A 205,762-nucleotide genomic window follows, 5' to 3' on the forward strand; every position below is an offset into this window, starting at 1 on the left:
AGAAATTGTTAGGCACAGAAAATCTCAGCAAAGATCAGGTTAGGTGGCGCGACAAAAAAGGATCTCGCCCTTGGTTAGCGGGGATGGTTAAGAATAAAATGTGCGCTTTGATCCACGTACAAGAATTAATTAAGCTATTGAATCAAGGAATGGACATTCGAGGCTAGGTTAGCATGGAAATTTAAATATTTGCTACTAAGCTAAATTAAAATTTACAACATTTAAGCAGAGGCAAAATGAATATAGAATCTAAACTGTCTGATAAAACATCAGAAGATGAAATTTTTCAACGCGTAACGTTTCTTTTAGACAATGAAACATACGGTATCAATGTAATGCAAGTGCAAGAGATTTTGCGTTACAGCGAAATCGCAGCAGTACCGGGTGCACCTGATTATGTGGTAGGGATTATCAACCTGCGCGGTAATGTAGTTACTGTAATTGATACTCGCTCTCGCTTTGGCTTAATGCCTGCTGAGATCACTGATAATAGCCGTATTGTTATCATTGAAGCTGAAAAACAAGTGATTGGTATTTTAGTAGATAGTGTTGCTGAAGTCGTATATTTGAAAAAATCAGAGATGGAACCAGCTCCTCATGTAGGTACTGAAGAAAGCTCTCAATTTATTCAAGGTGTCTGTAACCGAGACAATGGCTTGTTAATTTTAGTTGATTTAAACAAATTACTCAGTGATGATGAGTGGGACGAATTAAACCTACTTTAATGACCTGTATCGAGTAACACATGTTTTTACAATATATTCCTTGGCTAGCACTTTTGTTAGCCATTATTTTTTTTATTACTATGCTATTTTTATTTAAAAAAATGAGTAAAAAAGCACACTCTTTAGAAGTATTAGTGAAGTCTTTACTTGCACAGCAAGAGGCTAATAAAAAACAATTTATAGAGATTCACTCTGGTGCCGTAGGAATGGGTAAGAAGCTGCAACAGTTAGATGTAGTGGTGAGAAAAACCCAGGAAAACCAAGTTAACTTAGTGGCTTCTGCGCCAGAAAATAGACTTTATACACGTGCCATGAAAATGGTTGAGCTTGGTGCAAGTGTTGAAGAGTTAATGACTGATTGTGAATTACCTCGTGCTGAAGCAGAGTTGCTAGTTAATCTACACCGTAAATAGCTTGATTCAAAAATAGCTTGGTCCAAATAAATTGAGCTAAATAAGTTCAGCGGCATATTTTTAACTGCATAATCACTACTAGCAATAATAAAAAAGCAGACATAATAAAAGCACAGGCACAGTGTCTAAATGAATTTTAAAATGCAGTGCTGCCTGTTATGGCTTAGTTTAGATTAATACTATGAGAGTGAGCATAAGTTGAAAAGTAACGTTATTAAGCCTTATTGTTCAATTAACACTGACACATTCCTATACTGCCATCTATCAATTCATTAACCCGCATATCATTAACCTACATATCATTACCTTACATAGAGAACTAAAAAAGAGGCGAATACTTTCCATTTTTAACATAATTGACTGTTAATCTTATCTCCCCCATTTTTTCCTGTATTACCTGATCTCAGATAGTTACCCGTCTGCTTTTTCTATGTTAGGATCCGCTAACATTTTAATATGACATTAAATGGCATATTATGACGATTGTTCTTTTTAAAGTATAACTTTTTGGTCATACTCTTTAGCTCATCATTCCTTAGTGATATGAATGCTTTCTATATAATAAAAGCGATTTAGAAAAGCCGATACAAGAAAAATAAGTGCTTTAGTCTACTAAAGTAGAACACTTAATTATTACGATTGATATAAGGGTAAGCCTGAATGCTTCAGTGTAAAAACTTAACTTGTGTGCGTGAAGAGCGAGTTTTGTTCAATAATCTAAATTTTACCCTAGCTCCCGGCGAAATCTTACAGGTCGAGGGACCTAATGGTGTGGGGAAAACCAGCTTATTCCGTTTACTGGTTGGGTTATCAACCCCCTATGAAGGTGAAGTGCACTGGCAACATCAAAGTATTGCGTTAGATCGCGATGCTTATTATCAAAATATGCTTTATCTTGGCCATAAGTCCGGTGTTAAACCTGAATTAACCGCACTTGAAAACCTGCATTATTTTCATCAATTATTTAATCCAAAGGTTGAGTTTGATGCATGGGATATTTTGGCTTTAGTAGGTTTGGCGGGATACGAGAATGTACCAACGGCACAATTATCAGCGGGTCAGCAACGTCGTGTGGCATTAGCTAGAATGTGGTTTAGTGATTGCCCGTTATGGATTTTAGATGAACCGTTTACAGCCATCGATAAAAATGGCGTACAAGTGATTGAAAAATTATTAATCAAACATGCTGAAAAGGGTGGCATGGTAATATTAACCACTCATCAAGATTTATTATTGCCACCACAATTATACAAAAAATTAACCTTACAAAAGCCAGCGGCAGGAGAGCAATATGTTTAATGCTTTTTTGCAAATTGTACGTAAAGAATTATTAGGCGCTTTCCGCCAACAAAGTGATATTTTAAATCCGATTTGGTTTTTTGTTATTGTCGTGACTTTATTCCCATTAGGGATTGGTACCGATCCGGCTTTATTAGCTCGTATTGCACCGGGGATTATCTGGGTTGCCGCCTTGCTAGCTGCGTTGTTATCTTTTGAGCGTTTATTTAAAGATGATTTCATCGACGGTTCACTAGAGCAAATGATGCTAGCACCACAACCTTTAACCTGGTTAGTCAGTGCTAAAGTGTTTGCGCACTGGCTACTAACAGGATTGCCGATATTATTAGTTTCTCCTTTATTGGCAGTGTTTTTGTCACTACAAGAAAGTACTTTCTGGGCATTATTTTTGACTCTGTTGATTGGGACGCCAATTTTGAGTTTACTGGGCTCAATTGGTGTTGCGTTAACAATTGGCTTACGTAAAGGAGGTGTATTGCTAAGTTTGATTATGCTGCCTTTGAGTATTCCTATTTTGATTTTTTCAACGATGGCGATTGATGCTGCAACGTTTGGACAATCGTATATCGGTTTATTGGCGTTATTAGGTGCCATGTTAGTTGGCGCAATTACCTTAGCGCCTTTTGCTATTGCAGCTTCATTAAGGGTCAGTGTTAGTTAATCTATTTGCTAAATGTCAGCGTATAGACTGTTGTGTTTGTTAATGATCAATACTGATAAGTCAATATCAGGTATTATTTAAACTTTTTTATTAATGTAAAGATCAAGATAGAGATTCGATTATGTGGAAATGGTTACACCCCTATGCAAAAGCGGAAAAAAGTTATGCATTATCCGGTAAGTTAATGCCGTGGTTTTTGGCCGTTGCATTGCCTACTTTTGTAGTGGGCATAATATGGGGCTTAGCATTTGCACCAGCGGATTATCAACAGGGTGATAGCTTTAGAATTATCTACATACATGTACCCGCAGCGATGATGGCGATGGGCGCATACTCGACTATGGCTATTGCCGCTTTTATTGGCTTAGTATGGCAAATTCGTTTAGCGGAGATGACCGTTGCAGCGACCGCACCGATTGGTGCTGTTTATACTTTTATCGCTCTATTTACTGGCGCCGCATGGGGTAAACCTATGTGGGGTGCTTGGTGGGTTTGGGATGCACGATTAACCTCAGAGTTGATTTTGTTATTTGTATACCTAGGCATTATTGCTTTATACAACGCTTTCTCAGACAAAGTGTTAGCAGGTCGTGCAGCCTCTATTTTAACCTTGGTAGGTGTGATCAATCTGCCTATTATTCATTTCTCAGTGGTATGGTGGAATACTTTGCATCAAGGAGCAACCATCACTAAGTTTGATCAGCCTTCCATGGCAACCGACATGTTGGTTCCACTACTGATCATGATTGTCAGCTTTGCAGCCTTCTTAGGATTCATGGTGTTATATCGTTTCCGTAATGAAATATTGCAAAGAGAAAGCCATCGCCCATGGGTGATAGCATTAGTACAGCAATCCAGCTCTTCAGTTAATAAACGAGGTTAATATGGCATTTGCATCCTGGTCCGATTTTATCGCCATGGGCGGTTATAGTTTTTATGTTTGGTTAGCTTATGGCGTGTCACTACTCAGTGTTTTGTTATTAGTTATTAGCACAGTGACCAAGCGTAAAAAAATATTCAAGCATGTTGAACAACGCCTACTGCGTGAACAACGTATTAAAGCAGCTGAAAATAGAGAAGGCACCCTATGAATCCAAGACGTAAAAAGCGCTTATTAATCACCTCTTCATTAATTGTTGGGTTGTCTGTCGCAATTGGTTTGACGTTATTTGCACTACAGCAAAATATTGATCTGTTTTATACACCCGATGAAATCATTAATGGTAAAAACGAAACGGGTATCAAACCAGAAGTCGGTCAGCGCTTACGCGTTGGTGGTATGGTCTTAAATGGTTCCGTACAACGCGATCCAGAAAGCTTGAAAGTGAGTTTTGATCTGATTGATAATAAAGCAGGTCAAGTCACTGTTTATTTTGATGGAATTTTACCGGATCTTTTCCGTGAAGGTCAGGGGATCGTGGCACAGGGAGTGTTAAAATCACGTAATGCTATTGATGCTTTTGAAGTCTTAGCTAAGCACGATGAGGAATACATGCCACCTGAAGTTGCTGATGCGCTAAAGGGTATGGATCATTTAAAAACACAACAATCAAACTAAAGGGTTAGATTAATGCTTCCTGAAATTGGCCAATTTTCCTTAATCTTGGCATGTATACTGTCATTGCTACAAACTGTGTATCCACTTTACGGTGTTCATACGGGGCACCAAGGTGCTATTCGTAGTGCTAAAATATTTACTATTTTACAATTTGTAGCCGTCGCCACTTCCTTTGTTATTTTAAGTTACTCTTTTTTAATCAATGATTTTACCATTGGTTATATTGCGACTAACTCTAATTCAGCCTTACCTTGGTACTACCGTTTATCTGCGGTATGGGGCGCACATGAAGGTTCTTTATTATTGTGGGTCTTTTTACTATCGACTTGGAGTATAGCGGTTGCTTTAATGAGTAAACGTTTGCCGATTGAGTCGGTGGCTCGAGTGCTAGCGGTATTAGGTTTACTGGCCTTTGGATTTTACTTATTTGTTATTTTAACCTCGAATCCATTTGATCGAACCTTGCCTTATTTCCCCATCGATGGCCGTGATTTAAACCCTTTGTTACAGGATTTTGGCTTAGTCATACATCCACCTATGCTTTATATGGGGTATGTGGGTTTTTCTGTTGCCTTTGCTTTTGCCATTGCCGCTTTGTTAGAAGGGCGCTTAGATAGTGCTTGGGCAAAATGGTCTCGTCCTTGGACAATGGCTGCATGGATGTTTTTAACCGTTGGTATCGCATTAGGTAGCTGGTGGGCTTATTACGAACTAGGTTGGGGCGGCTGGTGGTTTTGGGATCCAGTAGAAAATGCATCATTTATGCCATGGTTAGCGGGTACTGCATTGATCCATTCTCTCGCGGTTAGTGAAAAACGTGGTGTGTTCAAATCATGGACAGTGCTACTAGCCTTAAGCGCTTTCTCTTTAAGTTTATTAGGTACATTTTTAGTGCGTTCTGGTGTGTTGGTCTCGGTACATGCTTTTGCTAGTGATCCTACACGTGGTCTATTTATTTTAGGTTTCTTGGTATTAGTGATTGGCGGCTCGTTATTATTGTATGCAATTCAAGCATCAAAAGTGAAAAGCCGTGGTCGTTACCAGTTAGTCTCGCGTGAAAGTGTATTACTGATTAATAATATACTGTTAATCGCTGCTTTAATCGTGGTGTTATTAGGGACCTTGTTACCTTTAGTACATAAAGAAATTGGGCTTGGTAGTATCTCTATCGGCGAACCTTTCTTTAATCGTATGTTCACCATTATTATTGTGCCTTTTGCTTTATTTGTGGGTGTCGGTTCATTATTCCGTTGGAAACGTCAGCAACTTAATGACCTGAAAAAACCGCTAACGATGATCCTTATTTTAAGTGTGTTATCGACGGTTGTATTTCTGTTTACCTTTGCACCTTCGTTGACTTGGTTAGCGGTAATGGGGACGTTTTTAGGATTTTGGATCATCGTTGGTGTGATCTATGAAATTTATTTGCGTTCAACACATCGTCATAGCTTTAGCAAAGGAGTCATGAAGTTAGGCAACAGTCATTGGGCGATGAGTTTTGGTCATTTTGGTTTAGCGGTGATGATTATCGGTATTACCATGACACAAAATTATTCAATCGAAAAAGATGTCAAATTAGCTGTAGGTCAACATATTGCCTTTGAGCATTATGATTTTCATTTTGATCAAGTTAAACCACATAATGGGCAAAACTATACTGCCACTGTGGGTGTATTTACGGTGAAAAAAGATCAAAAAACCATTGCTGTGATGGAAGCTGAAAAACGTATCTATACGGTACAGCGTATGCCAATGACGGAAGCTGCAATCAATGCTGGTTTCACGCGTGATTTGTATATTGCCATGGGTGAAATGTTACCCGATGGTGCATGGGCAGTGCGTATCTATTACAAACCTTTTATTCGTTGGATCTGGTTAGGACCATTATTGATGGCATTTGGTGGTTTGTTAATGCTCTGTGACCGTCGTTACCGAAGCAAAAAAGACAACGTTGTGGATAGTGAAAATAAACCAGCACCAGCAGGAGGAGCCGATGCTTAATAAACGTCGCGTATTAACCTTATTAGTGCCCTTTATTATATTTATCATTGGCGCTGTTTTCTTAGCAACACCGTTATTAAAAGGCAGTGATCCCAGCAAATTGGACTCTGCTTTAGTCGGGCAAGCTGTGCCTGCGTTTACGTTGCAAGATATCTACGATGCAGATAAACAATATGATGCGAGTATCTTTAAAGGTCAGAAAATGTTGCTTAATGTTTGGGCTACATGGTGCCCCACTTGTTATGCGGAGCATACCTATCTTAATAAATTAGCCAAACAAGGTTTGTATATCGTTGGGATGAATTATAAAGATGATCGTAAAAAAGCGATTCGTTGGTTAAAAGACTTAAATGACCCTTACAAAATTAGCCTGTTTGATAAAAGTGGCATGTTAGGCATGGATTTGGGCGTTTATGGCGCACCTGAAACCTTTTTTATTGATAGTAATGGCATCATTCAATATCGTCATGTGGGCGACTTAAACGACAAAGTATGGAACGATAAACTGCTGGCTATTTATGAGGATATGCAATGATTCAATTAAATAAAGTAAATACATTGATCCCTTTATTGCTAGCGGCTTGCATGATTTTATTCTCTCATGCCAGTCAAGCGGCTATTGATACATTTGAGTTTGAAAATGCGCAGCAAGAAAAAACCTTTCACGAATTAACTAAATTATTGCGTTGTCCTAAATGTCAAAATCAAAACATTGCCGACTCTAATGCTGAATTAGCAAAGGATTTACGTAATAAAACCTATGAGTTAGTCAAACAAGGGCAAAGCAAAGATCAAGTTGTGGACTATATGGTAGCGCGATTTGGCAATTTTGTGCGTTATGATCCGCCTGTTACACCTGCGACTATATTTCTTTGGTTAGGGCCACTGTTGTTTGTTGTATTTGGTTTATTAGTATTAATTAGACAAATTAAAAAACAGCCGACAAAAGAAGACAATTTAGACGATCAAGAACAGCAAAAGTTACAGCAGCTATTAAAACAGCATGCTAAGGATACAAAATCATGATTTTACAGTTTGTTATTGCCGCATTGTTATTACTGCTGGTATTTAGTGTGGTGATGGTAACCCATTTTGTTCGTGACAAAGCGCAGCATCGTGGAAATGAAGATCGCCGTAATCAGCTTAACCATGAGCTTTACGATATTCGTTTAAAAGAAGTTGAAGACGATCTTAGTCAAGGTGTAGTGGTTGATAAAGAAGCGATGGTGGCTGAGCTGCAATATAACCTACTCGATGATATCGATGAAGATAAGCAAAGTAAGCAAAATAATGCACAACGTATTTGGGTACCTGGGGTTGTGTTTCTTGTTTTAGCCACGGTTGCTTTGTATTGGTCAGTCGGTGCGTTTCAAGAAGTGAACAACTGGCAGCAGACGTTACAGCGTTACCCTGAAATACATAAAAAATTATTTGAAGAAAATGATGCGCGACCTAACGAGCAAGAATTACAAGATTTAATGTTAGGGCTACGCACACATTTAGCTAATCAACCCAATGATGCCGAAGGTTGGGTTTTATACAGCCGCTTAGGCCGTGTTTTTAAGGATAAAGAGTTAGCGTTAGATGCCATTAAAAAGGCAGTAGATGTTGCGCCAGAAAATCCTGAGATAGAATTAGAATACATTGAACTAAAAATGAAAATTGGTGATGAGTATTCAAAAGCAACGGCTCCTTTAATGCTTAAAAACTTCTTACAAAGGTACCCTGATAATTACGATGCATGGTCAATGTACGGCTTTATGGCGCTGCAACAGGAAAACTTTGCAGGAGCAGTTGAGCGTTGGCAAAAAATGTTGAGTTTAGTTGATCCTAAAAGCGAAAAAGCGATCATGCTGAGTAACAGTATTGATTACGCCAAAAAGCAATTAGCACAGCAACAATTAGCACAGCAACAGTCAGAACAAGCCGCTGCTACTGGTACGCAAGCAGAGGGTGTTGATAGTGAGCAGAAGCTGAACACAAATCAAGAGACTGCAAAGGCACAAGCTTCGCCTGCTGTAGTAGGTGCTGCTTACCAAGTTAATATTACTGTTGCACAACAAGTTAGTTATACTGAAAACAGTACATTATTTGTTTATGCACAGGCGGTGAATGGTCCGGCTATGCCGATTGCGGCAGTTAAGTTACCGGTTAATGAATTTCCTGTGAAGGTTGTTTTATCCGATGCTAATGCCATGATGCAAGGTATTAAATTAAGTGATCATAAACAGTTTATTATCAAAGCGCGTATTTCTGCCGATGGCACCGTAAATAAAACTAACGGACAGTGGTCTGGTGTAAGTCAGGTTATAAAAGCAGGTCAGAAAGCGGCGGTTAATATCGAGATCAATCAACAATCTTGATCGCTCACATTTATCGGTCCTTTATAGTTGATGATTTATACTGGTGCTTTAATAGCAGTTACTTTAATAACAGTTACTTTAATTACCGATAACTTAATAACAGTCTAAAATAAGCAATTAACGTCAACAGATAACAGTATTCATTACATACTGTTATCTGTTGGCTATTCATAAGACTTAACTTTTAACCTCAATAAAGTGGGTACTTAGTTATTTCTTACAAGAAGTTATTTCTTATAATAAGTTATCTCTTACTTAATTTGTCGCAAGGTACAGCATATGCTTAAACGTTCTTTTCTACTTTCTCTGGTGTTTTTAGCTAGCAACACTGTGTATGCGCAAAGCGTGCAGGGCGACAAAGAAACTTATATGAGTGACCCTATTGAACCAGTCAATCGCTTGGTGTGGGATTTTAACTATTATGTTTTAGATGGTTACATTTATAGACCCGTTACTGAAACCTATGTTGATTGGGTGCCCGACGGCGGCAGAACGGCGCTGAATAACATGGTGCTTAACTTAGACGAACCCTCAAACATTGTGAATAACTTATTACAGTTAGAGTTTAAACAGGCTACCAATGCCTTTTTCCGCTTTACCTTTAATTCAACGTTTGGCTTGCTAGGCTTATTTGATATCGCTAAGTACGGTGGCATCGAACGCCGTCGAGAAAGTTTTGGTAATGTATTAGGGCATTGGTCAGTGCCGCACGGCCCGTATCTTATGGTGCCCGTGATTGGACCGCGTAGTACCAGAATATTAGTGGGCAATGTAGTGGATGGGTTGTACTTTCCAATGAGCTATTTGAATTTATGGCAATCAGGCGTGGTATGGGGTTTAAATGGCTTAGACGTGCGCGAAGGGTTATTAGGTCAAGAAGCGTTAATCGATCAATCTCTAGACCCTTATACATTTGTGAAAGAAGCTTACATACAATACGAAGCCTTTAAATTTTATTCGCAGGGAGCGAGCTCGGATGAATTTATCAAACTGCAACAGCAAAAATCACAACGTTCACAAAAACAAACAGAACAAGAGCTGAATGATTTCCTAGATGAAATTGATTAATAGCCGTGCAACCTAATAGCAGATCATGCTTCTTGGTTACAATTCATTGCTTGATTGTTCTTGGCAACCTTTGCTCCTGACAATATTTGATCAAGCACTTAAATGAGTTGTTACAGCACAGCAAAAACAATATAAATACTAGTAATATAAGTACTAGCAATATAAATAAAAAAAGACTAAAAACTAATTTAATCAAAGACTCGGGGTCGATATGTCAGTTGAAAATTTAATTACCATTGATGGACCAAGTGGTTCAGGTAAAGGGACCGTATGTCACATTTTAGCGAAAAAGCTAGGATGGCATTTATTAGACAGTGGAGCGCTTTATCGTATTTTAGCTTACGCCGCATTACAACAAAAAGTCGCACTAAACGATGCTCAAGCATTAGCAGATTTAGCGTTAACATTAGATGTTTCATTTGTCTCTAATGGTAGCGGTGTAGATACCTTATTAAACGATGAAAATGTCGGTGATAAGTTACGCACTGAAGTGGTTGCGCAAGCTGCATCGGAGGTCGCTTCTATTGAGCTGGTACGATCAGCCTTGCTAGCACGTCAAAAAGCATTCTTACAGCAACCTGGTTTAATTGCCGATGGCCGAGACATGGGCACAGTGGTATTTCCAGAGGCTAAGGTCAAGATATTCCTAGATGCAAGCGCCGAGGAGCGAGCCCAACGCCGTTTTAATCAGTTGCAAGATAAGGGCTTTAATGTTAGCATCGCGCAAATTTTAAGCGAGATTAAAGAGCGTGATTATCGAGATCGTAACCGAGCTGTTGCTCCATTACGACCTGCTGATGATGCATTGGTTATTGACTCAACGACATTAACGATTGATCAAGTTGTAGACAAAGTATTAACCTTAACTGAACTTAAATTAAAAATTTCAACTGAATAATCAGTTGTTTACTAATACTACTTTATGGATGAAGTGGTAACTCTCTTGCCTCCCGTACGAATGGATTGTATGTGGTTGTATAAAATAAGTGTGAATAAATAGATGATGGAATCTTTTGCTGAACTATTTGAAGAATCTCTTCAACAAGTAGAAACTCGCCCAGGAACAATTGTTAAAGGTACAATCGTACGTATTAGCAATAATTTAGTATTCGTTGATGCTGGTCTTAAATCTGAAGCTGCTATCCCAGTTGAAGAATTCAAGAACGCTGCTGGCGAAATTGAAGTTGAAGTTGGCGATGTTTGTGATGTAGCTCTAGACGCTGTAGAAGATGGTTTCGGTGAAACTAAACTTTCTCGCGAAAAAGCTAAACGTCACGAAGCTTGGATCCAGTTAGAAAAAGCGTACGAAGACCAAGAAACTGTTATCGGTGTTATCAACGGTAAAGTTAAAGGTGGTTTCACTGTTGAATTAAACGGTATCCGTGCTTTCCTACCTGGCTCATTAGTTGACGTACGTCCGGTACGTGACACTGCTCACCTTGAAAACAAAGATATTGAATTCAAAGTGATCAAGCTAGACCAAAAACGCAACAATGTTGTTGTATCTCGTCGTGCTGTTATCGAAACTGAAAACAGTGTTGAACGTGATGAGCTTCTTGAGAACCTTCAAGAAGGTCAAGAAGTTAAAGGTATCGTTAAGAACCTTACTGACTACGGTGCATTCGTAGACTTAGGCGGCGTAGACGGCCTACTACATATCACTGATATGGCTTGGAAACGTGTTAAACACCCAAGCGAAATCGTAACTGTTGGTGAAGAAATCAACGTTAAAATCCTTAAGTTTGACCGTGAGCGTACTCGTGTATCACTAGGTCTTAAGCAATTAGGTGAAGATCCATGGGTTGCAATCGCTAAGCGTTACCCTGAATCAACTCGTCTAACTGGTAAAGTTACAAACTTAACTGATTACGGTTGTTTCGTAGAAATTGAAGAAGGCGTAGAAGGTCTTGTTCACGTTTCTGAAATGGATTGGACTAATAAAAACATCCACCCATCTAAAGTTGTTAACTTAGGCGATATGGCTGAAGTTATGGTTCTAGACATCGACGAAGAACGTCGTCGTATTTCTCTAGGCCTTAAACAATGTAAAGCTAACCCGTGGGAAGAGTTCTCTTCAACACACGATAAAGGCCAAAAAGTTTCTGGTAAGATTAAATCTATCACTGACTTCGGTATCTTCATCGGTCTTGACGGCAACATCGACGGTCTAGTTCACCTTTCTGACATTAGCTGGGAAGTTGAAGGCGAAAAAGCAGTACTTGACTACAAAAAAGGCGACGAAATCGAAGCTGTTGTATTACAAGTTGACCCAGAGCGCGAACGTATCTCTCTAGGTATCAAACAAATTGCTGCTGACCCATTCAACAATTACTTAGCAGAATTCAAGAAAGGAACTATTGTTACTGGTACTATTTCTGAAGTTGATGCTAAGGGTGCTACAGTTACTCTTACTGAAGGCGTTGAAGGTTACATCCGTGTTGCAGATATCTCACGTGATCGTATCGAAGATGCATCTACAGTATTAAAAGCTGGCGAATCTGTTGAAGCTAAATACGTTGGTGTTGATCGTAAAAACCGCGTAATCAGCTTGTCTATCAAAGCTAAAGATGAAGCAGATGAGAAAGATGCTATCGATAGCTTGAAGCAACAAGATGAAGCAAGCATGGGTAATGCAATGCTTGACGCGTTTAACGCTGCTAAAGGCAAATAATTAAAAGTGGCTGGCAACAGCCACCTTTAATAGCATTAACTGGTGTCTTTTTTAATTTGTATTCACATAATACGAGGTAAGTTATGACTAAGTCTGATTTGATCGAAAGGCTAACCAGCAAACACTTTCAATTGTCGGTTAAAGAAGTTGAAGATAGTGTTAAAGAAACATTAATGTTGATGACCAATTCCCTTGCCTCAGGCGAGCGTATTGAAGTCAGAGGCTTTGGTAGTTTTTCTTTACATTACCGTGCTCCACGCATTGGCCGTAACCCTAAAACAGGGGATAAGGTTGAACTAGGTGGGAAGTATGTTCCTCACTTCAAACCGGGTAAAGCATTGAGAGAACGTGTTAATGCAATAAATGCCTAAATAAAAATGGTGCTGAAAAGCACCATTTTTTTTGTCTATTATTTCTTCTTAATTGCTTCCAATCTTTTTTAAAGTCCACTTCTGTCACCATTTCATCCCTAATAGTATTAATTTGATCAATATCCTAGAGGATAATAGCAAAGGAATCATATCAATGATTTATTCCCTGCTTGATTTATAATACACTCATCACTTCTTATTCTTGTGTGGGTATCAGTATGAAACGCTTTCTAACTATATTAATCACAGTGGTATTTTTTATTATTGTGATTGTAATAGGTTTAAAAAACCAACAACTCGTCACCTTAAATTATCTCATTGCGCAAAATGAATTACGCTTATCAACATTATTAGCGATTGTTTTCTCAATGGGTTTTTCAATGGCGATATTTATTGCTAGCTACTTTTATTTAGCATTAAAAATGAAGGCTCGTCAGCTACGTAAATTAACCGTTAAACAACGTAGAGAGCTGAATGATTTGCGCGCCAATATTGAAAAAGATTAATTCTTAGTGCAAGAAATATTCTTTCTCTTACTGCCCGTGGCTGCCTTTTATGGTTGGTACATGGGCGTGCGCAGCGTTTATCAGAAAAAACAGCAGAAAGGCAATAAATTAAGCCGTGATTATGTTCAAGGCTTAAATTTTTTATTAAATGAACAACCCGACAAAGCCGTTGATCATTTTATTGCATTGTTAGATGTTGATGATGAAACTATTGAAACACACCTCGCTCTAGGCAATCTATTTCGTCAAAATGGCGAAGTCGACCGTGCGATCCGTATTCATCAAAACTTAATTGCACGTCCTAACTTAACACTTGAGCAACGCGACCTCGCTATGTTGCAATTGGGTAAAGACTTCTATCAAGCGGGTTTATTTGACCGCAGTGAAGAAACCTTTATTCAACTCAAGGAATCTCCTGAGTACAGACAAGTTGCGCTAGAAAACCTATTACTTATCTACCAACAACTAAAAGATTGGCAAGAGGCGATTAACTGTACCGAACAGTTAAATAAAATGGGCCAAGATAAAGCCAAACCAAGAACCTTATCTTACCTGTATTGCAGCTTAGCGGATCAATTGAAAAAGCCTGATCAACAAAAGCAAGCCATCAAGTTATATCAAAAAGCATTAGTGACTTACCCTAAGTGTATACGCGCTTGTATCGCGATAGCCGATTATTACGATCAAGAACGCCAGCAGAAAAAAGCCTTAGAAGTATTACAACGTGTGCCTGAATTAGATATCGACTTTACCGAAGTGATATTAGAAAAGTTATATGCGCTGCACAAAGAGCTACATACAGAACAAGCGTTAATGGATTATTTGTATCACATTGTTGGGTTAGGTGGAGGCGCAAGCGCGGTTATCCTGCTAGCTAGCTTAATTGCGGAATTTAAAAGCGTTGAAGAAGCCCAGGCATTTATGCTGCAAGAGCTAAGACGTAATCCGACCATGAAAGGCTTTAATCACTTAATGACCTATCACTTGCGATTAGCACAGTCAGATAATGAGAAAGAAAGTTTAGTCTTTCTGCATACCTTAGTCAGTGAACAAATTAAATCTCGTTCTCAATATCGCTGTCAAAAATGTGGCTATTCCACTAAAAAACTATTCTGGCAGTGTCCATCTTGTAAAAGCTGGGGACGCATTAAACCGATCCGAGGTTTAGATGGCGAATAGTCGATTGTGCATTTACAATCACGTCGCTTTCATTCACGATCACACAAAGTAAATTCACAATCACACATTATAAATATTTAATTACATCCGTTTGATATAGGAATAAAAATGACTCAGCTTACCGACCCTAAAGTGGTTATCGCATTAGATTACGATAACAAGCAACAAGCACTCGCTTTTATTGAGCAACTTGATCCTAGTACTTGCCGCTTAAAGATTGGTAAAGAGATGTTTACTCACTTTGGGCCTGAATTTGTTAAGTTAGTAGTGGCTAAAGGCTTTGATGTATTTTTAGATTTAAAGTTTCACGATATTCCTAACACAGTCGCAAAAGCAGTCAAAGCAGCCGCAGACTTAGGTGTGTGGATGGTTAATGTGCATGCCAGTGGTGGCCGTCGTATGATGGAAGCCGCAAAAGAAATATTGATACCCTACGGTGATAAAGCACCTCTATTAATTGCCGTTACTGTACTAACCAGCATGGATCAAAGCGACCTCGCAGAACTAGGCATTGAGTTAACACCTGCCGAGCAAGTGATACGTCTTGCTACATTAGCTAAATCATCAGGGTTAGATGGCGTAGTTTGTTCATCACACGAAGCACAACAGTTAAAAGCCTTGTTAGGCGAGTCATTTAAATTGATCACGCCGGGTATTCGCCCAGCAGGCTCGGCAGCCGGTGATCAACGCCGTATTAAAACACCAAAGCAGGCAATTGACAGTGGATCCGACTATTTAGTCATTGGACGTCCTATTACTCAAGCGCAAGATCCCGTTGCCGTATTAAATGAAATTAACGCATCGCTAGGTTAATTAAGCTCCGTTAAAGGATCGCCAGTTTTTATGAAAAAAATAGATATAACTAAATACAAAGCAGATTTTATACAAAAAATTGCTTTTGATTTCAAACAATGGATGTCACCGGCAATACGTGATTATTATTCATTGTTTTTGAAAAACGCCCATCAAAATCGTGAACAGCTATTGTCGTGGGTAAAGGAATACTCAGTACTAGAGAATGGCCGCTCCGTTAAAGTAGCGCAAAAACCAATACAAGTTTCCTCGGAAGCCCGTGAATTGTTTTTATGTTTACAAACCAGAATCGGAGAAGAGGTGCACGTTGGTGAATGGCTAACAATCACTCAAGATCGTGTGGATCAATTTGCACATGTCACTGAAGATCATCAATGGTTACATAATGATGTAGAACGTGCTGAAAAAGAGTCACCCTTTAAAACCACCATTGCTCACGGTTTTTTGACGTTATCCTTACTGCCGCATTTAACTGACAGTGTGGATGCCAGTCGTCCTGCGTACCCTAATGCAAAAATGACAGTGAATTACGGACTTAATCAAGTACGTTTTCCTTACCCAGTGAAAACCGGTAGTGTGATCCGTGCACATAGCCGCTTAATTAAAGTATCACCGATCAAACGCGGTTTAGAGATCGAAAAAGAGATCTCTGTAGAAATCCAAGGTACACGCCGCCCAGGTTGTGTGGCCGTTTCCGTGGTCAGGGTTTATTTCTAATTGGTTTTCTAAGACCAACTAAACTGAGTGGTTACAATAAATTGACACTTGTTATTGTTACCACTTACTTATCTGAGCCTAAATCTAAATTTAGTTCGATTATAAAGCGCTTGAATTCAAACAATAAGCGGATAAAAGGACATTATTGCCACCTTATACAAGCTAATCATTATTTATTATTTATTACTTATTACTTATTACTTATTACTTATTACTTATTAAAAACATATGATTACACTCAGCCCCAATTCATTCAGAACGTACGAAACCCCTAAAACTCCCGCTATCTAAGATCTATTGAAGATCTGTTTGTTTCAGTTCGCCTATTTATCACTAGTGCCAGTGATTGATACTAATACTTATTGTTAATACTCACGGACTTTATAGAACTCCTGAATTCGCATAAGTAGTTTGATAATATTCCACTAATTCCATTGTCCCTTCTTTAATTCACCCTTTAAATTTCTATACTTTTAGCTGCTACAAGCAGTCGCGTCATTTTTAGTAGCGGTAACAACACACCGCCTCGATTTTTTGACTTTCTGAATATCTTCACCGAATTGAGTATTTATTTAATATTAATAACTTAATGTTTTGATTGTAAGTTATTAATATTAAATAAATTTATTTTTCATGTTTTCGATGCAATATTTAAAATAAAAGTTGGCATAAAAATCGCTTTATAACCCTTGAGAGTAAAAATTGACGGCAAAACGAACAAATCTTGCCGATTTTCCCGATAAGGGACTGAAAGGAACAAAGGAGTAATTTATGGCCCAGGTAATTAATACAAATATCATGTCGCTAAATGCGCAACGCCAATTAAATAAAAGCCAACTCACACAAAACGAAGCCATGGAGCGTTTATCCTCTGGTTTACGTATCAACAGTGCAAAAGATGACGCGGCGGGTCTTGCTATTTCTACGGGAATGCAATCACAAATTAAAGGCATGAATCAAGCGGTTCGTAATGCTAATGATGGTGTGTCAATGGCTCAGACTGCTGAAGGGTCAATGGATGAAATGACTAACATACTGCAACGTATGCGAGAATTGTCAGTACAATCTGCCAATGCCACTAATTCATCTGATAATAGACAATCGATTCAAACAGAAGTGGACCAACTATACGCTGAGTTAGGACGTATTTCTGAATCGACACAGTTTAATGGAACTAATTTACTAGATGGTTCTTCAGAGAATGTCACACTGCAAATTGGCGCAAATAATGGCGATACCATGCAGGTTAATTTTACCGATGTCACCGCTCATGCCTTAGGTATTGATGGTGGAGTGACCAAAGGTGATTTAAACGGTGACCGTGTTGCTGACGGAACAATAGCTGAAGGTACCGTACAAATTAATGGCGTTGATATCGGCGCGGTGGACAACCCGAATAAATTAGGCGCGGCAGGTATTGCTGAAGCGGTTAATAAAAAAACCAATGATACAAATGTAACTGCTGAAGCTTATAACTCTATAGAAGGTGCAATAAGCGACGATGCCGACGGTATGACCGTTGGTTTAGAAATAACTGTTGGAACAGGCGCTACAGTGACCCTAAACCCAACCAATAGTATGGAAAACCTCAGAGACACTATAAATAAAGATGTATCAGGTGTTCAAGCCACTATTAGCTCTGAAGGGCAATTACAGCTAACAAATACAACCGGTGAAAGGATTGAAATTGGCGGAGCAGATATTGCAGGTTCAGGTATTGGAGCCGGTAAATACGAAGGATATGTTGCCCTATCAAGTACAACAGATGAACCAATTAAAGTAACAGGTGCGACAACAGAGTTTGGTTTAAACGAAACTAATGGCGCAGGTAGTTTAACAGGATCTAATGTTAGTGGTACCTCTAATCTTACCGAAGATGATCAAATTTCAATTAACGGTGAAGCATTAACCGTAACAGGAACAACAACTGATTATACTGGTGCATCCATGACTGAGAAAGCGGATGCCATTAATGCACTGACAGAAAAAACAGGTGTAACGGCAACCGTAGTGACTGACGTTGCAGCTTCTTCTGATTTTAAGGATGCAACTGCAGATGTAAATGACGTTAAAATTTCAGATACACAAATTACAAACTTAAATGCTGAAATAGCAGCCGCTGCAGCTGGAAGTGTAAGCGCACTTCAAATGGATGGTGTTGATGTTGATCTTACTGACGTTACAGATAGAGCAAGTTTAGTCAATGCATTAAACACTCAATTTGGAGACGATTACAGTTTTGCTGTAAATAGTGATGAAGATGGTATTTCTGCGACATCTGTTATAGCTGGTGATGTAACACCAGCCGCTTTTTCACTTACAGGTACACCTGTTAATGCCACTTTGACCACATTAAATACTGAGTTTGGAACACCTACAGGTTCAGATATTTCTGTAGGTGCGGACGAAGAAGGAGATCCAGCAGTAGAAAAACTTGTTTTAACTGCTGCTGAAGGTACAGAAATCGTTATCACCAGTGATGCTGATAGCGTGCAAGGTCAAACAGATGCACTCGCTAAATTAGGTGTAGTTGCCACAGGTGGTGCTAAAGCCGATGACTTAGGCATTGATGTTACTACTGCTGAGCATGCAGGTCGTAGTTTAGAGATGATTGATAAAGCGTTAAGCACTATTTCATCAGCTCGTGCAGACCTCGGTGCGGTGCAAAACCGTTTAGATTCCACTATTTCTAACTTAGAAAATGTATCGCAAAATTTATCAGCGTCTAACTCACGTATTCAAGATGCAGATTTTGCCGCTGAAACGTCTAAAATGAGTAAAGCACAAATATTACAACAAGCAGGTACCTCAATGTTATCGCAAGCGAATGCAAGTACACAAAACGTACTGTCATTACTGCAAGGATAAAGTGAGTTGATAAGTTCGTTTAATAAAGGCAATTTATTGCCTAATTAATTCGATTTATCATTACAAGTAAAATGGGTGAATATCTTACAGGTTTTTACTCTCATTTTCTCCTCAGTTCCCACCCATTTAAAGGCAGCCTAGGCTGCCTTTTTCTATTCTAGTTACTACGACCAAAGCCGTTAATCATTAACCGCAAGAAAACCTTTAAAAAATTAAAAAACATTAAAGGGTTAAAAATAAACAATATATTAAGGTTTTGACCTTAAAACCACAAAACCCATTAACCACGAAGCCGCTCCGCTGCACAGAGGGCACGAAGAAAACCCTTAGAAAGATTGAAAAACCTTAAAAAAGTTAAAAGATTAAAAAATAAATAAAAGGGTATTCAGATTTTAGGTCTTGATCTTACTTCTTCACCCTTCGTGCCTTCGTGGTTAATTGCTTTTGACCTTGAAACCGCAAAACCCATTAACCACGAAGCCGCTTCGCTGCACAGAGAACACGAAGAAAAGCCTTAGAAAGATTGAAAACCCTTAAAAAAGTTAAAAAGCTTAAATAACAAAAATAGGTTTTATGGTTTTGATCTTACTTCTTCACCCTTCGTGCCTTCGTGGTTAAATCGCTTTTGACCTTAAAACCGCAAACCCCATTAACCACGAAGCCGCTGCGCTGCACAGAGGGCACGAAGAAGTGACTTAAAGAGGTTAAAAGATTAAAAAATAAACAAAGTGTTTTAGGTTTTTGACCTTCCTTCTTCACCCTTCGTGCCTTCGTGGTTAATTAGCTCTTGACCTTGACCTTGAACTTTACCACCCATAATTTCGTGGTTAATAGCTTTTGGTTTGGTATATCAGAGTCATCCGATTGCAGATAAATTAAAGCTTAAATCGCTTAATACCATTTTTCAAAGCAACGGTATTAAAATTGATTAATAACCCTGTTTGTATATTGGCTAGCTTCATGTAAGTGATAATTTGAGCTTCATGTATCGCAGTTAAATGCTGAACACTTTTAAGTTCGACAATAAGCTTGCCCGCAATGACTAAATCAAGTCGATAAGCACAATCAATTTCAATGGTCTTATATTTGATGGGTAAAGTAAGCTGTTGTTGATAAGGTATGTTGAGGCATGATAATTCATAGGCTAGGCATTTTTCATAACTAGACTCCAGTAACCCTGGGCCTAATTGTTTATGAACCTCAATCGCACATCCAATCACTTGATACGATAAATCATCAAAATCCATATTCATATCCTCCGTATTTAAAGTAAATATAAGTGTAGGTAGCTAATGCTAATCCCACCATTAACCTAAAGATCCATTTACATGAAGAAAACACTTAAAAAGCTAAAACCGTAAAACCCATTAACCACGAAGCCGCTACGCTGCACAGAGGACACGAAGAAAACCCTTAGAAAATTAAAAAACGTTAAAGGGTTAAAAATCAATAAAGTATTTTAAGGTTTTGATCTTACTTCTTCACCCTTCGTGCCTTCGTGGTTAATTGCTTTTGACCTTGAAACCGCAAATCCCATTAACCACGAAGCCGCTGCGCTGCACAGAGGACACGAAGAAAAACCTTAAAAAAGTTAAAAGATTAAAAAATAAATAAAAGGGTATTCAGATTTTAGGTCTTGATCTTACTTCTTCACCCTTCGTGCCTTCGTGGTTAATTTGCTCTTGACCTTGACCTTGACCTTGACCTTAACCTTTACAACCATAATTTCGTGGTTAATCGCTTTAATTCCCAAGGAAGTCCACAGAGTAGCTATCGCCACACAAAGAACACAAAGAAAAGCCTAATAAAATTATTTTTTAGGTTTTTGACCTTACTTCTTCACCCTTCGTGCCTTCGTGGTTAATTTGCTCTTGACCTTGACCTTGACCTTGACCTTTACAACCATAATTTCGTGGTTAATGGCTTTGATTCCCAAGGAAGGCCACAGAGTAGCTATCGCCACACAAAGAACATGAAGAAAAACCTAATTAGATTTTTATAGGTTTTTGACCTTACTTCTTCACCCTTCGTGCCTTCGTGGTTAATTAGCTTTTGACCTTGACCTGGCTTTTACACGTAAAATTTTGTGGTTAATGCTTTTGATTTTCACCCCAGAAACCCTCGGTGGTTAAGGGCTTTAGATCCTTTTCAAAAATAAAACGACCTTTTTTTAATCTACCCCTAAAGTAATTGTTTTGTCGGTCGATAAAGTTATTAAGTCCGAACATCGACTGTTTTGAAAATGAACCGTTTAGCTAGAAAATTTTTAATTAAACAAAAACATTAAAGTTATTTTTTAAGCGGTCGATACTAATTACATACTTAATCAAACTGATTAAAAGTTTTAAAAACAACTTATTGAATCAGAAATAAATAATGAAATAAATAACCAAGGAGCACATCATGGCCTCAGTAGTAAATACAAATGTAATGTCAATCAACGCTCAGCGTCAATTAGGCAAATCACAAGCAACACAAAATGAAGCAATGGAACGTTTATCTTCTGGCTTACGTATCAATAGCGCAAAAGATGATGCCGCAGGTCTTGCTATCTCAACCGGCATGCAATCACAAATTAAAGGTAATACACAAGCCGTTCGTAATGCCAATGATGGTGTGTCAATGACACAAACCGCTGAGGGTTCAATGGATGAAATGACTAACATCCTACAACGTATGCGTGAACTTTCTGTGCAATCTGCTAATGCTACTAACTCATCTGAAAACAGACAGTCTATCCAAACTGAAGTGGACCAACTTTACTCTGAATTAGGTCGTATTTCTGAAGCAACAGAGTTTAATGGTATTAAACTGTTGGATGGCTCTGCAGAAGACATAACACTACAAATTGGTGCTAATAATGGTAATACTATGCAAGTAAGTATTGCCGATGTATCTGCTGGCGCGTTAGGTATTGATGGCGGAGTCACTAAAGGCGACTTAAATGGTGGACGAGTTTCTGGTGAAAAAATAACGGCAGGAACAGTACAAATTAATGATATCGATATTGGTGCCGTGGATAACGCTAATAAATTAGGCGCAGCGGGTATTGCCGAAGCGATTAATAAAAAATCAGGTGAGACTAATGTCACCGCTAATGCTTATAACTCTATCGAAGGTTCAAATGGTGATGATGTTGATGGTGTTACTAATGGTTTAGAAATCACTGTTGGTAATGGTGACAAGGTCAGCTTAGGTTCTACTAATAGTATGGAGAACTTAAAAGATACCATCAATAAAGAAGTGACAGGTGTAAATGCAACTATCAGTTCTGAAGGTCAATTGCAATTAACAAATGATACCGGCGAAAATATCACTATTGCAGTAGCATCCGGCGGCGACATTGCAGGCTCTGGTCTTGAGGCTGGCACATATGAAGGTTATGTTGCTTTATCAAGCACGACAGATGAGCCAATTAAAGTAACAGGTGCGACAACAGAGTTTGGTTTAAACGAAACTAATGGCGCAGGTAGTTTAACAGGAGCTGATGTTAGTGGTACCTCTAATCTTACCGAAGATGATCAAATTTCAATTAACGGTGAAGCGTTAACTGTAACAGGTACAACAACTGATTATACTGGTGCATCCATGACTGAGAAAGCGGATGCCATTAATGCACTGACAGAAAAAACAGGCGTAACAGCAACTGTAGTGACTGACGTTGCAGCTTCTTCTGATTTTAAGGATGCAACTGCAGATGTAAATGACGTTAAAATTTCAGATACACAAATTACAAACTTAAATGCTGAAATAGCAGCCGCTGCAGCTGGAAGTGTAAGCGCACTTCAAATGGATGGTGTTGATGTTGATCTTACTGACGTTACAGATAGAGCAAGTTTAGTCAATGCATTAAACACTCAATTTGGAGACGATTACAGTTTTGCTGTAAATAGTGATGAAGATGGTATTTCTGCGACATCTGTTATAGCTGGTGATGTAACACCAGCCGCTTTTTCACTTACAGGTACACCTGTTAATGCCACTTTGACCACATTAAATACTGAGTTTGGAACACCTACAGGTTCAGATATTTCTGTAGGTGCGGACGAAGAAGGAGATCCAGCAGTAGAAAAACTTGTTTTAACTGCTGCTGAAGGTACAGAAATCGTTATCACCAGTGATGCTGATAGCGTGCAAGGTCAAACAGATGCACTCGCTAAATTAGGTGTAGTTGCCACAGGTGGTGCTAAAGCCGATGACTTAGGCATTGATGTTACTACTGCTGAGCATGCAGGTCGTAGTTTAGAGATGATTGATAAAGCGTTAAGCACTATTTCATCTGCTCGTGCGGACCTTGGTGCGGTGCAAAACCGTTTAGGCTCTACTATTTCTAACTTAGAAAATGTAACACAAAATTTATCAGCGTCTAACTCACGTATTCAAGATGCAGATTTTGCCACTGAAACGTCTAAAATGAGTAAAGCGCAGATATTACAACAAGCAGGTACGTCAATGTTGTCGCAAGCTAATGCGTCTGCACAGAGTGTATTATCTCTTCTTGGTTAATCAACGAAGGGTCGCTAGTTAAATAATATAGCTCCCTAGTCATAGGGGGCTTTTTTGCCATTAAAGAGACAATAAAGTAGGAGGTAGTATGCCTGATTTAAGTGTTAATAGTGCATCCATTAGCTCGTTGAGTGTTGATACAAGCTCTGATAAAAATACATCTCAACACAATATTACTAATGCGACTAATGATGTTAGTCAATCATCGTTTAGCGCAGATGCTGCTACAAAAGTAACTGACAACGCGCCGGTTCAAAATGTACATCAAGAAAAAAAAGTGTCTGCAGAAGAAGCTGAAAAAGCCGTAAATGAAATGAATGATTTTATGACCAGCATGCAGCGTAACTTATCTTTCAGCTTTGACGATGACCTAGGGCGAGACATAGTCTCAGTTAAAGATATTGAAAGTGATGAAGTGATTCGTCAAATCCCATCGGAAGAGTTGGTTGTATTAATTAAAAAAATGGATGATGTCGCTGGGATATTGTTCGACAAAAAAGTGTAGCAGAGGGGGCGTCATATTAACGCCAGTATCTACACTGTATCAATGAGCGTTTGATTAATTAAAAAATAAAGGATTACCCTGTTTACTATTTTGGCTACTATTTAAATTGCTATTTTAGCTTGGATTTTAACAAGTGTTTTGGCTACTATTTTAGTTAATATTTTAGCTTGGATTCCAACAAAAGTTTTGACCATGGCTTTAACAGCAGGCTTAACTATCACAGCAGCGGTAAGTTTATTAAATATGTTGACACTATTGATAATAAGTCGCTTAGGCTTAACAATAACCTTATTGTTTTTAATGTGGTAAGCGCAGTAAGGTTAATCAATTTCTTTTGTTAAATTTAATAGGTCGGCAGAATTTAGGAGCTATTCGCTAATTGCATTTGTTAATAATAGAAAGACAGTGAAAATAAATAACAAAAAGGTAAATAACAAAAAGGTAAATAATATTTACAATTGATATTGTTCACCCTTATGTTATTCAAAGCGTTATGTGAAAATACTTATTGGTAAAGTTGTATCAGTCAAAGCTATCGATAAAATTATTGATAAAAGTGCTGATAAAGCTCGAGAGTATCAGTTGCCACAAAGTTATATGGCTCGATTATTGCTTTTAATTATTGGTTGTTAGTCATTATTGTTTCTTATTCTTCATATGTTTTCAATATTTCTACCAATAAGAGCTGCACTGAAATCAGTGTTAACAAATAAGTGAAACAGTACGTTAAGTTAATTGTCATCAAGGAGTAGGTATGTCTTCCATTACATCAACAGGTTTAGGCTCAGGGCTAGATATTAACAGTATCGTTACTGCTATTGTTGATGCAGAAAAAGATCCTGCTTTAGCGACGATCACAAAAGGTACTGCAGAAGCAACGGCTAAAATTTCTGCCTATGGTTTGCTTAATAGCGAATTAACTTCCTTTAAATCCTCTTATAAAGAGCTGGCTTATACCTCTAGTTTTTCAGCCACGACTTCAACCAGCAGCGACAGTGATATTTTAGATGCAACATTAGGGTTTGGTGCTGAAACAGGTCAATGGGAGTTTGAAGTTAATCAGCGTGCACAGGCACAAACCTTAGTCTCTGCTGAAAGTAATGAATTTACTGCTGTTAACGATGAAGTGGGCGAGGGGATCCTTAAACTATCATTTGGTACCTATAGCGAAGACGGTACGACTTTTACCGCTAATCCAGATAAAGCCTTTGAAAGCATCACTATTAGTAATGAAATTGACCCCGCTACAGGGCAAAGTAATAACTCGTTGGAAGGTCTTAGAGATCAAATTAATGACGATGAGAATAATTACAGCGTATCAGCATCGATTATCAATGATGGTAGTAACTACCGTTTAATCTTAACCAGTAAAGAGACCGGTGAACAAAGCGCTGTTGAAATAACCGCAACAGACCTTAATGGTGACCCTCTTGATGCAGGCACAGGGCTCGATCGTTTTACCTATGGTGCTGATAATCAAAATATGACGCAGACGGTAGTGGCACAGGATGCAGAGATAATGATGAATAATATCTCCATCAGTAGTGCAAGTAATGAAGTTAGCAGTGTTATTCAAGGGGTAACCTTAAACTTAAAAACTGCCGAAATTGGTAAAACTGTTACGTTAACAATAGAAAGTGATACCACTGAAGTTAAAGAAAAGATTAATGCTTTTTTTGAAAGTTATAACAGTACCGTTGCTAAAATGACGGAGTTAACGGCTTATAACAGTGCAGATTCTTCTAGTAATGGTATTTTGAATGGTGACTCGACGGTCAGAAATATTCAAAATATGATGCGTAGTGTTTTGAATACACCGATGGATCATATTGAAGGCTCTATTCATAGTTTCGCTGACCTGGGTATGTTAACGCAACGGGACGGTACCTTAGAGTTAGATGAAGATAAGTTTGCTGAAGCACTTAAAAATGATTTAGCTGGCGTGGCTGATTTTTTTACGGCGACGGGAGCCGCTAGCGACGCTAATATTTTATATGACAGCCATACCAGTGCCACTACTCCGGGGACCTATGATGTTGAGGTGACTCAAGTTGCCACCCAAGGTACTTTGGCTGGCCTAGCAGAGCCTGGTTTGTTGTTTGATGACAGTAATAATAGTTTTCAAATCAAAGTGGATGGTTATGAATCAAGTTCAATCGATTTGCAGATAGGCTCTTATGTCAGCATTGATGAAATGATTATCGACTTACAGTCTAAAATAAATTCAGATCCCAATTTTGTGAGTAATGGTGTTGCTGTCAATATCACTAATGAAGACGGTAAGTTGTCAATCAACTCGACTAAGTACGGTGCTTTCTCCAATGTGTCATTTACTAATAGCGACGCAGATTTTATATCTAACCTAGGATTTACAGGTGCGAGTAGTGTAGATGGAGTAAATGTTAAAGGCACGATTGGTGGCGAAAGTGCGACCGGTAGCGGTCAATATTTATTATCTTCCGCTGGTGATGCAGAGGGCATAAAACTGCTTATTGAAGGTAGCTTATTAGGCAGTCGTGGCTCGGTGACCTATAGCGAAGGCATTGCGCAGACGATGAATAATGTTTTAGATAGTATTATTGATTTAAGTGTGTCGGAGTCTAGTGTTGATGTAGATTCAAGTTCTGGCACTATTGATAGTAAAATCGATTCATTTTATAAAAGAATAGAAACATTAGGTGAGCAGCAAGAGGCGCTAACATTACGCATGGATAGTTATGAAACTCGTTTATATGCAGATTTTAATGCCATGGATATTGCGGTATCGAGTTTAAATAATACCATGAGTTATTTAGAAGCAACCTTAGATGCGTTACCAGGTTATACCAACGATTAGTATTAGCAGCTATGTATTACTCAATATATAGCTGCTTTCCTCCTCAAAGTTACATTCCAAAGCATCAATAGTATTTCACCACTAGCCTTACGGTTAAAAGCCAAAGTCTAAAGTTAAAAGCTAATTAACTACGAAATTGAGGGCTGTAAAGTTCAAAATCAATATCAAAGTCAAAAGCAATTTAACCACGAAGGCACGAAGGGTGAAGAAGTAAGGTCAAACCCCAAAAGATTTTTTAAATTATTTAATGGTTTTCTTCGTATTCTTTGTGTGGCGATAGCGACTCTGTGGACTTCCTTGGGAATCAAATCGATTAACCACGAAATTGTGGGTGGTAAAGATCAAGGTCAAAACTAAAATCAAAGGCTAATTAACCACGAAGTTGAGGGCTGTAAAGGTCAATATCAAAATCAAAAGCAATTAACCACGAAGGCACGAAGGGTGAAGAAGTAAGGTCAAACACCGACACCCAAAACATTTTTAAATTTTTTAATGGTTTTCTTCGTCTTCTTTGTGTGGCGATAGCGACTCTGTGGCCTTCCTTGGGAATCAAAGCGATTAACTACGAAATTATGGGTGGTAAATATCAAGATTAAAGTCAAAAGCAATTAACCACGAAGGCACGAAGGGTAAAGAAGTAAGGTCAAAAACATAAAACCAATTTTTAATATTTAACTTTATAAAGTCTTAATATTTTTAAGGTTTTCTTCGTGCCCTCTGTGCAGCGCAGCGGCTTCGTGGTTAATGGGTTTTGTGGTTTTAAGGTCAAAAGCGGATTAACCACGAAGGCACGAAGGGTAAAGAAGTAAGGTCAAAAACATAAAACCAATTTTTAATATTTAACTTTTTAACTTTATAAAGTCTTAATATTTTTAAGGTTTTCTTCGTGTTCTCTGTGCAGCCTAAGGGCTTCGTGGTTAATGGGTTTTGGATATTTAAAAAGGCTATTTATAAGCTTTAACGCCTTTTCTTCCTCGTTTTAGTGCTAATGATTTTTCTTTTAATTCAGTTTGTAATATTGCTGATTTTGCTTGTGTTTGGGCAACTGTTTTTTTGATACTTTTAAGCTGTGTTAGTACTGAAAGTAATTCATCTTCACTGGCGCGAGTTAGGACTTGTTGCATTTTTTTGGAAAAAAAGGCTTGTTGTTCAGAGAACTCAATGTATTGCTGATCGGCAATGCATTGATCCATTGTTTCTATTAACGCAAATAGTTGGTCTATCTCTTGTTCTATATTCATCATCTGTACTGCTGACGAATATCGTCAGGAATACCGTCCCAACCTGCTTTGATTTCACTTAGTAACATACTAACTTCTGTTAATAATTCCGGATCATTCTTGATATTTGCGCGTGTTACTAGCGTTAGCATGTAGGCATATAGATTAAATAAGTTGGTTGAAATTTCTCCGCCTTTTTCCATATCTAAACTATCTTGCAGTTCACCAATTAATCCGATTACTTTACCTAAGGTTTTATTTTTTATTACAATATCCTTTCGAGAAATTGCACCTTTTGCCGCTGCCAGATTACCTAATATATGCTGCATTATTAAGGATATAAGTGTATGAGGGTCTGCATTCTCGACTTGGGATAAGCCGGTATTTTGATATTGTCTGATCGATGAGCGAGTCATAAAATTCCCTTAGCTAACTTGTTTTTTAATTCTACATTGGTTCGATTATTAGTTTATTCGGATCATTAAGTGAGTGCTATTTAACGAAATAGCCATTTATTTACCTATTCACCTTTTATCTATTTACCAAGTTACATTTTAGCCGCTAATTGAAGCTATGTAATGGTTGCAATCATGATAGTGCCAAAAGTTAAACACTGCTTTTAATAAAGCAAAATATATACCATTTTTATTTTTTTAATGATTTTCAATTATTTTACTAATGACAGTCGCATAAATGTTGTTATTTATACTACCTCTAAAGGTTTATTGTGTCATTTTACAGGCATCGTCATCTTTTTGACGATTTTTCAATGCAAATATTAAAAATTGTTCTATCATAACCTTCACATCTTGGTTTCTTTGATATGAGTACTGATTATGCCACAACGCCCGCCGATTTATTTAGTCGATACAACCGCTCAACAAGTAGAGATATTACAAACTGTTTTACATTTTGTTGGTGAAGCTTATCAAACGGTTGCTGTTGAACAATTAGCGCAACAGGTAGAGCAACAAGCGCCTTTGTGCGTTATTTATGGCAATCAACATCAGCAATTGGATGCACTACTAAATAGCTTTGCTAAGACTCCTTTTATTAGTATCTCTGGGCAAGTGGCGAGTGTGGACAGTAATCACATCGGTGTGCTTCATTTACCTATCGTCTATTCAGAGTTGACGCAGTTATTACATTATTGCCAAACCTATTCGAATCCAAATCATAAATTAAGTAAAGCCAATAAATATTTAATTACCTCTTTAGTGGGCAAAGGGTTACGTATTCAAGAAATTCGTTATTTAGTAGAGCAAGTAGCTGAAAGTAATGCCAATGTGTTGGTTCTAGGCGAATCAGGAACGGGTAAAGAGGTGGTTGCGCGTGCTATCCATGAAGTGTCTGGTCGAAATAAAGGGCCTTTTGTACCCGTTAACTGTGGTGCTATTCCCGCTGAACTATTAGAGAGTGAATTATTTGGGCATGAAAAAGGCGCGTTTACTGGCGCTTTTTCTGCTCGTAAAGGTCGCTTTGAGTTAGCTGAAGGCGGTACGCTATTTCTAGATGAAATTGGCGACATGCCCATGCCGATGCAAGTGAAATTATTACGTGTGCTACAGGAAAGAACCTTTGAAAGAGTCGGTGGCAATAAATCTTTGCAGGCGGATGTGCGCATTGTAGCGGCAACCCATAGAAACTTAGAAGAGATGATTATTGCAGGTTCTTTTCGAGAAGATCTGTTTTATCGTTTAAATGTATTTCCTATTGAGAAGCCTGCATTACGTGATCGCCAAGAAGATATTCCTTTGTTGCTACAGGAGTTGTTATCTCGATTAGAAAAAGAACATAAAGCGACGCTACGTTTTACGCAACGTGCATTAGATTCATTAATGAAACATGCTTGGCCTGGAAATGTGCGTGAGCTGTCCAATTTATTAGAGCGTTTATTGATTCTACACAGTAATAAAATAGTGGATGTGACTGAGTTACCGGTTAAATATCGTTACTTAGATGAGCAGGGTGAGGCGGTTGAACATATTCACTATAACCCAGAAGAAGAAGCATTGATGGAACGTGATGCGTTATCGGGTATGTTTGGTGATGCGCCTATTTTATCCGACGAAAGTGAAATGCACGATGAATCACTTGGTTTTTTAGGGCATTTGCCTGCGGAAGGCATGAATTTAAAGAATAAGTTAGTCGAGTTTGAAATTGAGATGATTCGTCAAGCGATTGACTCTCAAGATGGTGTGGTGTCACATGCTGCTGAGTTATTATCGATGCGTCGAACCACCTTGGTAGAAAAAATGAAAAAATATGGGTTGAATAAAGAAGGCTAAGCTATCTATTAAGCTAATCATCAAACTGATTAGCCAAACTAAGCATTAAAGTCATCTTCAAAAAGTGACATCAAAAGTAATATCACAAAGTGACATCAAAAAATAAGCTGAGTATTTAGCGATACTTTTATATCAGAAACCGCGCTTTTAATTGTGCGGTTTTTTCATTTTTAGCACTGTCATTTTTATGGCTATTTGCTTTTATCTTACTGTAAAGTAATCGGTTTATTCGGTTGGCATAATAACTGCTTAGTAGTGATATCTATCTTAATTTTTAGGTGTTGCTATGACAACTTCACAATCAACAAATAATACGCCATTACAAACTGAACGTTATGTCGGTGAGCTACAGCAGTTACGTGCTCAAGCGAACTACATGGATCAATTGTATAAAGAGTTGCCGTCTGGGTTGATTGTGATTAATGGTAATGGGATTGTGGAACAAGCAAACCGTGTTGCGGTGCAGTTGTTAGGTGAACCCTTAGATAATATGCTTTGGGGTGATGTGATTAAACGCTCCTTTAGCCCTAAAAATGACGATGGCCATGAAATATCATTGAAGAATGGTCGCCGTATTCAGTTATCTATCTCCTCTTTGCAAGGCCAGCCTGGGCAGCTTATTCTACTTACGGATCTTACCCATACTCGTCAACTACAAGAGCATGTTGCAACATTAAAGCGTTTATCCTCTTTAGGTAAAATGGTGGCTTCATTAGCGCATCAAATCCGCACTCCATTATCGGCGGCTATGTTATATGGCGCTAACCTTGCCAACAAAACTTTAAATGAAAGCTCTCGTGCTCGCTTTCAAGGCAAGTTAATGAACCGCCTGCAAGATTTAGAAACACAAGTGAACGATATGCTGTTATTTGCCCGTAGTGGTGAGCAGAAAATTGTAGAGGAAGTCTCCGTTGCAACATTATTAGAAGAAGTACAAGAAGCCAGTGATGCCATGTTATTAAGTGTTAATGGCCATTTGCAGTGTCGTTTACCTAATCCTGATCTATTTATTCTGGCTAATAAAAATGCATTAACCAGTGCCATGACCAACCTTATCTCAAATGCAATTGAAGCTACCGGTGAAGGGGCTCAATTATATATTAGTGCTGTGCAACGAGGCGCTTCGCATTTAGAAATCTCTGTGATGGACAATGGGCCTGGTATTGAAAAACAACGTTTAGCACAAGTGATGGAAGCTTTTTATACTACTAAATCTCAAGGCACAGGTCTTGGCCTTGCGGTGGTGCAAAGTGTTGCTCAGGCGCATAGTGGCACGGTGGAAGTAAAGTCGGAAGTCGGCAAGGGGAGCTGTTTTACTTTAGTGTTGCCCTTACACCGTATTGCTGAGTTTAGAGAAGAAAGTAATGCACTGAGCAAGGTAATAGGAGCTTAATTATGTCGCATAATCAATCACAAGGTCGATTATTAGTGGTAGAAGATGACGCTGGATTACGTGAAGCGTTAATTGATACCTTGTTATTAGCAGGTTATGACTGTCAAGAAGTCGACAGTGGCGAAGCGGCGTTGGTTGAACTTAATAAAGCGGCACTTGGTAAATCACGTTACGACTTGGTGATCAGTGATATTCAAATGGGCGGCATGAGTGGTTTAACTTTATTGCAAAATATTAAAAGCCTTCACCCTGAAATACCGGTTTTATTGATGACAGCCTACGCGACGATTGATGATGCGGTCAAAGCTATTCGCGATGGTGCCATTGATTATTTAGCAAAACCCTTTTCACCTGAGGTGTTATTAAATCAAGTTAGTCGCTATGCACCTGTGCATAAAGTGCCTTCGTGTACGCCTATATTTGGCGACCCTAATACTGCGGCTTTATTTAAGATGGCTGAAAAAGTAGCGGCTTCCGATGCATCGGTGATGATCACTGGCCCAAGTGGTTCAGGTAAAGAAGTGTTATCACGTTATTTACACGATAAATCATCGCGTAAAGATGAAGCTTTTGTGGCGATTAACTGTGCGGCTATTCCCGATACGATGCTTGAATCTACTTTATTTGGTTATGAGAAAGGGGCCTTTACTGGCGCCGTTCAAGCTTGCCCTGGTAAATTTGAACAAGCGCAAAACGGCACGATTTTATTAGATGAAATTAGTGAAATGCCCTTAGAGTTACAAGTTAAGCTACTGCGTGTTTTACAAGAAAGAGAAGTGGAGCGTTTAGGCTCACGTAAAACGATTAAATTAAATATTCGTGTATTAGCGACCAGTAATCGTGACATCAAAAAAGCGGTAGAAGCGGGGACTTTCCGTGAAGATTTGTATTATCGCTTGAATGTTTTTCCACTACAGTGGTTACCGCTAAAGCAACGTAAAGGCGATATTATTCCACTTGCTGAACACTTATTATCACGTCACGCAAAGGAGCAGTCTTCTGCGATCCCTTCATTATCGGAAGCAGCTAAGCAATGTTTATTTGCTTATTCATGGCCAGGCAATGTGCGTGAATTAGATAATGTAATGCAACGAGCCTTGATTTTAGGTAATGATGATGTGATTGACTGTGATGCGTTGATTTTAGAAGATCAACAATTTGAACATATGCAACAACCAACTATTTCAACGACCACAGCGCAAGCTCAATCAGCAGCTATGGATGCTGTTTCGACAGGTCCCGTTGATTCTCTCTCAGAGGGGCTAGTGCATAGTAATAGTACCAACAATAATAATAGCAACTTTGATGGTGACCTTATTAAAAACCTCTCTATCGACTCTGAGAACGCAGCAATAAGTGGTAGTGCAGTAAGGACTGAAACTGAAGAGCCAGAAGCTTTAGGGCAAGGTCTCAAACAGCAAGAGCAAAAGATTATATTAGAAGCATTACAGACCTGTCGTGGTAAGCGTAAAGATGTGGCAGAGTTACTGGGTATTAGTCCTCGCACATTGCGTTATAAAATTGCGCGGATGAAAGAGCAAGGCATTGCTTTACCTGCGTAAAAAAATAATAACCTTAGATCACATACAACGATCTTTGACAGAATATGACACTTTTTATGCATTAATTGGGCTATTACACTTGTAAATAAGAATTGTTATCATTAGAATGCCGTTCTATTGATCATCACGCTTATTTATGGGAAACAATATGTCTATTAAAAAAAGTTTAACAGTTTTGTTAGCAGGTACATCGGCACTTGCGAGTTCAATGTCTTTTGCTGCTGAAGAAGTAAACGTATATTCGTATCGCCAACCGTTTTTAATTGAACCGATGATGAAAGAATTCACCGCTGAAACAGGCGTTAAAGTGAATATTCTATTTGCTAAAAAAGGCCTGATTGAGCGTATTAAGCGTGAAGGTAAATTATCTACAGCTGATCTTATGTTAACGTCTGATTTTAGCCGCCTAACTATGTTTACGGAAGAAGGTTTAGCACAGCCAGTTGATAGCGACATTCTAAATAAAAACATTCCGAGTCAATTTCATGGCGCTGAAAAACAGTGGTACGCATTAACTAGCCGTGCACGTAATATTTATTCTTCTGTAGAACGCGTGGGTCCTGCTCCTACTATTACTTACCAAGATTTAGCGACACCTGCTTTTAAAGGCAAAGTATGTATGCGCTCTGGTAAACACCCTTACAATGTTTCTTTGTTAGCGTCTATTATTGCTCACGAAGGTGAAGCAAAAGCAAAAACTTGGTTAGAAGGTTTAAAAGCAAACTTAGCACGTAAACCACAAGGTAATGACCGTGCACAAGTTAAAGCCGTTAAAGAAGGTTTATGTGATTACGCTTTAACTAACAGTTACTACTTGGGTAAAATGTTAAACGATCCAAAACAAGTTGCTTGGGCTGAATCGGTTCATATCAATTTCCCTAATCAAGCTACGACGGGCACACATGTTAACGTAAGTGGTATTGCACTGACTAAGTACGCACCGAATAAAAACAATGCTATCAAATTGATGGAATTCCTATCGGGTGATGTTGCACAGAAGATGTATGCTGAAATCAATTACGAATATCCTGTAAAAGAAGATGTACAACCTTCTAAATTGGTTGCATCATGGGGCAAGTTTAAAGCAGACGATATCAAACTATCTGATATTGCTGCGCAACATCAAGCCGCCATTAAGTTACTGGATGAAGTGAAATTTGATCTCTAAGTCGTTCAACCTGTACAAGTTACTGCCTTGGGTAGTAACTTGTATTTTGTTATCCCCTGTTCTTGCTATATTTTTCAGCGCTTTCTCTGTCGACGAAAGTGGTAGTTTTCAACATCTAATTGATACGGTTTTATCAACTTATATTAGTAACTCACTGTTAGTTATTGTGTATGTTGTTCTATTAAGTATTCTGTTTGCTTTGCCCTGTGCTTGGTTTGTGGCCTGTTGTGAGTTTCCTACTCGTGAGAAGTTACAGTGGATGCTGATGTTACCCCTCGCTATGCCTCCCTATATTATCGCGATTGTTTATACCGATTTATTAGACTTTGCTGGCCCTGTACAGTTAACGATACGGGCTTTGTTTGATTGGCAACCGAGCGATTATTATTTCCCTGAAGTGCGCACCTTATTTGGTGCTTCTGTTATTTTAGCGTTATCGCTTTTTCCTTATTTATATCTGTTATTACGTGGCGCTTTTTTAACGCAATCTGCGGGATTATTTCAAGCGGCAAGAACCCTAGGTGTATCTCCTTTACGTGCCTTTTGGCGAGTCAGCATTCCTTTATCTCGTTCTGCGATGGCAGTGGGCGTCTCATTAATTGCCATGGAAACATTAGGTGATTTTGCCACGGTTAACTATTTTGCTGTGCATACGCTAACCACCGCCATCTACGATACTTGGTTAGAATTAGGCAGTTTGACTACCGCCGCCAAAATATCGTCTTTAATGCTGTTAGCGATTGTGATTCTAATCTCCTTAGAAAGTTATAGTCGTCGTAAACAACAAGTTTATCAGCGTAATGGCAGCGGCAATACCGAGTTACGTTTTGTATTAACGGGGTGGCAAAAGTGGGGCGTATTAGCATTCACTTGGTCGTTATTAGCTTTCTCTTTATTTATACCGATTGCGACGCTTTTATATTATGCGGTTAACTATTTTAATGCTTCGTTAAACAATGACTTAATGCACTACACCCTAAATAGTCTGTGGTTAGCTTTTTTAGTTGCAATACTGGCTATATTAGTGGCGCTGCTGGTTAACTTTTATCAACGTTTAAGCCCTGGCTTAGGTGCAAAATCTAGCATTCGCCTGTCTTCACTTGGTTATGCGGTACCGGGGACTGTGGTTGCGATTGGTGTGTTGATCCCGCTTACTAATATCGATTTATGGTTAAATGATGTGTTGCTAGCTTGGGAGCTTAAACCTGTTGGGTTGCTGTTATCTGGGTCACTGGTTATTTTAGTATTAGGTTATTTAGTACGTTTTAGTGCTATTGCGGTGGGCAGTATCGATAGTAGTTTAGTACAGGTTTCACCGTCGTTAGATCTTGCTTCTAGAACCCTAGGTAATGGCCCTGTTAAAACACTTTGGCGGGTTAATATTCCGTTAATTAGAAAAGGCATGCTTACGGCTTTTATTTTAGTTTTTATTGAATCTATGAAAGAATTGCCTGCGGCGCTATTATTGCGACCTTTTAATTTTGAAACATTAGCCACTTACGTTTATCAATTTGTATCCGATGAGATGATAGAGCTAGCAGCATTGCCTGCGCTAATGATTATTGGCTTAGGCTTAGTTCCTTTTATTGTGGTAAATCGTTTGTTGGAGAAAAAAACTTAATGAGTGCGTTAAATATCCAAAATTTAAGCTGTTCTTATCAAAAAACAGCGGTCTTAGAAAACTTGGATCTGAACTTACATGATAATGAAATTGTGTGCTTATTAGGTGAAAGTGGCTGTGGTAAAACAACCTTACTAAGAGCGGTTGCCGGTTTACAAACAGAATTAACCGGACAAATTAGTATTCGTCAAAAAATATTAAATGATCCACAAACTTATGTCCCCCCTGAACTGAGAAAAATTGGCCTTATTTTTCAAGATTATGCACTTTTCCCGCATTTAAATGTTTTTGATAATGTCGCTTTTTCACTTACCAAAATGACTAAGCAAGAAAAACAACAGCGTGTGCAGGAAGTCCTGGCGCTAGTGCAATTAAGCGACCTTAGTGCGCGTTTCCCGCATCAATTATCTGGCGGACAACAACAGCGTATTGCTATTGCCCGTGCTTTAGCTTATCAGCCAGATCTAATGTTGTTAGATGAACCTTTTTCTAATTTAGACCAGCATGTGCGTTTTCAATTGATCCATGAGATCCGTCAATTATTCAAACAGCGTCAAATGAGTGCTTTATTTGTGACTCACTCTAAAGAAGAAGGCTTTGCTTTTGCTGACCGTATTGCATTGATGCAAGCGGGAAAAATTGTACAAATAGATACGGCTCAAAAATTGTATCGTAAACCTAACTCTCCCTATGTCGCTAATTTTATGGGACAAGCTAACTATATTGATGTGCAAGTGGTGGACAAATACAGTTACCAAAGTTGTTTTGGTTTATTAGGCAGTAATAGCGTGATTGAACAAACGATTGGTAAGCAGCTACGTTTATTATTACGCCCTGAACATATTGAGATAACCCCTGACCTAAAAGGTGAAGCTACGGTCAAACAGGTTGATTTTCAAGGTGCATTACAACAAATCAGTGTGCTATTCGCTGGGCAAGAGTTCACCGTGAGATACAGTAATAGTAGTAGCGAATGTTTAGCGTTTAATGTTGGTGATAGAGTTTCTTTGACAATATTGAACCATGAATTTGTTACCTTTGAGAATTGCTAGCCGGCACTGACTCTGAGTATCGTCTGACTTTAATTTTTGATGTACTAGATGATAGCTTAGTGAATTACTAGCTTATAGATTACTGGGTTACAGGTTTACGCTAGTAAATTAATTAATAGCTTAATAGTGAGCAGAATAAGAAAAGCCAGCGATGCAATGTATCGCTGGCTTTTTTGTTTTTAAAGCGTACGTGTTTAAAGTGCGCTTGTTTCTAATATGCTATGGCTATGACAGTAAAAGTAAAAGTAAAAGTAAAAGAGAAAGTAAATGCAAGCGATTAAGTACTTGGGCTTAGCTCGTACATTAAACTCGCCTTTAAGCTTTCTTCTTGCTCTTTTGTCAGTGAATCTCCATCAGCAGTGGAGACGATAAATAAATCTTCTGCACGTTCGCCTATGGTCGATATTTTCGCTGTATCAAGCATTAAACCATGGTCAACAAATACAGTTCCTATATTAGCCAGAATACCGGGCGCATCGAATGCTACTACTTCAATCTGAGTGCGTTTACGACGTGTCGGTAGAAACGTTATTTTAGGCTCAAATTTAAAGGGGCGCTTAACTCGCTCCAGTCTAATGATGTTGGAGTTAACCACATCTGGTTTTAATAAAGTATCCGTGATCGCTTCTCGCAAACGTTGAATTTTATCGTCATCAATATGTTCACCATCTTCTTCTAATACGGTGAAGGTACTGAGTGAATAATTATCTCGGCTAGAGAGAATTTTTGCATCGTGAACACTTAGTTTTTTATTATCTATTTCAGTCACAACGGAAGAGAATAACAATGGCATATCTTTATGATAAACAAATATCTCACTGCCTCCACGTGCGTTATTAGTACTGATCAAAACCAAAGGTTTAGTGTGGTCTTGGTGATGTAATAAGTTCTGCGTGTGCCAGCAAATCTGTGCCGAGGTATAACGGAAAAAGTAATTGAGCCTAAAGCGTTTCCATAATGGCTTCACTTTTTCTTCGCTAATTCCTAACTCAGCTAAAATACCCAATGCTTTTAATTGGCGATCTCTAATACGATCACGAATATCCGGTGGATTTTCTAAACCACGACGTAACATGGTCAAGGTTTTGTAATAGAGGTCACGTAATAAAGTGCCTTTCCAGCTATTCCACGTTTCCTCGTTGGTTGCACAAATGTCAGCCACGGTTAAGCAATACAATAAGTTAAGGTATTTTTCATCACGCACGGTTTTGGCAAAGGTAATAATAACATTAGGATCACTGATATCACGGCGCTGGGCGGTGACAGACATGGTTAAATGTTGCTCTACTAACCAAGCAACTACTTTTCCTTCGTGGCGAGTAAGTCCATGTAATTCACAAAACGCTAAGGCATCCACTGCACCTAATGTTGAGTGATCACCTTGTTGTCCTTTAGCAATATCATGGAAAATAGTGGCTAAGAATAACAGCTCAGGTTTTTCTAACTTTTTATATATTTCATGGGCTAGTGGATGCTCGGCTTTGCTTCTTGGGTAGTTATAGATGAATTTAGCGAGCTTATGCGTATGTGCGTCCACCGTGTAAGCATGAAATAGATCGAACTGCATTTGCCCGACGATACGGCTCCATTGAGGAATGTAAGCGGCTAACACACCATATTCATACATTAAGGTAAAAGGGATACCCATGCCGCGAGGATGCCTAATAATTTGCATAAATACAGCGCGACATTCTGGAATATTTTGCAACCAATGGGTCAAGCAGCGTCTTGCCTCACGCAGTTCGCGTAGCGTGCTTGAATAAATACCTTTAATACGTGAGTCATCGGCAATATGCACAAACAGTTGTAATATCGCTTCAGGGTTATCCTGAAAGTAACCGGAGGTGGTTAGCTCGATTTTATTACCACGGATTCGAAAATTGTCATCAATATCATGAAATTCGGTGGTCGTTACATTACCTAAAATCGCTTCATCAAAATATTGTAGTAACATTTCGTTAAGCTCTTTTACACGGCGAATAGTTTGATAGAACATCTTCATCATCTGTTCTACGGCTTCATTGCGCTGACCTGTGTAACCTAATAGCTTTGCTACTTCACTTTGGAAATCAAATAGTAAGCGGTTATCTGGGCGATTTGTGACAGTATGTAATGCAAAGCGTATGGTCCAAAGCTGCGACTGGCAATCACTAACTTCGTGGTATTCACCCTGTGTGATATAACCGTAAGTGGTTAACTCTAATAGACTATGGGCATCAAAGTGACGTTTCGAAACCCAGGCAATAGTCTGAATATCTCGTAAACCACCACAACCATTTTTAATATCTGGCTCTAGGTTATATCCATCACCTCGGCAGTTCTTATGGCGTCCAAACTGTTCTTCTTTTTTAACCGTAAAAAATTCATCCGATGGCCAAAAGTCATCTTTACTAATCAGCTCTTGTAGTTTTTCAAAGGTACTTTCATTGCCTTTAATCAAGCGAGATTCAATCATGCTGGTGGCAACAGTAATATCGGCTTTACCCTGCTCTAAACAATCCTTTAGGGTACGAACACTATTACCCACATCCAGTTTTAGATCCCAGAGTAGGGTGATTAATTGCCCTATTTTTTCTTCTGATTGTTTACTAAAACCATGGTCTGAAAGTATTAACAGGTCGATATCAGATTTGGGGTGTAGTTCACCACGGCCATATCCACCGACAGCTAAAAGACTTAAATCATAGCTTTCATCTAATCCGACTAAGTTCCATAAACGACTTAAAAGTTCATCAACATAACGTGCACGTAACGACACAATTTTATTAATATTTTTTTTCGCTTTGAATTGTTCAAGTTGCCAGTCAGAAAATTGTTTTAGATGTTTTTTGATGAAAGGAATAGTGAGATCTTGTTGTTGAATTTGTAGCGGGGAATACTGTTCAAAGTCCATTTAATGCCTCGATTTTATGCCTTAACGTTATGCCTTAGCGTAGTGCCTTAACGTAATATATCAACGTTGTGCCTCAACGAGATGCTTCGATATTAACGGCCCGATATTAGCGCCTTGATAATAGCCAGTACGTTATTGACAACGTGCTGGCTATTTACGTTCATTCTTTAAATGCTACTTACGCTGGGTTAATGATTCGCTCAATGGTTTCTTCTGGACGTAATGTTAAAATTTCAACACCTGTTTCAGTTACCAATAGAGTATGTTCCCATTGTGCAGATAGTTTTTTATCTTTAGTCACAACAGTCCATTCATCTTTTAATACTTTACAATCACGTTTGCCCGCATTCAGCATTGGTTCAATGGTAAAACATTGGCCTGCTTTTAATACTTCGCCAGTGCCTTTTTTACCGTAATGCAATACTTGTGGTTCTTCATGGAAACCAGCACCAATACCGTGTCCACAATATTCGCGAACGATTGAGTAGTTGTGGTTTTCAGCATGTTTTTGAATTGCAGCACCGATATCACCTAAACGAGCACCAGGTTTAACCATATTAATCCCAATGTATAAACATTCTTGTGTTACACGTGCTAAACGTTCAGCCAGAATAGATGGTTTTCCGACCATGAACATTTTAGAGGTGTCACCGTGGTAACCATCTTTAATAACAGTGATGTCTATATTTAATACATCGCCGTCTTTCAGTGCTTTATCGTTAGGAATGCCGTGGCATACAACATAGTTTAATGACGTACAGATAGACTTAGGAAAACCATGGTAGTTCAACGGAGCGGGAATGCCTCCTTGTTCATTAACGATGAAATCATGGCAAAGCTGATTTAGTTCGTTAGTAGTTACCCCTTTCTTAACATGAGGTTCAATCATGGTTAATACGTCAGCAGCTTGTTGTCCTGCGATGCGCATTTTTTCTATTTCTTGAGCAGTTTTAATGAGTCCAGACATATTATATCTCTATACTTTGAATAAATTGTTATAGGACAACTATAAAGAATTTTAGGCGATGGTGCTAGATAAAATCTATTTCAGAAAGCCTTACAATGGGCAAGGATTTGAATGTTATATAAGGGATTAGAAAATATGTTATTTAGCACGCTATTTATTGAGCTAATTCGCTAACTGTGGTATAAAGCGCACCGAGATTGATAGATTAATTTTTTAATCGCTTTCTCAAATAATCAATATAATCCATTCAAAACATTCAATGTATTGAATAATAAGGATTATTACTTAAATAACACACACGCATCGACACGTCACTCGGGGTGCCTTTTTCTGTATAAGAAATTAATGGTCGAGTGTATGGGATGTGTGGAGGCCTAACCCCCTAAAAGGAAATTCAAATGGCAACAGTATCAATGCGCGATATGCTACAAGCAGGCGTTCACTTCGGTCACCAAACTCGTTACTGGAACCCAAAAATGAAACCATTCATTTTTGGTGCTCGTAATAAAGTTCATATCATCAACCTTGAAAAAACAGTTCCAATGTTTAACCAAGCGCTTAACTTCTTAGAAGCTAAAGCATCTAAAAAAGGTAAAGTCCTTTTTGTTGGTACTAAACGTGCTGCATCAGAAGCGGTTAAAGAAGCAGCTATTGCTTGTGACCAATTCTATGTTGATCACCGTTGGTTAGGTGGTATGTTGACTAACTGGAAAACAGTTCGTCAATCAATCAAACGTTTGAAAGATCTTGAAGTTCAAAGCCAAGACGGTACTTTTGACAAGTTAACTAAGAAAGAAGCGCTTATGCGTACTCGTGAATTAGAGAAGCTTGAAAAAACACTTGGTGGTATCAAAAACATGGGTGGTATCCCAGATGTAATCTTCGTAATCGATGCAGATCACGAGCACATTGCAATTAAAGAAGCGAATAACCTAGGTATTCCTGTTATCGCTGTTGTAGATACTAACTCTTGCCCAGATAACATCGATTACATCGTTCCTGGTAATGATGATGCTATCCGTGCAGTTAAGCTTTACTTAAGTGCAGCTGCTACAGCTGTTAAAGAAGGCCGTACTGCAGAAGTAGTAGTAGCTGAAGGTTTTGTTGAAGAAGAATCAGCTGAGAAATAAGTTCTTCTAATAATAGAAGCTCTTATTAACCAATCATTGGTTGGTTATCAGGGGTCTATATGACCCCTTTTTTATAGAATAAAAATAGGAATTCGAACAATGGCTATTACAGCTCAGCAAGTTAAAGAACTTCGTGACCGCACTGCTGCGGGTATGATGGATTGTAAAAAAGCATTAGTTGAAGCAGATGGCGACATCGAGCTTGCAATTGAAAACATGCGTAAATCAGGTGCTATCAAAGCAGCTAAAAAAGCAGGCCGTATTGCTGCTGAAGGCGCTATCTTTGCAAAAACTAACGGTACTACTGCATTAATCATCGAAGTTAACTGTGAAACAGACTTCGTTGCAATGGATAAAAGCTTCTTAGCATTTGCTGAAAAAGTAGCTGATATCGCGCTTGCAAATAAAGTAGAAAGCGTTGAAGCATTAAACGCACTAGCATATGACGATTCTACAGTTGAAGAAGCGCGTGAATTGTTAGTTGCTAAAATCGGCGAAAACATCTCTGTACGTCGTTTACAAATCGTTGAAGGTGAAAACCTTGGCGCTTACGTACACAGCCGTAAAATCGGTGTTGTCTCTGTGCTAACTGGCGGTGATGCTGACCTAGCTAAAGATATCGCGATGCACGTTGCTGCAGCGGCTCCTCAGTTTGTTAAACCTGAGAATGTACCTGCTGACGTTGTTGCTAAAGAGAAAGAAATCCAGTTACAAATTGCTATCGAAAGCGGTAAACCTGCTGAAATCGCAGAAAAAATGGTTTCTGGTCGTATGGCTAAATTTACTGGTGAAGTAAGCTTAACTGGTCAATCATTCATTAAAGATCCATCAATGACTGTTGCTAAACTTCTTAAAGGTGCAAATGCAGATGTTGTCTCTTTTGTTCGTTTAGAAGTTGGTGAAGGCATTGAGAAAAAAGTAGAAGATTTCGCTGCTGAAGTTGCTGCAACTATGGCTGCTTCTAAGTAATCTACTTTATAAACAATAGGTAATGTTTTTTAGCATTGTTCCGTTGTAAAAAAGAACCGCGGCATGCCTGCGGTTCTTTTATATTCAGAAGAAAGTGAATATAGCTGCTTAATAAACCAATTTGAGACCTATTTTTTAAAATATCTTGCATGATTTTTTAAAAAATCGGTATTATTTCAACTTAAGGAATGAAATTATGAGCACTAACCCTAAATCAGCATATCGTCGTATTTTATTAAAACTGAGCGGTGAAGCCCTCGTTGGTGAAGAAGGGTTTGGTATTGATCCTAAAGTATTGGATCGTATGGCCTTAGAGATTAAATCTTTGATTGAATCTGGTGTACAAGTTGGTTTAGTGATCGGTGGTGGTAATATTTTCCGTGGCGCGGGCCTTGCTCAAGCTGGAATGAATCGTGTAGTAGGCGATCACATGGGAATGTTAGCGACAGTGATGAATGGATTAGCAATGCGTGATGCATTACACCGTTCACACGTTAATTCTCGTTTAATGTCTGCTATTCCTCTAAATGGTGTTTGTGACGATTATAACTGGGCCGAAGCAATTAAATATTTAAAATTAGGCACTGTGGTTATTTTTGCTGCGGGTACAGGTAATCCTTTCTTTACTACCGATTCTGCTGCTTGTTTACGTGGTATCGAAATTGAAGCTGATGCCGTACTTAAAGGTACTAAAGTTGATGGTGTTTACGATGCAGACCCAGTAAAAAATCCAGATGCGAAATTATACAGCGTATTAGATTACCAAACGGTACTAGAGAAAGAGCTACAAGTAATGGATTTAGCTGCATTTACCTTAGCACGTGACCATAGTCTACCAATTCGTGTGTTCAATATGAATAAACCCGGTGCATTAAGTCGTGTTGTTTTAGGTGGTGATGAAGGTACAACTATCACACACGCACAGGAAAATATTTAATTATTTATTTAACGATTACAATACTAAATAAAGTTGTAATCGATAAAAAAAGTGACTATTTGTAAAGTATGACTTTTGTAATATATGACGATATAAAATATCGTGGTTATTATTAAAGCGATATTGGTTAAAAAGCGTGCCAGTTAAAAATAGTTGCCAATGTAGATAACAAAATTTGATAATGAACTAATAAGTTAGGAACTAAATATGATTAACGAAATCAAAGATGATGCTCAAACTCGAATGAATAAAAGCATCGAATCATTTAAAAGCCAATTAGCTAAAGTACGCACAGGTCGTGCACACCCTAGTTTACTTGATGGCATCATGGTGCCTTATTACGGTTCTAATACACCGTTACGTCAAGTGGGTAATGTATCAACTGAAGATTCACGTACATTAACAGTGACAGTATTTGATGCGACTTTAATTGCAGCAGTAGAAAAAGCAATTATGGGATCTAACTTAGGTTTAAACCCTATGTCTGCTGGTACTGTTATTCGCATTCCTTTACCGCCATTAACAGAAGAGCGTCGTAAAGACTTAATTAAAGTGGTTCGTGGTGAAGCTGAAAATACACGTGTTGCTATTCGTAATATTCGCCGTGATGCTAATGGTGACTTTAAAGATCTAGAAAAAGAAAAAGAAATCAGCGAAGATCAACAACGTCAAGGTGAAGAGTTAGTACAAAAAGTAACTAATGAAAGCATCAAAAAAGTGGATGAAGTATTAGCGGTTAAAGAAGCTGAATTGTTAGAAGTATAAAACTAACTAGTGTTCAAAAATGCACCCTCTAGTGACTAGTCGGTGCATTTAATTGTTAATAAAGGATTATTGTGAGATCAGAAACACTTAAAAGTAATTTCCCTAGACATGTTGCCATCATAATGGATGGAAATGGCCGTTGGTCAGAACAAAAAGGAAAACACCGAGTTTTTGGTCATAAACACGGCGTAAAAGCGCTACGTAAAAGTATTGCTTTTGCCGCTGAAAAAAATATTGAAGCATTAACCATCTTTGCTTTTAGTAGTGAGAATTGGAAACGTCCTGAACAGGAAGTCAATATGCTGATGGAGCTGTTTTTTACCGTACTTGGAAGTGAAGTAAAAAAACTCCATAAAAATAATATTAAGCTAACTATTGTCGGTGATATCTCTGGTTTTAGTGATCGCCTGCAAAAAAAAGTACATGCAGCACAGTTATTAACTGCAAATAATACCGGTTTAGCATTAAATGTAGCTGCTAACTACGGCGGCCGTTGGGATATTGTTAATGCAACCCAAAAAATAGCGCAACAAGTAAAAGAAGGTGCCCTAGAAGTTGATAGTATCGATGAACAATTATTGACTGGCACACTGTCTTTAGGTGAATTACCTGATGTTGATTTGATGATACGAACGGGAGGAGATTACAGAATAAGTAATTTCTTACTATGGCAACTTGCTTATGCGGAGTTATATTTTACCGATATATTATGGCCTGATTTTGATGCCAAAGCCTTTCAATTAGCTCTAGATGTATTTTCAGGTAAAGAGCGACGTTTTGGACAAACCAGTGCACAAGTAAATAACTAATTTTTACCCAACAGATATAACGGGATTTCTCTGTGAAGCAACGAATTATTACCGCGCTTATATTAGCGCCACTAGCCATTGCGGCTATTTTCTTTTTACCTCTTCAATTTTTTATGCTGTTTGCTGCTGGTATTTTTTTACTCGCTAGTAAAGAGTGGGCCGGTTTTGTTAGTAAAGAACCTTCTTCAGCTACCCTTTATATCTTTGGTTTGATACTTGGCATTACGCTGATGTTGATGCCTATTGGCTTGATCTGGGGCCCTGAATTGCCTCATCAATATATAATTACTGGATTAACTGTGGCTGCGGCTTGGTGGTGTGTTGCCTTAGTGATGGTTGTGCGTTATCCGACTTCAGCAACACTTTGGCGAAACAGTAAACTCCTAAAAAGCATTTTTGGGTTACTTACTTTAATTCCTTTTTTCTGGGGATTAGTAGTATTACGTTCAGTGAATATGCATCACGACTTCTATTTTGGTGCGGAATTATTGATGTTTGTATTTTTATTGGTGTGGGCTGCTGATTCTGGTGCTTATTTTGCGGGAAGACAATTTGGTAAACATAAGTTAGCACCTAATGTAAGTCCGGGTAAAACCATTGAAGGATTATTAGGTGGCTTAGTGAGTGCCGTTATCGTTGCTTATTTTGCGAGTCATTACTTTGCTATTCCGGCTGAAAAATTAGGATTGTTTTTTGCGGCTTCAGTGATCACTACTTTAGTCTCTGCATTAGGTGATTTAACCGAAAGTATTTTTAAACGAGAAGCTGGTTTAAAAGACAGTAGTAATTTATTACCTGGACATGGTGGCATTTTAGATCGCATAGATAGCTTGACAGCTGCTGTTCCGGTGTTTGCTCTTATTTATATTTATTGGCTTGTTTAATGATGACCAACAATACAACCAACAATAACGCACTAAAGCAATCAGTGGCTAAAAACTTAGCCGTATTAGGTGCAACGGGATCAATTGGTGATAGTACTCTGAGTGTCTGTCGTCATAATCCTGAGCTGTATAATGTGCAGTTTTTGTATGCGGCAAGCAATATTGAAAAAATGCTCGCTCTTTGTATCGAGTTCAAACCTGCCTATGTTGCGTTATCAAATCCGCAAGCAGCATCACAACTAAAAATCTCATTACAAGAAAACAAGCTTAATTGCCAAGTGTTACCTGAGTCTGAAGTGCTGGCATTATTAGGCAGTGCTGAGATTGATTCTGTGATGGCTGCAATTGTAGGTTCAGCGGGTTTAAAAACAACGCTGGCAGCTGTACATGCAGGGAAAGAGGTTTTCTTAGCAAATAAAGAATCTTTAGTCATGTCCGGTGCATTATTTATTGATGCGGTTAAAAAGTCGGGTGCAACACTGTGGCCCGTTGATAGCGAACATAACGCTATATTTCAATCTATGTCGCCGAACTTACAACAAACCATTGGCCACTGTGATTTAACTGCTGAGGGTGTTTCTAAGATTTTATTAACTGGCTCTGGTGGACCTTTTTTAACTAAGCCGTTGCACGAGTTTTCAAGTATTACCCCTGATGTGGCGATTAAGCATCCTAATTGGAGCATGGGCCCTAAAATCTCTATCGATTCTGCAACCATGATGAACAAAGGCCTTGAGTATATTGAAGCAAGGTGGTTATTCAATACCAATAAAGATCAGTTACAGGTGATTATTCATCCTCAATCAGTGATCCATTCTATGGTGCAATACCAAGATGGTAGTGTCATTTCACAAATGGGTAACGCAGATATGCGCATACCTATTGCACATGTTATGGGTGGTAAAAAACGCATTAAAAGTGGGGCTGCAGAGTTTGATTTTTTTAACACGGCAAACTTTACCTTCGCTGAACCTGATTATGACCGTTATCCTTGTTTAAAATTAGCGATACAGGCTTGTTATGAAGGGCAGCATGCGACCACATCACTGAATGCGGCTAATGAAGTAGCAGTGCAAGCCTTTTTAGAACAACGTATTAAGTTCACGGATATTCCACGTATTGTGGATAGTATTTTAAATACATTAGAACATCAAAAAGTCTCGTCCATTGAGCAGTTATTAGAAATTGATAAGCAGGCTAGAGCCGATGCGATAAAATTGATTAATCGAGGTGGAGTTTGTTAGATTTTATATGGAATACAGCGGCATTTATTATTGCGTTAAGTATTCTAGTTGCCATTCATGAGTATGGACATTTTTGGGTTGCTCGTCGCTGTAAAGTAAAGGTACATCGTTTTTCCATTGGTTTTGGTAAAGTCCTTTTTAAAAAATTGGATAAGTATGGTACTGAGTTTGTGATTGCAGCTATTCCATTAGGCGGTTATGTGAAAATGCTTGATGGGCGGGTTGAAGAAGTGCCTGAAGCATTATCTGAATTCTCTTTTGATAAAAAGTCAGTATGGCAACGTATTGCCATTGTTGCAGCAGGGCCTATTGCCAATTTCCTATTAGCTATTATTGCTTTCTTTTTAATGTACATGATTGGTGTAGGAAGTGCTAAACCCGTTGTTAATGGTGTACTTGAAAATTCACCAGTTAGTGTGATCACAACTCAATCCCCTTTTCAGGTGAGTGCGGTTAATGGCCGAACCGTTAATGATTGGGAAGCGCTAAACCTTGCTTTAGTTGCACAGATTGGAGAGCCAAGTGTCGAGCTCAGCGTAACGCCTGTTAATTTGTTTGACCTGAGTTCAAACTCTCAATCAACACTGAGCGAGAATAGGGAACCAAGTCAAACTTATACAGTCTCATTAGCTAATTGGAAATTTGACCCTAAAAAAGAGTCGATTATTAGTAGCTTAGGACTTATTCCTTACTCTCCCAAAGTACATTTAAGTGCCGCCAGTATCGCTGAAAATGGTGCCGCACAACGAAGTGGGTTAGAAATTAATGACAAATTAATCGCCATTAATGGGATCCAGTTAGACGATTGGCAACAATTTGTTAAGTTGATTCAAGAAAATGCAAATCAACCATTACGACTAGTGATTGAAAGAGGGGCGATAAAACACACGCTAACACTTGTCCCCGACGCTCGTGAAAGTGCTGACGGTACATTACGAGGTTATATCGGTGTTGCTCCAAAGGTTGACCCTTACCCTGAAGAGCTTAGAGTAAGCTTAAAATATGGACCGATTGACTCTTTCTTAAAAGGAGTTGATAAAACTTGGCAGCTCAGTGAGTTAACTTTTTCGACATTAGTTAAATTAGTGACCGGTGATTTATCGGTAAAAAATCTCAGTGGGCCTGTTGGAATTGCTAAAGGTGCCGGAATGAGTGCGGACTATGGATTTGCATACTTCCTAGGGTTTATTGCTTTAATTAGCGTAAATTTAGGTATTATGAATTTAATACCTTTACCTGTTTTAGACGGTGGTCATTTGATGTATTACTTTGTTGAAGCGATTACGGGTAAACCAGTTCCTGAAAGGATCCAAGAGTTTGGTTTTAAAATTGGTGCTGCGGTTTTATTCACATTTATGTCAATTGCTGTGCTGAACGACTTTAATTTATTGTAAAAGAAACAATAAAATTTATTATAGAATATAAACAATGAGGTAGTGCTACTTTCTAACACGATTTGAAAGTAATATTCACTCCCCATTGACCTGGATATTTAAATTGTTTTGCACTGATGTGCAGTAAAGGATTTTGTAGATAATGTTTAAGAAATATTTGTTAGCATTGACATTTACTGTCACCAGCTGTTTTTCTAACCTTGCTTTAGCTGAAAAATTTACCGTCTCTGACCTACAGTTCGAAGGACTTCAACGAGTAACACTGGGCGCAGCATTATTGAGTCTACCAATCCGTGAAGGTGATGTGGTCGATGAATATGATCTATCGCAGGCAATTAAAAAAATGTATAGCAGTAGCTACTTCGAATCGATTCAGCTATTCAAAAATGAGTCTGTACTTATTTTTAAAGTGAAAGAACGCCCAACGATCAGTGCCATTGAATTAACAGGTAATGACAAACTTACTGAAGAGCAAATATTTGATTCATTAAAATCTTCTTCTATCCAAGTTGGTGATGCGTTAGATAGAACCGTTCTTACCAGTATTGAAAAAAGCTTAGAAGATTTCTATCACAGTGTGGGTAAATACAGCGCACAAGTAGAAACGATTGTGACACCTTTACCTAGAAACCGTGTTTCTATTCAATTTGTATTTCGTGAAGGGTTGACGGCAAAAATCGAACAAATCAATATTGTTGGTAATAATGTTTATTCCGATGAAGACTTGTTAAAGCGATTAACATTAAGTGATTCTGCTGGTTGGTGGGATCTTTTTGCCGACGATAACTACCAAAAACAAAAGTTAGCCGGTGATTTGGAAGTTATTAAAAGTTATTACCTAGACCGCGGTTACATTCGTTTTAAAATTGATGAGACGCAAGTAGCACTTAGACCTAATAAAAAAGGGGTTTATGTTACGGTCAATGTTAACGAAGGTAATATTTATAAAGTGTCAGATGTGACCTTTATTGGTGATCTATTAGGGCACGATGCAGAAGTAAAAAGCCTTGTTGCATTTGCTAATGGAGATACTTATGCCGCATCTGACGTGGCTGCTTCGGAACAAAGTATTCGTAAGTACTTTGGTCGTTTAGGTTACGCATTCCCTGAAATCAATACTTACCCTGAAATCGATGATGCAACTAATACCGTTGTGGTTAATTTCTCCGTAGCTCCAGGGCAGCGTGGTTATGTTAGACATATTAATATTTCAGGTAATACCACTACCAAAGATGTTGTGTTGCGTCGTGAAATGCGCCAGATGGAAGGCGGATGGTTATCTAGTGAAGCAATCGAAGCATCGCGCGCGCGTTTAAACCGTTTAGGTTTCTTCTCAACCGTTGATATAAATACCGAACGTGTCAGTGATGATTTAGTTGATGTGAGTGTTAATGTAGCTGAACAAGCGTCAGGTAGTTTTAATGCCGGTATTGGTTTTGGTACAGAGTCTGGGATCAGCTTGAGTGGTGGTATTCAGCAAAATAACTTCCTAGGTAGTGGCGATAAAATTGGCTTTCAAACTAAGTTTAATGACTACAGTGTCAGTGCAGACATCAGCTACGATACTCCTTATTTAACCAAAGATGGTGTTAGTGGTGGGGCTCGAATTTATTATGACAAATTTGAAGCGGGCGATGCGAATATTGTCGATTACACCAATACGACTTATGGTTTACGTTTCAGTACCGGTTTTCCTGTTAATGAAATAAATCGTTTAGGGTTCAGTGTTGGCTGGGAAAATAACGGTATTTCTCAGCTGAAAGGTTATGAACAATTAAATACGTTTTGGGATATCTATGGTTCATTACAAGATGATGATGGTGGTGCTGACTTTAGAAACTTTGACCTTACGACTACCTGGTCGCGCAATAACTTAGACCGTGGTCAATTAGCTACGCAAGGTATGTCGCACACTTTACGTGGTAAAATAACTATTCCAGGTTCAGATCTACAATACTTTAAACTTAATTTTGATATTCGTAATTACCAACGTATTACTGATGATGGTGATTGGACTACCTTATTACGAGGTAGTTTAGGATATGGTAATGGCTACGGTAAATTTGAAGGGAGTGATCAAATATTACCTTTCTTTGAAAATTATTACGTAGGTGGTTACCGTACAATTCGTGGATTTTCTAGTAATACAGTAGGGCCACGAGCTTTATATACTGAAGGCATTGGGGATAGTGCTATATATACTGATAGTGCCGTGGGTGGTAATGCAAAATATACATTAAGTGCGGAACTTATCTTCCCTGTGCCGTTCTTAGATGAAGCCTATGCACGTCAAGTGCGTAGTAGTTTGTTTGTTGATGCCGGTGAAGCGTGGGATACCGAGTTTGATTATGATACGTATAAAGACAATTGTGCATCTAATTGTGATTACGGTGGCGACTACTCTAAACCTGGACGTATACGTGCATCGATCGGTACTCAGTTGACTTGGGTTTCACCAATGGGACCATTAATCTTTACACTGGCTGTTCCATTAAAAGATTATGCAGGCGATAAAACCGAAGTGTTTTCATTCAACATCGGTGATGTTTTCTAAATATATTTAATGGATGTTTGAATAACACCATTGTATCGATATTAAAATGTGCACGCTGTGCACGATTTCTTTTTTTATTTTATTACAGATTTATTAATACGGAGTTATAGCATGAAAACCATGAAGACCTTTTTTAAAGTAATTACCTTAGCCGCTGCAATGGTATCTGTATCAGCAGTTCAAGCCGCAGAAACATCAAAAATTGGTGTTGTATTTCCATCAAAAGTGATGAAAGAGTCTCCGCAACGTGCACGTATTATTAAACAGTTAGAAGGTGAGTTTAAAGGCCGTTACGAAGAGTTACAGAGCTTAGAAAAAAGTATTAAAAAAATAGAGACTAAAATTAAGAAAGATGGCGAGCTATTAAATAAAAGTGAAGTCACTGCCTTACAACGTGACATCGAAGGTAAAATTTCTGAGTACAAATTAAAACGTAAAGCTTTTGAAGAAGATAACCGTCGTCGCCAAGGTGAAGAGAATCAAAAAGTCCTAGCAGTAGTTAGCAAAGTGATTAATGAAGTTGCTAAAGAAGGCGGATACGATTTGATTTTAAACGGCGAACAAATTGTTTTCTCAAAACCTGCTTTAGATATTTCAGACAAAGTTATTCAAAAAATTAGTACTAAGTAGGTTTAGATTATTATGGCTTATTCATTAGCAGATTTGGCACTTCAACTTTCAGCGCAATTAAGCGGTGAAGAAGATCTACAAATATTACGTTTAGCGACCTTTGAGTCCGCTACACAAGGTGATATTACTTTTGTATCTGACATTAAGTTATTGGCTCGCTTAGATGAGTGTGAGGCGAGCGCAATTGTATTGCCTTCATCAATGCAAGACAGCTATAAAGGCAATGCGTTATTTATGGATAACCCTTATGTTGGTTATGCATTGTTAGCGCGTTTGTTTGATACCACACCCAATTTACCAGTGCTTATCGCTGAGTCAGCTCAAATTCATGATACAGCGGTGATCGGCAATAATGTGGCTATTGCAGAAAATGTGGTGATTGGAGCAGGCGTTACGATTGGAGATAATACGCAGTTATTTGCGAATTCTGTGATTGGAGAAGGCTGTCAATTAGGTTCGGGCTGTAAAGTTTACCCGAATGTGTCTATTTACCATGCTTGTGAAATTGGCAAAAATGTCATTATTCATGCGAATGCTGTTATAGGATCCGATGGGTTTGGTAATGCCCCTTACCAAGGGACTTGGGTTAAGATCCCACAAATTGGTAAAGTAATTATTGGTGATAATGTTGAAATTGGATCGAATACGTCAATTGATAGAGGTGCGTTATCGGATACTATTATTGGTGACGGCGTTAAGATTGATAACCAGTGTCAAATTGCCCACAACGTACAAATTGGCGACCACTCTGCTGTGGCTGGCGGTACCTGTATCGCTGGTAGTACCAAAATAGGTAAGAACTGTATTGTAGGTGGTAGTGTTGCGATGAATGGTCATATTACCATTGCTGATAATGTTATTATCACCGGTGACAGTATGGTTATGCGTAGTATTAAAAAAGCAGGTGTTTATTCATCTGGTGTACCTGCTCAAGAAAATAAAGCATGGCGTAAAACAACTGCTTATACATTAAAAATTGAAGAGTTATTCAAGCGCGTTAAGCAACTTGAAAAACAAATTGAAGATAAAAATTAAGGAAAATCATCGTGTCTAACGAATTAAACAGTCTTGATATTAAGGAGATCATGGATCTTCTACCGCATCGTTACCCATTTTTATTAATCGATCGTGTAGTTGATTATGTACCTGGTAAAACACTATCAGGTTACAAAAATGTCTCTTTTAATGAACCACAGTTCACAGGACATTTTCCAGGCACACCTGTTTTCCCCGGAGTGATGATTTTAGAAGCATTAGCGCAGGCAACGGGTGTATTAGCATTTGCCACTTACGGCAAACCTGCAGAAAATGAGCTATATTTTTTAGCGTCTATTGACCAAGTACGTTTTCGTAAACCGGTTGTACCTGGTGATAAATTAGAGTTAGAAGTTATTTATCTTAAAGAACGTCGCGGTATGGGCAAATTTGAATGTATCGCTAAAGTTGACGGCGAAGTCGCTTGTCAGGCAATGATCATGTGTGCAAGAAGAGAAATTTAATGATTGATTCTACAGCAAAAATTCACCCAACAGCGATAGTTCATGAAAATGCAATTATTGGCAAAAACGTAGAGGTCGGTCCCTATAGCATCATCGGCGATAATGTTGAAATTGGTGATGATTGCTGGGTCGGTCCGCATGTTGTGGTTAAAGGCCACACTAAAATGGGTAAAAATAATAAAATTTACCAATTTGCTTCGGTCGGCGAAGATTGCCAAGATTTAAAATATAATGGCGAAGTTACCTATCTTGAAATCGGTGATAATAATGTTTTCCGAGAAAGCTGTACTATTCATCGTGGCACAGCGCAAGATGAAAGCTTAACTAAGATTGGTAATAATTGTTTATTAATGGCGTATGTACATGTCGCACATGACTGTATACTGGGCAACAATATTATCCTGTCAAATAACGCAACTTTAGCTGGGCACAGTAAACTGTCTAATAATGTGATTATCGGCGGTTTAACGGCCTTGCATCAATTCACTCGAGTGGGTGAGTATGCAATGATTGGTGGTTGTTCTGCAGTTAATAAAGATATTCCGCCTTACTTTATGGCATCGGGTAATTACGTTCAAGCTCAAGGAATTAATTCCGTTGGCTTAAAGCGTCATGGTTTTAGTAGTGCGACAATTATGCAAATTAAACGCGCTTATAAATCAATATGTCGTAACGGTAATACGTTAGCACAAGCCAAAGCTGAAATAGCAGAAAATGCTGCAGATTGCCCAGAATTAAAAACGCTTTTAGATTTCATTTCAGATGAAAATCGCGGTATTGTTAGATAAGCCACTTTCTTAAAATATCGTAAAAAAAGGCTCTTTTGGAGCCTTTTTTTTTAACTTCATTATATAAGAGTAGATCATGACTAAACCATTGCGTATTGGATTGATAGCCGGTGAAACATCTGGAGATATCTTAGGTGAAGGGTTAATTAAAGCCCTAAAAAAACAATATCCTAATGCTATTTTTGAAGGTATTGCCGGCCCTCGAATGATGGCGCAAGGGTGTACTGCTTTGCATCCTTTAGAAGCTTTATCAGTAATGGGATTTGTTGAGGTATTAGGTAAATTACGCAGTATTTTACGTATTCGAAAATCAATTATTGAACATTTTATCAATAATCCCCCTGATATATTTATAGGCATTGATGCACCTGACTTTAATTTGACGGTAGAATTAAAACTTAAACAGCAGGGCATTAAAACCATTCATTATGTGAGCCCTTCGGTGTGGGCTTGGAAGCAATGGCGTATCCATAAAATTGCCAAAGCAACGGATCTTGTTTTAGCTTTTCTACCTTTTGAAAAAGCTTTTTACGATAAGTTTAATGTGCCATGCCAATTTGTGGGGCATACTCTAGCGGATCAACTGCCGTTACAGCGCGATAAATCAAGCGCACGTGCGCAATTAAATATTCATCCTGATGAAAAAATATTAGCCTTATTACCGGGCAGTCGTAAGGCTGAAGTAGAGATGCTTGGCCCTATATTTTTGCAAGTGGCACAAGTTATCCATCAAAAATACCCCGACTATCGATTTATTGTGCCGGTGGTCAATGATCGTCGCAAACAGCAATTCCAACTGCAAATAGAGGCGTTGTCAGAAACACTCCCTATTACTCTGATAGATGGTCAATCCAGTGCTGTGTTGCAGTCCGCGGATACTGTGTTGTTAGCATCTGGTACTGCCGCATTAGAAGCTATGTTAGCTAAAGCTCCGATGGTGGTTGCCTATAAAGTCTCACCAATCACTTACCTGATCGCTAAAGCGTTAATAAAAGTTAAATATACTTCACTACCCAATTTAATTGCTGATAGGGAAGTGGTTAAAGAACTAAGTCAAGATGATTGTACCGTAGAGAACATAGTGGCTGAATTAGAGCGTTTAATTGCACATGACGGACAAGCAATGGTTGAAACCTTTACCGAGTTACATAAACTTATTCGATGTGATGCGGACACTCAGGCTGCGAATGCAGTGGTTGAGTTATTAAATAGAGATAATAAATAATGGTTGCTAAAAAGATACAATACCCAGACGTTATTTACCCAGACGTTGCCTTTATTGCTGGAGTAGATGAAGTTGGGCGTGGTCCTTTAGTAGGGGATGTTGTCACTGCGGCTGTTATTTTAGATCCTAACAAGCCAATCGCGGGGCTAGCTGATTCAAAGAAATTAAGCGAAAAAAAATTAGCTTCATTATTTGAACAGATAAATGACAATGCGTTAGCAGTGAGTATTGGCAGAGCATCACCGGCTGAAATCGATGAGCTAAATATATTGCATGCGACTATGTTAGCCATGCAACGAGCAGTGCAAGGTTTAACAATAACTCCCGAATTTGTTTTTATTGATGGTAACCGTTGTCCTTCATTAGCAATGCCTAGTGAAGCGATTGTGAAAGGCGATTCACGTGTTGCTGAAATCAGTGCTGCATCGATTATTGCTAAAGTTACCCGTGATAGAGAAATGGTCGAGTTAGATAAACGCTACCCAAATTATGGTTTTGCTCAGCATAAAGGTTATCCTACTAAAGCGCACTTTGCCGCCTTAGAAGCGCACGGTGTGATTGCTGAATATCGACAAAGTTTTAAACCTGTTAAAGCTATTTTAGCTTTAACTTCAAAATAGGTTCTTGAAAGTATAATGTTATGTCTGAAATGAGTACCGAAGCATCTGAGTTATTACCTGTAGAAGCAACTGCACCTTTAATCAATCCTAAGTTTGTGCATTTACGTGTGCACAGTGATTTTTCAATGGTTGATGGTTTAACTAAAATAAAACCATTAATTGCTAAGACTGCTGCATTAAAAATGCCGGCCATAGCGATCACTGATCAAACTAATTTTTGTGGCTTAGTTAAATTTTATACCGCGGCACATGGTGCAGGTATTAAGCCTATTGTGGGTGCTGATTTTTGGGTTAAAAGTGAGTTATTAGGTGATCAACAGTTTCGTTTAACGGCATTAGCGATGGATGCTGTTGGTTACAAAAATATTACTGAGCTTATTTCAAAAGCGTATTTACGTGGCCATGTTAAAGGCCGTGCGGTATTAGAGCAGTCTTGGTTAGCCGAACATCAACAAGGTGTTATTTTACTATCGGGAGCCAAAGACGGTGACTTAGGAAAAATGCTCTTAAAGGGGAATACTGCGGCCGCTGTTGAGATCACTGAATTCTATAAAACGTATTTTCCAAACAGATATTATATAGAGCTAATTCGTACCAATCGTGTTGCTGAAGAAAATTATTTACATCTCGCCATTGATTGGGCTGCTCAATACCAACTCCCGGTTGTTGCGACTAATGAAGTCGTATTTGCAGACCGCTCATTATTTGATGCACATGATATTCGTGTTTGTATTAATCAAGGGTATGCACTCGGTGATGAAAAACGTCCCAAAGACTATAGTCCTGAACAGTACTTACGAAGTGAAGAGGAGATGTGTGAACTCTTTTCTGATATTCCCGAAGCTTTGCAGAACAGTGTTGAAATAGCAAAACGATGTAATGTGACGTTACGTTTAGGTGAATACTTCCTGCCCGACTTTCCAACCGGTGATTTAGAGATCGATGAGTTCTTTTGTAAAGTTTCTCGTGAAGGATTAGAAGCTCGCTTAGAATTTTTGTTTGATAAAAATAGTAAAGATTTTGCAGAAATAAGAAAACCCTATGATGAACGCTTAGAAATAGAGCTGTCGGTTATTAACAAAATGGGCTTTCCGGGTTACTTCTTGATCGTAATGGAATTTATTCAATGGAGTAAAGATAATATTATTCCAGTTGGACCTGGCCGTGGTTCAGGTGCCGGATCGTTAGTGGCTTATGCATTAAAAATCACTGATCTTGACCCATTAGAATTAGAGTTACTGTTTGAACGATTTTTGAATCCCGAACGTGTTTCTATGCCCGATTTTGATATCGACTTTTGTATGGATAGACGTGATGAGGTGATCGACCACGTTGCACAGTTATATGGGCGTGATGCGGTATCACAGATTATTACCTTTGGAACCATGGCGGCAAAAGCGGTTATTCGCGATGTGGGGCGTGTATTAGGTCACGCCTATGGTTTTGTTGATGGCATTTCAAAGTTAGTGCCACCAACACCAGGTATGACGCTAAGCAAAGCCTTTGAAGAAGAGCCCCGTTTACAAGAACGTTATAATGCGAGTGAAGATGTACGCGCATTAATTGATATGTGTCGTACCTTGGAAGGTACCATTCGTAATGCAGGTAAACATGCCGGTGGTGTAGTTATATCACCAACCACTATTACTGATTTCGCGCCCCTGTACTGTGATGATGAAGGCCGTAACCCAGTCACACAATTCGATAAAAATGATGTAGAAACAGCCGGTTTAGTTAAATTCGACTTTTTAGGATTACGTACTTTAACGATTGTGCAGTGGGCTTTGGACATGGCAAATGCACATAAACATGATCGTGGTGAAGAACCTATTTTTATTGAAAAAATAAATCTCACTGAACCTGCTTGTTTCGAGCTGTTAAAGCGTTATGAAACTACTGCAGTATTCCAATTAGAGTCGCGCGGAATGAAAGATTTGATCCGTCGATTACAGCCTGACTGCTTTGAAGATATGATCGCCTTGGTGGCATTATTCCGTCCTGGTCCACTTCAATCGGGCATGGTAGATAACTTTATCGAACGTAAGCATGGCCGAGAGGTGGTGTCCTATCCAGATGAAAAGTGGCAGCATGAATCCTTAAAAGAGATCCTTGCACCTACCTACGGTATTATTTTATACCAAGAACAGGTAATGCAGATTGCGCAGGTATTATCGGGTTATACGCTTGGTGGTGCCGACATGTTACGTCGTGCAATGGGTAAGAAAAAACCAGAAGAAATGGCCAAACAACGTGCGACTTTTGAATCGGGTGCGATTGAAAATGGTATTGATGGCGAGCTAGCCATGAAGATATTTGACTTAGTAGAAAAATTTGCCGGTTACGGGTTTAATAAATCCCATTCCGCTGCTTATGCATTGGTGTCTTATCAAACCTTATGGATGAAAACATTTTATCCATCCTATTTCATGGCGGCGGTAATGTCTGCGGATATGGATAACACTGATAAAGTCGTTATCTTAGTGGATGAATGTCAAAACATGGGGTTAACTCTGTGCCCGCCGGATGTTAATGAAGGTTTATTTAAATTTAACGTCGACAAAGACCTGCGTATTATTTATGGAATAGGGGCGATCAAAGGCGTTGGCGAAGGGCCCATTGATGCCATTATTGAAGCTAGAACTGAAGGCGGAAAATTCAAAGATTTATTTGATTTTTGTACACGGGTTGATTTAAAGCGTTGTGGTAAACGTATTATTGAAAAGCTAATTTTAGCCGGTGCATTGGATAACTTAGGGCCACATCGTGCGGCGTTAATGAGTAACTTGAGTGATGCACTGACTGCTGCATCACAATACAAAAAAGCAGAGTCATCGGGACAATCGGATTTATTTGGCGTATTAACCACTGACCACGATGAAATCGAACATAAGTTTTCTGCAGTTGAAAAATGGCCTGAAAAACAATGGCTGAAAGGTGAAAAAGACACCCTAGGATTGTATTTGACTGGACATCCAATCAATCAATATGAACCACATCTGCGTGCGATTAACTGTCTCAAACTAGGTGCGTTAACGGTTAATGGACGAGGTCAAAATAGCCGAGTCTGTGGCTTAGTGTTGGCAATGCGAGTGATGGTTACCAAAGCGGGTAAGCGCATGGGAATTTTGACCTTGGATGATAAAAGTGCGCGTATGGATGTGACGGTTTTTGCTGACTTACTGGACCAGCATGAAGCGTTATTGTTCACTGACAATATTGTGGTTTTACAAGGTCAGGTAAGTGAAGATTATTTCAATGGCGGCTTGAAAATGAATGCCCGTGAAATAATGAGTATTGACCATGCTCGTGAACGTTTTGCGAGTAAATTACGTTTAACAATTACTTCTAACGTTCTGCAACAGCAATCATTGCCACAATTTCAATCTCGTTTAAATGAAATATTAGCGCCTGCTTCAGGTGGTTTATGTCCGGTTTTTATTAACTACCAAAATCATCAGGCACAAGTTGAAATTGAACTCGGCATTGAGTGGTCTATTACCCCAAGTGACGATCTGTTATTTGAATTAGGGCGATGGTTAGGCGAAGACAATGTGACTTTGCATTTTGACCAAGGTTGATGTTAGCAATGCAGGCAGATATATTTAAAAGCTTTGATAAACACTTTACTGAGTTACTGGCTATGCTAACCGTTAGTTCAGCAAAAAGTATTAACAACAGTGATGATAACGTTATCTTAGGGGCCCTTAAGCCGCGTATTGTAGTGGCGTTAAGTGGCGGTGTTGACTCCGTTGTGTTGTTACATTTATTGTCTCGTTATCAGCTTGAGCATAAAAACATTACTGTGTTAGCACACAATGTTAATCATGGCTTGAGTGACAATGCTGAAAATTGGGCTGCTTTTTGTACTGCCTATTGCCAACAGCTGGATGTTAAATTAATTTTCTCTCATGTCCATATCCAGAAAAAAAATAGAACTAGCTTAGAAGCGCTGGCTAGAGATGCGCGTTATCAATGTTTTCAAGAAAAAATGCAACCTCATGATGTGATTGTTACTGGTCATCATCAAGACGATCAACTTGAAACATTGTTATTAGCTTTAAAAAGAGGATCTGGTAGTACAGGTTTGCAAGGGATCCGTCTTTTTCAGACTTTTTTTAACGGTTATTTATTACGGCCTTTATTAAACTTTTCTCGACAGCAATTAATGGATTATGCTCAACATCACGACCTGCAATGGGTTGAGGATGAGAGTAACCTAAATATCGATTTTGATCGTAATTTTATACGCCAACAAATCTCACCGTTACTAAGCGCTCGTTGGCCTGCTATTGCACAGTCAGCATCGCGAACTGCTCAGTTATGTCAAGAACAGCAAAGTTTATTAGATGAAGTGGCGAAGCAGGACCTAAATCTTTGTATAGAAGAACGCTTTACACAGCAAACTTTAACTATTGCAACTCTCTCGCAATTTAGTGAAGTAAGACGAAATAATATATTACGTTATTGGCTTAAAAGTAATGGCTTGCAATACCCTAGTAGCAAGCAATTAATGGTTTTATGGAATGAGGTTGCACTGGCACAGAGTGATAAACAACCGAAATTACAGTTACCTATGGTGGCTATTTGTCGTTATCAAGGCCAGCTATATATTGTGCCTGATCAAACCCTAAATATTCCTGAATATCCCATCTTGTGGTCCGGTGAGCCTATATTATGGTTACAACCGGGTTATTTAAGTGTTGATTTTTCGCAGGTAGATAGCGCTCTGTCAAAGCGTTATAAAGTGCAGTGCTGCTTAAGATCTCATTTGAATGCTCAGTTAACTTGCTTACCTGAAGGGCGAGATAAAAAACGAAGTATTAAGAAGTTATTACACGAATACCATGTGCCGCCTTGGTTACGTGACCAAGTGGTTTTTATTGTTGTCGATGGTCAACTACTGGAAGCCTTAGGGTTGTGGCGATGCCAAATCAAAGACATGCCACAAATGCAGTTATCTCAGCACTTTTGTTGATGCTTTATGATGGTATAAATTTTGGTCTGCAGATTCAAATAGCTGAATTGAACTCATACCAATTTCCCAATGGCTATGTCCTAAGCTAAATGTACAACCTATCTCTTTTAAAATTGTATTTTTAAGTATCGCTTGATTGATACGCCTATGCACTTTAGCTATAGAGCAGTTTTCAGAGGGTTGTAATATGATCGCAAACTCATCCCCACCTAAACGAAATGGCATATCCGAAGCTCGCACACTCTGCGTTAATATTCGTGCAAATTCTTTTAATACTTGGTCACCCTTGAGGTGGCCATAAGTATCATTAATAGGTTTAAAATCATTAATATCTAATATCATTAATGACAAACCTAGATGAGTACGGTTACTTTGCTCAATGGCATACTGGATAGATTTTTCATAATAAGCTCGGTTACCAATGCTGGTTAAATGATCCTGATAGACCATTGTATTTAACTCTGAGAACTTGAGAGCATGCTTTAAACTGGGCAATAATAATTGGTGTAGTTCGGTTAATAATTTATCTTCGTCTAAGGTTAATGCCACTTCACTTTGATAAGTGATAGTACCTAATCTAGTTGATTGTCCCATTGAGCCCAAATTAAAACTTTTGCTAAAACTATTACGTTGCATTTGTACTAAGTTAAAAAATCCATGCGCTGATTGAAAACGAATATTAAAAGGGCGGATAAAGTCTGCCACTAAAGCGGCAAAATTGTTCATCATCTCTTTTAAGTCTAAGTTTTGTTGCAGTGATTCTAAACTAGATAGTTTATCTTCAATACTTAGTAAAGGTTCATTGGAAAATACAGTAAACAGCGGCGCAGTATGTTCGAAAGTACTGTGGCTTGTGTTTGGTATGGTTTCCATGCGAGTTTCCTTATCTATGTCACAATTAGTATTTTGCTAAGTGTGTAACGAAACCTTTGTTACTTTTTAGCACCTACTTTTATTTATTACTACTATATGAATAGTATTTAAACGATTCATTGCAGTATCTATGCCAACTTTTAATTGCTCAATGGCGATACAAACAGGTAAAGATCTTTAGCTGATCTTCAGTGATTTATAATTAATATTTATCAATCTTAGGCTCGCATAATAAGTTGTTGTCATTTGTTTTTTAGTAAACTAAAACAGTGTCTTACATCTATATTTTAAGTGGATGATAACTGGTATCTTTTGTGTAATAGCTTCACTGTAGTTATAGAACGAATGCTCTAAAATAGAAGTCATATTTTTTGAGTGTGATAATAAATAACATTTATTTGTTATATCTTCTTAAATCGTCGTGAAATTGACAGCCTTTAGTAAATGGCAAGCTGTAGATGAATAGATGAATGAATAAACGAAGAAGAACTGAATAAAGCATCTCGATTGATAACGGGTATATATAAAATCAAGACTGTTAAGTCTGAGTAGAATTTACTTATTCGAGATCAGCTTAATGGATCGTACGCTATTAATTGTTGTGTTTTGTCATTGTTGGCAATTTTTAACATGTTATTCTAAGTCACTACACTCGGTTTTATTGGGTGACAAACAGATTACAGTAAGCTTTGTTTGAGTGTGATTAGAGATTATTTTCGTGAACTTTTGCTCTGAACTATTTTCAAATAAGTTGATGCAGCACTAGCTCGAGATTAAGTTTACTAACTCGTTTATTGAAATATTTTAACTCCGTTATTTAATGGGAAATTTATGTCTGAGAATTTATCTGAAGTTTTATTTTCTGAAAAGTTTAATGTGCAAGAAACCTCTACTTTGATAGCAAATAGTGGTTCTAAGAAAAATAAAAAATTGTATAACTCAACCATGGACGGTGAAGAAAAGGTGGGGTGGTATCGACTGCTTAAATTGCTGCAATGGGCTTGGCAGGGATTAGATATTATTGACTGCTATGAAGTGCTCGCCAAAATAAGTGCTTCCACTAATAAGCGCAGTGATCCCGATTTATTAGATACTGTGGTTGGGTTCCGTTCCGGTAATTGGAGTTATGAATGGTCAAAAAAAGCCATGCAATTTCAAAAACAGGCTAATGAGCTTGTTCAATACGGTCAAAAAGAACAAGCTAAAAATGCTTATTATCTCGCTTCTCAATATTATAGTGTGGCCAGTTACCCTCACCTTAAGGGAGATGAAAGCAGTATTCAGGCGCAAACCTTAGCATTTAGTAATTATCGTAAAGCCTTTGAACAAGATGAAAACGCGTTGCTTAAAGAGATTGATGTTCCCTTTAAAGGCAAAACTGTGCGTTGTTATTTACATTTACCGCACGATGAAACTATTCACCCAGTGGTTATTGTGAGCGGTGGTATTGATACTTTACAGTGTGATTTATTGCCTTTATTCGAAAAGCAGTTAAAACCTGCCGGCATTGCAATGTTAACGGTAGACATGCCTGGAGTTGGTTTCTCAAATCATATTAAATTAGAGCAAGACACTTCTAATTTACACCAAGCGGTATTGCATCATATGGATAATGTACCATGGGTGGATCAGTCTCGTGTTGCATTAATGGGAATGCGTATGGGTGGCAATGCACTAAATCGCTTGGCTTATGTAGAGCCGAAACGAGTGCGTTCGGTGGTGAGTGTTGGCGCAGCTGTGGGTAGTGTGTTTGATAGCTTTGATAACTTTTCAAAATTACCACCAATGACCTTAGATTGCCTTGCTAGTCGTATGCAAATGAGTCATTCCGATGTGGCAAGTTTATATCAACTTTGTGTTCCTTTTTCATTAATTAAACAGGGGTTGTTGGGACGCAAACGTATTAATACGCCGATGCTGAGTATTGGCCATTCACAGGATATTATGTGTAATGAGCAGGACTTGAAATTAATTGCACGGGCAAGCTATGGCAGTGAGTCTAAGATTATTGATAAACCTCCCATTTTTGACTCTTATTTGAGATCTTTAGAGTACTCTGCACAATGGTTAACAAAACATTTACAAGAGTAAGTGATATATTGAAGATATTATTGTTCGCTATTAAATTATACAAGGAAGCCTCTTAACATGTCAGATACTCTTATAAAGGGACCATCACGTGGGCGCTTATTCAAATTATTTACTGATTTTGGACCTTTTTTCCGTAAATTAAAATCAGATGAAAAAACGTTCTTTTTTGATTGTTTAGAAATATGTGTTGATGATAAAAAAGAGCCAGAGGAAAGAATCTTTTTAGGCTGGTGGGCGGAATTAACACGTAATGGTAATACATTTACTTATCAGCGCTTTAATGGACTGTATGATATTGAAGGCAATTGGGTTAGCAATAAAATAACTAAAAAAGAAATGCTACAAATTGATCAATCATTTAATACTTTTATTGAAAAATTAACTGAAATGATTGATGTCGAAGTGGGCTATGAATTAACAGAGCAGATATAGCTAGTTAGATGTTCAACTTTCTGCCTAGAAGCTAATCACCTCACAACTTGCTGAACTTTGCATCTTGAATGGTAACGGGTATATATGCGTAAGTTTTAAGCTCCCTCTATTTTTGCCCCTTTAATTTGCGCAATAATGGTATACTAATCAACAGCAGCTATTTAAGTTGCTGTTTTTTTTTGAGCTCAATGACGGTTATTATTGGTAGATCACCTCATATAAATTGAGCTTTTTTATTTTTCTGAAATGAAGCATAAATAAATGAACGCGAATAAAAAAACAATTGTAATTAAATTGGGTACCAGTGTATTAACTAGCGGAACAGCTAAGTTAGACCGAGCGCAAATGGTTGAAATAGTTCGCCAGTGCGCGATATTACATCAACAAGGTCATCCTATTGTAGTGGTCACTTCAGGCGCAATTGCTGCAGGTAAAGAGCATTTAAATATGCCCAATATTGAACCCACTATTGCCAATAAACAGATGCTAGCCGCAGTGGGGCAAGGGCAGCTTATTCGGGAATGGGAAAACCTATTTAAAATATATGGGTTACATGTTGGACAAATGTTGCTTACACGTGCAGACCTAGATGATAAAGGTCGTTTTCTCAATGCACGTGATACACTTAATACGTTACTAAAACATCGTATCGTGCCATTAATAAATGAGAATGATGCTGTTGCTACACGTGAAATAAAAGTAGGTGATAACGATAATTTGTCGGCATTAGTCGCTTTATTAGCTGATGCAGATCAGTTGATACTATTAACTGATCAACCCGGGTTATTTACAGCCGACCCTCGCAGTAACCCTGATGCAAAATTAATTACAGAAGTAACTGAAATAACAGAAGCTATTCATAGCATTGCCGGCGGAAGTGTTGGTGGGTTAGGAACGGGAGGTATGGCAACCAAGATCGAATCGGCGACGGTTGCTAATCGAGCAGGTATTGAGGTAGTGATTGCCTCTGGCCATCGTAAAAATGTTATTTTAGACGCCGCTAATGGTCTACCAGTTGGCACAAAATTTGTGTCTGCAAATAACCGTTTAGAAGCAAGGAAAAATTGGATCTTCGCTGGCTCTCGCCCAGCAGGATTGATTTTTGTTGACCCAGGAGCAGAGCACGCCATTATTAACGGTGGTAGTAGTTTACTTGCAAAAGGTATTAGCTCTGTGCAGTCGCACTTTTTACGAGGTTATGTGGTCTCAATTTGCAACCATAAAGGTAAAGAGATTGCGCGCGGTATCGTGCGTTATAAAAGTGTCGATATAGAACGAATTAAGGGACAACATTCAGATCAAATTGAAAAAATATTAGGTTATGAACACGGTACTGTTGTTATACACCGTGATGACCTAGTTATTTTATAATAAAGACTCGTTAATTATGGAGTCTGTTTTAAAGGAGTAGAAATGAATTTACAACAAATAGGTCAACAAGCGAAAGAAGCAAGTTACGAGTTGGCAATCACTGATACGACTACAAAAAATGCAGCGCTTGAAGCGATTGCGATTGAATTAGAAAGTAATGCGGCAGAAATAGTCGCTGCTAATCAAAAAGATATTGAAGCAGGTAAAGCGGCTGGATTAACCGACGCTTTATTGGATCGCCTGTTATTAGATGAAACCCGCTTAGCCGGTGTTATTAGTGATTTACGTAGTGTGATTGGACTTTCTGACCCAGTTGGAGAAGAATTTGATAGTAAGCTATTAGAAAATGGCTTAAAACTTTGTAAGCGCCGTGTACCTGTAGGCGTGTTAGGTGTTATTTATGAAGCGCGTCCTAATGTTACCATTGATATTGCTGCATTGAGCTTGAAAACGGGTAACGCTAGTATTTTGCGTGGTGGTAAAGAAACCATTAACTCTAACTTAGTGCTAGTTAAGTTTATTCAAAGCGCATTAGTAAAAGTAGGCTTACCAAAAACGTCTGTGCAATATATAGAAAATACAGATCGCGCATTAGTAGGCGAGTTATTAAAATTAGATAAATACGTGGATATGATCATTCCTCGTGGTAATGCTGGCTTACAAAAATTCTGTAAAGAGAATAGTACTATTCCTGTGATTATTGGTGGTATTGGTATTTGTCATTTATTTGCAGAGAAAACGGTTAATGTTGAAAAAGCCTTAGCGATTATCGAAAATGCTAAAGTACAACGTCCAAGTGTTTGTAATGCGTTAGACACGTTATTAGTAGAAGCTGATATTGCTGAGTCTTTCTTACCTAAATTGGCTGCACACTTATTACCGCTAGGTGTTACGTTAGTAGCAGAAGAAAAAGCGAAAGCTATTTTAGGTGATGATGCACAGCTTGCTCAAGAAGGCGACTTTTCACGTGAGTGGTTATCTCTAAACTTAGGCGTTAAAGTGGTGGCTAATTTACATGAAGCCTTGATGCATATCCGTGAGCATAGCTCTGAACATTCTGATGGCATTTTGACCAATGACTTTACCGTGGCGAATAAATTTATCAATGCGGTTAACTCGGCGGCGGTTTATGTTAATACCAGTACTCGGTTCACTGATGGCAGCCAATTTGGTTTAGGCGCTGAAGTAGCAGTATCAACCCAGAAGTTACATGCACGTGGGCCAATGGGCTTACCTGAATTAACTACCTATAAATGGATCGGGACCAGTGATAATTTAATCCGTTCTTAGGAATGTAATACGAAGCTAAATTTTTAGCTGAAATAACTAAAAAGGGCTTGATACAATTTGTATCAAGCCCTTTTGTTTTTTATCAATTAATACATTTACTTAGTTGTAATAATCAATCAATCAATCAATCAATCAACCAAACAACCATATAATTACATGTTTACATCAGGACAGTTTTAAAATAACTACAACCAAATAACTACAACTAAATAACCTGTGCTTTAAACTGCCCTTTATCAAGGGTCACTTCAACTGTTTCTCCTACTTTGAGTTTTGCAGGATCAGTGCTTACCTTGCCTTTTTCATCTTTAACTATTGCATAACCACGGGCTAAGGTTGCTAGTGGACTAAAGGCATTTAGTTGTTGTATTTGATGATGTAAGTTCTGTTCCGCGTTATTTAATTTTGCCGTCATTGCTTGTGTTAATTGACGTTTTAATTGTTGTTGCTTTTGCAGTTCAATATTAATGTGATGCGCAGGGCTAGCCTGTTGTAATCGATTTTTTAACTGTGAAGTCTGGTGTTGTTGCCATTGCATTTTTTGTTGCATAGCATGTTGTAAGCGTAAACTTAATTCATCTAAGTTTTGTGCCTGCTGTTGTAATTTATGTTTAGGATCGTGTTGTAATAAGGTTTGTTTTAATACACTTAGCTGGTGGGTCTTATGTTGCAGCCTATTTTGTATAGACTGCTTAAGGCGTGCGACTAAGTTATTGAGTTGAGTAGAAACAAAGGTTTTATGTTGACTTACTAACTCAGCTGCTGCTGATGGCGTCGCAGCTCTGAGATCGGCAACAAAATCACTAATGGTTACATCTATCTCATGCCCAACAGCGCTAATTACAGGTAATTGGCTATTATAGATGGCATAGGCGACATCGGGCTCATTAAAGCACCATAAGTCTTCTAAGGAGCCACCACCACGACCGACGATCAACACATCACATTCATTACGAATATTCGCTAAGGCAATTTGAGCAGCGACGGAGAATGCACTACCTTGTCCCTGTACTTGAGTCGGATAAATAACCACTTGTAAACGTGGATCTCGACGTTGTAAAACACTCAGTATGTCATGTAGCGCAGCACCGGTTGATGAAGTAATAATGCCGACACGTTTGATAATCTCAGGTAAAGGTTTTTTTATCGCTTCAGAAAATAAACCCTGTCCTGCTAATTGGCATTTTAATTCTTCAAATTGTTGTTTTAATAATCCATCACCTTCTGGTGCCATGGTTTCTGCGATTAACTGATAATCTCCACGTGCTTCGTACAAGCTTAATTTTCCACGCACTAATACTTGCTGCCCGTGTTTAGGTGTAAACCCCGCACGGCTATTATTGCCTCTAAACATAGCACATTTTATTTGCGCGCCATGATCTTTTAACGTGAAATACCAATGCCCTGAAACTGCGATAGTTAGGTTAGAAATCTCACCAGATAACCAAATCACCCCTAATCCTGTCTCTAGTAAGGATTTTGCGGCTTTATTGAGTGAGCTTACGCTATAGATGTTGTTGTTTTTTATCGCCATAACAAAAAATTTTACCAATTAAATCAGGGGCTAAATATTAACACAGTAAAAACTGTGTATAAAAACATAAATTGTATTGTACTTATCATAATTTACGATTAAAATCCCACCGCAATATCATACCCAAGCAATTTTGGGTATATCTAAAATGCTCCCAACTATAAGTGAGATATTGCAATGCTAAGAATAGCAAAAGATGCGTTAACATTTGACGATGTATTATTAGTGCCAGCCCACTCGACAGTACTACCTAACACTGCCGATCTAAGAACTCAATTAACAAAAAATATCTCGTTGAACATTCCTGTGGTTTCTGCGGCAATGGATACAGTTACAGAGGCACGCTTCGCTATTGCTTTAGCTCAAGAAGGCGGCATGGGTTTTATCCATAAAAATATGTCTATTGAAGTACAAGCTGAACAAGTTCGTTTAGTAAAAATCCACGAAAGCGGTGTGGTAGCTACGCCTATTACTGTTTCTCCTTCTACAACCCTGGGTGAAATTAAAGAGTTAACTGAAAAACATGGTTTTGCCGGTTACCCTGTAGTTGAAGACTCTGGCGAATTAGTCGGTATCATTACTGGTCGTGACGTCTTATTTGAAACTGATTTAACAAAACCTGTTTCTGCTGTAATGACAATAAAAACCGACCTAGTTACTGCAAAATCGAATACTCCTCGTGATGAAATCGAAGCTTTAATGCATAAACACCGTATCGAAAAAGTTTTATTAACAGATGATAACTTTAAGCTTAAAGGCATGATCACTGTTAAGGATTTCCGTAAAGCAGAGCGTAAACCAAACGCATGTAAAGACGAATTAGGTCGTTTACGTGTTGGTGCCGCTGTAGGTGCTGGTGCAGGTAATGAAGAACGTGTTGATGCATTAGTAGAAGCGGGTGTTGATGTCTTATTAATTGACTCTTCTCACGGTCATTCGCAAGGTGTTTTAGATCGTATTAAAGCAACTCGCGCAGCATACCCAAACCTAGAAATCATTGGTGGTAATATTGCAACAGGTGACGGTGCTAAAGCATTGGTTGCTGCTGGTTGTAGCGCTGTTAAAGTAGGTATCGGCCCTGGTTCAATCTGTACTACACGTATTGTTACAGGTGTAGGTGTTCCGCAAATTACTGCTATTTCAGATGCAGTGGATGCATTACAAGGTACTGGTATTCCTGTGATTGCTGATGGCGGCATTCGTTTCTCAGGTGATATTGCTAAAGCACTGGCTGCTGGCGCATCATGTGTGATGATGGGAAGTATGTTTGCTGGTACTGAAGAATCGCCAGGTGAAATTATTTTATACCAAGGTCGTTCATACAAATCATACCGTGGCATGGGCTCTTTAGGCGCGATGTCTCAAGGTTCATCGGATCGTTACTTCCAATCTGATAATGCAGCAGACAAGTTAGTACCTGAAGGTATTGAAGGACGTGTTGCTTATAAAGGTAAAGTAAAAGAAATTATTCATCAGCAAATGGGTGGCGTACGTTCATCGATGGGGCTGACCGGTTGTGCAACGATTCAAGAAATGAATACTAAAGCAATGTTTGTAAAAATTACCAGTGCAGGTATGGGTGAAAGCCACGTGCATGATGTTGCTATCACTAAAGAAGCGCCTAACTACCGTAGTGGTGGTTAATTAATGTAATAAGCGTTCAGGTTTGTGTAATGTAGAAAGCGGCTTAATCGTTAGCAAATGACATTACACAATAACACTGAACATCTTATGCCGTTAATTTAGCTTCATTAAAGCATCAATTTAAAGACGATATTTATCGTCTTTTATTATTTTTAGCAATAAAAATTTAAGTAAGATAAAGGACAATATGATGAGTACAAATATTCATGAGCAACGCATCCTAATATTAGATTTTGGTTCTCAATATACACAGCTAATTGCACGTCGTATTCGTGAAATTGGTGTTTACTGTGAGCTTTGGAGCTGGGATGTTGACGAACAAGACATCAAAGAATTTAATCCTAACGGTATTATCCTTGCGGGTGGTCCTGAAAGTGTAACCGCTGAAGGTTCACCACGAGCTCCTGAATATGTATTTAACGCTGGTGTGCCAGTATTAGGTATTTGTTACGGTATGCAAACTATGTCGCATCAATTAGGCGGCGCAGTGATTAAAGGTGAAGGCGAGGGTGAGTTTGGCTACGCAAAAGTTGAAGTGCAAGCTGAATCTGCTTTCTTTAATTCGATTGAAGATGCGATTTCAGAGCAAGGCAAACCTTTATTAGACGTATGGATGAGCCACGGCGATAAAGTGTCAGCTATTCCTGCTGATTTTATTACGGTTGCTAATACTGCGACTTGTCAATTTGCTGCTATTGCCAATGAAGAAAAACATTTTTACGGTGTGCAATTTCACCCTGAAGTAACACATACTCGCCAAGGTGAGCGTATGTTACGTAATTTTGTCGTTGATATCTGTGGCTGTGAAACACTATGGACGCCTGCATCAATTATCGATGATGCCGTGGCTCGTATGAAAGAACAAGTCGGTGATGATGAAGTTATTCTAGGTTTATCTGGTGGTGTTGATTCATCGGTGGTGGCGATGTTATTACAACGTGCTATTGGTGATAAGCTGACCTGTGTTTTTGTTGATAACGGTTTATTACGTTTAAACGAAGGCGCGCAAGTAATGGATATGTTTGGTGATCATTTTGGATTAAATATTATCCATGTTAATGCTGAACATCGTTTCCTAGAGCAAATGGCTGGCGAAAGTGATCCTGAAGCGAAGCGTAAAATTATCGGTCGTGTATTCGTTGAGATCTTTGATGAAGAATCTAAGAAATTAGCCAATGCAAAATGGCTTGCACAGGGCACTATTTACCCTGATGTAATTGAGTCAGCAGCTTCTAAAAACGGCAAAGCACATGTTATTAAATCTCATCATAATGTTGGTGGGTTACCTGATGATATGGCGATGGGCTTAGTTGAACCTTTACGTGAATTATTTAAAGATGAAGTACGTAAAATTGGTTTAGAGTTAGGCTTACCATACGATATGCTATACCGCCATCCATTCCCTGGACCAGGTCTAGGTGTGCGTGTACTAGGCGAAGTGAAGAAAGAGTACTGTGATTTATTACGTCGTGCAGATGCTATCTTTATTGAAGAGTTACACAAAGCAGAGTTATACCATAAAGTAAGCCAAGCCTTTGTTGTATTCTTACCTGTACGCTCTGTGGGTGTAATGGGTGATTGCCGTAAATATGACTGGGTTGTGTCATTACGTTGTGTTGAAACTATCGACTTTATGACGGCTCGCTGGTCACACTTACCATATGAATTAATCGGTCACGTATCTAACCGTATTATCAATGAAATTGATGGTATCTCACGTGTTGTTTATGATGTATCAGGTAAACCACCTGCGACGATTGAATGGGAATAACCATTAATAGAAAGTAACTATTTATTAGAAAGTACTATTGAAGTTAAGTTAGGTTATGATCTATAACTATAAAAGGTGGCTACTTAGCCACCTTTTTTGTTGGCTTTTTTACTGTTTAGCTTACGATTTGTTTTGATGAGGAATAATAATGATCAACTCACTTGGTTTATTGAGTACTGCACAATTCATTAAAAGCCCATTTTATAATCAACGTCCTATTGAGGCTGACATTAGTTTATTAGTGATCCATTGCATTAGCTTACCGGAAGGGCAGTATGGTACTGAACATATTAAGAACTTATTTACAGGATGTTTAGATTGCGCAGCTGACCCTAGTTTTGTTGATTTGCAAGGATTAGAAGTGTCTGCGCATTGTGTCATTCGTCGAGACGGTTCAATAGAACAATATGTTCCTTTTACAAAGCGTGCATGGCATGCCGGTATTTCGAACTTTGAGGGGGTAGCAGGTTGTAATGACTATTCAATTGGTATCGAGCTAGAAGGAACTGATTGCACTGCCTACACAGAGTTACAATATCAAGCGTTAGTTGATGTTACGTTACAAATACAACAGCAATACCCTTTAATTACTAAGCAACGTATCGTTGGCCATAGTGATATTGCACCTGGGCGAAAAACCGACCCTGGTAGTAAATTTGATTGGCACTCTTTTAAGTTAAGCCTAGCCCTTTAAGCTACGTTTAGCGCTTTAAATTATTTTTAGGGCTTTAAATTACGTATAGAACTTTCAGTTATTTTTAGAAAAATAATTCTCGTTCAGAGAACGTTATCAGCAGTGTTTAGAAAACAATCTCAGTGTTTACTAGAGTGGATGAAGTTACCTAGGTCTATGGTAAACTTTTCATTTGTTATCAACGCTGATGCGGAGTAACACCAATCAGTTCATTTCTTTGATTAAAAATTTAAGTGCTGCATTGCCCTGAATCCTTATGATTAGAAATTCAATAATCAACTAGCTGACCTTAACTATCTTTCCTTAATTATCTTTTTTTAACCATCTTTTTTTAACTACCTTTCCCTAACAAATTCATCACACTTCATTCATCACTTAGGGCATCAAAATCACGATTAACGGTGGTCTTAGAGTGCCACTACAACCTTATCGTTTAGATCTTATTGTTTGATTTATTTTTTATGGTTTTTCAGGTGTTAATTGTTAGTTTTTCTATGCTTGTATTTGATTCTGATTATCTAGTAACTGTTTGTTAAGTAATGTTTATATATTTTTAATTTGATCTAGATCAATAGGTGAATTTTTGTTGCAATTTTCAGCTTGCTTGTTTAACTTATAAAGCGCTAAATAGTTATATATTGCTTTAATGTTGACTTTTATTGTGATTGATTAAGGTTTAGCTAAAGGGAGGGGAGTATGTTGAATAACGATCAACGATATATAAGTAATTTGAGTAAAGATACTTATGCAATTATTTTAGCGGGAGGGCGCGGTAGTCGTTTATTTGAGCTAACGGATCGTCGTGCTAAACCCGCCGTTTATTTTGGTGGCACATTTCGTATCATCGATTTTCCTCTTTCTAATTGTTTAAACTCAGGTATTGGCCGTGTGGGGGTTGCAACCCAATATAAATCACACTCTTTAATTAGTCATATTCATCGTGGATGGGGTACTTTTAAGGCTGATCTATCAGAATTTGTTGAGGTATTACCAGCATCGCAACATAAAATGAATGATTGGTATTCAGGCACTGCCGACGCAGTTTATCAAAATATAGAGATTATTCGCACTCACAAACCTAAGTACGTTTTAATTTTATCTGGTGACCATGTTTACCGCATGGATTACGGTAAGTTACTTATGCAACATGTAGATAATAAAGCGGATATGACGGTGTGTTGTATTGAGGCAAGCATTGAAGAGGCTGCGGGTAGCTTTGGTGTGATGACGGTGGATGAAACAGGTAAAGTGATTGCATTTAATGAAAAACCAAGCTCCCCTAATGAAATCCCCGGTAAACCTGGTTTCTGTTTAGCATCAATGGGAAATTATGTTTTTAATACTGATTTTCTATTTGAGCATTTAAATAAAGATGCGGCTAATCCTAACTCAAGCCATGATTTTGGTTTAGATGTTATTCCTTCTATTATTAAAGAATATAATATATTTGCTTATCCCATTGAAGACCCTGATGCAGACAAGCAAGCTTATTGGCGTGATGTGGGTACAATAGATTCACTTTGGGAAGCTAATATGGAGTTAATAGAGCCTGAGCCACAGTTTGATCTTTATGATCGATCATGGCCTATTTTTACTTACCAAAGCCAGTTACCTCCTGCTAAATTTATCTTTGATAATGAGACTCGTCGAGGTACCGCACTTGATTCCACCGTGGCTAGTGGTTGTATTATTTCTGGATCAACTATTCGTAAATCAATATTATATTCAAGTGTACATACCCACTCTCACAGTTTAATCGAACAATCTGTATTGATGCCGGAGTGTGATATCGGTGAGAACTGTAAATTGTTTAGAGTCATTGTTGATGCTAACTGTCATATTCCCGCAGGGTTCATTATTGGTTATGACAAAGAAAAGGATGTTGCTAGAGGCTTTCGAGTCTCGAATAAAGGCGTTACTTTAGTGACTAGTCCGATGATTAATGCACTCACTAAAAAAGAAAAGCAGCTTATGGCACATTAAATCGTACATTGTGCAGACAAAGATGATGTCTGCACTGATCGTGCGCGGCTAATACTATTAAGTTGCGCTTATTAAATTACTGGCTATTAACGACCTACCTATTAACCCCTATATATTAATCCCTTATCAATTAAACCTTCATTTATTAAATTATCGTAATGTGCAGTCATGTATGACATTTCAATTTTTTTAGTACAGAAATATTGTCATAATGAGTCGAGATGTAAAACTTGTTTATTTAAATAAATACCTCGTTGTTACCTTTATTCTATATATGATCATAATATCACCCTACTTAAAATGTAATTTATAGAAACACCTAATCATTGCTTTTTTAAACGATTAAATCTAAAGATATGAAGTTATTATTTATTAAGTTGTTGATTATTAGGCTTTATTGCATTTATTTTTTTTAAAGGGATTATCTCTTGTTAATTAACTTTTTTATGTAAATTTGCTTTTAAAAGTTAGATTCTAGTAAGTCAATTCTTGTCACTAACGATTACTTCTAATTTGAGGTATAGCTCTCATAATCGGTTGTGTAACAAGAGCCAACTCACAAAAATTACCGCGCTTACTTTCGATTATATAATACTACAATACTATTAAATAATATCTAAACAGAAGGAATATGACGTGATATCGCACAAGCAGTTAGCAATTGATGCAGTTGAGTTAGTGACCCCTGCAATTGAACGCCTTTTTGAGAGAACTAATCGAAAAGAGCTTCATATTGTCGTTATGGACCCGACGATAAAACCGTGGGAGTCATGCTTTGAAGACGCCATTCTGTATCAGTCTTCTCTCGGTAATCCTGAACAATGGACCATTCCATTTGATCAGCTTGCTAGAAAAAAAGCACATCAAGCATGGCGAGAAGGTAGTGCCAATATGAATCTTCAAACATTGCATCCAACATCGTTGCATCAAGGTGACGTACTTTTTTATGGATCATTTGTTTACGGAAATATTGTAGTTGCTTGCAGTGGCGTAGAGCAGTGGTTTGATATGTTAGTAAGCGGTTGGATTGCTGTAGCTATTGAACAGTTAGCAATACATGACTATCAAACGACAAAAGTAAAAAATCCAACTCAAACCTATAAAGATTAATTAGTACAATTTATTTAATACAAAGGGATATAAAATGAAAAAGTTATTGAAAACAGCCTTGATCAGCGCCGGATTGTTAATGTCAGCAAGCTCTTTTGCTGCTGATTATCCATCAAAAAACATACGCTTAATTGTGCCGTTTGGTGCAGGTGGTGGTACTGATGCAGTAGGACGTACATTAGCAAATAGCGCTAAAGATATTCTAGGTACAAGTATTTCAGTCATGAACCGCACAGGTGGTGCAGGTGCAGTGGGCATGAGTTTTGGTGCTCGTCAACGTGCTGATGGTTACACATTAACCGTGGTAACTCGTGAAATTGCTTCTTTACCGCAAATGGGATTAATGCAAAATACCGCCGACGATTTTAAATTAATTCGTATGGTTAACTTAGATCCTGCTGTTATTTTAGTACCTGCTGATAGCCCATTCAACACGGTTAATGACTTAGTGGCTGAAGCTAAAAAAATGCCGGGTAAAGTTAAATTTGCATCAACTGCTGCACCAAACTTCTACTTAATGGCTCTAGAGCAATCGCAAGATATTAAACTTAATGCTGTTCCTTACAATGGTTCATCGGAAGCGATTCCTTCTGTATTAGGTCACCACACACAAGTCACTATGGTAACGCCTGGTGAAGCAATCGCACAATTACGCTCTGGTCAACTTAAAGCACTAGGTGTGATGTCGGAAGAACGTATTTCTTATATACCTGATGTACCAACATTAAAAGAGCAAGGTATTGATGCAACTACGGGTACATGGCGCGGTATTGGTGCACCGAAAGATACACCAGATGAAATCATTGAAATCTTAGGTAATGCCTTTGACCAAGCAATGGCGTCGGCAGAATTTAAAGACTTTATGGCAAAAGGTGCGATGACAATTCACCCACTTAAAGCACAAGAGTTTACTGATTTTGTAAAAAAAGATGAGAAAGTGTTAAGTCAATTTATTAAATAACCCCTACTACAAAAACCAAGGAATAGGCCTTGGTTTTTGTTTCTCATGACTAAGCGCAATAGCGTTTATTAGCGAGTTTATTATGCTTAATCGTAATATTTTTTTTCCCAGTTTAATTATTTTACTGAGTCTTATCTTCTTAGTGTTCATTTCTCAATTTCCTGAGCCTCGATACCAAGATGCACCCGTTGGAGCTGGCTTTTTTCCTGCCGTAATAGCAGTCATTCAGATCATTATTTGTAGCGTGTTAATTTTTCAATACAAGCAAAAACAAAATAATCAACAGGCAGATAAGCAAAAACAACAAGAAACAAAGGAGATCCCACTAGTATCCAAACATTCCATTTTTGGTTTTACGCTGTTGATTGGTTATGCCGCGCTGATAACGCTAGTCGGTTACTTACCAGCTAGTTTGGTTGGTTTTACTTATTACTTGGTCTATTACCGAGTGAAAAAACCACTTTATTATGCAATTGCGTGGATATTTGTATTCACTATCTATTTTCTGTTTGGTGAAGTTTTTGTTATTTCACTGCCAGAAGGTTTACTTTTTTTCTAGGTTATTATTATGACAGAATATTTATTAAGCGGTTTTGCTTCTGCGTTTAGTATGGCGGTTTTCCCTGTCCTAGTGTTTGGAGTATTGGGGGGCGTAATATTAGGTGCCTTACCCGGTTTAACTGCAACCATGGGGGTAGCTATATTACTACCTTTTACTTTTGGTATGGACGCAACACCGGCATTAGTGATGCTGATTGGTGTTTACATCGGTGGCATTTATGGCGGTTCGATTGCTGCTATTTTATTAAAAACACCGGGTACACCCGCTTCAGCAGCTACTGTCTTGGATGGGCATACCATGGCCATTAAAGGCTTAGCAGCAAAAGCGTTAAGCATTGCCGCGGTAGCTTCTTTTATTGGTGGATTAATCAGTACCATAGTATTAATTGCGGTAGCGCCTATTTTAGCTGACTTTGCACTACGTTTTAATGCGCCAGAATATTTTGCATTAGCCTTATTTGGTTTAACTATTATTGCCAGTGTCTCCGCTAAAAACATAATGAAAGGTTTGTTAGCAGGGACCATTGGATTGTTGGTATCAATGGTGGGTTTAGACCCTATTAGTAGTGTGCCCCGCTTTACTTTTGGTGTAATGGACTTATACAGTGGTATTAATATTATTCCGGTGTTAATTGGTTTGTTTGCGATTGCAGAAGGGTTAAATCAGCTAGAAAAAATGTCTAGCGATAAACAAGAGATGCCGCCTAAATTTAGTTACAAACTACTTAGTTTTGCTGATTTTAAAAAGATATTACCGACCACCATAAAAAGTGGTTTAATTGGTACTTCAATTGGTTCTGTTCCCGGTGCCGGTGCAGACATTTCAGCCTTTGCTTGTTATAACGAAGCTAAGCGTGTGGCGAAAAATCCAGAAGAGTTTGGTAATGGTTCAATGCATGGATTAGCGGCAGCAGAGTCTGGTAATAATGGTGTTACTGGTGGTTCTTTAGTGCCGCTACTCACTTTAGGTGTACCAGGTGATGCGGTATCAGCTGTATTATTAGGTGCTCTAATAGTACAAGGATTAACACCTGGGCCGTTGCTGTTTACACAAAACCCTGAAATTGTTTATGGTATTTTTAGCTCGATGATTGTGGCAAATATTGTGATGCTGATTATTGGTTTTCTGGGTATTCGCTTCTTTTGTCGAATTATTGAAGTGCCAAAAATCCTGATGATCCCGATTATTATCTTTTTGTCTGTGATCGGTGCTTACGCTATCAATAACTCTATGTTTGATGTGGGTATTGCTATTACTTTTGGTTTATTAGGCTTCCTATTAAACAAATTAGATATTCCTTCATCACCTATTTTATTAGCGATTATTTTAGGGCCGATGGCAGAAACAAACTTACGTAAATCATTGATTATGTATGAAGGCAGTTGGTCTTTTTTATATGACCGTCCGATTGCTTTAGCGTTTATTTTGTTTGCTATCTTCTCGGTTTATTCAACGATTAAGCTTAAAAAGAAAGAGCGTCTAGCAGAGAAAAAGTAAGTGTTCCATAAGCTAATTTTTTAATATAATAAAGGCCCAGTGAAAGATTGCTGGGCTTTTTCTTATTAATAATTGGCGTTATCTTTGTATTGATTATTTAGCGCATGAAGTAGGTTAAAAATAATGTTAATTTAACGCTTTATTTGTTTTATAAAAGTGATCTTATTTTTTCTTTTTTTTGTCATTAATGCAAATGGTCTTACCAATTGTTTGTTTTCTAGCAACTTCTAGGTATAACTGCCTTTATTCATCATTTAAGTTTGATTTGGATCATAAAATTCTAGACATAAATTGTTAATTTTGTTAATTTCTATGCCTAATTATTAATTGGTAATACCATTTTACATTTTGATGTTATTAATGCATCTCAATAACCTGTGCGATTAACTGATTTAGGGCTTTCATGACTTACGCAAAAATTAAACAACCTAAGCTTGCAGATGTGATTGAATCACAGCTAGAAAGCATGATTTTAGAGGGGAGTTTAGAGCTAGGTGAGAAGTTGTTACCTGAACGTGAGTTGGCTAAGCAGTTTGATGTATCTCGTCCTTCATTGCGTGAAGCTATTCAACGTTTAGAATCCAAAGGTTTGTTAACACGTCGTCAAGGCGGTGGTACTTATGTTAAAGAAGAGCTACGAGCACAATTAACGGATCCATTATTTGAATTATTAAATACCCACCCTGAATCAAAGTATGACCTATTAGAATTTCGTCATGCAATTGAAGGGTTTTCTGCTTATTACGCTGCTTTACGTGGCACTTCTGATGACTTTAATAAAATAAAAACAAGTTTCACTGCTATTGATATCGCTAATGCTGCTGGTAACATCGAACAAGAGATTGCGTCGGTTGCGCAGTTTTATCTTGCGGTTATTGAAGCATCGCATAATGTGGTATTTTTACATTTAGCGCGTGGCATTAATCCATTATTACATCGTAATATCTCGGATAATGTTAAACAATTGTATTTATATCCTGAAGTGGCTAAAAAAATTCATCAACATCGTTTACAGTTAGTGGATGCTATTTTATCAAAGCAACCGATGAAAGCGAAAGAAGCATCAGATCAACATCTGAATTACATTGAAGAAACACGTTTGGTTATGTTACGTGAAGAGAGTGCCTTTAAACGCGAGTTAGGTGGCTTTTGAAAAAAACTGCCGTTTTATAGTATAACGGGCACAGTTTTACTGTGAAAATATACTTATATAAATAACTATTTAGATTACTTATTGCCGAAATGGCATACAAACGTGCTGTGAAGCAGGTAGTGGTTAATGTAAATAATTATAAAACAACGCTTGGCTTTCGAGCTGAGATTATCTAGTGATATAGAAGGAAAGTGTCATGACTGACATCCTAAAAGATATTGATGCGCAAGAAACTTCTGAATGGCTTGAAGCATTATCAACCATTCTTGAAGATGAGGGCTCAGAACGTGCTCAGTTTATCCTTGAGCAAGTGATGGATAAAGCACGTAAAGAAGGTGTTAATTTGCCACACGGCATTAACACTAATTATGTGAATACTATCCCATCTGACCAACAACCTGTTTACCCAGGCGATCTAAAAATAGAACAACGTATTCGTTCAATCATTCGCTGGAATGCGATCATGATTGTTATGCGCGCTTCTAAAAAAGATTTAGATCTTGGTGGACACATGGCTTCTTATCAGTCAGCTGCTGCATTTTACGAAGTATGTTTTAACCACTTTTTCCGTGCTCCAAATGAAACAGATGGCGGTGATTTAGTTTATTACCAAGGTCATATTTCTCCTGGTATTTATGCGCGTGCATTTCTTGAGGGTCGCTTAACTGCTGAACAGTTAGATAACTTCCGTCAAGAAGTAGATGGTAAAGGTTTACCTTCTTACCCGCACCCTAAACTACTTCCTGAGTTTTGGCAGTTCCCTACTGTATCAATGGGTCTTGGTCCAATTGCTGCTATATACCAAGCGCGTTTCTTAAAATACCTTGACGGTCGTGGTTTAAAACCAACGTCTGCACAACGTGTTTATGCGTTCTTAGGTGATGGTGAAATGGATGAGCCAGAATCTCGTGGTTCATTATCTTTTGCTTCTCGTGAAAAATTAGATAACTTATGTTTCTTAATTAACTGTAACTTACAACGTTTAGATGGCCCAGTAATGGGTAACGGTAGCATCATTCAAGAGCTAGAAGGCCTATTTACAGGTGCTGGTTGGAATGTTGTTAAAGTTATTTGGGGCGGTAACTGGGATGCCTTAATTGCTAAAGATACGTCTGGTAAATTATTACAGTTAATGGAAGAAACTGTTGATGGTGATTACCAAACATTCAAATCTAAAGACGGTGCTTATGTTCGTGAGCATTTCTTCGGTAAATACCCTGAAACAGCTGCACTAGTTGCAGATATGACCGACGAGCAAATTTTTGCACTTAAACGTGGTGGTCATGATTCATCTAAACTGTACGCTGCATTTAAAAACGCAGAAGAGACAGCGGGTAAACCAACAGTAATTCTAGCTAAAACAGTTAAAGGTTACGGTATGGGCGCTGCGGCTGAGGGCAAAAATATTGCTCACGGCGTGAAGAAAATGACTGAAGAGCATATCGAAACGTTACGTGATCGTTTAGGTTTACAAGACTTATTAAGTGATGAGCAAGCTGCAACACTGCCTTACTTAACACTTGAAGAAGGTTCTGAAGAGTACAACTACTTACACGGTAAGCGTGAAGCATTATTAGGTTACACACCTAAGCGTCTTCCTAAGTTTACTGAAAAACTAGCTGTGCCTGAATTAGATAAATTCTCAGCGCTATTAGGCGAGCAAAAACGTGAAATTTCAACAACAATGGCTTACGTACGTATTCTAAATATATTGTTGAAAGATAAAGGTATCGGTAAAAATATCGTTCCAATCATTGCCGATGAAGCGCGTACTTTTGGTATGGAAGGTTTGTTCCGTCAAGTGGGTATTTATAATCCGCATGGTCAAGATTACATTCCTGAAGACCGTGGCGTCGTTTCTTACTATAAAGAAGCAACGTCTGGACAAGTATTACAAGAAGGTATCAATGAACTAGGTTCTATGTCTTCTTGGGTTGCTGCTGCAACGTCATACAGTACTAATGACTTACCAATGATTCCATTCTACATTTACTACTCTATGTTTGGTTTCCAACGTATTGGTGATATGGCATGGATGGCGGGTGATCAACAAGCACGTGGTTTCCTATTAGGTGCTACTGCTGGTCGTACTACATTAAACGGTGAAGGTTTACAGCATGAAGATGGCCACAGCCATATTCAAGCAAATACTATCCCTAACTGTATTTCTTATGACCCAACATTTGCGTACGAGCTAGCGGTTATCGTTCAACACGGTATTGAGCGTATGTACGGTGAGAAACAAGAAAACATATATTATTACTTAACGGTAATGAATGAAAACTATGCAATGCCAGCTATGCCAGAAGGTGCTGAAGAAGGTATCCGTAAAGGTATTTACAAATTTACTTCATTGCCTGGTAAGAACAAAGTACAGCTATTAAGTTCTGGTACCATCATGAACGAAGTACGTGCTGCTGCGACTATTCTAAGTGAAGAATATGGTGTTGCTTCTGATATCTTCTCTGTGACTTCATTCAATGAATTAACACGTGACGGTCAAGACGTTGAACGCTTTAACATGTTAAACCCTGAAGCTGAGCAAAAAGTACCTTACATCACATCTGTATTAGGTGATGAGCCAACGATTGCTGCAACGGATTACATGAAAAACTATGCAGAGCAAGTACGCGCATTTATCCCTGCTGATTCATACAAAGTACTAGGTACTGATGGTTTCGGCCGTAGTGATAGCCGTGAAAACTTACGTCGTCACTTTGAAGTTAATGCCGGTTACGTTGTTGTAGCTGCGTTAACTGAGTTAGCAAAACGTGGTGATGTTGAACGTAAGGTCGTTACTGAAGCGATTGCTAAGTTTGATATCGATGTAAACAAAATCAACCCATTATTTGCATAAATCAGTCTCGGTGTTAGTCAAACCTAACACCGACTTTTATTGATTAGGAAAATTATTATGTCTGAATTAAAAGAATTTTTACTACCTGATATTGGTGCTGATGCGGCTGATATTACTGATATCTTAGTTGCAGTTGGCGATACCATTGCTGAAGACCAAGATGTATTAACGATTGAAGGCGATAAAGCGTCAATGGACGTACCTTCATCAGTTGCTGGTGTAGTTAAAGAAATTAAAGTAAGCGTTGGTGACAGTGTTTCTGAAGGTAACCTAGTATTAATCGTTGAAGTTGCTGGTTCTGCAGCTGCTGAAGCACCTGCAGCCGCTGAAACGCCAGCTCCTGCGGAAGAAGCTGCACCTGCAGTAGCTACTGCGACTGCTGTTAAAGAATTATGTGTGCCTGATATCGGTGGTGATGAAGTTGAAGTGACTGATATTCTTGTTGCTGTTGGCGATACGATCACCGAAGACCAAGATGTTATTACTGTTGAAGGTGATAAAGCATCAATGGACGTTCCTGCACCATTTGGTGGTGTTGTAAAAGAAATTAAAATCGCAACAGGTGATAAAGTATCTGAAGGAACTTTGATCCTATTAATTGAAGCTGAAGGCGATGCGCCTGCTGCTACTCCAGCTGCTGCCTCTGCTCCTGCTGAAGCACCTAAAGCTGCACCTGCTGCGGCGCCAGCTGCTCCTGCAAAAGTTGAAGTTGCACCTGTTAGCGCTGCGATTAAGGCTTCTCCATCGGTACGCCGTATTGCACGTGAGTTTGATTTAGACTTAAATGCAATCGCTGCTTCTGGTCCTAAAGGCCGTACAACTAAAGAAGACGTACAAAAATTCGTTAAAGCACAATTACAAGCTGCTAAAAACGGTGGCGGTGCTGGCGCAGGTGGTTTAGCTGTTGCTGCTTCACCTAAAGTAGATTTTGCTAAATTTGGTGAAGTGGAAGTTAAAGAACTTTCTCGTATCCAAAAAATCTCTGGTCCTGCTCTACATCGCAACTGGGTAACGATTCCACATGTTACACAGTTTGATGAAGCTGATATCACAGATTTAGAAGTGTTCCGTAAAGAGCAAAATGCAATCGCTGCAAAACAAGATCTTGGCGTTAAAATTAGCCCATTAGTATTCATGATGAAAGCAGTTGCTAAAGCGTTGGCGTTATACCCTAACTTTAACTCTTCTTTATCTGAAGATGGTCAAAGCTTGATCCTTAAAAAATACTACAACATTGGTATTGCAGTAGACACACCAAATGGTCTAGTTGTACCGGTTGTTAAAGATGTATTAAACAAAGGTATTTTTGATATTTGTCGCGAAATTGGTGAAATTTCTAAGAAAGCACGTGCAGGTAAATTAACATCTAAAGATATGCAAGGTGGTAGCATGACTATCTCTAGCCTTGGCGGTATTGGTGGTACACAATTTACACCTATCGTTAATGCACCTGAAGTCGCTATTTTAGGTGTTTCTAAATCTGCTATGAAACCACAGTGGAATGGTAAAGAGTTTGAGCCTCGTTTAATGGTTCCTCTTGCGCTTTCTTATGACCATCGTGTTATTGATGGTGCTGACGGTGCACGCTTTATTACAGCTGTTAACAACTACTTATCTGATCTACGTACCCTGATCTTATAATCTTTGTTAACTAGGTCGGCATTTGTGCCGACCATTCATTTTACATTCATATAACATTTGAATAGACTATAAACCCTATTTTGAGTGTTCGTTTATTGAGGTCAACATGAGTAAAGAAATTAAAGCACAAGTTGTTGTATTAGGTTCTGGCCCTGCGGGATACTCTGCAGCTTTCCGTGCAGCGGATCTAGGTCTTGAAACTGTATTAATTGAAAAATATGAAACGCTTGGCGGTGTTTGTTTGAACGTTGGTTGTATTCCTTCTAAAGCATTACTACATGTGTCTAAAGTAATTGAAGAAGCAAAAGCATTATCTGAGCATGGTGTACTATTTGGTGAGCCATCAACAGATATCGATAAAATTCGTATCTGGAAAGAAAAAGTAGTATCACAGCTAACTGGCGGCCTACAAGGCATGGCTAAAATGCGTAAAGTAACCACCGTTAACGGTTGGGGACGCTTTACTGGCGCGAATACTATCGAAGCTACAAACCGTGAAGGTGAAGTAACAACAATCACTTTTGATAACGCAATTATTGCTGCCGGTTCTCGCCCTGTTAAACTTCCGTTTATTCCACATGATGATCCACGTGTTTGGGATTCTACTGATGCATTAGAGCTTAAATCAGTACCAAAACGTTTACTTATTTTAGGCGGTGGTATCATCGGTCTTGAAATGGGAACTGTTTACAAATCATTAGGTTCTGACGTTGATGTTGTTGAATTTGCAGACCAATTAGTACCTGCTGCCGATAAAGATATTGTGCAAGTTTATACTAAGAAAGTTAAAAATAAATTCAACATCATGCTTTCAACTAAAGTAACTGCTGTTGACGCAAAAGAAGATGCGTTATACGTTTCTTTTGAAGGTAAAAATGCACCTGCTGAAGCAAAACCTTATGATGCTGTATTAGTTGCTGTTGGTCGTGTACCTAACGGTCTTACTATTGATGCTGAAAAAGCTGGCATTAAAGTAACAGAGCGCGGTTTCATTGAAGTTGATAAGCAAATGCATACTAATGTACCGCATATCCATGCTATCGGTGATATTGTTGGTCAACCAATGTTGGCTCATAAAGGTGTGCATGAAGGTCATGTTGCTGCTGAAGTTATTGCTGGCAAAAAACATTACTTTGATCCTAAAACAATTCCTTCAATTGCCTACACAGAGCCAGAAATGGCATGGGTTGGTGTAACTGAAAAAGAAGCAAAAGAGCAAGGTCTTAACTACGAAAAATCAGTATTCCCTTGGGCGGCTTCTGGTCGTGCAATCGCGTCTGATTGTTCTGATGGTTTAACTAAGCTTATCTTTGATAAAGATACTCACCGTATTATTGGTGGTTCAGTGGTTGGTACTAACGCAGGTGAACTACTAGGTGAAATCGGTCTAGCAATCGAAATGGGTTGTGATGCTGAAGATATCGCATTAACTATCCATGCTCACCCAACGTTACATGAGTCAGTTGGTTTAGCAGCAGAGATTTATGAAGGTTCAATTACTGATCTTCCAAATGCTAAAGCAGTAAAACGTAAATAATACTCGTTTCATTTCTAGCATATTAAAAAAGCTTGTTGCCTTAGGGTAGCAAGCTTTTTTTATGGGCGAAGGTTTTCCAGCGCTTTATCTCATATGGTTTATGCATTCCTGTTTTCATTAATGCTGTTTTCATTGATACAGAACGATATTGTAGTGTTTGATATTGTAATGACTGATAGTCCCTTGATCGAAATATTTCAATAAGTTAGTAAGAGCGATTGCTAGAATCAGAACCTAATAGGCGTAATATAAGCGACTTTCGTAACGCTTTAATACAACTAGGTTATACAAACGCATTATACGGGCTTGGCTTGCAATAAGGTGCTTGACGGGCGAAGGTGATATGACGTTGGAAAATATGAGTTAAAGCGGTGAGATTGTTATTAATTTTATAAAAAAGGGCTACTTATTATGGTTGATTATAAGATTTCTCTTAATCAACCAAAATAAATAACCCATATTTATTTTAAGTATTTTAATTATTATTCAAGTAACTATTCTAATGACTGTTCAAGTTACTCTTTAATAAATAATACGTTACAGCATTCTAACAGCAACAGGTTTGCCAGTGTATTTAGTGTTCATCTCTTGTGCAGGTGGCACAAAATCAGTTAGGTTAATGCCTTCCACTGCTTGTTTGTACTCTTCAATCGTAGGGAATCGACCTAATACGGTTGCTAGCACAACTAAAGGCGTAGAGCCTAATAATGACTCACCTTTCTTCTCGCTAGTGTCTGCTACTACACGGCCTTGGAATAAGCGTGTTGATGTTGCAATAACAGTATCACCTGGTTCAGCTTTTTCTTGGTTACCCATACATAAGTTACAGCCTGGGCGTTCTAGGTACATAATATTTTCATATTTAGTACGCGCCGAACCTTTAGGGTTAGCGTCATCGAATTCAAAACCTGAGTATTTCTGTAAAATATCCCAATCGCCTTCAGCTTTTAGCTCATCAACAATATTGTATGTTGGTGGGGCAATAACTAATGGTACTTTAAATTCAACTTTGCCATTATGTTTTTCAATGTTGCGTAACATTTGAGCGATGATTTGTATGTCACCTTTATGCACCATACATGAACCAACAAAGCCTAAATCTACTGGTTTATTATTGTAGAAAGAAAGAGGGCGGATCACATCATGTGTATAACGCTTAGATACATCGTCGTTATTTACATCTGGGTCAGCAACCATTGGCTCATCGATAGTATCTAGGTCAACAACTACTTCTGCGAAGTACTTCGCATTGTCGTCCGGTGATAAAGCTGGGTTTGTACCAGATTTGATTTCTTCAATACGTTTGTCAGCTAAAGCGATTAAACCGTGTAGTGTTTTCGCTTTATTTTCCATTCCCTTGTTGATCATTATCTGGATACGGCTCTTAGACAGTTCAAGAGACCCAATTAATGTATCATCCTGAGAAATACAGATAGAAGCTTTTGCTTTCATTTCTGCAGTCCAGTCAGTGAAAGTGAATGCTTGGTCTGCTAATAAAGTACCAATGTGTACTTCAATTACGCGGCCTTGGAAAACGTTATCGCCAAATTGCTTAAGCATTTGCAATTGAGTTGCATGTACCACATCACGGAAATCCATATAAGGTTTCATATCACCTTTAAAGGTAACCTTAACTGATTCAGGGATAGGCATTGTTGCTTCACCTGTTGCAAGTGCAAGTGCTACAGTACCTGAGTCAGCACCAAATGCGACACCCTTAGACATACGCGTATGAGAATCACCACCAATAATAATCGCTTGGTCATCAACGGTAATATCATTCAATACTTTATGAATAACATCGGTCATTGGAGCGTATACACCCTCTGGATCACGGGCGGTGATCAGACCAAATTTACTCATGAAACTCATCAACTTAGGGATGTTAGCCTGTGCTTTACTATCCCATACTGATGCAGTGTGACAACCAGACTGGTAAGCGCCATCAACAATAGGAGAGATTACCATTGCTGCCATTGACTCTAGTTCTTGAGAGGTCATTAATCCCGTTGTATCTTGAGAGCCAACGATATTCACTGTTACACGTACGTCAGAACCCGCATGTAGATCTGATTCTGAAGCAACACCTACTGCATTTTTATTGAATATTTTTTCAACTGCAGTTAAGCCTTGTCCTTCATGAGAAATCTCTTTAGAAGGGGCATAAACAGGTTGTAGTGGAACACCTAGTGTTTCAGCTGCAAAGTTTTGTAGTTTTTTACCAAAAACAATTGCGTAAGAACCACCGGCTTTCATGAATTCAACCGATTGCGGTGTGAATGCAGAAGAGATATCGACTAGCTCTTTATCACCGTTGTATAGTTTCTTAGTTTTGGTGTTAATAGTCAGTACGGTGCCTGTTGCTACTGAATAAACTTCTTCTAATACAGGGTCACCATTGTCGTTAAGTACTGTTTTACCATCGGCATCGGTCTTTTTAACCCAGTTTTTAAGATCTAAACCGATCCCGCCAGTTACACCAACTGTGGTTAAAAATATTGGAGAGATACCATTGGTACCCGCTACAACGGGAGCAAAGTTTACAAATGGAATGTAAGGACTTGCTTGTTCACCTGCCCACAAAGCAACGTTGTTAACACCAGACATACGAGAAGAGCCCACGCCCATTGTGCCTTTTTCAGCAATCAACATTACTTTTTTGCCTGGGTATTGCTTTTGCAGTGCTTGAATGTCTGCTTGTGCTTCTGGAGATATTAAGCACTTTCCGTGTAGTTCACGGTCTGAACGTGAATGCGCTTGATTACCTGGCGATAATAAGTCAGTAGAAATATCACCTTCACCAGCGATGTAAGTAACAACTTCTATTTTTTCAGCTATTTCAGGAAGTTTGGTGTAAAAGTCTGCTCTGGCATAACTTTCAAGAATGTCTTTAGCAACAGTATTACCTGCTTTGAAGGCTTCCTCTAAACGGCTTGTATCTGCTTCATACAAAAATACTTGTGTTTTTAATACTTCAGCGGCGGGGTGTGCAACTGATAAATCGTCAGATAATGCTAAATCAAGAAGAACTTGAATTGAAGGCCCACCTTTCATGTGTGACAACAACTCAAAAGCAAATGTAGGGGTAATTTCTTCTACTACTGACTGACCTAAAATAATTTCTTTTAAAAACTCAGACTTAACACCTGCAGCGCTAGTTGTGCCCGGTAAGGTGTTATAGATGAAAAAATGCAGTGAATCTTTACGATACTCATTATTTACATCTTTAATTTGAGCAATTATTTCAGATAATAATTCAGCACCATCAATCGGCAGAGGAGCCAATCCAAGATCCTTTTTACGACTTTCAATTTCCTTGATGTACTCTATATATAGATTCATTTAAAACTCTCTCTAGCTATAATGTGCTAACAATATTGTCATCATTAGCAAGGACAAAATTCAGCAGTAGTTTACCTTATTTTTCTACTACTAAGAATCATTTGCTTAATTTAACATTAAATTAACATTAATCTTGTGATTTATGCCTGATAGAATAGACACTTATATTAATCTTATTAAATTATTACTCATTCCGTTAACGCTTTTCCTTGATCTCTCCTATGTGTATTTATTTTTGCTTATTGAATGGTAACGGCCATACATAATTAAAAATTTAATGTCTAAGAAAGGTACGATTTTACTATAAAAATGGCTCTGCTTAATGATAACTGCGCCGCTTATTTTCTTTTATTATGAACTATTAATAGTTATAAATGTGATTATTTCTTGGTCATACACTAAGCATTTAAACAAACACCATGATGAAGCGTCTTATAAGGGTGTTTGTACTAATATTAGGGAAATTATTTGCTTAGCAACTGAGATAAAAAGGGATCAAATAAAAAGCTGATTTAGTAAAGCTGATACAGTGCTAGTGACTTGAAAGGCTGAGTTTTTAATATGGCATTCATACTATTTTTAGAATGAAAAAGCGTGCTTAGGTAACTAATTTGGTTTTTTATTTGCATGATATAAAACTTACCCTATAGTAAATGTTTATGATAAAATTATTACAAAATTATGATGATCATGAAATACGTTTGTGTTTTTATGTTAATTTGATAATATGTTTGAGATTCTATAAGAGATTGCTCAAGCAGTCCGAAAATTAAAATAAAAAATGGTCAAATCCACAGAGATTGGCATTTATATAAAACAAAAAATGGGTACTATTATTATGTTAGAAAAAAGTTTAGTTGTGGGTGAATTCCACATTGATACAAGCCAAAACAGTTTAATACACGGAAGTCGAAAAGTTTATTTAGGTCCATTGCGTACATCACTTTTACATTTTCTATGTAAAAACGTAAACACAGTGGTTACTCGCGAAGATCTTGCTCAACATGTATGGGGGCGTCTAGTTACAGACCATACTATCAACCAACATATATCTCAACTACGCAAGAGTGTAGGTACTTTAAGTCTTCATGGTTTAAACATTTCTACTATCCCTAAGCGTGGTTACATTGCGCGTATGGAAGGGTTAGCTGTTTCTGAAAGTACAGTATCTCCAATGGCTCAAGGTGATTTAACTGCAAATGCGATTACAAATATGAAAGTATTAGTCGTTGAAGGTGAAGCTGAAGGTCGTATTCAACTGATTGAACAACTTGAAGCATTGAATGTTTCTTATGTTGAAGGTGTTGCTACTCGCGTAGAAGCAGAGCGTTCAATCGCCCTACAGGATTTCGATTTAATCATTGTTGATGCATTATTAGCTGATTGCTCTGGTATCGAGTTAATTAAATCAATTCGTACTGGTCAAACATCAGCATCTGCTGATATTAGCATCCTAAACTCTCACCACGACGTACAACGTGAGTTATTAGGGTTAAATAGCCTATTAGACGTTCAAGGTTTATTGTTAAAACCATTTGAATCAAACCGTTTGAAACAAATGTTGATGGTAGCAAGTAAATCTAATGTTGTTTTAAAACCACAAGCTGCTTATGAATTAATACCAACTAATGTTGTGGCAACTGCACAACTAAAGGTAGCAGTTAACTCTTAGTAGTTAACGTATATATAAAAAAAGCCTTTGCATCAGCAAAGGTTTTTTTTTGCCTAAAATATCATTGATATTCATCAACGACTGCATCCATAACTCTTGCTCATCAAAACTAATAACTTATGGTTTCGCATAAATTTCCATGCAGCTATTCTAAAACTGTTTATACTTCTGCTATTAAATAAATCAAAAGAGATTAACGTAATGGAATTTGACTTTAAAAAAGACTATTTCAGTGATAAAGCGACAGTGAAACTGTCCATGGGTCATGAAGCATTTGGGACTTGGTTAGAGCAAGAGGGTCAAAAGAAAGACTGGGTAGAAACATTAATTACTGTGATTAAAAAACTACAACAACGTGAAATGAAAGAGTATAAATTAATAGGTAGTGAGTTTTGTTTATACTTAAATACAGAAGAAGCAAGTATCATCAATCATAGTTTACATCATTCAGAGTCTGATTTAGAGGATGCAAATGACTTGAATTTTTATGATCAAGAAATCCAAGCTGAATGTGGCTTGGAAGACTTTTTGAATTTATTAGAATCTTGGTTAGACTTTATCTGATCCTGTCATCGCTAAAAATGATAACAAATAGACAGTTATTTATTTCAACCATTTACTTTAATTAAAAAAGTAAATGGTTGTTTATTTCTGCTAAAATTTTGAAGCTATATCGAATCTTTAAAAAATAGGACTAGTGGCGTAATACTAATGTAGCCATTCCTAAGAATGAGAATAGACCAATAACATCCGTTACCGTTGTTAATGCCATACCACCCGCTAATGCAGGGTCTATTTTATATTTATGCATCAATAGCGGAATACATACGCCCGCAACACCTGCAATTGAAAGATTGATGAACATCGCGCCAGCAATAATATAACCAACTTGCATATCACCTTTCCACAGAACAACCGCAGTCGCTACTAATACTGCCCAAATCATACCATTTAATAGGCCAATGGCGGCTTCTTTGCCAATTAACCAGCGCGTATTACTACTGCTTATGTGTCCAACGGCAATGCCGCGTATGACTAAGGCTAAGGTTTGATTACCGGCAATACCACCCATACTAGGAACAATGGTCATTAATACAGCAAGTGTTGCTACTTGCTCTAAAGTGGCTTCAAACATATTGGAAACAGAAGCGGCGATAAAAGCGGCAATCAAGTTAACTGATAACCAAACCGTACGACGTTTAGCACTGGGTAAAATGGGAGCGAAGGTATCTTCATCGTCATCCATACCCGCCATACCCATCATTGAATGTTCTGCATTCTCTCGAATGATATCAACGACATCATCGATGGTAATACGACCTAGCAGTTGCTTATTATTATCGATAACGGGCGCTGAAATCCAATCATGTCGTTCAAATAGCTTTGCTATTTCATTTTCTTCCATTAACACTTGTAGTGGTTCAGTGTCATGATTCATCACATCGCTAATAATTGAGGTTGGTTCAACGGTAAGTAAGGTTGATAGAGAAACATCACCGAGTAATTTGTTATCAGTGTCAACTACGTATAAGGCATCCGTAGTATCTGGAAGCGAACCTTTTAAACGTAAATAGCGTAAAACCACTTCGATAGTGACATCGGGACGAACCGTTACCGTATCGGTATTCATCATTGAACCGGCGGTATCTTCTGGAAAGGCCAGAGCTAATTCGACTCGTTGTCTATCTTGAGCATCCATTTGCTCTAATACAGCACGGTAAACTGTATCGGGAATACCACGAAGGACATAGGCTAAGCCATCGGTTTCCATACCTTCAGTCGCTGCGACTAGATTATCGGTGCCCATTAAATTAATGATGCCATCTTTTGCATCTTCGTTTAATTCTTCGAGGATTTCCCCGTGTTGATCATGGTCAGTTAAATTCCATAATACTTTACGGTTAGCAGGGGGAGAGGACTCTAATAGAAAGGCAACATCACAGGCTGGCATTTTGTCCAAAATACTACGTGCTCGGACAAACATTCCACTATCGAGTGCTTTATTAACTTCTTTAAGTCGTAGCTGGGTATTATCAACCTTAGTGTTTTCCAGCATACGAACTCCTTTTTATTATTCTTCTTCTAAGAACTTATTTTCAATGAGTTCTGTGACGGCTTGCATCGCTTGTTTTGCTTCTGGGCCTTTCGCTTCAATTTCAATTTCTTGACCAAAACACGTTTCTAATACTAATAATCCTAAAACACTACCAGCATCAGCTTGTTTACCATTATGAGTGATGATAATTTGCGCATCAAAAGCATTGACGAGTTCAACTAATTTGATGGTTGCTCGAGTGTGCAGACCTAATTTATTTTGTATTGTAATTGTTTGCTTAATGATATCCAACAGGAATTACTCCTTTAAACATTTATGTACAATTTGTACTTGGTATTTGTGTTTGAAACGGGCTGCTATTTGCTCTGTAACATAAACTGAACGGTGTCTACCACCGGTACAACCGATAGCGATTGTTACATAGTTTCTGTTGTTTTGTTCTAAATGTGGTAACCAAGTAAGAAACAAGTTTTCTATATTCGTGATTGTTTCTTTGACTAAAGGAAATGTATTCAAATAATCTTGGATCAGTTTATCCTTGCCAGAATATTGTTTTAAATTCTTTTCCCAGTAAGGGTTAGGCAGAAAACGGACATCAAAAATATAATCAGCATCTTCAGGGTGCAAGTGTTTAAACCCAAAAGATTGAAAAATCACTAATACATTGCTTTTACTAGAGCCTTGCAAGTAAATCTTAAGGTGTTCATTTAGGTTGTGGACGGAGAGCGAGGTGGTATCAATTGAAAAAGCGGCCAATGCTTTTAAAGGAGCAAGCATTTCATTTTCTAACTCTAAGGCCTGAGATAAAGATAACTTTTGTTTAGACAGTGGGTGTAAACGTCGAGTTTCGCTATAACGTCTAATTAACTCACTGGTTAATGCGTCGATATAGATAATTTCTAATTCGACTTTTTGTTGCAGTGATTCAATCAGTTTTTTTATCGCATCAACGTCAGAGGGCATATTACGGATGTCTAAACTGACTGCTACTTTGTTATCTTTAGGAGCTACCGTATCAACTAATTGTTCTAATAATTGATACGGGACCCCATCAATGCAGTTGTAACCTAAATCTTCCAGGACATGGAGGGCAATTGTTTTTCCTGAGCCTGACCGACCACTAATAACAATTAACTTCATATGTTCTCCTAAAATTTTATAGGGTTAATAACTCAAATAGCTCTTCATTAGTCTTTGCGCAACGTAATTGACGCAGAAATTGCTTATCTAACAGCTTTTGGCTTATTTCTGACAGCGCAGCAAGGTATTCTTTACACAGATCCTCTGGAACAAATATAGCAAATAATATATCTACTTTGTTACCATCATATGAATCATAATCAATACCTGATTCACATTGCAAAAATACAGCTGTCGCAGGGGAGTCGCTAGATATTTTAACATGAGGGAGAGCAATGCCAGAGCCTACACCAGTAGAGCCAATTTTTTCGCGGGCAATTAAACTTTCGAATAATTCCTGAGCATCTAAATTTAATTGTTGTGCAGCAACAATACTGATTTTTTCTAATGCACCTTTTTTACTGGTGCATGCCGTTTGGCAGAAGACTGAATCTTTATTTAATAAAGTAGATATTTTCATAATATATTTAACTGTATTTAACGAACGCGCGAGTTTAGCAGGTTAGTATTAAATGACTATAGTTAATCTCATTTTTATTTGCATTGCTCACTATTTAAAGTAATTGTTTACGTTGGTTAGAAGGCGGAATACCTAAAGATTCACGGTATTTTGCAATGGTGCGTCGTGCAACCTGAATACCTTTTTCTTCCAATAATTGTGTTATTTTATTATCACTTAAGGGTTTGTTTGTCGGCTCTGCTGCGACTAATTTTTTAATTAATGCACGAATTGCCGTTGATGAACATTCGCCACCACCATCGGTTGCAACATGACTTGAAAAGAAAAATTTTAATTCATAAATACCGCGAGGAGTGTGCATGAATTTTTGTGTTGTCACTCGGGATATAGTCGATTCATGCATTTCTACTTCAAAGGCAACATCATTTAATACCATAGGTTTCATGGATTCATCGCCATATTCGAAAAAGGCTTGTTGCTGTTGAACAATACAGTTAGATACTTTTAATAAAGTTTCATTACGGCTTTCTAAGCTTTTAATAAACCATTTTGCCTCTTGTAAGTGACCTTTGATAAATTGTGAATCTGTTTTACTGATATTACCTTTACAAAGGCTAGCATATTGTTCATTTATAGATAAGTTAGGGTCACAATCTTGATTTAATGAAACACGCCATTGGCCGTTAATTTTCTTAACATAAACATCAGGCACTATATATTGCGTTTCACTGGTTTCAATACTGTTACCAGGCCTCGGTTCTAGGCTCTGAATTAAGCGCATTATTTCAGATAGTTGGCTTTCTTTGAATTTGCTTTTTCTGGCTAATGTTCGATAGTCTCGATTACCGAGTAATTCCATATATAGCTCAAGAACTAAAATAGCTTCTTCGCGCCAAGGAGTGGTAACGGGTAATTGGCGTAGTTGAATTTGCAAGCACTCTTGTGTTGAACGTGCGGCAACGCCTAGCGGGTCAAAATGTTGAATGCGCTTTAATACAACTTCAACTTCATCCAACTCTAAGCCTTCAAGATCTGCTTCTAAACTTTCTAAAATACTTTCGCAGCTTGTTGTTAAATAACCGGATTCATCAATGGAATCAATAATCGCCATGGCAATAACTTGGTCGGTTTCAGTAAAGGGAGTGAGTTGCATTTGCCATAACAAGTGATCCTGCAATGAAGTTGAGGACTCACCTTGGTAAACGGAATCTTCACCATCATAAGCTACAGCATTAGAGCTAGTGCCTGTAATAGGTGTTGACGTGTAAGACTCTTCCCACTCTTTCTCTGCCGGTAAATCATCGGAAAATTCTTGTTGTGAGATAGCGTCAGAAGTATCAAGTTGGCTACTGTCAGATTCTTTGACTGTTTCTTCTGAGCCCGTTTGATCGTCTTGTTCTAAAAGAGGATTGGAATCTAGCGCGTTTTGAATCTCTTGTTGTAGATCGAGTGTTGAAAGCTGCAACAATTTTATTGCTTGTTGTAATTGAGGGGTCATCGCTAATTGCTGACCCATTTTCAATTGTAAACCTTGTTTCATCAAAACATATATTCCTAGAACTTATTGCTCAATTAAAAATAACTATACCTTAAAGTTTAAATTCTTCACCTAGATAAACGCGTTTTACATGATCGTTTGCTAATATTTCGTCTTGCGTCCCAATAGCTATAATTTCTCCGTGACTTACGATATAAGAGTGCTCACACACATCCAAGGTTTCACGTACATTATGATCTGTAATTAACACACCTAACCCACGGTCTCGCAACTGTTGGATAATATTCTTAATATCAATAACCGAAATAGGATCGACACCAGCAAAGGGTTCATCGAGTAAAATAAATTTGGGTTCAGTAGCCAGTGCGCGTGCAATTTCAACACGGCGTCGTTCGCCACCTGATAAGCTCATGCCTTTATTATCTCGAATATGAGTAATATGAAACTCTTCGAGTAGCGTATTCAATTTCTCGTCTCGCTCAGCCTGCGTTAATTCTTTACGGGTTTGCAGAATACCCATGATATTTTCTGTCACAGTTAAACGACGAAAGATAGAAGCTTCCTGTGGTAAATAACCAATGCCTTTTTGCGCGCGAATATGCATAGGATCACTGGATATATCTTGATCATCAATGATAATAGAGCCTTGATCTTGTTTCACTAAGCCAACAACCATATAAAATGAGGTGGTCTTACCTGCACCGTTAGGCCCTAATAACCCTACGATTTCACCTGTTTTAACCGTTAACCCTACACCGTTAACAACAGTTCGGCCTTTATAGCTTTTTACTAATCCCGTCGCACGTAATTCAGCCATCGTTATTTTTCCTCTTCTATTGTTTTTGGTGTAGAGGAATTAGATGACTTTTTAGTTTTATCTTTTTCAAATTGAGCGGGTAAAAAAACTGTTTGAACCCGTTCTTGTTTTGCTTTATCGGTGCTGACATTAAGTTCTTGAGATTCTAAAAAATAAACAATTTTAGCGCCATTAATTTGGCTATCTAGTTGTTTTACCTGCGCATTTTTAGTCAAGGTTATGGTGCCTTTCGCGACATCATAGAGAATATGTTTTGCTTGAGCATCTAGGGGTTTTCCATCATCCTGCGTTTGATGAAAAGTAGCCACATTACCTTCTGCTATCATCGTTTCATGGTTAGGTTTATTACCACGCACAACAGTAAGTTTATCGGCTGTAATTTTAATCGAGCCTTGTGTGAGTAAAACTTCATCTGTGAAAATGACAGTATTGCTCTTCATGTTTGCATGCTGTTTTACCGATGAAACATGGATCGCTTGATCAAAATCAGACTCTAATGCCAGTGCGCTTGTACTGAACAATGTGATAGTAATAAGTGAAACTGCTAATTTATTTAGATTCATTAAAATATACCGCTTTTGTATTCGAATTAAGTGTCATTTCTTCTGTTTCCATCGATGCCCACATTCCAACCCCTTGTTGGCGCATTTGTGGCCCAGTCCAGTTGACTTGTAATGGCGTGGTGATAATTTTACTATCTAGCATTACCGTGGCTTCATCGGTAGACATTGTTTGTACAATCTGATCTTTACTTAAGTTTTCAATCAATACTTTACCTGAAAGTACTAATTTATATTTATCCGTTAACGTACCCTTTAGGCTAGTTAATTGCCATGTAGAAACGACACCGGTTTGTGTGTTTTTGTTATAAACGATTACTTTAGGCGACTCAAAGTGAGTTGACTCATCTTCCGAATAGTTAGTCATCTTATCTGCAAAAACACGATAATCATTGAACCCTAGTGGATCATAATGCTGGCTTGTAACATCATCGGCGATATAACTTGGATGGTGTTCAGGTAATGAGGGCGCCTCTGTTTCTGGTTTAATATACACCCAAAATACAAAGGCGACGATTAAAGCAATAAAAGGAATGCTTTGACGTTTATTCATTTATTCACTTTTACCTTGCGTCATAGATAGTTGACCATGGCATTGTAGGAATAGGTCACATATTTCACGTACCGCACCAAATCCGCCTTTAGTCGTTGTCACTAAATCTGCCTGCTGAATAACCAACGGATGAGCATCATTGACACCAACACCTAATCCAGAAAGTACCATGACAGGCAAATCCACAACATCATCGCCGATATAGGCCGTTTGCTCAGGTGTTAATTGTAATTGTTCAAGTAATGACTGATAAACCGTTAACTTGTCATCTTTACCTTGAAAAATATGTTTAATACCCAATGCCGTCATTCTATTTTTTACGATGTTAGATTCTCTGCCTGTAATAATGGCAACATCAATACCTTGTTGCATGATCGCTTTTAATCCAAAACCATCTTTTGTATGAAATGCTTTTAATTCTTCGCCGTCATTTCCCATATAAATCCGACCATCTGAAAAAACACCATCTACATCACAAACAAAAAGTTTTATTTTTTGTGCTCGTTGAAAATTAGTTGTGCTGATTTTTCCATAGGGTGTATCGATCATTTATAGGCTCTTTTTTAAATAGGTGGTGATTTAAGGGTAAAAATATCAAAATGTGTACATTAAGGCGAGCATTGTTTACTTGAGTATTTAACTGTCATCATAACAAGACTGCTTATTATTAAATAGCGTAAACAATACTAATACTTAGATTATTTATTTAATTTACTGACTAAGTGAATAATGAAAACAAAGAACAGCCTATGATAATTGAAAATAACCGCTATTCTTCGACTAATTTTTGCTTATTTAGAACTTTATGGGGTAAATTCGCTCTAAATTGATACTTTACTGACTTTATCGTCGATTATTAATTGCCTTTCTTGTCTGAATTATTAGACTGAGCTTTCGTTTCCTTAGAGAAAATGTATTCATGCCAACATCACACATTGTTATTAATCAACTTAGTTTCTCGCGCCAGCAAAAGAAAATATTTGATAACCTCGATATGCAATTTGAACGAGGTAAAATTACTGCCGTGCTTGGGCCAAGTGGAATAGGTAAAACTACCCTATTAAAATTAATCGGTGGACAGATTCCCGCGGACAGTGGCGAGGTCATTTTTAATGGCACATCTATTCACCAATGCTCGCAAAAAGCGCTTTATGAAGTTAGAAAAAAAATGGGCATGTTATTTCAAAGCGGTGCTTTATTTAATGATCTAACGGTATTTGAAAATGTCGCTTTTCCGCTACGAGAACATACTCAGTTAGACGAAAAGCTCTTAACAACATTAGTGTTAATGAAATTGAATGCGGTCGGTTTACGTGGCGCAAAGGATCTACATCCTTCGCAATTATCTGGAGGGATGGCAAGGCGTATTGCGTTAGCACGTGCGATTGCACTGGATCCTGAAGTGGTCATGTATGATGAACCTTTTACTGGCCAAGATCCTATTTCAATGAATGTATTATTGAAACTAGTTAAACAACTTAATGATACCTTAGGTTTGACTTCTATTATTGTTTCCCATGATGTCAATGAGGTACTTTCAATTGCCGACAATGTGTATGTATTTGCAGAGAAAAAAATCATCGCTGAAGGCTCTGTCGAGGAAGTGTTAGCGCAAAAAGATAATGCATTATTACAACAATTTTTAGCCGGTGCAGTGCAAGGTCCTGTTCCATTTCATATGCCTGCTGATGATTACCAAGCAGACTTAGAAAAGGCGAATTTATAATGCTACAAGGGGGACTGCAATTGTTACAAAATATTGGTGCATTTACTTTACAACAAATCGAGGGGGCCGGGAAATCAGCGTTGATGTTTTATCGTACGTTGTTTACTAAACCTCATCCTAAATTATTTAGTTTGTTTATTAATCAACTATATCATTTAGGTATTTTATCCTTGCCTATTATTGTTACAGCTGGCTTGTTTATTGGTATGGTGCTGAGTTTACAAGGTTATTATGTTTTAGTGGATTATGCAGCGGAAGAAAGTTTAGGCAGTATGGTCGCGCTATCATTATTACGCGAATTAGGGCCTGTGGTTGCAGCATTGTTATTTGCGGGAAGAGCTGGATCTGCGTTAACTGCTGAAATTGGCCTTATGCAAAGTACAGAGCAAATTGCGAGCATGGAAATGATGGCGGTGTCGCCATTAAAACGTGTTATTGCACCTCGACTCATTGCTGGTGTGGTGGCATTACCTTTATTAACACTTATTTTTAATGTGGTGGCTATTTGGGGCGGATATTTAATTGGTGTGAGCTGGATGGGAATAGATGGTGGTGCTTTCTGGTCTGTAATGGAAGGCAGTGTTAATTTCGGTCCCGACGTGCTCAATGGTATAATCAAAAGTCTGATCTTTGCTGTTATTGTTACTTGGGTTGCTTTATTTAATGGCTTTCACGTTATCCCTAATGCACAGGGCATTAGTAGAGCAACCACAAAAACCGTGGTGTTAGCTTCATTACTCGTTTTAGGAATGGATTTTTTACTAACTGTTATTATGTTTGGAGGCTAAAATGCCACAGAAAAAATTAGAAATATGGGTCGGATTATTTGTTGTTGCAGCGATAGCCTCTTTTGTCGTGTTAGCGTTTAGTGTTGCAGGACTATCATTTAAAGGTGAAGGTAATAGTTATACGTTACAAGCTAATTTTAATAATGTCGGTGGGTTGAAACCTCGTGCACCGGTTAAATTAGGTGGTGTTGTTGTTGGCCGTGTGGAATCTATTACCTTAGATAAAGAGTCTTATACACCGCTAGTGACACTTTCAATGTTTGAAAAACAAGGTTTTTATCCAGAAACTTCTTCACTTGCCATTTTAACTTCTGGTTTATTAGGTGAGCAATATGTCGGTATTAAACCTGGTTTTATCGATGACGGTATTGAAATGTTAGCCAACGGTGACATGGTTGAAGATACTAAGTCTGCATTAGTGCTTGAAGACCTAATTGGGCAGTTTATTTATTCTATTAATAATAAGGACGACTAATGCGTTTATTTATTTATGTTTTTGCATTTTTATATTCAATATCATTTTCACTGATTGCAAGTGAGAGTGACATTACCAACCCTAATCAAGTACTACATTCAGTCTCAACAACCACTTTTAAGCGCTTAAACGATGAAAAAAGCCGCTTACAGAGTGAGCCTGAATATATTAAAGTGATCATTAAAGAGGAACTTATCCCTTTCTTTGATTACAAATACACTGCCTATAGTGTGGTAGGGCCTAATTTAAAAAATACCACCCCTGAACAGCGTGAACAGTTTGTCGATGCTTTTCTTGCATACTTAATTAATGCTTACGGACACATATTAGGGAAATACGATCAACAATCACTGTTGATACTTGATATTAATAACTTTAAGGGTAAGAAAATTGTCAGTATTCCTGTTAGAATGACCGACAATAATGGACAAGTAACGCAATTAGATTTTAAATTGCGTAACAATTCAAAAACAGGTGAATGGAAAGTTTTTGATGTGATTGCGGAAGGTGTCAGCATGTTAGACACCAAAAAATCTGAATTACGACCATTGATCCAGAAACAAGGGATTGATGAAGTGATCAAACTACTATTAGAGAAAAATAGTGAGTTTGTATCATGAGCAACGACCTGTTGCTTAGTCTAGATTTATTGCTCGCTAATTTAAGTGAGCAAACTTACCCTGCGATAGAGACTTACCAAACGGTTAATAATGTCGATTTATCTCAAATAAATAAAATTGATTCCGCTGGTGTCGCTTACTTAGTGCAAATTAAAACCAAATACCCTGCGCTGAAGTTGATTAATGCTTCGGACAAATTACGCATTCTCGCTGAGCTTTATGGTGTAGAAAACCTTTTTGAAAAATAGTGGTTTATTATGAATACAGAAACAATTAAAGAGAAATTGGAGCAAGCTTTAACATTAGATGTTTGTATTGTTAAAGGGGAAAGTGGCACTTTTCAAGTGATCGCAGTAAGTGAGATGTTTATTGACATGAGTCGTGTTAAAAAACAACAAACAATTTATGCTCATTTAGCGGATGATATTGCTACTAATGCAATTCATGCGTTAACCATTAAAGCATTAACGCCAGATGAGTGGCAAAAACAAAAACATTTTATTTAGTAGGTTAATAAGGATTTTCATGGGTCAATTTATTATTCAAGGTGGCTGCCAGTTAAATGGCGAGGTAACTATTTCTGGGGCAAAAAATGCCGCATTACCAATCCTATTTGCTACTTTATTATCTGAAGGTGATATTACATTAAGTAATGTACCTCTATTAAAAGATATCTCTACAACACTTGAGTTGTTGCAAGAACTTGGTGCAACCACACAACAAGATAAGCACACTGTAAAAATTAATGCTAAAGGCGTTAAAAATTACACCGCTTCTTATGAGTTAGTAAGAAGTATGCGCGCTTCTATTTTAGCATTAGGGCCATTGGTTGCTCGTTTTGGTGAAGCAGATATCTCGCTACCTGGTGGTTGTGCAATTGGTGCTCGCCCTGTGAATCTACATATTCACGGTTTAGAGCAAATGGGGGCCACAATCAAAGTTGAAGACGGCTTTATTAAAGCACGTGTTGACGGACGTTTAAAAGGTTGTCATTTATACATGGACCTAGTGAGCGTAACAGGTACGGGTAACTTAATGATGGCTGCTGCGTTAGCTGAAGGTGTTACTACCATTGAAAATGCAGCGAAAGAGCCAGAAATTGTTGATCTTGCTAATTTCATTAATGGTATGGGTGGTAAAATATCAGGTGCTGGTACTGATACCATTACTATTGAAGGTGTTGAGACCCTAGGTGACTGCACTTATCAAGTACAACCTGACCGCATTGAAACCGGTACTTTTTTAGTTGCTGGTGTAGTGAGTGGCGGTAAAGTACGTTGTGTCAAAACTGATCCTCAGCTATTAACCGCTGTTCTGTCTAAGCTTGAAGAAGCAGGAGCATTAGTGACAACTGGTGATGACTGGATTGAAGTAGATATGACTGGTCGCACTTTAAAATCAGTTAATATTACGACTGCTCCACATCCTGCGTTCCCAACGGATATGCAAGCACAATTTACGCTACTTAATACGGTTGCACCAGGCACAGGTCGTATCAAAGAAAATATCTTTGAAAACCGCTTTATGCACGTACCTGAATTAATTCGTATGGGCGCTAACATCGAGCTAGATGGCAATTTAGCTATTTGTGGTGATAATGATAAGTTAAGCGGCGCAATCGTTATGGCAACTGATTTACGCGCATCTGCTAGCCTTGTTATTGCTGGTTTAATTGCACAGGGCGAAACAATTGTTGATGAAATTTATCATATAGACCGTGGCTATGAAGCGATTGAAGATAAATTGATTCCATTGGGCGCAAAAATGCGTCGTGTAGAGTCTTAATTGATATAGCGTATTCTCGCTATTGATGAGACAGATAAAAAAGAAAGCTAAGGCTTTCTTTTTTATTATCTAATTTTTACGAATAATTGATCATGCTTGGGCTTATTAACAGAATGAGGTAGCTGATTTGGCTACTTTAGTACTGAAATTGTCGTAGCTGTTTTACTTATTTTAGTCAGTGAAGGTGTTGTAGTTGCTTTGGTTGTTTTAGTTACTGAGGGACTTGTAGTTGCTTTGGTTGTTTTAGTTGCCGTAGATTCTTTAGCTGCTTTGGTTATTTTAGTGAATATAGTTGCCATAGCTGCTTATGCCTGATCTAAAATCAGACATATTATTGATAGCTTTTATTGTTGTAATTCACCAATCATGACATCAAGGACTTGTTCCTTACCCTCTCTTAAGATTGTTATTTTTGTTGCAGAACCAGGTTTAATTTTAGCTATTTTATCCATCGTTACAATTAAGTTAATTGCATCTTTATCATCAATTTTTAGAATAATGTCATTCTTTTGCATGCCGGCTTTTTGTGCTGGTCCGTTGTCGATTATTTTTTTAACTATAATACTATTTTTAGCCTCTAGCCCCCATAAACGAGCCAGTAAGGGATCTAAATTCTCTGCTTCAATGCCTAATGAGCCCCGAATTACTCGGCCATCTTGAATTAGACTTTGCATCACAAATTTTACTAGACGGTAGGGGATTGCAAAGCTAATGCCGTAGGTCACATTTCGTGTACCTGTGTAAAACTCTGACGTGTTAATACCAACCAGTTCCCCATAACTATTGATCAACGCCCCACCGGAATTACCTTCATTAATTGCAGCATCGGTTTGAATAAAGTCTTGTCGGCCTGTGCTGCTCATTCCACTGCGACCAGTTGCACTGATCACGCCTTGAGTAATGGTTTGGCCAAGATTGTAAGGATTACCAATAGCTAAGACTAGATCTCCAATTTCTGCAATATAATCAGAGTTTTGTGGGATCACTGGAAGGTTGTTTGCTTCAATTTGTAATACTGCTAGGTCAGTGATCACATCACTACCAATGACATTAGCCGTGAATAAGCGACCGTCCTGTAAAGCAATTAAGATTTGATCTGCCTCTGAGATAACATGGTGATTAGTGACAATATAACCTCTCTTATCAAGGATAATGCCAGAGCCTAATCCCGTAGGTTGTAACTGTTGTTTGGATCCCACGCTAGAGTCTATGTATTGCTGAGAGTAAATGTTAACAACTGATGGTGCTGCTTTTTTTACTGCATCTGAGTAACTAATAAGTGCAGGTTTATAACTGCGATCATTTTCTAAGCTCTTATATATTTTTGGCCCATAAATAATCAGCGCGGCAAGAAATAACCCCCACAGAACAGGTTTAACTAGATAATTAACGTATTGTATTAGCTTCATATTTTTGACTAATGGGTAATGAATACAAAAAATGGAAGCTTAGTATATAGAAAACTATGCACAGACGGAAAATTAGTTTTTAATTAATGGGAATTTGCACAAAAAAAAACATCGCCCTGAAGCGATGTTTGATTAATTTATTTTCTTATTTCAATCGCTCAAATAGCGACTAATCATTAAGAAATAACGTGTACAGAAGAAGTATTAGTTGTACCAGAAGAAACTAGTGCACCAGTTACCATCACGACTTTATCGCCAGTAACTACTAAACCTTGCTCTTTAGCTAAATCCATACCTAATTTATAGAATTCTTCCATTGATGCCTGTTGTTCGATAACCTTTGCAGAAACACCTTTAGTTAATGCTAATTGTTGACGAGTTTTAGCATTACTAGTTAGTGCTAAAATAGGCATTGATGGGAAATATTTACGAATTGAACGTGCTGATTTACCTGCACCTGTCGCAACGATAATTAATTTAGCACCTAGTTGCTCTGCATTTTTAACTGCACCGCTACATACTGCTTCAGTAATACGAAGGTCCGCATCTTTTTCTTCTACTACTGGGTGAAGTACACTGTCAGTACGTGCACAGATAGAAGCCATAATTTCCACTGCTTCTGCAGGGTATTTACCTTTAGCTGACTCGCCTGAAAGCATTACTGCATCAGTACCATCGATAATTGCATTCGCAACATCACCAGCTTCAGCACGTGTTGGACGTGGGTTTTTGATCATTGAATCAAGCATTTGAGTTGCTGTAATAACAGGCTTACGTGCTTTATTTGCTTTCTCAATCATCATTTTTTGTGCAAAGATTACTTCTTCAACCGGAATCTCAACACCTAAATCACCACGAGCAACCATGATTGCGTCAGAAACCGCTAGGATCTCATCAAAGTTATCAACGCCTTCTTGGTTTTCAATTTTAGAGATGATTTGAATGTTTTCGCCGCCATTTGCTTTTAATAGCTCACGAATTTCTAGTACGTCTTCTTTCTTACGAATAAATGATGCAGCAATGAAATCGACATCTTGCTCACAACCAAAGATTAAATCGCCTTTATCTTTCTTAGACAATGCAGGTAGTTGAACTTTAACACCAGGTAGATTAACACCTTTGTTTTCGCCTAGCTCACCCGTATTCATTACTGTACAGATAACATTAGTATCAGTGATGCTTTTTACTGTCATTTCAATTAGACCATCGTCTAACAATACAGTGTTTCCAATAACAAGATCTTTTGTTAAGTTTTCGTAAGTTACTGCAACGATAGTGTTATCACCAACGATTGTTTGGTCTGTAGAAAGTGTGAATTCTTGACCTGCAGTTAATAATACATCATTACCGTTTTCTAATTTGACAGTACGGATTTCTGGACCTTTAGTATCTAAAAGAACAGCAACATTTTTACCAGTTTCTTCACACACTTCGCGGATACGTGTAATTCGAGTACCATGTTCGATGAAGTCACCGTGTGAAAAGTTAAGACGCATTACATTCATGCCGTTCTCAACTAGTTTTGTTAACATTTCTTTAGATTCTGATTTTGGACCTATCGTACATACAATTTTAGTTTTTCTCACCGTCTTTTCTCCAAGAGTGATTGTGCTTTTATTACTTATATTATTTATAGTTTTCTTTAATTTTCTTTAGGGCGCGTATTTTACAAGAATTTTTTGAATAAAAAATGATTTATGATCAATAAATCTCCGTTAAGTAGATATTTATCCAAATTAAGCAGATATTTATCTAAGTTTTTGTAAATTTCTGTAAATTTCTGTAAATTTATTACATTTTCTAGTTGAGCCTAGTCCAAAATAATATAAATGAGTCGGTTATTCCGCATTATATTTAATGCTCTCATATTTTGGGCTTGCTCCAGTGCAGAAACAAGTTCCGCTTGATTACTGATCGCAGTCTTATTAACCGCTATTATTTTATCATCTTCAAGTAAACCGATACGGCTTGCCATTGAGTTTTGTTTTACTTCAACTACATTAACGCCAACGACTGATTGCCCAGGTGCTATATCCTTTAAGATCGCACCTTCAAAAATAACCGGTAGGATAGGTGTTAATTTTGCTTTTGCAGTTGCTGTGTTGCCGCCTAATATAACGTTAATATTTTTATATTTATTGTCCTGAATCACGCTTAGGCTTACTTTTTTGCCTGCACTTAACGTTCCTATTTTTGCACGTAATGCTGCAAATGATTTTATAGCGGTTCCATTGATCGCGGTAATTACATCTCCTGCTTTTAAACCGGCTTTATCGGCAGCTGAATCAGGAGTGACTTGATAGATAAAGGCTCCTTTTGTTACATCTAATGAAAAGCTTTTAGCTAAATCTGGTGTCACTTCCCCCCCCTTAATACCTAGAATACCTCGACGAATTTCGCCAAACTCCAATAATTGTTGTGTGAGGTTTTTAACCATGTTTGATGGAATAGCAAAAGCAATACCAATGTTGCCGCCATTAGGACCCAAAATAGCAGTATTAATACCAATTAATTCGCCATTTAAGTTAAGTAATGCACCACCAGAATTACCGCTGTTAATGGCTGCATCTGTTTGAATGTAGTTTTCTAGGTTTTGTAAATTAAGACCACTTCGCCCTAATGCACTGACAATGCCCGAGGTAACCGTTTGCCCTAAACCAAAGGGGTTGCCGATAGCGATGGTAAAGTCACCGACCTGCAATTGGTCTGAGTTTGCAAATGTGATCGCAACTAAAGGCTGCTTACTTTTTATTTGTAATAATGCAATATCACTTTGTGGGTCTTGCCCAATCACTGTGGCTTTATATTGATGCCCTGAAGTTAGACTGATAACGATATCATCTGCATTTTCAATTACATGATAATTAGTGATGATATATCCCTGCTGTGCATCAATAATTACACCGGAACCTAATCCTGAAAATTGTTGTGGAGGGCGTTGTGGTTGTAAAAATTCTAATAACTCATTGGGTACACCTGGTGTTGCTGTGCTTTCACCAAACACTGAAATATCAACGACGGCGGGACTTACTTTTTTAATCAGCGGTGCGAGTGTAGGTAATGCTTTACCATTGATGTTATTAGGTAAGGCGGCAATGGAGTTAAAGCTAGTGATTACTAAAATCACCAATAAAAGGGAATGTTTAAAAACACGCATTGGGGCTCCTTGTAAATGATGTTCAAAGCATCTGTTATTTATTCATTATAAAAGATAATAATGATGATTGATGACATTTCAACTTTTTTAATAATGTGACTACTAACCTTTATTAAGTTGTTAACCATTGCATCAGTATTTCGAGAGATAAACCGCAAAACCTATTTCCGTTTGCCTTTGGTACTATTTAAATAGTGCCAAAATATGTTATATAAAGATTAACTTACTGAATTATTAAGACATTAATGTGACACCACTTTCTTTATATCAAGCCGACTTATTAAAACCCAACTTTTTTGCAGATCCTGCTCAATTGCAAGCTGTTACTATGTTACAACGGTTATATGATGATTTATTACAAAATCAGACTAAGCCAGTACAAAAAAGTTCACTATTGCAACGACTATTCAAGACCACTAACTCGTCTAAATCCGAGATCAAAGGTCTGTACTTTTACGGTGGAGTAGGGCGCGGTAAAACTTACCTTGTCGATTTATTTTTTCATGGCCTCAAAACAGAGCGTAAGCAACGTTTACATTTTCATCATTTCATGCTGCAAGTCCATAAACAGTTAACCTTATTGCAAGGGCAATCAGACCCATTAAAAGAAATTGCTAAGCAGTTTGCGAGTAAAACAGACATTATCTGTTTTGATGAGTTTTATGTGGAAGATATTACCGATGCAATGATATTAGCTGGTATGTTTGAGGCATTATTTTCTCAGGGAGTCGTATTAGTTGCAACCTCTAATATACATCCCAACAATTTGTATCGTAATGGCTTGCAACGGGCGCGATTTTTACCTGCGATTGATTTAATTAATCAGCATTGTGAAATATTTAACCTCGATGGTGGAAAAGACTATCGATTAGGACGATTAATTGACGCTGAAATTTATCACTATCCGTTAGATAAAAAAGCAGAGACTCAAATCAAAAATAGTTTTGAAACCTTTGCGGCGGGTGATAAAGAGTATCAGCAAGTAATTGTTATTAATGACCGTTCGTTAAAAACAATCGCCTTTAGCAACGATACATTAAGCATTGAATTTAGGGAACTGTGTGATGGTCCTCGAAGTGTGCATGACTATATCGAGCTGGCTATTTTATATCGAACAGTATTAGTGTCGAATATTCCTAAAATGGATGACCAACATAACGATCTAACACGCCGTTTTATTGCTATGGTTGATGAATTTTACGACCGCAATGTAGTCCTTATTATTTCTGCAGAAGTGGATGTATTAGATCTATATCATGGAACTCGCCTTGCTTTTGAATTTCAGCGCTGTGTTTCTCGGTTATTAGAAATGCAGAGTAAAGCCTACCTAAGTAAAGCCCATCACCTAGATTTATAGACCTTGCTTTATAAATTTTGAGTTCTATTTTCATCAAAAAGTAGAACTCAAATAATGTGTTTTTATGGGTAATCGCGATAGGCATTTTAGGTCCGCCATGAAGCTTTTATAATGCTAAATCCTTGCCTGTTAAAAACTTGTACATAAATATGTAATAAACAGGTGATCTCTGTTGTTGTTTTCTATACAATATGGCCGCCCACGTTATCCACCTCCCCAATTGTTATGGTGGATCTGTTTACGCTAGACGTATTCGAAGGGATACGGAAAGGCGAAAAATACATTTTTGACTGCAATTATGCTGTCATATTTTTTTAAATCATTAATTTGGGTATAACTTAATGAAAACTTTTGTTGCAAAACCAGCTGAAGTAAAACGCGACTGGTTCGTAGTTGACGCTGAAGGTAAAACACTAGGTCGTTTAGCTACTGAAATCGCTTTACGTTTACGCGGTAAACATAAAGCTGAATACACTCCTCATGTTGATACTGGCGATTACATTATCGTTATCAATGCTGAGAAAGTTACTGTAACTGGTAACAAAGCTAAAGGTAAAATTTACTACCACCACACAGGTTTCATCGGTGGCATTAAAGCAATTAGCTTTGAAGACTTAATCGTACGTGCTCCTGAGCGTGTTATTGAAAAAGCTGTAAATGGTATGTTACCACGTGGTCCTTTAGGCCGCGCAATGTACCGTAAATTGAAAGTTTATGCTGGTTCTGAGCATCAACATTCTGCACAGCAACCACAAGTTTTAGACATCTAATAGGAATATAAAACAATGGCAAATCAATACTACGGCACAGGTCGTCGCAAAAGCTCTACAGCTCGTGTGTTTATGAAAGCAGGTAGTGGTCAAATCACTATCAACAAACGTAACTTAGATGAATACTTCGGTCGTGAAACTGCATGTATGGTTGTTCGTCAACCATTAGTGTTAGTAGACTCTGCTGAGAAATTCGACCTAAACATCACTGTTAAAGGTGGTGGTACAACTGGTCAATCTGGTGCAATCCGTTTAGGTATCACTCGTGCATTAATGCAGTTTGATGAAACACTACGTTCTGAATTACGTGGTGCAGGATTTGTAACACGTGATGCTCGTAAAGTTGAACGTAAGAAAGTCGGCTTACATAAAGCACGTAAACGTCCACAATTCTCTAAACGTTAATTTCGTTTTCACGAATTGCAAAAAAGCCCAGTTTATACTGGGCTTTTTTTTGCTTGTTTTTTAGCGGTATGAGCCTTAAGGTTAGGCAATAAATAATAAGAGGAGAAAATAATGCTGAACGTGGCGATGGTTGAAAAGTTGAATGAGCAAATTAACTTAGAGTTCTACTCTTCAAACTTGTACTTACAAATGAGTGCTTGGTGTGAAGATAAAGGTTATGAAGGTGCTGCGGAAATGTTGCGTAAGCATGCAACAGAAGAAATGGAACATATGAATCGCTTATTTACTTACGTTAGTGAAACAGGTGCATTACCTATTTTAGGCTCAATTGATGCGCCCCCTGTAGGTTTTAAATCATTGAAAGAAGTATTTCAAGAAACCTATGAACATGAATGTTTGATTACTAGAAAAATAAATGAATTAACGCATGTCGCTTTCACTACTCATGATTATTCAACATTTAATTTTTTACAGTGGTATGTTGCTGAACAACACGAAGAAGAGAAATTATTTAAAGGTATCTTAGATAAAATCGATTTAGTTGGAGAAGATGGTAAAGCGCTATATTGGATTGATAAAGATCTTGCTGAAATGGCAAAATCGGGTGCAACTTCAATTATGGATAGTGCTGTTTAAGCTGATAAAATTGAGTCGTTTCTTGCTTACAGAGCAAATCTAATGAGAGCATGGTCAATTAAGCCATGCTTTTTTGTATTTCCCCCTCAAAAGTAATGTTAATGGCTTGTAAATGGCAAGCGACTTCTTTAAAATTCAGCGAGTTTTTATGCAAACATTCGTAATTCATGATTCAACGGATTGATGTATACCCCCCAGTTTTGTATTTTTTGAACTGCTTTTTTAGTAGCTCACAATGGAGATGGTTAAATGAGCAATGCGCCTGTTAATTCTGGTCGTCGCAAGTTTCTGACACTAACAACAGGAGTTGTTGGTGGAATAGGGGCTGCTGCAGTGGCAGTACCTTTTGTGAAATCTTGGAGTCCAAGTGAAAAAGCTAAAGCTGCTGGTGCGCCAGTTAGTGTAGATATTAGCAAAATCCAGCCAGGTCAGTTAATTCGTGTTGAATGGCGAGGTAAACCTGTATGGGTTGTCTCGCGTACACCAACAGTAATTGAAGAACTCGCTACGTTAGATAGTAAATTACGTGATCCTGAATCTAAAGAACCTCAACAACCTGAATATGCGAAGAATGCTGGACGTTCTTTAAAACCAGATTTATTCCTTGCTGTTGGTATTTGTACTCATTTAGGTTGTTCACCAACTTATCTACCGGATTCATTCAACGAGCAAGTTGAAGGGGTAGAGTCTGGATTCTTCTGTCCATGTCATGGATCAAAATTCGATATGGCAGGACGTGTATTCCAAAACGTACCAGCACCATTAAATTTGGTGATCCCTCCGCATTATTATGTGGATGAGACAAATATTCTCATTGGCGTAGACAAAGGAGATGCCTAATGCTTAAAAAATTAGTAATGGACGGCATCGATTGGATCGATACTCGTATCCCAATGACGGAAACGTGGAATAAACATCTTGCGCAATATCCAACACCCGTTAACTTTAATTTTTGGTACTTTTTTGGTTCATTAGCGATGTTAGTGCTAGTTAATCAATTATTAACAGGTATCTGGTTAACAATGCACTATAACCCTTCTGCTGAAGGTGCATTTGCGTCAATTGAATACATTATGCGTGATGTACCTTACGGTTGGTTATTGCGTTACATGCATTCAACCGGTGCATCTGCTTTCTTCGTGGTTATCTATTTACATATGTTCCGTGGATTAATTTACGGATCATATCAAAAACCACGTGAATTAATTTGGATCTTCGGTATGTTGATCTTCTTAGTGTTGATGGCTGAAGCATTCATGGGTTACTTATTACCTTGGGGACAAATGTCTTTCTGGGGTGCGCAAGTAATTATTTCATTATTCGGTGCTATCCCTGTTATTGGTGATGACCTAACACTTTGGATTCGAGGTGATTACGTTATTTCTGGTGCGACGCTTAACCGCTTCTTTGCATTACATGTGGTGGCATTACCACTGGCTTTAGTGGCCTTAGTCTTCTTACATATTGTTGCCCTACATGAAGTGGGTTCAAATAACCCTGATGGTGTAGAGATTAAACAGAAGAAAGGTTCTGCCTCAGAAGAAGCTAAAGGCAAGTTCACGTTCCACAAACAATACAGTGGTAAAAAAGATATTATTGATGCAATTCCGTTCCACCCGTACTTTACGGTGAAAGATATCATGGGCGTGTCAGCATTCTTAATCTGTTTTGCCGCAGTGATATTCTTTATTCCAGAGGGCGGCGGTTTCTTCCTTGAGCCACCTAACTTTGAAGCTGCAAATGGTTTGAAAACACCTGCTCACATTGCACCAGTTTGGTATTACACGCCGTATTACGCCATTTTACGTGCGATACCGGATAAATTAATTGGTGTTGTGTTCTTTGGTGGCTCTATTGCGATCCTATTCTTATTACCATGGTTAGATCGCTGTAAAGTTAAATCAATACGTTACCGTAGTTGGATTCATAAACTAAATATTACACAGTTCATTATCTGTTTCATCGTATTAGGTGTGCTAGGTGCCTTACCAGCAACGCCGTTATATACGCTTATTGCACAGATTGCATCTGTCGGATATTTTGGATTCTTTATTGCACTGTTCTTGTACAGTAAAAATGAAAAAACCAAACCACTACCAACGAGGTTGACACACTAATGAAAAAATTATTGATCGCCTTAGTGGCATTTTTACCAAGTTTAGTATTTGCATCGGGTGCAGCGATTCATTTAGATAAAGCTAACTATGATTTAACGGATAAAGCTTCACTGCAAAATGGTGCAAAATTATTCATGAACTACTGTTCTGCTTGTCACTCAACTGCACATCAACGTTATCAACGTGTTGCGACTGATTTAGGGATTCCTGATCAGTTAATGAAAGACAACCTAATTTTTACAAATAGTAAAATTGGCGAGTTAATGAAAAACAGCATGGATAAAAAAGATGCGGCTAAATGGTTTGGTAATGCACCATTAGATTTAACCTTAGAAGCCCGTTTACGTGGCCCTGATTGGATATATACTTACTTACGCTCTTTCTATAAAGACCCTAATCGTCCATTCGGCGTAAATAATGTTGTCTTTAAAGATGTAGGTATGCCGCATGTATTAGAAGAACTGCAAGGTATTCCAACGGCTATTATTGAAACTCACGTTGATGAGCAAGGTGTCGAACACCATACCGTTGTCGGGCTTGAAAGTAGCGGTACAGGTGAGATGTCATCCGATGAGTATGACCGAGCGGTGTTAGATCTGGTAAACTTCCTAGTCTATTCAGGTGAGCCGAATAAACTAGAGCGTCAAAGCTTAGGTTTCTGGGTAATTGGTTTCTTAATTATCTTATTTGTACTGAGTTACTTATTGAAGAAAGAGTACTGGCGCGATATTCACTAGTCGTCACAACACTTTCTCTATTATCTTATCGGCAATGGTGTCACTATGACGTCATTGCCGTTTGTGTTTTTTAAACACTTAATTTTTTAACTACTAGGGGTATTCCATGGCCGTAGCTGTAAATAAACGTTCAGTAATGACGTTGTTCTCAGGACCATCTGACTTATATAGTCATCAAACTCGCATCGTATTAGCTGAAAAGGGTGTCAATGTTGATATCACATCAGTAGACGAAGAGAACCCATCTGAGGAGTTAGCTGAGTTAACGCCAAATAGTGATGTTCCAACATTAGTTGACCGTGAATTGGTTTTATATAACTCACGCATCATCATGGAATATTTAGATGAGCGTTTCCCGCATCCACCATTAATGCCTGTATACCCAGTTGAACGTGCTAAAAGCCGTCTACTAATGCAACGTATTGAAAGTGAATGGTATCCTTTAGTAGCACTGATCATGTCAGGTAATGAATCTAAAGCTGAGCCTGCTCGTGTAAAATTACGTGCTAAAATTCTTGAAGTTGCACCTGTATTTGAACATTTCGCTTATTTCATGTCTGAAGAGTTTACGATTGTTGATTGTTATATGGCTCCTTTACTATGGCGTCTACCTGAGTTGAAAATTGACTTAGGTTACGACAATGTAACAGGCTTGAAGAGTTATATGGTTAAAGTATTTGAACGTGAATCTTTCCAAGCTTCAATGACTGAAACTGAACGTGAAATCCGTATCGGTGCTTAATTCTTAATTTTGTAGGTATTTTATATGTCGGAAATGTTAGTACAACGTCCTTATTTAATGCGCGCTTTCTATGACTGGATAGTTGATAGTGAATGCACGCCTCATGTAATTGTCGATGCGACCAAACCACATGTTGATGTACCATTACAATTTGTAGAAAATGGCAAAATTGTATTAAATATTGCGCCACGCTCTGTGCTTGATTTTTCATTAGATGATAATGCGTTATCCTTTAATGCTCGATTCTCTGGCATACCTACACAAGTTTATGTGCCTATGTATGCTATTGAAGGTATTTATGCGCGTGAGAATGGCGCAGGCACTATTTTCCCCGATGAGCCAGCGTATGATGAATATGATGCGCCTATGCAAGCCGTTGAAGATAAGAAACAAGTACAGCAAGATATAAAAGGCACTAATACAAAAGGTACTAACAAAAAATCGTTTCTTACTGTTGTTAAGTAGCTAAATACTAGTGGTTAAGTAGTTAAGTAGTTAAGTACTAAGCTGCTAAGTAACTTCTACAGTATATAAAACTTTTAATTATATCTTGAAAAACCGAGCTTGCTCGGTTTTTTTATAAGTTTTAAAATTAGTAAATCAATGACTTAGGAAGTTACTGTCGAATCTGAGCATGCGGATTTATGCATTAAAAAATAAATAATCAAAGATTAGCTTATGAAAGCCAAAAGCCGATAACAGGATATGTTATCGGCTTTTTCGTATGTGCTGAGTCAGCCTTTAAAAAGAATGCTACTTAATATTTAATTATGTTCACTCTGTTTCTATTAAGGGCGTTTCTGCAAAATGTTGTTTAGAAAAAGCAACGCGCTCTTCCACGGTCATTTTGTCTGCATCCTTTAAACTTTCCACTAATTTAAGGCGAGGCAAGATGCCGGTGCCATTAGCAATTTGAATTGCCAATCCAGGACGTGCATTGAGTTCTAATAGCATCGGTCCGATATCGCGATCTAATACCATATCCGTTCCTAGGTAACCCATTCCTGTCATCTCGTAGCAACTAGCTGCTAAGTAAATCAAACGCTCCCAACTAGGTACTACAAGCAGCTTTAGTTCTTTATCTGTGTCAGGGTGACGTTCAACTGGTAAATCGAACTGAACCGCATTAATGGCCTTTCCTGTGGCGATATCAATACCAACACCAACAGCACCTTGATGTAAATTTGCTTTCCCATCGGAAGCGGCCGTTGAAAGGCGCATCATTGCCATTACAGGAAAACCTTTAAATACGATAACACGTACATCAGGTACACCTTCAAAGCTAAAACCATCAAATGCACTATCAAATTGAATTAAACCTTCGATCACCGCAACATCTGCGCTACCACCTAAGCTGAATAAGCCCGCTAAGATATCTGTTACATGACGTTTGATCTCTGAAAGGCTTTCTTCATTACCATTGGATTTATAATAGCGACCATTTTCAACTTTAGTTACTACAAGAATACCCTTACCACCACTGCCTTTAGCGGGTTTTATTACAAAGCCTGGAGTATTAGTAATGAATTGTTCTACAGTTTCTACTTCCGCTTGCATGGTGATCACACCTAAAAGAGCAGGGGTAGTGACATTTGCATCGCGCGCAATAATTTTAGTTTTTAATTTATTATCCACTAAAGGATATAAACGTCTAGGGTTGTAACGGCCGATATAGCGGCTATTACGTTCATTCATCCCCATTATGCCTTTTTTCTTTAACTTAAAAGGGCTACTGAAAAACATGCGCTACTCCTTGTCCACTAATGGCTTGAAGCGGCGTAATTCTAATAAGCGGTAACCAGTGTAACTACCCAGTAATAATACTAGCGCCATGACCACAAATTGCAGTCCGATAAAGTTAAACATTAGGTGTCGAGTGACATCATTACTCATTACAAAGTAAGCAAATACAGCCACGATCAAACTACCGCCACCTTGCTTGAATACTTCTTTAGCACCTTCCTCTTCCCATAACACTGACATGCGCTCGATGGTCCAAGATAAGATGATCATTGGGAAGAAGGTGATTTTGAGGCCTTCGGTTAAGCCAAGTTTATAAGACAAAACACCAAATAGGGCGATCAGTAAGATAACCATTATTATCACTGTCGATATCCGTGAAACCAGTAATAAATTTAGGTGAGAAAGATAGGAACGAATGAATAAACCTACTGCCACCAACATCACAAAGCCGACGATACCAGTGATTAAGCTAGTTTGAATAAAGGCCATTGCGATCAATACCGGCATGAACGTACCGGATGTTTTTAAACCAATCAAAACACGCATCATAACAACGATTAGCACACCTAATGGAATCATTAAGATGCCTTTAAACAAAGATTGATCTTCAATAGGTAAACTATGGATCGAGAAATTAAATAAATGCTCATTGTCATTCTTTTGCAAAATAGCCGCTAACGCTGGTTGATCTTGCTGAATCATTGAGAAGCTGACTTTAGAATTCACCCCTCCAGTTAATTCTAATAATGCCTTACCACTTTGATCCCACAATAATAGATCTTTACGATCCACTTCTTGAAGGCTTGAAGCATCAAATAAGCGAGATTCAATTTTTCCATTTTTTTCTTGGAAAACTTCAACTAAAGGCTGCAAATGCTGACGACGGCGACCATCTTCTAGAACTAATGCTCCGACTTTTTTAGTGGGAATTTTCGCTTCGTTAAGTAATCCAATTAGAATGTTTGTTTTAGAGCTTTTAGAAGCAAGTACTAATCTAATGCTTTGATTAGGCTGTTCTGTGTTTAATTGCTTTAAAATTTCGCGGGTGAAACTAAAAGCATCTGCACTAGTTTTAAAGGCATCTTTAATAATATCAGTGCCAGCGGCTAAGCCGGCAGCACCATATTCAGTCTCAAACAACTCTGGCATTTTAGTGATGGGTTGATCCACACTATCACTATCAACTAATAGCTGAATATTATAATAAAGTGTCTGAGGACCTGTCGCTTGACGGATTGTCCATTGTGCTTGTGGTTTATTATCTTCATATAAAAAAGATAAACCGTAACCCGGAGAAGCTGCATTTTGACTGATTTGCGTATAGCCTGCTTGGCTATTTGGCGTACTCAATGAGGCGAGTACAGGTTTTCCAGTCGCTTCAAATTCAATCTTGGCATCAATATTCCAGACCGACCGTGTTTCACCTGGCATCCAAGGAATATCAAAAGCCAAATGGCGTTGTACTGTTTGAAACACACCCAGTAAAAAAAGTCCTGCTACTAAGGTGAAAAAGAAAATACGAGCATTCATGGGTGTTTCCTATTTATTATCTTCAGCTTGATACTTAGGATGAATATAATCTTGGCTAACATCAACAATCATCACGTCTTGTATAAAGCTACGCCCAATGAGTACTGCATAGTCCATATGTTGACGGTCGGTTAAGGTAAATTCAGATTGTTGAGTAATACCACCCATACGAACATTAAGCTTGATCACTGGACGTCGATCTCTTTCACCAGGTTCACTAGACTGTAATATTTTCACGTAACGATCTATTCTTGCTTCAATGATGTTGGCTTCTGCATCTTTATCGTGTGCGATGTTAAATCGAACCCAATTTTTACCATCACGTTCAAAATGTTGAATATTCACCGCGTTAATTGACGAGGTAGCGGCACCAGTATCAACACGTGCTCTAAAACTTTTCTTCGCTTTATTGATATATAGCCATTCAGTTTGACCCAATACCGTTTTATCTAGATAAATATCGCGTTTGCTCACTTTGCTAACTACAACATTACTTCTTTTGGGTGTTTTTGCTGCAACAGCTTTTTGTTTTGCTATTTGCTGAGCTAATTGTTGGTTAAGTGTTTGCGCTTCTTTTTGGGTTTTTTCTAAATCAGTTTGTACAGCTTCTAATGAGCTTTGTTTTTGCTCAATATCTGCTTTAGAAGTCATTAATTCAGTTTCTAACTCTGTAATTTTTGTCGCTTGTTCAGTGAGTGTTTGCTGAATTTTTTGTTCAGTTTCAGTAGTAGAAATAGATATACATCCAACGGTCAAAAATAGTGAAGTAAGTGTTATAATGGCCGTTTTTTTTAAAAACATGCGATTTCCTTAGCGTTAGTTAAAAATCAAAAAAATATGGTATCAGTTTGCGTTATAAATAGCAGTGATAAATTGTTTGTGACGCCCTTTATCGTTCAGGTTTAAGTAGGTAATACATTCCTAAGCCAGTGTTTTTTGTGCACACGATGAATGACTAATATTACTTTTATTAACTCTTCGGAAAGCGTAACAATATAAGCTTCTACTAAACTGAAATTATAATAAGTAACTGCAACGTAAGTCAGTGGAATACCAACGCACCACATGCAAAAAATATCCATAAACGTACTGTAATTGATATCTCCACCGCTGCGTAATACGCCAATAATACCGATAAAGTTCACAACACGAATAAACAGGGCACAAGCAAGTACCAGTAACACTTGTGATGCGCTCGCATTAGCGGACGCAGAAAGTGAAGGAAATAGCGATAATACCGGCTCTCTAAAATAAATGATCAGCGGTATAAATATAAATGCTAAAACCGGCACAAATAAAATAAATGTCCAAGCCTGTTGCCAAGCTCTATCGAATGCTTTTGCTCCTAGCTCATGACCAATCATTGTGCCACTCGCAATTGCTACGCCGATAAATAAGGCGAATATCGTTTGTTCTATCGTCGATACCATGCTCATTACTGCTAGTTCTTGCACACCAATCATGGCAAAGATCAGCGTGTAAACAAAAACACCTAAAGCCCATCCGCTATCATGCAATATCATTGGAATTGCAAGTTTCAAATAACGTTTGATATCTAACAGCGATAAAGCAGTCTTTATCTCTACTAAACTGGCTAAGATAAAAGGCCTTTTTTTAGCAATAAATAATATCAATAATAGCATTTGAATAGCGCGAGCTAAAAAAGTTCCCCAAGCACTGCCTTCTACTCCCATAGCGGGGAAACCAGCATGCCCAAATATTAAGATATAGTTAAAAAAAGCGTTCAGTGGCAGCACTAAAAAACTAATATTCATGGCCGTTTTAGTATCGCCAGCAGAACGTAGTGCGGTTTCTAATGGTAAGACGACTGCGATAAATAAAAAGCTGTAGGCTGTGATTTTTAAATATTGGTTAGCAAAAACAAGCAATACAGGGTCATCACTGGCTAAACCTGTGACAGTGCTTGGTGAGAGCACATAAAATGCAACAAAAGGTAGGGTGACAACAAAACTAATTAATAAAGAGGTGATTAAACTACGACGTAAGCCTGAAAGCTCTTTGGCACCAAAATATTGAGCGGCGAGCACACCGCCTGCATGGCTGACACCGACCATCATTAATAAGTTAAAGAAAAATACTTTATTACCTAAGCCGACGGCAGCAATTTCAGATTCGCCAAGTTGACTCACCATCAGAATATCTACTAACCCGAGAAATGAATAAAGTAGTGATTGTAGAGTGATAGGTAGTGCCAAGGTCCACAATTTTTTTTGAAAGCTTTTATCGCGAAACGTAAGGATTTTATTTTTCATAACACACCTTAATCAACCTCTGAGAGAGCAGTTTAGGAAATAGTTTTTGTGAAGGTACTGATGATTAAGCGGTTTGTCTTTTGTTTAAAATAAAAGCTGATAATAAAGCAAAAAAACAAAAAATAAATAAAGGGATTTGGCCCATTTTTTGATAGGGGGTTTGTCCATAGGCTGGCTGTATTGAACGTCTTAATACTGCGGCTGTATTTGATGGTAATCGCCCTAACTCATTACCCTTACTGTCATAGATAGCTGTGATCCCGTTATTGGTACTACGTAATAACGGACGTCCTAACTCAATAGCACGCATTCTGGCTATCTCTAAATGTTGTGCAGGGCCAATTGAGTGTCCAAACCAAGCATCATTGCTCAGGGTAATAATCATACCCGTTTCTATGCCTACATTTTTTCGCAATAGTTCGGGAAAGGCAATTTCATAACACAGGGAAGGGGCTATGGTTGTTTGCTCAATACTTAGGTTTTTTTGCATTTCAGGTCCACGATTAAAGCTCGACATGGGTAAATTAAAATAAGGTGCTAACGGGCGTAAAAGATCTTCAAAGGGCACAAACTCACCAATCGGTAAAAGGTGATGTTTATTATATCTATTTGGACTTATTGGTGAATAACCTTGCCCTTCAGGAAGTTTGCCAAGCATGATAATGCTATTAAAATACTCATTTTCTCTAATATTATAATTAATAATCCCGGTTAATAGAGTTTTGCCTTGTAGTGCCAACTCCTTTGATAGAGGTTGTAAAAAGCGCTGCATATCTATTTCCAAGCCTGCAATAGCGGATTCAGGCCAAATGATTAATTCATTATCATTTGTCTGCACTTTATTACTCTTTTGCGGAATAGTATCAGGGCTGTTTTTATTTGCTGCAGGAGAAATGAGCTTCGAACTTGCTTTGGACAAGTCTAAATATTTAAACAAAGAAGGGTACAGTTGGTCTGCTTTCCATTTTTCATTCTGATCGATGTTACCTTGCACTAATGCAACGTTGACCGCTGGTTGTAATTCGGTAAAGGTCAGTTGTTTTAAAGCATAACCACTCGACACTAAAAAAATAATTAACAAGTAAGATAAGCGCTGAAATTGTTTGATTAATATTAACGTCAGCGCACAACAAATAAGCATTACCGCTAAGGTGATGCCTTGCACTCCAAATATAGGAGCAAAACCTGCTAATGGTGTATCTGCATGGCTGTAACCGAGGTAGGCCCAAGGCATACCTGTTAATACCCAACCGCGTAACCAATCCGTGAGCAACCATAAGCTAGGTAAAATGAGTAGCAACCTAATGGCAGCACTATTTTCTGGCAATTTAATTTTATAACTTAACCATAGCGCGAGGGTTGGAAACAAGGCGAGATAAGCACACAACACAACAATCAATAAGCCGCTAACAATACTCGGCATTCCGCCAAAAAGATCCATGCTGACATAGATCCAATGCATAGTGGCAATGAACATTGAGAGGTTAAAACTAAAGCAGACTAAGAATAATTTTTTGTTTACTAATTGCGTTTGTTGCAGCAATAAAAACAAGCCAACAAAGGATGGGTATAAAACCCACCATTGTTGAAAAGGTGCAAAAGCAAATACTTGTATCGCGCCTAACAATACTGCAATTATTAATTGCGCGGCCAGAGAAGAGATGATCTTGCCCTGTAATTTGCTTAAGCTTTTTTTCAATCTCTTTTGAGCTCTTTTTTAAGTTCTTTTGGAACACGTACTTGTAACTGTACTAAGCGACGATTATCTGCATTAGTGACTTTAAACTTATGCTCTGCAATAGTTATTTTTTCACCACGGCTAGGTAAGTGACCTAGCTCATGCAAAATTAACCCGCCAATCGTATCTTGAATTTCAATATTATAATCAGTTTCAAAAAAAGCATTAAAATCAGCCAGAGTGGTGAGTGCACTTACAGTATAAGTACGTTTACCTATTTGACGAATTTCATCTTCTTCTTCGTAATCAAATTCATCTTCAATCTCACCCACAATCACTTCTAAAATATCTTCAATAGTGACCAAGCCAGATACACCACCGTACTCATCGACGACGATAGCCATATGGTAACGTTGACTGCGGAACTCTTTTAATAGGGTATCTAAGCGCTTACTCTCAGGCACCACTACGGCTTCTCTGAGAATATCTTCTATTTTAAAATCATCTGGATCCGAGCTGAAACCATATTGAATCAAGTCTTTTGCCAATAGCAAACCGACGACATGGTCTTTATCTTCTGTGATAACAGGAAAGCGGGAGTGTGCAGATCTGATAATTTCTGGCAACAACTCTTCAACAGGCTGATGTAAACCTAGGGTTACCATTTGTGAACGTGGGATCATGATGTCTCGAACGCGCATCTTAGATACGTCGATCACACCTTTTATCATTTCTTTGGTTTTTTGATCGATAACTTGGCGCTGTTTAGCGCTATCAATCACATCTAATAACTCTTCTTGACTCTTTGGCTCGCCTTGGAAAAGGTTGCCGATTTTATCGAGCAGGCCTTCTTTAGGCTGCTCGTTGCTAGAATGATAATCTTCCGACATTAATTTTATTTACTCTTTTTCGCTTAAATAAGGGTCACTGAAACCTAACTCAATCAGTAGTTTAGTTTCAATGCTTTCCATCTCTTCTGCTTCATCATCATCAATATGGTCGTAACCTAATAAATGCAGCGTACCATGTACTAGCATGTGTGCCCAATGTGAGGTCAACGCTTTCTGTTGTTCCATTGCTTCTTTTTCAACCACCTGTTTACAGATTACTAGATCCCCTAATAAGGGTAAAGTGATCCCAGGCGGATTTTGGAAAGGAAAAGATAAAACATTAGTTGGTTTATCTTTATCTCTATATTGGTGATTCAACTGCTGACTTTCTTCACTGTCTACAATACGCACCGTTAGTTCCGCATCATCGCGCATTTCATCGCTAGCTGCAAGGAGGGTTGTACTTATCCACTTTTCTAATTGGGCTAAGTCTGGCAGTGCTTGTTGGTCTTCAGTCGCCAGCTGTAAATCCACATAAAGTTCCATTACGCGTTACTCGCTTCGCTTTCTGCAATTTCTTTTTTTCTATCAAAGGCATCGTAAGCTTTCACAATACGCGCAACAACCGGATGGCGTACTACGTCATCGGCTAAGAAAAAGTTAAAACTGATACCCTCATCGACTTCGCCTAGTACTTCAATGGCATGGCGTAAACCAGACTTTTGATGGCGTGGTAAATCGATTTGCGTGATATCACCGGTAATAACCGCTGTAGAGTTAAAACCAATACGGGTCAGAAACATTTTCATTTGTTCTGTTGTCGTATTTTGGCTTTCATCCAAAATAACAAAAGCATCATTTAGAGTACGCCCGCGCATATAAGCCAACGGTGCAATTTCGATGATATTTTTTTCAATCAGTTTTTCAACTTTTTCGAAACCTAACATTTCAAATAATGCGTCGTATAAAGGGCGTAAGTACGGATCTACTTTTTGTGATAAATCACCCGGTAGAAAACCTAGCTTTTCGCCTGCTTCAACTGCTGGGCGCGTTAATAGAATACGACGTACTTCTTGGCGTTCTAAAGCTTCAACTGCACAAGCCACGGCTAAGTAAGTTTTACCCGTGCCGGCAGGGCCAACACCAAAGGTAATATCATTACGTAAAATATTGCTGACGTATTTAGTTTGGTTTTCACCGCGCGGTTTAATCACACCACGTTTAGTTTTAATGGTTAAACTTTTAAAACCAGGATCTTCAGAGGCTGGTTTTACTTCTAACAAACGATGTTCACTGAATAAATTCTGTAAAGCTAAATGTACATCTTCATCGGATAAGCGCGGTGCTTTACCTTTAATAGGCTGTGTTTCAATGTACAAGTCATTTAATAAATCACTGCAAGCTTGGGCATAACGGTGTTCGCCTACTACTTGAAACTGTGCATCTTTATAAATGATTTCAACACCCAAACGGCGTTCAATTTGTTTAATATTATCGTCAAATGAACCGCATAAAACCGCTAAACGGTCTTTGTCTGCTGGGACTAATTCAAGATGTACTGTCGTTAATTTTGTGGTCAAATTGTAACGCCTTCTTTTGCTGAGCTAAAAATTATAAAAATAAAAATTAAGCTGGGATAAAAGTTTCAACACCAAGCTTATTTGCTTTTTTATTCACAATATCACTTGGTCGAATTGATTCACGTAGATTCATTTCTGATTCTCCACGGATAAACTTACCACGAATTGAGTTGGTATGTACTTCTGTAATTTCAACATCAACAAAACCACCGATTGAACGATGATCACCTTCGAAATTTACGATACGGTTGTTTTCAGTACGCCCACATAATTCCATGATGTTTTTACGAGAAGGGCCTTCAACTAAAATTCGTTGTACTGAGCCGACCATACGGCGACCAATCAATTGCGAATGCTGATGAATACGATCTTGTAAGATAGCTAAGCGTTTTTTCTTTGTTTCTAAGGTCACATCATCAGGCATATCTGCTGCTGGAGTGCCTGGACGTTGGCTATAAATAAAGCTGTAGCTAGTATCAAAACCAATAAAGTTAATCAGATCCATTGTTTGCTGAAAATCTTCATCCGTTTCATTTGGAAAACCAACGATAAAATCTGAGCTGATGGTCAGGTTAGGGCGTACTTCTTTTAATGCGGCAATTTTTTCTTTGTATTGCGCTATCGTGTGGCCACGTTTCATTAAGTTCAAAATACGATCCGCCCCTGCTTGAACAGGCAAATGCAAGAAATCAACTAATTCAGGTGTATCACGGTAAACGTCAATGATTTCATCAGTAAAATCAATTGGGTTACTGGTGGTATAACGTAAACGATCAATACCATCAATTGAGGCTACGTAACGTAATAATTCAGAAAAGCTACATTCTTCACCATCATGCATTGCACCAATGTATGAATTTACATTTTGACCCAATAAATTAATCTCACGCACACCTTGTTCTGCAAGCTGCGCAACTTCTAATAAAATGTCATCTAACGGACGGCTAACTTCTTCACCACGTGTATAAGGTACAACACAGAAAGTACAATATTTAGAACAACCTTCCATGATCGAAACAAAGGCCGTTGCACCGTCTGCTTTAGGCTCTGGCATTGAATCAAATTTTTCAATTTCAGGGAAACTAACGTCAACCACGTTACCTTTGTTTTCTTTCACATCTTGAATCATTTTTGGTAAACGGTGTAACGTTTGTGGTCCAAAAACAATATCTACATAAGGCGCACGACGACGTATAGCTTTACCTTCCTGTGAAGCAACACAGCCACCAACACCAATAATGATATTTGGATTTTTTTCTTTTAGTTTTCTCCAACGACCTAATTGGTGGAATACTTTTTCCTGCGCTTTCTCACGAATAGAACAGGTATTGAGTAAGATCACGTCAGCATCTTCTGCTTCATCAACAGAAACATATCCGTTGCTTGCACTTAAAAGGTCCGCCATCTTAGATGAATCGTATTCATTCATCTGACAACCCCAGGTTTTAACGTGTAATTTCATGCTCATATTCACTGCCTACTATGCTGACTAATTAGTGTGTTTCTTAAAACGAGGTCGCATTTTACGCATATCAAAGCAATCATGCTACTTTTTGTTTGCATGCTTTTCATTCACTTTTATTTTTATCTTGGTAACCGCTTGTATCTTGATTTTAAGCAATTAAAAAATCAGGTTAATTTTCCCAAGTCGCTTTCTTTTACGTACAATGGATATTCAATACCAATGCAAAAATTCAAGGTCAATTCAAAAATTGAGGGTGTAATGGCAAATAGAGAAATAATTATTGTTGGCGGTGGAATGGTCGGTGCGTTATCTGCATTATTACTCGCTCAGCATGGTGATACATTACACCTGATTGAAAAGTCTTCGGTACAAATGCCAGCGCAAGAAGCCCCCTTTGACCTCCGTGTTTCAGCGTTTAGCGCGCAAAGTAAGCACTTACTTGAGCAAGCGGGAGTCTGGGACGATATTCCATTAGAGCGCTTATGTGCTTATCAAGGTTTACAGACGTGGGAAAAGGGCAGTCAAAAGTTAGTTTTTTCAAGTGATGATATAGGCGCAGAACAATTAGGTTATATTGCAGAGAATCGTTGGATCCAAGCGGTATTGTGGCAACGCCTTAAACAGTTAGCAAACGTTCACTTCTATGAAAATACTCAAGTAGTCGATATTACTCAAGGTCTTGAGCAAGATAATGGCAAAAATATTCAACGTGTGACAGTGACTCTTGCGGATCAGCAGATCATCAAAGCTGAGTTATTGCTTGCCTGTGATGGTGGTAACTCAGCAGTACGTAAACACTTACAAATGCCAGTTACAAGTTGGGATTATCGTCAACATTGTTTATTAATTAATATCACCACGGACTGCCCACAGCAAAGTGTCACGTGGCAAGAATTCAGAGAAACAGGGCCCTGTGCTTTTTTACCACTAGCGGGTAATAATGCGAGTTTAGTGTGGTATCACAGCCCACAGAAAATAAAGCAACTGCAAAGCTTAACTAATCAGCAACTCAAGCAAACCATTCTAACTGAATTTCCTAAACTTGATTTTGATTTTGAAGTGCATAACAAAGGTGGGTTTCCATTGGTTCGACGCCATGCTAAACATTATTATCAAGGTAGTGTCGTTTTAGTTGGTGATGCAGCACATAGCATTAATCCATTGGCTGGCCAAGGAGTTAACTTAGGATTTAAGGATGTGCAATGCCTTGTTGAATTACTCACTCAATGCAGTGATTTGCCGATACCTGAATTACTAAAACGCTATCAATGTCAGAGACGACCTGCCAACCTCTTAATGCAAACAGGCATGGATGTGTTTTATAAAGTCAGTAAATCAGATGACCCATTGATTCGTATCATAAGAAAAAGCTTTTTAGGTGTAGCGCAACAATCGGGGCAGATTAAAAATAGAGTTATGCGTTATGCGATGGGAATTAATTAATAAGTATACTTGTTACCCATCGAGATGCTGAACTTCGCATCTTGAATGGTAACGGGCATACAAAAAAGCCGCTCATTGACTTTAGAAATTTCAAGTGCGGCTTTTTTGTTGTTCTTTTTTTATTTACAGTTAGCTAGTTAACAGTTAGCGAGGTTGTCGTTTAACTGTTCTTTCCTGAAACGAATTACTGTTCCTAGAAAGAAGTACGACGGTAGCTACGGTATTTAGGTAACCAGAAGTTGTCTTGCAAGCGACGTTGCATGTTCTCTTCTGTTACAGGCAATGCTAAATCATCTGCTATGGCTTGTTTTGCAACGGCGTAAGCTATTTTCTCACTGATCTCTCTAATCACTGCCAATGGCGGTAATAGTGCACCCGGTGCTTTATCATAATCCATTGATGCATTAGCTAAGGCTTGGCTAGCCGCCATTAACATATTGTCACTGATCCCTCTTGCGCGTGAGGCTAATACACCTAAACCAATACCTGGGAAAATATAACTGTTATTACATTGCGATACTTCAAAAGATTGATCTTTAAATAGAGTGTTAGGGAATGGACTGCCCGTTGCAATAATCGCTTTGCCATTACTCCAATTAGTAATATCTTGCGGTGTTCCTTCAACGCGAGAAGTTGGGTTTGACAGCGGCAATACAATCGGATTTTCAGTATTTGCACATAAGCTTTCAATAATGCTTTGCGTAAATAAACCTGTTTGACCACTAACACCAAATAACACGGTTATCTTAGCTTGTTTAACCACTTGCTCTAACCCTAATGGTTGGCTGTGATCCCAACTTTCAATATCAGCTGCCTTTTGTACTAAAGACGTTTGGAAACTTTGTAAGTCAGTCATGTTATCCGTTAATAAACCATAACGGTCAACCATAAATACACGCTTGCGAGCTTGTTCTTCAGTCAAACCTTCACGTTGCATTTGTCTAATAATATGCTCAGCTATACCACAACCGGCAGAGCCAGCGCCTAAAAAGGCAATATTTTGTTGGCTAAGCTTTTGCCCTTTATTTAAACAAGCCGCTATCAGCGTACCTACGGATACGGCAGCAGTACCTTGAATATCATCATTGAAACAACATAGTTGATCGCGATATTTGTTTAACAATGGTGTCGCATTGGTTTGTGCAAAATCTTCAAATTGTAATAACACTTCTGGCCAACGACGTTTCACCGCTTGAATAAATAAATCTACAAATTCATTATACTCTTCGCCTGTGATGCGAGGGTTACGCCAGCCCATGTACATTGGGTCATTAATTAGTTGGCTATTATTAGTACCTACATCTAATAAAATAGGTAAGCAATGCGCTGGGCTAATACCGCCACAGGCTGTGTATAAGGCCAGTTTACCAATTGGGATCCCCATACCACCGATACCTTGATCGCCTAAACCTAAAATGCGTTCACCATCGGTCACTACAATCACTTTTACGTTTTGTTTAGTAGCATTCTGTAACATATCATCAATTTTATGACGTTCTGGGTAAGAGATGAATAGACCACGTTTACGGCGGTATATTTTAGAAAATTTCTCACAAGCTTGACCAACCGTAGGTGTATAAATCAACGGCATTACTTCTTCGATATGTTGCTCAATGAGGTGATGAAATAAGGTTTCATTAGTATCTTGGATGTTACGTAGGTAGATATGTTTATCAAGATCGCTTTTAAATGAAGACAGTTGCTGATATGCACGTAATGACTGCTCTTCAATGGTTTCAATAGTGTGTGGTAACAAACCCGTTAAATTAAAATTATCGCGTTCATCTGATGAAAAAGCGCTGCCTTTATTTAATAGTGGTGTTTCTAGCAGTGCAGGCCCTGCAAAGGGGATATATAAAGGACGTTTGAGTGGCATAATAAAATCTTCTTAGTGAATAAAAGTATGTCTTAATACATACCGATAATTAATTGTATAGGAATTCAACGAAGATCGGCTTAAAAGATGTTAAATTTTTGTTAACTAGCTGGGATCTGTTGTTCTTTGAACTTAACTTTTGTTTACAAAATAATATCAAAAGATCAACCTACCTAAAACAAAAACGTTTAAATTATACTCGAATTAATGCTTAACTCAGGCCCTGTTGACCTTTTTTAAAGTAATTTTTTAGGTAATCTATTAATAACCGCAATTTTTTAGATTCTGCAGCACCTGGAGGGAAGACGGCATACACCTCAATATCATTAAATTGATAGTCAGAGAGTAACTGCACTAAGCGTCCAGACTTTATTTTAGGCAGTGCGTCATAACTTGGAATGCGTCCTAAACCATGACCTCCCTCAACAAAGGCAGTGCGTGCTGCGGCATTATTAGTGCTGATATTTCCTTTTAATTTAACGCTATAGGAACGACTTCCTTTTTTAAGCTCTAACGTAGTAGGTGCAAGTTTATAAAGGATCCATTGATGTGCCGTTAATTGAGCTGGAGTTGTAGGGCGCCCATGTTTTTGTATATATTCAGGTGCAGCGCACAAGCAGGTATTCAAAGTTGATAGCTTAGTTGCCTGCAAACCAGAGTCTGCTAATTCCGCACCACGAATAGCAATATCAAAACCTTCTTTTATAATATTTACCACTTCATCACTGAGGTTTACATCTAATTGAATCTTAGGGTAAAGCTTCGCAAAAGCATTCAACGCAGGCACGATGGCGTGTAACCCAACATTCATTGGGCAGGTTATTTTAATTAATCCCGTGGGGTTGTTTTTTAAGTTTTCTATTTGCTGATTTGCTGCTAAGGCTTGTTCGACAATCACTTTACAGCGTTGGTAATATTCGCTGCCAGCTTCAGTCAATGCGATGCTTCTAGTCGAGCGATTGAGCAGTTTAATACCTAATTGGCTTTCTAGTTTTTTAATATGGTAGCTAACAACGGCGCGTGACAATCCAACATGTTTTGCAGCTGCACTTAAACTACCTTGCTCAATAACTTGGGCAAACACCACCATACTTTTTAATTGTTCAAATGACAGTTCCACTGTGACCTCTTTTCTTCATTTATGAGTGTTGCTTAGAGTAATGCATTGATTACTACACATATTTCAATCTAATAGACTGATAGTAAAACGTTTTATTATTTCGGCTATGACTCAACATAACCTATTCGCAAGTCAGATATCTCTAATGGATGCTCATATAATTTTCTAATTGTATCAATTATTGTAACAATGTTGTTGATAAAGTATGCATTGTTCAATTTTGTATGAAGTTTATACTTTTCAAATCAGCTAATAACTAGCTATTAAACACAATCAACATTAAGGGCATTATCATGAGTAAGAAAATATTAATGGTTCTAACATCACATGACAAACTAGGCGATACAGGCAATAAAACAGGCTTTTGGGTTGAAGAGTTTGCAGCCCCTTATTACGTTTTTAAAGATGCAGGTCTTGATATTACATTAGCATCGCCATTAGGTGGACAACCACCCATTGATCCATCAAGTGAGATGGATGATTTTGTTACTGACGCCACTAAACGTTTTGATGAAGATGCTGAAACAAAACAACAACTAGCTAATACATTGGCATTATCATCAGTGAATGAAGCTGATTACGATGCAATATTTTACCCTGGTGGTCATGGGCCATTATGGGATTTAGCGACAGATACTAAATCAATCAAATTGATTGAAGATTTTTTAACGGCTAATAAGCCGGTAGGTGCGGTATGCCATGCAAGTGCAGTATTATTAGATGTTAAAGATAGTGCAGGTGAATTTGCAGTTAAAGGTAAAGCGGTTTCTGGCTTTACGAATAGCGAAGAAGCTGCAGTTCAATTAACTGATATTGTGCCATTTTTAGTGGAAGATGAATTGATTAAACGCGGTGCAGATTACCAAAAAGTAGATGATTGGAATGCTTTTGCAGTACAAGATGGTTTGATTATTTCAGGTCAAAACCCTGCAAGTTCAGAGCTGGTGGCTGAAAAATTGTTAGCGCATTTGAATGCTTAATGATTAACAATTGAGTTACCGTTGTTTAAGGTAACCTTTCTTACCATAAAAAGTTATCATAAAAAGTTATCATAAAAAGTGACCATAAAAAATTAGCATATTAAAAAACCGCAATAAATAATAATTATTGCGGTTTTTTTGTGGATAAACCTATGTAGTGGTTCGGTAAACATGTCTTAATGGTTGCCATCTAATAGCTATTATCACTACTCACATTAACACTTAATTCGCCGTTTTCATCATCACTAACAAAGAAGTTAATAGGTTGGCAGCACACTTGGCAATCTTCAATATATTCTTGATCGGTATCAGAGGGGTCAAGTAGTATGGTGATGGTTTCACCACAATAGGGGCAGTTGATCTCTTCTTCTTGCAGAAATGCCATGTTGTATCCTTTTCTTTATTTCAATTTCGCTTAATAGTAATTTAACACCTCGGAAAGCTCAACGATGGGTAGTTGTAGCCGTATTGTGTAATGTTTTGTTTGTAGCATTTTATATTTTAATTTTGAAACCACTTATTACATGGAAAGTGATTGTTCTGAATTATTTCCTCTTTTGGGATTGCACTGCCTTTATCACTATTATTAATCGTTATTCAGCTTTTGTGGTGGCTGGTCTTTTTTGTACCATATTAGTTGAGAAAAAGGGGATAAGGCATTAATGTTCCTTTCAAAAATAAAAAATTTTTACATGCAAGGAGTGCATAACCGATGAATATTGGAATATACATATACGATAATGCAGAGGTACTTGATTTCTCTGGTCCATTTGAGGTGTTAAGTACCGCTAAGCGTTTGGCTGGGCATGATTGGAATATCTTCTTGATTGCCGAAAAACTGGCGCTTGTGCAGGCGCGAGGCGGGTTTCCTATACAACCACACTTTTGCTTTGATGCGCATCCCGATATTGATGTTCTGATAGTTGTTGGTGGCGTGCATACAGAGGAAGTTAAAAAAACAAATGTGATCGCTTGGGTGGCGAATGTTGCTGATAAATCAGAAAGGGTGCTATCAGTATGTACTGGTGCATTTATTTTGGCTGAAGCGGGATTGTTAGATGGTTTGACAGTCACCACGCACTGGCAAGATATTGATGATCTTAAGGCGGATTATCCGAAGTTAAAGGTAATAGATAATCAACGTTGGGTTTCTCAAGGCAAATATATTACATCGGGAGGTATTTCGGCTGGAATAGATATGAGTTTGCACTTAGTCTCCGAGCTAACAACATTCTCATTGGCAGAGAAAACGGCAAAGCAAATGGAATATCATTGGCAAAAATATCCATATTCTGAATGTAAATAAGCTACTCGAATATTTTTTGATGTGGATATAAATGGCTTTTATCACTTTAATACAAACTTTAAAAAATATACGCGGCATCAAATAAATGATATTGATGTCTGCATAAATAATTTTTCAACAATAGGGACTCATAAATGGACATCGCAAACTACCTACCCGAACTGCTTTCTGTCAGTGTGATTGCTATTTTTATGGCGATTAGTCCAGGTGCTGACTTTGTGGTGATCACGCGTAACAGTATGTTTCATGGAAGGCAGAGTGGCTTGTACTCTGCATTAGGCATAGGTTTGGCAATTTGGATCCATGTTGCTTATTCGATTGCAGGGTTGGCGATTATTATTTCAAAATCAATCATTTTATTCTCATTGATCAAATATTTAGGCGCGGCTTATCTTATTTATATTGGTTATAAGACCTTCACTTCCAAAGGTAAATTGAGCGCAGAAGGGCAAACGGTTGAGCCTAAGTTATCTCGTCTAGGGGCTGTCAAACTGGGTTTTATTACTAATGCATTAAACCCTAAAACAACACTATTCTTCTTGAGTTTGTTCACGCAAGTGGTTAATCCAACAACACCCGTTTGGGTGCAACTGTTATATGGATTAATCATCTGTTTAGCACATGTTTTATGGTTTACAGTGGTGTCGTTATTTTTTAGTCATCCTGCGTTGGTGAAAAAGTTTAATACTCATAAACAAAAGATTGAAAAAGTGGTTGGTAGTGTCTTAGTGGGATTTGGTGTTAAAGTTGCGCTCACTAGCGGTCAGTAATCGAACCTAAAAAATTAAAGAAGTGAGGACGGCCTCATCTCTCAATCTAATAGTGGGGACGACCCCAATAATGGGGGATGAGTATGAGTTGGTTTTTATTAGTGTTAGCAGGTTTGTTTGAAATTAGCTGGGCAGTTGGGTTGAAGTACACAGAAGGCTTTACAAAGTTGTGGCCAACCCTTTGGACGGTCTCCTCGTTGATCATAAGTTTCACTTTATTGGGGCTGGCAGTGAGAACTTTACCCGTCGGCACCGCTTATGGAGTGTGGGTTGGTATTGGTGCGATAGGAACGGCTATTTTTGGTATTGTATTATTCGGTGAATCAGCTTCTTTATTGAAATTTTTCAGCCTTGCTTTTATTTGTGTTGGCATTATCGGCCTTAAAATAGCACAAAGTTAAGCTGACTCATTTTCAATTAAGGTAGAACATAACATGAATTTAAAGAAAGTCATTATGCTAGGAGCAACCGGCGCAGTAGGTAATCAAGCTGCGCTGCAACTCTCTAAAATTCCGCAGTTAGGTCAATTAACCTTATTGGGGCGAAATCAAGCAAATAATATTGTTGGTGAAGTCATACAGCAACATCAAGTTGATGTTTTTAAACCGGATTCTTACTGCTCATTATTGCAGGGGCATGAGATTGCAATCTGCACTCTTGGTGTTGGACAACCTTCAAAAATGAGTAAACAAGCGTTTGTTGAAATTGACAAAATAGCGGTGTTAGATTTTGCAATCGCATGCAAAGCTGCAGGTATTACTCACTTTCAATTATTAAGTTCAGTGGGGGCTAGCGCAGCCTCACGTTCATTTTATTTACGCAGTAAAGGCGAACTTGAAGATGGGTTAAAAGCGCTTAATTTTGAACGATTAAGTTTGTTTCAACCCTCGATGATCATCACACCTAAAAACCGCTATGGATTATCACAAGCGCTGTTTTTAAAGTTTATGCCATTGCTTGACCCTCTATTAATTGGCTCTCTTAATAAATTTAGAAGTATCGCTGTTGATAGGTTAGGAAAGGCGATTGCTTTTAATGCGTTCACTGAATATGCAGATATAAATAAAAGCGAGACATTGAATTGGGCTGATTTTATTACGTTATCAATGAATATTAATAAATTAGATAACAGTATTGTTATCGATAAATGAGTTTAGGCTTAATGAACCATCGCGAACTACTCACTATTATTCAGTAATTTAGAGCTTTAAACCTAAAATGCCAACAATCATTGATAGAAAGTTGGCATTCAGGTTATTTGTACAAATGTAGGAGTTAGTCGTTTAACCTAAATATTGTTAAATCATTTATTTATGCTTATTGGCTGCTGGAACCGCTACTTGTTGTAGTTTATGCTCTCTAAATTTAGTCACTTGCGGCAATGTTAAGTTGATCTTGTTTATTTCTTCAATTTCAACGCTGACTTGATCGAAGCTAATACCTTCAAGATGACCACCTAGTTTTTTATCACTTGATACAAAATGAAAATGCATGCCAGGAATGCTAATATTTCCTAGGTATTCAGGTGTATATAGCCCTACTAATGTCCCCTTAATATTTTCTTTGTTGTACATTACGCGTGTTTTTAAATACTCCATTAATGGCACTTTATCATTTTCAACTTTTTCTGCTGATGCCATCTTTAAGTGCTTGAAAGTACCTGTGATTTTGTAAGCATAGAAACTGTTTTTAGAAGTCATTTGTGCGCTTAATTTATCACCGAGCTCTGCTAAGGAACTTACATCTTTTAATGTTATGTGTTGGTTAGGGTTAAATTTAAACATGCTCATATAAGGTGCTGTTAACTCTGCAGGTGCTTTGACTAATGATCCATCAAGTTCTATTTTATAAACCACACCATCAAGAGCTACTAGTTCACCATCAAGGTTATCGGCTGTGCCTAAACCCAATTCGCCTTTTTTAAGCATATCGGCAGGCGTAATATCGCCCGTATAAATTTGATTAACTAAAGCAAGCGGAAAACCATATTGTTCAACTGTATTTTCAACAGAAGGGGCAGAAAAAGCACTAGCGCTGAATAAGCTGAATGCTAAAACCGCTAAGATACTTTTTTTGTTAAAGTGTGTATTGATAAAAGTTGTTTTCATAAGACTTCCATAAAGATGAGATAAAGTTAAGAGCAAATAAAAAGACAGATAAAATTTACCTATTTTATCTGTCAAGGTTGGGGGGCGGTTAAAGCGATATAAAATTAAAGTTCAGTAACAAAATTCATGTATTGCTCAAGGTCACCAACAACGGCCTGGTGCATTAACTTGCCGGTTTCTACTGCGTAAGGCTGATTGAAGTGGATATCCCACACATCAGATTCTTTACGCCAATGTTCATAGACCGCTAGCGTATCGTCTTGACCCTCAATGGTGTATAAATCAAAAAGGATATTGCCTTCTTCTTGGCTGCGAGTTTGCGTTATATGATGCTCAAATTGTGTGAGTAATTGCTCTCTATACTGGGATTTTATTTTGAAAATAAAGAAAATAATAAAAAGTTCATCCTGTGCATTGGCACTTTTAGGATTTTTCTCATATAGCGGTGCAGGTGTTGTTTCGTTTAAAGGCATTACTTCAGGTGCGCTATTACACATCACGGCTAGTGCTTCAAGTACTCGCTTGGTATAAGTCTGTGCTGAATGGTGATCAACTGCTGCTTGGTTTTCAAAACGTTCATAGGCAAAAAAGAGATTAGGAGATTTTTTATCTTGATATAAACGCATTTCAAGTAAACCCGCTTCATTTTTTGAACCTTGTTTATCATCATCAAGTAATATTTTAAATTGTTCAATGTATTCAGTTTTAATATCAAACTTAACTATTTGTATCATCATTTTGCATTCCTATTCGCTGTAATATGTTGTGAATTATGCGCACTAGTGATAATTAGAGAAAGAGAGTAAACATCCAATTAATATGGAACATATTATCCATAATCTTGATGCTTTTGTGGGAAGGGTATTAAAATTGCAATAACCTAAATGATAATTAATATCAATGTGGTTGTTTTATTGTCTTTTTTAGATGATAATTAATATCATTTGTAAACATTGTGAATGCTCAAGGAAGACAAGTTATGTTTAACTGGAAAAATTTAACGAACAAAGTTGTTGGTACTTTTTTAAAATATGCGGGTGTTAAATCATTCGTAATAGCTCAGGCTGATACTGCTGCAAGCCATCACGAAATTGGGTCGATGGCATTAGAAAAGCAAGTGTCATCAACGCAAAAAAATCCTAGTAGTGTTGGTCAACATACTGATATAGATTTCATTTCGTCAAATCAACGCGCATTAATACAATTAAACTTATGTGGTGATATTAGCTCCGATATTGAAGCTGCTAATGAAGTTATTACGGCAGCTACCGATGAATTTTTAGATCAGGCGAATGCATATAATGCTTCTGGAGATCTGGTTTTGGCTAATATTCAATATAAAAAAGCCATTACCTTGTTACAAACGGTACTTGGTAGTCACGATGTCAGTGATAAATATTACGCACTACTAATGCGTACTATTGGCCGTATTCGCTGTGAATGGGAGCTATTTAACCATAATACTCAAACATAGCTGAAACAGAATTATTGGTAGTGTCAGGGTTTACAAACTCTATTCAAACTTTATTCAAACCCTATTCAATCTCTAACTAAACAGAAGAGGGGATGACGATGATTATTTTTTATTGCTACTCGATTATTGTAGTGAATAGGAGTCTATTTTAGACATTAGTATTGAATAATGGTCGATACTGTAAATAGTTGATCATAGTTATTGAGCAATTGTTATAATCCATCAATACTTTAATATTAATCATTAGTAATGGATGACATAGTGAATAAGACTCTCAGTAATTTAATAACCTTAGCAACATTAATAGCAACGCCTGTTTTCGCTGCATCGCAGGAAAAATTAACCGTCTATACATACAGTTCGTTTGCTTCAGACTGGGGACCAGGACCAAAAATAGAAGCTGAATTTGAAAAGTATTGTGCATGTGACCTTGAATTTATTGCCTTAGATGATGGTGTGTCGGTATTAAATCGCTTACGTTTAGAAGGTAATAATAGCGAAGCTGATATTCTATTAGGACTTGATAATAACTTAATGGCAAGCGCTAAAAAAACAGGGCTATTGAGTGAACATAATATTGATTTAAGTGCGATTAAGATGTCCATTGATTGGCAAGATAAAACCTTTGTGCCTTTTGATTATGGTTATTTTGCATTTGTTTATAACAGTGAAAAGTTAACTAACCCGCCTAAGAGTTTAAAAGAATTAGTTGAACAACGTGATGACTTAAAAATAATCTATCAAGATCCTCGCACTTCCACACCTGGGCTAGGCCTAATGCTTTGGATGAAGTCTGTTTATGGTGACGAAGTCAATCAAGCTTGGAAACAACTTGCTAAAAAAACGGTCACCGTAACTAAAGGTTGGTCTGAATCCTATAACATGTTTTTAGAAGGCGAAGCCGATATGGTGCTGTCTTATACGACCTCTCCTGCTTATCATATGATTGCTGAAGGCAAAAATCAGTACCAAGCTGCGAGCTTCACCGAAGGTCATTACACACAAACTGAAGTGGCGGCTGTGGTTAAGAGCAGCAAACATAAAAAATTAGCGAATGAATTCATGAGTTTTATCCTGAGTGATGCTTTTCAATCTAAAATCGCAACTGGTAATTGGATGTATCCGGTTACCGATGTAGCATTGCCAGAAGAGTTTAATCAACTCGTCTCACCGGCTAAGGCATTGTCATACTCAAGTGATGAAGTAGCAGCAAAACGCAAAGCATGGACAAAAGAGTGGTTGATCTCATTAACAGATTAATCGCTTAATGCCACTTCCTAATCCATTAACGGTATTTGTCAGATTAATTAAGCCTGTTCAAATCCCCGGGCTTTTACTGTCCATTGGCATCTTTTTGTTTGTGCTAATGGCAGTAAATGCGTTGTTTGCTCATTCTCCTGTGTTAGAAGTAACGGCTATTTGGTCTGATCCTTATTATCGGCACATCACCAAATTTAGTTTTTATCAAGCTGCACTATCCACTTTATTAAGTGTTTTATTTGCGATCCCCATTAGCCATGCTTTATTTAGGCGGGAGTTTAGAGGCAAAGCTTTATTACTAAAATTATTTGCAACAACCTTAGTCTTACCGGTGCTGGTGGCCGTCTTTGGGTTGTTAGCAATTTATGGTAATAGCGGCGTGTTAGCTGGTGTTTTTGAATATTTTAATAGCGTATTACCTTTCTCAATCTTTGGATTAAATGGTATTTTATTAGCCCATGTTTTTTTTAATCTACCCTTTGCTTGTCGTCTATTTCTACAGGCATTAAATGCTATTCCAGATAAACAGCACCAATTAGCAACGCATTTAGGAATGAAGCATTGGAATAAATTTCGATTTGTTGAATGGCCACAGATTGTTGCTCAATTACCACATGCTGCAGGGCTTATCTTTATGCTTTGTTTTACCAGCTTTGCAACGGTAATGGCATTGGGTGGCGGGCCTAAATCAACCACTATAGAGCTGGCTATCTACCAAGCAATTAAATTTGATTTTGATTTGCAGACGGGCGCTTTACTTGCGTTATGGCAGATTTGTATATGTGCTGTTTTAGCTATTTTTATTCAAAAACTATCACGATCATCATCTTTAACAGCCAATTATCAAGGGCCTAAAAATACCTTTTATCATGATTCATGGATTGCTAAATGTTGGGACTTTAGTTGGATTATTGTTATTTCCCTATTGGTAATTCCACCGTTGTTAATGGTGGTTATTGCTGGTTTAAATGCTCAGTTTTTTGTCGTCCTAACTGATATTAAATTTTGGTTGGCTTTTAAGAATTCATTACTCATTGCTTTTTTTGCTGCTCTTATTGCTGTGAGCTGTGCTTTTTTTATTTTGTTAGCGAGTCGGCAGTGGCGATTGATTGGATTCAATGGCCATGCTGATAAAATTGAAATGTTAGCCACCATCATATTAGTCACCCCTGGTTTAGTGATCAGCACTGGGTTATTTTTACTGTTAAGAGAAATTGGTCATTTTTCCTCCCTCGCCCTATATATAGTGATTGCGGTTAATGCATTAATGGCTTTGCCTTTTGTATTGAAGAGTTTGTCATTACCCATGTTACATAATGCTCAAAAATATGAATTATTATGCGCTAGCTTAGGTGTATTTTGGTGGCATCGTTTTTATTGGATTGAATGGAAAGCGTTACGACGACCTATTCTACAAGCCTTGTGTTTGAGCTTTGTGCTGTCCGTGGGGGACTTAAGTGCCATTGCATTATTTGGTAGCCATACTTTTAGTACTTTACCTTTATATCTTTTCCAATTACTAGGCAGCTATCAAATGCAATCTGCAGCTGTCGTCGCGTTGGTGCTATTGGTGTTAAGTGTGGGTGTTTTTATGGTGGTAGAATATCTGTTTAAAGAAAGAAGAACTCAATATGATTAAGTTTACAGACGTTAATTATCATTATAAACAGCAAAGCTTTCATTTTGATTTAGAGGTTGAAGCCGGTAGTGTCGTCGCTATTCTAGGGCCAAGTGGAGCCGGTAAAAGTACGCTTTTAAATTTATTGGCAGGTTTTATTGCGCCTGTGCAAGGAGATATCAAAATAAATGCGTGTTCAATCCTTAAGCAAGCACCGCATCAACGACCACTTTCGATATTATTTCAAGATAACAATCTCTTTACCCATCTTTCTGCCTATGAAAATATTGCTTTAGGTTTACATCCTGGTTTAAAACTTAACGCGGAGCAAAAGTTGCGCCTAAACACTATCAGCGAACAAGTTGGTGTACAAAACTTGTTAGATCGTTTGCCTGCTCAACTTTCTGGAGGGCAGCAACAACGAATCGCGTTAGCACGTTGCTTTGTACAGGATAAACCTATCCTGCTGCTAGATGAGCCTTTTTCAGCCTTAGATCCCATATTAAGAGTAGCAATGTTAGAACGAGTAAAGTCTTTAGCAAAGTCAGAAAATGTAACGGTATTAATGGTCACGCATCATGTTGAAGATGCACTAGCAGTCGCTTCTGATTTTATCTTTGTTGATCATGGAGAAGCGCTAACTGCTGAAACAATAGACCAGCTTAAAGTCTCTCATCCAAATAAGCATTTATCACACTTTTTAAGTGCGCAGGTAGGTAATGCAAAACCTATTCAATAATATAACCGTGTTATAGGCATGATTATTTTTAGCTATAAATCCATATACGTATGAAAGTTAATGGTAGATTAGTTTTATTCAAGCGCTTTATTGTCAGGTTACTTTACAATTTAAGTACTACTAATTAAATGATATTTTAGATATGATTGATGTTTATGTGATCTTGTCTTTTGGAATGGTTATTGCTCCTTCATATTAAGACCTATTAAAAAATTGGTTTTTATAGGTACCTTAAAATAAATGTAATGGAGTACTAACATGAAATATAAAATAATGAAAAGTGTATTGTTAGGCAGCGGGCTATCAATAGTGAGCTTACTTAGTATCGTAAATGCCAGTGTTCTGACTGGGAATTTAACAGTTGATAATGAATATAATGTTTATCTAAGTACAAATGATAATACCCAAGGCGTTTTAGTTTCTTCTGATAGTAGTTGGTATGAATCTGAGGTTTTTACTGCGACTTTAGCTGCTGGAACTGATTATTTTTTGCATGTTGAAGGAATTGACTTTAGTGGGTTTGAAGGTTTTTTAGGTAACTTTAGCTTAGATAGTCCTGACCATTTATTTAGTAATAGTACCGCTCAATTGTTAACTAATACTATTGATTGGAGCGTAAGTACAACAGGTTGGGCTAATTACAGTAATACAAGTTCATACGGAGATAATACTGCTTATCCTTGGTATGCAAATACAAGACCTGCTATAGATGTTACTTCTGCAGCTGAATGGATTTGGTCTGAAGATGAAAATGCAAAACATGTTTATTTTTCAACAGCGATCACTGCAGTACCTGCGCCATCAACAATGATTATTTTAGGTCTAGCGCTTATTGGCTTAGCATCGCGCCGATTCCAAAAACAAGCTTAATTTAATACACTTAATTCATAAATTAAAATTTGCTTAAAAAGCACCACTCGAAAGTTTGGTGCTTTATTGTTTTTAATATTCTAAGTTCCTCCTATATGCTGTCAGCGAGCAAGTCGGTGTACAAAACTTGTTAGATCGTTTACCCGCTCAACTTTCTGGAGGGCAGCAACAGCGTATCGCGTTAGCTCGTTGCTTTGTACAGGATAAACCTATTCTACTGCTAGATGAGCCTTTTTCAGCCTTAGATCCTGTGTTACGGGTGGCAATGTTGAAGTCAGTTAAGTCATTAGCTAAATTACAAAATGTTACCGTATTGATGGTGACTCATCATATTAATGATGCATTAGACGTTGCTTCTGACTTTGTCTTTATCGATCAAGGCACTGCCTTAGCCGTTGAAAAAATAGCTTGCCTCAATACTACTCATAACAATAAACAACTAGTGGATTTTTTGAGCGCCGAAATGAATAGATGATAGTGTCTTTATCTGTGTGCTGTGCAATCAATTTAGGCCACATTCTCTTGCCAAAACAATAGCTTATGATTCTGCTTTAATCATTTTAGTTCCACCAGTTGTATTATTTACAATGATTTATTCCATGGAAGTGTCAGCTTTTTTTACAACTTAATTATAGGTAACTAATTGTGGGTAATTATATGATTGATATTTAAGCGGTTTTTAAAGTTGGATCGTTACTTGCTCCTTTGTAGGTATATTTTTGTTTAACTATTCCCTATAAAACGTAAACAAGGGAAGTAAAGGAGTATTTTATGAAATTGAAATCAATGAAAACGATAGTGACAGGCATGATTTTCTCAATTGCTAGCTTATTTAATGTAGCCAATGCAACTGTGATAACTGCTAATCTAACAGTCGATAACGAGTATTCTGTTTATTTAAGCACCGATGACAGTACACAAGGCACTTTAATCATGTCAGATAATAATTGGTATTCTACAGAATCTTTTAGCGCTAATTTAACAGCAGGTACTGATTATTTCCTACACGTTGCAGGTGTTGATGCCGGATGGGTAGCTGGATTTCTAGGGGATTTTAGTCTTGATACTAGTGATCATGTGTTTAGTAATGGTCTGTCACAGTTATTAACTAATACAATTGATTGGAATGTTAGTACAACGGGTTGGACTAACTATGTAACTTCAAGTGATTACGGGGTTAATGGTGTTTATCCATGGGGTAATCGTACAACTATTGACGCTGGTGCAGAGTGGATTTGGTCAGCAGATAACGACTCAGATAATACTGTGTATTTTTCAACTGCAATAACAGCTGTGCCAGCGCCATCAACAATGATTATTTTTGGTCTAGCGCTTATTGGCTTAGCATCACGTCGATTCAAAAAACAAGCTTAATTTAATAAGCTTAATTTATAAATTAAGCTTTACTTAAAAGCACCACTCGAAAGTTTGGTGCTTTATTGTTTTTAAAATTCAAAGGTTCAAAGTTCCCCTTGCCCCTGTGTCAGACCGGTTTTATGCTCGAATGATAATTTGTCTTGGTATTAACTCTAACCCTGCTTGATAACGTTTAGCGGAAGCATTTAAACCCAGTGCTAAGGCGCTATCTGCGATTAATTCAAATTGTTGTGCTAATGAATTAATTTTAATGGGTAAAAAATCTAATAAACGGTTATCACCAAAAGTGCCTAATTTGAGGGTTTTCATTAATTCGGGCTGGGCAATTAAAACATCTAAAATACCTTCTAACATAGTGTAGGAAGTAACAATAATCGCGTCGGGTACTTTATCCTCTTTTATCCATTGTAGAAAAACTGCTTTACCAGATTCGCTATTAAAGTGCTCTCCATAAGTGGCAGTGCAAGTCAGGCCTTGTCTTTTCGCTTGTGCTTCAAAGCCCGCTTGACGTTGACGCGAAATATTTAATTTAGGTAAGGCTCCAATCAGGCCAATAGACTTTACCTTCTCAGTGATCACGGAGCCGGTTAATTCATAAGCCCCATCAAAATCTTCACTGATCACACAACCAAAATGTTCATCATCTAAGGCGCGGTCGAGTGCAATAATTGGCGTACCTTGCTGTTGTATTTTTAAATAATACTCACTGCCATCAGCTAATGAGCTAGCAACAAAAAGCGCATCGATACGGCGGCTAAGTAAGGCTTTAACTAAGTTTTTCTCTGTTTCTGGGTCATCGTCAGAGCAACCAATGAGTATTTGGTATCCTGCTTTACGAGAATTAGATTCAAGCAATTTAGCTAATTTTGTGTAGCTACTGTTTTCAAGATCTGGAATGATCAAACCAAAGGATCGACTACTACCTGCTCGTAGTGCTGATGCCGCATGATCAGGGCTATAATTATGTTCATTCACCACCGCCATCACTTTGAGTTGTGTTTTTTCACTGATCCTATGCTTCTTCGCTTTACCGTTAATGACATAGCTTGCAGTGGTTTTTGATACGCCTGCTAATTTGGCAATTTTCTCTAATGTCATGCTTAAGATCCTTTTATGTCGATAAGATCAAATTATTGGTAATCTATTTTATTAGCTGGTTGCATTATAGGCTGAATCGATTCACTATAATAGCTGAAACGATTCAGTAAGCCTTGAAGTTGTAATAATTGAGACCAAGATAACGTATCAATTAACATTGTATAAGCTTATTGGACTTTTTTTTGAATGTTTTGCTGAATCGATTCAGTAAAGCTTGGATAGTTGCTAACTCATAAAATATAGCGAGAGGTTAAGACCGATGCTGACACTAACTAATAACGATATAACCTTACAACAAAGTGCAAGTGATAAAACCACGGCCATTAAAGCGATTGCTAAACAACTTGCTGATAAAGGCTTAGTTGCCGAGCAATATGTTAAAGGGATGCTTAACCGAGAAAAACAAAACTCAACGTTTTTAGGTAATGGCATTGCAATTCCTCATGGCACAACAGATACGCGAGATCTAGTTAATAAAACAGGTGTTGCAGTTCATCACTTTCCTGAGGGGGTTAATTGGGGGGATGGAAATATCGCTTATGTCGTCATTGGTATTGCCGCTAAATCTGACGAACACTTAGGTATTTTAAAGCAATTAACTAAAGTGTTATCGGCTGATGATGTTGAAGAGAAATTAAAACAAGCGACAACAAAAGACGACATTATTAAGTTATTAAATGGTGACGTACAGTTTGAAGCTGACTTTAGCCCCGCATTAATACAACTAAACTTTCCTGCTTCTGACATGATTCAAATGAGTGCAGTCGCGGGGGGGTTATTAAAAAATAGCGGCAATGTTGAGAATCAATTTGTTGCTGAGTTAGTCACTAAAGATGCAACACATTTAGGTAATGGTTTATGGCTTGTGAGTGGGGAAAAAGGTGTTAAACGTTCAGGGATGTCTATTTTAACAACTAGTGAAACCTGTGAATTTAATGGTTTTCCTGTCAAAGCACTGATTGCTGTTGCAGCTTGTAATAGTTCTCATGGTCCATTTTTAAATATCATTAGCCAATTAGTTTTTGAGCAACAACAAGCAAAAATATTCAGCTCAAGCGTTGAACAGTTGTTGGCAATATTTACGGTTTCTACCCCACAAATCATTGTTGATGGTGACAATGTTGGAACCTTTAAAATTAATAATGCACATGGATTACATGCCCGCCCGAGCGCGATGTTAGTGGCCGCAGTTAAAAAATATAAATCAGTGGTTAAAGTCGCCAACATTGATGGTGATAATAAATTTGTAGATGCAAAAAGCCTGATGAAAGTGATTGGTTTAGGGGTTAGACACGGAGATTCATTACAATTTATTGTAGAAGGCCCAGATGCAAAAGAAGCACTAGCGGGTATTGCTGAAGCGATTGCTTCTGGCCTGAGTGAGGGGTAAACCATGAGTCATCAAAATACTATTAGCAATAATAAAGTAGTTACTATCACCTTAAATCCAGCATTGGATTTGACGGGCGGTTTAGATACTTTAAATATTGGCTCGGTTAGCTTAGCTACTACCGGTTCCCTGCATGCTGCAGGTAAGGGCGTTAACGTTGCAAAAGTACTCTCTGATTTAGGCGCAGAGGTAACGGTAACAGGTTTTTTAGGGCGTGATAATGAAGCTTTATTTTGTACCTTATTTAGCGAAATGAATGCTCAGGATGAGTTTATCCGTGTTGATGGTTCAACACGTATAAACGTTAAATTAGTCGAAAAAAATGGGCAAGTGAGTGATATCAATTTCCCCGGTGTAGAGGTTTCTGAGCAAGCGATTAATGAATTTGAAAGCTGTTTATTTAAATTAGCAGAAACGCATCAGTTTTTTGTACTTGCGGGGAGTTTACCTAAAGGTATTTCACCTGAACTTTGCGCAAGCTGGATAGAAAAACTACATCAAATGGGTAAAAAAGTGATCTTTGATAGCAGCCGCGCTGCCTTAGCTGCTGGATTAGATGCGCACCCTTGGTTAATTAAACCCAATGACGAAGAATTGTCTGAATTTGTTGGGCGTGAACTTAATACTGCTGAAGCCTGTCAGCAAGCCGCTCAAGATTTAGTTAGTAAAGGTATTGATAATATCGTTGTTTCATTAGGTGCTAAAGGGGTGATGTGGTTAGGCAAAAATGATCAAAGTAGCTCTCATAGCAATACTTCAAGCGATGCTCAAAGCAATACCTCAAACAACAGCCTATGGCGTTATGCCCAGCCACCCAAAATGAATGTGGTGAGTACAGTGGGGGCGGGCGATACATTAGTTGCAGGCCTTTGTTGGGGGCATATGCAACAGTGGCAAGCAGAGCAGACATTATCCTTTGCCACCGCGTTATCTGCATTAGCGGTGACGCAAGTAGGCGTAGGCGTACCTAGTCTGGAAGCGGTAACAAATTTACAGAAAATGATCACTCACAATAACCCTATTTCATCAAACGTGTAAATACGTCGATAACTAATTTAAGGATTGAATATGAAAAATATAGCTATTGTAACTGCATGCCCAAGTGGTGTCGCAAACAGTATTATTGCTGCTGGTTTGTTAAAGCAAGCCAGTGCAAAATTAAATATTAAAGCATCGATAGAGTGCCAATCAACGGTATTACCGGTTGAAGTGTTATCAACTGAAGATATAGCTGCAGCTGATGTGGTCATTATCGCCAGCAATAGTGATATTGATACGACACGTTTTATAGGTAAAAGTGTATACCAAGGTGCAATTGCAGATTGCACTGAAAATCCACAAGCTTGGTTAGATAATGCGATTAATAACGCGCAAGAGCTAACGGCAGCTAATGCAAGTAAAGGGGCGGTAAGCCAACTTGATAGCAGTAATGTTAATAGTAATAGCTCAGACAGTAATGGCGTGAAAAAAATTGTTGCTATTACAGCTTGTCCTACTGGAGTTGCACACACCTTTATGGCTGCTGAAGCCTTAGAGAGTGAAGCGAAACGTCAAGGGCTTATTATTAAAGTAGAAACGCGTGGTTCGGTAGGTGCAAAAAATCAATTAACAGATCAGGATATTGCTGATGCGGATTTAGTGATTATTGCTGCTGATATTGAAGTGCCACTTGAGCGTTTTAATGGTAAACGACTGTACAAAACAAGTACAAGTTTAGCACTTAAAAAAACCGAGCAAGAAATCACTAAAGCATTTGCACAAGCTTCTGTTTTTCAAGCAACAAGTAATGCAAACTCTTCTCAAAATGAAGAGGAAAAGGGCGTATATAAACACCTTATGACAGGGGTTTCGCATATGTTACCTGTGGTCATTGCCGGTGGTTTATTGATTGCGCTTTCGTTTGTATTTGGTATAGAAGCATTTAAAGAAAAAGGCACGATGGCTGCAACCTTGATGGATATTGGTGGCGGTGCTGCTTTTGCATTAATGATCCCTGTATTGGCTGGTTTTATTGCTTTCTCGATTGCTGATCGTCCTGGCTTAGCGCCTGGTTTAATTGGTGGTATGTTGGCAAGCCAACTTGGTGCTGGTTTCTTAGGTGGTATCGCAGCGGGTTTCATCGCAGGTTACGCGGCTAAATTTATTGCGGATAAAGTGTCATTGCCACAATCAATGGAAGCCCTTAAACCTATTCTGATTATTCCTTTTGTAGCGAGTCTATTCACTGGTTTAGTGATGATTTATGTCGTTGGTGGCCCAGTTGCTAGCATTATGGCTGCACTTACTGAATTCCTAACCAATATGGGGTCAACTAATGCTGTTCTATTAGGCATAGTGTTGGGTTGTATGATGTGTTTCGATTTAGGAGGTCCTGTTAATAAAGCAGCATACACATTTGGTGTAGGTCTATTAGCTTCTCAATCATACGGCCCTATGGCTGCTATTATGGCAGCGGGTATGGTACCTGCACTTGGTATGGGCTTAGCCACTTTCCTTGCGAAGAAAAAATTTATTGATAGTGAACGTGAAGCCGGCAAAGCGTCATTTGTTTTAGGCTTATGCTTTATTTCTGAAGGCGCAATACCATTTGCAGCAAAAGATCCGATGCGTGTTATTCCAAGCTGTATGGCTGGTGGTGCATTAACGGGTGGTTTATCTATGTTGTTCGGCGCACAGTTACTCGCTCCGCACGGTGGTTTATTTGTTCTGTTGATTCCAAATGCAATCTCACCGGTATTATTATACTTAGTGGCAATCGCAGCGGGTACAGCAGTAACAGGTTTCACCTATGCTTTATTGAAAAATAAAGAAGAAGTAAAACAAGCTGTTGCAGTTTAAAACAAGCTTAAAAATATAAGTGAGCTTTAAAATAGCTCAATAAAAAAGGGAACTTACGATGTTAGTCGTAAGCTCCCTTTTTATTTACAGGGTCTTTTTATGATGAGTTTTAGCCCTAAACATATCGTTTTATTGGTCTAACACTGCAATATTTTTATCCGATACTAACGGGCCTGTTTGATGCTGATATTCATTTTCATCATCTTGATTGTCATGTTCTGAAATGAAGTTAAGTAAACAGCTGCTGTAGTTAGCTTCAGCTTTAGCCAAGTGTTTACCATCATCACTACGAATTAAAATAGTATCTCCGGCTGAGAATTCACCGACCACTTCAACTATTTCATTACTCGTTAGCTGGTCACTATTTTCATGTAGAGGGTATTCAAATCCATCTCCAATAACAACCTCACCCTGTGCTCTTGATGTATGAGTCATCCAATGTAAATCTTCTTCCATTGGTTTTGCATAAGGTGCAAAAACAGTACCGGGGTTATTACCCAGTATTAACTGCTCAAAGGAGCTTTCTTTAAAGCCATTGATTATATAGGTAGTAAGACCATGTGATGTTGCTTTTTCAGCTGCTTCTATTTTAGTTTGCATACCACCAGTACCAACGCTGCTATGTGCGCCACCGGCCATATCGTAAATGCTTTGATCGATAGCACTCACGTTTTTAATCATCACCGCATCGTCATTAGTATGTGGATTTTTATTATATAAGCCGTCAATGTCAGAACAAATGATTAACGCGTCTGCATCTGCCGCCGCTGCTACCATTGCTGATAAGTTGTCGTTATCACCCACTTTTAATGCATCTGTTGTTACTACGTCATTTTCATTAACAACGGGTAAAATTCCATGTTCGAGCAATGCGAAGATAGTTTCACGCACACTGTCATATCTTTCTCTGTCTTGGAAATCACCGTGTGTTAAAAGAATTTGTGCTGAAGGGAAATCAAAGAAACGATCCCATGCTGCCATCATTTCATTTTGACCTGCTGCGGCCATTGCTTTTTTGATTGGGAGAGATGGGTTTTCTATTTCACCGAAAAAGTGTGCACCAGCTGCAACTGAACCTGAAGACACAAGAATAACTTCAATACCCATATCTCTGCACTGTAATATAAATTTGGCGATATGTAATAAGTAGCGTGAACTACAACCTTTTCTCTCTGGTGCAATTAATGCGCTACCGACTTTAAGTACAATTCGATTCCATTTATGATTTTTCATATTTTCTCTTTTAACTTTACTGCATTACTCTTTTTATAAATGTGCAACATCAATCGCAAGAGTAAGAAGCGATTTGTCGCATTGAAAATTTTTAGTTATTTTTAGTTTGGAAAAGTGTTGTATCTTGGAGGGGGAAGCGTGGTTGATATATTATAACTTCTCAATAGAGTCATTATTCTATGTCCTGCCTTACTAAGTTGATTTAAAGATTGATCAGATGAAGTAATTCCATATGATTTGTGTAGTGTATCACAAAATTATGCTTATATTTTGTTTGATTTTTGTTTGAATTAAATACGTTCATTCCTAAAGATGCTGCTTTTACACTAATCATGGGCCTGTGAGGCTATTTTTATATTTTAAAAATCATTCTAAATTTTATTTTTTATTGATATAACTCAAAACGTTTTTATCTCTAAAATCATCTACCTGTAATAACCTTTTTAAGCTCCCCACTTTATTAGCTATCTGTGTTTTAACTATCCTTCTTTCTAGCTAGCAGCTTTATCTAGCGTTCTATCGACTTTACTTTTGATTTGTTGTGGCTATTGATTTAATTGAAATTAACAATTTTACCTATCAATTGATTTGCTACATAATGCTTTCCATGGACTCGCAGAACGAGCCCAATTGATGTAATTAACTCACTTAATAGGAATAACAAAATGATCAACTCTAAACTTAAACCATTTAACGCGACTGCATTTAAACAAGGTGAATTCGTAGAGATTTCAGAGAAAGACGTACTAGGTAAATGGTCTATCTTTTTCTTCTACCCAGCAGACTTTACGTTTGTTTGTCCTACTGAGTTAGGCGATGTTGCTGACCATTATGAAGAATTACAAAAACGTGGTGTAGAAGTTTTCTCTGTATCAACTGATACGCACTTCACTCACAAAGCATGGCACGATAGTTCAGACACAATTGGTAAAATCAACTACTTCATGGTTGGTGACCAATCAGGCGCTATCACAAACAACTTCGGTATGATGCGTGAAGGTCAAGGCCTAGCAAACCGTGGTACGTTCTTGATGGATCCAGAAGGTGTTGTTCAAGCATTAGAAGTTACTGCTGAAGGTGTTGGCCGTGATGCTGAAGACCTAATGCGTAAAGTTAAAGCGGCACAATATGTTGCTGCACACCCAGGTGAAGTATGTCCTGCTAAATGGAAAGAAGGTGAAGCAACGTTAGCACCTTCACTAGACCTAGTAGGTAAAATCTAAGTCTAAAGAGCTAAACCTAAAAGCTAAGCAACCTATAAGTTGCTTAGTAATAAATAGACCTTAGTCCTATCGACTGAGGTCATTTAAAAATAGATTTTTATAAAGCCTTGTTGACCAGAGAGTCGATTTTTAAATTAACCAAAATTGCTCATTGCGTTTTTAACTAAGCGTAAATAAATACAGCCAAAAAATATAAAGGTGACATTATGTTAGACCAAAATATGAAAACCCAGCTTAAAGCGTATCTAGAAAACTTAAAAACAGACGTGCAATTAGTATTAAGCCTTGATGACAGTGAAACGGCAACAAAATTACACGCGTTAGCAACAGATATAGCTTCATTACACGATAAAATTACTGTGATTGAAGATGCCGCTGCAAGTGTACGTAAACCTATTATGCAAGTGGTTAACCCAACTAAAAATACCGCTATCGGTTTTGCTGGATTACCAATGGGTCATGAATTCACATCATTAGTATTGGCTCTGTTACATAGCGGTGGTCATCCTATGAAAATTGATGCAGAAGTGATTGAGCAAGTAAGAAACTTAGAAGGTGAGTTTAACTTTGAAGTGTTTATTTCTTTAAGCTGTCAAAACTGTCCTGATGTTGTACAAGCATTAAATATGATGGCTGCGATTAATCCAAAGATTAGCACAACCATGATTGACGGTGGTGCCTTCCAAGCGGAAGTCGCTGAACGTAATATTATGGCAGTACCCAGTGTATTTTTAAACGGTGAAGTCTTTACTCAAGGGCGTATCACATTAACTGAAATATTAAGTAAAGTAGATACTGGTGCGGCAAAAAAACAAGCGGCTGCCTTAAATGAAAAAGAACCTTATGAAGTCTTAGTTGTAGGCGGTGGACCTGCGGGTGCATCAGCTGCCATTTATGCAGCACGTAAAGGTATTCGGACTGGCGTTGTTGCTGAACGTTTTGGCGGACAAGTAATGGATACAATGGCGATTGAGAACTTTATCTCAGTAAAAGAGACGCAAGGCCCTAAATTGGCTGCTGCACTTGAAGAGCATGTAAAAGAATATGACGTAGATATTATGAATGAGCAACGTGCCGGTGCGGTTGTTGCTGCTGAAAAAACAGAAGATGGTTACATTCATGTTGAACTTGAAAGTGGTGCAATATTAAAAAGCAGAAGCGTCATTTTATCTACTGGTGCACGTTGGAGAAAAATGAACGTACCCGGTGAAGAGCAATACAGCAATAAAGGTGTTGCCTACTGCCCACACTGTGACGGCCCATTATTTAAAGGCAAAAAAGTAGCGGTAATTGGTGGCGGTAACTCAGGTATTGAAGCGGCTATCGATTTGGCAGGGTTAGTTGAACATGTAACAGTATTAGAGTTCGCAGATACACTACGAGCAGATCAGGTACTTGTAAACAAAGCAAACAGTCTAGGTAACGTTACTATTATTAAAAGCGCACAAACAACAGAAGTTATTGGAGATGGGACTCGTGTGACTGCTCTCAACTATATCGACCGTGTTAGTGGTCAAGAAAACCAAGTTGAGCTTGCTGGCATCTTTGTGCAAATCGGCTTAGTACCAAACAGTGATTTCTTAAAAGGCAGTGGTGTAGCTTTGTCTCCTCGTGGTGAGATTGAAGTGAATGCAAAAGGGGAAACGTCATTACCGGGTGTATTTGCTGCAGGCGACGTAACAACCGTACCTTATAAGCAAATTATTATTGCGATGGGAGAGGGGTCAAAAGCCAGTTTAAGTGCCTTTGACCACTTAATTAGAACACCTATTCCTGTAGGAATCGCTGCGGTAGCGTAATGATTGAATAGTACGTTTAACCTCTTAAGTCGGGGCTTAAAGAAGAGTAGGGCACATTTTGTTGTGCCCTATTTTTTTGTCTGTAAACAATGTCGATCAACCACAACCACAACCATAACCATAACCATAACCATAACCAAAATTTTAACTACAAACTCTATCCTCCAAAGCAGTGACTCCTGCTGCTTATAGAAGCTTATTAGCCTACCCTTTGTATTAAATGATCTTTAGTGATATTTATTAAGTGTCTGATTTCTTTACAAATTACCCATTCACTTTTAGATTGTTTCTTTGTTTTTTTGCTAACTTATTGATAATTAATATGTATTTTATTTTGGAATGTTTCTTGCTCATAAAGTTTTCTCTAACTGATTGATATCAATAACTTTTAAATAAGGATATATAAAGAATGAAAATCATCAACACGAACAAATCATTTAAATTCGCTTTGGCTGGTGCGTTAACATTGCTTGTGTCGAGTGCCAATGCGTCTGTTATTGAAGGCGTGGGGGCATATACTTCTGTCGGAAACTCAGGATATTGCCCATCTTATTGTTCAGGTTCATTTTCTTCTGCATCAGATGGTGGTGAAGGCTCAACGCAGGCATATAGTGAATTAAACGAGTATGCTTATGGGCAAGCTTACTCAAGTTTTGTTTCAGAATCATATATGCCATTACTTCGTGTAGAAACAAATGCTGCTTTTAAGAAAAGTTCATCTGCTATGGCATGGTCAGTTCAAAACTTTACTAATACGGGATTAGAAACCAAAACAATTGACCTCGATGTTAATCTTCATGGTTCTGTGGGAAATAATGAAGAGGGGTATGCTTATAACTATCTAAGCGCATCAATTGCTATTATTAGTGGTACTTCATTACAATGGTATCCAAGTTTCGGGACATTAATTTATGAAATAGCTAGCCCTATTATGAGTCCAACATCAATTTATATAAGTGATGGTTTGGATGTAAATATACCTGAAACTATTAGTTTTGATGTTGCAGCAGGAGAGAGCTTTTATATCGTTTCTGAGATGAGAGCCGCATCTCAAAATGGTTATGCAGATGCATGGAATACATTAAGCATGAGCTTTAAAGACGGCTCTGATCTTCAAGCTGCAATTCAAGTGGCAACTGCACCTGTCTCAGTACCTGAGCCAAAAACATTATTCTTGTTGGCGCTTTGTTTGTTGGCTATTTTGGTCAAAAAACGTGATTTATTAGCTTAATCAAGTTTATTAACTTCGTTTGATAGTTGAATAAATATAAACGGTACCAAGCTGTTTTTTGTCATAGAAAAATAACCTTGGTACTTTGATTTTTATGTTAAATTATATTCACTGTTTAATGTTAAGGAGAGTATTTTGAATCAATTACTAAATATTATCATCTGTATCTTATTACCACCTTTGGCTGTTTTTCTAAAATTTGGACTAGGAAAAGATTTTCTTATTAACCTTATTCTTAGTATTTTCTTTTTTGTACCCGGCATTATTCACGCGTTATGGCTTACAACCAGATAAGGTATTTTAAGTAATAAAATAAGCGTAAAAAAGCATGGTAACGGATATATTCATATCAATCCTGCTCTCTTTAATACTAAACAAAAAGGTCATAAACAGTCTCGTTTATGACCTTTTATAGTAATTCTTTGATGCTTATTAATCAGTACAGATAATGTGCTCTGAATGTAACTGTTGTTCTGCTGTTTTAGTTGTCAATTGTTGGCCAGCTAAAAAGCTCTTTAAATATCCCATGGCAGCATAAAATATAACGGTATAACCTAGTACTTCCAATCCTTCCTCTACCACCCGCTTTATAATACGTTCATAGTCAGGGCCTAAAATTCCTTGCCATAAGTCGCCCATTCCAAAGATACGTGAGAAGACAAGCAATAAAGCCATGCCAATGCTTAAAGTGATAAAGTGGCGGCTTTGTGTGAATCTAGCGAAGGTACTTAAGGTCTTTTCAGGGGCTTTTAATGCATGAATAATCGAAAATAAAGCAACCAATGTTGCAGGGTAAACCCAAAAACCATGTCGTATGTTATCCAGTAAACCATCAAGCTCGCGAATTAGCATACAAGTAAAGAAGCCTGTAATAAGTACGCTGAAATGTCTGACTGAAGGATCTTTATATGCTGTATAGGCAAAAGATAAGGCGGTGCTAAATAATAATGTTTCCTGTAAAAACTCTGTTGCAGAGTATTCAGAGATACCCTGATCTAAGTTTATCACACCGTGCTGCATATAAATAAGATCAAAGGCAAGGGCTAAAATAGGTAAGGTTACTAAAAGAGATAATAACAAAAATTGTTGAAACCCTTTTAAGATAATGCGTAAATCAGATGACATAATCACTCCGCTAAAATAAAGTATGGTGTTTTGTCCTTAATGCGAGATTCCGTTCTACTTTATTAATGGGACGGCATATTATATCTCCATAAATAAAAAATCACATTATTTACATAGGTAAAAAGTAAAGATAAATAATTAATATTTGTGATTTTTGTTGTGTTTTATGCGGTTTTTATTGGGCTAATTGTTTGAATTAAAAATTAGGGTATTGAAATGAAATATATTTGGTTGAAATTAGTGTTAACGATATTGGTTTTTGCTGGATTATTTGCTTGGATTTATTATTTAGTCTCGAGCGGTAATATTTAATTACTTTAAAAATAGCTTCTAAACTGTCGCTTTAAAATAATGGCTTTAAAATTATAGCTTCAAAACTACAGCTTCAAAATTATAGTTTCAAAAAATCGCCAACCCATTATATATAGAATATAACATGGGGTTAGCGATAAATTGATAGGCTAGCTAACGTGTAAAAACTACTTAACCGTTAGTTTTACATCTGCATCACGTAGAAGGTAAAGCGCAATACAAGCGGCAAGCATAGGCCACGCTGCAAAAAACAATAGATTGTTGAAGCCATCAATATAGCGAGGGAATGAAGAAAAAGTAGATGCGGCGTGCATTAATAAAATAATACCGTAAGTAAGGCGTTTTTTGATCCCAGCAACAAATGCAAGAACTAACAATAATTGTAGCGCGCCAAGAATATAAAAGATGGTATCACTTGCTCCACTGATACCATAAAATGCTTTCATAACTATCGCACTGTGTGCTGGATTGATAAATTTATCTAACGTCCACATAAAGAAAACGATAAAAATACCTAAGCGTAATGAAAAGAGAGACCACTGAAGGCGGTTTTGTAGGTTTGCTGAAACAGGTTGTGACATAGGAAGATCCTTAAAAGTGTTAAATGGTTTAATACATAACTTATCAAGACCGTGGTCTATGTTGTTTTATTTCACAAATTTATAATTAATTTTCAAATAATGACGCGTTAGTTCATAAGTATCATTCGTGATGCTTTACAAAAAGCATTAATTTAGACGCTTTTTATGTTGCTTATCGTCATTGGCTCATACTAGTAGCCAAAGAATCAGGGTAAATTAAAGAGACTTTCAATGATGAAAATGTTCACAATATTAATACTACTTATTGCTGCTGGATACGCTTACTTTTTATATTCAAATAATGAATTGCCGTTTATTGCAGCTAACTCATCAAGTGTTTCCATTGATGACAAAATAAAATGTACGACTAAAGAAGGCCGAATTTTATACGGGAAAGTTCCTGATGGTGTGATTTGTGAGCGCCTTGAGTCAGTAAAAGGATCGATTATTATTTTGCCAAGTGAAACTAAAAGTGAACGTAAAGATTCTATTAATTTATTTAATAAAAAAAGTGAACTGGCAAATTCAAAATATCGATGTGATGGTAGAACCTATTGCAGTGAAATGCGTTCAAAAGCGGAAGCGATCTTTTTCATAGAGAACTGTCCGAATACTAAAATGGATGGCGACCACGACGGCCAGCCCTGTGAAAGTGATTCTCGTTTTTAAATCAATTTATAACCGTTAACGGATAGGGATTATTAATGTTCAATCCGCCTAGTTATAAATAATTGCAACTCGGGATAAGGAAAAGCATTGATGAAAAATAGTATGTTTATGCTGTTAGCGCTGTTGCTTGTGGCGTGTAATAACGAAAGCCAACCTAATGGAGTTAGTTCAGAGTCATTAGCAACAGCTGAACAGACAAAAGAAGCGGTTTACACAGTCAGCGTTTCAGCTAATAGCGAACAACGTCTGAGTGATGCTTTTAAAGATAAACGCTCTGATCTACAGATCGCTGGTAAAGGAACGGTGATCAAGCTACTTGCTGATGACCTAAAAGGTTCTCAGCATCAACGCTTTATTATAAAAACGAATACTGGGCAAACAATATTAGTCGCACATAATATAGATTTAGCGCCAAGAATAAATACTCTAAAAGTCGGCGATAGCATTGAATTTTATGGTGAATACGAATGGAATAAACGCGGTGGTGTGATGCATTGGACGCATAAAGATCCTAAGCAACGTCATATCGATGGGTGGTTAAGGCATGCTGGTCTAGTTTATCAATAACAACAGAAGTGCCGTTAATCTTTAAATGAGCTCAGCATTCGAGCTCATTAATTAACCTGAAAGGTTGTTTATCACTTTTAAGGCAAGTAATCGCTAATATTATTCTAGCGTTTGATCGATGATTGGCGACGACGGCCTTTTTGCGCTTTTTTCGGTGCGTGTGCAGCGTTTGAATCAGGCACAACCAACTTCGCTTCAAAGCCTTCAATCACTTCACGGTTAATGAAGTAACCTAAATGACGTTCGATAGCACATAGGTTTCTAAAGTCATCACGCGATACCAATGAAATAGCTTCACCTTCAGCGCCAGCACGACCAGTACGACCAATACGATGTACATAATCTTCAGCTTCATCGGGTAAATCATAGTTAACCACACGTTCTAAATCATCAATATCAATCCCACGAGCGGCAATGCCCGTTGCCACTAAGAACTGAATTTTACCTTCTTTAAAGTCTGCCATTAATTGCTCTCGCACTGCTTGGCTACGCCCACTATGGAATGACTCTGCGGCAATCTCTCGCTTCTCTAATTGGCTAACTAATTTAGCAGCACCACGTTTAGTTTCAATGAATATCAAGGCTTGCTGCCATTTATTCTCATGGATCAAATGGCTTAATAATGCCGATTTAAACTCTTTATCGACAGTGATCAAACGTTGTGCAATCTTAGGCACTGTAACATTCTCTGGTGCAATTGATATCTCTACCGCATCGGTCACCGCTGTTCTTGCTAAAAAGCGTACTTGCTTTGATAAAGTCGCTGAAAATAACAGGTTTTGACGTTGCTCTGGTAACTTCTCAACGATTTTGTTGATGTCACTAATAAAGCCCATGTCTAACATGCGGTCGGCTTCATCAATCACTAGAATAGAGGTTTCATCAAAGTGAATAGCACGACGTGTGTACATATCTAACAAACGACCAGGCGTCGCTACTAAAATATCAACACCTTCAATCAAGCTTTGCTTTTGTGGTTCAACATCGACGCCACCGTACATCGCCATCGAAGTAATATTAAGGTGCTTGGCATAAAGTTGAATATTAGCTTCCACTTGAATCGCCAGCTCACGCGTCGGAGTTAAAATCATCGCATGCACACGTTTAGGGCGAACCAATGGCGCATCAATTAATTTTTGTAAAATAGGTAATACAAAACTTGCAGTTTTACCGGTACCTGTTTGCGCCGCGGCAATCAGGTTTTTTCCTTTTAATACAACAGGAATCGCTTTTTCTTGGATAGGTGTTGGCGCAGTGTAACCCTGTTCAGTTACGGCTTGTACGATTGGATCACTTAATCCAAGGGATGAAAAAGGCATGTTATTTGTCTCTACTTATCAAGTTAAAATGGTATAAAACGGCCACATTTTTACATAAGCAAAGTATCAAGCGTATCTCACAGTCGCAAAAGCTAAACGATGAGGGGCATGACAAAGATGGAAAAGTGACAGGTTTTATGAGTTATTCGGTTTTATTTATTGCTTCTTTTTTTATGTCTTTATTTCTTTGTTTCTTAATGTTTCAAATCAGCAGCGCTGAACGCAACTACTGATTTGAAGTGTTGTGCTTTATTGTAGGTTTAAGCTTAATTTTTTTGCTTCTGACTGACTTGCTAGGTATTCGTTATAAGTACCTTGGAAATCAACCACTTTTGTCTCTTTAATATCAACAATACGGGTTGCTAATGAAGATACAAATTCACGGTCATGACTTACAAAAATAAGCGTACCTTTAAATTCTTTTAATGCATTGTTTAATGCATCAATCGCTTCTAAGTCCATGTGGTTAGTGGGTTCGTCCATTACTAACACGTTGATGTCTTGCATCATTAACTTACCAAATAACAGACGGTTTTTCTCACCACCAGAACAGTTACGTGCTTTTTTGTTTGCATCGTCATCGGTAAATAATAAACGACCTAACATACCACGCACGATTAAATCGCTGTGTTTGCTAGTACGCCATTGACCCATCCAGTCCATCAAGGTTAAGTCGTTATTAAAATCTTCAGTGCTATCTTGTGGGCAGTAGCCGATAGACGCATTTTCAGACCATTTAACAACGCCTTCGTTATGTTGTAAGTCATTCACTAAACAACGCATGAAGGTTGTTTTACCCACACCATTCTCACCAATAATAGCAAGTTTAGCACCGGCTTCTAAAATAAGGTCTCCACCACTAAATAATGGCCCTTCTTCAAAACCATGCCCTAGACCTTCTAATACTAACGCTTGACGATGCATTTTCTTGCCTTCATCAAAAGATAAAGAAGGGTGCATACGGCTTGTTGATTTAACATCATCAAGTTTGATTTTATCCATTTTTTTAGCACGTGAACTTGCTTGTTTCGCTTTAGAGGCATTGGCACCAAAACGGTTTACAAAGTCTTGTAGTTCGTCGATTTCAGCACTTTTCTTCGCATTTTCAGATAATAACTGCTCACGGATCAGTGAAGAAGCTTCAAGGAAGTATTCGTAGTTACCTGGGTAAATACGTAATTCACCGTAATCAATATCAGCCATGTGCGTACACACAGAGTTTAAGAAGTGACGGTCATGCGAGATGATAACCATAGTACAACGACGTTTATTCAACTCTTCAGACAACCAGTTAATGGTATTAATATCCAAGTTATTGGTTGGCTCATCGAGTAATAATAAGTCAGGGTTTGCAAACAATGCTTGTGCTAATAGAACTCGCAGTTTCCAGCCCGGTGCCACTTGTTTCATTAAACCAAAGTGAAACTCTTCTTCAATACCAGCATCTAATAAAATGTCACCAGCACGACTTTCAGCAGTGTAACCATCCATTTCAGCAAACTCACTTTCAAGCTCACCAACTTTCATGCCGTCTTCTTCAGTCATTTCTGGTAAACCGTAAATACGGTCACGCTCTTTTTTGATTTCCCACAACGCTTTGTCACCCATAATAACGGCGTCAATTACTGTGTACTCTTCAAAAGCAAACTGGTCTTGGCTTAACGTACCGACTTTCACACCCGGATCTAATGATACGTTTCCTGAGCTTGGCTCTTGTGCACCGGTCAAAATCTTCATGAAAGTTGATTTTCCGCAACCATTAGCACCAATTAACCCGTAGCGGTTAAAGTTACCAAATTTGGCTGAAATATTTTCAAATAAAGGCTCGGCGCCAAATTGCATTGTAATGTTTGCGGTAGATATCAAAGTCAAGATTCCATCAGTTTAGAGCAGCACTTATTCACCTAAAAGTGATTAACAGCGTTGCAGAAATAATAAGGTCGCGAAGTATACAGATTAAGCAATTAAAATGTCGAATTATGTGAGTAAAAGCAGGTTATTTTTTGTTTTATTTTTAATCACATTGATACAGAGGCTTAGATAAGGAGGTTGCTGTATTATTAATCAGTTTTAAATATATGTAATAATACATTTATGATTTATTCTAAAGCTATTCCATTTGTATTTTTTTAAAATTTTTTATAGAGAATTTTCATGCAATTACCTAGTATCCCAACAGATAACCTATATAAATTTTTGTCAATTTCAGGTCTTTGGATCTTTTTTATTTTTATATTTATACCAGAATATATTATTTATATAACATCAGAAAAAATCAGGAATATTGAACTTAATGGGGTTATTTTAAGTATTGAATCGAGTGCTTTGTCGAAGGAGAGTCGTGAGATTGAATATTTATTAAAGTTAGAAGAAAATAAACTTAAAGCTGAAATAAAAACGAATGAAGAGCTTGATGCTATCAAAAGTACTGGCGTTATACTTAACGATCGAAATGATAAAGTATCCGCATTAATAAAAAATTCAAAGATTGCTATGGCAAAACATAAAATCAAACTCGATGAAGTGAAATACTATTTAACTAGGCTAAATTTTCTAAAGTTTATTCAAAATTATGGGATGTTCTTTGGATTTTGTATGTCTTTAATCGGGTTTATTAGTTGGTATTTTAAAATTCAACGCATTGAAGATAAACTTAGAGCTAAACAAGTACAAAAAAAGTATATGCCTCAAGCGAAATCTCGTTTTTTATCTATACGTAAGAATAGATGAAGTTAGATACTCATTAGCAACATATAAATCTACTACAAGTTTAACACATCAATCAATGTAGGTAGTACTGTTCCACCGTTGAATTTTCCCTAATAATGGATTGCTTTTAGCAAAGCCAAACAGGACGTTTGGGTTAGGTTCGTTCAGCACATGGATGTGCTGTAAGAGCCGCTGCGTTATAAAGCAATTTATTATTAGGATTTGAAAATGATTCGGTGTCAGTCTCTTTGCTTACTTTCTCTTCTGACCAAGAGAAAGTAAAGTCGCCGTCAGGGCGAAATACCAAGGTCAGTCGTAATCTAAAAGCCCCGATGAGCGCAGACGAACTTACACCAAACTAATCTAATTTATAACCCTTGTTGATATTGCGCATTGGTCGCAACTGTCACCATACCTGTAACCGTTGCTGCTGCTTGCTGATCGCCATCTAAGAAATCTTCAAAGTGCTTAATTAACTGCGCTTTATCCTGCTTCTCTTTTGAACCAGAACCAATATCCGTTAGGTCGATAAAGAACTCATCAAACAAATCTGAGAAATCTCTGACAGCATCAAAATTTAAGAACTGTTCATGGTTATAAATACTTGGGTAACCACCTAACTGCTTATCTACGGCAAATGAAATACCTTTCACGTTGGTAATTGTCGTCGCTTTTTGACACTTCAACATACAACCATCTTCAATGCTTGGTTTGTTACAACCCACGGTTTGTTGGAAGAAACATTGGCGGCTAGTCATCATCAAAATAGGGTGGTAAATACTGTATAACATTTTGAAGTTAGCAGGGCGTTTGATATTTTTAATTTGGTTACGATTAATTTCGTTTGAAATAAACGCACCGGCACAATTTAACTCTTCTTGCATGGTTAATAATGCATAGGAGTTAGTGGTGTTTAAAAACGGACCTGCAATCCATTCAATACCCATTTCAAAGGCTTTATATGCAATACCAGTATTATTGGTAACAATACGAGCAGGTTTCAACTCTTCTAAAATGCGTACCGCTTCAATGTAATCTTTACCGATTAATACCGCTGGGAACCAAGGAATAAAGCGCGGATTACGCACTAAAATATCACGTTGTTTGTTGCAGCGTTTTTTAAAGCTTTCGGGTAATTTAAAGTAGATGTCAGCATCGGTTAAGTCACCTAAGTGTGCATCTTTTTCATCGCTGATTAATATTGATAACGTTGGCTTTTCGTTTAATTTAGGGTGAGAAGTTAATGGCGGTAAAGTGACCGCTGGGATCACGTCTTTTTCGCCATTTAAATAATAAGCGACTTTATTTTTAACTTCCGTTAACTCTTTAAATGGAATAGTTAAATGATCATCCAGTGGCGAAAAGTCAAAGTCAGCAACGTTGTAACGGCTATTTTTAAAGCTTTTAAAACGTTTTTCAATGGCTTCAACAGTGACTGCTGATTGCTCAGAAGCAATCATGTTTGAGTTTGATTTAACAACAAAGGTTTTTTCATCAATGACGATAGTCACTTTGAACGGAGTATTCAATTGCCCAGAGAAGCTTAATGATAAATCGCTTTTATCGATATTTAAGGTTGCGACTTTAGCGGCAACTTCATCAACGATTTTATTTTTATCGTCACGTAAGTCCTGTTGTACTTCTTGAATTTGTACTACTGAAATCGCATTGTTTTTTTCATTGGCATGGGTAAAGCTGTTATCGCGTGGATTGTCGATAAACATATCTTTAGTCAGGTTGCCTTTCAAAAACGAGTTAGTGAAATCACGGTTAAATACTTTGTATAAAGCAGAGTCATCGGCTAATAATTTACCGGTATCTACAAAAGTATTGATCTGCTGACGCCAGCTATCCACAACCGTATGCACGTATTGTGCGCCTTTAATTCGACCTTCAATTTTTAATGAGTCAACACCGGCTTCTACTAAATCAGGTAAATCAAACCACGCAGAGTTATCTTTTAAGTTAAGTGGGAATTTATTGCCTGCAGCTGTCACTTCATATTCATCACGACAAGCTTGGCTACAGCGACCACGGTTACCTGAGTTACCGACACTCACTGAACTTGAGTAACATTGCCCTGAAAACGCGATGCATAATGCACCGTGTACAAACACTTCGGTTAATACTTCATTATCATGTGCTAAAGCAGTTAGTAGTTTGATTTCAGTTAGGTTTAATTCACGTGATAAATTAGCGCGGGTTGCACCAATTTTAGCAAGGAATAATATTTGCCCTTCATTGTGCGTTGTCAGCTGTGTTGATGCATGAATATGTAAGCTTGGGAAAAACTTTTTAACCAGGTTAAAGATACCTAAGTCCTGCACGATGATGCCATCGATACCAGTATTAACTAGCTGGTTTAATAGTTTAGTGAGCGTTGGAATTTCATGCTCTAGGATCACGACATTAAGCGTTAAAAACACTTCACATTCATATTCATGTGCTAGCTTGATGATGCCGACTAAATCATCAAAGGAAAGGTTGGCAGCACGGTTACGAGCGTTAAAAATATCTAAACCGCAATAAATCGCGTTAGCCCCTGCAATTATCGCCGCTTTAATCGCGTCAACATCACCACCTGGGGCTAATAATTCGATTTTTCTACTCATAACTTGTCACCATCTATTTAATTCATTTTTATTTTGAGGCGCGAGTTTACCTTTATCCAAAGTGTTTTGCCATCGTGCAAGGGAGCTAGAGTTAATCGACTTAAAAGTAATTGAATAGCCACTTTATTATTCAGTGTTTGTTTCGCTGGTTTAGGGATAGACTGTTAACCTGTAACAGCCTGTTATTGATTATATTAATAGACGCGATTGTTATATTTAAAGTAGCAATTGTAATGGCAATAACTAAAAGTAATTAAAAGTAACTTAAATTAACTAAGGATAATAAAATGATTGAAGTAGGCCAAAAACTACCAACAGCAACCCTAAGCCAATTAACTGCTGAAGGTATGGTTCATCATGACGTTGCTGAATTATTTGCAGATAAAAAAGTAGTCTTATTTGCTGTACCTGGCGCATTTACGCCAACTTGTTCTGAAGAGCATTTACCAGGTTATGTTGTACTTGCTGATAAGTTTCAAGCAAAAGGTGTTGATTTGATCGCTTGTGTTGCTGTGAATGATGCATTTGTGATGAAAGCATGGGGTGAAGTACATAACGCATCTGAATTATTAATGTTAGGCGACGGCGATGCGAGCTTTTCTAAAGCACTTGGTTTAACCATGGATACTGCAGGATTCGGTGGCGTTCGCTCACAACGTTATGCAATGGTCATTGAAAATGGCACCGTTACGTTATTAAACGTTGAAGAAGCGGGTGAGTTTGAAGCAAGTAAAGCAGAAACAGTGCTAGCTGCACTTTAATTTTAGATGGCTCATCTATTTTCATAAAGTTGCATTTGAGCTAATTAATTATCCCTTACAATACCGTTGTAAGGGATTTCTTGTTGTCTGCTACCTTTCCTATTTCTTTGTTATCTCTCTGTTGTCTGTTTATTTTTAGCTTTACATATAATAGGTTGCTGCTGTTATTGTTATTTTCACAGTTGTCACTGTGAGTATTTAACGTTTAATTTTATTCTCCACTGTCCCTACCTGATCGATGCTAACTGATACTGTGTCACCATTATTCAGCGCTTGGGTTCGACCTGGCGTCCCCATAAAGATTAAATCGCCGGGCATTAAGGTGAAGTATTGGCTTAAATAGCTGACTACTTTTGCTGGTTTGTGGATCATATTTTGAGTATTTTCCTGCTGTACTATTTTGCCGTTTAAGCGAGTCGTCAGGAGTAAGTTATTATAATCAACACCTACTGTAATGATTGAGCTAATAGGGCCGAATCCATCGCTGGCTTTAGAGCGCATCCACTGCAAATCTGAACTTTGCCAGCTACGTTCGGTTAAATCATTGCCTGCTAATACACCGAAAATAACTTCTTCTGCCTGTGATTCTTTAATATGCTTAGCTTGTTTACCAATCACTAATACTAATTCGCCTTCAAAGTGCACGTTATTTGCATCTTCAGGTAGGGCAATAGTTTCTCCTGAGGCGATTAATGACGAAGGTAATTTAAGAAATAACGGCGGTGGCGCTTTTGATGGTGATGAGATATGACTACTAAAGTTCATACCTACGGCAAATACTTTCTGCGGCGTTGTGGGGAGTAATAATTTAACCTCTGCTAATGCAATAGGGTCTCCTGTGGCAGTTAACTGAGTAGATAACCCGCCGCTAAGCGGTTGAATCAGATCTCCTTTAATTTCGCCATAACTGATTGTTTGATGGTGCTCAAAGCGTGCAATTTGCTTTACATCGGCACTGACCATTGAGGGCAGGCTTAACCCTGTCACTAATCCTATGACTAACATCATTTTTTTCATTATCAGACTCCTGTCTTTTTTGTTCCATTAATGTTCCGGTTTAATAAATGCCAGAGCTATTACAGTCTTGTTAATAACCACTACTTTCAGGCTAGCGATTACTCTGCTTACTGTTCATTTTCATGTGTGGGAGTTAACAATATTGCTTAAATTCGGGAAATAACAAATGACTTCAACGCCCGCTTGTTTTGCCTGTGCGAATAAGTCGGCATATTTTTTGTCGATAAAGTCTGCGGGTTGCACACTTTTTATCGCGGAGTGTAATACCGCAAATAATAGGACACTGCGATAGCCTTGTTGTTTCATTTCTATTAATTCGCGTAAATGCTTTTGACCGCGAGTTGTCACTGCATCTGGGAAGTAACCATCACCCGCCTGTTTGCGTTCGTCTAATAGGGTGCAGCTTTTTACTTCTACATAGCAATCCACTTTATTGTCATCGCTTAATAAAAAATCGATGCGACTATTTTCCTCTCCGTATTTTACTTCTGCTTTGCACTGTTGATAGCCGAGTAGTTCAGGGATTTGTTGTTCAGAAATCGCCTGTGCAACCAGCGCATTGGCTTTGGCTGTATTTACACATATCCAATGGCCTGCTTGAGTGAGGGTAAATTCCCAAGTGTATTGATATTTACGTTTTTTATTATTGGAGGTGCTATATAAAACGCTATCGCCTGGGGTTGCACAACCCGTCATTGCGCCGGTATTTGCACAATAAATAGTTGTTTCACTGCCATCTTCTAAAATTACATCGGCTAAGAATCGCTTGTAACGTTTTATTAATGTCGCTTTTTTAAAGGGAGTTTCAAATATCATTATTGTTTAATAACCTTTATTGATGTTGTACTTTTTAACAAATAAGTAACAAGTGTGTTGTTATCGCGCTTTATTTAAGTGATAATGGTTATCATTAACTTTTTTCTTCACTTATCTTCAAAGGAGTGTGTTTAAAATGACTATTCAAATTGAAATTGATAAAGATAAATTAATGCATTTATTTGAACAGGGTGTGTTGTGTGCTGCTGATTTTCGCTGTTTAACCACGGAGTCAAAACAACAGGTTTCACAATTATGCCTGACAAACTGTTCAAAACGTTTACAGGCTATCCCCTGTAGCATCCCTATCTCTATCCATAAACAAGCACATTAGGGTTTATTAAACCTTACCATTTGATTGTAGATCACGTAAACTACGCGCTTATTTTTTAAGCCAATTTTTAGGTGCATCATGATACGTCTCAACCAAGTTAAATTACCGCTGGACCACGAAGAAGGTGCGTTACAGCAGTTTGTATTAAGTAAGTTAAATATAACTGCACAGCAACTGGTTAATATCTATGTTTTTAAACGTGGATATGATGCGCGTAAAAAGAACCAAATCACACTTATTTACACTTTAGATGTTAGCGTGACCGATGTCGATCAAGCTAAGTTATTAGCGAGCTTTGAAAAAGATCCAAATGTGCGTGTTTCTCCGGATACTGATTATCAATATGTTGCTACTGCTCCAGCAGACTTAGCGGAGCGACCTATTGTTATTGGCATGGGGCCTTGTGGGTTATTTGTTGCTTTAATTTTAGCGCAAATGGGGTTTAGACCGATTGTATTAGAGCGCGGTAAGTCGGTACATGAGCGTGCTAAAGATACGTTCCGTTTTTGGCGTACGAGTGAGCTTAATACAGAATCAAACGTACAGTTTGGTGAAGGTGGCGCAGGTACATTCTCCGATGGTAAGTTATACAGCCAAGTTAAAGATCCTGGCTTTAAAGGATTAAAAGTAAAACAAGAATTTGTTGCGGCAGGCGCACCGGCTGAAATTATCTACGTGAGCAAACCACATATCGGTACCTATAAGTTAGTGACTATGGTGGAAAAAATGCGCCGTAAAATCATTGAGTTGGGTGGAGAGATTCGTTTTGAAACGCGTGTTGAAGAACTCAATATCGAAGACGTTGATGGTAAAAAGCAAGTGACTGGCGTGACCTTAAAGGGTGGAGAAGTGATCAACTCACGTTATGTGACCGCTGCTATTGGACACAGCGCACGTGATACTTTCCAAATGTTGCATGATAAAGGTGTACATATGGATGCGCAGTCATTTTCGATTGGTTTCCGTATTGAGCATAAGCAAGAGATGATTGACCAAGCTCGTTTTGGTATTAATGCTGGGCACCCAATTTTGGGTGCTGCGGATTATAAGTTAGTACACCATTGTAAAAATGGTCGTAGTGTATATAGCTTCTGTATGTGTCCGGGTGGTGTTGTTGTTGCGGCAACATCGGAAGAGCATGCCGTGGTAACTAATGGCATGAGCCAATATTCTCGTAGTGAGCGTAATGCAAATAGTGCGATTGTAGTGGGCATTTCTCCTGAAGACTTTAATAACGACCCATTACAAGGGGTTGCATTGCAACGTAAATTAGAGCGTCATGCCTATGTAATGGGTGGCAGTAATTATGATGCACCAGCACAAATGGTAGGGGACTTCCTTGCTGCGGGTAAAGGTAAACCCTTTGAGAACGTTGAGCCTTCTTACAAACCTAACGTAAAAATGACTGACTTAAGTGATGCATTACCGCAATTTGCAATTGATGCGATTCGTGAAGCGTTACCAGCTTTTGCTAAGAAAATCCGTGGATTTGATAGTAAAGATGCGATGTTAACAGGCGTTGAAACACGTACTTCATCACCTATACAAATTAAACGTGGCGATGACTTACAAAGCATTAATACGCAAGGTTTATACCCAGGCGGTGAAGGTGCTGGTTATGCTGGTGGTATTTTATCTGCGGGTATTGATGGTATTAAAATCGCGGAAGCGGTGGCATTAAAAATGTTAGCGGATTTAGAGGCTTAATCTTTTCCTAGATATCTCATCTTTTTAAACATTTAGATTGTTAAGTTTTATAAAGCAAGTCGGTTGTGTTTTATAAAGTAAGGCCGCTGTGGTTTATCAATCACAGCGGCCTTTTTGTATTTGAAAGCTTATTTCTTTATTACTTTCATTACTTCTATTGCATATGTTGCTTTTGTCGCTGTAATAATTTACTACCACTGGTGGATTGTTTTTTCTGGCCGCCATAAAGATTAAGGGTATTAAATGCGCCTTTTAACCTTGATGCGGTGTAATCTAATTCTATCTTAGGTAATAGTGTTTGATGTATTTCAGGAAATAAGGCTTCAACACATTGAGAAATTAATTCAAATAATCGTTTTAGATTAATCTTATGCGTTTGTCCTGTTTCTTCAAATAACCAATTGGTGATGGCCATAAAGTGCTCAAAAGGGTCGTCCGCTAGAATATGCCCTAATGAATGTTTAAAACGTCCTGAATTTCCTATCATATCCCAATATCTTGCAAAGCGATTAACCAGCTGCATGGTGGCAAAATCTACTCTGTCGGTACTTAAAATATTAAACGGTGGTAGTGGGTTAAAGCGTAAATCAAAGGTGTCAGTGTGCCTAATAATCGGGCTACCTTTAAGGCGTTTTAAAATGCCCATTTGAATCTCATGGGGATGGCATTCATATAGTTGGTTGAAGCTGTCTTTAAAGCTTTCAAAGGTTTCACCGGGCAGGCCAAAAATAAGATCAGCATGGATATGTGCGGTGGTATTTTCTTTTAACCAAATCAGATTTTGTTTGGATTTAGCATTGTTTTGCTTACGGCTAATATTGGCTTGTACTTCTTGATTAAAGGTTTGAATACCCACTTCAAATTGCAAGCTGCCCTCAGGAAATTGCGCTAGCATCTCTTTTAATTTGCGAGGTAGATGATCCGGCACTACTTCAAAGTGTAAGTACAAATCATCACTCATTCTGTCTAAGAAAAACTGCATAATTTGTAACGAGGTATTAATATCTAAATTAAAGGTTCTATCAATAAACTTAAAGTTGCGCGCACCACGTTGATACAAGGTTTCCATCTGTTTTAAGAAAACAGTTAACTCGTAAGGATTTGATTTAGTATCTAAAGAGGACAGACAAAATTCACACTTAAAGGGGCAACCGCGAGAGGCTTCGACATACAATAAACGATTCTTTAAATCTTCGTCGCTGTAATACTGATACGGCATTTCAAGGTCTTTTAAATCCACAGGTTTAGACTTCAAAATTTTATTGCCTGGTGGATTGTTATTGATTAGATCCTGACATAATTCGTAGAAACTGATATCTGCTTCACCGGTTAATACATAATCAGAAGCTTGTACTATCGCTTGTTGCTCAGATTCATAACTTACCTCTGGCCCACCTAATACTACCTTGACTTCCGGCGCGATCACTTTCAATAGGCTAACCACATTAGTGGTTTCGACGATATTCCAAATATAGACACCAAAGCCAACAATAGTCGGTTTGGAAGCTAAAATTTGCTCAACGATATCAATAGGCCAAGTTTGAATAACAAATTCTTTTATTTCAGCGATAGGCTGTAGATCTTTTAAATTGGCGTATAAATAACGTAAACCTAAACTGGAATGAATATATTTAGCATTGATTGTCGCTAATACTATTTTTGGCGAGGCTGACCCGTTGATAGCTACGGGCTTAGCTTGGCTGCTTGCGACAGGCTCTGGTTCACTTAGCGTTGTACGCATAATGGTTAGGTCATGGTCGAATTGTTGCATAGCAGTTGAGGCTCTTCAGTATTTAGGAAATATGCGCGAATAATACAGTAATCGATGAGTTTATTCAGTGCTTGATTTATTGCGTTAAGAAAAGCGAGGCTTTGGTTTATTTTTTGAGAAAAGAGAAGCATTAATTATTACGACAAAGTTTGTTGATTTTGCATCTGCAATGGTAACCAGTATCAAAATCCTGTATATCTAAGACTCTCAATTTATTGGCTTTTTCGTATTAAGGGATAGAAATGAAAATTGTTTTATTAGATGCATTAACATTAGGTGACAGTGATTTATCTGTTTTTGATCATTTAGGCGAGTTAACTGTTTTCCAGACAACAGATGAACAACAAACTGCTGAGCGGTTAGTAGGGCAGGAAGTTGTTATTACTAACAAGGTACTGATCACTGCACAGCATATGGCGGATAACCCACAGCTAAAGCTCATTTGTATTGCTGCAACAGGCACTAACAATGTAGATCTAGAGGCCGCGGAGAAAGCGGGTATTACAGTTAAGAATGTATCGGGTTATTCTACGGAAAGTGTTAGTCAGGCAACCTTCTCTCTATTGTTTCAATTAATACATCAAAGCCGTTATTACGACCAATATATTGCTAAAAAAGGTTGGTGTGATAGCCCTGTATTCACTCATATTGAACGTCCTTTTTATGAGTTAAAGGGTAAACGTTGGGGCATTATTGGCATGGGCACTATTGGTCAACGAGTTGCAGAGCTAGCAACTGCTTTTGGTTGTGATGTTTGTTATTACTCGACTTCAGGTAAAAATTCACAACAGTCCATTGAACAGGTAAATTTAGCAACGTTATTAAGTGACTGTGATGTCATCTCTATTCATGCGCCACTTAATGCGCAAACTGAAAACTTAATTGCTGCTGAGCAAATACAGCAATTAAAAGCGGGGGCGGTGATCATGAATTTAGGTCGCGGTGGGATCATTGATGAACAGGCAATGGCGACGGCATTGGATACACAAGATATTTATCATGGAACGGATGTATTGGCGGTAGAGCCTATGTTATTAAATCACCCTTATCTGTCAGTAAAAGCGTCACAGCGTTTAGTGGTCACACCGCATACCGCTTGGGCAAGTGTAGAAGCTCGTCAATGTTTGTTAGAAAAAGTGGTGGAGAACATCAAGAGCTACGTGGCAGCAAATTAGTAAGTTAATGTAACAGTATAAAGAGACAGTAAATTTAGGTTTTAATCTCTAGAATAAAAAATGCCGCGCTTTAATAATTTAGTTTCAAATAATAAGCGCGGCATTTTTATAATTAATATTTATCTGTTATTGCAAGTCAGATTGCTTAACCAGGAAAGAAAACCAATTTAAGAAAGAATAAAACAGCAAGGAACCAAACGCTTGCGCTTAACTCTTTCATTTTACCACTAGCCACTTTGATCGCAGCGTAAGCAATGAAACCAATCGCAATACCGTTAGCGATTGAGAACGTTAATGGCATCATGATGGCTACAATAACCACGGGCGCGGCTTCAGTAATATCATCCCAGTTAATGCTTTTTAAACCACCAACCATTAATACTGCTACATATAATAATGCGCCTGCTGTTGCATAAGCTGGAACCATACCTGCTAAAGGAGCAAAAAATAGGGCAAGTAGAAATAGAATGCCAACAACCACAGCAGTTAAGCCGGTACGACCACCTTCAGCAACGCCAGATACACTTTCGATGTAACTTGTTGTTGTAGATGTTCCTAACATTGAACCCGCCATAGAAGCGCCACTATCCGCTAATAGTGCGCGGCTTAAACGTGGTAAGTTGCCATCTTTATCTAGTAGTTTTGCTTTATCTGCTACCGCAATTAATGTACCTGACGTGTCAAATAGATCCACGAATAGGAATGCGAAGATAATGCTGATCATACCTACGTTTAAAGCACCGGCTACATCCATTTGCATGAAAGTAGGCGCAATACTTGGTGGCATTGACATAATACCTGCATATTGAATATCACCCATTAATAGACCGATAACAGTAACACCCAAGATAGCTAGCATCACGCCACCTTTAACTCGGTAGTGTGCAAGTGCAATAATGGCAATAAAACCTAAGCAAGCTAAAGCGGCTGGTAATGCCGTTAAATCACCTAAACTCACTAATGTCGCTTGATTTGCAACTACGATACCGGCATTTTTTAAGGCAATTAAACCTAGGAACAGACCGATACCAGCTGCAATCCCTTTACGCATTGGTAGCGGGATTGAGTTGATGATCCACTCACGGATTTTGAATAAACTTAATAAGGTAAAACAAACACCTGAAAGGAATACGGCACCTAAAGCAACTTGCCAGCTGTAACCCATGTGTAATACCACTGTGTATGAGAAGAAAGCATTTAATCCCATACCCGGTGCTAAAGCGACAGGGTAGTTAGCGTATAAACCCATAATGAAACAGCCAATTGCAGCTGCTAAACAGGTTGCGACGAATACAGCACCCGAGTCCATACCGGTTGCAGATAACATTGATGGGTTAACAAAAATGATATAAGCCATGGTTAAGAAGGTGGTAAAGCCTGCAACAATCTCTGTTTTCACATTACTGTTGTGTTCGCTTAGTTTAAATAATTTTTCTAACATAATTTTTCCATTACTCGCGCGTGTGGAGGTCTATTTCCTTCCAACCTATTGATATCCATGATAATAATTAAGCGATCTAAATTATTGGCCAAAATCACTTACTTAATATAATCGATATAAGATGAACAAATTCTCTGTTTGAATTTCGCGCAATTATAAAAGAACTGATTTTATTAGCTAGTCTAAAAGGGCAATTAATCTGATTGATACTTAGATCTCGTTTGGCTTAGATCAAAAAATAAGCGGCTTTTTACGAGCTGAAAAAAACTGACCTTAGTCAGCTTTTCGTTTGATATCTCATTTTGTCAGCTGATGTAATTATTGTTAGCTTGAGATAATTGATGATATTGATCACTTGAGGTGAGTTATTTGCCCGTTACCATTTATGCGCATGTGCATGCTCAATGGTAACGGGTAAAGCTACTTTTTATTGTTGAGGTGATTTATTATTCACCGTTGAATCAAAACGAATACCTTGCTCATTAATATCTAAATTGATATTCATACGTGCGTCATAATCCATTAGGAACTGCATTTCATCAGCGATTGATTCCCCAGACATTAACTGTGTTGCACTAGCAAAAGGTGTAAGAATTTTATTTACGTCAAATGATAATTGGTACAGCCCATTAGCAGATAATGGTTCCTGTCCAAGTTTTTCAGCGGCTTGCTCACCTTTAGTCCCGTTATAAATCACTAAATGTTTACCTTTGATGGCAATTTTAGGATTGATGTTTAAAGCAACCGGTACAGGGAATAAATCTTTTAATGAAATAGCTTTGCCATCATCACTTAAATTAACCTGTTGCAGCTCTGGGCTAAACATTCTAATGGAGTTAAAAATAGCTAATGGGTTATCAGCATGTACTGCTAATAGCGCGTCAAAACTATCCAATTGTGTTGGTTCTGTTTGACTCATACTGTAATCAAACAGTGCACCACTAAGACCTTTTAGACCTGCTGCCATATTTGCACTCATACCAACCATTGCTATCGACTGTCCATTCGCAGCAATTTGTGATTGTAGTTCTGCTAATGGCTGACATTGATAAGCTGGTTTTTGTAAATCACCCCAAATAGTGGTTAATGCGTTAGAGAGTTCGCTAACATTCAAGCCAATTGCTGTTGCTACAACACTGTCGTTAAAGTTTTGTGTGTAATTTGGGATGAAGCCTCGCATGCTGCTCAGTGCTTTTAAAATCACTGCATTTTTACTTTCTATGACCGCTGAAAATCCGAGTGTTGACTCTGTTTCACTGATATCCATTTGGGTGTAGCCAAAGGCTGTGCGTGGCCAATTTTTTGCAATGCCAGTGAATTCTTGATGACAAACAGGTGTTTGTAAGCTGGCAAATGGATTATCATTTTCTACCTTAGTTATTTCAGTTAGTTGTCTTGCTAATTGATTACCGTCGGTTGTTGTTAAGCCTTTAATAATCTCAACATGATTAATAAAACCAACACTCGCATCAGAGAATTGATGTTGTTTAATGATATCTGTTAATAATGTGGTATCTGATATTGGTGCTGTTACTTTTTCTAGACCGAGCGCGGTTGCCAATAACTGCTCAGAAACAAATCGCGTTTTTACTGTGACGGTTAAAATACCGTTGGCCTGTACCACAATAACATCAACTACTTCGTCTTCATCGGGTGGGGTTATCGTATAAATGCGGTAAGCAAGATCTTGGATTTTTCCTTGTTTATGTTCAAAGCCTGTTTCTTGTTCATTTTTATCTAATAAATCCCAGATAGCTTGAGGGTTAGCAACTTCTAGTTTTATAACTGGCAGCCACCCTAGTGTATAAGCGTAAGCTCGGATTTGATCGCTCAATCCAAAGGTTTTAACTAATAAATCAGCATCTTTTAAGCCGTCTTGATAAGCTTTGATTAAATTAGCAACAAAGTGCAGGCCTGGTTCATCAGATTCATACAATGCATCTAATTTTGCTTGGTCGCTTGGTGTTACTAATTTTGGCGCGGAAGCAATGTAATCTTTAATTGGAAATGGAGTTAATTGGCCTGCAAAAAAAGGAGTGTCTGACGGGACATAATTTAAAACATTATAGGCAGCAGCTGCAGGTTGTTGAGATAAGTAAACGCCTGCGCCAAATGCGCCAATAGCTACCACAGCAGCAGGGATTAATAATTTTTTCACAGTTAAAACTCCAAAATTTATTTATTAGGATGTTATAAATAGCAAACGCTATGCGTTGCTAATGTAAGGTTTATATCGCTTACTAGTGGCGATAACGATTTTCCAATAATTGTTTGAGTAAATTATTTCAATAAAACGTTTCAGTAAATTTGTTCATCATATATTTAAAAATTGACCGAGGTGCTTAATTTCAAGTTACTTAATTTTAAATTACATATATTATAAACAATGTAACGGCTTATAAGATCTCCACCCCTTTTTAACGTGAGTGCTCGAAAAGTGGTGCAGACAGGGTAAGTTTATTGGTCATTTTTTTTAGTCTTTTGTTCATTAAAGTTATTCTTTTGTATTCTTTACTATTTGGTTTGATAACGTAAATCTTTTAAATTAAAACCTAATCCGATTTCGGTTTTTAAAGTAACCAGTTGTTTGGATAAAAGCGCGTCAGCCTGATGTGCTTGTACTTTTTGCAGGCGTTTATCTTCGCTAACGATTGATTGTGTTTGTTGTAACATGTTATCTAGACTTTGATATTGCTGTAAAAGTGCTAATGCGCCTTTATTACCAACTCCCTCAACACCTTTAATATGGCTACTACTTATGCCTGTTATGGCCCAGTAATCGATTAATTGGTTTATTTTTAAGCCCAGTTTATGCTCCACATAATAACTGTCCATATGTAATGATTGAAAATAGTCGTAAATGCTAGTGTAGGCATTCAGTAATTGGTAAAAGCCTTTATCCGTGGACACTATGATACAGCGCTGTTGTCTTTGTGTTACTTTGCTTGTTAACGTTGCAATTAAATCATCCGCTTCGTCTTGTTCTGTGACTAAAGATTCAATACCCATTTCGTAAAATGCGTCTTGAATTTGTGGTAAATAGGCTTTTAAAGCCTCGGGGATCGGTTTTCTACCTTCTTTATATTCAGGTAGTAACTGATGGCGCCAGCTTTGCTGGTGGCTATCAAAAACGCAAATAACATGGCTCGGCTGATGCGCCCTTAACATCTTTTGAAGTGCATTACAGGCGGTGTTATTGGTTGCACTTAATGCAAAGTCGATATTTTTATTTTGTTTTTCTTGTACTGCATAGATACGACGAATTAGGTTCATCGCATCTATAATTAATAAACAAGCACTCATATTAAGTTTTAATCTTATAGCAAGGGGTGTAAACCGTTCCTGGTAGTTTCATTCGCCCTTGTTCAATGAAACTCTTTAATAATTTGTCTACGCGTTGCATTAAATCTTTTTCACCGGTTAACAAAAATGGACCATTTTCTTCAATGGATTTTATGCCTTCATCTTTTACATTACCACCAACGATCCCAGAAAAAACACGACGTAGATTGGATGCAAGTTGATCTTTTGGCTGATCGCGATGCAAAACCAGGTTTGCCATATTTTCATGATTTGGAATAAAAGGAACTTGGAAATCATGGTCGATTTTTAATGTCCAATTAAAGGAATAAGCATCTCCAATTGCTTTGCGATACTCTTTAACGCGGCGCATGGACTTTTTAATGAGCTTGGCGACTAATGGCGCATCGTCAATAATGATTTGATAATGCTGCTGTGCTTCCTGCCCTAACGTATTCACAATAAATTCATCAATGGCTTTAAAATAATCAACACTGCTGGCTGGCCCTGTTAACACGATAGGCAAGGGCTGACGTTTATTTTCAGGATGCATCATAATACCTAGAATATAAAGCAATTCCTCCGCTGTTCCTGGGCCGCCCGGGAAAATAACGATGCTATGGGTAAAGCGCACAAAAGCCTCTAAGCGCTTTTCAATATCTGGCAAAATAACCAGTTCATTAACAATCGGGTTAGGTGGCTCTGCGGCAATAATGCCAGGCTCGGTTAAACCAATATAACGCCCATTATTGACACGTTGTTTTGCGTGTCCTACTGCGGCACCTTTCATCGGACCTTCCATGGCACCTGGGCCACAACCTGTACAGATATTAAGTTCTCGTAACCCTAATTGATTGCCAACTTCTCGGGTATAAGCAAACTCAATATCATTAATAGAATGCCCTCCCCAACAAACGACAACACTGGGTTCGACACCGGCTTTAAGTACATTAGCATTACGCAAAATCGAAAACACTAAGCTGGTCGCTTGCTCGCTGTTGAACGCTGATGGTGGGTTGGGTTGTAATTGTGTGTTGACATATAAAAGGTCACGTAACACTGAAAACAGGTGATCTTGCATGCCTCTGATTAGCTCGCCATCGATGTAGGCATCTTCTGGTGGATTTAATAGCTCTAAGATGACGCCACGTTCTTGGTGGAGTACATTAATTTGAAAGTCTTTATGTTGTTCAAGGATCTCTTTACTACTGTCGGTATGGCTACCTGACTTTAATACTGCTAAAGAGCAGTTTCTAAATAATTGATAAACTTCGCAAGAGGCGCTGTATTTTAGTTGGTTTACTTCTAATTGAGATAATAGCGCCATGCTACCAACGGGACTGATATGTGAAATCATAGCTTCTCCTTTTGACTGTCTATTAAGACTAACTTAGTTAGGTAGAGATGCCATCAAAAAGTACCAGTTATTTATTAAATAATTGAATTAGCTACAGACTTTACTAGGATCTCAGCTTAGAGAACTAGGAGCTCTACTTAAATAACTAGGAGCTCAGCTTAGATAAAGGAAACGGAGTTTAAAATACAATATGTTGAAGGTGCATTATATTCACTTAGAACATTCTTTTTATGTTTAGAGTCTCTTCACCTTAATGCTTGCTGAATTTGCGCCTTTAATGGGAAACAGCACAGACAATTTATTTATCTGTTGCCAGTTAAATCTTATTTGTCATCAGTTGCTATTTTTTCTATAAAGATGACGCGATCTTTGCCCTCTGCTTTTGCTTGATATAATGCTGTATCAGCACGTTCAAACGCTTCATCTTGATCATCACTTGAAACTAAGGTGGTAAAACCAACTGAGATGGTGATGATTAAGTTTTCTTCTTTGAATCTGAAAGTGATTGCTTTAATACGATCTCGTAATTTATTTAATACAAACTGTGCTTGTTGTTGGTTTATCTCAGGTAATAATAATGCAAATTCTTCGCCACCGAATCGGGCGATGTAATCTGTTTTACGAATTGATTTTTGTAATGTTTGAGCGATGGCATGTAGGACTTTATCACCTGCTAAATGGCCAAAATTATCGTTAATACTTTTGAAGTTATCGATATCGATGACCGCCATTTGTAGCGGGGTTTTATAACGTTTTAAACGCGTTATTTCAATTTCTAGGCGTTCGCTCCAAGCAGCTCTATTGGGGATTTTAGTCAAAAAGTCGACCTGTAACTGTTTAGTTTGGTGTTTGAGTGTTTTTTGATAGCTCTGTGTTTCACTTTGCAGTTCTTTAATTTGTCTCACCATACCTTGAAATTTATGACGAAACTTTTGCTCTTTCTTTTTCTCTTGTTCAGCAATGACATTTTTCACTTCACTCACGTAGCTAGTAATGTAATTACGTAAACTATCGATATCTTGTGCTTCTTCACTTTGTTGCTGTAGACTTTTTGCACTCTTTTCTATAGATACAAAGGTATCTTTTTGTTGTGCAAAACCAGCTTCAGTTGCATTTAAGGTTTTTGCAAAATTTAAATAAAACTCGGTTAAGCTATCATTCAGTGTATATAAAAAATGACGTGAAGAACTACGCTCTTCACGTGTACTGTTAATGATTAGATTAATGACTTGTAAACAATGATGAGGTAATTGAAAAGGATCACTTTCGTTACTGATATTAATACGTAGTTTTTCAAGATCTTGTACATAAGCTTCACCAACATCTAACTCTAATATCACTTGCTGCAGTTCTTCATTAATAAATTCTACGTCACCCTTATGATCGTCGTCAGATTGCATCGAACGTTTACTCAGTTCTATTACTGCGCGTTGATAAATTTTGATCAGTTCTTTTAATTCAACTTGATGCTCAATAATAGTGTAAGGGACATCTCCATCTTGCATTTCTAGGAGTCGAGTTTTAATGGTGTCTGATAAAGAATCTATTTGTTGTAATTGCGTGATCGAGTGACGAGAAATTAAACGTCCCTCTGAGAGCTTGTCATCTAAATTATTTGGGATTGTTGCTAACTGTACGACGCATTCATCGAATAGATCGTTGTCGCTTTCATCGGTAGATGTTGCTTGTAATTTTTTTAGGAATCGGATTTGATATTTATCAAAAGCTTTATCTTGGCGATAATTTCGTCTTAAGAGTTGTTGTAATAACCTTGTTAGCGCCGATGATGCCATGAATATAATCCTTTAATATTTACAATTTTCTTAATGCGAGCTATTTTTTTAACTAAATTACAATCGCTTAGCGACTAATCTCTGGCCATGCAATAGGGATGTTGGGATGGCTCGTTTTCAATTTTACTATTCCTTTATCGATCCCTGCTTGACCTAATAACCACAAATCTCCATCAAAGAATGCAGGTTGAATTTTTTCTATTGCATATAATTCTAACCAGCTACTTTCGTGTACTATCTCTCTTATTTGACAAGCACCAAATAAAGCTAAACAAGTGATATTAAGCATGCGTTCCGGCGCTATTGCACGAGTGACATTGTTTAAAAAGGGAAAAGCAACTATGCCTGTTGAAACTCTTCCATCTAAATCATAATTCTCTGCAAATGTTTGAAAGAAATATTCAATATCCTGTGCTAATTTTTTCGCTTCACCATGATGTTCTTGTTCGGCAATAAATAGTAGTTGATTATCTCTGACTTGACTAATTTGTGTATGTTGAGAAAAGTTAGCTTTTAATTCTTGTCCTAAGGCTAACTCTATTTTCTCTGCACTGAACAAACCTTTTGAACCGTTTAAATTACTTAAAAATGGAATATGTACCAAAGCATAAAACAGGGGACGTCCTTGATACTGTTGATCATATTCCTGTGCTTGTTGTGATATTAAACGTGTTCGAGGGTGATGCAACCATTTTTTACGCGTTATTTGTTCTCTAATTACGAGTTTTTTATGACGAATAAAGATAAATAATGTAAATAATGAAGTGACGCCTAATAACGCCAATACAATATAGGCAATGTTTTTAAAGCGATTATTTTTGAGTAATAACTCATTGTTTTTGGTTTCTAGTTGGATTTGTTGCTGTGTTTGCTCAATGAGTTGAAATTGCTCATTAATTTTTAATTGTTGCAGAGCAAATAGTTTTTCTTTAATTGCATTTTGCAAAGAGTGGAAGTTTTTAAAATGAAAATTTGCTTGCTGATGGTCGCCGGATAACTCATAGCTTAGGGCGAGCATTTCAAAAGCCTTTACGCGTAGCTCTGGAAATCTATCCTTGGCCAAAGTTAATACACTTTCTAATTGTAGAATTGCTAAACCCGTATCTTGACTTCGAATGTTTAATTGCGCCAATAATAAAGTGCTTTCAGTTTCTTGTTCAAGTCGATGTAATTTTTGAAAATGATAACGTGCATTTTGCAAATATTTCTGTGCTAATTCGGTGTTCTTTTTTAAATCGTAAGGCATCGAAGCATAAGTTCTACCGAGTTCTAAATAGGTGTAAGCAAGTAACATTTTATGCTTCTTTTCTACCAGTTCAAACGCATTAAATAAGTAGATAATCGCTTGATTGTATTCTTTATTTTGACGTTTTAAAATCGCAAATTTTAATAGGCTATCCGCCTGCTGTACATAATTGTCTGTGGGCAATAAAAGCTCAACACGTTGGCTAGCAAAATCCATTGCTTGTGTGTAACGATGTTTTTGTTGATAAAGATTGGATAAACTTTCTTTCACTAAACTGCTTAATTTTATCAGGTGTAGTTGGTCTGCCATTTCGTTTGCTGTTTGAAAGTTGGATATAGCTAATTGTTGCTGATTTATTTGATCGTAATAATGACCATAATAATAAGCTAACCACGCAACTAACTCTTTATGCTTGGTATTTTTTATGTTCTTTTTAACTTGGCTTAACGACTCATTCGCTAATTGATATTGGTGCGTCGCTAACGCGAGTTTAGCGATAGTTAAACGAAGAATATCGACTAGGTTTGACTTGTTTGCATGCTTTTTATCTTTCATAGACTCAATTGAATTAAGCAGCATTTTAATTAGTGCTTCATTACTGAGCTGTGGACGCTCAGACTCTGGTATCTCGCTAGCAATGATATTTAATGTTCTGATTTCATCGGGAGTGATACTTGGCGTTTTTAGTAAAGGGATCAGTAACGCTAAACTGTTTTCGTAGTCTGCAAGCTCTGTATAACAAGAGGCTAATAACTGTGAAGGCGCATGATTAGGAATGCGTTTAGTAGAGGTCAACCTATTCTTAGGCATGGTGCCTTCAGCATAAGTGGGCAGAGCTTCTACCTTATTCATAAATTTAGTAACGGAATTAATACAATTTAGAGGTTCCAATTGACGCGTTTTATAACTTTCTTTGATTGAAGCAGGGATAAGTGCCCCCGATAATTCAAGGGACCATAGGGGATGGCTAACAGAAAGTAAAAGGCAGCTAAATAAGACTCTTGAAAACAAACGCATTAATAATTAAAACCTCATCACAAAACGGTGGCGGTACAACTAAATAATTTAAGTAAGTGCAACATAACATGTAAAAACGCGAACAGTTGCACTTCTGCTCATAATACTGACTTAATAAGCACTATTAAGTCAGTATTATTAATAAAACTACTGGCGTATCAAGCGTATATTATTAATTGCAGATTCCATTGACGTACTACGTAAAGGATTAATATCTAAGCCGCCTCTACGTGTATATCTAGCATAAACGGTTAACGATGTTAAAGAACCATACTTCATTAAATCACAGAAAATACGCTCTACACACTGCTCATGGAATTCATTATGTTGGCGAAATGAAATTAAGTATCGCAACAACTTTTCCTGGTCGAGTGATTTACCCGTATAGCTTATTTCAACACTTGCCCAATCTGGTTGGCTAGTGATTAAACAATTTGATTTTAATAAGTGTGAGTAGAGTGTTTCCGTTACTGTAGTATCAGAGCTAATATCCGTTAATAATGACGGTAACAGTTGATACTGGTCAACTTCAATATCTAACTCATCTAGGTTAACACCGCTAAAAGTACCCAGTGACTCGTTAATCATATCTAGATTTGCATTAAGGTCGACGCTAACCGGTTTGTTGGCACAGGCTGATAAGTCTGCAGTTAATATTGCTTGTACCGCTGCAACGGACTCAAATTTACTTTGATTAAAGCTGTTTAAGTATAATTTAAAGGATTTTGATTCTATTAAAAACTCACTATCAAAGGGGACCTTAACAATCCCCATTGCAACCATTGGTTTACCTTTATTATTTAACCAGGAAAGTTCGTAAATATTCCATAGATCAAAACCATGAAAAGGCAGTTCAGAGGCATCTAAGTTAAGCTCATTACGGTTCAAACTACGTGGAACTCCTTGCAATAAGGATTGATCGTAGTGGCATTTATACTCTGTGACTTTACCTAAAGATAAGTTTTGTAATGTTTCATCTTGGTTATAAAGTGTTGAATTTGGCATGGAACATCTCATTTAGAGGAAAGCGTTGTCAGAAAAACAAGACAAGGCTGCCCGAATAGTTACAATATGCCGTATTGTAACTAAAAAGAAGAATTATTCGAGCTATGAATACAGATACACAACAGCAGTTATTTGCATTATATCAACGTCATCAACAATTATGGCAATCAATACAGCAAACTTTACCGACTCAATCTTTTGACCCTGAATGGTTGTCTCCTTGTCAGGTTGGTAACGTTGAGGATGATAAAATAACATGGCAGGCTGTGCCGAGAGAGCAAAAAGCGAGCCTTAATAATATTGAGCAAGCACTGGAAGTGACTTTACATCCTTCTATTGAAGATCTTTTTTGCAGCGCTTATAGCGACCACCTATGTTGCGAGTTTGAAGGGCATCCAATTGAACTTATTCAAGTGTGGAATGAACAAGACTTTAATGTGTTGCAAGAAAATATGATTGCTCACTTTATGATGCAAAAACGATTAAAAAAACCAGCATCAATGTTTATTGCAACCTGCAGCGATGAGATGCAAGTCATTTCTATTTTAAATGAAACAGGGCAAGTGCAATTAGAAACCTTAGGTAAAAAACAAGAAGCAGTGTTAGCGGAGTCATTAGCGGAATTTCTAGAAAAGTTAACGCCTATTATGACTGATAGTTAAAAGATATGGCTGATAGTTAAAGGGCATATAAATATTGCTTCATTTTAAGTTTTGCTATGCTTCTTTATATCTCGCGAGGTAGATGAGCATTGATGAATGATATTGAACAATGTTTGTTATCATATTAACGTTTAAATCAATGCATAATCTGAAAATTAAAGATTCAAATAAATAACTAGGCGATGCAAAATACGATAAACTGCACGTCTATTTTTTTAATCAAATTAGTCTAATTATGTTACGAAATTTTTTCTTGTCGATACCGATTAGCTTACGGTTTATGTTGCTGTCAGCTTTTTCCTTTGCATTGATGACTGCCTGTGTGAAGCTTGTAAGCACCCATAATATTCCTGTCTTTGAAATTGTTGCTGCTCGCGGGATTATTTCATTGTTGATTAGTTATGTTGATATTAAGCGTAAGAAAATTCCTGTGTGGGGAAATAACAAAACGCTGCTTATTGCTCGTGGCGGGGTAGGGACCTTAGCGTTAATTTGCGTCTATTATGCAGTCACGACTTTACCACTAGCTGAAGCGACATTATTACAGTATCTGTATCCCGTCTTTACTGCTTTGTTAGCTTTTTTCTTTCTGAAAGAAAGGATTCAACGTTCAACATTAATTTGTATTGTGCTTTGTTTATTTGGTTTACTGGCGATGGTTAAGCCCAATTTATCGATGACAGGAGAAGCGGTTTTACCTTGGTTTAGTGTTTGCGCTGCACTATTAGGCGCATTAGGCAGTGGTACTGCTTATGTATTAGTTAAGCGTTTAAGTCAATCCGAAGACAGCTCCGTGATTATTTTCTATTTCCCCCTGATTGCCTTACCATTATCAGTTATTTTATTAGGCGATAACTTTGTTATGCCCAATACCGAAGCGTTGATTTTATTATTGTTTGTAGGCATTTTTACCCAAATTGGACAGGTCGGCTTAACTAAAGCCATGCAGAGTGAAGTTGCCGCTAAAGTCAGTGCTTTTTCTTATGTACAAGTTGTCTTCTCGGCTATCCTTGGGGTTATTGTTTTCAATGAGGTTCCTTCTATTTGGACTTTAATTGGAGGTTCATTAATCGTTTTAGGTGCACTAGTGAATGTTTTTGGCAAAAAGACAAAATCATAAATAATCACCTATTATAAAATCTATTTTAGGGCTTGATTTAGTTCTTAATTGCTAAGTATTTTCTATGCTGTAAAAGTAAAATTAAGTGGATTTTTATTTTGCATGTCATGAATTGAACAAAAAGAAACAATGAAACGATTGCTTTTATAGTACTATGGACGGTTATACCTTTTGATATAAGCGCTTATTAGTGTTTTATTAATACACTACTTAGTTAAAAGGCACTATAAATGAGGCGCTATGAATGTAGCCGTTATTTATTTGATGAATTGCCTAGGCATATATTTAAGACTAATGAGTATATGCTTCTATCTCACTATTACTTGGCATAACTATTATCTATTAAGGTAATGACTGGGTAATACTGTTTCTGCTTTTTAGCTCTTTATTTAATTAAATAGCATTTAGCTCAATCAATTAAAATATTAGAAAACAAATTATATAAATGAAAATACCTAAAAGAATTCAACCATTAGTTGACGATGGCATCGTCGATAATGTACTACGCCAGTTAATGAGCGGCAAAGAAGCAACAGTTTATGTTGTTCAATGTGGTGATCAAGTTCGTTGTGCAAAGGTTTATAAAGAAGCTAGTAAACGTAGTTTTAAAAATGCGGTTTTGTACAATGAAGGACGAAAAGTCCGCAATGGTCGTAATGCACGTGCAATGCAAAAAGGCTCTAAATTTGGGCGTGAGCAACAAGAAGAGATTTGGCAAAGTACTGAAGTGGATGCCTTGTATAAATTCGCCGATGCAGGTATTCGAGTGCCTACACCTTACGGATGTTTCGGTGGCGTATTGATCATGGAACTGATCACCGATGCAGAGGGTTTTGCAGCTCCGCGTTTAAATGATGTGACCCTGTCTGAAGAAAAGGCAATTGTTGACCACGCTAAAGTGATGGACTATGTGGTTCGTATGCTCAGTGTTGGTGTGATCCATGGTGATTTGTCAGAGTTTAATGTGTTGGTGGATGAAGAAGGTCCTGTGATTATTGACTTACCACAGGCCGTAGATGCTGCTGGTAATAATAATGCGAAGAAAATGTTGTTACGTGACGTGAATAACATGACACAGTATTATTCTCAATTTGCACCAGATCTTGCCAAAACACGTTATGGCGAGGAAATTTGGTCTATTTTTGAAACGGGTGAGTTATCACCTAAAACAATATTAACGGGACGATTTGTTGACTCAGACATTGATGCTGACGTTGATGGAGTATTGCATGAAATTAATGCTGCTCGAGAAGAGGAACTAGACCGTTTAGACCGTATTTCTGACGTTGATTAAGTTCTTTTAATAACGTAAACCACTTAATATAACAGTGGTTTACGATACTTGGTTACGTTACACGTTACATAGCTACGTTACATACCTACGTAACATGATCATGCAGCTAAAGAGTAACAGATTCATTACGGTGCCTTATTCGTGATTTCAAGCAGAATTCAAATTTTAACCTTCCAATCCAAATCCTAAGCTTTCTTCAATCCCTAATCTACTGAGTATTTTGTTATATAGTGTGACAACTAAGACACTTTGATTTCTATTTTGATTAAGGCTAGGATGAGCAATTGATAATTGATGAGCCTTTGTAACTACTCAGGCCGTCGCTATTTAAGCCTATTTCTTCGTTGAAAAATGCTCATTTAAACCACTAAACTGCGCTTTTTCGCCTTGAACTAAGCATAAATAGCTTAGCCCTGAGCATTTACGTTTTTATTTTGGTAAAAAGCACTCAGTTTTAATGGGTGCTGAGTAATTACGAGCCTTTTAACTCAAAGCCCAGCATTAAATCATCTCCATTCTTTTCATTCCTATAGGTTGAAATATGATTGCAACAGTTAAACATTTTATAAGTTCTCTGATATCTGATGAACACCCTGAATTCGATAATACTCTAGCGATTGCTTCTTTATTATGTGAGGTTTGTATCGCAGATCATCACCTTAGTGCGGATGAAAAAATAGTTGCTACTCGCTCGCTAGAAAAAGTACTTAATGTTAATGCTGAGAAAGCAGCTGAGTTATTAAATGTAGGTCTGCAGGAGGCCAAAAGTAGCCAATCTGTTTTTGATTTTACTTCACAACTGGGGGATTTAGAGCGAGAAAAGCGTATTGAGTTGATAAAAGCCATGTGGCAAGTCGCTTATGCCGATGGTCACTTAGATGAAATGGAAGAAGCATTGATACGTAAGGTGGCAACATTAATTTATGTTAATCACAGTGACTTTATTCGCACTAAACTGGCTGTTATGCCGCAATCATAAGTAAACTGATAAGAGTATTGATATGACTCAATCTTCATTGCAAACCGTTAAAGATTATCATCAGCGTACAAAACACAGGCCTGGTGCATATGCTCGCTCTGCGGGTTATATGGATTGGGCGAATCAACCCTTGCCCTATCGATTATATCAAGGGACAGATAAAATATATTTGCCATTAGGGCAAGGTAAAGATGACTCTCCTGCGAGTGACTTATTTCAACAATCAGTATGCGCACCTACTGTTATTTCTTTACAGAGTGTTGCTTCACTACTGCAAAACAGCTTAGGTTTATCGGCGTGGAAATCCTATAACGGTAATGAGTGGGCACTACGTATTAACCCTTCTAGCGGCAATTTGCATCCCACTGAATGCTATTTATTACTGCCTGAGTTGCAAAGCCCTACAGTGCAAAATCCAGAGCTGAACAAAATACATAGCGTGCATTACAACCCTTATCTTAATTGTTTAGAGAAGCGTGCTATATCAATAGACTCAAGCGCTGAATTTTTGGCAGAAGCTAAAGGCTTTGCCATTGTGTTAACCAGTATAGCTTGGCGAGAAGCGTGGAAATACGGGGAACGTGCTTATCGATACTGCCAACATGATTTAGGGCATGCATTAGGTGCATTGAACATTGCCGCTAATTTAAATGGTTGGAATATAACGGTATTAGATGAGTTGCCGAATACAAAAATAGACTCGTTATTAGGGCTTAATCAATCATCACAGTTAGCGCAAGAAGTTGAATATGTTGATTGCGTATGTTGGGTAAGTGCAGAGCCAACAGACTTTCATAAAGTAAAGCAATGGCTCAATGAACTAGCTGATTTTAATTATATTGATCAAGCTAATCAATTGAGTCAATCACATCAAGATTGGCCGGTTATTGATGCTGTTTTTAAAGCAAGTCATCAGGTAGATTTTTCATTTATAAGTGAAGATGCAGAGGCTTCAAACAGTCATACTGTAAATTATGAATATGCCACGAATGCTAAAAATAGCTCGCCACTAGATGATAGTGCGCAAGGTTTGATCCAGAAACGTAGGAGTGCTCAAAGTTTTGATCGACAAACGAGTACCATCTCCAGCGAATTATTTTTAACGCAGCTGCAAAAAACATTGCCCACACAAAGCGTGCCTTTTTCTGTCTTGCCACAAACAGCGCAAGTAAATTTGTTGTTATTTATTCATAATGTACAGGGCATTGATTCAGGTCTATACGTTTGGGTACGTAATGCTAGGCATCTACAAGATTTAAAATCTGCGATGCATAGCAATTTTCAATGGCAACAATGTTATTCGGATAAACCTTTGTACTTGTTGAAAAAAGGCGATTATAGGCGGGTGGCTAAAGCGTTAAGTTGTGAACAGGATATTGCTGCAGATAGCGCATATAGTTTGGGTATGTTAGCGCGATTTGAAGAGAGTCTGGATTATTCTGCTAGCCAATATCCTTTATTATTTTGGGAAACTGGGTTAATTGGTCAAGTATTATATTTAGCTGCTGAGAGTGATGATTTAAGAGGAACAGGTATCGGTTGTTTCTTTGATGATTTGGTACATGACTTGTTGGGATTAAAAGATCAACAATGGCAAAGTTTGTATCATTTTACTATCGGCAAGCAGCTAGATGATGCGCGTATATCAACTAAACCGGCTTATTTTCATCTGCAGGATATACGCTAATAGGCTTTTAATTTTAAAACAGATGTAGGAGTAATAGATGACATTGTTAAAACAACAAACTTGTAGGGCCTGTGATACGAGTGACACTGATAAAGCACTGTTACTAAATGAAGAGCAAGCGATTGAGTTACTTAAACAGTTAAAGGCTCAATCATCTGAGCCGGATAATTGGCAGTTAGTTGAGGAACAGGGCATACAAAAACTAACGGCTGAGTTTGCGACTAAACGTTATAAAAAATCAATGTTATTTGTTAATCAAATAGCCGATTTAGCTGAGTCGGTCAATCACCACCCTTTGATGGTAGTCGAGTATGGGCTGGTGGGCGTCCAGTGGTGGAGCCATAACCTAAAAGGATTAAGTCAAAATGATTTTATTATGGCGGCTAAAACCAGTGCTGTGTTTGCTGAAATGGCTGAAAGGAAAGTATAATCCTAGTTGTTTTTGCACTCGTTTTTTAATGTTTAAACAACTGGGATTATTCAGGTGCGATGCAAGAGAACTTTACAGTGGCTATGCATGATTTATGCATGGGCTATAAAGGAGATTATTAAACTATCTATTTATAGATCTTTACGGAGCAATAAATCAGTTTGAATATCGCCCGCCATATCAAATCCATGTTCACCAAACTGTTCAAACCCCATTTTTTTATAAAAATTTAATGCAGAAAAATTATTTTCCCAAACACCTAACCAAAGGTGTTTTTTATTTTGTTGTTGAGCGCGCTTAATTGCAAATGAGATCATTTGCTTACCTAATCCTTGAGATAAAAACTCTTTTAGGATGTAGATTTTCTCAACTTCTAATGCCTCAGGATCTAATAGATCCGTTTGTGCATCATCTATGTTCAACTTGAGGAAACCAGCGAGTTTAGCTTCAGGATCAGCAAGCGGAGCTGAGTAGATAAAGTAAAATTCGCTATTAGTCATTTTTAACTGTGCGGATAATTTTGTTAGGTTTAACGATTGTTTATAATACTGCTGTAGCAAATCATCACTATTACTCTCCGAAAATGTTTCTTGGTAGGTTTGTATTGCGATTTTTTGCAGTAAATGTACTTGGTCGAAGGTACATTTTTTCATATTCTGACCTAGCATGCCCATTCTCTCCTATGAGTTATATTTTAATCGTTAATCGTTAATCGTTAATCGTTAATCGTTAAGCGGTAAGCACAGATTGTAGCTAATAATTTAAGCTATTGCATGAGCTTTGCTTGACCATTCAATCGCTTACTAGCATGATCATTATTTATCTATTTGGCAGAGATTGATATGCAGCTTATTTTTGATGGTCCAAGCAATGGTCCCTTATTTGTTTTTGCCCATGGAGCAGGGGCGCCGTTAACATCAGACTTTATGGAAAAAGTGGCGACTGGTTTAGCTAAACAAGGGATTCGCGTTGCTCGTTTTAATTTTAATTATATGCAGCAACGTATTGAGACAGGAAGCCGTCGCCCTCCGGAGCGAGCGCCGCATCTGATCAAGCAATTTATGGATGTAATACAAAAATTAAATCAACCGATGGTGATTGGTGGGAAATCGATGGGAGGCAGAATGGCCACCTTGTTAGCGGCACAGGAGCCCGCCGAGCTTTTGCAAAATGTAAAAGGCATCGCTTGTTTAGGTTATCCATTTCACCCGCAAGGGAAACCGGAAAAACTTCGCACGGAACACCTGCCAGCAATTAAACAACCCCTGGCGATAATTCAAGGTTCGCGTGATAAGCTTGGTGACAAAGAAGAGGTTGAAGGGTATTCGCTACCTGAGCATTTCCAATGGTGTTGGTTAGAAGATGGTGACCATGACTTTAAACCAAGAGTAAAAAGCGGTTTGACTCAGCAGCAACATATTCAATCTAGTATCGACTTTCTTGTTGCTTATATTAGAAACTGTTGAACTTTGCATTTGAAAAAGTAACTTTGAAAGCCTAACTGCACTTAAAGGTTGCTTTAATAGCCCTATATTAAACGTAATGCTGCATAACAATATGTAATGAATGTCTTTAATCTATTGATATAGATTACTATTGTTTGTTTTTATTTATTGTTGCGGTTAAACGATAGCGGAGTATGCTACTTATTTATTTTAATATTAAAAAATTTAAACCGTTATTGTTAGGCTAATAATTTTACTTAATCCTATTTTTTTTAAAAGAACAGTGGATGTATGGTGGAATATTTTTTAGAATCTAGCTCCGCCCGACACGTGAGCAATAATGCTTATGCTTTTCATTCGTTGTCGCAAAAAGCATTTAGATACAGAAGGGATTTACATGTCAATTGATATCAAACCGTTAGCAGTTTCAGAGCGTAAAGCTTGCCCAGCAGAATTTAGTTTTGGCGAAGTGTTTGCCGACCACATGTTTACACAATCATTTGATACCGCTCAACAGTGGTCAAATGCTGAAATCAAACCTTATCAAATGCTACAACTGGATCCTTCGGCATCAGTTTTACATTACGGGCAAGAAATTTTTGAAGGTATGAAAGCATACCGTACTGAACAAGGGGATATTAACTTATTCCGCCCACGTGAAAACTTTAAACGTTTTAACCGTTCAGCTACGCGCATGGTAATGCCAGAAGTTGATGTGGAATTCCACCTTAAAGCGGTAATGGAACTATTAAAAATAGATAACCAATGGGTACCTGACAAAAATGGTACTTCTTTATACATTCGTCCTACTATGGTCGCGACTGGTGCTAAGTTAGGCTTAGGTGCTAGTGATAAATACTTGCACTTTATTATTACAGGCCCTGCTGGCGCATATTTTAAAAATGGTTTTTCACCTGTTTCTGTTTATGTTGCTGATAAATATCGTCGTGCTGTTGTAGGTGGTGTTGGTGAAGCTAAAACAGGTGGTAATTATGCTGCGAGTTTATATATGTCGGAAGATGTTGCTAAACGTGGTTATTCTCAAGTACTTTGGTTAGATGCCATACACGGTAAATATATCGAAGAAGTGGGTGCGATGAACATTTGTTTTGTTTATGGCGATCATATTGTGACACCTAAGTTAAGCGGCAGTATTTTACCGGGGATCACTCGTGACTCTATATTGCAACTGGCTCCAACGTTAGGATATACCGTATCTGAAGAGCAAATTGCCATTGAAGATATTTTAGCTGATATTAAAAGCGGTAAAATTACTGAAGCCTTTGGTTGTGGAACGGCTGCAGTTATTTCTCCGGTTGGTCAATTATGTTGGAAAGACGAAGACTACTTTATTAATGATAATAAAGCCGGTACTGTTTCTCGTAATTTATATGATGAATTAACAGGCATTCAATACGGATCACGTGAAGACAAATTCGGTTGGATTGAAAAAGTTAACTACTAAAGCGAACTGCTTAATCGAATTACTTAAGCAAACACTACTTTTAAGTTAACTTTACATAATAAAGGCGCTTTAAGCGCCTTTATTATAGCTCTAGTTTTAAATTACTAATAAGTTCGATTAAACAGTGTGACTACATAACCTTGTTTATTCTCATACTATCTAGTCTGCTCTCAATAACTCTTAGTTAAACGTATCCGCAACACTTCGGCAAATCATTTCTCTTACCCATTTATGCCCCAATTCGTCACTATTACGTTGATTCCATAATAAAACATAAGCCATATTTTCAAATGTAAAAGGCAGAGGGATTTCTATAAGTGGATAGAGTTTTTGTGCGTGCGGTACAAAGCTTGAAGGAAGGGTAAATATTAAATCACTATGAGCACAAACACTCGCCGCCCCATAGAAGTCAGGTAAAGTGCTAATAATATTGCGCTTTTCACCTTTTTTTTCTAAATGATAATCTAATGCCCATAGGTTATTCCCCTCACAACAAACTTGTAAGTGATTGTATTGTAAATAAGTTTCTCTATCCCAAGTCCCACTTTCTAGTGCAAGTAATGCGGGATGGTGTTCATTCACTAAGCAGGTTTGTTGATCATGAAATAATATGCTGTGGGCAATACCATCAGGTAAGTTCTGTGTGCTTAAACGCTGATCTTGATAGAAATCTATTCCGGTAATACCAAAGTCCACTTTGCCTTGAAGTAGCGCCTGCATTGAACCTTCTTTCCAACTTAATACATCCAAGCGAATATGCTTTGCTTGTTGTAATAACGGACTAATGAAGCAAGCTAATAATGTGGCGTAAGCACTTTCTAGCATGCTGATGGAAAAGTGTCTGTCACTGCTAAGTGGATCAAAATTTGGCGCTTGTGTAAGTTGGTATAAACCTTGTAATAAAGGGGATAGTTTCGGCTGTAGTTCTAGTGCATGAGTCGTTGGTTTTAAACCATGCGCAGTTCGGGTGAACAAGGGATCATGTAGTGTAGTCCGTAAGCGGGTTAAACTCTTACTGAGGGCTGACTGGCTTAGGTTTAAGCGTAACGCTGCTCGTGTCACACTCTCTTCTTCCAATAGTACCTGTAAAATAAGCAATAGATTTAAATCTACACGCGCAAGTTTATCAATGTTCATGGATGATATTCCTATTGGGAAATTAAGATCTGAATTAATATCATTTCTGTTCATATCATAACTGATTTACACTACGAAAGTTAATTACCCTTTATTTTTAATTTTTTTAATGTGCCTTACTAATAGTAGCCGTACTAATAGTATCTAATGCATTAAAGATTGCCAGTTACCTATTTTATATAAGAGATTGAGATGACCCTGAAGTTATTACCTATTTTAATGATCATGGTGGTATTAAGCCCCTTGGCGATAGATATCTATTTGCCTTCGATGCCGCAAATGGCACAAGATTTTTCTGTTTCAGATATGCAGGTTCAATCTACGTTAGTGTTATTTATATTTTCGATGGGGATAGGGCAGATTCTGATTGGTCCCTTAGCGGATCGATTTGGGCGTCGTCCTATTGCTCTGTTTGGTATTTGTTCATATATCGCGAGCAGCCTACTAGCAGCTTTAGTTGTAGATTTTGAATATTTACAACTAGCACGTGTATTACAGGGAGTTGCTGCCTGTGCTACTTCTATTGTGGTATTTAGCGCCGTGAGAGATCGGTTTGATGCACAAAAAAGTGCACATTATTACAGTTATTTGAACGGTGTTATTTGTGTTATCCCTGCTTTAGCTCCAACTTTAGGTGGGTTACTTGCATTACAGTTTGGTTGGCGTTCTACTTTTATATTTATGGCTTTATACGCTGTAATAGTATTGTTTGTAGTGGCATTTAAATTACCTGAAACACGTCCTGAACACAGTAATAATGCTGCTTTATACCGCTGGGCACGTTATCAACCAATTCTAGCTAACAGCCACTTTGTTTTTTATGCTCTTACTTGCATGATCGCAATGGCTAGTATTTTAACCTATGTTTCCTATGCGCCGAGTTGGATCATTAAGCACTTAGGCTTGGATGAACTGACCTTTAGTTATTTATTTGGTTTTAATGCGATCGTTAACATTAGTGCGTGTTTTCTTGCCCCTAAAGTGATTAAAAGATTAGGCAATCATAAAACGGTGACAGTTGCATTGTGGACGATGGTGCTTTCTGCTGTTTTACAGGTCATATTCCAACAACTACCCGTCACCAGCGCATTATTAGGCGGGTTTTACTTTATGGTCCCTATGCTTTTTTTATGTATTGGTTTCGCATTATTATTAGGGCCTGCAACATCAATGGCTTTAAGTGCCTTTGGAGAACGGGCGGGAACGGCTAGTGCTCTTTTAGGCTGTATTCAAATGAGTGGTGCTGCCTTACTAGCTGGATTAATACAGCAAACAAACCTGAGTGCTCCCTATGCAAATGTAGTGATGATTGGTGCTGGCAGTGTAATATTATTAATGACTATGTTTTTGCCGCAATACAAACATTGGCATCAAGAGCAAATAAGTTACACATAAGAGCCAAACGATGGCTGCATTAAATTGTATAGCCTATTAATTCTAAAGTAGGTGTTTTTTGATATTTAAAATACATTGGCATTATTGGTTTTAGCCTGAGATAATAAATTAATTAACCATTTGTAATTGGACTTACTATGAAGCATTCAATCTTAAAATTATCACTACTAAGCTCTGCTATTTTATTAACTGCATGTGTTACCTCTTCACCTACAGGGCGTAACCAGGTGTTATTGTTTGATGGCGCTGAAATGGCTGACTTAGGTGCAAAATCATTTGCGGAATTAAAAACACAGGAAAAAATCAATCAAGATCCTAAAGTGAATACCTATGTACAATGCGTTAGCAAGCAAATCACTGATACCTTAGGTAAACAACCTGATTTCGACCAGTGGGAAGTAGTGGTATTTGATAGTGAACAGGTGAATGCCTTTGCATTACCGGGTGGTAAAATAGGTGTTTATACTGGTTTATTGCAGGTAGCAAAAAATCAAGATCAACTCGCTGCGGTTATTGGACATGAAATTGCACACGTTCAAGCAAACCATTCTAATGAGCGTTTATCTTCAAGCCAGATAACAGGCTATGGAACACAAATAGCACAAACTGCCATAGGTACGACTGAATATGCTGATATGGGTATGGCTGCCCTAGGATTAGGTGTTCAATATGGTATTACTATGCCCTATGGTCGAGCTCAAGAATCAGAAGCTGATATTGTAGGTCTACACCTAATGAATGATGCTGGTTTTGATGCTCAGGAAAGTATTGCGCTCTGGAGAAATATGGCGATTGCTTCAGGTGGAAGTGAGCCAATGGAGTTTTTATCAACTCACCCATCTAATGAAACCCGTATTAATAACTTAAGTGATGAATTAAAAAAATTAACTAAAAGCAGTAAACAACATCCTAACTGCTCAATGTAATTTGCTCAGTTGTAATTTGCTCAGTATAGCTATGCCACTTTAACTTGTACTAGAATAGTGGCGTAGTAGTTTGAGCATGGTATTTTGCTTCAAGTGATCTAGGTGAGTTAAGTAGTCTAGTTCACTATTAACCTTGCTCACCATTAACCTTGCTCACCATTAACCTCGTTCATTGCTAATCATAATCAGCTCTTATTATGCTATAAGTATTTATTTTTAACTCCTTCCATTTATACCACTCCCACAAGATTTGTTTATTTAACTCACTTTTACTGCTTAATTTCATACCTCAATAGTTTATTTTTTACTGAGGTAGACATTATTTTTGTGCTTCAGCATGCGTTTTTCTATATCTAATATGACCCATACTTTTCTAGGAGTAACATCAAAACCTCTTCTTCTGCTTATTAATAATTGGGAGGTGTGTGCTATGAGTTACCAATGTAAGCATTTTGATATTAAAGAACTTGTGACTCCTCAGATGTATAGCGATTGGGGGATCATTGCTGGACCTTATTTGATGATAGATTATTACGGCTAATTGATACCTTAAGGGAGCAGTTAGGATCCTGTACTATTAATGATTGGTCATGGGGAGGTAAATTTAAAAATAGTGGGCTTAGAGATCAACATTTTTATGGCTCAACGGACAAATATTTAGCTAGTCGCTCACAACATAAATATGGGCGAGCAGTTGATATGAAGTTTAAACAAGTTTCAGCTCAAGCAGCCAGAAAATATATTATTGAACATCAGGCACTATTGGCTGATATTAAGTTTGTAGAGTGTGGTCCGTTAAAACAGGGGCAAGAGATGAGCTGGGTGCATATCGATGTAAGGAATGAACTGCAACTTTGTTGTTGGTCGCCTTCTGAAGGAGTTATTGACCAAGCAGAGGTGGTTAGACGTCACCTTTAATTTTCATGCTAAAGCATTTAAAGTAAATGCCATATAAGATAACCATATACATTTTATAATATTACTATGTTAATGGTACTCAGTTCAAGCTGACTCTTTAGTGTAGTTAGCTTAATATAGATTGAAGTTAGCTTATATGGTGTATGTATTCCTTTGTTATTGCCTATGTTGCTGATTGCATCTTGTTTGATGCAACACTGCGATATAAATAACGCTCACAAAACACTGGCGATAGTTTTCTGATGGTTGCTGCTAATACGGCAATGATAATAAATGAAAACAATAATCTTCCCCAAAAAATGGTATTAAAATCTGCTCCCATTAATAAAATCAGTAATGTATCCTCAATTAAACTATGTAATAAATTTAGCAACATAATTGAAGTGAATACATCACGTGCCGCTACATGTCCTTTTTGCGCTTCGTGTATTAATAATCCTCCGCCAAATGAAAGTCCTAATGTAGCACCAATAATAGTAATATTAGTCGCCTCTTGGCTGATCCCTAATAACCGTAAAAAAGGTTTCAAGATGATCGCCATTAACTTTTCAATACCTAGTATTTTTAAAATCTTTAACGTGAATAGCAAGATTGATATAACGAAGAAGACCATCACTAAATTTTGTAGCTGGTTCATTGCCCAGTCAAGATAACCACTTTCCACACTGACTTCAGGAGACCAAAGCATTTTAGCGGGCTGGTTAAGGCTATCCGTTAATTGATAGGTCAGGTGTAATAACCACGCTAATAGTAAGCTGCCGCCAATGCGCAGAGTCAAGGTAACCCATAAACTGACTCCGGCTTTTTTCGCGATTGTGGCCTCAATAGGTAATGAATGCGCAAGTAGCATCATGCTGCCGAGCACCGAGGCTTGTGCGACAGTTAGTGTGTCATCTATGGTAATTAAGACGATCAAACCAGCATAAATATTGGTCAGTAGGGTTGTTGCCCAGACTAACCCCATGCTATCCGGTAAGCCTACGGTTTGCATAAGAGGTCCAAGTAATTCACTTAATAAAACAATCCCACCTAGATCTTCAACTATTTTTATTACAATTAATACTGGGATCATGACTTTAAACAGAGTGAATGTAACATTAAAAATATCTCTGCCTAGCTCAATGAAAAAATATTTAACGGATTGCATCATACTGACCTTTATTGTGTGTTTTCTTAAATTTAATAAGCTATATGATACATAAGATAGTTGTAACTAAATTTCAAATATTGTTTCTCAGCTCCTTAATATTTCTTTTGCTTCTCTTTTAAAGAAATATCTTCACTAATAATAGGGCTTGAGAGAAATAATAGATTACAGAGAAAATGTTAAAGTTAAGGTGAAGTCATAGAGTTAAGGTAAAGTCATAGGGTTAAAAGAAAATAATAGTAGTATTAAGGCAAAATAATGGAAATTGATAGAATTGATCGTGCGATATTAATGTCGCTGCAAAAAAATAACCGTCTACGTAACATTGAGCTTGCTGATAAAGTTGGGCTGTCAGCGCCCGCTTGTTTAAAGCGTGTTAAACGTTTACGAGAGAGCGGAGTTATTATTGCTGATGTTTCAATCATTGATACGCAGTTAGCGGGCAATAAAATGACCTTGATTGTTTCTATTGAGATGGAACGAGATAGAGCTGATATTTACCAGAAATTTAAAAATTCAATTATCAAAGCTAATGAAGTGATGCAATGTTACCAAATATCCGGAGCATATGATTTTGTGCTGATTGTTTGTGTACAGGATATTCAAGCCTATGAAGCATTTGTTGACCGTGTGTTGCATACGGATTTAAATATTAGGAAGTTTCATACTTCAGTTTCATTACGCACGGTAAAGCACAGTACGGCTATCGACCTTTAATAAACAAAAAAAGCCGAATCATCATTTTGATTCGGCTTTTAAAGTAAATGTTACTGCTTACTTAACTATTTATTAGCTTGCTAATTATAGGCTAGCTAAAATTGCATCTACCGATGCTTTTGCATCACCTAATAACATTTCAGAGTTGTCTTTAAAGAACAGTGGATTTTGTACACCAGCATAACCAGCGCCCATTGAACGTTTAAACACGACTACTTTCTCTGCTTCCCAAACACTTAATACTGGCATACCTGAAATAGGTGTACCTGGTTCGTTTGCTGCAGGGTTAACGGTGTCATTTGCACCAATAACTAATACAACATCAGTATCAGGGAAATCTTCATTGATTTCATCCATCTCTAATACGATATCGTAAGGTACTTTTGATTCAGCAAGTAGCACGTTCATGTGGCCAGGTAGACGGCCCGCAACAGGGTGAATACCAAAACGTACATTTTTACCTTTAGCGCGTAAACGTTTAGTAATTTCAGCTACTGGGTATTGTGCTTGCGCAACAGCCATCCCGTAACCTGGTACAATAATGATATTTTTTGCAGCATTTAATGACGCAGCGACTTCTTGTGCCGTTGTTTCATGGTGCTCGCCGTATTCTTGGTCACCTTGTTCAAATGTTTCAGTACCAAAACCACCTAGGATAACGCTCACAAATGAACGGTTCATCGCTTTACACATGATGTAAGATAGAATCGCACCACTTGAACCTACTAATGCACCAGTGATGATAAGTAAGTCATTTGCTAGCATGAAACCTGTTGCGGCAGCTGCCCAACCTGAGTATGAGTTAAGCATTGAAACAACTACTGGCATATCAGCTCCACCAATAGAAGCCACTAAGTGCCAACCGAATGCTAATGCAATCATAGTCATGATGATAAGTGCTGTTAAGCCTAAGTCACCGCTTACAAAAGCAACTAACAGGAAGGCTGCAGAAGTTACCGCTGCAATGTTGATCCAGTTTTTACCCGGTAAAGATAACGCCGAGCTATTGATTTTTCCGCTTAATTTACCGTAGGCAACGATAGAGCCAGTGAAAGTAACCGCACCGATGAAGATACCTAAGAATACTTCAACATCATGGATAGTTTGCGCTGCAGAGGCTAAAACTGCATGGTCTAAGTAAGAGTTAAAACCGATAAAGGTTGCCGCTAAACCTACGAAACTATGCAGGATTGCAATTAGCTCAGGCATCGAAGTCATTTCAACTTTTAATGCTAAGCGAACGCCAATACCAGCACCTACTGCCATGGCAATGGTGATGTAACCTAAACCAGAAACCTGTGAGCTAGCAATGGTGGCAAAAACGGCAATAATCATACCGATAATACCGAATACATTACCTCTTCGTGCACTTTCTTGGCTACTTAAGCCACTAAGGCTGGCGATAAACAGGATGGCTGCAATAACATAAGCAGCAGTAATTAATCCTTGAGACATGATTATTTATCCTTCTGGAACATTTTCAACATACGATGTGTCACGGTAAAGCCGCCCACGATGTTGATGGTTGCAATTAAGATTGCAATCGTTGATAAAGCGGTAACAACATTACTATCACTACCGACTTGCAGTAATGCGCCGATAATGATGATGCCACTGATCGCGTTGGTAACACTCATGAGTGGTGTGTGTAGTGAATGAGCAACATTCCAAACTACGCCGTAACCAACAATACAGGCCAACATAAATACAGTGAAATGCGCTAGGAAATCAGCAGGAGCAACACTTGCTAACCAACCAAATAAACCAGCCGCAACAACCGCTACAGCAGGTTTAATCCATTTGTTTGGTTCTTTTTCTTCAACAACAACTTCAGCTTTTTGTTCTGCTTTTGCAGTCGGTGCTGCACTAACATTGATTGCTGGTGGTGGCCAAGAGATTTCACCTTCTTTAACAACCGTTGCACCACGGATAACTTCATCTTCAAAGTCGATATCTATTTGACCGTCTTTGTTTTTACAAAGCAGTTTCATCAAGTTGACTAAGTTAGTTGCATATAGTTGGCTTGATTGAGTTGGTAAACGACTTGGTAGATCAGTGTAACCAATAATTTTTACACCGTTTTCAGTTTCAAAGACTTTATCTTTTACTGTTAGCGCTGCATTACCGCCAGCAGCTGCTGCTAAATCAACAATCACACTGCCTGACTTCATTGATTTAATCATGTCTTCAGTAATGATTTTTGGTGCAGGTTTACCTGGGATAAGCGCGGTAGTGATGATGATATCAACATCTTTTGCTTGCTCAGCCATCATTTCAGCTTGCGCTTGTTGATAACCTTCACTCATCGTTTTAGCGTAACCGGTAGTACTAACTTCAGTTTCCTCAGTGTAATTCACCTCAAGAAACTCTGCGCCCATACTTTCGATTTGTTCTTTTACTTCAGGGCGAGTATCAAATGCACGAACAATTGCACCTAAACTACCTGCAGCGCCTAAAGCGGCAAGACCTGCAACACCAGCACCTACAATCAATACTTTTGCTGGTGGCACTTTACCTGCTGCAGTAATTTGGCCTGTAAAGAAGCGACCAAATTGGTTTGCTGCTTCGATAACTGCTCGGTAACCGGCAATATTTGCCATTGAGCTTAATGCGTCTAATGCTTGTGCACGAGAAGTACGAGGTACACTATCCATCGCAATAACGCTGATGTTTTTAGCTTCTAATTGCTTTAATAGTTCTGGGTTTTGAGCTGGCCAAATAAAGCTAACTAATGTTGCGCCTTCTTTGATTAGTTTAATTTCTGCTTGGGTCGGCGCATTCACTTTGAAAATGATATCTGATTGCCAAACCGTTGCAGCATCAGTGCTAATTTCTGCACCTGCATCTTGGTAGGTTAAATCAGAAAAGCTAGCTGCTGTTCCCGCGTTTTTTTCTACCAGGAAAGTGAAACCTTGTTTAATTAATAGCTCAACAGTATTAGGTGTTGCGGCTACACGGTTTTCATTTTCTTGGATCTCTCTAGGTATACCTATCTGCATAGTAATTCCATGATCGCTTATTGTTATATTGAGTTATAAAAAGTGTATTTTATGTGTCATTTAAAAGGAGGAGTAGATATAAATTATCGTTACCTTTTATTAAAATTTACCACTGACTTACAAAAGACTGGCTATGTGCTTTTTTGTATCGTTTATGGATTTTTATTCACAATAAATTTTGCCAAGCTAAAGCTTAGTGAAAAAACGTGACTTAGGCTACCATTTTCAGCGGTTTTGAATGGTTTTTATGCAACATTAAGGTTACTTAATATAACCATTAATCATAAGCAGTGATTTTGTTAAGTTATTGTTAATAGAAACTATCCCTTAATTTATATTTGTTTACATAAAAGGAGCAGGGCATTCAAAAGTGATACGTTTTTCTGTTGTTGGGTGGGTTAAAGTAATACTTCCCGCATGTAAAGCAAGACGTTGTGATAGTTTTTTTCCAAATTCAGAGGCGTAGAATTCATCGCCAATAATTGCATGACCTATCTGCTGTAAATGAACCCGTAACTGATGAGTTCTTCCGGTCAATGGGGTTAACTTGACCAATGTAGTTTGTTGGTTACGCTTTATTACTTGCCATTCAGTTTGCGAACTTTTACCTAATTCAAAATCTACAATTTGTCGTGGTCTATTCTCCCAGTCACATCGTAAAGGCAAATCAATTAAACCCGCATCTTTTTCAATGATTCCTTCCACGCTAGCAAAGTAGGTTTTATTAATCACTTTTTGCTGGAATTGACGTCCGAGATGACTTTGTGCGGATTTTTTCAGCGCAAGAACAATAATGCCAGAAGTAGCCATGTCTAAGCGATGTACAACACAAGCATTAGGCCAAACACGTAAAACACGTAATGCTAAACTGTCTTTATGCCATGGGTCACGGCCGGGCACACTTAATAATCCCGAAGGTTTATTCAGTACTACGATATCTTGATCTTGATGAATGATATCTAAGTATGGTGACATCGGCGGGTTATATACAAAATTTGGCATTGAATCTCTGCTATCAGCAATAAAAATAATCGGCTACTAAGCATGTTGCTTAATAGCCGAATAAGTTATGAATGAGTTGAAACGATAAAACGAACGGCATCGAGTTTGAGTTGTGTATTATCTAATATCTGCTCAAAACTTGTCTGCTGGTCACGGGAATATTGAATTTCTTCTTCACGTATATTCGGGTTTACCGCTTTCAATGCTAACAAACGTGATCTCTCTTGTTGCAAAGTACGTTGCATTGTTTGCTTCGCTTCATCAATAACTTCAGCCATTAATGTTTGTGCAGTAGGTAAAGACTGTTTAATTAACTGGTCTATTAATGCCTGTGATGCATTGGCCACTTTACGGCTAATATGACGATTGATTGGCGTTAGCTGACGATTGAAACTATCGAAAGTGACATTTTCTCCAAGGTTTTTTGCATTTTTATCTAACAATAAGCGGATCGGAGTGGTCGGTAAGAAGCGACTTAATTGTGCATTTTCAGTGTTTAACGCTTCAACAACGTAAATAAGCTCTAAGAACGTTGAGGCAGCCGGTAATGAATTGTTTTTTAAGATAGCCACAGAGGTTGTACCTGTATCTGAACTTAATACCATATCCATGCCGTTGCTAATGATCGGGTGTTCCCATGTTAAATAAGCAATGTCATCACGACTTAAAGCGGTTTGACGGTTAAAAGTAACCGTGATGCCATCTTCAGGTAACCCAGGATAATCAGACGCTAACATGTGATCTGTAGGTTTTAAAATTAAACAATGTTCACTGCTATCTTCCTGCTGTACCCCCAACACATCAAACATTTGTAATGCAAAACCAGTGAAGTGCGGTAATTGATCTATTTCAGTAATATCATCCAACAAGTTACTGTTTTGTAATACACCACTTGAGTTAATTTCTAATAGCTTATCGCGCCCTTGTTCTAAGTTGGTTTTTAACTCTGCATTTAATTTGGCGGTACGTTGAATCAAGTGTTCTAACTGTTGCTGGCTATTATCACCGGTTGCCAATAAATTAATTAATTCATCTTTAACCGCTTCGTATACCGTATGGCCAGTAGGGGTGGTTTGCGTAAATGCAGATAAACCTTGTTCATACCACTGTTGTAAAAAGGCTTGTGAAGTTTCTTTTAAGTACGGCGTATAAATTTGTATATCACAACGTTGTCCAATTCTATCTAATCGGCCGATACGTTGTTCCAACAAATCTGGGTTTATAGGTAGGTCAAACAAAACTAAGTGATGAGCAAACTGGAAGTTACGACCTTCTGAACCTATTTCAGAACACACCATCACCTGTGCACCATCTTCAACTTGTGCAAAATAAGCTGCTGCTTTATCTCGTTCTATTAATGATAGCCCTTCATGGAAAACGGCAGCTTTGATTGCTTCGCGTGTACGCAATGCTTCTTCAATAGCTAAAGCGGTTTGTGCCTGTGCTGCAATAATTAAGATCTTTTCATCTTTATTCTGCTGGATCAGATCAATCAACCAGCTAATACGTGGATCAAAGGCACACCATGAATTATCCGTAGAAGCTTCAAATGCTTGGTAGATCTGTTCTGGATACAAGGCTGTAAAAGCTTGTTCAGCTAGAGTACCAACAGGCATCATTTTAGATACTTTCATTGCTGTTTTATATTGGTCAGGTAACGGTAAAGCAACTGATTTTAATAAGCGTTTTGGAAAACCTTTAATAGCAGAACGCGTATTTCTAAATAATAAACGCCCTGTACCGTGTCTATCTAATAATCCACGGATTAATTCTTGCTGCGCAGACTGTTGTTCATCTTCATCAATAGTAATATCAGTGATCACATTTAATAATGGCTCAACATCTTGTTCAGAGAGCAATTCAGTAATACTGTTTTTTGCTTCATTGCTTAGGAATTTTCCGTCTAATAACTGGTTTACTGCATCTACTACCGGCTTATAGCCTGCTTCTTCATTAACAAAAGCTTGATAATCATAAAAACGATTAGGATCTAATAAGCGTAAACGAGCAAAGTGACTTTCGTGACCAAGTTGATCGGGTGTTGCTGTTAATAACAATACACCTGGAATTGAGTTAGCTAGTTTTTCAATTGCATTGTATTGCACACTTGGTTTTTCTTTATCCCAGATAAGGTGATGAGCTTCATCAACGATCAACAGATCCCAAGTCGCTAGTAACGCATTTTTTAAATGCTTTTGTTTACGAATTAAATCAATGCTGCACAGCACCAGTTGTTCAGTATCAAATGGGTTAACAGCATCAAGATAAGCTTCTTCACAGCGTGTTTCATCAAAAATACTAAAATGTAAATTAAAGCGGCGAAGCATTTCTACTAACCATTGGTGCTGTAAATTTTCAGGCAATACAATTAATACACGTTTAGCTCGTCCAGTGATTAGCTGCTGGTGGATGATTAATCCTGCTTCAATGGTTTTACCCAAACCTACTTCATCGGCTAATAAAATACGCGGTGCATGGCGTTGCCCAACTTCTTCTGCAATATAAAATTGATGAGGAATTAAATCTACGCGAGGGCCCAGTAGACCGCGTAAGTGAGAGCGTTGTTGTTGGTGCTGATTTAATAAAGACTTGTAACGTAAAATGAAACGATCGAACTTATCAATTTGTCCTGCGAATAGCTTATCTTGCGGTTTATTAAATTTGATAAAGTTATTAAGAAAAGTTTCTTTTAATTTAGTTTCTTCACCGGTATCAACACGGGTACCTACATAAGTAATAATATTATCGTTTTCTTCAATATCTGTGACTAATAAAGTCCAATCGGCATGGCTTAAAACTTCATCCCCAATATTAAAGCGTACGCGAGTTACCGGTGCTTCTTGAATCGAATATAGACGTTGTTCTCCCGACGCAGCGAACAACAATGTCAGCATACGTCCTTCTATAGCAACAATAGTACCTAAACCTAACTCTGATTCAGCGTCACTAATCCAACGCTGGCCTAACGAAAATGTCATAAAAACTCACTCATCATTTGTAACTAAAGAAAAACTAACTAACAGAAAAGCTGCGTATGTTACCTAAATCCGAATCAAACATACTAGCGATAAATAGAATAAATATAGTGAAAATAAAAATAGCATATAAATGGAGGAAAAGAGTGGTTTGTTTGATATTTAAGCAAACGAAAATAAATCGTAATAAAACACTTGCCAATGTGATCTCAATCCCTATAATGCGACCCCACAGATACGGGGTGTAGCGCAAGTTACTCAGCGAGTTTGAGAATAGTTTTTAACGTATTAACGCTTCGTGGTTCGCTTCGAAATTAAGTTAAATTAAAACGTTGACAATGTTCGAAAGGCGCGTAATATACGCCGCCTGGCCGCAAGGCACGCTCTTTAACAATTTAATCAAACAATCTGTGTGAGCACTTGTTGTTGATGTGATTTCAAAAAAATCAAAGTCCTTTCTTGTAAAGGCAACATCAATAATAGTGACACACGAAATAATTCATTTACG

The 205,762-nt window shown here is 37.9% G+C and carries 179 protein-coding genes and 1 pseudogene (1 of these 180 only partly in view); 121 read left to right on the plus strand and 59 right to left on the minus strand.

The features are described 5' to 3' along the window. The 21 genes from MT390_RS04895 to MT390_RS04995 form a co-directional block, all read left to right on the plus strand. Positions 1-167, plus strand: partial view of a chemotaxis protein CheW gene (locus MT390_RS04895; RefSeq protein WP_499439910.1) — the 3' portion only. Its footprint begins 502 nt before the window's first position; only the last 167 of its 669 coding nucleotides appear in the window; its start codon lies off the left edge, out of view; its stop codon occupies positions 165-167. A 69-nt stretch (positions 168-236) separates the two neighbouring features. Beyond that, positions 237-725 (plus strand): chemotaxis protein CheW, encoded by a 489-nt coding sequence (locus MT390_RS04900; protein ID WP_166371901.1) that lies wholly within the window; start codon positions 237-239, stop codon positions 723-725. Positions 726-745: 20 nt separating this feature from the next. Then, positions 746-1,138: a DUF2802 domain-containing protein gene (locus MT390_RS04905; RefSeq protein ID WP_166371900.1), complete on the plus strand. Its 393-nt coding sequence runs from the start codon at positions 746-748 to the stop codon at positions 1,136-1,138. 660 nt (positions 1,139-1,798) lie between these two features. Continuing rightward, entirely contained in the window at positions 1,799-2,437 is a 639-nt protein-coding gene (ccmA, locus tag MT390_RS04910) for a cytochrome c biogenesis heme-transporting ATPase CcmA (RefSeq protein WP_499439911.1), read from the plus strand. Further along, entirely contained in the window at positions 2,430-3,098 is a 669-nt protein-coding gene (gene ccmB, locus MT390_RS04915) for a heme exporter protein CcmB (RefSeq protein WP_166371898.1), read from the plus strand. The genes ccmA and ccmB overlap by 8 nt, the downstream gene beginning before the upstream one ends. A gap of 121 nt (positions 3,099-3,219) precedes the next feature. Continuing rightward, positions 3,220-3,981, plus strand: coding sequence for a heme ABC transporter permease (locus MT390_RS04920; protein ID WP_166371897.1), 762 nt, complete (start codon positions 3,220-3,222; stop codon positions 3,979-3,981). 1 nt (position 3,982) lies between these two features. Then, positions 3,983-4,189, plus strand: a complete 207-nt coding sequence (gene ccmD, locus MT390_RS04925; protein WP_166371896.1) for a heme exporter protein CcmD — start codon at positions 3,983-3,985, stop codon at positions 4,187-4,189. Beyond that, positions 4,186-4,656 carry a cytochrome c maturation protein CcmE gene (gene ccmE / locus MT390_RS04930; RefSeq protein ID WP_028867431.1) on the plus strand — a complete coding sequence of 157 codons (471 nt, stop codon included), beginning with the start codon at positions 4,186-4,188 and terminating at the stop codon, positions 4,654-4,656. The genes ccmD and ccmE overlap by 4 nt, the downstream gene beginning before the upstream one ends. Positions 4,657-4,668: 12 nt before the next feature. Then, the gene (locus tag MT390_RS04935; RefSeq protein WP_499439913.1) at positions 4,669-6,657 is read left to right on the plus strand and encodes a heme lyase CcmF/NrfE family subunit; all 1,989 of its coding nucleotides are present in this window, start codon (positions 4,669-4,671) and stop codon (positions 6,655-6,657) included. Beyond that, positions 6,650-7,192, plus strand: a complete 543-nt coding sequence (locus tag MT390_RS04940) for a DsbE family thiol:disulfide interchange protein (protein ID WP_166371894.1) — start codon at positions 6,650-6,652, stop codon at positions 7,190-7,192. Before MT390_RS04935 ends, MT390_RS04940 begins: the two co-directional genes overlap by 8 nt. Further along, entirely contained in the window at positions 7,189-7,683 is a 495-nt protein-coding gene (locus MT390_RS04945; protein ID WP_499439915.1) for a cytochrome c-type biogenesis protein, read from the plus strand. Before MT390_RS04940 ends, MT390_RS04945 begins: the two co-directional genes overlap by 4 nt. Next, positions 7,680-9,020 carry a c-type cytochrome biogenesis protein CcmI gene (ccmI, locus tag MT390_RS04950; protein ID WP_499439917.1) on the plus strand — a complete coding sequence of 447 codons (1,341 nt, stop codon included), beginning with the start codon at positions 7,680-7,682 and terminating at the stop codon, positions 9,018-9,020. The genes MT390_RS04945 and ccmI overlap by 4 nt, the downstream gene beginning before the upstream one ends. Before the next feature lie 279 nt (positions 9,021-9,299). Continuing rightward, positions 9,300-10,088, plus strand: a complete 789-nt coding sequence (locus tag MT390_RS04955; RefSeq protein WP_166371891.1) for an MlaA family lipoprotein — start codon at positions 9,300-9,302, stop codon at positions 10,086-10,088. 211 nt (positions 10,089-10,299) lie between these two features. Beyond that, entirely contained in the window at positions 10,300-10,986 is a 687-nt protein-coding gene (cmk, locus tag MT390_RS04960; RefSeq protein ID WP_166371890.1) for a (d)CMP kinase, read from the plus strand. Positions 10,987-11,088: 102 nt separating this feature from the next. Beyond that, positions 11,089-12,759: a 30S ribosomal protein S1 gene (rpsA, locus tag MT390_RS04965; RefSeq protein ID WP_166371889.1), complete on the plus strand. Its 1,671-nt coding sequence runs from the start codon at positions 11,089-11,091 to the stop codon at positions 12,757-12,759. A gap of 83 nt (positions 12,760-12,842) precedes the next feature. Continuing rightward, on the plus strand, positions 12,843-13,130 hold the full coding sequence (gene ihfB / locus MT390_RS04970; RefSeq protein WP_028867438.1) for an integration host factor subunit beta: 288 nt from the start codon (positions 12,843-12,845) through the stop codon (positions 13,128-13,130). Between the two features lie 218 nt (positions 13,131-13,348). Beyond that, complete coding sequence (locus tag MT390_RS04975; RefSeq protein ID WP_166371888.1) at positions 13,349-13,636, plus strand: LapA family protein; 288 nt, start codon at positions 13,349-13,351, stop codon at positions 13,634-13,636. Positions 13,637-13,642: 6 nt separating this feature from the next. After that, positions 13,643-14,815, plus strand: a complete 1,173-nt coding sequence (lapB, locus tag MT390_RS04980; RefSeq protein ID WP_499439919.1) for a lipopolysaccharide assembly protein LapB — start codon at positions 13,643-13,645, stop codon at positions 14,813-14,815. Positions 14,816-14,923: 108 nt separating this feature from the next. Further along, entirely contained in the window at positions 14,924-15,628 is a 705-nt protein-coding gene (pyrF, locus tag MT390_RS04985) for an orotidine-5'-phosphate decarboxylase (RefSeq protein WP_499439921.1), read from the plus strand. A 30-nt stretch (positions 15,629-15,658) separates the two neighbouring features. Further along, positions 15,659-16,345: a MaoC family dehydratase gene (locus tag MT390_RS04990; RefSeq protein WP_299660195.1), complete on the plus strand. Its 687-nt coding sequence runs from the start codon at positions 15,659-15,661 to the stop codon at positions 16,343-16,345. 771 nt (positions 16,346-17,116) lie between these two features. Continuing rightward, complete coding sequence (locus MT390_RS04995; RefSeq protein WP_499439923.1) at positions 17,117-19,213, plus strand: flagellin N-terminal helical domain-containing protein; 2,097 nt, start codon at positions 17,117-17,119, stop codon at positions 19,211-19,213. A gap of 875 nt (positions 19,214-20,088) precedes the next feature. Here the strand turns inward: MT390_RS04995 and MT390_RS05000 are convergent. Beyond that, positions 20,089-20,460: a GxxExxY protein gene (locus tag MT390_RS05000; RefSeq protein WP_499439924.1), complete on the minus strand. Its 372-nt coding sequence runs from the start codon at positions 20,458-20,460 to the stop codon at positions 20,089-20,091. 1,156 nt (positions 20,461-21,616) lie between these two features. Between MT390_RS05000 and MT390_RS05005 the strand changes: the two genes are divergently transcribed. The 4 genes from MT390_RS05005 (at position 21,617) to fliD (ending at position 27,060) form a co-directional block, all read left to right on the plus strand. Then, positions 21,617-23,719, plus strand: a complete 2,103-nt coding sequence (locus MT390_RS05005; RefSeq protein WP_499439925.1) for a flagellin N-terminal helical domain-containing protein — start codon at positions 21,617-21,619, stop codon at positions 23,717-23,719. Positions 23,720-23,807: 88 nt separating this feature from the next. Next, positions 23,808-24,224, plus strand: a complete 417-nt coding sequence (locus tag MT390_RS05010; RefSeq protein ID WP_499439927.1) for a flagellar protein FlaG — start codon at positions 23,808-23,810, stop codon at positions 24,222-24,224. 495 nt (positions 24,225-24,719) lie between these two features. Continuing rightward, positions 24,720-24,857, plus strand: coding sequence for a hypothetical protein (locus tag MT390_RS05015; protein WP_499439928.1), 138 nt, complete (start codon positions 24,720-24,722; stop codon positions 24,855-24,857). 121 nt (positions 24,858-24,978) lie between these two features. After that, entirely contained in the window at positions 24,979-27,060 is a 2,082-nt protein-coding gene (gene fliD / locus MT390_RS05020) for a flagellar filament capping protein FliD (RefSeq protein WP_499439930.1), read from the plus strand. A gap of 944 nt (positions 27,061-28,004) precedes the next feature. Here the strand turns inward: fliD and MT390_RS05025 are convergent. Continuing rightward, positions 28,005-28,304 (minus strand): hypothetical protein, encoded by a 300-nt coding sequence (locus MT390_RS05025; RefSeq protein ID WP_499439932.1) that lies wholly within the window; start codon positions 28,302-28,304, stop codon positions 28,005-28,007. Next, complete coding sequence (gene fliS / locus MT390_RS05030) at positions 28,301-28,696, minus strand: flagellar export chaperone FliS (RefSeq protein WP_499439934.1); 396 nt, start codon at positions 28,694-28,696, stop codon at positions 28,301-28,303. Before fliS ends, MT390_RS05025 begins: the two co-directional genes overlap by 4 nt. A gap of 420 nt (positions 28,697-29,116) precedes the next feature. Between fliS and MT390_RS05035 the strand changes: the two genes are divergently transcribed. The 6 genes from MT390_RS05035 to MT390_RS05060 all read left to right on the plus strand — a co-directional run bounded on the left by MT390_RS05035 (position 29,117) and on the right by MT390_RS05060 (position 37,364). After that, on the plus strand, positions 29,117-30,568 hold the full coding sequence (locus tag MT390_RS05035) for a sigma-54 dependent transcriptional regulator (protein ID WP_166371092.1): 1,452 nt from the start codon (positions 29,117-29,119) through the stop codon (positions 30,566-30,568). Positions 30,569-30,854: 286 nt separating this feature from the next. Next, positions 30,855-31,961 (plus strand): sensor histidine kinase, encoded by a 1,107-nt coding sequence (locus MT390_RS05040; protein ID WP_499439936.1) that lies wholly within the window; start codon positions 30,855-30,857, stop codon positions 31,959-31,961. Positions 31,962-31,963: 2 nt separating this feature from the next. Then, positions 31,964-33,523 carry a sigma-54-dependent transcriptional regulator gene (locus MT390_RS05045; protein WP_499439938.1) on the plus strand — a complete coding sequence of 520 codons (1,560 nt, stop codon included), beginning with the start codon at positions 31,964-31,966 and terminating at the stop codon, positions 33,521-33,523. A 148-nt stretch (positions 33,524-33,671) separates the two neighbouring features. Further along, complete coding sequence (locus MT390_RS05050; RefSeq protein ID WP_166371086.1) at positions 33,672-34,691, plus strand: Fe(3+) ABC transporter substrate-binding protein; 1,020 nt, start codon at positions 33,672-33,674, stop codon at positions 34,689-34,691. Then, positions 34,684-36,312 (plus strand): ABC transporter permease, encoded by a 1,629-nt coding sequence (locus MT390_RS05055; protein WP_499440073.1) that lies wholly within the window; start codon positions 34,684-34,686, stop codon positions 36,310-36,312. The genes MT390_RS05050 and MT390_RS05055 overlap by 8 nt, the downstream gene beginning before the upstream one ends. Next, positions 36,312-37,364, plus strand: coding sequence for an ABC transporter ATP-binding protein (locus MT390_RS05060; RefSeq protein ID WP_499439940.1), 1,053 nt, complete (start codon positions 36,312-36,314; stop codon positions 37,362-37,364). Before MT390_RS05055 ends, MT390_RS05060 begins: the two co-directional genes overlap by 1 nt. Positions 37,365-37,641: 277 nt before the next feature. Here the strand turns inward: MT390_RS05060 and glnD are convergent, their stop codons facing one another. Next, a complete protein-coding gene (gene glnD, locus MT390_RS05065; RefSeq protein WP_499439941.1) occupies positions 37,642-40,257 on the minus strand; it encodes a [protein-PII] uridylyltransferase in 2,616 nt (871 codons plus the stop codon). 178 nt (positions 40,258-40,435) lie between these two features. After that, positions 40,436-41,224 (minus strand): type I methionyl aminopeptidase, encoded by a 789-nt coding sequence (map, locus tag MT390_RS05070; protein WP_166371078.1) that lies wholly within the window; start codon positions 41,222-41,224, stop codon positions 40,436-40,438. Positions 41,225-41,622: 398 nt separating this feature from the next. Here map and rpsB point away from each other — a divergent pair, with 398 nt between their 5' ends. The 17 genes from rpsB to tilS all read left to right on the plus strand — a co-directional run bounded on the left by rpsB (position 41,623) and on the right by tilS (position 61,647). After that, complete coding sequence (gene rpsB / locus MT390_RS05075) at positions 41,623-42,354, plus strand: 30S ribosomal protein S2 (RefSeq protein ID WP_028867456.1); 732 nt, start codon at positions 41,623-41,625, stop codon at positions 42,352-42,354. Positions 42,355-42,453: 99 nt separating this feature from the next. Beyond that, positions 42,454-43,323, plus strand: a complete 870-nt coding sequence (gene tsf, locus MT390_RS05080) for a translation elongation factor Ts (RefSeq protein ID WP_499439943.1) — start codon at positions 42,454-42,456, stop codon at positions 43,321-43,323. A 196-nt stretch (positions 43,324-43,519) separates the two neighbouring features. Next, complete coding sequence (pyrH, locus tag MT390_RS05085) at positions 43,520-44,260, plus strand: UMP kinase (RefSeq protein WP_028867458.1); 741 nt, start codon at positions 43,520-43,522, stop codon at positions 44,258-44,260. 207 nt (positions 44,261-44,467) lie between these two features. Continuing rightward, positions 44,468-45,025: a ribosome recycling factor gene (gene frr / locus MT390_RS05090; protein ID WP_028867459.1), complete on the plus strand. Its 558-nt coding sequence runs from the start codon at positions 44,468-44,470 to the stop codon at positions 45,023-45,025. Between the two features lie 68 nt (positions 45,026-45,093). Further along, positions 45,094-45,834 carry a polyprenyl diphosphate synthase gene (gene uppS, locus MT390_RS05095; protein WP_499440075.1) on the plus strand — a complete coding sequence of 247 codons (741 nt, stop codon included), beginning with the start codon at positions 45,094-45,096 and terminating at the stop codon, positions 45,832-45,834. A 32-nt stretch (positions 45,835-45,866) separates the two neighbouring features. Continuing rightward, positions 45,867-46,718, plus strand: a complete 852-nt coding sequence (locus MT390_RS05100; RefSeq protein ID WP_499439945.1) for a phosphatidate cytidylyltransferase — start codon at positions 45,867-45,869, stop codon at positions 46,716-46,718. Positions 46,719-46,720: 2 nt separating this feature from the next. Beyond that, positions 46,721-47,962, plus strand: coding sequence for a 1-deoxy-D-xylulose-5-phosphate reductoisomerase (gene ispC, locus MT390_RS05105; protein ID WP_166371178.1), 1,242 nt, complete (start codon positions 46,721-46,723; stop codon positions 47,960-47,962). Further along, a complete protein-coding gene (gene rseP, locus MT390_RS05110) occupies positions 47,956-49,356 on the plus strand; it encodes a sigma E protease regulator RseP (RefSeq protein WP_499439947.1) in 1,401 nt (466 codons plus the stop codon). Before ispC ends, rseP begins: the two co-directional genes overlap by 7 nt. Before the next feature lie 142 nt (positions 49,357-49,498). After that, positions 49,499-51,910: an outer membrane protein assembly factor BamA gene (gene bamA / locus MT390_RS05115; RefSeq protein WP_499439949.1), complete on the plus strand. Its 2,412-nt coding sequence runs from the start codon at positions 49,499-49,501 to the stop codon at positions 51,908-51,910. A 111-nt stretch (positions 51,911-52,021) separates the two neighbouring features. Next, on the plus strand, positions 52,022-52,540 hold the full coding sequence (locus MT390_RS05120) for an OmpH/Skp family outer membrane protein (RefSeq protein ID WP_499439950.1): 519 nt from the start codon (positions 52,022-52,024) through the stop codon (positions 52,538-52,540). Between the two features lie 9 nt (positions 52,541-52,549). Then, positions 52,550-53,575: a UDP-3-O-(3-hydroxymyristoyl)glucosamine N-acyltransferase gene (gene lpxD, locus MT390_RS05125; RefSeq protein WP_499440076.1), complete on the plus strand. Its 1,026-nt coding sequence runs from the start codon at positions 52,550-52,552 to the stop codon at positions 53,573-53,575. Between the two features lie 50 nt (positions 53,576-53,625). Then, complete coding sequence (fabZ, locus tag MT390_RS05130) at positions 53,626-54,039, plus strand: 3-hydroxyacyl-ACP dehydratase FabZ (protein WP_205963007.1); 414 nt, start codon at positions 53,626-53,628, stop codon at positions 54,037-54,039. After that, a complete protein-coding gene (gene lpxA, locus MT390_RS05135) occupies positions 54,039-54,827 on the plus strand; it encodes an acyl-ACP--UDP-N-acetylglucosamine O-acyltransferase (RefSeq protein WP_166371067.1) in 789 nt (262 codons plus the stop codon). Before fabZ ends, lpxA begins: the two co-directional genes overlap by 1 nt. 76 nt (positions 54,828-54,903) lie before the next feature. Beyond that, a complete protein-coding gene (gene lpxB / locus MT390_RS05140) occupies positions 54,904-56,052 on the plus strand; it encodes a lipid-A-disaccharide synthase (RefSeq protein WP_499439952.1) in 1,149 nt (382 codons plus the stop codon). Next, positions 56,052-56,672 carry a ribonuclease HII gene (gene rnhB, locus MT390_RS05145; RefSeq protein ID WP_499439953.1) on the plus strand — a complete coding sequence of 207 codons (621 nt, stop codon included), beginning with the start codon at positions 56,052-56,054 and terminating at the stop codon, positions 56,670-56,672. The genes lpxB and rnhB overlap by 1 nt, the downstream gene beginning before the upstream one ends. A 29-nt stretch (positions 56,673-56,701) precedes the next feature. Continuing rightward, the gene (gene dnaE / locus MT390_RS05150; protein WP_499440078.1) at positions 56,702-60,250 is read left to right on the plus strand and encodes a DNA polymerase III subunit alpha; all 3,549 of its coding nucleotides are present in this window, start codon (positions 56,702-56,704) and stop codon (positions 60,248-60,250) included. Positions 60,251-60,258: 8 nt separating this feature from the next. After that, entirely contained in the window at positions 60,259-61,647 is a 1,389-nt protein-coding gene (gene tilS, locus MT390_RS05155) for a tRNA lysidine(34) synthetase TilS (protein ID WP_499439955.1), read from the plus strand. On the opposite strand, the gene MT390_RS05160 is transcribed toward tilS, so the two are convergent. Next, positions 61,627-62,520, minus strand: a complete 894-nt coding sequence (locus MT390_RS05160) for a GGDEF domain-containing protein (protein WP_499439957.1) — start codon at positions 62,518-62,520, stop codon at positions 61,627-61,629. The genes tilS and MT390_RS05160 overlap by 21 nt on opposite strands. A gap of 831 nt (positions 62,521-63,351) precedes the next feature. Between MT390_RS05160 and frsA the strand changes: the two genes are divergently transcribed. From frsA to MT390_RS05180, 4 genes are all read left to right on the plus strand, one after another. Next, complete coding sequence (gene frsA / locus MT390_RS05165; protein WP_166371057.1) at positions 63,352-64,611, plus strand: esterase FrsA; 1,260 nt, start codon at positions 63,352-63,354, stop codon at positions 64,609-64,611. A 57-nt stretch (positions 64,612-64,668) separates the two neighbouring features. Further along, positions 64,669-65,043 carry a sigma factor-binding protein Crl gene (crl, locus tag MT390_RS05170; RefSeq protein WP_166371055.1) on the plus strand — a complete coding sequence of 125 codons (375 nt, stop codon included), beginning with the start codon at positions 64,669-64,671 and terminating at the stop codon, positions 65,041-65,043. Between the two features lie 261 nt (positions 65,044-65,304). Beyond that, the gene (gene proB, locus MT390_RS05175) at positions 65,305-66,414 is read left to right on the plus strand and encodes a glutamate 5-kinase (RefSeq protein WP_166371053.1); all 1,110 of its coding nucleotides are present in this window, start codon (positions 65,305-65,307) and stop codon (positions 66,412-66,414) included. Positions 66,415-66,456: 42 nt separating this feature from the next. Then, entirely contained in the window at positions 66,457-67,704 is a 1,248-nt protein-coding gene (locus MT390_RS05180; protein WP_499439958.1) for a glutamate-5-semialdehyde dehydrogenase, read from the plus strand. 205 nt (positions 67,705-67,909) lie between these two features. Here the strand turns inward: MT390_RS05180 and xseA are convergent, their stop codons facing one another. Then, the gene (gene xseA / locus MT390_RS05185; RefSeq protein WP_499439960.1) at positions 67,910-69,238 is read right to left on the minus strand and encodes an exodeoxyribonuclease VII large subunit; all 1,329 of its coding nucleotides are present in this window, start codon (positions 69,236-69,238) and stop codon (positions 67,910-67,912) included. A gap of 177 nt (positions 69,239-69,415) precedes the next feature. On the opposite strand from xseA, the gene guaB reads away from it, so the two are divergent. The 12 genes from guaB to lpdA all read left to right on the plus strand — a co-directional run bounded on the left by guaB (position 69,416) and on the right by lpdA (position 86,648). After that, on the plus strand, positions 69,416-70,882 hold the full coding sequence (gene guaB, locus MT390_RS05190; protein WP_166371047.1) for an IMP dehydrogenase: 1,467 nt from the start codon (positions 69,416-69,418) through the stop codon (positions 70,880-70,882). Between the two features lie 190 nt (positions 70,883-71,072). Continuing rightward, the gene (gene guaA / locus MT390_RS05195; protein ID WP_166371045.1) at positions 71,073-72,653 is read left to right on the plus strand and encodes a glutamine-hydrolyzing GMP synthase; all 1,581 of its coding nucleotides are present in this window, start codon (positions 71,073-71,075) and stop codon (positions 72,651-72,653) included. Between the two features lie 148 nt (positions 72,654-72,801). After that, positions 72,802-73,347, plus strand: coding sequence for a 1,6-anhydro-N-acetylmuramyl-L-alanine amidase AmpD (gene ampD, locus MT390_RS05200; protein ID WP_499439962.1), 546 nt, complete (start codon positions 72,802-72,804; stop codon positions 73,345-73,347). 696 nt (positions 73,348-74,043) lie between these two features. Next, on the plus strand, positions 74,044-75,330 hold the full coding sequence (gene glgC, locus MT390_RS05205; protein WP_499439964.1) for a glucose-1-phosphate adenylyltransferase: 1,287 nt from the start codon (positions 74,044-74,046) through the stop codon (positions 75,328-75,330). 636 nt (positions 75,331-75,966) lie between these two features. Further along, entirely contained in the window at positions 75,967-76,440 is a 474-nt protein-coding gene (locus MT390_RS05210; protein ID WP_499439965.1) for a hypothetical protein, read from the plus strand. A 34-nt stretch (positions 76,441-76,474) separates the two neighbouring features. Then, a complete protein-coding gene (locus MT390_RS05215) occupies positions 76,475-77,401 on the plus strand; it encodes a tripartite tricarboxylate transporter substrate binding protein (RefSeq protein ID WP_166371037.1) in 927 nt (308 codons plus the stop codon). A gap of 82 nt (positions 77,402-77,483) precedes the next feature. Continuing rightward, positions 77,484-77,960 (plus strand): tripartite tricarboxylate transporter TctB family protein, encoded by a 477-nt coding sequence (locus MT390_RS05220; RefSeq protein ID WP_499439967.1) that lies wholly within the window; start codon positions 77,484-77,486, stop codon positions 77,958-77,960. Between the two features lie 9 nt (positions 77,961-77,969). After that, entirely contained in the window at positions 77,970-79,460 is a 1,491-nt protein-coding gene (locus MT390_RS05225) for a tripartite tricarboxylate transporter permease (protein WP_166371033.1), read from the plus strand. Between the two features lie 403 nt (positions 79,461-79,863). Beyond that, entirely contained in the window at positions 79,864-80,613 is a 750-nt protein-coding gene (pdhR, locus tag MT390_RS05230; RefSeq protein WP_028867485.1) for a pyruvate dehydrogenase complex transcriptional repressor PdhR, read from the plus strand. Between the two features lie 196 nt (positions 80,614-80,809). After that, complete coding sequence (gene aceE / locus MT390_RS05235) at positions 80,810-83,470, plus strand: pyruvate dehydrogenase (acetyl-transferring), homodimeric type (protein ID WP_166371029.1); 2,661 nt, start codon at positions 80,810-80,812, stop codon at positions 83,468-83,470. A gap of 57 nt (positions 83,471-83,527) precedes the next feature. Continuing rightward, entirely contained in the window at positions 83,528-85,111 is a 1,584-nt protein-coding gene (gene aceF / locus MT390_RS05240) for a dihydrolipoyllysine-residue acetyltransferase (RefSeq protein ID WP_499439970.1), read from the plus strand. Between the two features lie 106 nt (positions 85,112-85,217). Further along, positions 85,218-86,648, plus strand: coding sequence for a dihydrolipoyl dehydrogenase (lpdA, locus tag MT390_RS05245; RefSeq protein ID WP_299660339.1), 1,431 nt, complete (start codon positions 85,218-85,220; stop codon positions 86,646-86,648). A 537-nt stretch (positions 86,649-87,185) separates the two neighbouring features. On the opposite strand, the gene MT390_RS05250 is transcribed toward lpdA, so the two are convergent. Continuing rightward, positions 87,186-89,990, minus strand: a complete 2,805-nt coding sequence (locus tag MT390_RS05250) for a bifunctional aconitate hydratase 2/2-methylisocitrate dehydratase (protein WP_166371022.1) — start codon at positions 89,988-89,990, stop codon at positions 87,186-87,188. An 838-nt stretch (positions 89,991-90,828) separates the two neighbouring features. On the opposite strand from MT390_RS05250, the gene MT390_RS05255 reads away from it, so the two are divergent. Both MT390_RS05255 and MT390_RS05260 read left to right on the plus strand, forming a co-directional pair. Continuing rightward, complete coding sequence (locus MT390_RS05255) at positions 90,829-91,662, plus strand: winged helix-turn-helix domain-containing protein (RefSeq protein ID WP_166371020.1); 834 nt, start codon at positions 90,829-90,831, stop codon at positions 91,660-91,662. 201 nt (positions 91,663-91,863) lie between these two features. Then, a complete protein-coding gene (locus tag MT390_RS05260) occupies positions 91,864-92,226 on the plus strand; it encodes a YacL family protein (RefSeq protein WP_166371018.1) in 363 nt (120 codons plus the stop codon). A gap of 130 nt (positions 92,227-92,356) precedes the next feature. On the opposite strand, the gene mgtE is transcribed toward MT390_RS05260, so the two are convergent. From mgtE to kdsC, 9 genes are all read right to left on the minus strand, one after another. Next, positions 92,357-93,718 (minus strand): magnesium transporter, encoded by a 1,362-nt coding sequence (gene mgtE, locus MT390_RS05265; protein WP_166371016.1) that lies wholly within the window; start codon positions 93,716-93,718, stop codon positions 92,357-92,359. A 15-nt stretch (positions 93,719-93,733) separates the two neighbouring features. Further along, positions 93,734-94,009: an HPr family phosphocarrier protein gene (locus tag MT390_RS05270; RefSeq protein WP_028867492.1), complete on the minus strand. Its 276-nt coding sequence runs from the start codon at positions 94,007-94,009 to the stop codon at positions 93,734-93,736. A 6-nt stretch (positions 94,010-94,015) separates the two neighbouring features. Then, positions 94,016-94,858 (minus strand): RNase adapter RapZ, encoded by an 843-nt coding sequence (gene rapZ / locus MT390_RS05275; RefSeq protein WP_499439972.1) that lies wholly within the window; start codon positions 94,856-94,858, stop codon positions 94,016-94,018. A 16-nt stretch (positions 94,859-94,874) separates the two neighbouring features. Next, positions 94,875-95,318: a PTS IIA-like nitrogen regulatory protein PtsN gene (gene ptsN / locus MT390_RS05280; RefSeq protein WP_499439974.1), complete on the minus strand. Its 444-nt coding sequence runs from the start codon at positions 95,316-95,318 to the stop codon at positions 94,875-94,877. A gap of 94 nt (positions 95,319-95,412) precedes the next feature. After that, positions 95,413-96,858, minus strand: a complete 1,446-nt coding sequence (locus MT390_RS05285; RefSeq protein ID WP_499439975.1) for an RNA polymerase factor sigma-54 — start codon at positions 96,856-96,858, stop codon at positions 95,413-95,415. Between the two features lie 49 nt (positions 96,859-96,907). Next, entirely contained in the window at positions 96,908-97,633 is a 726-nt protein-coding gene (gene lptB / locus MT390_RS05290; RefSeq protein WP_166371008.1) for an LPS export ABC transporter ATP-binding protein, read from the minus strand. A gap of 2 nt (positions 97,634-97,635) precedes the next feature. Beyond that, positions 97,636-98,196 (minus strand): lipopolysaccharide transport periplasmic protein LptA, encoded by a 561-nt coding sequence (gene lptA / locus MT390_RS05295; protein WP_499439977.1) that lies wholly within the window; start codon positions 98,194-98,196, stop codon positions 97,636-97,638. Further along, a complete protein-coding gene (lptC, locus tag MT390_RS05300) occupies positions 98,183-98,746 on the minus strand; it encodes an LPS export ABC transporter periplasmic protein LptC (protein ID WP_499439979.1) in 564 nt (187 codons plus the stop codon). Before lptC ends, lptA begins: the two co-directional genes overlap by 14 nt. After that, entirely contained in the window at positions 98,747-99,295 is a 549-nt protein-coding gene (gene kdsC / locus MT390_RS05305; RefSeq protein ID WP_499439981.1) for a 3-deoxy-manno-octulosonate-8-phosphatase KdsC, read from the minus strand. It abuts the gene before it with no gap. Between the two features lie 370 nt (positions 99,296-99,665). On the opposite strand from kdsC, the gene MT390_RS05310 reads away from it, so the two are divergent. From MT390_RS05310 to murA, 7 genes are read left to right on the plus strand one after another with little or no spacing between them, the layout of a single operon-like run. After that, a complete protein-coding gene (locus MT390_RS05310; protein ID WP_299660372.1) occupies positions 99,666-100,472 on the plus strand; it encodes an ATP-binding cassette domain-containing protein in 807 nt (268 codons plus the stop codon). Continuing rightward, the gene (gene mlaE, locus MT390_RS05315; protein ID WP_166370998.1) at positions 100,472-101,260 is read left to right on the plus strand and encodes a lipid asymmetry maintenance ABC transporter permease subunit MlaE; all 789 of its coding nucleotides are present in this window, start codon (positions 100,472-100,474) and stop codon (positions 101,258-101,260) included. The genes MT390_RS05310 and mlaE overlap by 1 nt, the downstream gene beginning before the upstream one ends. A gap of 1 nt (position 101,261) precedes the next feature. Continuing rightward, the gene (gene mlaD / locus MT390_RS05320) at positions 101,262-101,735 is read left to right on the plus strand and encodes an outer membrane lipid asymmetry maintenance protein MlaD (protein ID WP_166370996.1); all 474 of its coding nucleotides are present in this window, start codon (positions 101,262-101,264) and stop codon (positions 101,733-101,735) included. After that, positions 101,735-102,355, plus strand: a complete 621-nt coding sequence (locus MT390_RS05325; protein ID WP_499439983.1) for an MlaC/ttg2D family ABC transporter substrate-binding protein — start codon at positions 101,735-101,737, stop codon at positions 102,353-102,355. The genes mlaD and MT390_RS05325 overlap by 1 nt, the downstream gene beginning before the upstream one ends. After that, positions 102,352-102,603, plus strand: coding sequence for an STAS domain-containing protein (locus MT390_RS05330; protein WP_166370992.1), 252 nt, complete (start codon positions 102,352-102,354; stop codon positions 102,601-102,603). Before MT390_RS05325 ends, MT390_RS05330 begins: the two co-directional genes overlap by 4 nt. A 9-nt stretch (positions 102,604-102,612) precedes the next feature. Beyond that, positions 102,613-102,861 (plus strand): BolA family protein, encoded by a 249-nt coding sequence (locus tag MT390_RS05335; RefSeq protein WP_166370990.1) that lies wholly within the window; start codon positions 102,613-102,615, stop codon positions 102,859-102,861. Between the two features lie 19 nt (positions 102,862-102,880). Then, complete coding sequence (gene murA, locus MT390_RS05340; protein WP_166370988.1) at positions 102,881-104,140, plus strand: UDP-N-acetylglucosamine 1-carboxyvinyltransferase; 1,260 nt, start codon at positions 102,881-102,883, stop codon at positions 104,138-104,140. A 131-nt stretch (positions 104,141-104,271) separates the two neighbouring features. Here murA and MT390_RS05345 read toward each other — a convergent pair whose 3' ends face one another. The 4 genes from MT390_RS05345 to MT390_RS05360 all read right to left on the minus strand — a co-directional run bounded on the left by MT390_RS05345 (position 104,272) and on the right by MT390_RS05360 (position 108,706). Further along, positions 104,272-104,439 carry a hypothetical protein gene (locus MT390_RS05345; protein WP_499439985.1) on the minus strand — a complete coding sequence of 56 codons (168 nt, stop codon included), beginning with the start codon at positions 104,437-104,439 and terminating at the stop codon, positions 104,272-104,274. Between the two features lie 45 nt (positions 104,440-104,484). Next, positions 104,485-105,549: an outer membrane-stress sensor serine endopeptidase DegS gene (degS, locus tag MT390_RS05350; protein ID WP_166370984.1), complete on the minus strand. Its 1,065-nt coding sequence runs from the start codon at positions 105,547-105,549 to the stop codon at positions 104,485-104,487. A gap of 176 nt (positions 105,550-105,725) precedes the next feature. Further along, positions 105,726-107,135 (minus strand): pyruvate kinase PykF, encoded by a 1,410-nt coding sequence (gene pykF / locus MT390_RS05355; RefSeq protein ID WP_166370982.1) that lies wholly within the window; start codon positions 107,133-107,135, stop codon positions 105,726-105,728. Positions 107,136-107,359: 224 nt separating this feature from the next. After that, entirely contained in the window at positions 107,360-108,706 is a 1,347-nt protein-coding gene (locus tag MT390_RS05360; protein WP_166370980.1) for a DegQ family serine endoprotease, read from the minus strand. A 247-nt stretch (positions 108,707-108,953) separates the two neighbouring features. Here MT390_RS05360 and zapE point away from each other — a divergent pair, with 247 nt between their 5' ends. From zapE to MT390_RS05405, 9 genes are all read left to right on the plus strand, one after another. Continuing rightward, positions 108,954-110,063, plus strand: coding sequence for a cell division protein ZapE (gene zapE / locus MT390_RS05365; RefSeq protein ID WP_499439986.1), 1,110 nt, complete (start codon positions 108,954-108,956; stop codon positions 110,061-110,063). Positions 110,064-110,404: 341 nt separating this feature from the next. Then, positions 110,405-110,833 (plus strand): 50S ribosomal protein L13, encoded by a 429-nt coding sequence (gene rplM, locus MT390_RS05370; RefSeq protein ID WP_028867510.1) that lies wholly within the window; start codon positions 110,405-110,407, stop codon positions 110,831-110,833. Positions 110,834-110,848: 15 nt separating this feature from the next. Next, complete coding sequence (gene rpsI, locus MT390_RS05375) at positions 110,849-111,238, plus strand: 30S ribosomal protein S9 (RefSeq protein ID WP_025565144.1); 390 nt, start codon at positions 110,849-110,851, stop codon at positions 111,236-111,238. A 111-nt stretch (positions 111,239-111,349) separates the two neighbouring features. Next, positions 111,350-111,874 carry a non-heme ferritin gene (gene ftnA, locus MT390_RS05380; protein ID WP_166370975.1) on the plus strand — a complete coding sequence of 175 codons (525 nt, stop codon included), beginning with the start codon at positions 111,350-111,352 and terminating at the stop codon, positions 111,872-111,874. 249 nt (positions 111,875-112,123) lie between these two features. Then, positions 112,124-112,714 carry a ubiquinol-cytochrome c reductase iron-sulfur subunit gene (petA, locus tag MT390_RS05385; protein WP_166370973.1) on the plus strand — a complete coding sequence of 197 codons (591 nt, stop codon included), beginning with the start codon at positions 112,124-112,126 and terminating at the stop codon, positions 112,712-112,714. Positions 112,715-112,731: 17 nt separating this feature from the next. Then, positions 112,732-113,991, plus strand: a complete 1,260-nt coding sequence (locus tag MT390_RS05390) for a cytochrome b (RefSeq protein ID WP_499440080.1) — start codon at positions 112,732-112,734, stop codon at positions 113,989-113,991. Next, positions 113,991-114,728, plus strand: a complete 738-nt coding sequence (locus MT390_RS05395) for a cytochrome c1 (protein WP_166370969.1) — start codon at positions 113,991-113,993, stop codon at positions 114,726-114,728. The genes MT390_RS05390 and MT390_RS05395 overlap by 1 nt, the downstream gene beginning before the upstream one ends. 106 nt (positions 114,729-114,834) lie before the next feature. Then, the gene (gene sspA, locus MT390_RS05400; RefSeq protein ID WP_499439989.1) at positions 114,835-115,470 is read left to right on the plus strand and encodes a stringent starvation protein SspA; all 636 of its coding nucleotides are present in this window, start codon (positions 114,835-114,837) and stop codon (positions 115,468-115,470) included. A 24-nt stretch (positions 115,471-115,494) separates the two neighbouring features. Continuing rightward, positions 115,495-115,935, plus strand: a complete 441-nt coding sequence (locus MT390_RS05405; protein ID WP_499439991.1) for a ClpXP protease specificity-enhancing factor — start codon at positions 115,495-115,497, stop codon at positions 115,933-115,935. 309 nt (positions 115,936-116,244) lie between these two features. Here the strand turns inward: MT390_RS05405 and MT390_RS05410 are convergent, their stop codons facing one another. From MT390_RS05410 to miaB, 9 genes are all read right to left on the minus strand, one after another. Next, complete coding sequence (locus MT390_RS05410) at positions 116,245-117,213, minus strand: alpha-L-glutamate ligase-like protein (protein ID WP_499439993.1); 969 nt, start codon at positions 117,211-117,213, stop codon at positions 116,245-116,247. A 3-nt stretch (positions 117,214-117,216) separates the two neighbouring features. Continuing rightward, a complete protein-coding gene (locus MT390_RS05415; RefSeq protein WP_499439995.1) occupies positions 117,217-118,743 on the minus strand; it encodes an inactive transglutaminase family protein in 1,527 nt (508 codons plus the stop codon). 9 nt (positions 118,744-118,752) lie between these two features. Continuing rightward, positions 118,753-119,544, minus strand: coding sequence for an ATP-dependent zinc protease family protein (locus tag MT390_RS05420; protein WP_499439996.1), 792 nt, complete (start codon positions 119,542-119,544; stop codon positions 118,753-118,755). Positions 119,545-119,645: 101 nt separating this feature from the next. Then, positions 119,646-121,016, minus strand: coding sequence for an MATE family efflux transporter (locus MT390_RS05425; protein WP_499439997.1), 1,371 nt, complete (start codon positions 121,014-121,016; stop codon positions 119,646-119,648). A gap of 64 nt (positions 121,017-121,080) precedes the next feature. After that, on the minus strand, positions 121,081-122,715 hold the full coding sequence (lnt, locus tag MT390_RS05430) for an apolipoprotein N-acyltransferase (protein WP_499439999.1): 1,635 nt from the start codon (positions 122,713-122,715) through the stop codon (positions 121,081-121,083). Next, a complete protein-coding gene (locus MT390_RS05435) occupies positions 122,712-123,584 on the minus strand; it encodes a CorC family transporter (protein WP_166370953.1) in 873 nt (290 codons plus the stop codon). Before MT390_RS05435 ends, lnt begins: the two co-directional genes overlap by 4 nt. 9 nt (positions 123,585-123,593) lie before the next feature. After that, positions 123,594-124,058 carry an rRNA maturation RNase YbeY gene (gene ybeY / locus MT390_RS05440; protein WP_499440000.1) on the minus strand — a complete coding sequence of 155 codons (465 nt, stop codon included), beginning with the start codon at positions 124,056-124,058 and terminating at the stop codon, positions 123,594-123,596. 11 nt (positions 124,059-124,069) lie between these two features. After that, positions 124,070-125,104 carry a PhoH family protein gene (locus MT390_RS05445; RefSeq protein ID WP_166370949.1) on the minus strand — a complete coding sequence of 345 codons (1,035 nt, stop codon included), beginning with the start codon at positions 125,102-125,104 and terminating at the stop codon, positions 124,070-124,072. A 46-nt stretch (positions 125,105-125,150) separates the two neighbouring features. Continuing rightward, the gene (gene miaB, locus MT390_RS05450; protein ID WP_166370947.1) at positions 125,151-126,572 is read right to left on the minus strand and encodes a tRNA (N6-isopentenyl adenosine(37)-C2)-methylthiotransferase MiaB; all 1,422 of its coding nucleotides are present in this window, start codon (positions 126,570-126,572) and stop codon (positions 125,151-125,153) included. 255 nt (positions 126,573-126,827) lie between these two features. On the opposite strand from miaB, the gene MT390_RS05455 reads away from it, so the two are divergent. Further along, on the plus strand, positions 126,828-128,012 hold the full coding sequence (locus MT390_RS05455) for an FAD-dependent monooxygenase (protein ID WP_499440001.1): 1,185 nt from the start codon (positions 126,828-126,830) through the stop codon (positions 128,010-128,012). A gap of 193 nt (positions 128,013-128,205) precedes the next feature. On the opposite strand, the gene MT390_RS05460 is transcribed toward MT390_RS05455, so the two are convergent. Then, positions 128,206-129,888 carry an NAD-dependent malic enzyme gene (locus MT390_RS05460; RefSeq protein WP_499440002.1) on the minus strand — a complete coding sequence of 561 codons (1,683 nt, stop codon included), beginning with the start codon at positions 129,886-129,888 and terminating at the stop codon, positions 128,206-128,208. Between the two features lie 211 nt (positions 129,889-130,099). After that, the gene (locus tag MT390_RS05465; protein WP_499440004.1) at positions 130,100-131,008 is read right to left on the minus strand and encodes a LysR family transcriptional regulator; all 909 of its coding nucleotides are present in this window, start codon (positions 131,006-131,008) and stop codon (positions 130,100-130,102) included. 293 nt (positions 131,009-131,301) lie between these two features. On the opposite strand from MT390_RS05465, the gene MT390_RS05470 reads away from it, so the two are divergent. Next, complete coding sequence (locus MT390_RS05470) at positions 131,302-131,988, plus strand: type 1 glutamine amidotransferase domain-containing protein (RefSeq protein WP_499440005.1); 687 nt, start codon at positions 131,302-131,304, stop codon at positions 131,986-131,988. Positions 131,989-132,178: 190 nt separating this feature from the next. On the opposite strand, the gene MT390_RS05475 is transcribed toward MT390_RS05470, so the two are convergent. Further along, positions 132,179-132,373 carry a CPXCG motif-containing cysteine-rich protein gene (locus MT390_RS05475; protein ID WP_166370937.1) on the minus strand — a complete coding sequence of 65 codons (195 nt, stop codon included), beginning with the start codon at positions 132,371-132,373 and terminating at the stop codon, positions 132,179-132,181. Positions 132,374-132,700: 327 nt separating this feature from the next. Between MT390_RS05475 and MT390_RS05480 the strand changes: the two genes are divergently transcribed. The 4 genes from MT390_RS05480 (at position 132,701) to MT390_RS05495 (ending at position 135,215) form a co-directional block, all read left to right on the plus strand. After that, entirely contained in the window at positions 132,701-133,294 is a 594-nt protein-coding gene (locus tag MT390_RS05480) for a DJ-1/PfpI family protein (RefSeq protein ID WP_166370933.1), read from the plus strand. 134 nt (positions 133,295-133,428) lie between these two features. After that, positions 133,429-134,064, plus strand: coding sequence for a LysE family transporter (locus MT390_RS05485; RefSeq protein WP_166370931.1), 636 nt, complete (start codon positions 133,429-133,431; stop codon positions 134,062-134,064). An 83-nt stretch (positions 134,065-134,147) separates the two neighbouring features. Then, positions 134,148-134,465, plus strand: coding sequence for a quaternary ammonium compound efflux SMR transporter SugE (gene sugE / locus MT390_RS05490; protein ID WP_499440007.1), 318 nt, complete (start codon positions 134,148-134,150; stop codon positions 134,463-134,465). 33 nt (positions 134,466-134,498) lie between these two features. Then, positions 134,499-135,215: an NAD(P)H-binding protein gene (locus MT390_RS05495; protein WP_499440008.1), complete on the plus strand. Its 717-nt coding sequence runs from the start codon at positions 134,499-134,501 to the stop codon at positions 135,213-135,215. Between the two features lie 156 nt (positions 135,216-135,371). Here MT390_RS05495 and budA read toward each other — a convergent pair whose 3' ends face one another. Then, positions 135,372-136,172: an acetolactate decarboxylase gene (gene budA, locus MT390_RS05500; RefSeq protein ID WP_299660466.1), complete on the minus strand. Its 801-nt coding sequence runs from the start codon at positions 136,170-136,172 to the stop codon at positions 135,372-135,374. A gap of 104 nt (positions 136,173-136,276) precedes the next feature. Continuing rightward, positions 136,277-136,909: a putative quinol monooxygenase gene (locus MT390_RS05505; protein WP_499440010.1), complete on the minus strand. Its 633-nt coding sequence runs from the start codon at positions 136,907-136,909 to the stop codon at positions 136,277-136,279. A gap of 242 nt (positions 136,910-137,151) precedes the next feature. Between MT390_RS05505 and MT390_RS05510 the strand changes: the two genes are divergently transcribed. The 7 genes and pseudogenes from MT390_RS05510 (at position 137,152) to MT390_RS05540 (ending at position 143,507) form a co-directional block, all read left to right on the plus strand. Next, a complete protein-coding gene (locus MT390_RS05510) occupies positions 137,152-137,646 on the plus strand; it encodes a hypothetical protein (RefSeq protein ID WP_499440012.1) in 495 nt (164 codons plus the stop codon). 249 nt (positions 137,647-137,895) lie between these two features. Continuing rightward, complete coding sequence (gene thiB / locus MT390_RS05515; protein WP_499440013.1) at positions 137,896-138,906, plus strand: thiamine ABC transporter substrate binding subunit; 1,011 nt, start codon at positions 137,896-137,898, stop codon at positions 138,904-138,906. A gap of 7 nt (positions 138,907-138,913) precedes the next feature. Further along, the gene (gene thiP / locus MT390_RS05520; RefSeq protein WP_499440015.1) at positions 138,914-140,545 is read left to right on the plus strand and encodes a thiamine/thiamine pyrophosphate ABC transporter permease ThiP; all 1,632 of its coding nucleotides are present in this window, start codon (positions 138,914-138,916) and stop codon (positions 140,543-140,545) included. Further along, a complete protein-coding gene (gene thiQ / locus MT390_RS05525; RefSeq protein WP_499440016.1) occupies positions 140,538-141,263 on the plus strand; it encodes a thiamine ABC transporter ATP-binding protein in 726 nt (241 codons plus the stop codon). The genes thiP and thiQ overlap by 8 nt, the downstream gene beginning before the upstream one ends. A gap of 258 nt (positions 141,264-141,521) precedes the next feature. After that, on the plus strand, positions 141,522-142,133 hold the full coding sequence (locus tag MT390_RS05530) for a PEP-CTERM sorting domain-containing protein (RefSeq protein ID WP_499440017.1): 612 nt from the start codon (positions 141,522-141,524) through the stop codon (positions 142,131-142,133). 109 nt (positions 142,134-142,242) lie between these two features. Next, a pseudogene (locus MT390_RS05535) lies at positions 142,243-142,608 on the plus strand (ATP-binding cassette domain-containing protein); the annotation flags it as partial. 296 nt (positions 142,609-142,904) lie between these two features. Continuing rightward, positions 142,905-143,507 (plus strand): PEP-CTERM sorting domain-containing protein, encoded by a 603-nt coding sequence (locus MT390_RS05540; protein WP_499440019.1) that lies wholly within the window; start codon positions 142,905-142,907, stop codon positions 143,505-143,507. A 120-nt stretch (positions 143,508-143,627) separates the two neighbouring features. Here MT390_RS05540 and cra read toward each other — a convergent pair whose 3' ends face one another. Beyond that, positions 143,628-144,608, minus strand: a complete 981-nt coding sequence (gene cra, locus MT390_RS05545; RefSeq protein WP_499440021.1) for a catabolite repressor/activator — start codon at positions 144,606-144,608, stop codon at positions 143,628-143,630. Between the two features lie 259 nt (positions 144,609-144,867). On the opposite strand from cra, the gene fruB reads away from it, so the two are divergent. The 3 genes from fruB to fruA are packed head-to-tail and all read left to right on the plus strand — an operon-like array spanning position 144,868 to position 148,836. Then, positions 144,868-145,998, plus strand: a complete 1,131-nt coding sequence (gene fruB / locus MT390_RS05550) for a fused PTS fructose transporter subunit IIA/HPr protein (RefSeq protein WP_499440023.1) — start codon at positions 144,868-144,870, stop codon at positions 145,996-145,998. A gap of 3 nt (positions 145,999-146,001) precedes the next feature. Further along, entirely contained in the window at positions 146,002-147,036 is a 1,035-nt protein-coding gene (locus tag MT390_RS05555) for a 1-phosphofructokinase family hexose kinase (protein WP_499440024.1), read from the plus strand. Positions 147,037-147,066: 30 nt separating this feature from the next. Then, positions 147,067-148,836 (plus strand): PTS fructose transporter subunit IIBC, encoded by a 1,770-nt coding sequence (fruA, locus tag MT390_RS05560; protein ID WP_499440026.1) that lies wholly within the window; start codon positions 147,067-147,069, stop codon positions 148,834-148,836. Positions 148,837-148,965: 129 nt separating this feature from the next. Here the strand turns inward: fruA and proB (MT390_RS05565) are convergent, their stop codons facing one another. Beyond that, on the minus strand, positions 148,966-150,069 hold the full coding sequence (gene proB, locus MT390_RS05565) for a glutamate 5-kinase (protein WP_166370905.1): 1,104 nt from the start codon (positions 150,067-150,069) through the stop codon (positions 148,966-148,968). Between the two features lie 665 nt (positions 150,070-150,734). Here proB (MT390_RS05565) and ahpC point away from each other — a divergent pair. The 4 genes from ahpC to MT390_RS05585 all read left to right on the plus strand — a co-directional run bounded on the left by ahpC (position 150,735) and on the right by MT390_RS05585 (position 154,616). Continuing rightward, positions 150,735-151,292 carry an alkyl hydroperoxide reductase subunit C gene (ahpC, locus tag MT390_RS05570; RefSeq protein WP_028867546.1) on the plus strand — a complete coding sequence of 186 codons (558 nt, stop codon included), beginning with the start codon at positions 150,735-150,737 and terminating at the stop codon, positions 151,290-151,292. A 206-nt stretch (positions 151,293-151,498) separates the two neighbouring features. Further along, a complete protein-coding gene (gene ahpF / locus MT390_RS05575; protein WP_499440027.1) occupies positions 151,499-153,091 on the plus strand; it encodes an alkyl hydroperoxide reductase subunit F in 1,593 nt (530 codons plus the stop codon). Between the two features lie 409 nt (positions 153,092-153,500). Then, entirely contained in the window at positions 153,501-154,322 is an 822-nt protein-coding gene (locus MT390_RS05580) for a PEP-CTERM sorting domain-containing protein (RefSeq protein WP_499440028.1), read from the plus strand. Between the two features lie 135 nt (positions 154,323-154,457). Then, positions 154,458-154,616 (plus strand): YqaE/Pmp3 family membrane protein, encoded by a 159-nt coding sequence (locus MT390_RS05585; RefSeq protein WP_166370899.1) that lies wholly within the window; start codon positions 154,458-154,460, stop codon positions 154,614-154,616. Positions 154,617-154,754: 138 nt separating this feature from the next. Here the strand turns inward: MT390_RS05585 and MT390_RS05590 are convergent, their stop codons facing one another. Further along, entirely contained in the window at positions 154,755-155,447 is a 693-nt protein-coding gene (locus tag MT390_RS05590; RefSeq protein ID WP_499440030.1) for a hypothetical protein, read from the minus strand. Between the two features lie 479 nt (positions 155,448-155,926). Then, positions 155,927-156,340, minus strand: a complete 414-nt coding sequence (locus MT390_RS05595) for a hypothetical protein (protein ID WP_166370895.1) — start codon at positions 156,338-156,340, stop codon at positions 155,927-155,929. 231 nt (positions 156,341-156,571) lie between these two features. Here MT390_RS05595 and MT390_RS05600 point away from each other — a divergent pair, with 231 nt between their 5' ends. Together MT390_RS05600 and MT390_RS05605 are read left to right on the plus strand one after the other, a co-directional pair. Then, the gene (locus MT390_RS05600) at positions 156,572-157,009 is read left to right on the plus strand and encodes an excalibur calcium-binding domain-containing protein (protein WP_499440031.1); all 438 of its coding nucleotides are present in this window, start codon (positions 156,572-156,574) and stop codon (positions 157,007-157,009) included. 90 nt (positions 157,010-157,099) lie between these two features. Beyond that, entirely contained in the window at positions 157,100-157,576 is a 477-nt protein-coding gene (locus MT390_RS05605; RefSeq protein ID WP_240923594.1) for a DUF3465 domain-containing protein, read from the plus strand. 104 nt (positions 157,577-157,680) lie between these two features. On the opposite strand, the gene MT390_RS05610 is transcribed toward MT390_RS05605, so the two are convergent. Together MT390_RS05610 and MT390_RS05615 are read right to left on the minus strand one after the other, a co-directional pair. After that, positions 157,681-158,895, minus strand: coding sequence for a DEAD/DEAH box helicase (locus MT390_RS05610; RefSeq protein WP_499440033.1), 1,215 nt, complete (start codon positions 158,893-158,895; stop codon positions 157,681-157,683). Between the two features lie 249 nt (positions 158,896-159,144). Then, entirely contained in the window at positions 159,145-160,761 is a 1,617-nt protein-coding gene (locus MT390_RS05615; protein WP_166370889.1) for an ABC-F family ATPase, read from the minus strand. A gap of 288 nt (positions 160,762-161,049) precedes the next feature. On the opposite strand from MT390_RS05615, the gene MT390_RS05620 reads away from it, so the two are divergent. Continuing rightward, entirely contained in the window at positions 161,050-161,625 is a 576-nt protein-coding gene (locus MT390_RS05620; protein ID WP_499440034.1) for a hypothetical protein, read from the plus strand. A gap of 347 nt (positions 161,626-161,972) precedes the next feature. Here MT390_RS05620 and MT390_RS05625 read toward each other — a convergent pair whose 3' ends face one another. After that, positions 161,973-164,216: a peptidase U32 family protein gene (locus tag MT390_RS05625; protein ID WP_499440035.1), complete on the minus strand. Its 2,244-nt coding sequence runs from the start codon at positions 164,214-164,216 to the stop codon at positions 161,973-161,975. Positions 164,217-164,503: 287 nt separating this feature from the next. Between MT390_RS05625 and MT390_RS05630 the strand changes: the two genes are divergently transcribed. Beyond that, positions 164,504-164,977, plus strand: coding sequence for a peroxiredoxin (locus MT390_RS05630; protein ID WP_166370883.1), 474 nt, complete (start codon positions 164,504-164,506; stop codon positions 164,975-164,977). Positions 164,978-165,175: 198 nt separating this feature from the next. Here the strand turns inward: MT390_RS05630 and MT390_RS05635 are convergent, their stop codons facing one another. Both MT390_RS05635 and sfsA read right to left on the minus strand, forming a co-directional pair. Beyond that, the gene (locus MT390_RS05635) at positions 165,176-165,994 is read right to left on the minus strand and encodes a fumarylacetoacetate hydrolase family protein (protein ID WP_499440036.1); all 819 of its coding nucleotides are present in this window, start codon (positions 165,992-165,994) and stop codon (positions 165,176-165,178) included. A gap of 120 nt (positions 165,995-166,114) precedes the next feature. Next, complete coding sequence (gene sfsA, locus MT390_RS05640) at positions 166,115-166,810, minus strand: DNA/RNA nuclease SfsA (protein WP_499440037.1); 696 nt, start codon at positions 166,808-166,810, stop codon at positions 166,115-166,117. 136 nt (positions 166,811-166,946) lie between these two features. Between sfsA and MT390_RS05645 the strand changes: the two genes are divergently transcribed. Together MT390_RS05645 and MT390_RS05650 are read left to right on the plus strand one after the other, a co-directional pair. Beyond that, positions 166,947-167,144 (plus strand): hypothetical protein, encoded by a 198-nt coding sequence (locus tag MT390_RS05645; RefSeq protein WP_166370879.1) that lies wholly within the window; start codon positions 166,947-166,949, stop codon positions 167,142-167,144. A gap of 78 nt (positions 167,145-167,222) precedes the next feature. Next, positions 167,223-168,851, plus strand: coding sequence for an NAD(P)/FAD-dependent oxidoreductase (locus tag MT390_RS05650; RefSeq protein ID WP_499440038.1), 1,629 nt, complete (start codon positions 167,223-167,225; stop codon positions 168,849-168,851). Positions 168,852-169,005: 154 nt separating this feature from the next. Here MT390_RS05650 and MT390_RS05655 read toward each other — a convergent pair whose 3' ends face one another. After that, entirely contained in the window at positions 169,006-170,622 is a 1,617-nt protein-coding gene (locus tag MT390_RS05655; protein ID WP_499440039.1) for a B12-binding domain-containing radical SAM protein, read from the minus strand. Between the two features lie 242 nt (positions 170,623-170,864). Between MT390_RS05655 and MT390_RS05660 the strand changes: the two genes are divergently transcribed. Further along, on the plus strand, positions 170,865-171,797 hold the full coding sequence (locus MT390_RS05660; protein ID WP_299660549.1) for a D-2-hydroxyacid dehydrogenase: 933 nt from the start codon (positions 170,865-170,867) through the stop codon (positions 171,795-171,797). 145 nt (positions 171,798-171,942) lie between these two features. Here the strand turns inward: MT390_RS05660 and MT390_RS05665 are convergent, their stop codons facing one another. The 7 genes from MT390_RS05665 to queF form a co-directional block, all read right to left on the minus strand. Further along, entirely contained in the window at positions 171,943-173,238 is a 1,296-nt protein-coding gene (locus MT390_RS05665; protein ID WP_166370871.1) for an NCS2 family permease, read from the minus strand. A gap of 427 nt (positions 173,239-173,665) precedes the next feature. Next, complete coding sequence (locus MT390_RS05670; RefSeq protein ID WP_499440041.1) at positions 173,666-175,396, minus strand: hypothetical protein; 1,731 nt, start codon at positions 175,394-175,396, stop codon at positions 173,666-173,668. Between the two features lie 356 nt (positions 175,397-175,752). Continuing rightward, complete coding sequence (gene xni / locus MT390_RS05675) at positions 175,753-176,541, minus strand: flap endonuclease Xni (protein WP_499440042.1); 789 nt, start codon at positions 176,539-176,541, stop codon at positions 175,753-175,755. A 1-nt stretch (position 176,542) separates the two neighbouring features. Continuing rightward, positions 176,543-177,895: a nucleotide 5'-monophosphate nucleosidase PpnN gene (gene ppnN / locus MT390_RS05680; protein WP_299660556.1), complete on the minus strand. Its 1,353-nt coding sequence runs from the start codon at positions 177,893-177,895 to the stop codon at positions 176,543-176,545. A 323-nt stretch (positions 177,896-178,218) separates the two neighbouring features. Then, complete coding sequence (locus MT390_RS05685; protein WP_499440043.1) at positions 178,219-179,688, minus strand: GGDEF domain-containing protein; 1,470 nt, start codon at positions 179,686-179,688, stop codon at positions 178,219-178,221. Positions 179,689-179,755: 67 nt separating this feature from the next. Next, the gene (locus MT390_RS05690; protein WP_166370860.1) at positions 179,756-181,786 is read right to left on the minus strand and encodes a tetratricopeptide repeat protein; all 2,031 of its coding nucleotides are present in this window, start codon (positions 181,784-181,786) and stop codon (positions 179,756-179,758) included. A 312-nt stretch (positions 181,787-182,098) separates the two neighbouring features. Continuing rightward, on the minus strand, positions 182,099-182,956 hold the full coding sequence (gene queF / locus MT390_RS05695; RefSeq protein WP_499440045.1) for an NADPH-dependent 7-cyano-7-deazaguanine reductase QueF: 858 nt from the start codon (positions 182,954-182,956) through the stop codon (positions 182,099-182,101). 104 nt (positions 182,957-183,060) lie between these two features. On the opposite strand from queF, the gene syd reads away from it, so the two are divergent. The 6 genes from syd to MT390_RS05725 all read left to right on the plus strand — a co-directional run bounded on the left by syd (position 183,061) and on the right by MT390_RS05725 (position 189,128). Beyond that, entirely contained in the window at positions 183,061-183,618 is a 558-nt protein-coding gene (gene syd, locus MT390_RS05700) for a SecY-interacting protein (protein ID WP_499440046.1), read from the plus strand. 235 nt (positions 183,619-183,853) lie between these two features. Continuing rightward, the gene (locus MT390_RS05705; protein ID WP_499440047.1) at positions 183,854-184,738 is read left to right on the plus strand and encodes a DMT family transporter; all 885 of its coding nucleotides are present in this window, start codon (positions 183,854-183,856) and stop codon (positions 184,736-184,738) included. A gap of 445 nt (positions 184,739-185,183) precedes the next feature. After that, positions 185,184-186,032 (plus strand): PA4780 family RIO1-like protein kinase, encoded by an 849-nt coding sequence (locus MT390_RS05710; RefSeq protein ID WP_499440048.1) that lies wholly within the window; start codon positions 185,184-185,186, stop codon positions 186,030-186,032. Positions 186,033-186,573: 541 nt separating this feature from the next. Next, on the plus strand, positions 186,574-187,011 hold the full coding sequence (locus MT390_RS05715; RefSeq protein WP_499440049.1) for a tellurite resistance TerB family protein: 438 nt from the start codon (positions 186,574-186,576) through the stop codon (positions 187,009-187,011). Positions 187,012-187,033: 22 nt separating this feature from the next. Beyond that, the gene (locus tag MT390_RS05720) at positions 187,034-188,698 is read left to right on the plus strand and encodes a SagB/ThcOx family dehydrogenase (RefSeq protein ID WP_499440050.1); all 1,665 of its coding nucleotides are present in this window, start codon (positions 187,034-187,036) and stop codon (positions 188,696-188,698) included. A 37-nt stretch (positions 188,699-188,735) separates the two neighbouring features. Continuing rightward, positions 188,736-189,128, plus strand: a complete 393-nt coding sequence (locus MT390_RS05725) for a 4a-hydroxytetrahydrobiopterin dehydratase (RefSeq protein WP_499440051.1) — start codon at positions 188,736-188,738, stop codon at positions 189,126-189,128. 131 nt (positions 189,129-189,259) lie between these two features. On the opposite strand, the gene MT390_RS05730 is transcribed toward MT390_RS05725, so the two are convergent. Continuing rightward, positions 189,260-189,781, minus strand: coding sequence for a GNAT family N-acetyltransferase (locus tag MT390_RS05730; RefSeq protein ID WP_499440052.1), 522 nt, complete (start codon positions 189,779-189,781; stop codon positions 189,260-189,262). A 189-nt stretch (positions 189,782-189,970) separates the two neighbouring features. Between MT390_RS05730 and MT390_RS05735 the strand changes: the two genes are divergently transcribed. Next, positions 189,971-190,594, plus strand: coding sequence for an alpha/beta family hydrolase (locus MT390_RS05735; RefSeq protein WP_499440054.1), 624 nt, complete (start codon positions 189,971-189,973; stop codon positions 190,592-190,594). Positions 190,595-190,970: 376 nt separating this feature from the next. Beyond that, entirely contained in the window at positions 190,971-192,038 is a 1,068-nt protein-coding gene (locus tag MT390_RS05740; RefSeq protein WP_299660591.1) for a branched-chain amino acid aminotransferase, read from the plus strand. Positions 192,039-192,218: 180 nt separating this feature from the next. Here MT390_RS05740 and MT390_RS05745 read toward each other — a convergent pair whose 3' ends face one another. Beyond that, entirely contained in the window at positions 192,219-193,175 is a 957-nt protein-coding gene (locus MT390_RS05745) for a LysR family transcriptional regulator (RefSeq protein WP_499440056.1), read from the minus strand. A gap of 192 nt (positions 193,176-193,367) precedes the next feature. Between MT390_RS05745 and MT390_RS05750 the strand changes: the two genes are divergently transcribed. The 3 genes from MT390_RS05750 to MT390_RS05760 all read left to right on the plus strand — a co-directional run bounded on the left by MT390_RS05750 (position 193,368) and on the right by MT390_RS05760 (position 196,414). Continuing rightward, positions 193,368-194,570, plus strand: a complete 1,203-nt coding sequence (locus MT390_RS05750; protein WP_499440058.1) for a multidrug effflux MFS transporter — start codon at positions 193,368-193,370, stop codon at positions 194,568-194,570. 137 nt (positions 194,571-194,707) lie between these two features. Next, positions 194,708-195,496, plus strand: coding sequence for a M48 family metallopeptidase (locus MT390_RS05755; RefSeq protein ID WP_299660603.1), 789 nt, complete (start codon positions 194,708-194,710; stop codon positions 195,494-195,496). A gap of 699 nt (positions 195,497-196,195) precedes the next feature. Beyond that, a complete protein-coding gene (locus tag MT390_RS05760; protein WP_499440059.1) occupies positions 196,196-196,414 on the plus strand; it encodes a hypothetical protein in 219 nt (72 codons plus the stop codon). A 163-nt stretch (positions 196,415-196,577) separates the two neighbouring features. Here MT390_RS05760 and MT390_RS05765 read toward each other — a convergent pair whose 3' ends face one another. After that, a complete protein-coding gene (locus tag MT390_RS05765; protein ID WP_499440081.1) occupies positions 196,578-197,561 on the minus strand; it encodes a hypothetical protein in 984 nt (327 codons plus the stop codon). Between the two features lie 258 nt (positions 197,562-197,819). Here MT390_RS05765 and MT390_RS05770 point away from each other — a divergent pair, with 258 nt between their 5' ends. Beyond that, on the plus strand, positions 197,820-198,278 hold the full coding sequence (locus MT390_RS05770; RefSeq protein ID WP_499440060.1) for an Lrp/AsnC family transcriptional regulator: 459 nt from the start codon (positions 197,820-197,822) through the stop codon (positions 198,276-198,278). A gap of 84 nt (positions 198,279-198,362) precedes the next feature. Here MT390_RS05770 and pntB read toward each other — a convergent pair whose 3' ends face one another. The 4 genes from pntB to rapA form a co-directional block, all read right to left on the minus strand. Beyond that, positions 198,363-199,733, minus strand: a complete 1,371-nt coding sequence (pntB, locus tag MT390_RS05775) for a Re/Si-specific NAD(P)(+) transhydrogenase subunit beta (protein ID WP_499440062.1) — start codon at positions 199,731-199,733, stop codon at positions 198,363-198,365. 2 nt (positions 199,734-199,735) lie between these two features. Further along, a complete protein-coding gene (locus MT390_RS05780; protein WP_166370825.1) occupies positions 199,736-201,277 on the minus strand; it encodes a Re/Si-specific NAD(P)(+) transhydrogenase subunit alpha in 1,542 nt (513 codons plus the stop codon). Positions 201,278-201,619: 342 nt separating this feature from the next. After that, complete coding sequence (locus tag MT390_RS05785; RefSeq protein WP_166370823.1) at positions 201,620-202,279, minus strand: RluA family pseudouridine synthase; 660 nt, start codon at positions 202,277-202,279, stop codon at positions 201,620-201,622. 65 nt (positions 202,280-202,344) lie between these two features. Further along, the gene (rapA, locus tag MT390_RS05790) at positions 202,345-205,257 is read right to left on the minus strand and encodes an RNA polymerase-associated protein RapA (RefSeq protein WP_499440065.1); all 2,913 of its coding nucleotides are present in this window, start codon (positions 205,255-205,257) and stop codon (positions 202,345-202,347) included. Between the last annotated feature and the right edge of the window lie 505 nt (positions 205,258-205,762).

Origin of the sequence: Vibrio sp. 2-Bac 85 (assembly GCF_037546705.1) — a bacterium.
In the GTDB taxonomy this organism is placed as follows: Bacteria; Pseudomonadota; Gammaproteobacteria; order Enterobacterales; family Psychromonadaceae; genus Psychromonas.

Bases quoted from the DNA above. Each gene is read 5' to 3' on its own strand.
- MT390_RS05645 (WP_166370879.1), top strand. From the start codon at position 166,947: ATGACTATTCAAATTGAAATTGATAAAGATAAATTAATGCATTTATTT.
- MT390_RS05510 (WP_499440012.1), top strand. From the start codon at position 137,152: ATGTTTAACTGGAAAAATTTAACGAACAAAGTTGTTGGTACTTTTTTA.
- ispC (WP_166371178.1), top strand. From the start codon at position 46,721: ATGACCAACAATACAACCAACAATAACGCACTAAAGCAATCAGTGGCT.
- MT390_RS04990 (WP_299660195.1), top strand. From the start codon at position 15,659: ATGAAAAAAATAGATATAACTAAATACAAAGCAGATTTTATACAAAAA.
- MT390_RS05690 (WP_166370860.1), bottom strand. From the start codon at position 181,786: ATGAATAAGGTAGAAGCTCTGCCCACTTATGCTGAAGGCACCATGCCT.
- MT390_RS05420 (WP_499439996.1), bottom strand. From the start codon at position 119,544: ATGTTTTTAAAAAAAACGGCCATTATAACACTTACTTCACTATTTTTG.
- MT390_RS05780 (WP_166370825.1), bottom strand. From the start codon at position 201,277: ATGCAGATAGGTATACCTAGAGAGATCCAAGAAAATGAAAACCGTGTA.
- MT390_RS05770 (WP_499440060.1), top strand. From the start codon at position 197,820: ATGGAAATTGATAGAATTGATCGTGCGATATTAATGTCGCTGCAAAAA.
- MT390_RS05040 (WP_499439936.1), top strand. From the start codon at position 30,855: ATGACAACTTCACAATCAACAAATAATACGCCATTACAAACTGAACGT.
- crl (WP_166371055.1), top strand. From the start codon at position 64,669: ATGTCAGATACTCTTATAAAGGGACCATCACGTGGGCGCTTATTCAAA.
- MT390_RS05160 (WP_499439957.1), bottom strand. From the start codon at position 62,520: ATGGAAACCATACCAAACACAAGCCACAGTACTTTCGAACATACTGCG.
- degS (WP_166370984.1), bottom strand. From the start codon at position 105,549: ATGAAGCTAATACAATACGTTAATTATCTAGTTAAACCTGTTCTGTGG.
- MT390_RS05580 (WP_499440028.1), top strand. From the start codon at position 153,501: ATGAAAATCATCAACACGAACAAATCATTTAAATTCGCTTTGGCTGGT.
- MT390_RS05000 (WP_499439924.1), bottom strand. From the start codon at position 20,460: ATGGATTTTGATGATTTATCGTATCAAGTGATTGGATGTGCGATTGAG.
- fabZ (WP_205963007.1), top strand. From the start codon at position 53,626: ATGGATCTTCTACCGCATCGTTACCCATTTTTATTAATCGATCGTGTA.
- tilS (WP_499439955.1), top strand. From the start codon at position 60,259: ATGCAGGCAGATATATTTAAAAGCTTTGATAAACACTTTACTGAGTTA.
- kdsC (WP_499439981.1), bottom strand. From the start codon at position 99,295: ATGATCGATACACCCTATGGAAAAATCAGCACAACTAATTTTCAACGA.
- MT390_RS05750 (WP_499440058.1), top strand. From the start codon at position 193,368: ATGACCCTGAAGTTATTACCTATTTTAATGATCATGGTGGTATTAAGC.
- dnaE (WP_499440078.1), top strand. From the start codon at position 56,702: ATGAGTACCGAAGCATCTGAGTTATTACCTGTAGAAGCAACTGCACCT.
- aceF (WP_499439970.1), top strand. From the start codon at position 83,528: ATGTCTGAATTAAAAGAATTTTTACTACCTGATATTGGTGCTGATGCG.
- MT390_RS05480 (WP_166370933.1), top strand. From the start codon at position 132,701: ATGAATATTGGAATATACATATACGATAATGCAGAGGTACTTGATTTC.
- ampD (WP_499439962.1), top strand. From the start codon at position 72,802: ATGATCAACTCACTTGGTTTATTGAGTACTGCACAATTCATTAAAAGC.
- ccmI (WP_499439917.1), top strand. From the start codon at position 7,680: ATGATTTTACAGTTTGTTATTGCCGCATTGTTATTACTGCTGGTATTT.
- frr (WP_028867459.1), top strand. From the start codon at position 44,468: ATGATTAACGAAATCAAAGATGATGCTCAAACTCGAATGAATAAAAGC.
- rplM (WP_028867510.1), top strand. From the start codon at position 110,405: ATGAAAACTTTTGTTGCAAAACCAGCTGAAGTAAAACGCGACTGGTTC.
- xseA (WP_499439960.1), bottom strand. From the start codon at position 69,238: ATGGCGATAAAAAACAACAACATCTATAGCGTAAGCTCACTCAATAAA.
- MT390_RS05470 (WP_499440005.1), top strand. From the start codon at position 131,302: ATGAGTAAGAAAATATTAATGGTTCTAACATCACATGACAAACTAGGC.
- MT390_RS05725 (WP_499440051.1), top strand. From the start codon at position 188,736: ATGACATTGTTAAAACAACAAACTTGTAGGGCCTGTGATACGAGTGAC.
- MT390_RS05485 (WP_166370931.1), top strand. From the start codon at position 133,429: ATGGACATCGCAAACTACCTACCCGAACTGCTTTCTGTCAGTGTGATT.
- ptsN (WP_499439974.1), bottom strand. From the start codon at position 95,318: ATGAAAATATCTACTTTATTAAATAAAGATTCAGTCTTCTGCCAAACG.
- MT390_RS05180 (WP_499439958.1), top strand. From the start codon at position 66,457: ATGAATTTACAACAAATAGGTCAACAAGCGAAAGAAGCAAGTTACGAG.
- MT390_RS04975 (WP_166371888.1), top strand. From the start codon at position 13,349: ATGAAACGCTTTCTAACTATATTAATCACAGTGGTATTTTTTATTATT.
- MT390_RS05540 (WP_499440019.1), top strand. From the start codon at position 142,905: ATGAAATTGAAATCAATGAAAACGATAGTGACAGGCATGATTTTCTCA.
- proB (WP_166371053.1), top strand. From the start codon at position 65,305: ATGAACGCGAATAAAAAAACAATTGTAATTAAATTGGGTACCAGTGTA.
- MT390_RS05330 (WP_166370992.1), top strand. From the start codon at position 102,352: ATGAGCAACGACCTGTTGCTTAGTCTAGATTTATTGCTCGCTAATTTA.
- MT390_RS05630 (WP_166370883.1), top strand. From the start codon at position 164,504: ATGATTGAAGTAGGCCAAAAACTACCAACAGCAACCCTAAGCCAATTA.
- MT390_RS05710 (WP_499440048.1), top strand. From the start codon at position 185,184: ATGAAAATACCTAAAAGAATTCAACCATTAGTTGACGATGGCATCGTC.
- MT390_RS05650 (WP_499440038.1), top strand. From the start codon at position 167,223: ATGATACGTCTCAACCAAGTTAAATTACCGCTGGACCACGAAGAAGGT.
- ppnN (WP_299660556.1), bottom strand. From the start codon at position 177,895: ATGATTTCACATATCAGTCCCGTTGGTAGCATGGCGCTATTATCTCAA.
- MT390_RS05590 (WP_499440030.1), bottom strand. From the start codon at position 155,447: ATGTCATCTGATTTACGCATTATCTTAAAAGGGTTTCAACAATTTTTG.
- MT390_RS05010 (WP_499439927.1), top strand. From the start codon at position 23,808: ATGCCTGATTTAAGTGTTAATAGTGCATCCATTAGCTCGTTGAGTGTT.
- MT390_RS05655 (WP_499440039.1), bottom strand. From the start codon at position 170,622: ATGCAACAATTCGACCATGACCTAACCATTATGCGTACAACGCTAAGT.
- MT390_RS05425 (WP_499439997.1), bottom strand. From the start codon at position 121,016: ATGAAAAATAAAATCCTTACGTTTCGCGATAAAAGCTTTCAAAAAAAA.
- MT390_RS05335 (WP_166370990.1), top strand. From the start codon at position 102,613: ATGAATACAGAAACAATTAAAGAGAAATTGGAGCAAGCTTTAACATTA.
- ccmE (WP_028867431.1), top strand. From the start codon at position 4,186: ATGAATCCAAGACGTAAAAAGCGCTTATTAATCACCTCTTCATTAATT.
- MT390_RS05505 (WP_499440010.1), bottom strand. From the start codon at position 136,909: ATGATGATACAAATAGTTAAGTTTGATATTAAAACTGAATACATTGAA.
- MT390_RS05310 (WP_299660372.1), top strand. From the start codon at position 99,666: ATGCCAACATCACACATTGTTATTAATCAACTTAGTTTCTCGCGCCAG.
- ftnA (WP_166370975.1), top strand. From the start codon at position 111,350: ATGCTGAACGTGGCGATGGTTGAAAAGTTGAATGAGCAAATTAACTTA.
- queF (WP_499440045.1), bottom strand. From the start codon at position 182,956: ATGCCAAATTCAACACTTTATAACCAAGATGAAACATTACAAAACTTA.
- MT390_RS05435 (WP_166370953.1), bottom strand. From the start codon at position 123,584: ATGTCGGAAGATTATCATTCTAGCAACGAGCAGCCTAAAGAAGGCCTG.
- sugE (WP_499440007.1), top strand. From the start codon at position 134,148: ATGAGTTGGTTTTTATTAGTGTTAGCAGGTTTGTTTGAAATTAGCTGG.
- thiP (WP_499440015.1), top strand. From the start codon at position 138,914: ATGCCACTTCCTAATCCATTAACGGTATTTGTCAGATTAATTAAGCCT.
- MT390_RS05605 (WP_240923594.1), top strand. From the start codon at position 157,100: ATGAAAAATAGTATGTTTATGCTGTTAGCGCTGTTGCTTGTGGCGTGT.
- MT390_RS05455 (WP_499440001.1), top strand. From the start codon at position 126,828: ATGGCAAATAGAGAAATAATTATTGTTGGCGGTGGAATGGTCGGTGCG.
- MT390_RS05415 (WP_499439995.1), bottom strand. From the start codon at position 118,743: ATGAATGCTCGTATTTTCTTTTTCACCTTAGTAGCAGGACTTTTTTTA.
- MT390_RS05345 (WP_499439985.1), bottom strand. From the start codon at position 104,439: ATGGCAACTATATTCACTAAAATAACCAAAGCAGCTAAAGAATCTACG.
- ahpC (WP_028867546.1), top strand. From the start codon at position 150,735: ATGATCAACTCTAAACTTAAACCATTTAACGCGACTGCATTTAAACAA.
- ahpF (WP_499440027.1), top strand. From the start codon at position 151,499: ATGTTAGACCAAAATATGAAAACCCAGCTTAAAGCGTATCTAGAAAAC.
- rapZ (WP_499439972.1), bottom strand. From the start codon at position 94,858: ATGAAGTTAATTGTTATTAGTGGTCGGTCAGGCTCAGGAAAAACAATT.
- MT390_RS05685 (WP_499440043.1), bottom strand. From the start codon at position 179,688: ATGGCATCATCGGCGCTAACAAGGTTATTACAACAACTCTTAAGACGA.
- MT390_RS05120 (WP_499439950.1), top strand. From the start codon at position 52,022: ATGAAAACCATGAAGACCTTTTTTAAAGTAATTACCTTAGCCGCTGCA.
- MT390_RS05665 (WP_166370871.1), bottom strand. From the start codon at position 173,238: ATGTTAGAAAAATTATTTAAACTAAGCGAACACAACAGTAATGTGAAA.
- petA (WP_166370973.1), top strand. From the start codon at position 112,124: ATGAGCAATGCGCCTGTTAATTCTGGTCGTCGCAAGTTTCTGACACTA.
- MT390_RS05610 (WP_499440033.1), bottom strand. From the start codon at position 158,895: ATGCCTTTTTCATCCCTTGGATTAAGTGATCCAATCGTACAAGCCGTA.
- syd (WP_499440046.1), top strand. From the start codon at position 183,061: ATGAATACAGATACACAACAGCAGTTATTTGCATTATATCAACGTCAT.
- lptC (WP_499439979.1), bottom strand. From the start codon at position 98,746: ATGAATAAACGTCAAAGCATTCCTTTTATTGCTTTAATCGTCGCCTTT.
- MT390_RS05405 (WP_499439991.1), top strand. From the start codon at position 115,495: ATGTCGGAAATGTTAGTACAACGTCCTTATTTAATGCGCGCTTTCTAT.
- map (WP_166371078.1), bottom strand. From the start codon at position 41,224: ATGTCTGGACTCATTAAAACTGCTCAAGAAATAGAAAAAATGCGCATC.
- pntB (WP_499440062.1), bottom strand. From the start codon at position 199,733: ATGTCTCAAGGATTAATTACTGCTGCTTATGTTATTGCAGCCATCCTG.
- MT390_RS05635 (WP_499440036.1), bottom strand. From the start codon at position 165,994: ATGAAAAAAATGATGTTAGTCATAGGATTAGTGACAGGGTTAAGCCTG.
- mlaE (WP_166370998.1), top strand. From the start codon at position 100,472: ATGCTACAAGGGGGACTGCAATTGTTACAAAATATTGGTGCATTTACT.
- MT390_RS05475 (WP_166370937.1), bottom strand. From the start codon at position 132,373: ATGGCATTTCTGCAAGAAGAAGAGATCAACTGCCCCTATTGTGGTGAA.
- MT390_RS04995 (WP_499439923.1), top strand. From the start codon at position 17,117: ATGGCCCAGGTAATTAATACAAATATCATGTCGCTAAATGCGCAACGC.
- murA (WP_166370988.1), top strand. From the start codon at position 102,881: ATGGGTCAATTTATTATTCAAGGTGGCTGCCAGTTAAATGGCGAGGTA.
- fliD (WP_499439930.1), top strand. From the start codon at position 24,979: ATGTCTTCCATTACATCAACAGGTTTAGGCTCAGGGCTAGATATTAAC.
- aceE (WP_166371029.1), top strand. From the start codon at position 80,810: ATGACTGACATCCTAAAAGATATTGATGCGCAAGAAACTTCTGAATGG.
- MT390_RS05390 (WP_499440080.1), top strand. From the start codon at position 112,732: ATGGACGGCATCGATTGGATCGATACTCGTATCCCAATGACGGAAACG.
- ccmD (WP_166371896.1), top strand. From the start codon at position 3,983: ATGGCATTTGCATCCTGGTCCGATTTTATCGCCATGGGCGGTTATAGT.
- MT390_RS05595 (WP_166370895.1), bottom strand. From the start codon at position 156,340: ATGTCACAACCTGTTTCAGCAAACCTACAAAACCGCCTTCAGTGGTCT.
- xni (WP_499440042.1), bottom strand. From the start codon at position 176,541: ATGAGTGCTTGTTTATTAATTATAGATGCGATGAACCTAATTCGTCGT.
- MT390_RS05495 (WP_499440008.1), top strand. From the start codon at position 134,499: ATGAATTTAAAGAAAGTCATTATGCTAGGAGCAACCGGCGCAGTAGGT.
- glnD (WP_499439941.1), bottom strand. From the start codon at position 40,257: ATGGACTTTGAACAGTATTCCCCGCTACAAATTCAACAACAAGATCTC.
- ccmA (WP_499439911.1), top strand. From the start codon at position 1,799: ATGCTTCAGTGTAAAAACTTAACTTGTGTGCGTGAAGAGCGAGTTTTG.
- budA (WP_299660466.1), bottom strand. From the start codon at position 136,172: ATGAAAACAACTTTTATCAATACACACTTTAACAAAAAAAGTATCTTA.
- MT390_RS05620 (WP_499440034.1), top strand. From the start codon at position 161,050: ATGCAATTACCTAGTATCCCAACAGATAACCTATATAAATTTTTGTCA.
- frsA (WP_166371057.1), top strand. From the start codon at position 63,352: ATGTCTGAGAATTTATCTGAAGTTTTATTTTCTGAAAAGTTTAATGTG.
- MT390_RS04940 (WP_166371894.1), top strand. From the start codon at position 6,650: ATGCTTAATAAACGTCGCGTATTAACCTTATTAGTGCCCTTTATTATA.
- sspA (WP_499439989.1), top strand. From the start codon at position 114,835: ATGGCCGTAGCTGTAAATAAACGTTCAGTAATGACGTTGTTCTCAGGA.
- MT390_RS05050 (WP_166371086.1), top strand. From the start codon at position 33,672: ATGTCTATTAAAAAAAGTTTAACAGTTTTGTTAGCAGGTACATCGGCA.
- mlaD (WP_166370996.1), top strand. From the start codon at position 101,262: ATGCCACAGAAAAAATTAGAAATATGGGTCGGATTATTTGTTGTTGCA.
- MT390_RS04900 (WP_166371901.1), top strand. From the start codon at position 237: ATGAATATAGAATCTAAACTGTCTGATAAAACATCAGAAGATGAAATT.
- rpsA (WP_166371889.1), top strand. From the start codon at position 11,089: ATGATGGAATCTTTTGCTGAACTATTTGAAGAATCTCTTCAACAAGTA.
- MT390_RS05225 (WP_166371033.1), top strand. From the start codon at position 77,970: ATGACAGAATATTTATTAAGCGGTTTTGCTTCTGCGTTTAGTATGGCG.
- MT390_RS05785 (WP_166370823.1), bottom strand. From the start codon at position 202,279: ATGCCAAATTTTGTATATAACCCGCCGATGTCACCATACTTAGATATC.
- MT390_RS05600 (WP_499440031.1), top strand. From the start codon at position 156,572: ATGATGAAAATGTTCACAATATTAATACTACTTATTGCTGCTGGATAC.
- fruA (WP_499440026.1), top strand. From the start codon at position 147,067: ATGAAAAATATAGCTATTGTAACTGCATGCCCAAGTGGTGTCGCAAAC.
- MT390_RS05035 (WP_166371092.1), top strand. From the start codon at position 29,117: ATGCCACAACGCCCGCCGATTTATTTAGTCGATACAACCGCTCAACAA.
- MT390_RS05740 (WP_299660591.1), top strand. From the start codon at position 190,971: ATGTCAATTGATATCAAACCGTTAGCAGTTTCAGAGCGTAAAGCTTGC.
- lpxB (WP_499439952.1), top strand. From the start codon at position 54,904: ATGACTAAACCATTGCGTATTGGATTGATAGCCGGTGAAACATCTGGA.
- thiB (WP_499440013.1), top strand. From the start codon at position 137,896: ATGGATGACATAGTGAATAAGACTCTCAGTAATTTAATAACCTTAGCA.
- MT390_RS05285 (WP_499439975.1), bottom strand. From the start codon at position 96,858: ATGAAACAAGGTTTACAATTGAAAATGGGTCAGCAATTAGCGATGACC.
- lptB (WP_166371008.1), bottom strand. From the start codon at position 97,633: ATGGCTGAATTACGTGCGACGGGATTAGTAAAAAGCTATAAAGGCCGA.
- fruB (WP_499440023.1), top strand. From the start codon at position 144,868: ATGCTGACACTAACTAATAACGATATAACCTTACAACAAAGTGCAAGT.
- MT390_RS05745 (WP_499440056.1), bottom strand. From the start codon at position 193,175: ATGAACATTGATAAACTTGCGCGTGTAGATTTAAATCTATTGCTTATT.
- ihfB (WP_028867438.1), top strand. From the start codon at position 12,843: ATGACTAAGTCTGATTTGATCGAAAGGCTAACCAGCAAACACTTTCAA.
- cra (WP_499440021.1), bottom strand. From the start codon at position 144,608: ATGACATTAGAGAAAATTGCCAAATTAGCAGGCGTATCAAAAACCACT.
- MT390_RS05005 (WP_499439925.1), top strand. From the start codon at position 21,617: ATGGCCTCAGTAGTAAATACAAATGTAATGTCAATCAACGCTCAGCGT.
- MT390_RS05360 (WP_166370980.1), bottom strand. From the start codon at position 108,706: ATGCGTGTTTTTAAACATTCCCTTTTATTGGTGATTTTAGTAATCACT.
- rpsI (WP_025565144.1), top strand. From the start codon at position 110,849: ATGGCAAATCAATACTACGGCACAGGTCGTCGCAAAAGCTCTACAGCT.
- guaB (WP_166371047.1), top strand. From the start codon at position 69,416: ATGCTAAGAATAGCAAAAGATGCGTTAACATTTGACGATGTATTATTA.
- pdhR (WP_028867485.1), top strand. From the start codon at position 79,864: ATGACTTACGCAAAAATTAAACAACCTAAGCTTGCAGATGTGATTGAA.
- MT390_RS05255 (WP_166371020.1), top strand. From the start codon at position 90,829: ATGTTAGAAAAAAGTTTAGTTGTGGGTGAATTCCACATTGATACAAGC.
- rpsB (WP_028867456.1), top strand. From the start codon at position 41,623: ATGGCAACAGTATCAATGCGCGATATGCTACAAGCAGGCGTTCACTTC.
- rnhB (WP_499439953.1), top strand. From the start codon at position 56,052: ATGGTTGCTAAAAAGATACAATACCCAGACGTTATTTACCCAGACGTT.
- proB (WP_166370905.1), bottom strand. From the start codon at position 150,069: ATGAAAAATCATAAATGGAATCGAATTGTACTTAAAGTCGGTAGCGCA.
- ccmB (WP_166371898.1), top strand. From the start codon at position 2,430: ATGTTTAATGCTTTTTTGCAAATTGTACGTAAAGAATTATTAGGCGCT.
- MT390_RS05260 (WP_166371018.1), top strand. From the start codon at position 91,864: ATGGAATTTGACTTTAAAAAAGACTATTTCAGTGATAAAGCGACAGTG.
- MT390_RS05025 (WP_499439932.1), bottom strand. From the start codon at position 28,304: ATGATGAATATAGAACAAGAGATAGACCAACTATTTGCGTTAATAGAA.
- MT390_RS05410 (WP_499439993.1), bottom strand. From the start codon at position 117,213: ATGTTTTTCAGTAGCCCTTTTAAGTTAAAGAAAAAAGGCATAATGGGG.
- guaA (WP_166371045.1), top strand. From the start codon at position 71,073: ATGAGTACAAATATTCATGAGCAACGCATCCTAATATTAGATTTTGGT.
- fliS (WP_499439934.1), bottom strand. From the start codon at position 28,696: ATGACTCGCTCATCGATCAGACAATATCAAAATACCGGCTTATCCCAA.
- MT390_RS05220 (WP_499439967.1), top strand. From the start codon at position 77,484: ATGCTTAATCGTAATATTTTTTTTCCCAGTTTAATTATTTTACTGAGT.
- glgC (WP_499439964.1), top strand. From the start codon at position 74,044: ATGTTGAATAACGATCAACGATATATAAGTAATTTGAGTAAAGATACT.
- lpdA (WP_299660339.1), top strand. From the start codon at position 85,218: ATGAGTAAAGAAATTAAAGCACAAGTTGTTGTATTAGGTTCTGGCCCT.
- bamA (WP_499439949.1), top strand. From the start codon at position 49,499: ATGTTTAAGAAATATTTGTTAGCATTGACATTTACTGTCACCAGCTGT.
- MT390_RS05215 (WP_166371037.1), top strand. From the start codon at position 76,475: ATGAAAAAGTTATTGAAAACAGCCTTGATCAGCGCCGGATTGTTAATG.
- cmk (WP_166371890.1), top strand. From the start codon at position 10,300: ATGTCAGTTGAAAATTTAATTACCATTGATGGACCAAGTGGTTCAGGT.
- MT390_RS05720 (WP_499440050.1), top strand. From the start codon at position 187,034: ATGACTCAATCTTCATTGCAAACCGTTAAAGATTATCATCAGCGTACA.
- MT390_RS04905 (WP_166371900.1), top strand. From the start codon at position 746: ATGTTTTTACAATATATTCCTTGGCTAGCACTTTTGTTAGCCATTATT.
- pyrF (WP_499439921.1), top strand. From the start codon at position 14,924: ATGACTCAGCTTACCGACCCTAAAGTGGTTATCGCATTAGATTACGAT.
- MT390_RS05765 (WP_499440081.1), bottom strand. From the start codon at position 197,561: ATGCAATCCGTTAAATATTTTTTCATTGAGCTAGGCAGAGATATTTTT.
- MT390_RS05760 (WP_499440059.1), top strand. From the start codon at position 196,196: ATGAAGTTTAAACAAGTTTCAGCTCAAGCAGCCAGAAAATATATTATT.
- pyrH (WP_028867458.1), top strand. From the start codon at position 43,520: ATGAGCACTAACCCTAAATCAGCATATCGTCGTATTTTATTAAAACTG.
- MT390_RS05530 (WP_499440017.1), top strand. From the start codon at position 141,522: ATGAAATATAAAATAATGAAAAGTGTATTGTTAGGCAGCGGGCTATCA.
- lptA (WP_499439977.1), bottom strand. From the start codon at position 98,196: ATGAATCTAAATAAATTAGCAGTTTCACTTATTACTATCACATTGTTC.
- lpxA (WP_166371067.1), top strand. From the start codon at position 54,039: ATGATTGATTCTACAGCAAAAATTCACCCAACAGCGATAGTTCATGAA.
- MT390_RS04955 (WP_166371891.1), top strand. From the start codon at position 9,300: ATGCTTAAACGTTCTTTTCTACTTTCTCTGGTGTTTTTAGCTAGCAAC.
- MT390_RS05395 (WP_166370969.1), top strand. From the start codon at position 113,991: ATGAAAAAATTATTGATCGCCTTAGTGGCATTTTTACCAAGTTTAGTA.
- MT390_RS05250 (WP_166371022.1), bottom strand. From the start codon at position 89,990: ATGAATCTATATATAGAGTACATCAAGGAAATTGAAAGTCGTAAAAAG.
- miaB (WP_166370947.1), bottom strand. From the start codon at position 126,572: ATGAGCATGAAATTACACGTTAAAACCTGGGGTTGTCAGATGAATGAA.
- MT390_RS05045 (WP_499439938.1), top strand. From the start codon at position 31,964: ATGTCGCATAATCAATCACAAGGTCGATTATTAGTGGTAGAAGATGAC.
- MT390_RS05060 (WP_499439940.1), top strand. From the start codon at position 36,312: ATGAGTGCGTTAAATATCCAAAATTTAAGCTGTTCTTATCAAAAAACA.
- sfsA (WP_499440037.1), bottom strand. From the start codon at position 166,810: ATGATATTTGAAACTCCCTTTAAAAAAGCGACATTAATAAAACGTTAC.
- MT390_RS05730 (WP_499440052.1), bottom strand. From the start codon at position 189,781: ATGAAAAAATGTACCTTCGACCAAGTACATTTACTGCAAAAAATCGCA.
- tsf (WP_499439943.1), top strand. From the start codon at position 42,454: ATGGCTATTACAGCTCAGCAAGTTAAAGAACTTCGTGACCGCACTGCT.
- MT390_RS04920 (WP_166371897.1), top strand. From the start codon at position 3,220: ATGTGGAAATGGTTACACCCCTATGCAAAAGCGGAAAAAAGTTATGCA.
- MT390_RS05660 (WP_299660549.1), top strand. From the start codon at position 170,865: ATGAAAATTGTTTTATTAGATGCATTAACATTAGGTGACAGTGATTTA.
- mgtE (WP_166371016.1), bottom strand. From the start codon at position 93,718: ATGCTGGAAAACACTAAGGTTGATAATACCCAGCTACGACTTAAAGAA.
- MT390_RS04945 (WP_499439915.1), top strand. From the start codon at position 7,189: ATGATTCAATTAAATAAAGTAAATACATTGATCCCTTTATTGCTAGCG.
- MT390_RS05625 (WP_499440035.1), bottom strand. From the start codon at position 164,216: ATGAGTAGAAAAATCGAATTATTAGCCCCAGGTGGTGATGTTGACGCG.
- MT390_RS05715 (WP_499440049.1), top strand. From the start codon at position 186,574: ATGATTGCAACAGTTAAACATTTTATAAGTTCTCTGATATCTGATGAA.
- rapA (WP_499440065.1), bottom strand. From the start codon at position 205,257: ATGACATTTTCGTTAGGCCAGCGTTGGATTAGTGACGCTGAATCAGAG.
- thiQ (WP_499440016.1), top strand. From the start codon at position 140,538: ATGATTAAGTTTACAGACGTTAATTATCATTATAAACAGCAAAGCTTT.
- MT390_RS05735 (WP_499440054.1), top strand. From the start codon at position 189,971: ATGCAGCTTATTTTTGATGGTCCAAGCAATGGTCCCTTATTTGTTTTT.
- MT390_RS05325 (WP_499439983.1), top strand. From the start codon at position 101,735: ATGCGTTTATTTATTTATGTTTTTGCATTTTTATATTCAATATCATTT.
- MT390_RS04935 (WP_499439913.1), top strand. From the start codon at position 4,669: ATGCTTCCTGAAATTGGCCAATTTTCCTTAATCTTGGCATGTATACTG.
- MT390_RS05460 (WP_499440002.1), bottom strand. From the start codon at position 129,888: ATGCCACTCAAACGTCCTTTATATATCCCCTTTGCAGGGCCTGCACTG.
- MT390_RS05555 (WP_499440024.1), top strand. From the start codon at position 146,002: ATGAGTCATCAAAATACTATTAGCAATAATAAAGTAGTTACTATCACC.
- MT390_RS05755 (WP_299660603.1), top strand. From the start codon at position 194,708: ATGAAGCATTCAATCTTAAAATTATCACTACTAAGCTCTGCTATTTTA.
- MT390_RS05705 (WP_499440047.1), top strand. From the start codon at position 183,854: ATGTTACGAAATTTTTTCTTGTCGATACCGATTAGCTTACGGTTTATG.